The organism is Cyclobacterium xiamenense, assembly GCF_042140265.1.
In the GTDB taxonomy this organism is placed as follows: domain Bacteria; phylum Bacteroidota; class Bacteroidia; order Cytophagales; family Cyclobacteriaceae; genus Cyclobacterium; species Cyclobacterium xiamenense_A.
The window spans coordinates 1532230-1762915 of sequence record NZ_CP159481.1 but is presented as its reverse complement, the minus strand read 5'-3'; the positions used below and the strand labels follow the sequence as shown (position 1 = coordinate 1762915).

186 protein-coding genes, 1 other RNA gene and 4 pseudogenes (2 of these 191 running past the window's edge) are annotated in these 230686 nt (G+C 47.4%); 68 read left to right on the top strand and 123 right to left on the bottom strand.

Annotated features, from left to right (window positions below; genetic code table 11):
• A protein-coding gene (locus tag ABWH99_RS07520; protein WP_375585672.1) for a hypothetical protein crosses the window boundary here: on the top strand, positions 1–96 show its final stretch. Its footprint begins 480 nt before the window's first position; 96 of the gene's 576 nt are visible here — the last part of the coding sequence; the start codon falls outside the window, past its left edge; the stop codon is at positions 94–96.
• A 204-nt stretch (positions 97–300) separates the two neighbouring features.
• Entirely contained in the window at positions 301–1242 is a 942-nt protein-coding gene (locus ABWH99_RS07515; RefSeq protein ID WP_375585671.1) for a DUF1080 domain-containing protein, read from the top strand.
• 138 nt (positions 1243–1380) lie between these two features.
• Here ABWH99_RS07515 and ABWH99_RS07510 read toward each other — a convergent pair whose 3' ends face one another.
• The 3 genes from ABWH99_RS07510 to ABWH99_RS07500 all read right to left on the bottom strand — a co-directional run bounded on the left by ABWH99_RS07510 (position 1381) and on the right by ABWH99_RS07500 (position 6118).
• Positions 1381–4029, bottom strand: coding sequence for a HEAT repeat domain-containing protein (locus ABWH99_RS07510; RefSeq protein ID WP_375585670.1), 2649 nt, complete (start codon positions 4027–4029; stop codon positions 1381–1383).
• Positions 4030–4147: 118 nt separating this feature from the next.
• A complete protein-coding gene (locus ABWH99_RS07505; RefSeq protein ID WP_375585669.1) occupies positions 4148–4840 on the bottom strand; it encodes a phosphoadenylyl-sulfate reductase in 693 nt (230 codons plus the stop codon).
• Positions 4841–4960: 120 nt separating this feature from the next.
• On the bottom strand, positions 4961–6118 hold the full coding sequence (locus ABWH99_RS07500) for an MFS transporter (protein WP_375585668.1): 1158 nt from the start codon (positions 6116–6118) through the stop codon (positions 4961–4963).
• Positions 6119–6485: 367 nt separating this feature from the next.
• Here ABWH99_RS07500 and ABWH99_RS07495 point away from each other — a divergent pair, with 367 nt between their 5' ends.
• Positions 6486–7178: a spheroidene monooxygenase gene (locus ABWH99_RS07495; RefSeq protein ID WP_375585667.1), complete on the top strand. Its 693-nt coding sequence runs from the start codon at positions 6486–6488 to the stop codon at positions 7176–7178.
• Positions 7175–8095, top strand: a complete 921-nt coding sequence (locus ABWH99_RS07490; RefSeq protein WP_375585666.1) for a glutamate--tRNA ligase family protein — start codon at positions 7175–7177, stop codon at positions 8093–8095. The genes ABWH99_RS07495 and ABWH99_RS07490 overlap by 4 nt, the downstream gene beginning before the upstream one ends.
• Here ABWH99_RS07490 and ABWH99_RS07485 read toward each other — a convergent pair.
• The gene (locus ABWH99_RS07485; protein WP_375585665.1) at positions 8073–9275 is read right to left on the bottom strand and encodes a Gfo/Idh/MocA family protein; all 1203 of its coding nucleotides are present in this window, start codon (positions 9273–9275) and stop codon (positions 8073–8075) included. The two genes, ABWH99_RS07490 and ABWH99_RS07485, sit on opposite strands and share 23 nt — an antisense overlap.
• 188 nt (positions 9276–9463) lie before the next feature.
• Here ABWH99_RS07485 and ABWH99_RS07480 point away from each other — a divergent pair, with 188 nt between their 5' ends.
• Positions 9464–12577, top strand: coding sequence for a PVC-type heme-binding CxxCH protein (locus ABWH99_RS07480; protein WP_375585664.1), 3114 nt, complete (start codon positions 9464–9466; stop codon positions 12575–12577).
• 16 nt (positions 12578–12593) lie between these two features.
• Positions 12594–13487 (top strand): hydroxypyruvate isomerase family protein, encoded by an 894-nt coding sequence (locus ABWH99_RS07475; protein ID WP_375585663.1) that lies wholly within the window; start codon positions 12594–12596, stop codon positions 13485–13487.
• Between the two features lie 77 nt (positions 13488–13564).
• Here the strand turns inward: ABWH99_RS07475 and ABWH99_RS07470 are convergent, their stop codons facing one another.
• The 7 genes and pseudogenes from ABWH99_RS07470 to ABWH99_RS07440 form a co-directional block, all read right to left on the bottom strand.
• Positions 13565–14734, bottom strand: a complete 1170-nt coding sequence (locus tag ABWH99_RS07470) for a glycosyltransferase family 4 protein (RefSeq protein WP_375585662.1) — start codon at positions 14732–14734, stop codon at positions 13565–13567.
• Between the two features lie 85 nt (positions 14735–14819).
• The gene (locus ABWH99_RS07465; RefSeq protein ID WP_375585661.1) at positions 14820–15872 is read right to left on the bottom strand and encodes an NAD-dependent epimerase; all 1053 of its coding nucleotides are present in this window, start codon (positions 15870–15872) and stop codon (positions 14820–14822) included.
• A gap of 339 nt (positions 15873–16211) precedes the next feature.
• Positions 16212–19240 (bottom strand): annotated as a pseudogene (locus ABWH99_RS07460) (efflux RND transporter permease subunit).
• Positions 19241–19243: 3 nt separating this feature from the next.
• Positions 19244–20317, bottom strand: coding sequence for an efflux RND transporter periplasmic adaptor subunit (locus ABWH99_RS07455; RefSeq protein ID WP_375585660.1), 1074 nt, complete (start codon positions 20315–20317; stop codon positions 19244–19246).
• 427 nt (positions 20318–20744) lie between these two features.
• The gene (locus ABWH99_RS07450) at positions 20745–22304 is read right to left on the bottom strand and encodes a SulP family inorganic anion transporter (RefSeq protein WP_375585659.1); all 1560 of its coding nucleotides are present in this window, start codon (positions 22302–22304) and stop codon (positions 20745–20747) included.
• Positions 22305–22543: 239 nt separating this feature from the next.
• Positions 22544–23434 (bottom strand): serine hydrolase, encoded by an 891-nt coding sequence (locus ABWH99_RS07445; RefSeq protein WP_375585658.1) that lies wholly within the window; start codon positions 23432–23434, stop codon positions 22544–22546.
• Positions 23435–23454: 20 nt separating this feature from the next.
• Positions 23455–24876 carry an SLC13 family permease gene (locus ABWH99_RS07440; RefSeq protein WP_375585657.1) on the bottom strand — a complete coding sequence of 474 codons (1422 nt, stop codon included), beginning with the start codon at positions 24874–24876 and terminating at the stop codon, positions 23455–23457.
• A gap of 205 nt (positions 24877–25081) precedes the next feature.
• On the opposite strand from ABWH99_RS07440, the gene ABWH99_RS07435 reads away from it, so the two are divergent.
• From ABWH99_RS07435 to ABWH99_RS07425, 3 genes are all read left to right on the top strand, one after another.
• Positions 25082–26101: a hypothetical protein gene (locus ABWH99_RS07435; protein WP_375585656.1), complete on the top strand. Its 1020-nt coding sequence runs from the start codon at positions 25082–25084 to the stop codon at positions 26099–26101.
• Between the two features lie 1039 nt (positions 26102–27140).
• A complete protein-coding gene (locus ABWH99_RS07430; protein ID WP_375585655.1) occupies positions 27141–27926 on the top strand; it encodes a DUF3050 domain-containing protein in 786 nt (261 codons plus the stop codon).
• Positions 27927–28360: 434 nt separating this feature from the next.
• Positions 28361–29497 (top strand): DUF1972 domain-containing protein, encoded by a 1137-nt coding sequence (locus ABWH99_RS07425; RefSeq protein WP_375585654.1) that lies wholly within the window; start codon positions 28361–28363, stop codon positions 29495–29497.
• Positions 29498–29685: 188 nt separating this feature from the next.
• Here the strand turns inward: ABWH99_RS07425 and ABWH99_RS07420 are convergent, their stop codons facing one another.
• On the bottom strand, positions 29686–29892 hold the full coding sequence (locus tag ABWH99_RS07420) for a hypothetical protein (RefSeq protein WP_375585653.1): 207 nt from the start codon (positions 29890–29892) through the stop codon (positions 29686–29688).
• A gap of 137 nt (positions 29893–30029) precedes the next feature.
• Here ABWH99_RS07420 and ABWH99_RS07415 point away from each other — a divergent pair, with 137 nt between their 5' ends.
• The gene (locus ABWH99_RS07415; protein ID WP_375585652.1) at positions 30030–30776 is read left to right on the top strand and encodes a methyltransferase family protein; all 747 of its coding nucleotides are present in this window, start codon (positions 30030–30032) and stop codon (positions 30774–30776) included.
• 494 nt (positions 30777–31270) lie between these two features.
• Complete coding sequence (locus ABWH99_RS07410; protein WP_375585651.1) at positions 31271–32059, top strand: hypothetical protein; 789 nt, start codon at positions 31271–31273, stop codon at positions 32057–32059.
• A 1025-nt stretch (positions 32060–33084) separates the two neighbouring features.
• Here the strand turns inward: ABWH99_RS07410 and ABWH99_RS07405 are convergent.
• The 5 genes and pseudogenes from ABWH99_RS07405 to ABWH99_RS07385 all read right to left on the bottom strand — a co-directional run.
• A pseudogene (locus ABWH99_RS07405) lies at positions 33085–34394 on the bottom strand (nucleotide sugar dehydrogenase).
• Positions 34395–34730: 336 nt separating this feature from the next.
• Complete coding sequence (locus ABWH99_RS07400; protein WP_375585650.1) at positions 34731–35288, bottom strand: polymer-forming cytoskeletal protein; 558 nt, start codon at positions 35286–35288, stop codon at positions 34731–34733.
• Between the two features lie 422 nt (positions 35289–35710).
• Positions 35711–36676 carry a PorP/SprF family type IX secretion system membrane protein gene (locus ABWH99_RS07395; protein WP_375585649.1) on the bottom strand — a complete coding sequence of 322 codons (966 nt, stop codon included), beginning with the start codon at positions 36674–36676 and terminating at the stop codon, positions 35711–35713.
• 14 nt (positions 36677–36690) lie between these two features.
• Entirely contained in the window at positions 36691–38496 is a 1806-nt protein-coding gene (locus ABWH99_RS07390; RefSeq protein WP_375585648.1) for a gliding motility-associated C-terminal domain-containing protein, read from the bottom strand.
• A 31-nt stretch (positions 38497–38527) separates the two neighbouring features.
• Positions 38528–51544: pseudogene (locus tag ABWH99_RS07385) on the bottom strand (MBG domain-containing protein); the annotation flags it as partial.
• 283 nt (positions 51545–51827) lie between these two features.
• On the opposite strand from ABWH99_RS07385, the gene ABWH99_RS07380 reads away from it, so the two are divergent.
• Together ABWH99_RS07380 and ABWH99_RS07375 are read left to right on the top strand one after the other, a co-directional pair.
• On the top strand, positions 51828–52094 hold the full coding sequence (locus tag ABWH99_RS07380) for a transposase (protein WP_375585647.1): 267 nt from the start codon (positions 51828–51830) through the stop codon (positions 52092–52094).
• Between the two features lie 5 nt (positions 52095–52099).
• Positions 52100–52900, top strand: a complete 801-nt coding sequence (locus tag ABWH99_RS07375; RefSeq protein ID WP_375585646.1) for an IS3 family transposase — start codon at positions 52100–52102, stop codon at positions 52898–52900.
• 2241 nt (positions 52901–55141) lie between these two features.
• Here ABWH99_RS07375 and ABWH99_RS07370 read toward each other — a convergent pair.
• From ABWH99_RS07370 to ABWH99_RS07020, 71 genes are all read right to left on the bottom strand, one after another.
• A complete protein-coding gene (locus ABWH99_RS07370; protein ID WP_375585645.1) occupies positions 55142–56344 on the bottom strand; it encodes a DegT/DnrJ/EryC1/StrS family aminotransferase in 1203 nt (400 codons plus the stop codon).
• Between the two features lie 12 nt (positions 56345–56356).
• A complete protein-coding gene (locus tag ABWH99_RS07365) occupies positions 56357–57487 on the bottom strand; it encodes a hypothetical protein (RefSeq protein ID WP_375585644.1) in 1131 nt (376 codons plus the stop codon).
• A complete protein-coding gene (locus ABWH99_RS07360) occupies positions 57477–58253 on the bottom strand; it encodes a hypothetical protein (RefSeq protein WP_375585643.1) in 777 nt (258 codons plus the stop codon). Before ABWH99_RS07360 ends, ABWH99_RS07365 begins: the two co-directional genes overlap by 11 nt.
• 2 nt (positions 58254–58255) lie before the next feature.
• A complete protein-coding gene (locus tag ABWH99_RS07355; protein WP_375585642.1) occupies positions 58256–58993 on the bottom strand; it encodes a hypothetical protein in 738 nt (245 codons plus the stop codon).
• Positions 58994–59329: 336 nt separating this feature from the next.
• Positions 59330–60169, bottom strand: coding sequence for a hypothetical protein (locus ABWH99_RS07350; RefSeq protein WP_375585641.1), 840 nt, complete (start codon positions 60167–60169; stop codon positions 59330–59332).
• Between the two features lie 23 nt (positions 60170–60192).
• Positions 60193–60987, bottom strand: a complete 795-nt coding sequence (locus ABWH99_RS07345) for a DUF3575 domain-containing protein (RefSeq protein ID WP_375585640.1) — start codon at positions 60985–60987, stop codon at positions 60193–60195.
• A complete protein-coding gene (locus ABWH99_RS07340; protein ID WP_375585639.1) occupies positions 60984–61979 on the bottom strand; it encodes a hypothetical protein in 996 nt (331 codons plus the stop codon). The genes ABWH99_RS07345 and ABWH99_RS07340 overlap by 4 nt, the downstream gene beginning before the upstream one ends.
• 786 nt (positions 61980–62765) lie before the next feature.
• Positions 62766–63536 (bottom strand): SDR family NAD(P)-dependent oxidoreductase, encoded by a 771-nt coding sequence (locus tag ABWH99_RS07335; RefSeq protein WP_375585638.1) that lies wholly within the window; start codon positions 63534–63536, stop codon positions 62766–62768.
• A gap of 82 nt (positions 63537–63618) precedes the next feature.
• Complete coding sequence (locus ABWH99_RS07330; RefSeq protein WP_375585637.1) at positions 63619–63804, bottom strand: hypothetical protein; 186 nt, start codon at positions 63802–63804, stop codon at positions 63619–63621.
• 870 nt (positions 63805–64674) lie between these two features.
• The gene (locus tag ABWH99_RS07325) at positions 64675–64929 is read right to left on the bottom strand and encodes an acyl carrier protein (protein ID WP_375585636.1); all 255 of its coding nucleotides are present in this window, start codon (positions 64927–64929) and stop codon (positions 64675–64677) included.
• A gap of 358 nt (positions 64930–65287) precedes the next feature.
• A complete protein-coding gene (locus ABWH99_RS07320) occupies positions 65288–66463 on the bottom strand; it encodes a glycosyltransferase (protein ID WP_375585635.1) in 1176 nt (391 codons plus the stop codon).
• A gap of 94 nt (positions 66464–66557) precedes the next feature.
• Complete coding sequence (locus ABWH99_RS07315) at positions 66558–66893, bottom strand: holo-ACP synthase (RefSeq protein WP_375585634.1); 336 nt, start codon at positions 66891–66893, stop codon at positions 66558–66560.
• Between the two features lie 117 nt (positions 66894–67010).
• Complete coding sequence (locus ABWH99_RS07310) at positions 67011–67583, bottom strand: sugar transferase (RefSeq protein WP_375585633.1); 573 nt, start codon at positions 67581–67583, stop codon at positions 67011–67013.
• Positions 67584–67780: 197 nt separating this feature from the next.
• Positions 67781–68887 (bottom strand): hypothetical protein, encoded by a 1107-nt coding sequence (locus ABWH99_RS07305; protein WP_375585632.1) that lies wholly within the window; start codon positions 68885–68887, stop codon positions 67781–67783.
• Between the two features lie 850 nt (positions 68888–69737).
• Positions 69738–70388 carry an acetyltransferase gene (locus ABWH99_RS07300; protein ID WP_375585631.1) on the bottom strand — a complete coding sequence of 217 codons (651 nt, stop codon included), beginning with the start codon at positions 70386–70388 and terminating at the stop codon, positions 69738–69740.
• Between the two features lie 43 nt (positions 70389–70431).
• Positions 70432–71202, bottom strand: a complete 771-nt coding sequence (locus ABWH99_RS07295; protein ID WP_375585630.1) for an SDR family NAD(P)-dependent oxidoreductase — start codon at positions 71200–71202, stop codon at positions 70432–70434.
• A gap of 53 nt (positions 71203–71255) precedes the next feature.
• Complete coding sequence (locus ABWH99_RS07290; protein ID WP_375585629.1) at positions 71256–72314, bottom strand: 3-oxoacyl-ACP synthase III family protein; 1059 nt, start codon at positions 72312–72314, stop codon at positions 71256–71258.
• Positions 72314–72535 (bottom strand): acyl carrier protein, encoded by a 222-nt coding sequence (locus tag ABWH99_RS07285; protein ID WP_375585628.1) that lies wholly within the window; start codon positions 72533–72535, stop codon positions 72314–72316. The genes ABWH99_RS07290 and ABWH99_RS07285 overlap by 1 nt, the downstream gene beginning before the upstream one ends.
• 11 nt (positions 72536–72546) lie before the next feature.
• Positions 72547–72822 (bottom strand): PIG-L deacetylase family protein, encoded by a 276-nt coding sequence (locus ABWH99_RS07280; RefSeq protein WP_375585627.1) that lies wholly within the window; start codon positions 72820–72822, stop codon positions 72547–72549.
• Positions 72823–72843: 21 nt separating this feature from the next.
• Positions 72844–73182 carry a 3-oxoacyl-[acyl-carrier-protein] synthase III C-terminal domain-containing protein gene (locus ABWH99_RS07275; protein ID WP_375585626.1) on the bottom strand — a complete coding sequence of 113 codons (339 nt, stop codon included), beginning with the start codon at positions 73180–73182 and terminating at the stop codon, positions 72844–72846.
• A gap of 566 nt (positions 73183–73748) precedes the next feature.
• Positions 73749–73976, bottom strand: a complete 228-nt coding sequence (locus tag ABWH99_RS07270; RefSeq protein ID WP_375585625.1) for a hypothetical protein — start codon at positions 73974–73976, stop codon at positions 73749–73751.
• A 44-nt stretch (positions 73977–74020) separates the two neighbouring features.
• Entirely contained in the window at positions 74021–74617 is a 597-nt protein-coding gene (locus tag ABWH99_RS07265; protein WP_375585624.1) for a sugar transferase, read from the bottom strand.
• A 2-nt stretch (positions 74618–74619) separates the two neighbouring features.
• Positions 74620–75747, bottom strand: coding sequence for a glycosyltransferase family 4 protein (locus tag ABWH99_RS07260; RefSeq protein WP_375585623.1), 1128 nt, complete (start codon positions 75745–75747; stop codon positions 74620–74622).
• Positions 75748–75935: 188 nt separating this feature from the next.
• Entirely contained in the window at positions 75936–77084 is a 1149-nt protein-coding gene (locus tag ABWH99_RS07255) for a hypothetical protein (RefSeq protein WP_375585622.1), read from the bottom strand.
• Positions 77085–77167: 83 nt separating this feature from the next.
• Positions 77168–78298: a glycosyltransferase family 4 protein gene (locus ABWH99_RS07250; RefSeq protein ID WP_375585621.1), complete on the bottom strand. Its 1131-nt coding sequence runs from the start codon at positions 78296–78298 to the stop codon at positions 77168–77170.
• Complete coding sequence (locus ABWH99_RS07245) at positions 78295–79218, bottom strand: NAD-dependent epimerase/dehydratase family protein (protein WP_375585620.1); 924 nt, start codon at positions 79216–79218, stop codon at positions 78295–78297. The genes ABWH99_RS07250 and ABWH99_RS07245 overlap by 4 nt, the downstream gene beginning before the upstream one ends.
• A 354-nt stretch (positions 79219–79572) precedes the next feature.
• Positions 79573–80643 carry a glycosyltransferase gene (locus tag ABWH99_RS07240; RefSeq protein WP_375585619.1) on the bottom strand — a complete coding sequence of 357 codons (1071 nt, stop codon included), beginning with the start codon at positions 80641–80643 and terminating at the stop codon, positions 79573–79575.
• A gap of 10 nt (positions 80644–80653) precedes the next feature.
• Complete coding sequence (locus ABWH99_RS07235) at positions 80654–81679, bottom strand: RimK family alpha-L-glutamate ligase (RefSeq protein ID WP_375585618.1); 1026 nt, start codon at positions 81677–81679, stop codon at positions 80654–80656.
• Positions 81680–83563 (bottom strand): asparagine synthase (glutamine-hydrolyzing), encoded by a 1884-nt coding sequence (gene asnB / locus ABWH99_RS07230; protein ID WP_375585617.1) that lies wholly within the window; start codon positions 83561–83563, stop codon positions 81680–81682. It abuts the gene before it with no gap.
• Between the two features lie 3 nt (positions 83564–83566).
• Positions 83567–84706, bottom strand: a complete 1140-nt coding sequence (locus tag ABWH99_RS07225) for a CapA family protein (RefSeq protein WP_375585616.1) — start codon at positions 84704–84706, stop codon at positions 83567–83569.
• A gap of 3 nt (positions 84707–84709) precedes the next feature.
• Positions 84710–85822 (bottom strand): hypothetical protein, encoded by a 1113-nt coding sequence (locus ABWH99_RS07220; RefSeq protein WP_375585615.1) that lies wholly within the window; start codon positions 85820–85822, stop codon positions 84710–84712.
• Positions 85819–87066 carry an EpsG family protein gene (locus ABWH99_RS07215; protein WP_375585614.1) on the bottom strand — a complete coding sequence of 416 codons (1248 nt, stop codon included), beginning with the start codon at positions 87064–87066 and terminating at the stop codon, positions 85819–85821. Before ABWH99_RS07215 ends, ABWH99_RS07220 begins: the two co-directional genes overlap by 4 nt.
• Positions 87044–88186: a glycosyltransferase gene (locus tag ABWH99_RS07210; RefSeq protein WP_375585613.1), complete on the bottom strand. Its 1143-nt coding sequence runs from the start codon at positions 88184–88186 to the stop codon at positions 87044–87046. Before ABWH99_RS07210 ends, ABWH99_RS07215 begins: the two co-directional genes overlap by 23 nt.
• A gap of 182 nt (positions 88187–88368) precedes the next feature.
• A complete protein-coding gene (locus ABWH99_RS07205) occupies positions 88369–89259 on the bottom strand; it encodes a glycosyltransferase family 2 protein (protein ID WP_375585612.1) in 891 nt (296 codons plus the stop codon).
• 4 nt (positions 89260–89263) lie between these two features.
• Positions 89264–90130 (bottom strand): NAD-dependent epimerase/dehydratase family protein, encoded by an 867-nt coding sequence (locus tag ABWH99_RS07200; protein ID WP_375585611.1) that lies wholly within the window; start codon positions 90128–90130, stop codon positions 89264–89266.
• Positions 90130–91446 carry a lipopolysaccharide biosynthesis protein RfbH gene (gene rfbH, locus ABWH99_RS07195; RefSeq protein WP_375585610.1) on the bottom strand — a complete coding sequence of 439 codons (1317 nt, stop codon included), beginning with the start codon at positions 91444–91446 and terminating at the stop codon, positions 90130–90132. Before rfbH ends, ABWH99_RS07200 begins: the two co-directional genes overlap by 1 nt.
• Positions 91447–91455: 9 nt before the next feature.
• Positions 91456–92556: a CDP-glucose 4,6-dehydratase gene (gene rfbG, locus ABWH99_RS07190; protein ID WP_375585609.1), complete on the bottom strand. Its 1101-nt coding sequence runs from the start codon at positions 92554–92556 to the stop codon at positions 91456–91458.
• Positions 92514–93290: a glucose-1-phosphate cytidylyltransferase gene (rfbF, locus tag ABWH99_RS07185; RefSeq protein WP_375585608.1), complete on the bottom strand. Its 777-nt coding sequence runs from the start codon at positions 93288–93290 to the stop codon at positions 92514–92516. Before rfbF ends, rfbG begins: the two co-directional genes overlap by 43 nt.
• A gap of 7 nt (positions 93291–93297) precedes the next feature.
• A complete protein-coding gene (locus ABWH99_RS07180; protein ID WP_375585607.1) occupies positions 93298–94272 on the bottom strand; it encodes an FAD-binding oxidoreductase in 975 nt (324 codons plus the stop codon).
• A 197-nt stretch (positions 94273–94469) separates the two neighbouring features.
• On the bottom strand, positions 94470–95492 hold the full coding sequence (locus tag ABWH99_RS07175; protein WP_375585606.1) for a glycosyltransferase family 2 protein: 1023 nt from the start codon (positions 95490–95492) through the stop codon (positions 94470–94472).
• Positions 95482–96432, bottom strand: a complete 951-nt coding sequence (locus ABWH99_RS07170; protein ID WP_375585605.1) for a glycosyltransferase — start codon at positions 96430–96432, stop codon at positions 95482–95484. The genes ABWH99_RS07175 and ABWH99_RS07170 overlap by 11 nt, the downstream gene beginning before the upstream one ends.
• A complete protein-coding gene (locus ABWH99_RS07165; RefSeq protein ID WP_375585604.1) occupies positions 96419–97384 on the bottom strand; it encodes a glycosyltransferase family 10 domain-containing protein in 966 nt (321 codons plus the stop codon). Before ABWH99_RS07165 ends, ABWH99_RS07170 begins: the two co-directional genes overlap by 14 nt.
• Complete coding sequence (locus ABWH99_RS07160; RefSeq protein ID WP_375586554.1) at positions 97378–98331, bottom strand: glycosyltransferase; 954 nt, start codon at positions 98329–98331, stop codon at positions 97378–97380. The genes ABWH99_RS07165 and ABWH99_RS07160 overlap by 7 nt, the downstream gene beginning before the upstream one ends.
• 1 nt (position 98332) lies before the next feature.
• Positions 98333–99259, bottom strand: coding sequence for a glycosyltransferase (locus tag ABWH99_RS07155; protein ID WP_375585603.1), 927 nt, complete (start codon positions 99257–99259; stop codon positions 98333–98335).
• The gene (locus ABWH99_RS07150) at positions 99256–100782 is read right to left on the bottom strand and encodes a hypothetical protein (RefSeq protein WP_375585602.1); all 1527 of its coding nucleotides are present in this window, start codon (positions 100780–100782) and stop codon (positions 99256–99258) included. The genes ABWH99_RS07155 and ABWH99_RS07150 overlap by 4 nt, the downstream gene beginning before the upstream one ends.
• Positions 100783–101082: 300 nt before the next feature.
• Complete coding sequence (locus ABWH99_RS07145) at positions 101083–101796, bottom strand: PIG-L deacetylase family protein (RefSeq protein WP_375585601.1); 714 nt, start codon at positions 101794–101796, stop codon at positions 101083–101085.
• Complete coding sequence (locus tag ABWH99_RS07140) at positions 101793–102740, bottom strand: glycosyltransferase (RefSeq protein WP_375585600.1); 948 nt, start codon at positions 102738–102740, stop codon at positions 101793–101795. Before ABWH99_RS07140 ends, ABWH99_RS07145 begins: the two co-directional genes overlap by 4 nt.
• Positions 102741–102745: 5 nt before the next feature.
• Complete coding sequence (locus ABWH99_RS07135; protein WP_375585599.1) at positions 102746–103588, bottom strand: amidohydrolase family protein; 843 nt, start codon at positions 103586–103588, stop codon at positions 102746–102748.
• Positions 103585–104592, bottom strand: coding sequence for a hypothetical protein (locus ABWH99_RS07130; protein WP_375585598.1), 1008 nt, complete (start codon positions 104590–104592; stop codon positions 103585–103587). The genes ABWH99_RS07135 and ABWH99_RS07130 overlap by 4 nt, the downstream gene beginning before the upstream one ends.
• Complete coding sequence (locus tag ABWH99_RS07125; RefSeq protein WP_375585597.1) at positions 104589–105794, bottom strand: acetyl-CoA carboxylase biotin carboxylase subunit family protein; 1206 nt, start codon at positions 105792–105794, stop codon at positions 104589–104591. Before ABWH99_RS07125 ends, ABWH99_RS07130 begins: the two co-directional genes overlap by 4 nt.
• Positions 105795–105797: 3 nt before the next feature.
• On the bottom strand, positions 105798–106832 hold the full coding sequence (locus tag ABWH99_RS07120) for an N-acetylneuraminate synthase family protein (protein WP_375585596.1): 1035 nt from the start codon (positions 106830–106832) through the stop codon (positions 105798–105800).
• On the bottom strand, positions 106825–107934 hold the full coding sequence (locus ABWH99_RS07115; protein ID WP_375585595.1) for a pyridoxal phosphate-dependent aminotransferase: 1110 nt from the start codon (positions 107932–107934) through the stop codon (positions 106825–106827). The genes ABWH99_RS07120 and ABWH99_RS07115 overlap by 8 nt, the downstream gene beginning before the upstream one ends.
• Positions 107927–108385 carry a GNAT family N-acetyltransferase gene (locus tag ABWH99_RS07110; protein WP_375585594.1) on the bottom strand — a complete coding sequence of 153 codons (459 nt, stop codon included), beginning with the start codon at positions 108383–108385 and terminating at the stop codon, positions 107927–107929. Before ABWH99_RS07110 ends, ABWH99_RS07115 begins: the two co-directional genes overlap by 8 nt.
• Before the next feature lie 10 nt (positions 108386–108395).
• Positions 108396–109463: a hypothetical protein gene (locus tag ABWH99_RS07105; protein ID WP_375585593.1), complete on the bottom strand. Its 1068-nt coding sequence runs from the start codon at positions 109461–109463 to the stop codon at positions 108396–108398.
• Positions 109460–110164, bottom strand: coding sequence for a pseudaminic acid cytidylyltransferase (pseF, locus tag ABWH99_RS07100; RefSeq protein WP_375585592.1), 705 nt, complete (start codon positions 110162–110164; stop codon positions 109460–109462). The genes ABWH99_RS07105 and pseF overlap by 4 nt, the downstream gene beginning before the upstream one ends.
• Entirely contained in the window at positions 110161–111408 is a 1248-nt protein-coding gene (pseC, locus tag ABWH99_RS07095) for a UDP-4-amino-4,6-dideoxy-N-acetyl-beta-L-altrosamine transaminase (RefSeq protein ID WP_375585591.1), read from the bottom strand. Before pseC ends, pseF begins: the two co-directional genes overlap by 4 nt.
• Before the next feature lie 3 nt (positions 111409–111411).
• Positions 111412–112422, bottom strand: a complete 1011-nt coding sequence (pseB, locus tag ABWH99_RS07090) for a UDP-N-acetylglucosamine 4,6-dehydratase (inverting) (protein ID WP_375585590.1) — start codon at positions 112420–112422, stop codon at positions 111412–111414.
• Positions 112409–113728, bottom strand: a complete 1320-nt coding sequence (locus ABWH99_RS07085) for an ABC transporter ATP-binding protein (RefSeq protein ID WP_375585589.1) — start codon at positions 113726–113728, stop codon at positions 112409–112411. Before ABWH99_RS07085 ends, pseB begins: the two co-directional genes overlap by 14 nt.
• Positions 113729–113736: 8 nt before the next feature.
• A complete protein-coding gene (locus ABWH99_RS07080; RefSeq protein WP_375585588.1) occupies positions 113737–114594 on the bottom strand; it encodes an ABC transporter permease in 858 nt (285 codons plus the stop codon).
• Positions 114595–114600: 6 nt separating this feature from the next.
• Positions 114601–115713 carry a DegT/DnrJ/EryC1/StrS family aminotransferase gene (locus tag ABWH99_RS07075; RefSeq protein ID WP_375585587.1) on the bottom strand — a complete coding sequence of 371 codons (1113 nt, stop codon included), beginning with the start codon at positions 115711–115713 and terminating at the stop codon, positions 114601–114603.
• 2 nt (positions 115714–115715) lie between these two features.
• The gene (locus ABWH99_RS07070) at positions 115716–116567 is read right to left on the bottom strand and encodes a methionyl-tRNA formyltransferase (protein WP_375585586.1); all 852 of its coding nucleotides are present in this window, start codon (positions 116565–116567) and stop codon (positions 115716–115718) included.
• Positions 116568–116569: 2 nt separating this feature from the next.
• Positions 116570–117481: a DegT/DnrJ/EryC1/StrS family aminotransferase gene (locus ABWH99_RS07065; RefSeq protein WP_375585585.1), complete on the bottom strand. Its 912-nt coding sequence runs from the start codon at positions 117479–117481 to the stop codon at positions 116570–116572.
• Entirely contained in the window at positions 117468–118415 is a 948-nt protein-coding gene (locus tag ABWH99_RS07060) for a hypothetical protein (protein ID WP_375585584.1), read from the bottom strand. Before ABWH99_RS07060 ends, ABWH99_RS07065 begins: the two co-directional genes overlap by 14 nt.
• On the bottom strand, positions 118403–118816 hold the full coding sequence (locus ABWH99_RS07055; RefSeq protein WP_375585583.1) for an FdtA/QdtA family cupin domain-containing protein: 414 nt from the start codon (positions 118814–118816) through the stop codon (positions 118403–118405). Before ABWH99_RS07055 ends, ABWH99_RS07060 begins: the two co-directional genes overlap by 13 nt.
• On the bottom strand, positions 118813–119214 hold the full coding sequence (locus tag ABWH99_RS07050) for an FdtA/QdtA family cupin domain-containing protein (protein WP_375585582.1): 402 nt from the start codon (positions 119212–119214) through the stop codon (positions 118813–118815). The genes ABWH99_RS07055 and ABWH99_RS07050 overlap by 4 nt, the downstream gene beginning before the upstream one ends.
• Positions 119192–120085, bottom strand: coding sequence for a glucose-1-phosphate thymidylyltransferase RfbA (rfbA, locus tag ABWH99_RS07045; RefSeq protein WP_375585581.1), 894 nt, complete (start codon positions 120083–120085; stop codon positions 119192–119194). The genes ABWH99_RS07050 and rfbA overlap by 23 nt, the downstream gene beginning before the upstream one ends.
• Before the next feature lie 263 nt (positions 120086–120348).
• Entirely contained in the window at positions 120349–120717 is a 369-nt protein-coding gene (locus ABWH99_RS07040) for a hypothetical protein (protein WP_375585580.1), read from the bottom strand.
• A complete protein-coding gene (locus tag ABWH99_RS07035; protein WP_375585579.1) occupies positions 120698–122746 on the bottom strand; it encodes a GumC family protein in 2049 nt (682 codons plus the stop codon). Before ABWH99_RS07035 ends, ABWH99_RS07040 begins: the two co-directional genes overlap by 20 nt.
• A 3-nt stretch (positions 122747–122749) precedes the next feature.
• On the bottom strand, positions 122750–123235 hold the full coding sequence (locus ABWH99_RS07030) for a polysaccharide biosynthesis/export family protein (protein WP_375585578.1): 486 nt from the start codon (positions 123233–123235) through the stop codon (positions 122750–122752).
• 944 nt (positions 123236–124179) lie between these two features.
• The gene (locus ABWH99_RS07025) at positions 124180–124890 is read right to left on the bottom strand and encodes a LytR/AlgR family response regulator transcription factor (protein ID WP_375585577.1); all 711 of its coding nucleotides are present in this window, start codon (positions 124888–124890) and stop codon (positions 124180–124182) included.
• A gap of 131 nt (positions 124891–125021) precedes the next feature.
• Entirely contained in the window at positions 125022–126950 is a 1929-nt protein-coding gene (locus ABWH99_RS07020) for a polysaccharide biosynthesis protein (protein ID WP_375585576.1), read from the bottom strand.
• A gap of 201 nt (positions 126951–127151) precedes the next feature.
• Here ABWH99_RS07020 and ABWH99_RS07015 point away from each other — a divergent pair, with 201 nt between their 5' ends.
• Positions 127152–127532 (top strand): response regulator, encoded by a 381-nt coding sequence (locus tag ABWH99_RS07015; protein WP_375585575.1) that lies wholly within the window; start codon positions 127152–127154, stop codon positions 127530–127532.
• Here ABWH99_RS07015 and ABWH99_RS07010 read toward each other — a convergent pair.
• From ABWH99_RS07010 to ABWH99_RS06995, 4 genes are all read right to left on the bottom strand, one after another.
• Positions 127516–128574: a response regulator gene (locus tag ABWH99_RS07010; RefSeq protein WP_375585574.1), complete on the bottom strand. Its 1059-nt coding sequence runs from the start codon at positions 128572–128574 to the stop codon at positions 127516–127518. The genes ABWH99_RS07015 and ABWH99_RS07010 overlap by 17 nt on opposite strands.
• Positions 128561–128731, bottom strand: coding sequence for a sensor histidine kinase (locus ABWH99_RS07005; protein ID WP_375586553.1), 171 nt, complete (start codon positions 128729–128731; stop codon positions 128561–128563). Before ABWH99_RS07005 ends, ABWH99_RS07010 begins: the two co-directional genes overlap by 14 nt.
• A complete protein-coding gene (locus tag ABWH99_RS07000; protein ID WP_375585573.1) occupies positions 128724–131558 on the bottom strand; it encodes a PAS domain S-box protein in 2835 nt (944 codons plus the stop codon). The genes ABWH99_RS07005 and ABWH99_RS07000 overlap by 8 nt, the downstream gene beginning before the upstream one ends.
• Positions 131559–131630: 72 nt before the next feature.
• Positions 131631–132773: a sensor histidine kinase gene (locus ABWH99_RS06995; protein ID WP_375585572.1), complete on the bottom strand. Its 1143-nt coding sequence runs from the start codon at positions 132771–132773 to the stop codon at positions 131631–131633.
• Between the two features lie 326 nt (positions 132774–133099).
• On the opposite strand from ABWH99_RS06995, the gene ssrA reads away from it, so the two are divergent.
• The 8 genes from ssrA (at position 133100) to ABWH99_RS06955 (ending at position 143458) form a co-directional block, all read left to right on the top strand.
• Positions 133100–133504, top strand: a transfer-messenger RNA (tmRNA) gene (ssrA, locus tag ABWH99_RS06990).
• A 311-nt stretch (positions 133505–133815) separates the two neighbouring features.
• The gene (locus ABWH99_RS06985) at positions 133816–134247 is read left to right on the top strand and encodes a hypothetical protein (RefSeq protein ID WP_375585571.1); all 432 of its coding nucleotides are present in this window, start codon (positions 133816–133818) and stop codon (positions 134245–134247) included.
• Between the two features lie 131 nt (positions 134248–134378).
• Positions 134379–135464, top strand: coding sequence for an efflux RND transporter periplasmic adaptor subunit (locus ABWH99_RS06980; RefSeq protein ID WP_375585570.1), 1086 nt, complete (start codon positions 134379–134381; stop codon positions 135462–135464).
• A 23-nt stretch (positions 135465–135487) separates the two neighbouring features.
• Entirely contained in the window at positions 135488–138730 is a 3243-nt protein-coding gene (locus tag ABWH99_RS06975) for an efflux RND transporter permease subunit (protein WP_375585569.1), read from the top strand.
• Positions 138723–140153 carry a TolC family protein gene (locus tag ABWH99_RS06970; RefSeq protein ID WP_375585568.1) on the top strand — a complete coding sequence of 477 codons (1431 nt, stop codon included), beginning with the start codon at positions 138723–138725 and terminating at the stop codon, positions 140151–140153. Before ABWH99_RS06975 ends, ABWH99_RS06970 begins: the two co-directional genes overlap by 8 nt.
• A gap of 324 nt (positions 140154–140477) precedes the next feature.
• Positions 140478–141401 carry a hypothetical protein gene (locus tag ABWH99_RS06965; protein WP_375585567.1) on the top strand — a complete coding sequence of 308 codons (924 nt, stop codon included), beginning with the start codon at positions 140478–140480 and terminating at the stop codon, positions 141399–141401.
• A 93-nt stretch (positions 141402–141494) separates the two neighbouring features.
• Positions 141495–142739, top strand: coding sequence for a hypothetical protein (locus tag ABWH99_RS06960; RefSeq protein WP_375585566.1), 1245 nt, complete (start codon positions 141495–141497; stop codon positions 142737–142739).
• Between the two features lie 326 nt (positions 142740–143065).
• Entirely contained in the window at positions 143066–143458 is a 393-nt protein-coding gene (locus tag ABWH99_RS06955) for a GreA/GreB family elongation factor (RefSeq protein WP_375585565.1), read from the top strand.
• Positions 143459–143509: 51 nt separating this feature from the next.
• On the opposite strand, the gene ABWH99_RS06950 is transcribed toward ABWH99_RS06955, so the two are convergent.
• Both ABWH99_RS06950 and ABWH99_RS06945 read right to left on the bottom strand, forming a co-directional pair.
• Positions 143510–144574 (bottom strand): glycosyltransferase, encoded by a 1065-nt coding sequence (locus ABWH99_RS06950; protein ID WP_375585564.1) that lies wholly within the window; start codon positions 144572–144574, stop codon positions 143510–143512.
• Positions 144550–144828, bottom strand: coding sequence for a YciI-like protein (locus ABWH99_RS06945; protein WP_375585563.1), 279 nt, complete (start codon positions 144826–144828; stop codon positions 144550–144552). Before ABWH99_RS06945 ends, ABWH99_RS06950 begins: the two co-directional genes overlap by 25 nt.
• A 216-nt stretch (positions 144829–145044) precedes the next feature.
• Here ABWH99_RS06945 and ABWH99_RS06940 point away from each other — a divergent pair, with 216 nt between their 5' ends.
• Positions 145045–145902, top strand: a complete 858-nt coding sequence (locus tag ABWH99_RS06940; RefSeq protein WP_375585562.1) for a hypothetical protein — start codon at positions 145045–145047, stop codon at positions 145900–145902.
• Positions 145895–147463, top strand: coding sequence for a serine protease (locus ABWH99_RS06935; RefSeq protein ID WP_375585561.1), 1569 nt, complete (start codon positions 145895–145897; stop codon positions 147461–147463). The genes ABWH99_RS06940 and ABWH99_RS06935 overlap by 8 nt, the downstream gene beginning before the upstream one ends.
• Before the next feature lie 255 nt (positions 147464–147718).
• Here ABWH99_RS06935 and ABWH99_RS06930 read toward each other — a convergent pair whose 3' ends face one another.
• Positions 147719–149101 carry a M28 family metallopeptidase gene (locus ABWH99_RS06930; protein WP_375585560.1) on the bottom strand — a complete coding sequence of 461 codons (1383 nt, stop codon included), beginning with the start codon at positions 149099–149101 and terminating at the stop codon, positions 147719–147721.
• A 216-nt stretch (positions 149102–149317) separates the two neighbouring features.
• Here ABWH99_RS06930 and ABWH99_RS06925 point away from each other — a divergent pair, with 216 nt between their 5' ends.
• Positions 149318–150763 carry a M48 family metalloprotease gene (locus tag ABWH99_RS06925; RefSeq protein ID WP_375585559.1) on the top strand — a complete coding sequence of 482 codons (1446 nt, stop codon included), beginning with the start codon at positions 149318–149320 and terminating at the stop codon, positions 150761–150763.
• 145 nt (positions 150764–150908) lie between these two features.
• On the opposite strand, the gene ABWH99_RS06920 is transcribed toward ABWH99_RS06925, so the two are convergent.
• The 9 genes from ABWH99_RS06920 to ABWH99_RS06880 all read right to left on the bottom strand — a co-directional run bounded on the left by ABWH99_RS06920 (position 150909) and on the right by ABWH99_RS06880 (position 161517).
• Positions 150909–153161, bottom strand: coding sequence for a DUF748 domain-containing protein (locus ABWH99_RS06920; protein WP_375585558.1), 2253 nt, complete (start codon positions 153159–153161; stop codon positions 150909–150911).
• 159 nt (positions 153162–153320) lie between these two features.
• Positions 153321–154766, bottom strand: a complete 1446-nt coding sequence (locus ABWH99_RS06915) for a transporter substrate-binding domain-containing protein (protein WP_375585557.1) — start codon at positions 154764–154766, stop codon at positions 153321–153323.
• Positions 154767–155243: 477 nt separating this feature from the next.
• Complete coding sequence (locus ABWH99_RS06910; protein ID WP_375585556.1) at positions 155244–156131, bottom strand: dienelactone hydrolase family protein; 888 nt, start codon at positions 156129–156131, stop codon at positions 155244–155246.
• Positions 156132–156384: 253 nt separating this feature from the next.
• Positions 156385–158103, bottom strand: coding sequence for a serine hydrolase domain-containing protein (locus ABWH99_RS06905; RefSeq protein WP_375585555.1), 1719 nt, complete (start codon positions 158101–158103; stop codon positions 156385–156387).
• On the bottom strand, positions 158093–158704 hold the full coding sequence (locus ABWH99_RS06900) for a hypothetical protein (RefSeq protein WP_375585554.1): 612 nt from the start codon (positions 158702–158704) through the stop codon (positions 158093–158095). Before ABWH99_RS06900 ends, ABWH99_RS06905 begins: the two co-directional genes overlap by 11 nt.
• On the bottom strand, positions 158701–159048 hold the full coding sequence (locus ABWH99_RS06895) for a PadR family transcriptional regulator (protein ID WP_375585553.1): 348 nt from the start codon (positions 159046–159048) through the stop codon (positions 158701–158703). The genes ABWH99_RS06900 and ABWH99_RS06895 overlap by 4 nt, the downstream gene beginning before the upstream one ends.
• Before the next feature lie 389 nt (positions 159049–159437).
• Entirely contained in the window at positions 159438–159656 is a 219-nt protein-coding gene (locus tag ABWH99_RS06890; protein ID WP_375585552.1) for a hypothetical protein, read from the bottom strand.
• Positions 159657–159677: 21 nt separating this feature from the next.
• A complete protein-coding gene (locus tag ABWH99_RS06885; protein WP_375585551.1) occupies positions 159678–160130 on the bottom strand; it encodes a hypothetical protein in 453 nt (150 codons plus the stop codon).
• Between the two features lie 1228 nt (positions 160131–161358).
• Positions 161359–161517 carry a hypothetical protein gene (locus ABWH99_RS06880; protein ID WP_375585550.1) on the bottom strand — a complete coding sequence of 53 codons (159 nt, stop codon included), beginning with the start codon at positions 161515–161517 and terminating at the stop codon, positions 161359–161361.
• 224 nt (positions 161518–161741) lie between these two features.
• Between ABWH99_RS06880 and ABWH99_RS06875 the strand changes: the two genes are divergently transcribed.
• The 18 genes from ABWH99_RS06875 to ABWH99_RS06790 all read left to right on the top strand — a co-directional run bounded on the left by ABWH99_RS06875 (position 161742) and on the right by ABWH99_RS06790 (position 180340).
• On the top strand, positions 161742–165230 hold the full coding sequence (locus tag ABWH99_RS06875; RefSeq protein ID WP_375585549.1) for a hypothetical protein: 3489 nt from the start codon (positions 161742–161744) through the stop codon (positions 165228–165230).
• Entirely contained in the window at positions 165227–169381 is a 4155-nt protein-coding gene (locus ABWH99_RS06870) for a DUF6443 domain-containing protein (RefSeq protein ID WP_375585548.1), read from the top strand. Before ABWH99_RS06875 ends, ABWH99_RS06870 begins: the two co-directional genes overlap by 4 nt.
• A 3-nt stretch (positions 169382–169384) precedes the next feature.
• The gene (locus ABWH99_RS06865) at positions 169385–169777 is read left to right on the top strand and encodes a hypothetical protein (protein WP_375585547.1); all 393 of its coding nucleotides are present in this window, start codon (positions 169385–169387) and stop codon (positions 169775–169777) included.
• Between the two features lie 111 nt (positions 169778–169888).
• Positions 169889–170770 (top strand): RHS repeat-associated core domain-containing protein, encoded by an 882-nt coding sequence (locus ABWH99_RS06860; protein ID WP_375585546.1) that lies wholly within the window; start codon positions 169889–169891, stop codon positions 170768–170770.
• Positions 170771–170776: 6 nt separating this feature from the next.
• Entirely contained in the window at positions 170777–171304 is a 528-nt protein-coding gene (locus ABWH99_RS06855; RefSeq protein WP_375585545.1) for a hypothetical protein, read from the top strand.
• A 22-nt stretch (positions 171305–171326) separates the two neighbouring features.
• Positions 171327–171698 carry a hypothetical protein gene (locus ABWH99_RS06850; protein WP_375585544.1) on the top strand — a complete coding sequence of 124 codons (372 nt, stop codon included), beginning with the start codon at positions 171327–171329 and terminating at the stop codon, positions 171696–171698.
• Positions 171699–171797: 99 nt separating this feature from the next.
• A complete protein-coding gene (locus ABWH99_RS06845) occupies positions 171798–172709 on the top strand; it encodes an RHS repeat-associated core domain-containing protein (protein ID WP_375586552.1) in 912 nt (303 codons plus the stop codon).
• Between the two features lie 722 nt (positions 172710–173431).
• Entirely contained in the window at positions 173432–173815 is a 384-nt protein-coding gene (locus tag ABWH99_RS06840; RefSeq protein WP_375585543.1) for a hypothetical protein, read from the top strand.
• Between the two features lie 111 nt (positions 173816–173926).
• The gene (locus tag ABWH99_RS06835; RefSeq protein ID WP_375585542.1) at positions 173927–174826 is read left to right on the top strand and encodes an RHS repeat-associated core domain-containing protein; all 900 of its coding nucleotides are present in this window, start codon (positions 173927–173929) and stop codon (positions 174824–174826) included.
• Positions 174827–175548: 722 nt separating this feature from the next.
• Positions 175549–175932 (top strand): hypothetical protein, encoded by a 384-nt coding sequence (locus tag ABWH99_RS06830; RefSeq protein ID WP_375585541.1) that lies wholly within the window; start codon positions 175549–175551, stop codon positions 175930–175932.
• A 111-nt stretch (positions 175933–176043) separates the two neighbouring features.
• A complete protein-coding gene (locus ABWH99_RS06825) occupies positions 176044–176937 on the top strand; it encodes an RHS repeat-associated core domain-containing protein (protein ID WP_375585540.1) in 894 nt (297 codons plus the stop codon).
• Positions 176938–177037: 100 nt separating this feature from the next.
• Positions 177038–177451: a hypothetical protein gene (locus tag ABWH99_RS06820; RefSeq protein ID WP_375585539.1), complete on the top strand. Its 414-nt coding sequence runs from the start codon at positions 177038–177040 to the stop codon at positions 177449–177451.
• Between the two features lie 47 nt (positions 177452–177498).
• Positions 177499–177675 carry a hypothetical protein gene (locus ABWH99_RS06815; protein ID WP_375585538.1) on the top strand — a complete coding sequence of 59 codons (177 nt, stop codon included), beginning with the start codon at positions 177499–177501 and terminating at the stop codon, positions 177673–177675.
• 63 nt (positions 177676–177738) lie between these two features.
• Positions 177739–178026: a hypothetical protein gene (locus tag ABWH99_RS06810; RefSeq protein ID WP_375585537.1), complete on the top strand. Its 288-nt coding sequence runs from the start codon at positions 177739–177741 to the stop codon at positions 178024–178026.
• Between the two features lie 3 nt (positions 178027–178029).
• Complete coding sequence (locus ABWH99_RS06805) at positions 178030–178422, top strand: hypothetical protein (RefSeq protein WP_375585536.1); 393 nt, start codon at positions 178030–178032, stop codon at positions 178420–178422.
• Between the two features lie 111 nt (positions 178423–178533).
• Positions 178534–179415 (top strand): RHS repeat-associated core domain-containing protein, encoded by an 882-nt coding sequence (locus ABWH99_RS06800; RefSeq protein ID WP_375585535.1) that lies wholly within the window; start codon positions 178534–178536, stop codon positions 179413–179415.
• A gap of 6 nt (positions 179416–179421) precedes the next feature.
• Complete coding sequence (locus ABWH99_RS06795) at positions 179422–179946, top strand: hypothetical protein (RefSeq protein ID WP_375585534.1); 525 nt, start codon at positions 179422–179424, stop codon at positions 179944–179946.
• Between the two features lie 22 nt (positions 179947–179968).
• On the top strand, positions 179969–180340 hold the full coding sequence (locus tag ABWH99_RS06790) for a hypothetical protein (protein WP_375585533.1): 372 nt from the start codon (positions 179969–179971) through the stop codon (positions 180338–180340).
• Positions 180341–180420: 80 nt separating this feature from the next.
• Here the strand turns inward: ABWH99_RS06790 and ABWH99_RS06785 are convergent, their stop codons facing one another.
• Entirely contained in the window at positions 180421–180627 is a 207-nt protein-coding gene (locus ABWH99_RS06785) for a hypothetical protein (RefSeq protein ID WP_375585532.1), read from the bottom strand.
• Between ABWH99_RS06785 and ABWH99_RS06780 the strand changes: the two genes are divergently transcribed.
• From ABWH99_RS06780 to ABWH99_RS06760, 5 genes are all read left to right on the top strand, one after another.
• On the top strand, positions 180611–181768 hold the full coding sequence (locus ABWH99_RS06780; RefSeq protein WP_375585531.1) for a hypothetical protein: 1158 nt from the start codon (positions 180611–180613) through the stop codon (positions 181766–181768). The genes ABWH99_RS06785 and ABWH99_RS06780 overlap by 17 nt on opposite strands.
• Positions 181769–181803: 35 nt before the next feature.
• On the top strand, positions 181804–182430 hold the full coding sequence (locus ABWH99_RS06775; RefSeq protein WP_375585530.1) for a hypothetical protein: 627 nt from the start codon (positions 181804–181806) through the stop codon (positions 182428–182430).
• 6 nt (positions 182431–182436) lie between these two features.
• Positions 182437–182826 (top strand): hypothetical protein, encoded by a 390-nt coding sequence (locus ABWH99_RS06770; RefSeq protein WP_375585529.1) that lies wholly within the window; start codon positions 182437–182439, stop codon positions 182824–182826.
• A gap of 311 nt (positions 182827–183137) precedes the next feature.
• A complete protein-coding gene (locus ABWH99_RS06765) occupies positions 183138–183485 on the top strand; it encodes a hypothetical protein (RefSeq protein ID WP_375585528.1) in 348 nt (115 codons plus the stop codon).
• 8 nt (positions 183486–183493) lie between these two features.
• Positions 183494–183883 carry a hypothetical protein gene (locus tag ABWH99_RS06760; RefSeq protein ID WP_375585527.1) on the top strand — a complete coding sequence of 130 codons (390 nt, stop codon included), beginning with the start codon at positions 183494–183496 and terminating at the stop codon, positions 183881–183883.
• A 124-nt stretch (positions 183884–184007) separates the two neighbouring features.
• On the opposite strand, the gene ABWH99_RS06755 is transcribed toward ABWH99_RS06760, so the two are convergent.
• The 3 genes from ABWH99_RS06755 to ABWH99_RS06745 all read right to left on the bottom strand — a co-directional run bounded on the left by ABWH99_RS06755 (position 184008) and on the right by ABWH99_RS06745 (position 186387).
• Positions 184008–184559, bottom strand: a complete 552-nt coding sequence (locus ABWH99_RS06755; protein ID WP_375585526.1) for a DinB family protein — start codon at positions 184557–184559, stop codon at positions 184008–184010.
• A gap of 57 nt (positions 184560–184616) precedes the next feature.
• Positions 184617–185123 (bottom strand): Crp/Fnr family transcriptional regulator, encoded by a 507-nt coding sequence (locus ABWH99_RS06750; RefSeq protein WP_375585525.1) that lies wholly within the window; start codon positions 185121–185123, stop codon positions 184617–184619.
• A gap of 571 nt (positions 185124–185694) precedes the next feature.
• Positions 185695–186387, bottom strand: coding sequence for an RDD family protein (locus ABWH99_RS06745; protein ID WP_375585524.1), 693 nt, complete (start codon positions 186385–186387; stop codon positions 185695–185697).
• A gap of 523 nt (positions 186388–186910) precedes the next feature.
• Here ABWH99_RS06745 and ABWH99_RS06740 point away from each other — a divergent pair.
• The 7 genes from ABWH99_RS06740 (at position 186911) to ABWH99_RS06710 (ending at position 195165) form a co-directional block, all read left to right on the top strand.
• Positions 186911–188047 carry an efflux RND transporter periplasmic adaptor subunit gene (locus tag ABWH99_RS06740; protein WP_375585523.1) on the top strand — a complete coding sequence of 379 codons (1137 nt, stop codon included), beginning with the start codon at positions 186911–186913 and terminating at the stop codon, positions 188045–188047.
• The gene (locus ABWH99_RS06735) at positions 188044–191220 is read left to right on the top strand and encodes an efflux RND transporter permease subunit (protein WP_375585522.1); all 3177 of its coding nucleotides are present in this window, start codon (positions 188044–188046) and stop codon (positions 191218–191220) included. The genes ABWH99_RS06740 and ABWH99_RS06735 overlap by 4 nt, the downstream gene beginning before the upstream one ends.
• A complete protein-coding gene (locus tag ABWH99_RS06730; protein WP_375585521.1) occupies positions 191217–192653 on the top strand; it encodes an efflux transporter outer membrane subunit in 1437 nt (478 codons plus the stop codon). The genes ABWH99_RS06735 and ABWH99_RS06730 overlap by 4 nt, the downstream gene beginning before the upstream one ends.
• Positions 192654–192675: 22 nt before the next feature.
• Entirely contained in the window at positions 192676–193329 is a 654-nt protein-coding gene (locus ABWH99_RS06725; RefSeq protein WP_375585520.1) for a porin family protein, read from the top strand.
• Between the two features lie 149 nt (positions 193330–193478).
• Positions 193479–193946, top strand: coding sequence for a hypothetical protein (locus tag ABWH99_RS06720; RefSeq protein ID WP_375585519.1), 468 nt, complete (start codon positions 193479–193481; stop codon positions 193944–193946).
• A gap of 20 nt (positions 193947–193966) precedes the next feature.
• Positions 193967–194515, top strand: coding sequence for a DUF4136 domain-containing protein (locus ABWH99_RS06715; RefSeq protein ID WP_375585518.1), 549 nt, complete (start codon positions 193967–193969; stop codon positions 194513–194515).
• Between the two features lie 11 nt (positions 194516–194526).
• Entirely contained in the window at positions 194527–195165 is a 639-nt protein-coding gene (locus ABWH99_RS06710) for a hypothetical protein (protein WP_375585517.1), read from the top strand.
• 397 nt (positions 195166–195562) lie between these two features.
• Here the strand turns inward: ABWH99_RS06710 and ABWH99_RS06705 are convergent, their stop codons facing one another.
• The 7 genes from ABWH99_RS06705 to ABWH99_RS06675 form a co-directional block, all read right to left on the bottom strand.
• Positions 195563–196933, bottom strand: coding sequence for a M56 family metallopeptidase (locus ABWH99_RS06705; RefSeq protein WP_375585516.1), 1371 nt, complete (start codon positions 196931–196933; stop codon positions 195563–195565).
• 2 nt (positions 196934–196935) lie between these two features.
• Entirely contained in the window at positions 196936–197292 is a 357-nt protein-coding gene (locus ABWH99_RS06700; RefSeq protein WP_375585515.1) for a BlaI/MecI/CopY family transcriptional regulator, read from the bottom strand.
• Between the two features lie 191 nt (positions 197293–197483).
• Positions 197484–198440, bottom strand: coding sequence for an NAD(P)-dependent alcohol dehydrogenase (locus ABWH99_RS06695; RefSeq protein WP_375585514.1), 957 nt, complete (start codon positions 198438–198440; stop codon positions 197484–197486).
• A 30-nt stretch (positions 198441–198470) separates the two neighbouring features.
• Positions 198471–201968, bottom strand: a complete 3498-nt coding sequence (locus ABWH99_RS06690; RefSeq protein WP_375585513.1) for a sulfatase-like hydrolase/transferase — start codon at positions 201966–201968, stop codon at positions 198471–198473.
• A gap of 233 nt (positions 201969–202201) precedes the next feature.
• The gene (locus tag ABWH99_RS06685) at positions 202202–204688 is read right to left on the bottom strand and encodes a heparinase II/III family protein (protein WP_375585512.1); all 2487 of its coding nucleotides are present in this window, start codon (positions 204686–204688) and stop codon (positions 202202–202204) included.
• A complete protein-coding gene (locus tag ABWH99_RS06680) occupies positions 204685–206106 on the bottom strand; it encodes a sulfatase (protein WP_375585511.1) in 1422 nt (473 codons plus the stop codon). Before ABWH99_RS06680 ends, ABWH99_RS06685 begins: the two co-directional genes overlap by 4 nt.
• Before the next feature lie 67 nt (positions 206107–206173).
• Positions 206174–206929, bottom strand: coding sequence for a DUF6250 domain-containing protein (locus tag ABWH99_RS06675; RefSeq protein ID WP_375585510.1), 756 nt, complete (start codon positions 206927–206929; stop codon positions 206174–206176).
• A 346-nt stretch (positions 206930–207275) separates the two neighbouring features.
• On the opposite strand from ABWH99_RS06675, the gene ABWH99_RS06670 reads away from it, so the two are divergent.
• Complete coding sequence (locus ABWH99_RS06670; RefSeq protein ID WP_375582227.1) at positions 207276–208346, top strand: IS110 family transposase; 1071 nt, start codon at positions 207276–207278, stop codon at positions 208344–208346.
• 485 nt (positions 208347–208831) lie between these two features.
• On the opposite strand, the gene ABWH99_RS06665 is transcribed toward ABWH99_RS06670, so the two are convergent.
• The 3 genes from ABWH99_RS06665 to ABWH99_RS06655 all read right to left on the bottom strand — a co-directional run bounded on the left by ABWH99_RS06665 (position 208832) and on the right by ABWH99_RS06655 (position 212248).
• On the bottom strand, positions 208832–210010 hold the full coding sequence (locus tag ABWH99_RS06665) for a hypothetical protein (RefSeq protein WP_375585509.1): 1179 nt from the start codon (positions 210008–210010) through the stop codon (positions 208832–208834).
• Between the two features lie 236 nt (positions 210011–210246).
• Positions 210247–211410 carry a hypothetical protein gene (locus ABWH99_RS06660; RefSeq protein ID WP_375585508.1) on the bottom strand — a complete coding sequence of 388 codons (1164 nt, stop codon included), beginning with the start codon at positions 211408–211410 and terminating at the stop codon, positions 210247–210249.
• Positions 211411–211810: 400 nt separating this feature from the next.
• A complete protein-coding gene (locus tag ABWH99_RS06655) occupies positions 211811–212248 on the bottom strand; it encodes a PH domain-containing protein (RefSeq protein ID WP_375585507.1) in 438 nt (145 codons plus the stop codon).
• Positions 212249–213064: 816 nt separating this feature from the next.
• Between ABWH99_RS06655 and ABWH99_RS06650 the strand changes: the two genes are divergently transcribed.
• From ABWH99_RS06650 to ABWH99_RS06630, 5 genes and pseudogenes are all read left to right on the top strand, one after another.
• A complete protein-coding gene (locus ABWH99_RS06650; protein ID WP_375585506.1) occupies positions 213065–213670 on the top strand; it encodes a Uma2 family endonuclease in 606 nt (201 codons plus the stop codon).
• Positions 213671–214886: 1216 nt separating this feature from the next.
• A pseudogene (locus ABWH99_RS06645) lies at positions 214887–215726 on the top strand (6-bladed beta-propeller); the annotation flags it as partial.
• A gap of 102 nt (positions 215727–215828) precedes the next feature.
• A complete protein-coding gene (locus ABWH99_RS06640) occupies positions 215829–216113 on the top strand; it encodes a cysteine peptidase family C39 domain-containing protein (RefSeq protein ID WP_375586551.1) in 285 nt (94 codons plus the stop codon).
• A gap of 580 nt (positions 216114–216693) precedes the next feature.
• Complete coding sequence (locus tag ABWH99_RS06635) at positions 216694–217845, top strand: alpha/beta fold hydrolase (RefSeq protein ID WP_375585505.1); 1152 nt, start codon at positions 216694–216696, stop codon at positions 217843–217845.
• Positions 217846–217950: 105 nt separating this feature from the next.
• A complete protein-coding gene (locus ABWH99_RS06630; protein ID WP_375585504.1) occupies positions 217951–219021 on the top strand; it encodes an IS110 family transposase in 1071 nt (356 codons plus the stop codon).
• A 509-nt stretch (positions 219022–219530) separates the two neighbouring features.
• Here ABWH99_RS06630 and ABWH99_RS06625 read toward each other — a convergent pair.
• The 5 genes from ABWH99_RS06625 to ABWH99_RS06605 all read right to left on the bottom strand — a co-directional run bounded on the left by ABWH99_RS06625 (position 219531) and on the right by ABWH99_RS06605 (position 223876).
• Entirely contained in the window at positions 219531–221597 is a 2067-nt protein-coding gene (locus ABWH99_RS06625) for an alginate lyase family protein (protein WP_375585503.1), read from the bottom strand.
• A gap of 72 nt (positions 221598–221669) precedes the next feature.
• The gene (locus ABWH99_RS06620) at positions 221670–222212 is read right to left on the bottom strand and encodes a HEAT repeat domain-containing protein (protein WP_375585502.1); all 543 of its coding nucleotides are present in this window, start codon (positions 222210–222212) and stop codon (positions 221670–221672) included.
• Between the two features lie 117 nt (positions 222213–222329).
• Positions 222330–222515: an Arc family DNA-binding protein gene (locus ABWH99_RS06615; protein WP_375585501.1), complete on the bottom strand. Its 186-nt coding sequence runs from the start codon at positions 222513–222515 to the stop codon at positions 222330–222332.
• A gap of 84 nt (positions 222516–222599) precedes the next feature.
• Entirely contained in the window at positions 222600–223025 is a 426-nt protein-coding gene (locus ABWH99_RS06610) for a hypothetical protein (RefSeq protein ID WP_375585500.1), read from the bottom strand.
• Between the two features lie 2 nt (positions 223026–223027).
• The gene (locus ABWH99_RS06605) at positions 223028–223876 is read right to left on the bottom strand and encodes an SPFH domain-containing protein (protein ID WP_375585499.1); all 849 of its coding nucleotides are present in this window, start codon (positions 223874–223876) and stop codon (positions 223028–223030) included.
• Positions 223877–224264: 388 nt separating this feature from the next.
• On the opposite strand from ABWH99_RS06605, the gene ABWH99_RS06600 reads away from it, so the two are divergent.
• The 7 genes from ABWH99_RS06600 to ABWH99_RS06570 form a co-directional block, all read left to right on the top strand.
• Positions 224265–225500, top strand: coding sequence for a sugar MFS transporter (locus tag ABWH99_RS06600; RefSeq protein WP_375585498.1), 1236 nt, complete (start codon positions 224265–224267; stop codon positions 225498–225500).
• A 264-nt stretch (positions 225501–225764) separates the two neighbouring features.
• Positions 225765–227180 carry a helix-turn-helix transcriptional regulator gene (locus ABWH99_RS06595; protein ID WP_375585497.1) on the top strand — a complete coding sequence of 472 codons (1416 nt, stop codon included), beginning with the start codon at positions 225765–225767 and terminating at the stop codon, positions 227178–227180.
• Positions 227181–227335: 155 nt separating this feature from the next.
• Positions 227336–228076 (top strand): DUF2589 domain-containing protein, encoded by a 741-nt coding sequence (locus tag ABWH99_RS06590; protein WP_375585496.1) that lies wholly within the window; start codon positions 227336–227338, stop codon positions 228074–228076.
• Between the two features lie 19 nt (positions 228077–228095).
• Positions 228096–228380, top strand: a complete 285-nt coding sequence (locus tag ABWH99_RS06585; RefSeq protein ID WP_092177914.1) for a hypothetical protein — start codon at positions 228096–228098, stop codon at positions 228378–228380.
• Between the two features lie 4 nt (positions 228381–228384).
• On the top strand, positions 228385–228933 hold the full coding sequence (locus ABWH99_RS06580) for a DUF2589 domain-containing protein (RefSeq protein ID WP_375585495.1): 549 nt from the start codon (positions 228385–228387) through the stop codon (positions 228931–228933).
• 53 nt (positions 228934–228986) lie between these two features.
• Entirely contained in the window at positions 228987–229964 is a 978-nt protein-coding gene (locus tag ABWH99_RS06575; protein ID WP_375585494.1) for a glycoside hydrolase family 25 protein, read from the top strand.
• Positions 229965–230163: 199 nt separating this feature from the next.
• Positions 230164–230686, top strand: the 5' portion of a protein-coding gene (locus ABWH99_RS06570) for a JmjC domain-containing protein (protein ID WP_375585493.1). 410 nt of this gene lie beyond the right edge of the window; only the first 523 of its 933 coding nucleotides appear in the window; its start codon is at positions 230164–230166; its stop codon lies off the right edge, out of view.

Sequence of the window (230686 nt, the reverse complement as noted above, 5' to 3'; positions counted from 1 at the left end):
CGGTGGTACCTGGGAAGGCATGGAATCCTGGAACTGGTATTGGGTGCCCTGCTCGGCCTGATTTGCGGATTTGAATTTCTTTGGCTCAGCCCTTAAGTGGCAGTACCCCTACCTGTGCCCAATCCCCCTGTTGCCAGACAGGAATCGCCTGTTCGCCTCAGACCCTTTCTCGGGGGTTTTGCCAAACGGGGACGGGTTGGCCAACCGACAGGGACGCCCTGGCTTTATTTCCACTTCTGCTTTATTTGCCGGCAAAAATCGAGTATTTTTATCCGATTATCAACCAATATTTGCATACGTATGAGAAAATTTCAAATCAACTTAATGACGGGGTTCATTTTTTGCCTGTTGTTTGCCGGCACTAACCTATCCGCTCAGGATTCGGAGGAGTTATTGGGAAGATGGGACCTTACCGTTACAATGGACGGCAAGGAAGTCCCTTCCTGGCTGGAGGTAAAACTTTCCGGAATCCGAACGCTGGTGGGATATTTTGTGGCCCACAACGGCAGTGCAAGACCGATATCCCAGGTGCATTTTGACCGGGGAAGGGTGCATTTTTCTATCGCTCCACAATGGGATGACTCGGATCGGGACATGTTCTTTGAAGGACAGCTACAGGAAGGAAAACTCACCGGCACCATCAAAGGCAGCATGGGCCAAACACATTCCTTTATGGGCGTTAAAGCACCCTTATTGGTCCGGGAAACAGCTCCAAAATGGGGAAAGACTGTGGCTTTGTTCAATGGAAAAAACCTGGACGGCTGGCATGCGGATAAAGCGAGCAACCAATGGAAAGTAGTAGACGGCATTCTTACCAGCGAGGAAGCAGGAGCCAACCTGATTTCGGACCAGAAATTTGAGGACTTTAAACTCCGTGTAGAATTTCGCTATCCCGAAGGAAGCAACAGTGGTGTCTACCTGAGGGGCCGGTACGAAGTTCAGATCGAAGATAATAAAGGAACACCGCCCTCCTCGATTTACTTTGGCGGGGTATACGGATTTTTGACACCCAACGAAATGGTGGCCGGCGGCCCAGGCGTTTGGCAGAGCTTCGACATCACCCTTGTCGGACGTCGGGTGACGATCGTAGCAAATGGCAAGGAAATCATCTGCGATCAAATTATTCCAGGCATCACGGGAGGCGCTCTCGATAGCCAGGAAGGCGAGCCGGGTCCCATAATGCTGCAGGGAGATCATGGAGCCATTGAATTTCGAAAAATTGAGCTTACTCCAGCCAGGTAAGCCTCACCCGGTGAATAAATACTCCCCTTGGGATCCCGACATACGCTATCTCCATCATCAGAAGTAAACCTACCACCAAAAGGCCCGTTCACAGCAAAACGGGCCTTTTGATGGTAGGATTCTTCACAGAAAAAACCCTTATTTCTGTTGGGAAAGGAAGGTAATCAGGGATGCAAACTCTTCGTAGGAAAGGGAATTGGCAAGTCCAGCGGGCATCATGGAATTTTCCATTTCGGTACGTTCTTTGACGTTGTCAGCAGCCAATGTAAAGGCCTGCCCCGCGATATTGCGAATAACAAGCCGCGTAGCACTTTCTTCGGTAACGAAGCCGACATAGGTTTTATCGTCTCTTGTCTGGATCATTACCGTGGCAAAGCCCTGCGAAATCGATGCGTTCGGCTTGAGAATTGACTCGGCGATTTGCTCGCGAGACATGATACTTCCGATTTGTCCCATATACGGGCCTTTCATTTGCTCATCCGGAGCAATGCTGTGGCAAGCCTTACAGCCTTGCTGCTCAAAAATAGCTTTACCTTTAATCGCTTCACCGGGTATCTCCTGCATGGCCAGTAGGATGTCCTCGATTGAGGAGGCACCTATTTGCCCTTTCTGATTTTTAATCTTCTCTAAATCTACGTCGGGTTCTTCCAACACCTCTGTGACGGAATAATCTCCACCAAATTCCAGAATTCCCATGCGGTTTTTCTGATTCAGCATGGCAATATAGTCCTTGTCGGCTTGACTTCCATTCTCCCAGAGCTGTTGAAACAGGGATTTAACTTGTGGAGAAGCTGCCCACAAGACGGATTTGTAGTAAGGCCCGTGGGTATCCGGACGGGTACCCCACCACCAGGAACCATCGTATGGTGCCTCTTTGGTATACAGCCTGGCCAGTGTATTCAGAATTCCTTGCTTTACCTCCATCTGCTCTGTTCCTGCACCGTTGTACCGGGCAATTAAACCCGAAACCGCTTTTTCGGTATGCATGTAACGTAACGCCCATAGCGCCAATGTGGAATTACCGGTTCCTACAGCCTGCAGGCAGGCTTCGTCTGCGCCAAGACTGACCAGGGCTCTGACAGCCAGATGGGGTAAGATGATTTCTGCATTTGGCTGAGCATGGGGACCCTCTTCACCAAGTTTTGGTGCCTGAAAGGAATCCGGAACGGGTACCTCGAGCAAATGAGGCACTGCTTCTTCCTTTCCAATCCGCCCCAGTGCAATGATGGCCGCAGCCCGAACCCGGGGTGAAGGATCGCTCATTGCGTCCACAAAAGGTGCTATCGGTAGCTCGGAAACGTAGGCCGTCCGGTCGGTAACGGCCCGAATAACATGCTCTTTCAGGTCGGGATCCTCGATCAGCCTCATCATGTCATCCAGACCGGCAGCACCGCGAATCTGGGAATAGGCGTATAGGGCTGCCACTCGCGCGTACAAGGGTTCCCCCACCTTTTTGGCAAGGCGAAGCGCTTCATCAGCAGCCTCCGCACTCCCTCTGCCGATCAATTCCTGCTGTGCATACAGCCGAATGGTGGCGCTTTCCTCTCTCAGCAAGTCAATCAGATCGTCGGTAGCCGTTTTTTCCAGGTTCGGCATGTCGGAATATTCCCAGGACTTGGGAACAACGCGTACCACATACCCCTTTTGATCGTTTCCGGAATAGCCGGCTCCATCCCAGGCTGCCATGAACATTCTTCCCGTACCGTCGATGTCCAGGTCCGTAATCTGGGGTAGCTTAAAAAATTCTTCTTCCTGCTGGGTGTAGGATGGCCCATCCGGACTGACGCGGTGTACGTATACCTGACTCCGACCCCAGTCGGCCATCAAGGGCACCTGGTTGTACTTGTCGGGCCATCGGTAATCATCCATAAATAACGCTCCGGTTCCGGAACCTCCCCCCACATCTACCAGGGCAGGAAGGATCTCTTCCGTGAAATTTTTAAAAAGAACCGGGTATCCGTACTCTCCGGATTGTATCTGGTGAATAAAGCGAATGTTCCAACCCCCTCCATCGTTGGTATTGCCACGGGTGAATATATTCATGTAGGGGTCAATGGCCACATCGTAAATATTTCTAAGTCCATGGGTGTAGACTTCCATTTCCGTACCATCGGGTCGTACCCGAAGTATTCCCCCTCCAAGCATGGTCATTTCCTTACCCTCCCGGTCGACGGCACCGTGAAAACCGAAATCGCCAACTGCAATGTAAATCCAGCCATCGATGCCCAGTCGTATACCGTTGGTTGCGTGGTCTGTCCCCCGGCCTTGAAGAAACTTCGGGGAACTGATGTGCTGAATGAGCGGAGAGGAGGGGCCGTCTGCCACCCCATCCTGGTCCTTATCTTCAAACACGACGAGGTCCATTCCGGTAGCAAGGCTATCTTCCATGGAGAATTGGGTATGCAATACGTAGAGTTTTTTGCCCAGCGGGATAATTCCCCGGGGATTGTCTACCACTGCAAAAACCGTGTGTTCGTCCGCTACTCCATCGTTGTCGGTATCAATGAGTTTGACAATCCTGCCTTTCCCGGGGGTTTTTCCCAGGGATCCGATAGCATCCACACCCACATACACCTCTCCGTAGGGGGAAACAGCCAAACAAGCCGGGCTGGGCGTTATGTCCGGGCCGGAAAAGGCCTGCACCGCCAGGTCCTCCGGCCAACCCAGCGCCTGACTGAGGGAGTCCAGAGAAGCAGAGGTGGTCGATTCGATGAGCTCTACTTTCTTTTCTGGCTTGCATGCGATTGCGGCAAGGAACACTACTAGTAAAATGTAATTTCTGTTCATAAGGAATTGCTAATTGAGGGACGAAAAATATGGAAAAAGGAAAACCCATCCAACAATCGGATGGGTTTTGTGTCAAAATAACGTTTAACCTTGAAAAAGACCGCTCAAGGGATGTTTTTTATAAATGCAGTCCGCATTCCGTCTTCGGACTATTGTTCCACCGTCCGCTTCGATCCTCCCCAGGTACGGTACAATGCTTGCAACCAATGGAGTGGTACCCAAAAGCAATCAGGGGATGAAACGGCAACTGATGCTCTTTTATGAACTGATCCCGCTCCTCTTCGGTAACATCCAGCAAGGGATAAAATTTCAAAATCCCTCCCCGCTCTTCAAAAATGTCCAGGCTGGCCCGGTGATCGCTCTGCCAACGCATCAGCCCCGAAACCCATACGGAAAAGCGGCTTTTGATCAATTCCAAAGGCTTTACCTTATTAATCGAGCAGCAAAGCTCGGGGTCTGATTTCCAGGTTTGATTGACGGTGGTAAACGCGTGGTCTTCCTTCCCTGCACTCACGGAGGCCACATTGAGGCCGTAAAGCTCGGTAAGCTTCTTCTTGTAGTCCAAAGTCTCAGGAAAATGATACCCCGTGTCAATAAAATAGATTTTCTGCTCCGGATTACACTTGGAAAACACACTCAGCAAGAGGGCCGATGTGGCGGCAAAAGAACTGGTGAGCATCACCTCTTTGGCATCAAAATCCTCATACAGGCGAAGTACCCGCTCTTCCACACTCAGCGGTTGGTAGCGGGCATTCAACGCTTTAATTTCTTCTTTCGAATACACCTTTTTTGAAATCAATGACTCCTGCATGTTGCTTCTCTATTAATTCTATAAAACCTACCGATTTGGTATGGTACTAAATTTTGGTAAAATTAAGCATAAATTTTTAAAAACCAATACCTGCGAATTGTAAATGAATTTGGCTTGAAATCAGGAGGAAACGGCGGAAAACCTGACCCGGACCGTCCAAACCCAAAAAGTAATCATCAAACCCACCAGGGCCATCAACGCGAAGGACCCTTTCAGGCCAATCAGTTCGGCAACGAAGCCAATCAAAGGAGGCCCCAGCAAAAAACCGAAATAAGAGATGGTGGAAACCATCGCAATGGCAAGACCTGGGGCATAGACCCCCGTCTTGCCAGCCAGGCTGTAAGTCAGCGGTACCACGGCCGCGGTCCCAAAGCCAACGAGCACAAATGCAGGAAGGACAATCCAAATGACCGGAAAAATCACCGAAAGCAACAATCCGGAAAAAACCAGCAGTCCCGATAATTGCAACACTGCGATCTTCCCAAAACGGTTGGCGAGGCGATCTGCCAGGAACCTTCCGGAGGCCATGGCCCCCATATACGCTACGTATCCGCCAGGAACCCATGCTGCCGATGCGCCCACCTCTCCTGCCATGTAAATTCCCGACCAGTCAAACATGCAGCCTTCGCACATCATGCCACAGAAGCCCACCATTCCCAACCGGGCTAGGGTCCCGTTGGGTTTTTTCCAGACAAATCCCCCTCCCCCGCTTTCTTTTTTGTTGATATCCGATACTACTCCCTTCTCGAAGTAAATCACCATTATGGCTCCAATCAAAAGAACAATCAAGTAGTGATCTGCGGGGGCAAAGTCCAAATAGACCATCAAGGCACCTATCCCTGCCCCGATAAATCCCGCCAGACTCCACAGCCCATGAAAGGAACTTAGTATATTTCTACCGTAGTCTTTTTCAATTCCCAGGGCCTGTGTATTCAGCGAGATATTCATCATATTGCCCATTATGCCAAAGAGAAAGACCACGATCGCTAGCATAAACGCATCGGGAGCGATTGCGATACCAAGCAAAAAAAGCAGGTAAAAAGTCATGCCAACCAGCACCACAGTTTTGCTTCCGAACCGAAAAACCGCCCAGGCGGCCAATGGGAGTGCCAACAAAGAACCCAGCGGCATGCCTACCAAAACCGAACCCAACTGTCCCTCACTCAATTGAAATCTCTTCTGTAAATCGGGTATGCGGGAAGCCCAGGAAGAAAAACAGAGCCCTGTTAGAAAAAAAAACGCACCGGCAGCGAATCGCCTTGTCTTTAACTGTACCATACCCGCATTTACAAGTAACAAAGGTACGCGAGAAGAACGTATATTCCGTTCAATTTTCCCTCTTTTCCTAAACTTTATCGACCGGTACAAGGTTACCTGTATCAAACAAATACATGCATCGAATGACATTAGCCGATCCTTTTCGATTTTTGTTTTCTGACGCTGTTCCCATTTACTAAACCCGACCGTTTATCCCATGGAATTCGTTATCGCAGGGACCACCATCGCCCTGGCCATCCTTCTAATCCGGATCATCATCAAGCGGGTTTTTGATTGATTTTCCAGGAGCCAACGTGATTTTTTCCGAAGGCTTTCTTATACTTGCGCCAACGGGTTGGGTAGGGAGTATTACCCCAGCATGCAACTTATGAGTGACAACCAAGAAATCGTATCCATTACTTTTTTTGAATACCCCAAGAGAAATCGGTGGTGGGCATTTAACCAAATGCAGAAGGCAGTTTCCCCGATTCGTCGAGTCGAAGGGGTCTCCTTTTTTAAGTTAATGGGTACGGGTGGGGGATTTGGATTTTCCATCAAACCGGATTTCGGAACCTATGCCCTGCTGCTGGTCTGGAAAAATGCCGATTTTGCCAGGAAATATTCTGAATCGGAAATCTATAAGCGGTTTAGCCAGCAATGCTTAAGCAACTTCACCTATTGGATGCGCTGTGTTCAATGCCAGGGGAGCTGGAATGGAAAGCAGCCATTCGCGGTGACCGCAACTGCGAAAAGCCAGGAGCCGCTCATGGTCATCACCCGGGCCCGGGTAAAAATCCTTAAAATTCCACGATTTTTGCGATTTGTCCCCGCTAGCAGCCGCTCTGCCGAACGAGCCGACGGACTGCTTTTTACCAAAGGTATCGGAGAATGGCCGGCCATCGAACAAGCTACCTTCAGCTACTGGGAAAGTCAGAAACAAATGGAAGCCTTTGCCTACCGATCGGAACACCGAAAAATCATACTGAAAGTAAAAAAAGAAGGTTGGTACAAAGAAGAGCTGTTTGCCCGCTTTGTGCCCGTTTCCATCTCGGGTGCCCAACAAAACAGCGAGCAAACGTGACTCCCGCCTTCCATAAAACCAGACTGGCGCCGACACCGAGTGGGTACCTGCACCTGGGAAACTTTGTGTCCTTTCTAATCACGGTGAGTTTGGCAAGAAAGCACCGGGCAAAGATCGTGCTACGGATTGACGATTTGGATCGACAACGGACCCGAAACGAATACCTGCAGGACATTTTTGACACGCTTGATTTTTTGGAAATCCCCTACGACGAAGGGCCGCGAAGCGTAAGCGACTTGAAGAACCAATATTCCCAACGATGCAGAATGCCATACTACCAGGCGCTGTTGGAGGACTTAGCCAATGCGGACCAGCTTTTTGCCTGTGACTGCTCCCGAAAAAAGATCCAAAAAAACCATCCCAAAGGCTGGTACAATGGCCATTGCCTGCACCGAAACCTCTCCCTTACGGGAGCAGACCGGGCCTGGCGATTAAAAACAAGACCCGATATAGTGTACCCGCTCATCGACTATCCTGGCGTCAGACGAAACTGCCAGATTCCGGACGCCATGGCTTATTTTGTGGTACGAAAAAAAGACAGAGACCCTGCCTACCAACTCGCTTCGCTGGTAGACGATCGCTTGTTTGGTATTGACCTCATTGTCCGGGGAGAGGATTTATGGGATTCTTCGTGCGCACAGCTCTATCTATCCTCGCTGCTACCGGATCAGCCCCTTGCCGGAGCCACCTTTTTTCACCACCCCCTTCTCAAAGAAGGCAACCAAAAACTTTCCAAATCGGAAGGAGCCCTGGCCATAAGAACCATGCGGCAAAGAGGAATGAAAAAAACCGAGCTTTACCGCCTGGCAGCCAAACATACGGGAGTAGCCCGACCCGTTCAAAGCCTGGAGGAGTTCGTTCCCGCCTACCTGGATTTACTGGAACCCCTTTCCCCTACGCATCAAAATCCGGAATAGGGAGTAGTGCCCCTCCTTTTAGGGACGATTGGTGGGCAACAATACCAGGTACCGTGTAAGCCAGCGCTTCGTAGACATCCACCAATGGAGGACGGTTCTCGATAATCGAACGAATGAATTCGTGGGTAAGAAAGGTATGGGAACCGTCGTGACCGCTGTTGTGCCGCAGGGGTTCCGGCAACATCTCCGTTTCCCACCATCGTGGAAATTCAAAGGCTTCTACCTTGTTTTTGGTGTGTACAAACCCGGCATCGTCCCTCCCTTCTGCTTGTTCTTCGGTGATCCGTGTACCTGTACCCGAATGTCCGGAAGGGAGAAACAAACTCATTTTTTCTCCCCGCCACTCCCCTCTTTCCGCATTTCTCAGCGCCCCTTTCCAGTTAACTTCCACTCGGAAGGGATGCCCCTGGTTGGTGTGAAAAAAGGCGGTTTGATTCCAGAATGGATTCTGATAAGGATTACCTTTCAATAACCCCTCTCCTTCGCCCCAACCGAGGCAACTGACACTGCTTAGTCTTTCTCCCGTCACGCTGATCAAAAATGCCGTGCAATGCGTCGGATAATGCATGGGCGGTAATCCGTGTCTCCAGGTGGGCTCTCCGTTTTCAAACCAGAGCGCCTCCAGCCCGGGATGATTGTACTCTGCTGCTGCACTGAAAATTTGTCCAAATCGGCCCTCCTCGTAAAATTTTCTCGCCGTGATGGTCCCCTGCATGTAAGCAGTAGTTTCAGCCATCATAAAGATTTTTCCGGATTCACGTACGGCTGCCCTTACCGCTTCACATTCCTCCAGTGTCATGGCAAGTGGAACCGCACATAGTACATGCTTGCCGGCTTTCAGGCTCGCAAGGGTGTGGCGTGCGTGATCCGGGGCAGGTGTGGCCAGAAACACGGCGTCGACGGCCGGGTCGGTCAGCAGTTGCTCCAGAGAAGGATAGCTTTTTGCACATCCGTAGGTTTTCATCAGTTGATCCCGGCGGTCTTTTCGCAAATCGCTTACCGCTTCAACATGACAGTCCGGGTGTTCGTGAAATTGAAACGTCGCTCCGAATCTTCCTCCTACGATTCCGACGCGTACTTTCTTTGCACGGGGCCGTCCAATAGCAGGCAGCCCACCCATGAGCAACAAGCCGGAGGCAGCTCCTGCATGCTGAATAAATTTTCGTCTGTTCAGACCCATTTTTTGGTGTGGTTTATCGTACTTTTGGCAAAGGATTTTCCCTTGTACCAAACGGCGTTCCGCGCGCACAAAGTGGCTCCGAAAAACCCGTGGTAAAAACGGCTTTTCCCGGCACGAAAGCCTATATAACTGTCAAAAAAACAGTTAAATTAGTGGAATAATATCGGAATTTTCTGTTTATTCAGCCAATGAATTTGCAAAAAAGCGTCAAGGACTATACAATCATGCTAAAAATCATTCGTCTTCGTTCCATGAAGGAATTATTTATCCTTCTAGTTATCTGCCTTTCGTGTGAACAAGCAGCAGATACTACCAGCCCCCACCCATTCGATCAATTGACCGAGGAAGAAAAACGAATGCCTGAAAATGCCTTGCTTGGAATCCGGGTAAATGAATCTCTCGAGGCGGGCCTATTTGCTTCGGAACCCATGATTACCAACCCCACCAACATTGATATCGATCACAAAGGTCGGGTTTGGGTATGCGAAGCGTACAACTACCGACCTGCCATCACGGGAAATGAAACCAAAAATGAAGGCGACCGCATACTCATCCTGGAGGATACCGACGGAGACGGTGCTGCGGACAAAAGCACGGTTTTTTACCAGGATCCGGAATTGAATGCACCGCTGGGCATTTGGGTCATGGGAAACCAGGCCATTGTCTCTCAAAGTCCCTATGTATGGTTGCTGACCGACACCGATGGGGATGACAAGGCGGACAAAAAAGAAGTGCTTTTTACGGGCATTGGTGGAGAGCAGCACGATCACGGCATGCATGCCTTTGTTTTTGGTCCGGACGGTAAATTTTACTTTAATTTTGGAAATTCCGGCGGGTCCATACAGGATCGGAATGGCCAAACCCTGACCGATGCGGATGGCACGCCCATTGATGCCGATTCGTACAAAGAAGGGTTGGTATTTCGATGCAATCCGGATTTCTCCGGCATTGAGGTATTGGGGCAAAACTTCCGAAACAACTACGAAGTGGCCGTTGACTCCTACGGTACCATGTGGCAATCCGATAACGACGATGACGGAAACAAAGGGGTCCGCATCAATTATGTAATGGAGTACGGCAATTTCGGCTACAAGGATGAAATGACTGGAGCCGGTTGGAGGGCCAATCGTACCAACAAAGAGAAAGAGATCCCACAACAGCATTGGCATCTCAACGATCCGGGAGTGGTTCCCAATCTGCTGCAAACCGGAGCAGGTTCTCCCACAGGCATGGTGGTATACGAAGGAAAAGCCCTACCGGAAGTCTTCTGGAACCAACTCATCCACACCGACGCCGGCCCCAACGTCGTGCGTGCCTACCCGGTGGAAAAAGACGGTGCCGGCTACCGTGCCACCTTAGTCAATCTTATGGAAGGTGACAAAGACCAATGGTTTCGCCCCTCCGACCTATGTGTAGCGCCGGATGGGTCACTGATGGTGGCCGACTGGTACGATCCAGGCGTTGGCGGGCATCAAGCAGGCGACCTAGACCGGGGCAGAATTTTCCGGCTATCCGCACCCGGTCAGGCCTACGAAATTCCGGTGTATGATATCAATTCACTGAACGGGGCGATTGAGGCCTTGCTGAACCCCAACCTTTCCATGCGCTACCAGGGTTGGAAAAATCTAAAAGCCATGGGCATCGATGCCGCACCCGCGCTGGAGAAAGTGTTTCGTACCCACGAAAACCCCCGTTTTCAGGCACGTGCCTTTTGGCTTTTGGCGAAATTGAAGGACACCGGAGAGACGTATATTCGCGAAGCTCTGGAGCACAGCAACCCGGACCTACGGATCAGTGCGATCCGGGCGGCAAGGCAGGAAAACCTGGACCTGGTCCCCCTACTGAAGCAGCTCGTTCTGGACGAAGATCCCCAGGTGAGAAGGGAAGCAGCCATCGCTCTGCGAGGTCTGCATGCTCCCGAAGCAGCAGATCTCTGGGCCAGCCTTGCCCTTCAACACGATGGAGCGGATCGCTGGTACCTGGAAGCACTGGGCATTGGGGCCAGCGGGCAGTGGACCGACTACTACGCAGCCTGGTTAGCAAAGAGCGGTGGAGATCTGAGCGATAAGAAACAGCAGGACATTGTCTGGAGATCACGGACCGGGGCTGCCGTGGATCACCTGGCCCAATTGGCTGCGGATCCTGCTACACCCCTGGACGATCGATTGCGGTATTTCCGAGCCTTTGACTTCAACCCGGACGCCGATAAAAAATCAAAGGCCCTGATAAAAATGCTGGAAGAGGGACAACTCCGGCAGGAAAACCAAGAAGAAAGCAGGAGAATGAATCAACTGGTGCTGACCCACCTTGACCCGGCCTACCTGAAGGAGTCTGCCACGGTACGCTCGGTTTTGGCCAATGCGCTGGAAGAAAGCGCCGGCACGGAAACCTACCTGGAATTGGTACAGAAATTTAACGTGCGCTCCGAAAATCCCAGGTTGCTGCAAATGGCACTGGCTGAAAGCGACAATAACCTCGGCAAGACAGCCGCGACCCTACTGCTCCGGCAGCAAGGGGCCGACCTGATTCGAAAGGTTTTGTACAGTGGCGAGGAGGAAAAGGTCTATCCACTGCTGGCCGTACTGCGGGGAATCGGATCCAAGGAATCCCTGGGCATGCTCGAGAAAATGGCGTTTGACACCGATCTTCCCCTGGCTACACGCAAGGAAGCGACCGCTGCCATCGGTGGAAGCTATGGAGGGGAAGAGCGAATCCTGGAACTTCTCAGAGCAGAACAGCTGCCGGAAAACCTGATTCCCTCGGCCGTAACAGGCGTGAGCCGGGCCTGGAGAAAAAGTGTACGGACAGAAGCGGCCAGTTACCTCGACAGTTCATCCGACGAAGAAAACGCACTTCCTCCAATGAAGGAATTACTGGCGATGGAAGGCTCGGTTGAAAAAGGCCTGGTCGTTTTCAAGAATAATTGCGCCGTGTGCCATCAGGTGGGCGATATGGGGATGGACTTTGGCCCAAAACTCACGGAAATCGGCAGTAAATTATCCAGGGAAGCACAATACATCTCCATTCTGCACCCGGATGCAGGCATTAGTTTTGGCTACGAGGGATACCTTATTCAGATGAAAGATGGCAGCAGTATGGGCGGAATCATCGCCAGCCAAACCGAAACCGATATCGAATTGAAGGTACCTGGTGGCAGCACCCTGCCGATTAAGACCGCGGACATGCAAAGCATGGAACAAATGGAGCATTCGATGATGCCGGCCGGTTTGGAAAAAACCATGAGTACCGAAGAACTGGTCGATCTGGTGGCCTACCTGATGTCGCTTAAAAAACAATCCTAATTTATCCCCAACACGTATGAAACGAACCGAGAATAACCCCCGAAGAAGTGTATTGAAAAGACTGGCCGGCACTGGCCTGGCCGGGATGCTTGCTCCCGGCCTCTCCCAGCGCCTCCTGGCCGCAGAGGAAGGCCTTCCCGAGAACCTGAAAGGAAACATCAACCATTCCGTATGCCGTTGGTGCTACAACGATATCGCGTTTGAAGACCTGTGCAAAGCTGCCGTTTCCATCGGCTTAAAGTCCATCGAATTGGCCGGTCCGGAGGAATGGCCCATACTGAAATCCTATGGATTGGACTGCGCCATGCCCTGGGGAGCGGGCATGGGAATTGAAAAGGGCTGGAACAATCCTGAGTTGCATGCGGAATTGATTCGTAGCTACGAGGAAGTCATCCCAAAAGTGGCAGAAGCTGGGTACAAGCAAATCATTTGCTTTTCCGGCAATCGAAATGGCCTGGATGACGAAACTGGGATTAAAAATTGTGCCGAGGGACTTAAAAAAATCATGCCTACCGCCGAAAAACACGGGGTCATCCTATGCATGGAATTGTTGAACAGCAAAGTCAATCACAAAGACTACCAGGCCGACCATACTACCTGGGGCGTCGAAGTATGTAAGGCAGTTGGCTCGGAAAACATCAAACTCCTGTACGATATTTATCACATGCAAATCATGGAAGGCGACGTAATCGCCACGATCAACGCGTATCATCCCTACATTTCGCATTACCATACCGGAGGCGTACCGGGAAGAAATGAAATCGATGAAACACAGGAATTGTATTACCCTGCTATTATGAAAGCCATCCTGGATACCGGATACCAAGGCTATGTGGGTCAGGAGTTTATTCCGAAGCGCCCCGATAAATTGGCCTCTCTCAAACAAGGCGTAAGTATTTGCGATGTCTGATGGCATCAAAAAGCCGCCACCTGTAAAATAAGGTGGCGGCTTTTTTTTACTGTACCGGACGCATCGAATCGATCCGGTTAGTTCATATTGATTTCGTTGTCCGAAAACACGCTTTTTGAAATCTCGGGCTTCCTCTTTCGTACCATCCTTTTCCGCTCCTTGCGACCGTGCTTTTGGGAAAGACTGGGCATTTTTTTGCAATTGGTCTTGATACTTTTTAGCGTTTGCTTGTCCATCCAAATACCGAGGGTTACCGCCACCAATGCCAGGAAGGGAAATAGGATGTGGTCATTTAGGGAGTTTCCCAAAAACACCAATGCAATGAATAGGAGTTTTACGGTACCAAGCGTCAATGCCACCTGATTGTGCTTCAATCCCATGCGGATAAGAAAGTGGTGTACGTGGCTCTTATCAGGCTTTAAGGGAGATTTACCCTTCATGCTGCGCTTGACAAAAATCCGAACCGTATCGTACACCGGTACGATCAGGAATGCCAGACCGGCGGCAAATGGGGCGTGTAGCTTTAACCCTTCCCAGGGAGCCATCGTACCGGTTTTGTCTACAAATAAGACCACCAGTACCGTAAGTGCGAAGCCCAGACTGAGCGATCCGGTATCTCCCATGAATATCTTGGCGGGGTGCCAGTTGAATACCAAAAAAGCCAAAACCGCACCGACGAGGGTAAATGAAATCAAGCTGTAGGAAACCATGCCCACTGAATAAAACCAAAAACCCAGAATCGTCAGTGTGACAAGGCTCAGCGAGCCAGCAAGACCGTCGGCCCCGTCAATCAGGTTAAAAGAATTGGTGAAAACGAGTATCGCAAAAAAGGTAAGCATGACGCTGGCCAAATAGGGAATTTCGTATATCCCCAAAAAACCATACAAGCCAGAAATGCGGATATCTGCCATCACAATCACGAAAAACGCCGGAATGGATTGCCCGATTAATTTTTGGAAAGCGGTCAATTCGATAAGGTCGTCCCGAAGGCCTACCGAAAACATAATGCCTAGTCCAACAAGAAAATACCGGGTCTCCACAATTTGATCAAAACTAAGCCAGGCAAAAAGTCCCAGAAACGAAGCTACCACGATGGCGATACCTCCCATGGAAGGAATACTACCGGCATGAATTTTCCGTCCCCCCGATACCTCCATGAAGTTGATTCGTTTGAGAATCATGATTAAAACCGGCGTCATCAAAAAACCAAAGAAAAAAGAGGTCGCAGTGGAAAGAAAAATGTTCATAGCAAGAGGGTTTTTACAAAAGTAGACATAATGGATTTACAATAGACCTATTCCGCCATCAAATTTGAACCGGCTTTGAATATTTCTACACATTATAGTATTCCTTGTACCAATTTATGAACCGCTCTATGCCCTCTGGTACCGAAGTCGACGGTTTGTATCCGATTTCCCTTTCCAATGGTGTGGTGTCCGCAAAAGTTGCCGGTACATCCCCTGGCTGAATGGGAAGCATTTCTTTCTTCGCCTCTTTCCCCAGCGACACCTCGATCGCCTGGATAAAATCCATCAAGCGAACGGGGTTCGAATTTCCGATATTGTATACCGTGTAGGGCGCCTTCGATTTGCTGGCATCACCCGTCGCGGGGTCCCAGCTGGGATCGGCCACCGGAGGACGATCCACGATCCGAACGACCCCTTCTACAATATCGTCCACGTAGGTAAAATCCCGCTTCATCTCTCCATAATTGAAAACCTGAATGGGCTTTTCCTCCACTATGGCTTTTGTAAACAGAAATAGTGCCATATCTGGTCGTCCCCAGGGTCCGTACACCGTAAAAAAACGCAGACCCGTGGTGGGAAGCCCAAATAGATGACTGTAGGTATGAGCCATCAGTTCGTTGGATTTCTTGGAAGCCGCGTACAGGGATACGGGATGGTCGACATTATGCGCGGTGGAAAACGGCATTTGTGTATTGGTCCCATAGACCGAACTTGAAGAAGCATAGGCTAAATGCTTGATCTGGTGATGCCTGCAAGCCTCAAGAATGGTTAAAAACCCAACTATATTGGCTTGAATGTAGGCATCCGGGTTGGTGAGGGAATACCGTACTCCTGCCTGCGCGGCCAGATTGACCACTTTGTCAAACTTCTCCTCTGCAAACAGCTTCATGACCCCTTCTTTGTCCTCCAACTGAAGCTGCACGAACCGATAATTGGGGTAGCTTGTACTGGATACAACCTTCCCGTACTCAATGGATTCGGGCTCAATACCGGTTTTTCTCAGCCGGTCGTATTTCAGTTGTACATCGTAATAGTCATTGATGCAGTCCAGTCCAACTACCTCATCTCCTCTTTCCAATAACTTTTCAGCCAAATGCATGCCGATAAATCCGGCAGTTCCTGTTATCAAAATTTTCATATATCTATTATTGTCTTTTTACGGCCATATGGAATCTCACATGGTTAATAGTCATTCCTCCTTGTGTCGCTTGCGACATGCTCGATTTCATGTGTCTGTTGCGTTAAGGGCTTACTGTTGCAGGAATAAAAGTCCAAGTGTTCCAAAAACCTGTCACTAAAACTAACTTGGTGTAGTAAAGGTACTAAATAATATCAAATGTAATAGCTCCCCCTAGCCTAAATTGCTTCCGGCGCCTTTGCTCAGAGGTAGAGGTATTGGACACCATTCAGTATTATTGATGGATCTACAACCCATCCGCAAAATATTCCCTGGTATTTTTTGGAATGCTTAACGAAGCTATTTCCCCTTGCTACCCAAAAACCAATAGGCCAACGGTACAAAATACAGGGCCGTAAAGGTTCCAATGGTGAGCCCACCGATCACCGAAACCACCAGGGGCCGCTGCAGGTCCGCTCCCAAACCGGTACTGAATAGAACGGGCAACAGCGCCAGAATGGTGGTAATGGAGGTCATAACGATGGGTTTCAGCCGGATTTCTCCCGCTTTGTACAAGGCCATTTCCAAAGCCGCTGCGGGTTCCTTGTTTTCGAAGAGGTATTGCTTCGATAAGCGATTGATGGTGTCTATTTTTAAAATGGCATCGTTGACCATGATGCCCAGCATGACCACCAACCCAATGGCAGACATGACATTCAGGGAAGTGCCGCTGAGCCAAAGAAGCAGAAAAGCCCCCCCTACTCCCAGAGGAAGCGTAAAAATCACAATCAAGGGCTGCAGAAAGTTTTCAAACTGGGCTGCCAGAATGAAATACAACAACAATACCGAAACCAGCAGATCCCAACCAACTGCCGAATGGTTTCCCTGTCCCGAAAGTATTGCCCGCCAAAATCGGCCGATAGGTTTTTTTCTGTAGCCCATTCCCGAATCCTTCGCTCCTCTTGCTGTGTTACAGGGCTTTCAAAGGCCAGGGACTGGTAAATTCCAGATCGATCTGCGGTGACAAATTTGTAGTGCTCGTCGTAAGAAACCGCAATGAACTCTTCCAATGCGTAAGGAATTCCCTCTTCTCCGTATAGAAAATTGGTTGTTAACAAGCGTTGAAAATCCAAGGCGTCGTGAACCAGCATAATGGGTGTAATTTCTCCAAAACGTTTGATATCGGTAATCAGGTAGTTGCCAAAAAGTTGTTGAATTTTTTCTACTAACTGTGGACCGTCTAATCCATAAAGGGCCAGCTTTTCCACATCGGTGCGGAAGACTACAGCGGCTCCTTTTTGCAAACCAGGCCCCTTGACCCAACCAGTAATCGGAAAGGAGGACAACCAAGGATCCATTTTCTCCGCCGGGACGGGTTGTTTGGAGGCAAGGTCCTTCCAGCGCAGTTCGAAAAACGGGCGGTCCGAGGAAAACAACTGGTCAAATGCATTGGGTGCATCCCGTATGGCTACAGCTGCCTGAGGAAATTTCCCCTGCATACGGTGCAACAACCGGGTGCTCGCCTGCTCTTTTTGCACGGCGTTTTCGAAGGTCAGAAAAAGGTCTGCTTGTTGGATGGCATTGTTTCCCTCGTGCAGGAGGAACTGCCGCAAGCCCACCTCACTTTCTGCCTGCAGATAGACTCCCGATTCCTCTTTCATCAGGTTAAGGATACGTTCCTTGTTTTGAATGGCATTGATCGGCTCGTTCCAGTCAATGGATACCAGGGCGTCAAACTTCTCGATGGGCGGCAAGCCCTCCACTTCCAGCAAGCGAACGGTAGCTAACATGACCGGAATCAGCAGCAGTAAAATTGCCAGGGACCAACGCGGCTGCGAAAATAATAAGCGGTACACTTTTTTATACCCGGCCAACAGCAGCAAGAAAACGCGGCTGTCCTCCCGGGACCGTTGCTCGGACTTGTTCTTGAAAAACAAGTAATACAGGAGGGGTAACACAACAAAGGCCACGAGTAGGGAAACCGATAAAATGGCGGCCACCGAAACCGCCTGATCGTAGAAAAGAGCGCCGGCTATTCCGCTTAAAAAGACCAGCGGAACAAAAACCGCCAGGGTGGTAAGCACCGAACTAATCAATGCCGACATCACCTCGTTTACCCCGCTGACACAGGCTTCAAAAAGGGGAAGCCCTTCTTGTTTTTTCCGACTGATGTTGTCAAGAACAATGATGGCATTGTCAATAAGCATTCCCAGTCCCAGGGCAAGACCACTCAGCGAAATGACATTGATAGAAATTCCTGCAAAATAAAATACCGCAAATCCAATGATCAACGAAGCAGGAAGGCTGACACCGATGATGATCGGAGTACGGTAATTCCCCATAAAAACAAACAAAATCCCAAAAGCAAACAAGCCACCGAACAACAAGCTGGTTTGCAAGTTGCTTATGCCAGCGTTCAATAGCGTAGATTGATCCTGAGTGAGCGCGAAATCCACCTGCGGATAGTCCTGGCGAAACAATTCCACTGCCTCGTATACCAGGGGCATGATTTCGTTCATTCGGGCAGCGGTTTGTTTGTGTACCGTAACGACCAGCCCTTCCCTTCCCTGAAACAGGTGAAAGCCGGTGGGTTTATCCAGGGCCTGTCGAACCTCCGCCAGTTTGCCGAGGACCACGGTGTTTCCCGATGGACCCCGCACAGGAAGGTTGCGAATGTCTTCGGGGGTTTCCAGCCGACTTGCCAGACGCAAATAATACCGAAACTGACCGTCCTCCACGCTGATTCCGGGCAGTTCGCTGTTTCCTGCTTCTATCGCCCGAATCAAATCCGATTCGGTCATGCCCAACCCTGCCAATACCGGTTTGTTCGGGCTCACGGAAATCACCCGGTCCTGGCGCCCGTTGATGTCCACGAGGGCCACCCCATCCAATTGTTCCAGGCGCTTTTTGATCACGTTTTCCGTAAGCAGCGAGACATCGGCAAAATCCACCCCCTCCTGCGGAACCACCTGCACGCGGACGATGGGGATGTCGTTGGTGTTGATGCGAACCACGCGGGGCCGGTCAAGGTCTTGTGGAAGACTGTTGGTAAGTCGATCGATTTTCTCGTTGACCGCAATGTAGGCCAGCTCCATCTGCGTGCGGTAGTCGAAGGTAAGACGCACGCTACCTACCTCAGAGCCCGCTTCGCTTTCCATGTCCTGGAGCCCGTTCAGGGTCACCATTCCCTCCCGGATGGGCCGAAGCACATTTTGCTCAATGGATTCCGGAGAGGTATTGGGGTAATCCACCTTAATAACAATCTGAGGCACATCGATCGGTGGCAGCAAGGCGATAGGTAAGGTGCGAAAGAGAATCAGACTGAAGATAAGCAGCGCCAAAAAGGTCATGCCTACCGCGATGGGTCGTGCCAATAAAAATCTAACCATACCTTAGTCTGTTATCACCTGCACCGGTGCCTGATGCGCCAACTGGACATTATTGCTAATTATTACCGGCTGACTGTTCGTCAGACCTTCGAGGATCTCCATCTCCCGGCCGTTGTCCTTGCCCACTTCCACGTAATTCCAAATGGCCTCTTCGTTTTCAACGGTGAAAACCACCGGCCTGCCGGATCGATACACCACCGCTTCCTTGGGTACGACCAGACTGTTGTTTTGTGGGGCGCGAATCACCGCCCGGGCATTCATCCCGGGAAGCAAGCTCCCGCTCTGTTGGAGATTGAGTGTTACTTGTACCAACCCATTTTCGTCTACCTTGGGATTGATGCTGCTTACCGTTCCGGAAATCCCGTCGCCAGCACCAGACACCGGGTACACCTCCGCTTTCTGCCCTTTCCCGACAAAAACGATATCTGACTCCAGTATTTTCACCTTCATTTCCAGCAGATTCGTGCTAAGCACCAGACAAACCTCATCTCCTGCGTTGACCAAACTACCTTTTTTGACCTGCAAGTCTGCAATCGCCCCGGCAATGGGCGCTTTTATTTCCGCTTTTTCCAGGTTACGTTCGGCTTCCCGCACCGCGATCTGAGCACTCAGAAGTCCGCTGGATGCCTTCCAAAACTCGTCCCGCTCCGCGCTTCCCAGGGAATCCAGCAGCGTGGTCTCCACATCTGCAGCGATCCGCCGGCTTTGGTATTCGGCCGTGGCCGAGCGTAAATCCACCTGGGCACGCTCCCATTCCATTTGGCTGTCGGTTTGGTCCAAACGCGCGATGGGCTCACCGGCCTGCACCGACTGCCCCTCTTCGACCAAAAGCTCCAGCAGATACCCTGGTCGCTCGACAATCACCATGACTTCGTTTGCCGCTTCGATTTTTCCGGTGGCATTGATCAGGTAGTCGAAAGACTTTGTCTCAGATTGCCCCACCCGGACCGCGGTGGCCTGCACCTCGTCCCGAAAGGTTTCCATAGGAATCTCTTCTGTCGTTTCCTCGGGGGAGTCACAACTTAGGGAAACAAAAAAAAACAGAAAACCGCAACAAATAGATGAGTAGGAAGCCATAGGATACAGGTACGGAAAGCGTTGGTTAGCAATGTTTGGAACTCGAAGTGATTAAATAACTAAAAAATTAAATTATCTCCAAATTTTTATTAAAAAAAAGGGGTATTATTTCCGCTCGGCGAAAATCGCTTTCTACGAACTCGATCTGCCGGTCAGCTCCCTGCAGTTGTTTTCAAACGTCGGAGGAACGCCTGCGCGGGGCTACTCCAGCCGACAGCATGGGTTGTCGCGGGCCCTGGTAACCGGGCCAGAAAACGGAAGGGGATGTAGGAAAAAAAACCTCATTCGAACGATTCGAATGAGGTTCCGCCTTGGTTACCCCCAGGTCTGTCACCGAAAAGACCCCGACCTGGGCCAGTGTTCAAAATTCGGGGCGGCCCCGAAACGGCCGATTGCGCCTTCCACCGGCGGGGACCAGGCATGCAATCTATTTGGACGTGAGTGCTTCCTGCTCAAGTACTATTTTGAAGCTCGGGTCATCTTCCGTAAAGTTTACATTGATTATTTTTTCGGCTTTAGTTAAAAGTACCCGGCTACTGTTGCTCAAATGTCGGATATACACGGTTTTGCCAAACTTTTCGTATCGCTCGGTGACCTTGTGAATGGCGTCTATCCCGGAATGATCCACGATACGGCTTTCCTTAAAATCGATGACAATCTCATCCGGATCGCCCATGGGGTCAAATTTTTGCCCAAAGGTCATGGCAGAAGCAAAAAACAGGGGACCGTATATCTCGTAATGCTTTACGCCGTTTTCGTCCAGGAATTTTCGGGCGCGAATCATTTTGGAGTTTTCCCAGGCAAATACCAAAGCAGCAATCACCACTCCAATCAGCACGGCCAGTGCCAAATTATGTAGCAGCACGGTTACCAGCGTGACCAATACCATCACCAGCACATCCGATTTGGGAACTTTTCGGAAGACCCGAAGCGAGGCCCACTCAAAAGTACCGATGGCCACCATGAACATCAGTCCGACCAATGCTGCCATGGGCACCATTTCTATATAGGTAGATAAAAACAAGATGAATACCAGGAGTCCGACCGCCGCTACGATGCCCGATATCCGGTTTCTCCCGCCTGCATTTACATTAATCAGTGACTGACCAATCATGGCACAGCCACCCATTCCCCCAAAAAATCCCGTGGTCACATTGGCAATTCCCTGGGCCACGCACTCTTTGTTTCCCTGTCCCCGGCTTTCGGTGATTTCGTCTATCAGCGTTAGGGTTAGCAGGCTTTCGATCAAGCCCACACCTGCCATGATGGCCGAATACGGCAAAATAATCATCAGCGTCTCCCAATTCAGCGGTACCAGGGGAAGGTGAAATTCCGGCAAGCCCCCGCTAATGGAAGCCATGTCACCAACGGTACGGGTATCCAGACCGCCAAAAATCACCACCAGGCTTACCACCAAAATGGCGGCAAGTGCCGAGGGGACCGCACGGGTCAGCTTGGGTAGAAATTTGATAATGGCCATGGTCACCACCACCAGTCCCAACATCAGGTACAGGGATGTCCCGGTCATCCATTCCAAGGCTCCGGATGCGCCGACAACCTTAAACTGAGCCAACTGCGACATGGCAATAACGATGGCCAGCCCGTTTACAAAACCAAACATCACCGGATGGGGTACCAATCGAATCAACTTTCCCAGCTTCAACACGCCTACCAAAATCTGAATAAGCCCCATTAACACCACCGCAGCAAATAAGTATTCCACCCCATGCCGCGACACCAGTGCTACTACAACGACCGCAATGGCTCCGGTGGCTCCCGAAATCATTCCAGGCCTACCCCCGATAATGGAGGTGATCAACCCAATGATAAATGCCGTGTACAGGCCTACCAACGGGCTCACACCCGCGATCAGAGAAAATGCGACTGCTTCAGGCACCAGGGCCAGGGCCACGGTGAGGCCGGAGAGTACTTCGTCTTTAAGATTGGCCTCCTTGGGAATAAATAATCTGTAAAATGTCTGCGTCATGGGTGATCTGATTGCGATTCTGAATTCGTCAGCAAAAAATACTGCTCAGCGTTATTTCGGGGAATGAAAGAGCAAAGATACTATACCTTTGGTGTTTTCGAAATAAAATTCTGTTAAATAACCAGAAATTCGCCGCGTAAAAAAATTTGTTCTGAACTCGTCCTTTCCTTAATCCACAGGTAATCAGGGACTAGTAGGGACCTTTCCGGGATGAGGCCGGGGTCCTTGCGGTCTTGGACTCAATCCGGGTTCTCCGATACGTAGTCGTAGATCAACCGGCTCATGCCTGCGATGGCCTCCTTTCCTGCCGGTACATCGGTCAGGTTTTTGCTAAGGATTACCAGTACGTATCGGCTACCATTGGGTAATTCCAAAATGGCCGTATCGTGTTGCACGCCGGTAATGGATCCTGTTTTGTGCGCAATTTTTACATCTGTCGGAAGTAGTTTGGGAATGAGGTCCTTAAAGTATTGATCGGAAAGAATCTTTACCATTTCACGGGATCCTTCTACCTTTCCACGAGCAATGGCCTCCATGATTTGCAACATATCCAGGGCCGTGGTGCTATTGCTTAGGCCTGCATCGAAGGCTTTGAGGTCTTCTACCCCCCGCAGCACCTGTATGTCTTCCGCACTCAGATCGCGCATGGTTTGGGTTACGTTTTTGGCTCCTACACGATCAATCAGGATATTGGTGGCCAGATTACTACTTTTTATGATCATCTGGTACATCAATTCGTAGAGGCTGGCTTTCTTACCGATCCTTTCGTAGAGTTCCTCCTGACTATCCACCCCCAGGTCCATGCGGAAGGTACTGCCGTCTACGATACTCTTGAATTCGTTCACAATGAGGATGGAGTCCTGTAGACTGAATTCCCCGGCCGCTGCTTGCTTAAAAAGCTCAATCATCACAGGCGTCTTCATCGTGCTGGCTGCATGGAACACTTCGGTCTCGTTGATCAGGAGTTGGCGGCCAGAATCATCCAACATGCGAAAAGCCAGAGCAAAATCTCCTTCGGTAGCTTGCATAAGTGAGCGAATATCATCTTCCAGAGCGCTTAAACCGGATTTTTCTGCCGGCCCGCTGCAGGCAAACAGGAGGATCAATGGGAACAATAGGGATGTTTTCATCTAGTGGTTCGTTAGGTAAATCAGTAAAGCAGCAGCATGACCCACGCCATTACTGCCAAAAAGGCCACCGTTGGCCCCAGTAAGATAAAGAATAATCCTCCGGTACGAAAATCTTTTTGCTCGATCAGTCCGGTAGCATAGGCAATGGCATTGGCCGGGGTGGACACGGGAAGTAGCAGAGAACAGGAGCAACTGATGGCGACCATCACCGGGCCAGCGATACCGTAAGTCCCCGGTAGGGCCAGACTCAGTGGCACCAGGATGGAGGCGGCGGCTGTATTACTCATCACGTTGGAAAGCGACACGGCCACCAGGCAAAAGACGACGGCAATCACCGTATTTGGCAGGGGAAGCGCATTTATTTTTTGCATGACGATTTCCGCCAGCCCCACTTCCACGAGCGCGATGCCTAATGCCAAACCACCGGCGACCAACATAAGGGTATCCCAGGGAAGGCTGCGAACATGTTCCGAATGGATCACCTGGGTCATGGTCAGCAAGACAATGGGAATCGCCGAGGTAGCAGCCACGGGAATGCCGTGAATGGCTTCGGTAAGCCACATCAGTACGGTGACTACCAAGGTAAAAATAACGGCGTTTTTTTGAAAACGCCCCACTTCTCCCTGTCCTTTGGGCAAAAGAGAAAGATCAAGCTTGACCTCCGAAAAATCATGCGTCTTGCAGAGGAATTTCCAAAACACCCAGACCAGCAATAAAGCGGTGGGTAAGCCCACCAGCATCCAGTCCACAAACGTAACGCTGATTCCCTTTTCCTGAAGGGCGCCTACCGCGATCGCATTGGGGGTGCTCCCGATGATGGTACCGATACCTCCCACCGAGGCTGCGGCCGGAATGGCCGTCAACAGGGCCTTACCGTAGGAGGACTTTCTCCCAATCAGCTGCACCAATGGGATAATCGAGGAAATCATCATGGCCGTAGTAGCGGTGTTGGACATGACCATGCTGGCAATGGCGGTGGTCATCATCAGGCCAAGTAACAAGCCTTCCGGTTTTTGGCCGAAACGACTGACGGTAAACCGAAATAGTTGCCGGTCCAACTCGACCAGGCTCATGCCTTTGGCTAGAAAAAAGCCCCCGAGTAGCAACCATACCACATTGCTGGTCCAGGTGCTCACGTACAGATCCGGGGGCATGGTTTGATCAAAAAAGAAATCCGTACTAAACCCGACCAAAAGGGAAGCAATGATAAATATTCCCACAGCAAAGGGGGGCATGGCTTCTGATACCCACAGGCCTATCGCGAGTATGCTGATAAAGAATACAAAATTTACCGGTGGATCGTACCCGATCTTTCGGAAAAAATACGTCACCACCAACGCTATCAAAAAATTCCCGACAAAGGTAGAGGTAGTAAAAATCCAATTCAGCTTGAGCTTTCGGTAAAGAATGCGTGCGGCGCTTCTGGAATCGGAGTAAAACATGCGCGATTGGGATTTACACTAAAAAAGGACGGAAATGCTCCCTGCATTTCCTTTGTTCAAAAATACGTCATGTTGCTTTCCGGGACAAGGTATCAAGGTCAGTTAGGGCATTTTTTAAAAAAAATAGCCATTGGGTCGATCCAATCGGCATCACCTGCTCGTAACTCTTGCCAAACGAATTAGTAAAACGCAAAATACAATTACGATGAAGACGAATGTGAGAATGACAAAAACATTGGGTGTGGGCCTACTGGCAGCCGGAATGGCACTATTTACCGCCTGCAACGAAGACCCGGAACCGGAAATGCCCTTTACTCCAGGTATGGAAACCTTTTCCTATGGTTTCAACGAAGGCCAACTCCTGAACAACCCGGCTACCGCCTATAACGGAGACGGCGCAGGCGACCATCCCCGAAACTTATCCGCCAAACTGGAGCTCAAAGAAATGGAAAACGGCAATACCGAAGTGACCATTCGGCTGGAAAATGCCCTGGATGGCATGCAGTATCCGGTCCACGTACACGACGCCGCGGATCCTGCCACCACACCAAACGGGACCCCGTATAACGAAACCCCAAACGGAGAAATTTTTGCCGGAATGATCAGCATAAGTAACGGCATGGGTAGCCAAACCATGCAGACGGAAATGAACTACGATCAGCTGCTGGATACCTATGAGGGCTTTCTGGTAGTGCACGATCCTACGCAGGAAATGAGCACCACTAATCTGGGCACCTACCTGATATTAGGAACATTTGCACAGGATCTACCGGAAGCTGAAGCGAATCTGCGTAGCGAGACCTTTATGTATGATTTTAACGAGGGGCAATTGCTTGACAATGCAGACCTGGCCTATGAGGGGGACCATGCCCGTGATCTCATGGCAGAAATAAGGGTGGAAGAGATGATCGATGGGAAGGCCAAAATTACCATCAGCCTGATGAATACCATGGATGGTATGACCTATAGGGTGCATGCACACGATGCTGCCGACCCATCTACTACACCTAACGGTACTCCTTACAATGAAACACCAAACGGGGATATCTTTGCGCAAGGGATTGAAGGCAATGGCGGAACGGTGATGGCCGAAAACGAGCTAATGATCTCATTCAATGAGCTGACAAGAAATTACGAAGGGTTCTTCGTGGTACACGATCCTACACAGGCTATCAGTACAGTAGATTTGACTACCTATTTGGTGTTGGGTGCTTTTGCACGATAATTTTTTAATTGTAAATGTTGGTCAAGAGGTCATGGAAGCGGTTCCATGGCCTTTTTCCTGTTTTCCTCGGTAGATTTCCGGAAGTGCGTTTAGATACTCTCAGGGCATATTTTTGATGAATTTGGGTGTCTCAGTTATTGCTTTTGCTATTTTGAGTCGTGTCCAGGCATGAGAACCCCTTCAGTAAGCTGAAGAAAAAAAGTTGACTATTCAGGTATTATCACAGTGAACCGGTGTAGAGGCCGTTTGCCTTCACATGGCCAACTGTATGCATATTCAATCCTTGTTACTTTTTTGCTGCAGGTCAAAAAAGTAACCAAAAAACCCCGCCGCTATGCATCTTTTGGCTAAAATCCGTGCTCAGCCCTCGCATAGGCAAACTCCTCGATTTTTGGAAAGTGCAAGTCCTGCAAAATAAATTTATAGCCCAAAAACCTCGTCAGACATGCCTCTGCCTTTGCCACCGCGCTACCCGGATTTCTTCACGCCAAAATCTGCAAGGCGGAAGATAAAGTGAGAATATGGTTTTTCTCCAATAAACAATTTAAAGATCAAGATAATGGGGTCACATCAAACATTTAGAAATCCATCAAGAGCATTGACGAAAAAAGGTACCTGGTCAATTTTACCAACCGAAATTGAAATGGGTATCCCAGCGAGGAAAACAGGGGGGCATTTGCACGATAATGCCAGCGACCATAGGCAGGAGAAGAGGCCATGGAATGGTTTCCATGGCCTTTTTTTGTGTTTATTCGGATTGCGTGAAGGAAAGTGCGCTATTGGAATGGACCATCTCTAAAAGCTACCGGGGAGTTTTTGCAAAAAATGAGTTCCTCACGGGAAGGAATCTGCAAAACTGGTAAAAAACTGAGGGGAGCGAGAGGGAAACCGGTAGGAGTGATGCCCCTGCGATCCAGCTCTTCCTTCTCACTCTTTCATTTACAATTTCTTTCACTTTGCTTGAAATTTCCTAACCGCCATAACCCATCTGTGAAATGCGCGGTTTATTGGTCGTTATATTTCCAAGAAAAAGGTAACTATGCTAGCGACACAATCCCAAGACCAACTCGCAGAATTAAAGAAGAAAATCGAACCCATGCAACAGCAGATAGTGAATCATCGGGTGTATGCTGCCATTAGGAGGCTGGAGGATTTGAATGTTTTTATGCGGTATCATGTCTATGCTGTTTGGGATTTCATGTCCTTGCTAAAAACGCTTCAACATAGACTTACCTGTACCAGTGTACCCTGGTTTCCTGTAGGGAATCCAAACACCAGATACCTGATCAACGAAATCGTTGTTGGCGAGGAATCGGATATCGATGCAGATGGTCTACGTAAAAGTCATTTTGAGCTGTATCTGGAAGCCATGAATAAATGCAATGCGGATACACTGGGCATCGAAACGTTTCTGGCCTCTCTAAAAGCGAACCAGAGCCTAGAGGCAGCCTACCGTGCCTCAAGCGCGCCAAAACCTGTACGAGACTTCGTGGATTTCACTTTTTCTGTCATTGCCAGTCAAAAAAACCATGTACTTGCAGCGGTGTTTACCTTTGGTCGGGAGGACTTGATTCCAGCGATGTTTTTATCCATGGTGAATGACATCCACAAGGATTTCCCTGACAACGTATCCCTTTTTAAGTACTACCTGGAACGACATATTGAAGTGGATGGAGGGCACCATGGCCAGCTAGCCTTGGAAATGACCGCTACACTCTGTGGGAACAATCCGGTATATTGGGAGGAAGCCGAGCGAGCGACGATTCAATGCCTGAACCGGCGCATTGACCTATGGGATGAAGTATACGATGCAATCTGCCGATAAAAGCAGTGCATTTGCAATCAATACACGCGTTGACTTATCCTGATACAGGGATGTTGGATATCGTTTCCTGAGTCCAACCCCATAGTCGGAGCGAAATAACCAGGCATTGCCTTGTAATATTAGTCTATTTGAAACCAAATGTAATCCCAGGTAAATGAACGAACAATTTTTTAGTTGGTATAAAGGGAGCAGGATATTATATTTGATCATCCTTAGTATCAGTGACATATCTATACACGTCGGTTAGCTATTTCAGTTTATCGTTCCCTTGCAATCAAATACATATGCTAACCGAGGTGATAGCTGTTTGAGTAAAATGCCCTTGTTTTTACAGGGGCTTTTTTCGTTTGCAGTCGATACTAGTCAATGATTTACCGAAAAAAAAGATCGCGAAAAATACAACGCATACACTTATCAACCCATTTATTAGCAGTATGTCAAAAAACAGCAAGCCGTTGCATGTGGCGATTGTAGGAACAAGGGGATATCCCTATGTATACGGAGGATACGAGACGTTTGTAAAAGAGATGGGCGAGCGACTGGTCCAACGGGGAGTAGCAGTGACGGTCTATTGCCACGCCCCTCTATTTGAGGAAAAGCCCAAAAAAGTAAACGGAATCAATTTGGTTTACATGCCTTGTGTGGAAACCAAATCCCTGAGTCAGCTGACCAATTCCCTCTTGTCCATGATTCACGTTTGCTTTTCAAAAGTAGACGTGGTCTTTGTCGTCAATAGTGCCAACGGTCCGTTCGGTATCCTTACCAAAATCTTCGGAAAGCCCTCTGCCATCAACGTTGATGGGCTGGAGTGGCTTCGGCCAAAGTGGAAAGGGCTGGGAGCCCGGTACTACTTGTTTGCTTCCCGACTGGCTACCAAACTGTACGATCAGTTGATTACTGATTCCGACGAAATGGAGAAAATCTACCTGGAAAAATTCAACGCACCCTCCAAAATGATTGCTTACGGCGCCAATCCTCGGGTATCTTCCGATAGCACGATGATCGAAACCTGGGGGTTGCAGAAGGAATCCTATTTTTTGATTGTGGGGCGCCTGATTCCGGATAACAATGCGGACTTGATCGTGGACGGTTTTGTTCGGTCCGCTTCCAAGCGAAAGCTGGTCATCGTGGGGGACGTACCCTACCACGATCGGTTTGCTCAGAAAATGAAAAGCATTCCGGACAAGCGCCTGGTATTTACGGGCTATGTCCGAGACCAGGAACAATTGGCCGCCTTGTACCACAACTGTTATGCGTATTTCCACGGGCACGAGTACGGAGGTACCAATCCTGCCATGCTCAAGGCATTGGGCTACGGTTGTGCGATTCTGGCGATGGACACCCGGTTCAATCAGGAAATGCTGCAAAAAGGAAAATACGGCTGGTATTTTGATAAAAATACCGAATCGGTGGTTCGGATTATCGATCAGGCAGAGGGATCTCCCGAAAAGATGGAGTCCCTGCGGAACCGCTCCCGGGAAGGTTTAACGCCAAAGTACAATTGGGATGCGGTCACTGACGAATACGAAATGCTATTTAAAGCGCTGTGCAACGCTACCTACGTGCATTAAACCTTTATCCCCGTGTTACTTACACTATAACTATCAGATTGCCGCCTTGACAAAAAGGGTTGGGAAGTTATAGCAGTTACCCAGCTTTTACCGCATTGGAAAGGTTTTCGGTAGGTAACTGACAGAATCCACGATAAAAGTAAATACAACCGATACTACTACCTGCTAAAGACACTACACTACCGCCGCTAGTTCACCTTTTCTATGATAAGGCAGTAAAACCTATGGATAAACAAGGAGCCGGTACGCAATACTCGGTTTGCAGCTATGGCAACTACTTCTTCCAATCGATGCACATACGCCATACTATTTGGATCAATTTCCAGGGACGGTTCCTTCCAGGTGGCTATGGATACGAATGCATCGTACCCATCCAACCCAAAAGATTTTCTCACATCTGATAGCAGTTTTGCTTCATGGATTAACTAAAAGCAATAAAAGGTAAACAGAAGGCAAACGAAAGAATATCCCGTCAAACAAGAAAAGACTACCTTCACTTACGTAAAAGTTTATTGTTAAATCAACATCATCTATGGCGCTGCAGGAGGAATTTGAAGCACAAGGAAACTGGCTGTTTAAGTACCGGAGTTACATTCCAATTGTCCTATTACTTACGGGATTAGCACTCATCCTTTCGAATCAAACTACCGATTTTTCCTCGTCGGTCAGGGGTAATACGGCAGTACTGGCCTATATATATTATTGTATCGGCCTGATTGGGTTACTCATAAGGGCCTACACAATCGGTTATACCCCTAGAAATACATCCGGCAGAAATACAACCGCCGGACAAGTGGCCGACCAACTAAATACGACAGGCATCTATTCGACGGTCAGGCATCCGTTGTACCTGGGGAATTTTATTACCTGGCTAGCGATTGCTTTCTTGACAGGGAATTTCTGGTATGTGCTGCTTTTTGTGCTGATGTATTGGTTGTACTACGAACGAATAATGTTTGCAGAAGAACAGTTTTTAAGGAGAAAGTTTGGTAAAGACTATTTGAACTGGGCGGAAAAAGTACCTGCGTTTATTCCAAACATCCGTCACTTCAAAAAATCTCCCCTTCGTTTTAGCATTAAAAAAGTATTACGAAAAGAGAAAAATGGTGTGTTTGCTTACATGCTGGTATTCGCAGTTTTTTCTGGTCTCAAACAAATGATTAACCAACAGCCGACTGATGTTGTGTTTGTCATACTCGCCATTTTATCCGGCGCCGCCTATGTGCTCCTCAAAATCTTAAAGTACAAAACAAGCCTACTTCTCGAAACGGATCGATGATGCTTCCCTTCTGTCGCAAAACGGATGGTAGATGGCAGGAAATGTGGAGAAAAGTAAAAAATAAATAAAAGGAAAAAAAGTGTAAATCAAAACACCAATGAGGTGTTGAAAAAAAGGGCTGATTGATTTATATTGAACTTTGGTTTGATTAGTTGTTGGTTCCAATCACGTTCACAAATACCTTACGGATTTGGTGTGGAAAACAAGTCGTGGGGACCGACGAAAGGCGACTCCCCCCCATGGTATAAGTGGGGGGGTTTCTTTGAAAAGCCGAGGTGAAAGACTGGCATGGTAGATGACGTCTTTTCAAGACGAGAAATATCCAGCAGTCATTTTTCGACCAACTTCCATCCATGAAGGAAACGTTGAACGGTTCCACATAAACCAGGAATTTACCAAAAAGAAGGAAGGTTTGAAGCCATGCGCTGTCAAAGGTTATTCTGTAGGCATTCGAAGGTAGTCCCTTATGGGGTTGATAAGTAATTGGATTATCCATGAAATGTTTCGTTTATCTCATTTTACTGGCATTGGCATCTTCGGTTTTAAGTTGTGAAGAGGCGGAATCCCGCTATTCCGATAGCGAAAGTACAATCGTAGGACCTACTGGAATTCTGGAAAATATAAAAAAAACCAATCTAAGTGACGAGGGCTTTCCATGGTATTCGCTACAAACGTACGGTATATACGATTTGATAAAGTTGAAATCCTGGAACATTACAAAAGATGGACTAATACCGGTCAAAACAGGAGGCTATGTTTTGGCGGAACAGGCGCTTGATACCATTGAAAAAGAGGTTGGAAAAAAACTTTTTGACAGAGCGAGTATCGCAAACACCCCTGATACGGATATCAAAAGAGGTATCATTGTCAGTCGGGGAACAGCTTTGGGCCAATTTGGCTCCACCACTGACCCAAACGGCTGCGGACACGTATCTCAAGGGGTTGGTACAACGAGCTATCCACTGCCTACCTTTACCATCACCGAGCAGGCAACTAGCGGCGAAGTGTTGGATTATGTATTGACCGATGGATTCTATGATGCAACGGGGACCATCAATACGGTACTGTATGTGCACATCGGGGCAGCTGCCTGTGCAAATGAGATTAACGTGGATATGGTCATCCACGAGTTCGGACACGCGTTGGGTATGGGCGCACATTTTGACGGATTTGGAATAGGTCCGGCAATAGATGGGAACTTTTGGAATACCTTACATACGATCTATAATAACCCAACCGGTACAACAGAAGATGATTTGGTTATATATCAGGTAAAGTACTAGAATTTCTCAGATTCGCTTGTCGCAGGTGAAAACCAACGCTTCCGTCTGTTGTGTTCTCATGGCGTCGCTGCTGGAACACTTGTACTAACGCTTCTACGTTAGGCTCCTACAAACCAAAGCTGGTTGATCCCTGCAAACAGCAATAAAGCGAACACGGGAAATAGAATACAACATCCTTTACCTTATGAGAGAAAAGTTAAACCACCGCTCTTTCCGTCTCAATTCCGACTTTTTGACTGATTAAAGTATTTCATTGCGAACAGCAAAATGAAAAGAATCAAAAGGTAAACCAGAAGACACTCCGCTAATTGTTCCTTCTATTGTCAATTCGTATCATTGCAAAGTAAATATAGGTTTAGTCGTAGTTGCTTGCGGCATTTTTTAATTCTAAAAGCTGTCAAATTCACGCCCGGAAGTAGCTACTGAATGGAAAAATCCCTTAATGTTTTGAGGGATTTTTTTTGTCCCAAACTTATTCTATCAAATAAACTCTATCACCATCCCTTCCGAAAAGAGAATTTAATTACTCCTTCACCGACCCTGCTACTGCTAAAAATTCAGTTCGATTCGAGGTCTTTCTTCTACTTTACCAACCCATTCTATAGCGTTTGAAAAACCTCCCTAAAAGTCCTTTAGAAAATCTATTTTACCCTTTAATTTTAATCATCCATTTTTTTGTAATCGATGAGCAGGTTTGAATCTAGCAAGTAAAGAGAGAACACCAGGCGCTGGTACTTTATCTGGGAAAAGCCTACCCTATGATTCCTAGCATTTAGCCAAATTTGAATAAACGGCATGTAAGAGTCAAATGGATACGCTTTGTGATAATCTTCTGCCCGGCATTTTCATCCCAAAAGGAAATAAATTTGTTTGGGGAATATCACCGATACATACAAAATTGGTGATTATTAACTTTACCGAGGTTTAAACTCTTTACGACCTCCTTGGCCTCTCGTTCCGTTCCCCTACAGTACCCGACTACCTACCACCGCAAACCCGACCAAACCAGGTTATCCTGTGCCGCGCTACAACCGTGCATCCACCTTGTCCTTCTCCAAGACGGCTTTGACGTCGAAGACGACCAGGTGGTTGTTTTTTGGATGGGCAGGTCTTTGAATTTTTTATGGGCCACGGCCAAAACGATGGCGGAATAGGCGCTCATATCGGGGCAGGTGTCACCGTCGATGATTTCCAATCCGTATTCATGAGCAACCTCTTCCTTGCTGGCCCAGGGGTCGTAGACGTCCACGTCCATGTCAAAGGCCCGCAACTCCTGGTAAATATCGATCACCCGGGTATTGCGCACGTCGGGGCAATCTTCCTTGAAGGTAAAACCCAGGATCAGCACCTTGGAGTCGATCACTTTCAAGTCCTTACGCATCATGTGCTTGATCACTTCGGTGGCCACGTGCTTGCCCATGGAGTCGTTGAGCCGGCGTCCGGCCAGGATGATTTCCGGATGGTAGCCCACCTCCTGGGCTTTTTGTGCCAGGTAGTAGGGATCCACGCTGATGCAGTGTCCGCCGACCAGTCCGGGTTTGAAGGGTAGAAAATTCCATTTGGTGCCGGCAGCCGCCAATACCTCCTGCGTATCGATCTGCAGCAGGTTAAAGATTTTGGAAAGTTCGTTCACAAAGGCGATGTTGATGTCCCGTTGGGAGTTTTCGATCACCTTGGCGGCCTCGGCCACCTTGATGCTGCTGGCTTTGTGGGTACCGGCCCTGATCACTTCCCGGTACAATCGGTCCACGTACTCGGCCACCTCGGGGGTGGAACCGGAGGTCACCTTCAGGATTTTGGCTACGGTATGTTCCTTATCCCCCGGGTTGATCCGTTCCGGGGAGTAGCCGGCATAAAAGTCTTCGTTATAGCGCAGCCCGCTGACTTTTTCCAGCAGGGGCACGCATTCCTCTTCCGTCACCCCCGGGTAGACCGTCGATTCGTAAATCACCAGGTCCCCTTTTTTGAGGTACTTTCCGATGGTTTCCGAGGCCTTCAGCATGGGAGTAAGCACCGGACGGTGGTGCCGGTCCGTGGGGGTGGGTACGGTTACCACAAAAATCTGACAGTCCGCCAGCTGGTCGGCGTTGCAGGTAGGTACTAGCCCGATTTTGCCCGCGCTGGAATCGGTAAGCAGGACCGACTGCAGGTCTTCGTCGGCCACTTCCAGGGTCAGGTCCCTTCCGGCATTGAGTTCGGCCACGCGTCTTTCGGAAATATCGAATCCGATAACGGGAAATTTCCGGGCAAATTCAACGGCCAGGGGTAATCCCACATAGCCCAATCCTACGATGGCAATTTTTACGTCGGCAAGAGGTGTTAAGGAAACTGTCATGGTTATAATCAAAAATTAATACGAGATAAAATAAAATAGCTGGGTCAAACGAGTTATAGGTAGAAATCAGAATCGTTTTACTCGTCAAAAGCAGTAAATACCAATGGACAATTACCAATGAAAAGCCAATTGTAGTTGTAGAGTTGCCTAAAAGATTTATCCATAAACCGACGGGAATCTAATAAAACCAGAAGCCATACAGGAATTGTTGTCGTTTTCAGGACTAAATTTATTTCTCATACAAAACCAAGAATCAAAAACGCTAATACTCCAAACTCCTTCTTTAAGCAAAGAAATTAACAGGTATTAAACCAAGTCTGTCTCCACCGTTTGTACCTAAGCTAAATCTAAACAGCCTTTTTCGTTGGAATAACTGACTATTGATTTCCTACTTTCATTTTCAGTCCTTATCGATTTGATACCAAGGGAACGTTGTTTCACTCGGGGTGTAACGATGCTTCCAACAATCGATGCCCCGGTGTGTATACTTATAGAATCGGATGTTACCTTTCCTTCGTAGTACCCGGAAGCTTCAATTACAACGACGCCAGACGAGAAAATATCACCAAAAACCTGGCCTGCAATCACGACAGTATGCGCACGAATTTTACCCACTACTTCTCCCATAGGTCCAACCACCAGCGTTTTTGACGTCGTGATATCACCGATTATTTTCCCATCTACTCTTATATCAGAGTTAGTTTCGACACTCCCTTCAAGTGAGGACCCTTTCCCTAGAAAGTTCACCGACTCACAAACTACAGAATCCATTGCCATTTTTAATTCGTTATTTGGGAATGAATGAAAAGGCCTTTTTGGTGTTAACCAAGACCAATATTTACTCCATGCATTTGCCCGATATTTATTATCTTTTTGACAATAAAAAAATTTCATGCGCTAATGTAATTACCATTTATTTATTTTTTGTGAAGTATTCTTTAAAAAAAAAATGAAACGCGTACAATTGATAATTAATTGCTGCCTCAGCCTATTTTGAAAACAGGCAAGGTCGTAAATAAATTATTCACCCTCCCAAACGTTCAATGCACTTGGAGTGGTGCCTGTCATTCTTAAACAAGGGAAGGTCCACCATACTACGAGGCAAAACCGGAAGAAAGATACGCAAGTACGATAAGGCAAGACAGCATAACTAAAAATACCATCAACAAATAAATTCACTCGGCAACTGAGACCATTCGTCCAACAAATGGGGAGCGCTATACTATCCACCTACTACTATGGACATCTACGGAGAAAATCTATTTTCATACCCCACCGAAAATGACCCTTTAAATTTCAACCAATGTTTCTGTAAATCACCAAAAAACTTGAAATTTATTTAGACGCTCTCCACTTAATGAGAAAGAAAGCACAAACTCGTGAGAAGTGTTTGGCAACAAATAGGCATTGGTCATCGGCAACTCATAGATATACCCGAAAATAAAATTAGAGAACAAAAAGCCTAACTGAAAATTATGCGCAAAATTAACCCGATGCCCCCCACCGATCCAAACCCATTCGTACAGCAAAGTTTTGAAATTAACCTGCACGTTTAAGGGATTGTATTGGTAGCGATTCGCCATTAACGTGGTAGAAATGGCTATATTTTCGCTTACCTTATTTTTGTAACCCGCTTGCAATATATGCTCAACAGGAAATTCATCCATAAAAGCGTCACCAGAAATAAAGTACTTCCCCTGAGAAATATTATGCGCACTGTAGCCAACATAATAATTCGGATGGGTGAGTACCAAGCCGGCATTAAAATCCAACACACGCATATCTGCGTAGCTCCCAAAATATTGATTAATTACGGGATCATCCACCTGATCCCCTATGACTCTACTGCCATCGATATTGGATAACGCATAATTCACTCCCAAACCAAGCCGTAACCCGACTTTATCGGACAGCGAAATCCGTGACGCATAACTCAAAACAACCCGTGTATCTTGGAAAGCTCCAAACTGGTCGTAGTATAGATTCATTCCGAGTGCATTGCGTCCAAGTCCGCCTATACTGTCCCTAGACGTGAAATCACCCAGATCGAATTCACCACTGAGGAAAATGGATACCGGTGCCCCATCAAACCCCGCCCACTGGTTGCGTACGAAACTACCAAATGAGGAGCCTGAAAACCCGGTCAACCCGGGATTATAATAAGATTTAAAATGATCGAACTGTGCCATGTATTTCCTGGACTGCCCAATGGACTCGATCGAATACGAGGAAATAACAACTACAAGAAAAATGAATCTACGGCAATCATTGACTATTTTCATAAGACAATTCCATTCTATTTTTTGATTAAATTTATGAAACCCTTTCTCAGTTGCTCCCGATCCTCAATCTTTAATACATAGTAGTACGTACCGGTAGGAAGCATCTGCCCATCGTGCCCTCCATCCCAACCAATTTCGGGGTCCCTACTGAGAAACACCCTTCTTCCTCCGCGGTCAAATACCTGCACTTCGGAAAACAAGAATTTATCCAATCCTTCGATCAACCACACATCGTTGATCCCATCGCCATTTGGGCTAAAGGAATTGACTATACGTAAGCCATCTGGATCATCGCTTGCTGGCGAAATAACAGAGCCGGATAACCTAAAAAGGGAGAATTGTTTGTCCAAAACGTTTTCCTGGGAATCAATGGCACGAATTGTTGGTTCAAACCGATCCTGACCGTCCTGAGATTCGCTTGCCAGGAAGAAGAGGGAATCCTGACGAATGGTAAAATAGGCATTGTCGGGGTTATCATCCGGTAATGACAGCCCGATGGTATCGTCCACCTCATCTTCAATTTCAATACGACCGATAAATACCTCCCCGTCCGTAGGTGTAGCTGGAATAATCGTATTAGACAGTCGTATGTCGGTAGGTGCAGGCTTTGTACCTACTGTCACGAATGCTTCGGCCGCAATTCCGTAGGTATTGCGGTAATCGTATGGAGGAATTAACGCTCCGTTTAGCGGATACGTCCCCGCTGTAAACACATCCAGGCCCGAGGTATCCCAAATCACACCCGCTTTGATTATCGACCCATCGCCCAACTCTACGGAAACGCTGTCCGGCAATCGATCCGCCGCGCCCTCCGTACCCCAGGCAACCGAGATAGAAGGGGCCTCTTCTGCCAATCCGATAATCGATCGGTCCCGTATGTAATCCGGCGTACCGTCCCCATTGCTATCCAGGTAGCTGGACCCATCCTGCGCGTCTGTCCCCTGGGCCGCTTCCACATGGTCCGGAACCCCGTCACCATCGCTGTCCAGATAATCCCAGGAATCCATCTTATCCGTGGATTCCAGTATCTCCACATAATCCGGAACTCCATCCCCATCGCTATCCGATCCCGATTGAATCAGGTCTATCAACTCCTGCAAATCCGCTTCCGAATCGATGCGGTCCGCTGCCGCTACTACCGAATTCAGTAAGCCCAGATCCAAACCGTCTGTCCCGGACATCCCAAGGATACGCAAATCACGTTCTACCAATCCAGGACTGGTCCCGCCAGACTCCTGGTAGTCCCGTATTTTATCCAATAATAATTCCCGCTGCGACTTGGTCACCGTTAACGAAACCGTCAAACTTCCACTGCTGAAATTCGAGGTCGCCTCCTGAATCGCCGTCAATTCGGTAACCCCTTCCGATACCGGAATGATCCGACCGTTCTGCACAATCGCAACGCCTTCATCCCCTACCTCGTAACGGAATACTCCCGGTGAATTACTCTGAGGTACCGGTATCACCAACTCGCTTATATTGATCGGAACACTCACCGGATTCCAACTGATTTGAGGTACCGGTTTCTCATCTACGGATATCTCTGCTTCCGCTGAAATTCCGTACGTATTGCGGTAATCGTATGGAGGAATTAACGCTCCGTTTAGCGGATACGTCCCCGCTGTAAACACATCCAGGCTCGAGGTATCCCAAATCACACCCGCTTTGATTATCGACCCATCGCCCAACTCTACGGAAACGCTGTCCGGCAATCGATCCGCCGCGCCCTCCGTACCCCAGGCAACCGAGATAGAAAGGGGCCTCTTCTGCCAATCCGATAATCGATCGGTCCCGTATGTAATCCGGCGTACCGTCCCCATTGCTATCCAGGTAGCTGGACCCATCCTGCGCGTCTGTCCCCTGCGCCGCTTCCACGTGGTCCGGAACCCCGTCACCATCGCTGTCCAGATAATCCCAGGAATCCATCTTATCCGTGGATTCCAGTATCTCCACATAATCCGGAACTCCATCCCCATCGCTATCCGCTCCCGATTGAATCAGGTCTATCAACTCCTGCAAATCCGCTTCCGAATCGATGCGGTCCGCTGCCGCTACTACCGAATTCAGTAAGCCCAGATCCAAACCGTCTGTCCCGGACATCCCAAGGATACGCAAATCACGTTCTACCAATCCAGGACTGGTCCCGCCAGACTCCTGGTAGTCCCGTATTTTATCCAATAATAATTCCCGCTGCGACTTGGTCACCGTTAATGAAACCGTCAAACTTCCACTGCTGAAATTCGAGGTCGCTTCCTGGATCGCCGTCAATTCGGTAACCCCTTCCGATACCGGAATGATCCGACCGTTCTGCACAATCGCAACGCCTTCATCCCCTACCTCGTAACGGAATACTCCCGGTGAATTACTCTGAGGTACCGGTATCACCAACTCGCTTATATTGATCGGAACACTCACCGCATTCCAACTGATTTGAGGTACCGGTTTCTCATCTACGGATATCTCTGCTTCCGCTGAAATTCCGTACGTATTGCGGTAATCGTATGGAGGAATTAACGCTCCGTTTAGCGGATACGTCCCCGCTGTAAACACATCCAGGCTCGAGGTATCCCAAATCACACCCGCTTTGATTATCGACCCATCGCCCAACTCTACGGAAACGCTGTCCGGCAATCGATCCGCCGCGCCCTCCGTACCCCAGGCAACCGAGATAGAAGGGGCCTCTTCTGCCAATCCGATAATCGATCGGTCCCGTATGTAATCCGGCGTACCGTCCCCATTGCTATCCAGGTAGCTGGACCCATCCTGCGCGTCTGTCCCCTGCGCCGCTTCCACGTGGTCCGGAACCCCGTCACCATCGCTGTCCAGATAATCCCAGGAATCCATCTTATCCGTGGATTCCAGTATCTCCACATAATCCGGAACTCCATCCCCATCGCTATCCGCTCCCGATTGAATCAGGTCTATCAACTCCTGCAAATCCGCTTCCGAATCGATGCGGTCCGCTGCCGCTACTACCGAATTCAGTAAGCCCAGATCCAAACCGTCTGTCCCGGACATCCCAAGGATACGCAAATCACGTTCTACCAATCCAGGACTGGTCCCGCCAGACTCCTGGTAGTCCCGTATTTTATCCAATAATAATTCCCGCTGCGACTTGGTCACCGTTAATGAAACCGTCAAACTTCCACTGCTGAAATTCGAGGTCGCTTCCTGGATCGCCGTCAATTCGGTAACCCCTTCCGATACCGGAATGATCCGACCGTTCTGCACAATCGCAACGCCTTCATCCCCTACCTCGTAACGGAATACTCCCGGTGAATTACTCTGAGGTACCGGTATCACCAATTCGCTTATATTGATCGGAACACTCACCGCATTCCAACTGATTTGAGGTACCGGTTTCTCATCTACGGATATCTCTGCTTCCGCTGAAATTCCGTACGTATTGCGGTAATCGTATGGAGGAACCAAAGAACCCTCCAGAGGATACGTCCCCGCTGTAAACACATCCAGGCCCGAGGTATCCCAAATCACACCCGCTTTGATTATCGACCCATCGCCCAACTCTACGGAAACGCTGTCCGGCAATCGATCCGCCGCGCCCTCCGTACCCCAGGCAACCGAGATAGAAGGGGCCTCTTCTGCCAATCCGATAATCGATCGGTCCCGTATGTAATCCGGCGTACCGTCCCCATTGCTATCCAGGTAGCTGGACCCATCCTGCGCGTCTGTCCCCTGCGCCGCTTCCACGTGGTCCGGAACCCCGTCACCATCGCTGTCCAGATAATCCCAGGAATCCATCTTATCCGTGGATTCCAGTATCTCCACATAATCCGGAACTCCATCCCCATCGCTATCCGCTCCCGATTGAATCAGGTCTATCAACTCCTGCAAATCCGCTTCCGAATCGATGCGGTCCGCTGCCGCTACTACCGAATTCAGTAAGCCCAGATCCAAACCGTCTGTCCCGGACATCCCAAGGATACGCAAATCACGTTCTACCAATCCAGGACTGGTCCCGCCAGACTCCTGGTAGTCCCGTATTTTATCCAATAATAATTCCCGCTGCGACTTGGTCACCGTTAACGAAACCGTCAAACTTCCACTGCTGAAATTCGAGGTCGCCTCCTGAATCGCCGTCAATTCGGTAACCCCTTCCGATACCGGAATGATCCGACCGTTCTGCACAATCGCAACGCCTTCATCCCCTACCTCGTAACGGAATACTCCCGGTGAATTACTCTGAGGTACCGGTATCACCAATTCGCTTATATTGATCGGAACACTCACCGGATTCCAACTGATTTGAGGTACCGGTTTCTCATCTACGGATATCTCTGCTTCCGCTGAAATTCCGTACGTATTGCGGTAATCGTATGGAGGAATTAACGCTCCGTTTAGCGGATACGTCCCCGCTGTAAACACATCCAGACCCGAGGTATCCCAAATCACACCCGCTTTGATTATCGACCCATCGCCCAACTCTACGGAAACGCTGTCCGGCAATCGATCCGCCGCGCCCTCCATACCCCAGGCAACCGAGATAGAAGGGGCCTCTTCTGCCAATCCGATAATCGATCGGTCCCGTATGTAATCCGGCGTACCGTCCCCATTGCTATCCAGGTAGCTGGACCCATCCTGCGCGTCTGTCCCCTGTGCCGCTTCCACATGGTCCGGAACCCCGTCACCATCGCTGTCCAGATAATCCCAGGAATCCATCTTATCCGTGGATTCCAGTATCTCCACATAATCCGGAACTCCATCCCCATCGCTATCCGATCCCGATTGAATCAGGTCTATCAACTCCTGCAAATCCGCTTCCGAATCGATGCGGTCCGCTGCCGCTACTACCGAATTCAGTAAGCCCAGATCCAAACCGTCTGTCCCGGACATCCCAAGGATACGCAAATCACGTTCTACCAATCCAGGACTGGTCCCGCCAGACTCCTGGTAGTCCCGTATTTTATCCAATAATAATTCCCGCTGCGACTTGGTCACCGTTAATGAAACCGTCAAACTTCCACTACTGAAATTCGAGGTCGCTTCCTGGATCGCCGTCAATTCGGTAACCCCTTCCGATACCGGAATGATCCGACCGTTCTGCACAATCGCAACGCCTTCATCCCCTACCTCGTAACGGAATACTCCCGGTGAATTACTCTGAGGTACCGGTATCACCAATTCGCTTATATTGATCGGAACACTCACCGCATTCCAACTGATTTGAGGTACCGGTTTCTCATCTACGGATATCTCTGCTTCCGCTGAAATTCCGTACGTATTGCGGTAATCGTATGGAGGAACCAAAGAACCCTCCAGAGGATACGTCCCCGCTGTAAACACATCCAGGCCCGAGGTATCCCAAATCACACCCGCTTTGATTATCGACCCATCGCCCAACTCTACGGAAACGCTGTCCGGCAATCGATCCGCCGCGCCCTCCGTACCCCAGGCAACCGAGATAGAAGGGGCCTCTTCTGCCAATCCGATAATCGATCGGTCCCGTATGTAATCCGGCGTACCGTCCCCATTGCTATCCAGGTAGCTGGACCCATCCTGCGCGTCTGTCCCCTGCGCCGCTTCCACGTGGTCCGGAACCCCGTCACCATCGCTGTCCAGATAATCCCAGGAATCCATCTTATCCGTGGATTCCAGTATCTCCACATAATCCGGAACTCCATCCCCATCGCTATCCGCTCCCGATTGAATCAGGTCTATCAACTCCTGCAAATCCGCTTCCGAATCGATGCGGTCCGCTGCCGCTACTACCGAATTCAGTAAGCCCAGATCCAAACCGTCTGTCCCGGACATCCCAAGGATACGCAAATCACGTTCTACCAATCCAGGACTGGTCCCGCCAGACTCCTGGTAGTCCCGTATTTTATCCAATAATAATTCCCGCTGCGACTTGGTCACCGTTAATGAAACCGTCAAACTTCCACTACTGAAATTCGAGGTCGCCTCCTGAATCGCCGTCAATTCGGTAACCCCTTCCGATACCGGAATGATCCGACCGTTCTGCACAATCGCAACGCCTTCATCCCCTACCTCGTAACGGAATACTCCCGGTGAATTACTCTGAGGTACCGGTATCACCAATTCGCTTATATTGATCGGAACACTCACCGGATTCCAGGTAATTCGGGGTACCCCAATTTCTACATCAAGTGTACCTGGCGTCCTGCTAATTTGATAATTCTGATCCTCACCACCTTCCACGATAATGGAATAGGTTCCTACAGGTGAGGCCGATTCTGCCAGGGTAAAAACAAATGGTTCCCGATCAATCTTCGTGTCACCGGCAACCAGCCCCTCGTAGCGGAAGGTAAGAGCTGGATTTACCTCACCAAATTTTCTAGTCTTGTTATCAGCGACGATTGCTAAGGGGGCAGGAACAACTTCCAACCTCCCGGTTTCAATGACTATCCGATAATTTGGATCACGTGCAGTTCCATTTTTTACAGAAATCTCATACCTGCCAACGCCAGTGGTCAGCTCAACCGCTGTTTCAAGTGTAGGAGGAACGGCTAACTCAGAATCCTGACCAACGAAGCCTGAATAAGAAAAGGTAAGATCCGGATTGGGGCTACCGTATACTTTTTCCTTATTGTCGATTAAAATCGTGACAGTAGCTGCTTCAACCAAAAACGCTGCACCGGTATATTCCAACCTGTAGTTTCCACCGGCACTTAGGTCGCCCAGGGTCAGCGCATAGCTGCCCACGTCTTCGCCGGATTCCCGGCTCAGGGCTCCTGTAAGTAGCGATTCGTCCTCCCCATTTACAAATCCATTGCTGCTAAAGGTAAAGGTAGGGTCGGCTTGACCGTAGGTTTTGCTTTGGTCGGCCTCAGCGGTAATACTCAGGGTCTGCTGGTTGATGCCAAAATCAGCCGACGTAAAGTCCAGGGCATAGTTGGCACCCGCACTCAGGTCGCCCAGGGTCAGCGCATAGCTGCCCACGTCTTCACCGGGTTCCCGGCTCAAGGCTCCTGTCAAAATCGATTCGTCCTCCCCGTTTACAAAGCCGCTGCTGCTAAAGGTAAAGGTCGGGTCGGCCTGTCCGTAGGTTTTGCTTTGGCCGACATCGGCGGTTATGGTAAGCGTTTGCTGATTGATACCAAAGTCGGCCGGGGTAAAGTCCAGGGCATAGTTGCCTCCGGCACTCAGGTCGCCCAGGGTCAGCGCATAGCTGCCCACGTCTTCGCCGGATTCCCGGCTCAGGGCTCCTGTTAGCAGCGATTCGTCTTCTCCGTTTACAAATCCATTGCTGCTAAAGGTAAAGGTAGGGTCGGCTTGACCGTAGGTTTTGCTTTGGTCGGCCTCAGCGGTAATACTCAGGGTCTGCTGGTTGATGCCAAAATCAGCCGACGTAAAGTCCAGGGCATAGTTGCCTCCGGCACTTAAGTCGCCTAGTGTCAGCGCATAGCTGCCCACGTCTTCACCGGGTTCCCGGCTCAAGGCTCCTGTCAAAATCGATTCGTCCTCCCCGTTTACAAAGCCGCTGCTGCTAAAGGTAAAGGTCGGGTCGGCCTGTCCGTAGGTTTTGCTTTGGCCGACATCGGCGGTTATGGTAAGCGTTTGCTGATTGATACCAAAGTCGGCCGGGGTAAAGTCCAGGGCATAGTTGCCTCCGGCACTCAGGTCGCCTATTGTCAGGGCATAACTACCCACGTCTTCGCCGGATTCTCGACTTAAGGCTCCGGTCAGTAGCGATTCGTCTTCTCCGTTTACAAAGCCATTGCTGCTAAAGGTAAAGGTAGGATCGACCTGTCCGTAGGTTTTGCTTTGGCCGGCATCGGCGGTAATACTCAGCGTTTGTTGGTTGATGCCAAAATCAGCCGACGTAAAGTCCAGGGCATAGTTGCCGCCGGCACTCAGGTCGCCTACTGTCAGCGCATAGCTGCCCACGACTTCGCCGGATTCCCGGCTCAAGGCTCCTGTAAGCAGTGACTCTTCCTCCCCGTTTACAAAGCCATTGCTGCTAAAGGTAAAGGTCGGGTCGACCTGTCCGTAGGTTTTGCTTTGGCCGGCATCGGCGGTAATACTCAGCGTTTGCTGGTTGATGCCAAAATCAGCCGACGTAAAGTCCAGGGCATAGTTTCCACCGGCACTCAGGTCGCCTACTGTCAGCGCATAGCTGCCCACGTCTTCGCCGGATTCGCGGCTGAGGGCTCCTGTAAGCAGTGACTCGTCTTCTCCGTTTACAAATCCATTGCTGCTAAAAGTAAAGGTAGGATCGGCCTGTCCGTAGGTTTTGCTTTGGCCGGCCTCGGCGGTAATGTTAAGCGTTTGCTGATTGATACCAAAGTCGGCCGGGGTAAAGTCCAGCGTATAGTTGCCGCCCGCACTCAGGTCGCCTATTGTCAGGGCATAACTACCCACGTCTTCGCCGGATTCTCGACTTAAGGCTCCGGTCAAAATTGACTCGTCTTCTCCGTTAACAAATCCGCTGCTGCTAAAGGTAAAGATTGGGTCGGTTTGTCCATAGGTTTTGCTTTGCCCGGCATCGGCAGTAATACTCAGCGTTTGCTGATTGATGGCAAAGTTAGCCGGGGTAAAGTCCAGGGCGTAGTTGCCTCCGGCACTCAGATCGCCCAGGGTCAATGCATAGCTGCCTACATCGTCTCCCGGTTCCCGGCTCAAGGCTCCGGTCAACATCGATTCGTCTTCCCCATTGACAAATCCATTGCTGCTAAAGGTAAAAGTAGGGTCGGCCTGTCCGTAGGTTTTGCTTTGGCCGGCATCGGCGGTTATACTCAGCGTTTGCTGGTTGATGCCAAAATCAGCCGACGTAAAGTCCAGGGCATAGTTGCCGCCGGCACTCAGGTCGCCTACTGTCAGCGCATAGCTGCCCACGACTTCGCCGGATTCCCGGCTCAAGGCTCCTGTAAGCAGTGACTCTTCCTCCCCGTTTACAAAGCCGCTGCTGCTAAAAGTAAAGGTAGGATCATCCTGTCCGTAGGTTTTGCTTTGGCCGGCATCGGCGGTAATACTCAGCGTTTGCTGGTTGATGCCAAAATCAGCCGACGTAAAGTCCAGGGCATAGTTTCCACCGGCACTCAGGTCGCCTACTGTCAGCGCATAGCTGCCCACGTCTTCGCCGGATTCGCGGCTGAGGGCTCCTGTAAGCAGTGACTCGTCTTCTCCGTTTATAAAGCCACTGCTGCTAAAAGTAAAGGTAGGATCGGCCTGTCCGTAGGTTTTGCTTTGGCCGGCCTCGGCGGTAATGTTAAGCGTTTGCTGATTGATACCAAAGTCGGCCGGGGTAAAGTCCAGCGTATAGTTGGCGCCAGCGCTCAGGTCGCCTATTGTCAGCGCATAGCTACCCACGTCTTCACCGGATTCCCGGCTCAAGGCTCCGGTCAAAATCGATTCGTCCTCCCCGTTTACAAAGCCGCTGCTGCTAAAAGTAAAGGTAGGATCGGCCTGTCCGTAGGTTTTGCTTTGGTCGGCATCGGCGGTTATACTCAGCGTTTGTTGGTTGATGCCAAAATCAGCCGACGTAAAGTCCAGGGCATAATTGCCGCCGGCACTCAGGTCGCCTATTGTCAGCGCATAGCTGCCCACGTCTTCACCGGGTTCCCGGCTCAAGGCTCCTGTCAAAATCGATTCGTCCTCCCCGTTTACAAAGCCGCTGCTGCTAAAGGTAAAGGTCGGGTCGGCCTGTCCGTAGATTTTGCTTTGGCCGGCATCTGCGGTTATGGTAAGCGTTTGCTGATTGATACCAAAGTCGGCCGGGGTAAAGTCCAGGGCATAGTTGCCTCCGGCACTCAGGTCGCCTATTGTCAGGGCATAACTACCCACGTCTTCGCCGGATTCTCGACTTAAGGCTCCGGTCAGTAGCGATTCGTCTTCTCCGTTTACAAAGCCATTGCTGCTAAAGGTAAAGGTAGGATCGACCTGTCCGTAGGTTTTGCTTTGGCCGGCATCGGCGGTAATACTCAGCGTTTGCTGGTTGATGCCAAAATCAGCCGACGTAAAGTCCAGCGTATAGTTTCCACCGGCACTTAGGTCTCCTTTTGTCAGGGCGTAGTTGCCCACGTCTTCGCCGGATTCTCGACTTAAGGCTCCGGTCAGTAGCGATTCGTCTTCTCCGTTAACAAAGCCGCTGCTGCTAAAGGTAAAGGTTGGGTCGGCTTGTCCGTAGGTTTTGCTTTGGCCGACATCGGCGGTTATGGTAAGCGTTTGCTGGTTGATGCCAAAATCAGCCGACGTAAAGTCCAGCGTATAGTTTCCACCGGCACTTAGGTCTCCTTTTGTCAGGGCGTAGTTGCCCACGTCTTCGCCGGATTCTCGACTTAAGGCTCCGGTCAGTAGCGATTCGTCTTCTCCGTTAACAAAGCCGCTGCTGCTAAAGGTAAAGGTCGGGTCGGCTTGTCCGTAGGTTTTGCTTTGGCCGGCCTCGGTGGTTATACTCAGCGTTTGCTGATTGATGCCAAAATCAGCCGACGTAAAGTCCAGCGTATAGTTGTCGCCCGCACTCAGGTCGCCCAGGGTCAGCGCATAGCTGCCCACGTCTTCACCGGATTCCCGGCTCAAGGCTCCGGTCAAAATCGATTCGTCCTCCCCGTTTACAAAGCCATTGCTGCTAAAAGTAAAGGTCGGGTCGACCTGTCCATAGGTTTTGCTTTGGCCAACCTCAGCAGTAATACTCAGCGTTTGCTGATTGATGCCAAAGGCCGCCGGAGTAAAGTCCAGGGCATAGTTGGCACCGGCAGTGAGGTCGCCCAGGGTGAGCGCATAGCTACCCACGTCTTCACCGGATTCCCGGCTCAAGGCTCCGGTCAAAATCGATTCGTCCTCCCCGTTTACAAAGCCATTGCTGCTAAAAGTAAAGGTCGGGTCGACCTGTCCATAGGTTTTGCTTTGGCCAACCTCAGCAGTAATACTCAGCGTTTGCTGATTGATGCCAAAGGCCGCCGGAGTAAAGTCCAGGGCATAGTTGGCACCGGCAGTGAGGTCGCCCAGGGTGAGCGCATAGCTACCCACGTCTTCGCCGGGTTCCCGGCTAAGGGCTCCGGTGAAAATCGATTCATCTTCCCCGTTTACAAATCCATTGCTGCTAAAGGTAAAAGTAGGGTCGGCCTGACCATAGGTTTTGCTTTGGCCGACATCGGCAGTAATGTCAAGCGTTTGCTGATTGATGCCAAAGTCGGCCGGGGTAAAGTCCAGCGTATAGTTGGCGCCAGCGCTCAGGTCGCCTATTGTCAGCGCATAGCTACCCACGTCTTCACCGGATTCCCGGCTCAAGGCTCCGGTCAAAATCGATTCGTCCTCCCCGTTTACAAAGCCGCTGCTGCTAAAAGTAAAGGTAGGATCGGCCTGTCCGTAGGTTTTGCTTTGGTCGGCATCGGCGGTTATACTCAGCGTTTGTTGGTTGATGCCAAAATCAGCCGACGTAAAGTCCAGGGCATAATTGCCGCCGGCACTCAGGTCGCCTATTGTCAGCGCATAGCTGCCCACGTCTTCACCGGATTCCCGGCTGAGGGCTCCGGTCAAAATTGACTCGTCTTCTCCGTTAACAAATCCGCTGCTGCTAAAGGTAAAGGTAGGATCGGCCTGTCCGTAGGTTTTGCTTTGGCCGGCATCGGCGGTAATACTCAGGGTCTGTTGATTGATGCCAAAATCAGCCGACGTGAAGTCCAGGGCATAGTTGGCACCCGCACTCAGGTCGCCTATTGTCAGCGCATAGCTGCCCACGTCTTCACCGGGTTCCCGGCTCAAGGCTCCGGTCAAAATCGATTCGTCCTCCCCGTTTACAAAGCCATTGCTGCTAAAGGTAAAGGTCGGGTCGGCCTGTCCGTAGGTTTTGCTTTGGCCGGCATCGGCGGTAATACTCAGGGTCTGTTGATTGATGCCAAAATCAGCCGACGTGAAGTCCAGGGCATAGTTGGCACCCGCACTCAGGTCGCCTATTGTCAGCGCATAGCTGCCCACGTCTTCACCGGGTTCCCGGCTCAAGGCTCCGGTCAAAATCGATTCGTCCTCCCCGTTTACAAAGCCATTGCTGCTAAAGGTAAAGGTCGGGTCGGCCTGTCCATAGGTTTTGCTTTGGCCAACCTCGGCGGTAATACTCAGCGTTTGCTGGTCGATGCCAAAATCAGCCGACGTAAAGTCCAGGGCATAGTTGCTGCCGGCACTTAGGTCGCCTATTGTCAGCGCATAGCTGCCCACGTCTTCACCGGATTCCCGGCTGAGGGCTCCTGTTAGCAGCGATTCGTCTTCTCCGTTTACAAAGCCGCTGCTGCTAAAGGTAAAGGTAGGATCGGCCTGTCCGTAGGTTTTGCTTTGGGCGGCCTCAGCGGTAATACTCAGCGTTTGCTGGTTGATGCCAAAATCAGCCGAGGTAAAGTCCAGGGCATAGTTGCCGCCGGCACTTAGGTCTCCTATTGTCAGCGCATAGCTGCCCACGTCTTCGCCGGATTCCCGGCTGAGGGCTCCGGTCAAAATCGATTCGTCCTCCCCGTTTACAAAGCCGCTGCTGCTAAAAGTAAAGGTAGGATCATCCTGTCCGTAGGTTTTGCTTTGGCCGGCCTCGGCGGTTACCACAAGGAGTTTCGGATTGATAGTGAATGTATTTTCCTGATACGCTATTTCGTATCTAGGATCCAATCCTGTACCAGGTTCACGTAAAATTGCATACTCACCCACGGCCGTACCCAAACCTGCAGTCGTAGTAAGCTGGGGAGGAATTTCCAGAGCGGAATCCGTACCCCGGAAACCACTGTATTCCACTACGAATTCGGGGTTTTCTTCGCCATAGATTTTTTCTGTTGCAACCGCCTTTACAACAAGAGATGCTCGCAATACCCGAAGCCGACCATTTGATCCAAAATCAATCGCATAATTCGGATGCTCACCTCCTGCGATTGGAAAAATGGGAAAATCAGTGGGCGGATCAAACTGTGTACGATTGGTTCCAAATTGGAACGCCAAGCTGTTCCGATCTTCTTCCTTAACCAATCCATCCAAAATCGTATAGGTAAACTGGGGATTAGCATCCCCATAAAAAACCGTCTTCCAGTCAATCAAAACAGAAAGTGAAGCTTTACCCACGACCAACTCAAAGGAAATTTCGGTAGCCGCCTGGGTGGTAGCATCCCCCGGTTGTGAGGCTGTGATGGTGGTACTACCTGCTGCTAAAATTCTGGCTCGATTGCCCTCGATGGATACGATACCCTCATTAGCAGCCGTGTAGGTAACTGGTAAACCCGCGGAGGTCAATGCTGGACCCAGATCAAATTCGGCATCCCCATACACTTTATTTACTAAGGCCGGATCCAATTCAATTTCCTGGCCCCGTTGATTTACGATTGTCCAGTAGGTGGCCGTTCGATCGAAACCCAAAAAGCCATTTCCTGATAGATCCGTAACCAAGGCCGGACTGCTACTCTGCAAGGAAACACGAGCCCCGAGTGGCCATTCTGTTTTCGGCGACACATACAATGTTTGCTGGTCTCCGGAAAGGGCGACCTCTGCGTCTACACTCGTGTACGTTGCAAAAGGCACGGGCTCGTCTTCCCTGTAAAACGCAAGCTGTCCTTCGTTATTCAGACGAATTTGTTCGTCAAAGGTAAATGCCAATCGGGCATCTGTCTCTATAGCTAGGCTTTGTACCAAAGGTGAAATGCTGGAAAGCATCGGAGGCACGGTATCCACCACTTCGAGCGTAAAAGAAAAAGGGGCCGAGGTTCCGTACGCATTGCGCGCCTGTAGTTCAATTTCATGCAGGCCAATATCTGATTTTAGGGGAGTGCCCCGAATAAAATCAAAGGGAATACGCTTGGCTACAAAATTTTGGCCAAATACGGTGAACAGTTCGCCTTGCGCACCCAAGGCAAAATCCGATGCATTGAAATTGAACGTGCTTTTCTCCGTGGATACCAATTGAAACCTATTGTCGAATTTCTGAACAAAGGACGGATTTGCTCCCACCTGTGGATAGTACACAAAAAAACTGCCTTGACTTCCAAATTTAATTAACGCAGCGTCCAAACCTGTAGGATCTATAATGGTTTCTGCCGGACTTTGTATGCCCGCCCACCGAAGGATACCCTGACCGGGTACTGCCAGGTACAAATATCCATCCCAGCCAATATCCATGGAACTGACCCGAGAAAAAGGAAACGATTCCCTCACGACTTGTTCCGTGATCAGGTCAAAGATAAACAGAGCGTTTGCTCCTGCCACGTACAATTTGTCATCAGCATACACCTGAGCGAATAATTCAATACCACTGATGGGTGCTGTCCTCAACGCTGCATCTGGATTTGTTAAATCAACGATAGTGAGACGGTAATTCTCCAAAACGTACAACCGATCACCTACCGCCAAGATATCCAGTATCGATCCAAATCCATTTTTAATATTCTCCCTGTATATGGATAATTCTCGCTCTGGGGATAATGTATACAACTTATCTCCGTCTTTATCGGCCAAAAGCAGACCATCTTCCTGACTCGCGATCATGTCAAACGTAGCGACCCCTTCCGATTGAAAATATACAGACCCAGCGGCGTCACCGCCCTCTGTTAAATCCAGCCAGTCCGGACCCCTCAATAGCTCGAACCGTACTGACTCCAGCTTGTCGGCGAAGTCGCTTCGAAGTGGTAATTCAAACTCCTCCCCGTAATGAAGGCGAGGTTCGGGAGCCGGAAAGATTATTTTTGGAGGCCCGTTGACGATTACCCGCTGACTACTTTCCGCAAAGGTTAGCTCCCCCCGGATCTGGACACGCACCTTTCCTGTCAGCGCATTTGGAGTGATACGGGCGATAAGTACAGAATCGGAAACGAAATCCTCCACGAATAGTTCGGTTCCCGACAGGTAAACGCGTGTTTCGTTTCGGACAAAACCCAACCCCGTGATCGTAATCGACTGACCCGGGTCTACTTTCAACGGATCCACGCTGGTAATGCTCAATTCAGGTATTTGAGCGAACAAGTTAAAAGCAGGTATGATTAAAAAACTAGCTAACAAAAACGATCTTAAGACTCTATCATGCAAATTGAGCGAGAAGTTACTCTAGATTTTCAATGGTAACAATGCGTGATCAAACAATAAGTAAATCACCTGCATTTTTAGTAAATTAAATGCATTTGTAGGATTTGAATAGATCCGACTCTACAAGAAATGGTACTAGGCTGCTTTTTTTGAACAGGTTAAAACTAGAATTTTTAACTTAGTGATTATGAAAAAGAGCAAATTTAGCGAAGAGCAGGTCATCAAGATCCTCAAACTGCAAGAGGACGGCCACAAAGTAGAAGATATATGCCGGAAGTACGGCATCAGTTCTGCGACGTTTTACAGCTGGCGGAATAAATATTCGGGCATGGATGTGCAAGAACTTCGTCGTCTCAGAAGCCTGGAGGAAGAAAACAGTCGCTTGAAGAGAATAGTGGCCAACCAAAGTCTGGAGATTGACATGATCAAAGATCTTTTGTCAAAAAAGCCCTGACGCCCGTGCAAAAGCAGGAACAGGTGACCTACCTTGAAGATACCTACAAGGTGTCCCATGCATGGGCGTGCAGCGTCGTATCGGTATCCAGAACCACAAAGTATTACCAGAAGAAAATGCCAGCAAAAGATGCCCAGATCAAAACGATGATTGAGCAGGTGATAGGCTGTAGCCGAAAAGGCAGAAACAAGGTGATCTGCCTGGTGCAGAAAAAGTATCCTCACATTAGTGGTAGCAAGATCAGGCGCGTGTACGAGCAAGAGGGATTTAGCCTGCACAGGCGTCTGAAACGCAGGATCAAGAATCAGCCCGCCAATCCGATTGAGATTCCATTAGTGGCCAACCAAGAGTGGGCAATGGACTTTATGTCTGACACGTTGGAAAACGGGAGAAAATTCAGGACGCTGAACGTGGTGGATCATTTCAACCGTGCCTGCATGGGGATTGCGGTGGCACACAGCCTGCCGTCTGTACGTGTAATCGAATACCTGGAGCGTATGATTGAATTTCAGGGCAAGCCCAGGCGTATCCGAACCGACAACGGTCCTGAATTCAGAAGCAAGAAGTTTCAGGCATGGATGAGCGACCAGCAGATAACGTGGTCGCCAATCCAGAAAGGAAAACCCCAGCAGAACGGAATCGTAGAGCGGTTCAATAGAACCTTCCGGGAAGATGTGCTTGATGCTTACCTATTCAGTTCCGTTGCGCATGCTCAAGACCTAGCCGATACATGGAAACAAGATTACAACAATCAGAGACCCCACCAGTCACTGGGATACCAAACCCCTTCTGAATATGCGGCGTAAGGTTTTCCAAAGGAATAAAACTCCCAAAACAGGGAGACAAAAAGGCTGCCCACTGGACAGCCTTGGAACCCGTTTCGGTCGGCCAGCCCTATCCCTGGTGGGTTGCTCCTCAGCAGCGCCCACTTCCGTTTCGGACCGGCATGGCAAAATTCAAAACAAAAACCTACATTTACAACCTGTCAAAATTCCCAGCCATATACCAAATCACTACACACAATTGGTCCTCGATGCCCGGATAAACAGCGAATTACTTTTGCAACTATATCTTAGCAGATGTCAGGAATCCACACTCGATAGTGAGGTAACTATCGGAGTAGGATGGGTTTTAGACGTGTACAAATTGCCACCAGTTGAATACTTTTTGCAGTTATTTTGCTTGCAGAAAACGGTTTGGCTATTAGCGGCTTCTTGAAGGACATTACTTGTAAGTGGGTTACGTACTCACAAATCCCCGATGGTACATTTCTTACATTATTCCCTGAAATCACACCGATTAGGTAAACCGTTACTTACGTGCCGTCCAAACCTAAAGTGCTGCGGCACTCAGGCATATCGATTTTTGGCAAATTAAGCCATCCCCTCCAGGCAGTTTTTAATAAGAGGCAGTGGCGACTTGAAACCAGCTGCTGCAACCCTCCCTAATTTATCCGCTGACATTATCTTTTGACCTCTCAAAACTTACAAAGAAACAATAGTGTATAATTTAAATTAATCTTGAATTAGTGAAAATTCCATAGAGAAAACAGGAGCCACCTACTGTTTTTCCCCGGTGGGGTATCCTACGAGCCATTAGAGCCGCAAAAAGAATGGTAACACCTTGGGGGAAATGAGGTTCTTTTACGCGATGAGTCCGGAAAATAAAAGGGATAACGTGTCGCTTGGAAGGTTGGAAGCCACATAAGCATCTGATTAATAACGTAATGACCAAGGAAATCATGTAAATCGACACAATGCAAATTATCGAAAAAGATCCGACACTCATGCAAAAGCAAGAACGGATGGTTCACGGATTCCTCCAAAATAAGGTTACCACCATTCTCCGCCAATGTACACGAGCCCTTTTTCCTGACCTAAAGCCTGGGAAAAATAGGGTAAGAAACAACATTCAAGGACTTTCACACCTATGCCAACTGGTATACCTAGCGCAACAATCACCATACAATAAAAAAAGTTAAAAAAAATTCATGCAATCAGTTATGCCAATACGACCCCTTGCCGGTAAAAAAGGTCTTTTTGCTAAGTATCATATTCAAAAAATGAAAATCCATCCATCCAATGAACCTTTTGTCTGTTTAACAACCAATTTTTCTTACTTTCCAACAGAAAAATTTTTCTTCGAAGAAACTGAATGGCATATGTTTTTTTACAAAGCAGTGCAATTGGTATACAACTAACTCTCTAACCCTTGGATGTACGTAAAAATCTGACTAACTATAGATGGTCCAGGGGTAAAATCTGCGTCCGAGCTTAGCTAACGGGGTACATAAGCAAATTTCATTGATTTGACGATCACATGTAGGATCGACTGTGGATAACAGTGGAGTACGATGGAATCAGAGGCGGAAGGTAGGATAAAATGAAAAGAAAAAAGGGTAGGTGATTGCAGGAATTTTTGATGGTTTCCGACTAATTTCTCCCTACGCTACAATTGCTTTACCTAAAAATTAAAGTCCAGAGACCACTGAAAATAAATCTTAAAACGAATAAAAGTCAAGCTGTATTTTTTAAACTAACCTATGCTGTCAGAATCCTCCTGCCATTCGGCAGGAGGGTTTTAGTTTTCATCGGAACGCTATAACCAGTTTATTTTCATTTTTCCGGCGTTACCGTGATTATTTTAATTAGGATAAATCTGGCTAGTGTTAGACGAAATCAAGCACTGTTTCCTACCGGTAATGCCACTGAAATTTACCTGAAAGCGAGTAGGACCGTCTGTAACTTTCTGCCAATGCCGCTTGATTCGCTGTTTGGAAGAGCCGCATTTTCGATCAACGAAAGTGGCTCAGTACCTCTCCCGCTACAATACGCCAGGTACCTTACTAACCTCTTCGCCAACCGTGTACTGCTTCAACCATTTTAACAAAAAACCCCCGTAAATGAACGAGAAAAAGTCCACTTAAAGGGGCCATCTATCAACCAAATTTACCTTGAAGAAATCAATCGATTTACTTTTTTTCTTATTCTACCAACACACCTACAGTCCAAGGACCGACATTCGGATATGATACCGGACAATAAGCCTCATGCCTTGTGCTTGGCCAAAAAATCCCGTAAAAGCAGGATAACGAGAGCAATATCCTCACGCGAAAGATTGCTTCCACTGGGTAGACAGATCCCATGACCAAACAAAAATTCACCGAATCCATCTCCGAAATATGGATAGTCCCTGTACAAGGGCTGCAAATGAATCGGCTTCCAAAGCGGTCTACATTCAATGTTATGTTCCGAAAAATAAGCAACAAGGTCAGGTATCCGCAAGGTCGGATACCAATTGGCATCAAACACAAGCGTGGTGAGCCAGCGGTTCGAAAAATACCCTTCCGGTTCCATTGGAAAGAAAATACCGGGTAGATCTTCCAGTTCCCTCCGATACCGAAAGAAATTATTTCTCCGCTTAGCAATAAATCGATCCAACATTTCCATTTGCCCAATACCAATACCAGCCAGGACATTGCTGAATCGGTAATTGTACCCGAGCATGCTGTGTTCGTAATGTATTTCAGGATCCCGGGCCTGAGACGACAGGAAGAGTCCATTTTCAATGTGCCGGGGATCACCGGATACCAGCGCACCTCCCCCACTCGTCGTAATAATTTTATTCCCATTAAAGGAAAAAATACCCATTTCTCCAAAGGTCCCGCATTTCCTCCCCCGAACCTCGGACCCAAGCGCCTCGGCTGCGTCTTCCAGAACCGGAATACCGTAGCGATCCGCTATATCCATAATCCGATCCATCTTCGCCGGCATCCCGTACAGATGCACCGGAACGATCGCCTTGGGCAACTGTGGCGGTCGATTTTTGAAAAAACCCAGACCTGAAAATTCGTGTAGCGTTCCATCCAGGCAAGCCTTGATTGCCCGCTCCAACTGATCCGGGTCCATGTTCCAGGTATCCCTTTCACTATCGATGAATACCGGATGTGCCCATTGGTACAAAATGGGATTAACGGTCGCAACAAAGGTAAAGGACTGACACAGCACCAAATCATCATTAGCAACCCCCAACATACGCAACCCAAGATGTAGCGCTGCGGTACCCGAAGCTGTTGTCAAGGCTCCGGAAATGGAAAGGTACTGACGCAGTTTTCCTTCAAACCGATCAACATTTGTACCCAGGGGCGCGATGTAGTTTTCGCTAAATGCATTTTGCACATGTTTCATCTCCGTACCCCCCATATGTGGAGAGGAGAGAAATATTCGTTTGGTCTTGGTCGATACGTTCATAAAATTCATCAATTAAAATGCAGAGGATATTTGACCGGCAATAAATTCGGAATGATAGGGACGCAGGAAATCTTTCAATCGAGTGGTCCCCGTCCGGTAGCGCCGCCCCACTACGTCTTCGTTATTGTGCCCGTATTCCCACCGGAAGTCTTCATTTGTGCGAATTTCTATCCCTTTTGTGCGCAGAATCTTTCCGGGAAACAGTGAAAAAGCAAGATTGAACCCTGCATTCGTCCCGTTCTCCGTCCTTGCAACAAATAGGCCTACATCTATATTTCCATACTGCCTAACCAAATCCAGGCGTAGACCGCGGTCTAAAAACAAAAACTGCCCGGCGCTCAACCCAAACGAGCTAGACAGGGACGGAAAAAAATATTCCAGGTCGACCAGTGCGTACAGGTCATTCATGGAACGGGTATACAGACCCTCCGGTGGAAAGAAATAAAACCCGGTAATCCCTGCCTCCAAGCCATAACTAAGGCGATTGGTAAAATCAAATTTACGGTACTGTAGGTCCAACCCGTAGCGGTCATAAAAGAAGGTCCCCGCCGAAATAAAGACAAAATGTCCTGCGGCCATCCTGCCAAAGTATTGAAGTTGCGTAGGTCCCGGACGCACGTTATTGGACTGGCTATCCAGGTTATTGGCGATTGGCAACACGACTCCGGAATAAAGCGCGAGTCCATGTCCCAAAAAGATTTTGGTGTCCAAAAGTACGTTTACTTTGGCCTGAACCGGATTGTTGAAATTCCCGAAACGGGCCTGAATATCCGGTGAAAATCGAACATGAATCCGGTAACCCGAAACATCCCCTGCTGAGCGATTTCCAGAAATAAAAGCAGGCAGGGTGGATTGGAATTTCCTGCCGTTTACATCGAAGGTTCCAAGCGGTACGTTGTGGTAACGCGGCACTACCTGCAGAGAAGCCACAGAAGAAACATCCAGCGATTGAACCAGGTACAGCATCCCATGGGCCGGATTCCGGAAATTACGGTGCTCGTATCCAACCCAAGCCGAATCCTCATTAGCGAAATACCGAATTTGTTCAAATCCATGCGCAAAGGCACGTTCCGTTTGTACCTGAGGAAACCCATCTACCCAACCAAAAAACAATATCCAGCAAAAAGCAACCCTAATTCTCATAACGCCGCATTTCTCTGGGTTTAAATCCAAGGGGAAAAGACACTGCCATCTGAAACCCCAAAGACTGAAGCTCCAACCAATTTATCTTAAGGCTTATCTTATCCTCGTACAAATAAAAGAAGGATAAATGGGTACTGCTCCCGTGTATTTCCGCTTGCAGTCCCAGTGCAGGAATGGGTCGATAGGTCAACCCGGCGAAGCCACCGCTCAGGTACCGGACGCCAAACTCCTTTTTGCGTACGTATTTCCCTCCATATAAGAAAAAAGGGGAGGCATAGCCCACGGAAAGGGAGAGACTACCGGAGCCAAGTGCCATGGACTTCCCTACTACCAAGAGATCCTGAGACAGGAAGGAAGACTGACCTAGGGGAGCCGTTACAGTCAGCATCAACGAGGGGAGCCACCCACCTTTCTCCTTCACCACCAACCAACTCAGGTCCAGGTGACGATCCCCTATCCCTACCCTGTCAGCAAGTTCGGGCAAATAGGTGAGGTTAAAATTTAAGAACAAGCGATCGTTCAACGGTAGAAAGCCACTGACCATCACCTCATCCGAATATTCCGAAATAAAGAAATTAACCGATTGATCAGCCGGCGTAAACGTGACGGTACTCACAAACCGGCTGTCATCCGTAACAAAGGGATGCGGACTGTGTACGAGCCCGGGCTTACCCGTTAGGTTGTTCTGAGAAAAGGCGGGTGCGCAAAACAGGCAAAGTATAGATGCAGCCAGCCAAGCATTGCCCCGAATCGCGCAACCCGGCATCACTATTCGTTGGTCTCTGCCTTATCGTCCCCCATACTTTTGCCAAAATTATATTTTAGCGAGATTCCGAACTCGAACCCCCTAACTGGAACTTTCAACCTTCGAGGGACATTTTCCGTGTCTCGGTAATTTTGCACGTAACTACCCATGTGATACCTACCATCAAAACCGATCGAAAGGTTACTGTCGAGAAGATAATCCAGACCAGCCTGAAGGTAGCCCCCGTAATTGTTCCCGGCATAGGTCGAGGGACGTACACTACCCTGTCCGCCAACCACGATGCGCTGCACCTCATTCTGAATAAAATACCGATTAACTCCCGCGCCAAAAAAATAACTCATCCGGCTTTCGAGAATCTCGTTGCTTAACCACTTGACACCAACCGACACGGGGAGAATACGCTGACTGATCGTCTCTTCTATTGTCAATCCTGTCAGCACCTGGCTGGCCGTAAATTTCTTATTGATGAATCCAATGCGACCGTCCAGCGATAGCCATTCGGCAAGGCCAAGTTCCAATCCTACCGAAGGCAGCAACTGCGTCACCGTACCCAAGGGAGCAATGGAAGGTACGCCTTCGATATCAAAGACCGAAAGCAGGCGGGTTTCGTCGTTTCCTTCGTAAGAACGCGCGAAAACACCAAAACCTCCGTAGATACTCTTCAGGCGGATTTGCCCGATTGCCGATTCCGCAGAACCGATAAGAACGAGTAAAGCGAATAAAAACGTGTATTTTTTCATGATTACATTTCGTTTATTAATTTCCTGCTCCTTGATTGTGGCAACTGTCCAAAGCCTCCCGGAGATTGGCATCGGCAACTACCAAAGATTGGTTAAAATTACTTCGGACATTTGCAGCGAGCCGTGTCGCCGATGCTTGCGCTTCTCGGATTTCCAAAATCCGTCTCCTCCGAAAGGTTTCAAATGTGCGAAAACGGTATCGAAACAGAGAGTACCTCGACCAATACGAATACACAAAGGCATAGGAGTAGAGCTGCCTGGCACGCCGAAAATCTCCGCGTTGAGACACTTGTCTAGCGGCAGCAAATATTGCCCGTACGGTATTGCGAATACTACTTAGCCTGGCCGAAAAAAAGCATTGTACGCATTGGTCCGCTCCGCCAGACGGCTGTTTGCCTCCGTTATGCGCCGTTGGTAATTTTGACTGATGGTTGCCAGGTTTGCGTCGCGCTGCTGCTCCAGCCTTGCAACCGCTACCGCATAAGCCTCATTTGCCGATTCCGCACAGGGCCCCACCAGCGTGAGCGAACGCAAGGCACTAGCGCTCGTTTTAACACTCAATTCCAAATCCAACTCCAAGTCAAAGTCAATATCGTCCGGAAATTCTCCTTCATCTTCCTCAAGAATGGAGAAGTCTTCGGTTTCCTCTACCGCCGGAAGTAATGCGCCGATTTCCTCGAAAGCCTCCGGGGCGGCCTCAACCGCAGTTAGTACGGTCTCCTGTTCTTCCGTCAACACCGTTTCCTCCTCTAGCAGTGCCACGGCCTCCTCTTCTTCAAAGCTCTCCACGGCCTCCGTCAACACTTCCTCATCAGTAGATCCAAGTGCCTCAGAAAGGACGGCATTGGATGTTTCCTCTACCTTCTCCACAATTTGTTCGGTCTCCTCCGCCAATTCCAGGCTGCCCTCCGACTCCACTACCTGAATAATCGAACCCGTTAGTTCACCGGCCACCTCCAGATTGGCAACCTCTCCCGTCTCCACCTCCTGCACCTCTGGTTCGGGGTCTTCTACCACCACCACATCCGGAACATTGTCAAACTCTTCGGTGACAAATTCAAAGGGATCTATAAAATCCATTTCGGACGTGCTGCACTTGATCGACAGACCGCCCAGGAAGACCAGCAACAGCAGCATCCCCCATTTTTTAGAAAAATTCATGGTAACAAATTTCATTCGATTCTTGGTTTAACAATTAACTACATGAAAACAACATTAATAAAGTACAAAACCCAGACACAATCCACTACGGATGCCCCCCAGAAGGACTCCACGTCCGTCCGTATTCCCGATTCGTTGACCCGGGGCTGTACACGAATTAGTGGATACTCGGCAGTAAACGCCAGCTCCTCGCGGATTACCTCTTGCTCCTCCGCGTCCAGTGGTATATCCGCTGAGAAAACGCCATTACTGCGTCCATAAGATCCACCAACGATCCACCAATCGAGGTAAAACTTACGTGCAAAGCGCCACTGCTTTCCTATATAGATACCTCCGGTCAGGCTGTTTAATTTACCTTCGACGGAGAGCTCCCGCTGGTAGGGCGCGGCCTCGGCAGGCAGATCAAAATCTACCGAGAGACCTGCGTAACTTGCTCGGTATCGCGCAACTCGAAAAAAAGGAGCCAGGTAAAACCCTCTACCTTTACCCTTTTTCCCCAGGTAGTACCGGATCTCGGGACTTACCGCGTAGTTGTCCAGACTTGCTTTCAAAAGATCCCCCTCAGAGACATCCTCGACAAGGGAAGCCAATTGAGTGGCATAGGGTAGCGGCCCCGAAGGCATGTATCGAGCAGTAAGAACCAGAGAGAATTTTCTATGCACTAAGTATTCAGACTGCAATTGATAGGTGTTTACCAGTAAAGCCGGTAGGTTCAGTTTAAGAATGGAGCGATCGCGGTACTCTTTGCTTTGCGCAACGGCTGGAAAGACCGCCCAAAAAGACAGAACCAAAACCCCTAGTAAAGAGATATTATGGTAACTGACTTTTTTCATACAGAAAAGGATGAAATAGCTTTTTGATTCCTCACCGACCGTCGGGTATTGTGCTTGAAGCCATGGTTTTTATGGCAAAGAAAAGTACTAAAATCCCTGTTGACGGCGACTGACACCCGTTCGAGCTTCGAATGATAGGAATTGGAGTACGTTTCAAACAAGCCATGACAAGAAACATTCGGACCCTCATCTACCACCGTGTAGGGCTTCCCGGAGGCGGCCATCCGAACAAACCGTTCAAAATCCAGAGGATCCAGCGTTTTGTCGCTGATAAAAAAGATGTGAAGGTCCGGGTTTTCCTTCATCAGGTAATCCACTTTCTTTTGAAGGTGAAAGCGGAAAAAACCTTCCATCGTGCAGGGGATGGATTCTTTTTCCATACTTCCATTCTCCACGGCAATTTGCAAGTCAAATGCAAATTTCGTCCGGTAATGATCGAGACCTTTACCAATGACGTATTTCTGTTGCAAGGCTCCCTCTTCGCTATTGAACGCCATCCCTTCCATGCAAGAATTCGATAAACTCAACACCACAAACTCGGGAGTTCCGTATATTTTTTGGAGAAATAGCCCCTGCGCATAAATATTGGGATACAAATCAACATTAAGAAACTCGATGGTCTTCCGGTGTCTGATTCCCATCGTGTAATAGTTCAGGGTTTTTCTCCGAATCAGATTGCCAAATCGTGCGTTGTTTTGATAAAAATCGGCTAGCGAAAGTCCGATTTTGAGATCAATTTTAGATTTTTTCAAAGCGAGCTTGATTATTCCTGCAAACAATACATAGCTTACCCAATTCTTAAAATCGTAGTAAAAGGACGTTTCGGAGTGCCTCACTTCCTGAACATTCATTTTAAATAAATACTCTGATCCCAAGATTATCATTTCGTGTTCTTTGGCCAATTTTTCAATAGCGAATGTATTTTTAACAGGAACCACCTCCACTCCATTTCGTATCGACACGTCATCAAACTCCAAAGCCAACCTTTCCATGTTTTTTATTTTGAAGGTAGCCAATAATCCAGACAGACTTTAAGATAGGTTTGTCAAGTGAAACAATTGGTAAATAAAGCGCAGTACGGAATTCTTTGATTAAAAAAATACTTGGAAATACATGCTTTTATCTTTTGAAACCGGTAAAATATTTTGTCCCAGAATCGGTTTAAAACCAACCAATCGTCTCCTATCGAATGAACCAACCTGAGGCTTACCAGCACGTTAATTCGGGAACCTAGGGGATGGTCGCGCTGTTGATGCCGAAAAAGTTCCTATCACCGACCCGGGTATGACCGGAAAGGCGCCTATTGGGACTTTAACATTGTAGTTACCCACTTCGGTATTGTGTGCAACGCAGCAAGGGCTGTTGAGCAAGGAATAAGCGCCGACCCTGGCAAACGGACCAACGGCGACATTGGGAGCAATCACCACAGCCTCACCGGCGCTGCCCGATTTCGAACCAACGGTCCTGAGATGTACAAATCCGATAAAGAAAGCTCTTTTTTAAAGTCGAATTTTACCCGCGTCTCCCATAATTCCAGGCTGGCAATGCCTAGCAAGTACTCAACCCCGTTAGTTGAGATATCCGTACAAATGGAACCCAAAAAGAATACCTCGTAGCCATAATCTCGGTAGGTTACGGGATTGTTATCGGTGTTTCCACCATCTGTTCGCGCTTGTGGGAGGGGTTCAGGGAATTTGCGTATTCTCTGTCGTACCATACGGCAACTTGCCATGGCTGCGCTGCTCCGATCACTATTACTTTTCTCTAATCCATCTATTTTACCTCGCTAAATAACCGCCATCCAGAACCATGTTCGTACCGGTCACCCATTTCGAGGCGTCGGAAAGCAGGTACACTGCCGCATGGGCGACGTCCGATACCTCACCCAGGCCAAGGGGGTGTCTGGACAGCATCTGCCTCATGACCTCCGGATCTCCCCTGTAAAAGGATTTTTCCAAAAGGGGGCTATTTACCAGCCCAGGCGAGATGCAGTTAAAACGCATCTGCTGGGAAGCATATTCCATGGCCAGGGAACGACTGGCGGCTACCAGGGCCGCCTTGGTCATCCCGTAGAGAAACTTCCCTTTTTCACCCGCCTCGCTCATCACAGAGGACAAAAGTACAAAACTCATCCCATCCTTGCTTTTAATCCCTGGCTGAGTCAACAGCTTGATCAGCTTTATGACAGAAAACACGTTTAGCTCAAAGGTATTGATTAGCTGCTGATGCTGGATAATCTTCAATGGAATGGTCGGCGATATGCCGGCTGCGTGTACCAATCCATCCATCGGCGCATGTTCGCGGAGCACTTTCTCTATGCCCTCCTGCCAACCCTCGGTGATTGTGAAGTCCAGACTAATGGACTGGTGTTTGCATCCATTTCTACATAATTCCAGGGTTTCCTTTAACCGATCGGGATCTCTACCCATCAATAGCAATTTCGCCCTCTTTTTCGCGCTGTGGATCGCAATGCTTCGACCGATACCGGAAGAGGCACCTGTAATCAAAATGGTCTTTCCAACCAGGGAGTAGGGATCTTGCTTTCTCATATACCGTACCGTTAATGGGTTATCAAAATGCTGACCGAGCAGCTCCACGCCTACCATCCACCAAATTTTTAGAGTTGCACGATTATCCTACGTCGACCAGCGTCGAGACGTGACATTCGGCCGGAGAGAGTACCGCCAATGCCCAGGATATTCCCACTCCAAAACCGGAAGGCATCAAACGTTTGATGGAGGTGGTTTCTTTGGCAAGTACCGAAACCCAGGTAAGCGGAATACTGACAGAGAAAGTGTTTCCAAATTTGCTGAACAATCGCAGACGCTTACCTGGATCCTTTTTAATTCTTACCACAGGTAGTCGCTCATAAACTAATTCGCCTGATGGAAGACGAAATATTCAATATCTGCCTGCCTAAGCCCTGCAAACCGAGCCTTCTTTCGAAAATATGGTAGAATCTCACGTATGAGGAAATTAACTATCTCCGCGGCTTCCATGGTCTCGTATTTGTTTGGTTGAGATAATGCCGTGGTCATTTATTCTCTTTTTTTTAGTGTTTCACTACTATTTGGGTGGAGGAATTCCCCTCATTTTATCCGAATCAGGTTGGCGGGGGTGCCATCCGATTGCAGGTGAAAAAAGATTCTATTTTCCAATGCTATTTCTGCAAGCCAGATCGCAGAACTTCCATTGACAGAGAAATACGCCTAGCGACGTACCTTGGGACGGTATACCTCGAAGCGGAACACTGCGATCGGCCACAGGAAGATTTGAATGCCTCCGGCAGTAGCAGGGAGCCCTGAACTATTAAAAGCCCTGGCCCCATGCAGGCCAAATTGGTAGTAACGGCCATGCAGCGATTGGGCAAACCCAATTTTGCCCGTAAAGTAAACGATGTGGCCGGAATCTGCTAATCCGCTGTCTGCGAAAGAAAGGCAAGAAAATAAACCCTGCCGGTAGCACATCCCGACCTTTGTCAATTGTTTTGGCGGGGCAAGACATGAATCAGCGTCGCAGGTGTCTCTTTCAACGAAATCCGCTCGTCAGTATAGGGTGTTTCCAACCTTCCAGCCGCAGACCTAGAAAAGTTTACCCGATAATCCAGAAATACAAATCGGCTTTTTGGGAACCAACACGGCCAACTTACACATGCTAAAATTGCCGATCGAAAGACAGGCTATATTGCTAGTATTTCGGTGTTTCGGCCTGAATTCGCCGATACAATTCCCCCAATGTCTCAACGCTTCGGAGCTCTGATGCTTCGATGGCAAATGCGAACTTTTCTTTCAGCTCTGACATAAGTGTTAGCTGGGCCATGGAATCCCATTCGGGGAACGCGTCAAACCGATCGGACAACTCCAGCGTTTGCTCCTCCAATTCCAAAACGTAGCCGATTATTGCAATAAACTTACTTTCCATCGGTTGACGTTGCAATCCCATAAGTCAATTATTTTTTTTCTATGAGTAGTTGATTGATGCGGATCGAGCTTTTATATTTTTTTCGGGAGAGACATATTACTTTCCCTTGAATCGAACGAATAACTTTTTACCCTCTTTTTACGAATCAGAAGCTCTATTCATCCGCTGTTGGTAAGGATATCAAAAGACCGTAGCCATTCTTGACGGGCTTTTCGTTGAAATTTTCCACCACCCATTTCAGGCGGATGTGTGCATTCCGAGACACCAGGCCGTTGCCTCACTGGTGGGCTGTCGTTGCGTCCCTGACTGCAGGAATATGGGAGCCTCAGGCGGGCCTTTCTGCCCTACTTCCAAGTGTTTGTACGGATACACTTGCGTTTCACTCTTCTTCCGCAAACAAGTCCTCCAGTGCGTAAATACTGCTATGATAGGGGATTTGCGCTGCTCTATGTAAAGCCTGTTGCGCATACTGTTTTCTGAGTATTGAATCGGCGATCAGCCTTTTGATTGCATCAGCCAGCGCATCTTTATCGGGATGACAAAGCAAACCAAAGGTCCCGTTCTCCAGCACTTCCACATTACCAGCAACGTGCGTAGCCAGTACAGGCTTTCCCAGAAGCAGCGCTTCCACAAGCGGCAGCGAATAGGATTCGGAGTAAGCGCTGCTGATAAACAAATCTGCCCGCCCTATCAGAGCTTGATAATGATCGACCGTTCCCAATAAAGTTACTTGCTCGGACAAGCCCAACTCCATGCACTGCTCCTCTAGAAATTCTTTTAACTTCCCTTCTCCAACAAGATAGAGATGAATTCGCGAATAGTCCCGCTTGACCAAGGCAAGTGCCTCAATAAGTAAATCAAAACCCTGTGCAGGGGAAAGCTCCCCTACGGCCACCATGTTGAATACCTGCGGTTCCATCCGCACAACGCAGGGACGCCGGCTACGAGACAATACCCGTTCCCTGTCAAGGGGGGGGTACAGCAACTGAAGCGCGGAGCGCAGTCCCAAGCCATATTTACAAGCCCGGTAAACCAGTCGGGAACCGGCCAGCACCACATCTGCTCGCGCCAGCCTCCGTTCGAAAGCCGTTTGCTCGGAAATATGGTCCGCAACCCGCTGTCGAAACCAGGCGAATGCCTGCAAATCCGTATGGATCCAAAGCATCCTTCGCTTTATTTTTGCCGAACTAAAAAAGAGCAAGTCCATTAAAGCGCCTCCATTTATCCCCATACCGATGGCATAATTACCACGCAACTGTCGTCCCAGGTACCTTAGAAAAGTAGAGATACCCAGCACCCGATGTAGCCATTGGGCGGCACCAAAAGCAAGCGGATGCACCCAGACCTCCTTCCAATGAAAACCAACTTCTTGGGAACAAACCGGTAGGACTAATTTCCGCCGGGTATGCAATACATGCAGGTGCACTTCAAAGCGTTTTTTATCCAGGCCACGAAGCGCATCCAGCAGCGCGTTAACCACCCAGGGTTTTTCCTCAGCGAGCACCAAGACAAGTACTTTCTTTGGTTGAATAGTCTTGACTTTTTTTTCAAGCATAGGCTTCCCAAATATCAAATGAACGTCCTTACTAACCTCCAGTCTTTTTTTAATGTCGCAAAAGAATGTAGCGCGACCCGCTATCCCACAAAACTTATCTAAAGATGGCCACTGCCACCGCATACTGCAAGGTGTGCGAAATACTCAGTTCGATAGGCGGCATGGGGGTAAGCACCGTTATTCGAACGATGGGCTTTCCTGAAGGTAGGTGTTGAATGCAAATATCCTGCATCCCAACATCCGCTATCCCGGAACATGCCTTCCAAACAGCTTCTTTGGCGCACCAAATACCGGTCAGTGTTTGCCAAGGATTGGCTTTGGTCAGCGCATATGCCCATTCCTCTGGATAATAAAGCCGTCGGAGTAGGTTGGGTTTGTTTCGCCCGATTCGCTCGATACGGCGGACTTCTTCGATATCTGTTCCAATCATTTTATCAAAGGATCTATGGGAAGCTACAAAGGTACACCTGTCCGAGACCTACCGGTGATTGGACGAAAATCATCGATTCCAACTGCCGGAAAAAGGCCGATTGGTAGGTGCATGCTCCTAAGCCGAAATGCCTTCCCTCTTCAGTACTAATTTTAGAGTTAGCCAGAGTATTTTCATATCTAACCGAAGCGTCGAACCTTCCACATAAGCTATATCCAGATCCAGGCGCTTTTGCCAGGTAAGGTTGTTGCCCCCGTTTACGCGAGCCCATCCTGTGATTCCGGGCTTTACCTCGTGCCGGCGCCGGTGATAATCGTTGTACAAGGGCAGGTAGCGAACCAATAAGGGACGGGGGCCCACCAGGCTCATGTCTCCTTTGAGTACGCATACCAACTGTGGGATTTCGTCCAGGGAAGTCTTTCGGAGCCATTTCCCCAGAGGAGTGAGTCGTTCTGCATCGGGAAGCAGGTTACCCCATTGATTGCACGCGTTACTCATCGTACGGAATTTCCAAATCGTAAACAGGCGCTCCCCTTTGCCTGGACGCTGCTGCCCGAAAAATACCGGGGGACCCTGAACCAAAAATAGGATTGCTACCAGTACCAACAAAACCGGGGACATCAGCAACAATAGCTGGCCTGCCACCCACAGGTCAATCAGCCGTTTGGCAATTTTTTCGTGCTGATTCATGGACTATCCGTTGGAATAATGACATTGGTCGCTATTTCACGTTAAGTGGTGAGGCGAATTGCCCGGTACCCATCAAAACCGCTTGATTTTTCTGCCAAAGATATGGGAATACTAAGTCTGCGGTAGCTTCTGCACCAAATTCGATCCTTTCAGACCAAGAGACGAAGATACACCCTTGAGCCGCAGCCTATATTCGCTTACGTTAGCCGATTCCCTAATTCCGTACTGGTAACAAACTCCACATCCGGCCATTTTTTGAGTACTGCCGCCAACAAATTCGATAGCTTTTCCAGGCTATTCCTTCGATTTTCTTCATCCAAGCTACCGATATAGTTGGCCCGGTGACTACTGATCACGGCCGGCTTGCGCCACAAAAAGGCGTGATCGATTTCATTCAGGCAAGATTGTACCCAATCGGTACCCGGCGAATTGGGTTCAAAAAAGGCATTTCGTGTGAGGTACCGTTGGTTGAAGCGATTTTTCTGCCCCAGCCAATGCAGCCGTCTGCGCTGCTTTCCCAAACCCAGGGGTTCCACCTGTACTTTGGAAACACCGATATACTTGATCCCCCTATCCGCACTGGTTTCTTCTAGCGCCCGGGGAAACGGTCCGTTGGGAGGCACCAGATAGGAAGCGGGATAGCCGTGAATCGCCGCAAACAACCGCAAACCGCTTTCCAATGCCTCCCGGTGGGAAGCCAGGTCCTCTTTCCGCTCCAGGTCAAAGCTTGCCCGATAACTTATTTGGTAGGGCGTATTGACCAAAAATCCCCAGCATCCCCAATCAAATCCCATGCGGGTAGCAATGTCTCCCTCTTGCAACATACGCATCCAGACCGGCACGTTTAGATGTTCTCTCCCATGAAATTCCGGAACAAAAAGCCTTTCCTCCAATCCCTGTTTCCAAAGGGGCAGCGCATCCTCCCGCCGGTACCTGCGCAGCGTGTCTGTGAACGGCTCGTAATGGTAGCGGGAAAAGCGGTCTTCTCTAATTTTATCAAAGTCCGGATTGGCTACCAGAGAGACTGCCGTAAGCACCGGAGGGTTTCCCTTCCGATCTTCGAACCTCGCTAAGGTATCGAACAGTGCCTCCAGGTCCTCGGCACTCGCCAGGGTATCCGTACGGTTATATCGTCCTGCTTCGCCCCTGCCCAGGTTGACCCCCGCTGCTTGCAGGCGTTTACAAGCATCCAGCGAAGGCATTCGAATGGATCCCCAATCGTCGGATTCGATGACCAGGTACCTCGTGCCAACCGATTTGCCAAATACGTTTTTTAAATGGGGACGTATAAACGAACCAGACATAAGAAAATACTTTATGTTTTACGCAGGAAGATTCAAACCGTTCGTAATTCGCTACCAGTGAATTTCATAGGACCAGGTAGCCATCCGCCGTAGTTCCCGAAAGATATCATCCAATCCATACCAGCTGATTTCATTCGGACAGGTTAGGACTCGTATACATCATCCGTACCTTCCGAGCTGATCAGTTCCCTCTTTCGGAAAACAAACTGATCCGCATTGTCTGGGAGGAATAAAAACCAACCCGGCTATCATTCTACGATCTGCTTTTATACCGGAAGGGATAACCGGAATTTGCAGCGAACGCTTATCCTCAGGAAATCTATTTCACGGCATGCAGAAACCATGTTCGAAAAAAACAATCTATTGCTGGAAATCGAATCTCCTCAACGACTAGATGGATCGGATTTAAACACCTTTTTAGCCCAGGGGAAATTCATTGATACCTGGTAGCTTCAAAAAAGTTGTTCGAACATTTACTTAATCCCCTACAAGGACCACGTAACAATTGCCGTAGCCATTGCGTATTCTTTACTATGGGAAATACTAACGGAAACATTAAAGTTGCTATCCGTTAAATTTCCATTTTGGATAATCGGCATAGGAAAGCCGCCTTGCCCATACCGTATTTCTATTTCAGGAATTGAGACGTGTAATCGAGGGGCTAATGATTTTAGGACGGCTTTCTTTGCACAGCATATACCTTTTAAAGTTTTCCAAGGCTTTAATTTTGAATTGGCATAATTGTACTCCGTTTCAAAAAATATTATATTATATTTTTATAAATGATTTTTATTGATGTACAATTTATAAAATCAATCGACGGATTCAATATTTGCCACAAGATGTAAACTTACCCCCTAATGATGCTAATTCTTTCTTTGTATCGATAAAATACAACTTCATCATCCCCTACATTCTTTTCAAGAGTCATTCCTGCCATAATCTTATTTCTACTCCCTATTCGTATACCTGGGATGGTGGCCGAATTAATACCGAAAAGATTTTCATCACCTACCTCCGTAAAGCCTGAAAAACATACATTTGGGCTTAAAAAATTAAATTTTCCTATTTTTGTATCATGCCCCAAACTGACTCTGCTATTGACGAGTGAATAATCTCCGATAAATGAATTGGGCCCTAGATTAACATTCGGAGCAACGACCACACCCTTTCCGATAGATGCAGTAGAGGAAACAGATGCAGAAGGGTGGATATAGCTAATAAAATTTGCACCCCTTGCAATAAATTCTTCAACAAACTTTTTCCTGTACTTCAAGTTCGCAATACCCATCAAATAAAAAAAATTTTTATCGATTTGATGAGATGAAATTTGACCTAGAAGAGGATAAGAAAAATCGTATTTTAGGTGATTTTCAGAACTATCATCGATTAAACCCAAAATTTCAATCTGCTCACGAAGTGAATCAATTTTATTTGAATGATGAATATAATCAACTAACTCAGCGGCGTGACCACCTGCACCTACAATTATTACTTTCATAAACTCATAAATTTAAAACCATAATTTTAGTCTCGTTCAAAAACTATCTGGCTAAATACCCACCATCTACTATTAGATTGGTTCCCGTTACCCAACGGGAAGCATCAGATAATAAAAAAACTGCTGCATTTGCAATATCCGAGGGCATGCCTAGACCTAGAGGATGCTGCTTCAAGACGTCATTCAAGGAATTTTCATCCTTTCTGTAATGAGAATTCATCGAAAGTGGGGTATCGACAACAGATGGGGAAATGGCATTCAAACGAATTCCCTTATTCGCATATTCAAGAGCCAAACTTTTAGATAGTGCTACCAAGGATGATTTCGTCATTGAATACAAAGATTTTCCTTTCTCTCCTACTTCACTCATCACTGAGGAAATCAGAACAATACTCATTCCCTCACTTGACCTGATTGAAACTTTAGAGATAGCCTGAATTAAATAGATTACAGAGAAAACATTTAGATTAAATGCTTCCAATAATTGCTTTTCTTTTAGAATCTTAAATGGAATAGTTGGAGAAATTCCAGCAGCATGAACTAAGCCATAAATAGGAGCATGATCGGTCAGAAATGAATAAACTCGTACTTTATTTTCCTCAAAAGAAAGAAGATCTACACTTAAAAATTCATGCATGGATTTATTTTCACACAGATCTTTTGTCTTCTCCAATCGATCTCTATCTCTACCAATTAGTAGTAATTTTGCGCCTTGACTAGCACAAAGTATAGCGATTGATTGCCCAATTCCAGAAGAAGCACCAGTAATTAGAATCGTTTTTCCTTTTAAGGAATACGGATTATTAATTTTCAAAATTATATAGAAAATTTTTAAATAATAATAAAAGATATAAACGAAACTATACTTTATACCTCTACAATTTCACTAATAAAACAGTCTTGAAAACCCATCACGGTAGAAGCCCAGGACATTCCGACTCCGAAGCCCGAAAGTAAGAGTTTTTTCTTACCTTCTAATTTCCCATGTAACTGGCTTACTATAGTTAGTGGAATGGAAACAGAGGAAGTATTGCCGAATTCACGAATGCAAGAAGGTACCTTCTCTGAAGGCAATTTCAACCTCCTCGCCAAGTACCCATTCATAAAGGCATTAGCCTGATGAAAAACAAAATAATCCATATCCTCTATTTGAACTTGAGATAAGTCCAAAATCCGTTTGAAATCGGATGGAATTTCTTTGAGCACGAAATTAAATACATCGGCACCATTCATAACGCCATGCTCATCTGTGCTGATATTTCCATGTTCATCAACAACCCTTTCTTTTACTGAATCTAAGGAACTTGGATATCGATAACCACCCGATTTAATCTTAATCAAATCCTCCTTACTTCCATCGGAATTCAAACTAAAGAAACTCCTTCCGAATTTCGAATTCTTTTCAATCAAGGCAGCTATACCAGCATCCCCAAACAGAAAAGCAACTCTACGGTCTTTGGGATGGTAGGCTCGAGAACGTGTTTCACCATCCAATAATAAAGCCTTTCGAATATGGCCGGATTGAACAAGCGAAAAAACAACTGAGATGGCATACACAAAAGCAGAACATCCTAAAGAGATGTCAAATGCCATTGTCTGCTTTGATAATCCTAGACGATCCTGCAACAAGACGGATGTCGCAGGCATCCGATAGTCAGGGGTTTGAGATACAAAAACCAGCAAGTCAATTTCAGATTTGTCAATACCCAAATCCTGAATCAATTTCTCAGCGGCAGCTTGACACAAATCAGAAGCGCAGGTACTGCCATCGGCAAACCTCCGCTCTTCTATACCGGTTTTATCAACAATCTCAGCTACGTCCTCTTTCGGGAAATACTGTATGTAATCCCGATTAATTATTTTATTAGAAGGAACAGCCGCAGCTATCCCTGATATTCCTACTTGGTCAAATTCGAGGCAAGCCATTAGTTCTTTTTATTTTGAACCAGATCAAATAATTCTTGGACAGTCTGAATTTTATCCAATTCATCAGATTCAATAAGTACCCCATATTGTTCATCCAATTCAGCGATTAAGGTCAAAAGAGCCAATGAATCCCATTCATTCAATTCTTTGAAATTATCAGACAGTGAAAGTTCGGAGACTTCTAATACTTCTTTAAGCAGATCTATAAATTGATTTTCCATATCCTATTTTATTAATTATTGATAGTTCTAATTGTCATAAATGCTTCCGCACGATAAAAACCAACAGTTGCGCCTCTAAATTTAGCTAATACCTCAATTGTCTCTTTGGAACGAGTACTCGGAAAAGGTCTTATTTGACTTTTAAAGCAACTCATAGCATTTATTTTAAAGTCAATTTGCGCTTGAATATTTTCAAAATGATTAGGAATAAACGCATCATCCCCAACATGTCTCTCTATTTTATAATACGATATCCCTACTCCAAACCCTATCATCATTGCTTTCAATTGCCTTTTTTCTGATCTGCCCTAAAATTCACACAAACTTACCAAAAAGGATGTGCTAGATGTATTACCATATATTGGCAATGCCAATGGGATTTTCTCCATCGGTATTTTAAGCTTTTTTGTGATTAGTTTAATGATTAAGAGGTTAGCTTGATGAAAAGCAAATACATCATAATCTTTTACAGTAGTTTCAGAAAGTGCTAAATAGTCTTTGATGGCTTTGTGCACATCCGGTATGGTAAAGGTGAACACAGAGGTACCTTGCATAAAAGAATTGTGAAGATTGCGTGGATTACCATCATGACACAATTCGTCTTCATGACTCGCATGTAGATTTCTATAGCCTCCTGCTGAGCCCATCAACTAGCGATACACTGCTCCATCCAAACGCATTAAGGACTTGATAGGTAGGGTATTCTCTTGGGTCTTTTCCAAATACACAGCCACTCCTTCCTCTCCAATAAGCATGATAGAAGCTCGATCCTTGGGATTGGAATCACACAAGAAATTCTACTGATTTTTATGTTGTTAAAGCTAAATAAAGCCATTTATAAGATTGTTTTGTGGGCAGGATTACCCATATATAAGTTCCCATCTTTTGGTTTGGTTATCGATACCGCTCCCTGTCCTGTCCTACCCGAACCCGATCACCTATTTTTAAACCCTGCAAAATCAATGCATTCAATCCAAAAAAATTACCATTACCGATACGGGGTTCTCCAGATACTCGCGTCAAAGGTATGAAAACATTGTATGATCCCACAACCACGTCTTGAGCAAGGGCTGAAATACTGTTAAACTGATTAAAATCACCCACCGTGAAGTCTACTGAAAACGAACAATCACGAACGACTACATTCCGCCTACCCATTTTTAAAGAGATTTGATCAGCGAAAAAAAACTCCGGATAAATGATATTCGGAAAGTCAATTTTTAGATTTACTATTTTTTTTCACGAGGATCTCGATAATTTTGGGTGAGCCGATAGCGAAAGCAATTGCCAATTTTCGGGGCCAGGCATTTAATTCATCACAACCTCCAAGTACCTCTCCAAAATGGGAAATTGCTTTACCTTTTGATACTCCATCATCAAAGAATCCAACCAAATTCCAGGCAGGAACCCGTTTATTAATTTTAGCTGGTATACAGGCCACTTATTTTCCAGAGCCACCCAAACCGTATTTGGCTATGTCTTGCATCAGTTTGTTCCGTTAAAAGGTTGAAATAATGTTGGGTCATCTGTCGTGATATCCTTTCTTTTGACAACCTTTAAGAGGGTCATCCAAAGTATTTTACTATCCAAACCAAAGCTCTGGTTATCCACGTACCACACATCCAATTCAAATTTTTTTGTCCAGCTGATGTTATTTCTTCCGTTAACTTGCGCCCAGCCGGTGATACCCGGTTTAACCTGGTGTCGCCGCTTCTGCTCTTCGGAATACAAGGGCAGGTATTTTTCAAGCAACGGTCTTGGACCAACCAATGACATATCCCCCTTTATCACATTAATCAATTGCGGTAATTCATCCAGGGATGCGGATCTGACAAACCTCCCTATTGGAGTCGTACGCGCCTCGTCTGGAAGAAGCCTTCCTTCTTCATCCCTTTCATCGGTCATGGTTTTAAACTTGATGATTTGAAAGAGTTTCGCGTTTTTACCGGTACGGGTTTGAGTGAAAAAGACACCTGCTCCCTTGTTGAAAAAAAGTAACAACAAGAACATAACCAATAGTGGAACCGAAACCAGAGCCAGTAGAAAAAGGCTTACAATAAAGTCCAGTATACGTTTTTGCAAGATTAATGAAAGATGTATTGGATCGAATTAGAACAGCTATGTTTTTGTACGGCTTTCAGCGAGTTTCCAGAGAGTTCTCTGGATTTTTCTTTGTTAGCGAAAATGCTTAAAATAAATTCCTGGATTTCACCTGCATCAACACCAGGCGAATTAAACCCAACCTGATAATTAGTTATCATACTGGCTAGTTCCGAATCCTGACTCCCAATCGCTAAAATAGGTGCTCCCACTGCCATGTAGTTAAACGTTTTACTGGGAACACTCGCGCGAGCCGCTTCCGGCTCTAACGCCACCACGGCTATATCAGCAGCTGCTAGTGAATAAGGGAGAACAGCGGCACCTTGCCAGGTTAAAAAAACTACGTTGATAAGACCTTTGCTACACGCTAAGGTCCTGAGAACGTTCTTCTTTGCTCCCTCCCCAACAAACAAAAAAAGAAATTCTCTCCTATCCCGCAAACTATCTGCTACCTCAATCAGCACCTCAAGTTTATGTCCGATTCCCATGTTACCAGAGTACAATACGACAAATTTATCTTCCCAATTATGCTCTTTCAAAAATGGGTTTTCTTTCTTTGGGATAGGGCCAAAGCTTTCTGAACCAGCCCAGATTGATACGACTTTGATTTTTTCATCAACTACATATTGACATAACTGTTGCTTCATCCCTTCACTTAAAGTAATAATCTGAGTTGCTTTAGAGAAGAGCTTTCTATTAAGCCATTTCCATGTTCTAAAAACCAAAGAAGATTCTCTTATTCCTAATACCTTTAACGAATCGGGATAGGCATCAAAAACAACCACACTAAAGGGATTTGAAAATAATAAGGCATTGAAGTAAGACATGGGAGGATTGGTATAATACAAGACCCTATAGCCTCTGTATTTCCAAGCCAATAGGCAGGTTAAATGAATGGTACATATTCCCCATGTCCACAGGCGCTTTACCTTGGAGGCTCTGTTATAAGTAATGGTTTTCTGTACTTTAACTTTTGGGTGAAGTGTTCGCTCCGTCACCTGGTTTAATCCATACATTAATACGACCTCATCGTATTCGGTAATAAAGGCATTCGCCACATCTATTGTTAGATAACCTGAGTTTTGGTTTACGATCAATATTTTGTGAGGCATGTGAAAAGCATTTTCATTTACCATTTTTAATCAGCTCACTTAATTTATACGAACTTATAAACTCTACATACTCCATTTTTTGAGTACAGCTAGGAATAATTCGCACAGCTGTTCCAGATTATTTTTTCGGTTGTCTTCGTCCAGGCTACCGATTTAATGCATCTGGTGGCACTGATCATGACTGCCAGTTAATTTCTTTTTTTGTCGTCTCTCATTTTTCCCAGAGTATCCCCATCTAACAACCTTCCCAATTCGGTACTGGTGATAAATTCCACATCCGGCCATTTTTTAAGTACGGCGGTTAATAATTCAGAAAGTTTTTTCAAGCAATTTTTTCGGTTATCTTCATCCAGGCTACCCATATAATTGGTACGATGACTGCTGATCACCGCCGGCTTGCGCCAAAGAAAGGCATGATCGATTTCATTCAGACAAGACCGTACCCAATCCCCACCAGGGGCATTTGGTTCGAAAAAGACATTGCGTGTCAGGTACCGCTGTTGGAACCGGTTTTTCTGCCCTAGCCAATGAAGGCGTTTGCGGTGCTTCCCCTGGCCCAGGGGTTCCACTTGAATTTTGGAAGCACCAATATATTTTATACCCATTTTTGCACTGGTTTCCTCAAGCTCCAGGGGAAACGGCCCGTTGGGCGGGACCAACACGGAAGGCGGATAACCGTGAATGGATTCAAACAGCCGGAGCCCACTTTCCAGGGTCTCCCGATGGGTATCCAGGTCCTCTCTCCGCTCCAGGTCAAAGCTTGCCTGATAGCTTATCTGATAGGGCGTATTGACCAAAAATCCCCAGCAGCCTAAATCAAAGCCCATGCGGGTAGCAATGTCTCCCTCTCGCAACATCCGCATCCAAACTGGGACGTTGAGGTGCTCCCTGGCATGAAACTCCGGTACAAAAAGTTTCTCTTCCATTCCCTGTCTCCATAAATTTAGCGCATCCTCCCTCCGATACCTGCGCAGCGTATCCGTGAAAGACTCGTAATGATAGCAGGCAAAGCGATCCTCCCGGATTTTGTCAAAATCCGGATTGGCTACCACAGAAACCGCCGTAATTACCGGATGATTCCCCCTTCTATCCTTGAATTTCGTTAAGGTACCGAAAAGCGCCTCTAAATCGGCCGCACTTGCCAGGGTATCCGTGCGGTTGTATCGTTCGGATTCTCCCTTTCCAAGGTTGACTCCTGCTGCTTGCAGGCGTTTGCAAACATCCAGGGAAGGCATACGGATGGATCCCCAATCGTCGGATTCAATGATTAGGTACTTATTACCGACCGATTTGCCGATTAAATTTTTTATATGGGGACGTATCAGTGAAACAGACATGGGAAAATGTTTTTGTATCCATCGGGTAGTATCAAAATATGGGCCGTTTGATGACAACGAATCTGATCGGACCAGGTAGCGTACTAGCGAATCTTTCGAAAAATACCAAGCAGCTCGTATGCTGCGCGCTTCATTCGAAGCTCGTAGGGCTCGTATAAATCACGCATAAATTGCCTATTGCTGATCGCTTTCATTCGACGAACTAACGTGTCCGAATTGTGTGGGGGAAAATAAAAACCGGTGTCTCCCAATTGTTCCCGATTTACATCAATATCGGATGCAATGACGGGTACTTGAAGCGAACGGGCATCCTCAATCACCGTGCTCCATCCTTCAAATAAACTGGGCTGAATGATGGCTTTTGCCTGCCTCATCAGCAGTAATTGTTCCTCTCTGGGGATCAACCCTAACAATGAAATCGTGTCTCCAAGCTGATTTTTTTTCAATATCTCCTGTAGCTCTTTCAAATAGGCTGACGCTGGATCTAATGGCAATCTGCCAGTGACAGCGAGGTGTATTGGTACTCCTTGACGTTTCAACGTTGCCATTGCCTCGAACACGGTTTTGTGATTCTTATGCCGATGAAACTGGTTACTCACCATAAAATACTTTTCAGGTAGCCCGTATTTTTTTCGTATATCCTCTGCATTCAGGTTGGGCAAGGTGTCAACAATAGAAACAAACCGATAGGTATGAAACTGAATATGGGAGGGGATCTCATACCATTTATAGAAATCGTTCATCACTGCTTCGCTCGAAACCAAGATATCCGTTGCATTTTTTAGTGTGAACCTGATTCGGAGGTCCCGCTCGATCCTTTTTGACCGGGTAAAAAATTCCGGATAATACTTGTGCTGCAAATCGGCATACCAGGCAAGGTCTTTGGATTGGTTCTTAGTAGAAACAGGAAAATTTTGTTGGGGGAATAGAATGTCCGGTTGGAATTCCTGTATTATATCCCGTACAAAAAGGTTTTCCTGCCTAATCAATGATTCCAAAAAGCCCATTTTCGGAGATGGAAAATTCCAGTCAATCACCTCAAGTTTCTGGTAGTCGATTCCCTCTATATAATGCTTTAATTGGGGGGGTATAAATACCAAAAGTTCGGGTTTGTCTTCCGGGTCAAGAAATTTTAAAATCCGAATACAATTCTGGAGATAAATAATTCCCCCAGTCCAGACGGGATTAAAATTAAACAGTAGTGCTATTTTCAATATACTGATTTTTTGGTTAGATAATCTTCTTCATGGAGCCAATTCACATAATTAGAAAGTCCGGCATACAAGGAAAATTTAGGACGAAAACCAAAACTCATTAGTTTACTGGTATTGGCACACCAATTCAGGGGGTCTCCTGTCCGCTCTTCGCCTCGGAAATGTACCTTAACTGGTTTCTCGAATACGTCTAAAAATGTATTTACAGCTTCCCGGATTGTCGTTTCAGAGCCATTCGCTACATTGATCGCCTCCCCCGTAAAAGAGCCATTGACTATTACACTATTAACAGCGGCTGCCAGGTCCTCGATGTAAATAAAATCCCGGGATTCGTTACCCGTTCCAAATAATTCAATGGAATTGCCCATTTTTATTTTTTGCGCAATATCCCAAAAAAGCTGTTTGGTAAGTCCTTCCCCATAGGCTGAAAAAACACGAAGGGAACACGTTTTAATGTTAAAAAATGCATAAAACTCGCGGCAAATTTGCTCGCTCATTAATTTGTGGATTCCATAGGGCGACATGGGCCGTGGTGGGAGGTCTTCCGGGATCGGCAACACATCGGGATTGCCATATACCGCCGCACTGGAGAAATTAATAAACAAACACTCGGGCTGAAACATTCGGATGGAATCGAGTATATGAAAAACATTCGACGTGTTGAGGGCGAAATCCCTACCAGGCCACTGCATCGACTGAGGAACAGAGGCTGCACCGGAGCAATTAATACAAACATCGAAGCGCTTATTCCTGAAAATTGAAACAAAATCGGCATTACTAGCATCGACCAAAAAATAATTTGGGCCTTCTCTGTAGTCAACGATGACATCTGCATGGAAAATGACATGACCTCGGGCCTCAAAATACTTCTTGAGATAGCTTCCTATAAAACCTTTTGATCCGATTATTAGGATGTTCATAAACGCTTATTTGCTAGTAAAAAGAAAAAAAGAGTTGACAAAAAAGATTCTTATCAACAAATGCAGTTTTTCCACTATGACTTATTTGAATTCGTTACGGTGACTTCGCTACTGCCAAAAAAGAATTAAATCAGTTTTCCAACGAGTCCTACTAAAATTAACCTACCGCATTCCAACTTCTTTCCGTAGCGCTATTACTGCTAAAAACAGGGGAGTTACACCCGACATTTAATCGGGCATCACTTAATGCCGGTTCTGCATCGCTACGGGCTATACTTGCCTCTTCTTACTTCTAAGAAATGAGTTCTTTCAATTATTTTTTAAAATTACCCGATCTAAAAATTTACCGATACACTACTTGACTGAGAGAAAATCTAAAAATCGTTGGGAAATTTTTTCCCGTTCAAAACGTGCTGCACTTCGTGCAGCATTGATTGCCATTTTTCCCCGCAACGAATGGTCCTGCATGAGTCGACTCAAGCATTCTTTGAATCGTTCATCATCAAATACCGGTACCAAAAAGCCATTCTGGCCATCAATGACTAAATCCGAAGGACCAGAATCACAATCATAGGAAACCACGGGCAGTCCAGCGGATAATGCCTCTCCGATCACGTTGGGAAAACCCTCGGAACTGGATGTAAAAGCGAAGATTTTACTTTTTAGATAATAACTATCCACATTTGCTTGCTTTCCTACCAGAAAAATTCGATCCCGTGCTCCGTTTTCATCAATCATATGTTGCAAGCGTGCACGATGGTTTTGCTTGAGGTGGTCGTATCCCACCAAGACGAGCTTCCAGTTTCGCTCATCAATCTCTAAAAATATCCGAATAAGGCGATCTTGGTGCTTTGTGGCAATCAGTCTACCAACCATCAGGATCGTATTTTCTCGTCCCTCTTCCCGATAAGGACCGGAGAGGATTTGCCGTATGGGATTCCCGATCACGGTGATGTTCGGATGCTTATATTTCGTTTTATAGATTCGCCTTGCGTTCGATGTTTGAGCGATCACACCTTTTGCCTTCGGATACAACCAATTCCGTAATCTTTCCTGGGTTCGGCTCAACGCCTTTCCTGGTTGACTTCGATCCGATACAAACAAAGGAACACTTGTACCCAGCAGGGATATCAGTACAAAGCTGTTCCAATATTCCCCAAAACTAAGCGCGGCATGCGGCTGTAAGCGGCTGAGGGTTTTTCTTAGGAAATAGAGCGTCCGTAGGCTACTTATAAATAATCTCGAACGATCAAATTTAAAATGGGGTCGATGTACTGTAATTCCATCAGCCAATGGATAAAAAACTTCTGGATTTACACCGAAAAGCACGACGTGCACCTCGTAGGTCTCTAGAGAGGCAGCATGGTTTGCGATCTCCGACATCACTCGTTCCATGCCTCCGGCTTGAAGCGAATGAATGACCATGCAAATTCGTTTAGTGGAATTCAACCTCCAAACAAGTTAGCATTAATTCCACCATCCACTCCTCTTTTACAGTTTTGCCTTCATGCCAGTCCAGTTGCGTATCCCAGTATCCGGGACAATGGTCATAGGCGGCATGTGCGTAACCGTAACTTACCTCAACGATTAGCGGGTTATTTTCCGAATCAAAAACAAAATCAAAAACACCGACCTGCAATTTCAAACGTCGCACGGTATCAAAGGCAATTTGAACGCACCGAATGTCGAACAAGTCCCGGGAATAGGCAAAACTACCACTTCCGGATGCACGAAAATCCCCCTCCCTCACAAATCGCTTTAATCCGAAGGCCTTCCCGCCGATGACGATAATGCGGATATCGGAATCGTTCTGAGGGACAAAATCCTGAAAGTATACGTACCCCACTTCCCGGGATCCCATGCGGGCATACGCCGGGGCATAAATTAGTCTGGCCATACCTTTCAGCACCTCTACGATTGATGCTTTCCCACGTCGAAATTTATACAGACGATCCCGCAAACTCCCCCAAGAATCGTACTTTGGAAATCCGCTAGAAAAGGCCTTTTTGATGATCTGAATTGCCTGCGCGCGGGTGTGGATGAGCCGAACATTCTGTGATCCAGCCCCATTTCTTAATTTGAATACCTTGGGGAAGGTCGCTTGATTGGCCCAATCCAGCGCTTCTTTTTTTGAAAAGTAGGCATAACTCGGAACAAGCGGCGCATCGATTGCCTCAAAGAGGTATTTTTGCGCCACTTTATCGTCAAAATGCCAGGCAGTTCGAAAATCCGGAAAAACCTGAAAGCCGGTATGCTCCAATGCAAACAGGATCTGCCTGGCAATAAGATTATCGCGATGATTTCCATGATTAAAGTGCCACATCAAAGCCTTACAATTCTTTAATTGCTCAATAAGGTCATTGGCGTAGCAGTTTACCAATTTATACGCAATTCCCCGCTTCTCGCAGTACGCAATCCATCGGGGATGAAACCCAAAGGTACTCTTGTGAATAGCAATCATCTAATCTATGTATTGGGTTGCCCAAATTTCAAATCCCACCATCAGCCATAAGGCATCCAACTGATCGACATTCATGTATTGTGGATTTTGCATAAACTTTTCTAAAGTATGGTGACGAAATATGCCTCTTTGCTTGATGCCGGGCAGTAGTTTCTCATTCCAGCGCTTCTTAAACGCCGCGGAGCCAAAAAACTCCTTCAGGGGAATCCCAAAACCCATCTTGGACCGATAGGCAAAGGATTCCTCCAAAGCTTCGGAACAAATTTCTTTCAAAAGCCATTTTCCTTCCCATTTATTGCGGTGTTTTTTAACCAGTAGCTCATCGGGCACCCGGAGGGCGGCTTCTACCATTTCATTGTCCAAGAAGGGCACTCGATTTTCAATACTGTGGGCCATGGACATCTTATCCTGTCGCATCAGTAAATCAGGTAGGTAAGTGAGGAGTTCATATTTCCTTTTTTTGCGGGCCGGCTTATCTTGGACACTAGCGTATAAAGCTAGGCGACTGTTTAAAGCCTCGTCGAAATCAAAATTACGATATAAAGCTGTAGCAGTAGCTACGCCACCATAGGCGGTTTGTAGCACATAGCGTTTGTCGGGCTCAATGATACCTTTGAGAAAAGTCATCCCTTTGGCGCGGTTCTTCATTCCCTTCTTTAAGTTTATACTTGAAAAAAGTTTTTGTGCGCCCGGTAAAAAACGTCCGTAACCCGCCAGGGCCTCGTCTGCTCCTTCTCCACTTAGCAACACGGTCACGTGTTTTTTGGCTTCTCTGCTGAGTAACTTAATGCCGATGGTATTGGGATGGTTGAGGGGTTGCTCGAAATGCCACACCGCTTCTTCCAATAAATCGAAATAGGCCTGTGCATCCAAAGTGAATTGGTGCGACTTTAAGCGATACTTTTCCGCCACTGCATCGATGTATTTCTTTTCGGTGAAACGCTCGTCTTCAAAGACAATGGATACCGTTTCTAAATCCCTCTCTGCCAAGGTATCCGCGGCAAAAGCGGTTACCAGCGAAGAATCCACACCTCCCGAGAGTTGGCAGCCCAGCTTTACATCGCTGATCATTTGCCTGCGTACCGAATTCCGCAGCGCTGCTTCGAGCTCCTTTTGGCCCACCGAATGCGAATGTTTGCCTTCTATGCGGATATCGTAGTAGCAAAACTCCCTGGTTTCACCGGTGGAACGAATTTCCCAATACGTTCCTGGCGTAATATTTACGATGTTTTTAAAAAGCGTCTGGTTAATGGTATTTCTGAAAAGCAGGAATTCGGAAAGCTTCGATTCATCCAGCTCAAATTTAACCCCGGGCAGCCCTTTGAAGCTTTTCATCTCAGAGGCAAAGGCTATACGGTTTTCCTCAGTTAATACGTACAAGGGCTTGATCCCCAAACGATCACGTATCAAATACAGTCGTTGCTTTCTCCCGTCGAAAATAGCGATCGCAAACATTCCATTAATTCGATCAAGCATGCCTTTCAGCCCGTATTCCAGGTAGAGGTTCAATACGACCTCTGTATCGCTATTCCCGTTGAAACGGTACCCCTTCCCGATCAGCGAAGGCTTAAAATCAAACGCATTGTAAACCTCCCCGTTCATCATTAGCGCAACTTTTGCCTTTTTATCGACCATGGGCTGGTGTCCTGCCGCCGTTAAATCGATAATGCTCAAGCGGTTGAATCCAAAAATTAAGTTTGGAGACGTTTGGAAGGCCGACGGAACCTGACCATCCACTTCTTCTGCGCTGCCCGATTGCATGTTCAGCCCTAAAACCCCGGAGTCGTCTGGACCCCGATGCCGCTGCATCGCTAACATTGTCAAAATATGCGCTGAGCTATCTTCCTTCCCGCTACGCAATACATATCCACTAAGTCCGCACATGTGTCAATTAATTTTTTTTAATGTGGAAAGCAACACCTCCCGATGGGATTCGCACTGCGTAAGTATTTGAAGCATTTTCCTTTTCGAAGACCCCATCAGATCCGGAAGGAGACCCCGCTTGTGCAGGGCTACTAAAAACCGATGCCGATAAGGTTGAATGCGACTGAGCATGACGCCGCTCAGGCTCTCCGCGTACCGCTCAAACTCCCGATGCAGTGTCCGATCGTCCGCAATAATGGCATTTAAGCGCAGCTGTTCCTTATCGAGCTCCTGCCGGAGTTGGTTATCTACAAAGCGGACCCCCACAAAATCATCGTTTTGATGGATGTAGCTAAATTCAAACTCCGGGTGCTTTCCTTTTTCAAAAACCAAACGCAAAAGCATCCCACGGTTCCAGGAACCGTTTCTCTGGCCGGGCCAATCGAAACAAAAATTTCCCAAGCTGTAAAAAATCGGCTTGTTTTTATATACTTCATACCCGGAAACAATGTGGGTGTGGTGACCCACCACAGCGTCTGCTCCCGCGTCAATCATAAAGCGAAATTGGGCCTTCATCCGGGGGCTGGGCAGGGGATAATGTTCGTGGCCCCCGTGCAACACTACTGCTACGAAATCTATGTCCGCTGCCCGTGCTTCCTGAATTTTTTGCAAGGCAGTGGGATAATCAATCGAATGGCAACCGGGCTCGGCACCGTGTGTAGTTGTCCATTCATTTTCTGCCATATTGATAACCGCAACAGCTACTTCATTGAAGTGCAACACCGCCGTTTCCGACGCCTCGCCACGGTTCGCCCCACTTCCACACCAACCTATATTATGGAACATCAATGCATCGTAACTGTCCTTCATCCCCTGCCAACCGTAATCCTTGAAATGATTATTTGCGGTCACCACGAGGTCACAGGTAAGGTATTTCAGTATCTCTGCCGTCTCCGGAATTGATTTGATATGCGGACCTGTTTTGCTGATCCTATGTGTTGCATTTGTTAACGGGCATTCCAGATCGATGATATTGCAATCGTTCTCGCGAAAGAAGGGAAGCACCTCCTGAAACCTCTCGGTCCAGTCGCCGCTTATGAAACCGTCCTGCACCCGTTGCCAAGGGCAGAAATCTCCCGTAAACCCAATTTTAATTTTTGACATATGCTAGACGATAAAGTTGGCCAGGTCAGCCGTACTAACAAAAGCTACGTCGGGCCATTTCTTTAAGATAGCGGTTAACAAACGATTGAGGTGGTGCAGTCCATTGGATCTGTTTTTTGAATCGATGAATCCGATATAATTCAATCGATGTGTGCAGATGACGGCAGGCTTATTCATCAGGAATGCTGCTTGAATTCGGGCCATGGCGGTATCGGTCCAGTCTCTACCCGGATCGTTGACCGGTTCAAAGAACACATTGCGAACATTGTACCGGAAACCAAGTCCATTTGATGCTCCAAAATAGTGCCGGATCGGATGATAGGCATCAAACACTCCGGTCGGAGCGAGCTGCGTGGATAAGCCTTGAATCCAGGAAACGCCGATTTCTGACAATGTGGGTTCAAGCGCGGGATCCCAGTTGTAACATGGAGCAATAAAGGCCCTTGGATCCCTACCGAACGTCTCAGCAAACAACCTGGCACCTTCCCGAATTATCGCCTTATGGGAACCGACCTCCTGGGGTGAATCCCAATCGAATGACTCCATGTACGCATAATCTCCATTCCCGGAATAGGTGCTTCCCAATAGAAACGAAAAATGGGTCTTTTCGTCCCCTTTTGATAGGGCCTGTAACCAGCGTTTGACATTTACATGCTCCCGACCGTGGTACTCTGGCACGAAAATCCCCATCTCCAGACCCTTTTTCCACAGGGCCAAATTAGTTGTGTGCTCGGGATAACGCAAAAACGTGTCGGTAAATCGCTCAAAGTGGTACTCACGAAAATCCGAAGCAGCAATTTTTCCAAAATCGGGATTTGCCATGATGGCATTCGCTGTAATAACAGGAGATCTACCGCTGGAATTTCTATGACGAAGCAATAAATCGAATAGATCTTCGAGGTCCGTACGGGAGGCAAGTGCGTCCACTTTATACAGGCTGGCCTCTAGATCAAACCCACGTTTTTCAAACGCCCGCAGTGCCTGTCTTGAAGGCGTTCGTATGGCGCCCCAGTCGTCCGATTCAAACACCACCACCTTTCGGTTTGTTCGAAGGCCTATTCTATTTGCCTTCAGGCCACCAAAATAGCCCTTGAGCCAATTCTTCGTTGGTATCATAAGAGCGATTTAATAAAAACAATCAAGGGTGTGGTATCCTGCACCAGAAGATTGATCACCGGATTGCCTATGATAAAGAATATGCCAATAAAATCAAATCCCTCTCGAATTTTGAATATCCCCACCAGCGAAAAAGAGACCAATAATAAATATTTCCATACGGCAGGAATCCGAAAGTTACTTTCGGAAAGAAAATAAATCAACGATACCAAGAGCAATAGGTTAGAAAGTACGATATATCTCCCCCCCGAGGGAATTTGCAAGAGAAGGTTGGAAAAAGAGCTATATAGTAAGGCGAGCACAAAAACAGTATGCGGCTTGCCTAGTCGTAGCCTCGATCGAACATAATAGAAATAATAAATAAAAAGGACCGTCGCGACCATACTGTACCGCTGCAGAAACTTCGCAACCAGCACATGCGTTCCCAAATTTTTATCGGCTTTTGCGATTTGCTCCACGTAGGCTTCGTTCAAATAAGCTTTTCTAGACTGCAAAAAACCAGGCAAAAGTTCGAAATAACTCCGGACCAGATCCAGGTCAAGCTCCCCAACAAAAAAAGTAGCAAGGTATCCGTAGAAAAATGGCTGGACCGAACGTACGGGAACGAATCGCAATACAAGGTAAAGCGCCAATGGAAATGCCAGGGAAAAATGTACGAATACCGGCAGCACCAACCAAATCCAAGCCTTTTTCTGCCCCTGCACGTGAAATACCAGCAAGCCATAAAAGAACATCTGTACGGCCGTCCACATACGCACGCCATTGATACTCCAAATTGGATTAATCAGAGCCACTAGCAGAAAGGCTGCCAAAACAAGGCCACGAAAGGGAATTCGGATTTGCTGGCGAATCAGTAGGAGCACTTTAAACCAAAAATACCCAAAAACCAGCGAAAACATCCCAAACAACCATTGGTAGTTGCCCGTAAAACGACTCACAGTCCAGGTAACCAACGGCTGGTACAAATCAACTTTACTTCCCTCGGAATACACGCCACCAATGTATTTGGAAAAGCTTGTACCCGCTTCGTGGTGAAAAGCAAGTTCGGCCGCATAACGGGTGGCATCAATACCGGATCCCGGTACCAATACGAAAGACAGACCGAAGAAAAAAGACAACAACAAAAAAGGAAGCATGTTCCGTTGTCGCCCAAAATCCCTCATTAGCGGCAAAGCGGCAAGAAGCGGATTTACCAGCCAAACCCACACATAGGCGGATAAATTAACCTTCTTTATCGCCCGCACTTATTTCGTTTAGTAAATCCAGGAAGCGCCCGCTAACCTTCTCTATTCGGTATTCTTCGGTGTTTTCCAAAACCAGCCTTTCTCGATAGTCTCCCTTTAAGAAGGAAAAAACGCGATTTGTATCAAGTACCGGCGTGTCGATATTCAAAACCGGCTTATCCAGGATCGCATAGTCAATCAACTTACTGGGCGTCTGAGCACGACCTTGATTGCTGAAGTTCACAAGGAAATCAAAGGAAGAAAAGACCCCAAGTAAATCCACCCTCGGTATAGGGTCGTGCCAGCAGATACGTGAATCTCGCCTTGCATAGGGCAAGACAAAGGACTGTTGTGAGGTATATACATGAAATTCAAACCGATAGGATTCATCCAAGGAACAAAGAAATTCCAACAGGCGATTTGGATCTCTTCTTCCGGAAATAAAGGAACCGCCGTACCCAAACCGAACGACCCCGTCATCTTTTACCAGCAATTGCTTCCCCTTCTCAAAACGAAACCCCTGCGGAATTACCCGCATTTTGGGATGAAATTCCGGAAAATATCCAGCTATCGACTGTTCCGTTGGAATTGAAATAAAATCGGCCTTGCGCATAAACCATTTTTCCACCCACCTAAAATAGACAGGTGGCCGAAACGTATCGTTCTCCTGCAGGCAATAGGGATCGCCACAATCGGCTACCCATACCCTCGCCATTTTTCTGGAATTATCCTTTCGCCAATTCGACGCCACTCCCCAGTGTATGGCATAAGGTACCGCAATGGAAATCAATAAATCGTATGGTGTCCTCTCCTTTTTTAACGCTTTTCTTACTTTAAAAAAAAGCTCCATCATTGGGTATTCCAACAGGAGGGGTAATAGGCGGTTTACGCCCTTGTTATACAATCTCCCAACGAATCCCAAACTCCTGAAATTAAAAATGCTCCAAGTTAACCTACCCAACGATTTGTACTCGAATCCACAGGCCGTAGCCAAGGTAGCCGTGGCTTCCCGATAGGGAGCTATAACCGTAACCCGATGTCCTTGCCGGCAAAATTCTTTGGCGAGTTCGGTGGCACGAAAAGAACGAGGACTTTGCTCTGGGTAGAAGCCGTGGGTAACAATTAGTATATGTTTACTCATTTTTTTAGATTCGCTCATTCGTAAATGATTCAGACGGTATCACCCCCCCGTATATAGCTAAGCATCCGTGACCAATGCCCCCTACCAAAAATCACGCAAACATCAGCTTGATCCATTACCGAGGTACAGAATTTATTACCCAAACAGCACACAAAAAATTCTTGGTTCTATTAGATTACCTTTTATTTGAGGATTTTTGAAGCGACCCCTACCATATAATCTAAAAATTCCCTTTTCCAGATTTGTATTCTTATTTTCAGACGCAACTTTAAACTTACGTAGGCATGCAATCTGGCATTGTCCGCATTGTGGTTAGTTAAACAATGGTGTTTGACCATTACAGGAAACAATTCCCGATCGATATAGTTATTTTCCCATAAAAAAAGAAGTACATCTATTTGTGAATCATTCAGAATATCTCTTCGATTCGGATCTATTCCCCAAAAGGTATCGTTTTCCCAAACATGAACGTTTGTCGGCTTATCCAAATAACCTAGTTCACTTTTTGCAAGTCCTGTAAGTAACATGCTCGGATACCATACATTGCCGTATTTCACAAAAAAATCGTAATCAAACAAACTTCTGCTAAAACATAACCCTGTGAATGTATGTGCGGTTTGGTAAATCCTCGCTATCTGCTCATGATTCAAGTCATCAGGATAAAGAGATAAATTAAAATACTTATTTAGTTTGCCAGTATTTGATTTTTCATTATAAATAAAATACGAAGACTTAAATGCCTTTGCTTTCGAATTTATCGCAAACTCCCGGCATAAAAACATTGCATTAGGCAATAGATAGTCATCATCAGTCAATAGGTAAACATACTCTTTTGAAGCATTATTCACCAATTCGCGAAAGTTACCAATAAGACCGAGGTTCTCTGAATTCCTAAAGTACTTTATCCGACTATCTCGTAAATAGCTACGTACAACGCTTTCAGTGTTATCCTGAGAGCAGTTATCTTGTATTACCAATTCGTCATTATCACCTAATTGAGTAATAACCGTATCAATTGCCAATTTTAGATAAGAAGCTCTATTATAGGTGGGTATACAAACTGAAAAATTCATATTTTTATAAAATCATTTTAAAATCCAAGTCAGCAAAAATTCCATCCATCTCATCTGGCCGGCTTTCCAACGCACCGATAAGCAATTTCCCTTTCGCGTTCAGGGACTGCCACTTTTCCAAGGCAAAATCGGAAAGCCTTTTTCCGTACCCACTGCCTAGATTTGATATGTATGCGCAGTACTTGTCATCCAACATTTTTTCTAATGTTGAGTGTAAAAGATGGTGTGTAACTGACTCCACGCTGACAAAATCCCTGACTTGGTTTCCGTCAGTCATCCTGAAGTCTCTACCTGCCCTTGCAGCTGCCACGAGCGACGGATAAAATCGATGTGCAGACTCACCCTCACCGTACACTTGAAATAACCTGTGGTAATGTAGTATAACCTTATTTTTCAGTGCAAAATCCAGGAAAGCACTGAACGAAGCAGCTTTAGAGATTGAGTAATTGTTTGAAGGTAAAAGGGGAGCATCTACTCTAACCTTAGTTGTGAATTTTGCCGTATGCCCGTATTCAAAATAACTTCCGGTCACAACAAACTTCTTCACGCCTGCGTCGCAGGCTTTCTTAAAAAAAGCCAACGGCCGATAAGCATTATTTTCCATACAGCTTTCTAATGTATCATACGGATACTGTATAGCATGCGCTGCCAAATGCAAAACAACATCTACTTCTTTCAAATCCGATGGGTCAACCTTATCTAGCGATTCAGCATAAGAAAACCGTACCCGCTTATCCGATGCGAAATCAGACCCAAAATATTTTTGATTTCTCACAAACACGATTAACGAGTGATCAGAAAAGGTTTTCAAAAATTGCCTGATCCAATTCCTGCCGATAAATCCAGTTCCTCCTGTTAAAAATATAGTCATCAGAAATTCAGACCAAAAAACTCTTCTAACTTTAGAGCCATGTACTCAAAATGCTCCTCATGTAAGGCAGGGTATATTCCAAGCCAAAATGTATTTTTCATGGTCCTTTCAGTGTTTTCCAGCGAACCAACCACCCTGTGTGTGATATCTTTGAAATAAGGCTGACTCAATAAATTACCCGCGAAAAGTAGCCTACTGCCAATTTTATTTTGATCCAAATAGCGTAGTAAATCTACCCGCTGCACACCGGCACTTTCTTTCAATGTAATCGGAAAGCCAAACCAACTGGGAATACTGTTATCCGTCGGGACTGCAACCTCTATGAATTCACTCAATGATAAAAGCCTATTTTTTAGGTATTCAAAGTTACGTCTTCTTTTTTCAATAAATCCTTCTAGTTTGTCGAGCTGAGCGAGACCACAGGCTGCCTGCATATCCGTGATTTTTAGATTATATCCCGCATGGCTGTAAACATATTTGTGATCGTATCCGAATGGCAAGTTACCATGCTGCTGAGTAAATCGACAGCCGCAGGTATTATCCTTTCCTGGTGCACAGTAACAATCCCGCCCCCAATCTCTGAACGATTCTGCAATCGTTTTTAATTGCGGATCTCTCATAAAAACCGCTCCGCCTTCACCCATGGTTATATGATGCGCCGGGTAAAAACTCAAGGTGCCTACATCACCGAACGTCCCTACTTTTTGACCATTGTACGTTGCTCCCAGAGCATCACATGTATCCTCAATCAGCCATAAATTATATTTTTTACATATCCAGGTTACTTTATCGAGATTAAAAGGATTCCCCAATGTGTGAGCCAACATGACAGCCTTGGTCTTGGGGCTGATGGCGCGTTCTATTAAATCTGCATTAATGTTATGTGTGTGGCTATCAACGTCAACAAAAACCGGTATAGCTCCGAATTGAACGCAGGGATTTACTGTAGTAGGGAACCCCGCGGCGACCGTTATCACCTCGTCTCCCTTTTTAATCGCTCTCTCCCCAAGCCGTGAAGAGGTCAAGGTAGAAAATGCCACCAAATTGGCAGAGGAACCAGAATTTACTGATAAAACAAAGGGGACCTCTAAAAAATTTGCTAGTTTTTGCTCAAATGCGGCGTTAAACCTTCCTGCTGTAAGCCAGCCATCTAGCGAAGCATCTACCATATTAGCAATCTCCCTGCTATCCAATACTTTGCCTGACGGGGGAATTACGGAAACTCCTGGAATGGGCGTACTATCCTTGTATTTGATACCAGCGTATATTTCCACCAGTTCCTGAATTTGATTTCTTATATTCTCTAAGCTAGTCATTCTTTACTTTTACGCGTTATACTCATGAATTTCATCGAATGTACATTTCCTGACATTTCCTTTTCTCATAAAAACCTTGTACCAAGAGACAGTTCTTCTTAACGCTTCGTCGACATGCCACCTTGGTTCCCATTGTAAGTAATGCTTCGCCTTTGAACAGTCCAGCTTTAATAAAACTGCTTCATGTGGATTGGGCTCGTCATCGTAACACCAAGAAGCCCCATCTCCCCAAAAGCGAATCATCTGATCCAATACCCATGAAACCGGCTTGCAATCATCATCGTCTGGCCCAAAATTCCAAGCCTCAGCGACTTCGGAGCCCCTTACATACAAATCTTCGGCGAGAATCAAATAGCCCGATAGCGGTTCTAAGACATGTTGCCAAGGTCGCGTAGCCATCGGGTTCCGGATAACAACAGGTCTATTCTTCTCAAAAGCAGATAATATATCCGGCATCAACCGATCCTTTGCCCAATCACCCCCGCCAATTACATTTCCTGCTCTGGCCGTTGCAACTGAAGCCCCGCCAGGTTCACTAAAATAAGATCTCCTGTAGGCAGATGCGATCAGTTCCGCACATCCCTTACTGCTACTATACGGGTCGAACCCGCCCATCTTTTCATTTTCGCGGTAGCCCCAAGCCCATTCATTATTCTCGTAGCACTTGTCTGTAGTCACTATTACCAGTGCCTTGAGATACAGGCAAGTTCGAGCGGCTTCCAGTACCTTAGCTGTACCCAATACATTCACATCATAGGTGTCAATCGGCGATTCGTAAGACAGTCTGACCAGTGGCTGCGCCGCCAGATGTATTACTATTTCAGGTTCAAATTGCCTCATACTCTTCGTAAGCTGCTCTAGATTCCTGATATCTCCAGTTTCCGAAATCATATTTTCGCCAACTCCTGCGGCTGTAAAAAGGGAGGGTACAGTAGGTGGTGCAAGGGAATACCCTTTTACATGCGCCCCCATCTCTTGAAGCCACAGTGCCATCCAACTTCCTTTAAATCCCGTATGACCGGTTATAAACACTTTCTTGTTCTTCCAGAAGTCTGTATTAACCCGCCTCATGACTCCCATATTTTCCACGGCGCATTCCCTGACTGCCACAATTCCTCCAACTTTTCTTTATCTCTAAGCGTGTCCATGGGTAACCAAAATCCCTCATGTGTGAATGCCATCAACTCTCCATCCTTGGCCAGCCCAATCAACGGCTCCTGTTCCCAAATTGACAAGTCTCCCGATATTCGATCAATCACCCGCGGTGAAAGAACAAAAAAACCTCCATTTATTCGCGCACCGTCACCCAGAGGCTTCTCTTTAAAACTACAAACCCGACCCTCTACAATATCAATAGCGCCAAACCTGCCCGGTGGAAAGGTAGCTGTTAGCGTTGCCATTTTTCCATGGCTTCGATGAAACGCTATACTTTTCGTAATGTCAACATTGCTTACCCCATCTCCATAGGTTAGACAAAATGCTTCTTCATTTTGAAAATAGCCAGCCACCCGCTTTAGTCTTCCGCCAGTCATGGTCTCATCTCCTGTGTCCACCAACGTGACAATCCATGGCTCAGCTCGTTTTCGATGCACCACCATGGTGTTTTTCTCCATGTCAAAAGTGACGTCACTTTGATGTAAAAAATAATTGGCAAAATACTCCTTGATGACGTATCCCTTGTAGCCACAGCAAACAATGAATTCATTTACCCCATGCGAAGAATATATCTTCATTATATGCCATAGAATAGGCTTACCCCCGATTTCTACCATAGGTTTCGGTTTCAAATGCGTTTCCTCACTCAGGCGAGTTCCCAGGCCACCGGCCAAAATCACAGCTTTCATTGGTTAATTAGTTTGATTCCACAAAGGCATCAGCGTGAAACTGATTCGGTTTTAACCCCCTCTTAAAAAGAATCGACTTTGAATCCTCAATCATTTCCGTCGACCCACAGGCATATACCGTGGATTGACTTAAGTCGATGTCCTGATCTAAAAGGGTTTTTTGAATGTGACCAAAGTAAAAACCATCCCGCCGAACCCTCGATAAAGTAGGGTAGTAATGAATGGTACTACTTCGAAAATAATTCAACCCTATCAAGTCGGATTCTACCCTTCCTCCCTGAAAAAGAAAAACAGTTCTATCACGTAACAATTCTCTGTTAAGAGGGCTTTTTAAAATAGCAAGAATAGGAGCAATCCCAGTCCCAACGGCAAGGAATAAAATTGTACGTAGACTATCCCTTCTCAGAAAGAAACTACCCAAGGGACCTTCAATCCGGAGCAAATCATTTTCCTTGGCCTCTTCAAATAAATACTTCGACATAACTCCCTTAAGATATCTTTTTATATAAAAAACCAGCTTATTGTCTCCCTCGACACCACCAATTGAATAACTTCTTTTGATACTGCCACGAATAAAATTTACGTATTGGCCGGGAAGAAATTTAAAATCTACTCCAGGGGGAAGTCTTATTACTAATTTGATGACATGCTCGGATAGCTTGGTCGAGGTAGAGATTTTCGTCGGAACAGTTCTAACTTGCTCTAAGGTTACATCTTTTAGTACATCCAAATCAAGTATCATATCGGAAGTAGCCCTTCGAACGCAGGTCAAGATAAATTTATGCTCCCTTTCGATTTCAGTCAACCCAATTTCCGGAACGACAAGCTGACTTTCGCCCTTAATTACTTTCGCTTTACAATTGCCACATCTTCCACTCAGGCAACTATGATTGATGAAAAAACCATGCCGTTTAAAATCGTCAAAAATAGAATGTGATTTATCTGATTGTATTTTAAATTCTCTTGTTTGTATCTCGTACATAGTTTACCAATGACTAAACAAATGCGATGCAATTGCGAATAATATATAGTTGACACACAAGCTCTAGGAGCCCTTACCTATTGCTAATTTTGCTAGCTTGACAGGTGATTTTATGCTAGTAACAGCTTAATTTAATTTTACTGATTAACCAATTTTCCAAAACAAAACGAATCGGTTTAGAGATAAATTCGAGATACCTAATAAATCATTTTTCCCAACTTAGAAACCGGCTTATACAGATACCAAAATAGGATTGGACTCATTTTATACAATGATCCTATAAATCTATAATAACCACTCACTCCATCTATTGATAGCTCATGATCTTGTTTTAACCTGATTAGATCGATCACTTGTAAATACTGTTTCTTCTTTCCAGCATGTATCAATGGTATTAATAACAGAAATAGAAACTTTGCTTTAATATGATTTAACAACCGCTTTGCCGATACCTCACGAATAAAGTTAGATCTATGGGACGCTAAGTCCTGCAATGCGTTTAAAAAACCAGTTGCCGCCTGCTCCGTGTAAAACAATTTCGAATTTGTGGCGCTTCCAGGCCGGGTGGTTCGCTGATAAAAATCGGCATCGGAATACCCTACCCGACTCGCTACGGAAAACACTTTGCCGAGAAACAGGCCATCTTCTAAATAAGGAACCTTCCTCGGATAATCGATTTGAAACTTCCTCAATAGTTCTGCTTTGTATAAGATTGCCCAGGACCGATCCGGATCTTTGACTTTGGGACCTCTCACCGCAAAATAGCCCCGGCACCCATTATCTATGCGCCGATTCAGGTGCGCATAATCGGTCCGCCAAATGGGTCGATCGTGGTTATCAAAAATCTCAAACGCACAATATAGTACGTCCAGAGAATTCCGGTCTGCCTGCTCCAACGCCTGCTTCAAACAGTTGGGCACCAGGTAATCGTCCGGATCGATGGGCAGCAAGTAGCGTCCCCTTGCCCGGGCCATCGCCTTGTTTCGCGCCACGGATACCCCCTGATTTTCCTGATCGAGCAGCACAATGTTGGAGATTTCCCGTTGCAACTCCTCCACAATTTCCCTACACCGATCCGGTGAGCCGTCGTTTACACAAATGATTTCGTACTCCTCATTCGGAATATCCTGGTTCGCGAGGCTTCGCAAACACCGCTCCACATAGGGGGCTACGTTGTACATGGGGATAATAATGCTTAGGCTCAGCTCTTTACCTCCCATGGAATAACCGTTTACGAAACACATTCATCCAAAAAAATGGATTGATAAATACGGTGCCAAATCTGTATAAAAAACGATTCCGCCGATTGGGATCCATCCAGTTTTGTGCAATAAAATGTTTACTCACGCGATAGGCCCAGCCCTCCTGCTTTACTTGTGTCCAGGGCAAATGCGGATGGGCATATTTCGCTCGTACCGGAAAGGAATTAATCACCGAAGGCTTGAAAAGTACCTCCCCGGTATTGTTGGTTGCCTGCCGGTGGACCCGGTAGCCGACGGTCGGCAGGTGAAAGTAATACAGGCGAATTCCAGCTTGGGTCAGTTTTAACCACATGGGATAATCTTCTACCAATTTATTTTCGGAGTCGTACCCCCCAACCTCCTGGTGAATCCCTTTATTGAAAAAATACGAAGGAGTAAAATGAATTCGATCCGATTCCAGCAAAATTTCGAATTGAGTCCGGGCCGTGTAGCCTGGATGAAACAGGTTGTTCGGAAAGTTTTCAGGAGTCGTTCGGACAAAGTCGGTCGGCCCAAAGGTATCCCGATACACCTTGACCTGACTAAATACCACGCGAGCAGTCGAATTATCGCGAACATATGCCAGGTTATCGACCAGGCAATTGGGAAGTAGCACATCATCTCCCGCAATAAACTTGATCCAATCCGTTTTGGACGCGGTAATGACCCTGTTGCAGTTGGCGGACACTCCCGTATTCCCGGGAACCGTCAGGACGTTAATGGAAAGAAAACGCGACCTCACACGATCCAGGCAGATCCATCGATCGATAACTCCCAGGGTCCCATCCGTGGATCCATCGTCTGAGACTACCAAATGAATCAATGGATGGTGCTGGTTTACAACGCTCTCCAATGTCTCTTCTACAAAATCAGCCGAATTGTAGGTGACCACACCAACGGTTACCTCAATATTTTCCAAACGAAATTATTTTTTTTATCAATCGCTTCTTTCTATTCAACCCCATACGCTTTTCATACAGACCCCGCATGCACGTCAATGTCTCGTTTTGATGCAAAAGAAAACCATGGGAAGGATTTTGTTTGACCAAATTGATAAAAATGGGACGAACGAAGGCGAGCAGACGCTCCTCCCAATTTACCGCGGCCTGTTCGGGAGTAAACCAATTTTTGCTCATTTTGTCCAAGTAGTGATCCTCACTTCGATCCAGGGATATGATTTCCTCAATAACCCGGTCCACCTCCTGACCATCCTTCATCCAAATAAAGGACTCCGCATTGAAATCCTGATCGACGAGCGGATTCCCGTAATAGATGGGCAAACTATTTACTACCATCGGCTCCATGAGCTTTTCTGTGGTGTAGCCCGCACTGGAGCTATTTTCAAAGGCAATCGTGAACTTATAATTTTTAATAAATTCCTGTTTATCAGAAACCCGGTATCCCAAATTATTTAGGTGCATTCCCCCGGCATCTATTCTTTTATACGCAGATAGTCTTCTGAAAAATTCCGTTCGCGTGGGATCGGCGTTGCTGGCATTGGAATAAACAAAATTGCAGAAGTTACGATCCAGTAATCTACCGGCATCCGGGATAGGCCCTGTAAAAGCCAGTCTTTCGAATCCCGGGTACATGACATACAAAGGAAACCGCATGTATCGGCCGGGATATTCCAGGTAATGAAACCCGAGTGCATAATCGGCGCGGTTAAAATCAGGCAATACGTTTTCTCCGGTATAGCAGAGGGTAATGCGATCCTGATAAGTCAAGTGCTCGTACCCGTAGACAGAAAATACCACCAGATCCGGATCTTCGGATAATTCCACCTCGAAATGCCTTCGAAAAAAGTGAATAAAATAATTGTCCTCGGGATCGAAATCTCTCCAAAAATCAACAAATTTAATTTTCACCATAGTTGAATCGTCATGCCATTACATATCTGAGTCACAGCGGGATCTGCCCATCGGGAAAAACAGCCTGTCAGGGCAAAAAGGACTGCTGCGTCCCGCCGCACATCCCAGCGCGAAACCAGACCCAACCGAGAAAAAGGCAATCGTAAACTTGCTTTCAATAGTGCAGCTACCTTCGAAGGGAGACTTGCCCGCTTCAGCTGCCAGAGCAATTCGTAGGCGTTTATTTGTGAGGCACCCGATGTGAACCCCTGAAATAACCGATCCCGGTACTCTGGACGCAGCCTGCTTTTTGGTATAAAATGCCTGAAGTGCAAGTCACTCGAATAGTAGAGCGAGTAGCCAGAAAGTAAGACACGCAGGCAAATCTCTGTATCGCCCCCGGAAGACAGTTCCTTACCGGCGCGGTCGGTCAGCAAGGAATCTTGTCGATCAAACAGCCGCAGGAATAGTTCCCGGCGAACCGCCATACCCGCACCTGTGAGGTAATTCCCCGAAGGCAGGAATCCAGTATCCAAATCAGGTTTCCCTACCGCATATCCGTGTTGGAATGCGGAAAACCAGTCTGGAAACGCAGCATCACTACAGGCCGATCCGTATCCCCCAAGTGCCCCGACTTGCGGGTACGTTTGAAAGAGGGTAACTACTTCATGCAAATACCCCGGAGAAAGCCAATTGTCATCGTCGCAAAACACAATAAACGCTCCCGAAGCCGCTCCCACTCCTGTTTTTCGGGCGTGTGAGAGCCCGGGTTTCGATTCCTGAACAAGGATCAACGGATAAGGGCTGCCTAATCCCTGCCATTTTTTCTCAGCTACAGAAGCGGTGTCATCGGAGCAATTATTATCTACCAGTACCAACTCGTAAGCAAATGTGCCCAATTTCTGCCGGGCCAAATGTTCCAAGGTGTCCCCTATACGGGAAGCGCTGTTGTAACAGCAAATTACCACACTAATATCCAAAGCTAAGCAACAGGTATTTCAGAAAATAGAACAGGCCTCTAACCCTTGTTTCCGAGTACCTGCCCATCGTCCGTAAATGCTTTATAGCGTTCGGGTTGCCAAGCTTCTTGCATTCCAGGTAGTTACTTTCTGCTACCTTGAAAATCACACGCCGGAAGGATCGCTCAAAAGCAGGCCTTTCTGCCGGTTCCACAATCGAGTCTAAAAAAACTTGCTTCAGACGAAATAAATCCCGCACATTTTCTCCCGTAAGGGCTTTTGCACCTGTACTTGAGACTTGATGAATTCGATAAGCGGCCAATGGATTCTTGATATAACCCATGGGATAGTGTTTACATATCCGCACCCACATCTCCCAATCCTCTGTCCAGGCCAACTGGGCATTAAATCCACCCAATTTCTCAAATACCTCTCTCTTAACGGTAATGGATGGCGTTTGTATGCGCTGTCCCTGCAATAGACTCTTGTGATACTCATAAAGCACGGTATCTTGATTGGCTTCCTTTCGAGAAATACCTAGGATGTCATTTAACTCGTCTACAAAAAAATGCCGGCAATAACAGGCGCCAATATCGGGAAAGCTTTCGTAGGCCTGCATCATAGACGTATAAAATCCAGGCAGTACGAAATCGTCTCCATGTAACAAATGAACCACTTTCCCCCTCGCCCGATTCAATGCAGTCTCAAAATTTCGAACATGCCCAACATTCTCCCTTTGCCTATAAAAACCAACCCTGTCCCCTCCGATTTCCTGGACCACTTCGGCGACACTGTCTGACGAGCAGTCATCGATCACCTCAATCTGCATTAAATCAATCCCCAAATCCTGCTGCAGTACCGAACGAAGCGTCTTTCTCAGGTACTTTGCGCAATTATAGGTAGGTATCATTACAGAAAAATACGGTTTATCGATCATCTTCCAAATGTTCGTCTTAGGTGCAAATAATATCGAAGTTTTACTTCTGCCTTCGTTAACAATCTATTTATGAAAACCGGCCGTTTAATATGATTTGCAAAAGCTATTTGTGAAAGTCTTGGAATAGCTTGCAAATTATAACCCCTATACCTACCTGACATCAATGATTCAGGATAGTAGATCTCAAATTGATAACCGAAGGTGCTCAGGTGATAGGCATACCTGTACGTTCCCGACTTGTTCTTGGGCGGTAGTTTCCGGTCAGTAAGCATTGGAATAACATTTTCCCTGCTGGCTGGATTGTATGTTACATTCAACTGCTTATAAAAGGAAACTCCCAGATTAATCGAAGGGATACCCCAAAAAGCTGCTTCTATCCCTACTGTAGAACCAAATGTGACTACTTTGTTAGCATTAAACAATAATTGGTAGGTGCTTATTGGGGACTCAGGCAAAATTATTCGTATTTGATCCGATTCTAGCTGGGACACCTTTTTTACAAATTCAACAGCGCTCCTGGAATTTGGATGTATACGAATGTAGTATTTAAAATTTTCTATATCCGCTTGCTTCGAAAAAATGTACTCCAAACCGTCTAACTGGGTAGTAAACAAAGGTGATACCCATTGATCTCCAATTGCGATAAATTCATCTTCCGATGACAAAAAGAAAACAACATTGTAATCATTGGCATTCCACTCCACCGGTAGTAAATCGGGGATTTGATTTTCAGTAAACGAAAACCAGCTCTGAGATTTGCCCATTCTCCTATTTTCATAAAACCTCTTCGCAATTTCAATTTTCTCACTAACAGGGTGTATCCCGCCCTCCCAACTTGTTTTCATACATTTTTCAAAGTACGCCAGGTCATGAGGAAGGGTGTTTTCAAACAACATGTATTTGGTTTGGTTTGCTCCTCGTTCATGAGTGAAATACTTTATCCCGACTACTTCACAAGCCCGCAAAAGGGCGCGCGTATAGGCATAACGACCATTAAACAAAACAACCAAATCTGGTTGAATAAGTGTTAGTTGTTCTACAAAAAATTCGTACAGCCCAATAGCGTTTTTAACTAGTACCTCTATTTCACTTCGGTACTTACCGATTGTAATATATGGATCCCTGTACCTAGATACAATTGTCGATAATACTGCATATCCTACATCAAAGTTTTTGTAGTGTGTAGACTTGAATTCATCTACTGATATACCCTTAGGAAAATAAAACGCATGAACTTTAAATTTAACAGGAATAGATTTAAAAGAACTTTGAGCAAGACGTAATCCTTTCCTCCTAATTTGTATACATTTAGAACAAGTATCAATCTCGCTTGTAGCGTTTAGGTCACAGGATTTGAGTACATCATTGCAGACAAAATTAACACCAGCTATACCTTTGTCCTGGAACTTTTCCATTAGTTCTAATTCAGTCTCAAAATGACTGGGCCATAAAATATGCGAATGAAAAAAAGCGACACTTTTTAATGATGGATATTTCGTAAGTATTCTATCAATCCCCTTCATGAAAAGTTTTCAAAAAAATAGGTTGACAAAATCTCCTTACGTAAACACATATTTAATAATTTATACATTACTTAAGTAGCAGTTGTGTATAAAGCGAAACCTGATATTCTCAATTTACTAAGACGAAATAACTCATAATAATAAAAAGGCAATAACACCTTCATACAACAACACTAAAGGAATTCTTCAAATATTCTGCGCTATATAAAACTTTTAGCCTAATAACTATTTAAAAGCATCCACATATTAAGCTTATTTACAAGATAATTTGGTAAACTGTAAAGCCCAATGACGAAAGATTTAAAATACGTGAATCGTTCGAACTAGCTGAAATGCCTCCGCATACAGAATACCGTTGGCTATCCCCCACATTTGGGCACGTATTTTTAAAGCCTCGGGTGAACGTGGATGCGGATAGGAGCGCTTCTCAAACTCATAAGCCTCCATAGCATTAATCTTTGCTTTTAAATCTTCCTCTTCTATCTCCATGAAAAGATTCGGTAAAAAATGTCGCGGGTCACTTGGCGAGCGCCATTCCGTTCCAGACAGGGTTTCAAAGGTTATGATCGTTTTGACCTTTTCCTGCTCCATTGGACGACATGCAGTGATTATCGCTTCAAAAGTCCTTTGGTGATCAATATTTACATCTCCTCCGTGGTGGGTGAAGATTACTTCGGGTTCGAATTCTCGCTTCTCTTTTTCAATCACTTTTATAATATCCAATAAGGCTACTGTATCAAATCGATTATCCGGAAAATCATAGATACCAACAGATTCGTAGCCTATGGATTTTCTTGCTGCTTCGATATTACTACGGTGTATTTCTAGTTCATGCTTCCATTTTTCGGTATCCCGATTATCTGATCGGGATGTGATACCCTCACCCAAGATTACAGCTCTAACTTTACAGCCGTAGTTGTTGATTAGACGATGCATTGTTCCTCCGAGACCCAGGACTTCGTCATCAGGGTGGGCTACCACGACAAGAACTCTTTTATCATGAAGTTTAATCATAAGCTATTGAGAATAGTCTCGGCAATATTACCAACACCATTGGGGTTTATTCCCTCAAAGCTGCAAGCTGCTTTTTTTCTTTCATCGGTGTTTAAAAGTCTAGTAAGTTCACTTTCTACTTGTTGCTTTAAATCGTCTTGATTCCAGAACAAGTTTCCACGGATAAAGCCTACACCATTATAAAACTTGTGGTTGGGAACCTGATCTTTATCTAAACAAATACCTATTGTTGGTTTCTTCAGCGCTGCAAGTTCATGTAATGTTTGTCCACACGCTGAAATTACTACATCTGCTCTTTTCATTTCTTCAGCCATTTCTTCTGCACTCAAAAGCGGAAGCACATCAATTCTAGGCAAACTAATATTCGTTCCTTCAGGAGCAACAAGTCTGATATCATAGGTCTTATGGTCTAGTGCCCACCTAGCTAATTTAGGTAACATGTTCCTGTAATCACTCCCCCCCATAGTAATAAACAACCTTGGACTATTGGTTTCCTTAATCTCTTCGATCACATTACGGAAAGGCGCTCTAATGATTACAAATTCTGGACCTCCTATGTATTTGGCGGTTTGATTCGAATAATTGATTTCATCTGCAAAGACATTCGGGTTTATAATTAAATCAACTGGATATTCTATCCTATTGTAATCGTCAAGCTGAACAAGCAAACTATTAGATTCAGATGCATCTCTAAGCCATTCTTTTGTAACTAAGTAGGAATCAATAATGACAACCTCTGAACTTGTCACCAGCTCTTCAGGTGAAATTGACAACCAGTCTGATTTTGTGAAATCGGGATTCTCAATTTTGAAATCTTTTAAATAAACAATGAAATCCACTAAATGCCCCTGTCGTACAAGTTCATTACGAAGGGCAGTACACCTGGTAAGATGACCAAACCCTATGCCTTTGCCTGCTTCAGTGAGAATCTTCAGTCTGAACATCTATTTCAGAGAGATTGTATTAGACGCCCTGCATTTTGAAACATGATTTTATCTATTTCTTCAGAACTGAAATTGAATTCTGTAAAGAATTTTGTGTGGGCTTCTAATGAACGATCAAGTGTGATATACGGAAAATCTGTTGCATAAAGTATGCGGTCACAATTGAGTTTTCGATAGGTATAGGCAAGATCTTTCCAAAGATTTGAGCCATCATAGAAAGGCAGGGTCAATGATGTTTCTAAGTAGATGTTTTCTTGCATATCCGCGATTAGCATTGCTTCAATTACTCGAGCTCCTCCACTATGAAGAAGAATTATTGGTGACTTATTGATTTCTGCCGCCACCTCTGTTGCCAAGCTTAAATTGTCATACTTATACAAGTTTATAGTCCCGTAGCTAGCGTCAATAAAAATGAACATTCCCAGATTCTCTGCATATCGGCACAACTCCACAATAACAGCAAAATCCTCTTCTTTAATCTTCTGAAGGTAGGAATGAAACTTTATTCCTTTTATACCCAGCCCGTTAGCATCATTCATATGCTGGCGAACATTCGGATGTCTGAAGTCTAACAACAATGTAAAAATTGATGAGTCGTCCACTATTGAACTATCGCGTAGCTCTTGAAATTCAGCCTTAAAGTGTTCACTTTCAGTGATATGTTGATTAAAGAGCATGTAATTTGCAGATTTCACTATGGTCAAATCATCCGCATAGAAACCTAGTGCTTCTTTTATATCACCAACCTCCATCTTCATATCCTCTTCATGACGTTTATCCAGTCCATCATTACCCATAGGCAAGTGGATATTGAAATCATAAATCGGAAGTGATTTTAAATCTTTCATTTATTAGTAGATTTTGAAATCATTTGGGCCACATCAGCAAATAGCTCTTGCGATGGATTCAAGCAATTAACATCAGAGGCTGCTTTAATAAGCCGCTTCTTGGGAACATTGTACTTTGCCGCTGACTGTTCAACCATACTCATGTAAGAAGTATGAAATTTTGAAACCCCAATGTGAATCTCCTCAGAAGTTAATCCCTGTGGTCGATCCATCATCGGCACTAATGTATTATCCGCAAACTGATAGAGATCGTATAAGTCAATGCCGACATCAATACCTAGTTTCTTAAGTGCCCAGATGAAGATCTCTGTTTGTGCATTACCTGCAGATCTTCCCATCCCTCGAACACATGTATCTATATATGTAGCGCCTGATTGCAGTGCCTGAATCGAGTTGGCTATTCCCATTGACAAGTTATTGTGGCCGTGGAATCCAAGTGGCGTGGAAATATTTTGACGGGTGCGATCAATATATTCCGCAACCTCATTTGGAAACATGCATCCTGCAGAATCTACAAGGTAGATGACATCAGCGAGTTGCCAACTATCAATTTCTTGAACTATCTGACTGAATTCGTATGACTTGACTGCATAGCTCTTCATTAAATTAATTGCTAGTGTCAAACTTTGTTTCTTAGCTTCTTCTGCATATGGCTTCAAATTTCTAAAATCATTAATATTAATACCACATCGGATGAAATCTAATCCATTTGACTTAGCAATTCTAATATCCTCTATTGAACCGATTCCAGGAATGAAGAAACTTACAATTTTTGCGTTTGTAGCAGCTTCACGTGCTGTTTGAATGTAAACTTCGTCATTCTCAGCTGAGAAACCACACTTTGGATTGTTATATGCACCTAGTCCAAGTCCGTGACCAACTTCAATATACTCGAAACCCATTTGGTCTAACTCTGACACGACCTTTTGAGTTTGATCTTTCGTGAACTGAAAATCAATTACATATGATCCATCACGCAGCGTATTTTCAATAATATTTATCATAGCTTAAAATATTGAACGTTGAGAGCTGATTTGAAATTCTCGAGATTATTCAAGCTTTCGTCTACATTCTCGCCACGAATCGCAAGCATAGAATGACGAGAGGCACAATTCTCGATGGATTCAATCATATCATTTTCACTGAAGATTGTGCGATACTTCAGGACGTATTCTAGAGCGCTTACCTCCTCAGTATTAATACTTTTGATCACTTTGCCAACCTCAAAATCTAAAAAGGTCAAAATCGCAGAATTCTGCATCAATTCTGGCCCTTTCCCCTCAACTTCAAACATGTCCCTGTCAAGAGATTGATTAATTAATATCTCATTTAGATTGATACCGGTTAAGCTAGGCACAATGGTTGACGACGTATATACGCCACCTCCTCTGTTAGTACACTCAACTAGATAAATCCCTTGGTCTTTCGTAACGATGTACTCACCATGAGTATGGCCTTGCGAATATCCTAGCGCACTTACCACCCTATCGTGATTTTGCATTAAGCGAACATTTAGGTCATTATTAAACCTAGCAGGATAAATGATTTCCTTCGTTACAGGTTTAATACCTTCCTGAAAAGACCTCGAAGCAACAGCCAAGGCATGATGACCATTTTTGAACACAAATCCATCAACCGTAACCAAGGTGCCTTCTATGAATCTTTCGCAGATGACAGTGTGGGAGGCTGAATTGCAAAGTGCATCATAAAATGCAGAAGACAAGTTCTCTTCTGAATTCACAATTGTCACACCGAATGTACCTCTACTATCGACAGGTTTTATAATTAGCGGGTAACCTAGGTTATTAGATGCCGTTTCTAATTCTTCGAATGTGCGAACTCGATTATATTCAGGCTGCATAATGCCTTTCGCACTGCATGCTTCTCTCTGTTCAAACTTATTGTTAGAATAAAGGGCCGATTGAATGCTATTAAACTTGATACCAAGCGCCTTCGAAAGAACTGCTGCAGTGTAAAGGGAAAAGTCACAATTGTCCGTAACAATACCATCAACATTATAGGTTTTCGCTATTTGCATATGTGATGCAATGTCGAGACTATCCTTCACAAAGAATACGTCTGCATGACTTAATCCTGTCGTATTGAGTTGAGGATGGGTTGCAACTACGAAATGTCCTAGACGTTTTGCTTCAAGAATTAACGATTCTTGTTCCCACCCAGCTCCTATGATCAATAATTTACTCACGGGTCAGTTCTTTGCAAGATATTCATGCTTCAAAATAGTACCTGCCTTTAGATCAATTTTTGCAATTCCAAAATCTCTCTTCTCAAAGACCTCTCTGCAGTCAATCCCTTCAGTAAATCGAGAATAGTCGAGATCTTCATACTTAACTTCTTCACCGGATTTGATATCTCGCTTGAGTTTAGCTCTGTAGAGAATGGAGTTCTTAAAGCTCTTTTCCTCTTTCTGAATCTCTAGTCGAGGTGATCTCTTCATTAGAGCTTGTTCAACTTCTCGAATTTGATATACAAGTGCTGCAAACTCTGCTGGATCTGCTGCAAATGAGGTACTATCTGGCGTATCGAAGGTCTTATCGAGCGTAAAGTGTTTTTCGATAACCTTTGCACCTCGAGCAACGGCAGCGACCGGAATATGAATACCATTTGTATGATCTGAAAATCCGACCGGGCATTCAAACATAGACTTATAGGTATCCATTAATGGCATATTCACTCTAGAAGCCGGTGCCGGATATATACTATTACAGTGCAAAATTATGTAATTGTTGTTTCCTGACTGCTCAAAAATTCGCACGGCCTTAGTAATCTCTTCATAATTGGCGATACCTGTAGAGAAGATCGTTGGCTTATTGAGTTCAGCTACACGCTCCACTATTTGAGGAAAGGTACCAATTTGAGCAGATGCTAATTTATACAAAGGAACGTCAATTTCTTCGAGTAAATCAACAGCCTTCATATATGTAGGAGATGAGAAGAATACAACACCCTTTTTGGAGCAATACTCAGATAGAATGCCATGCCATTCTTCAGGAAACTCTAACCTTTTTACGAAACTTGCAGTTTCTTTATCAGGGTTGGTGTAAAGTGCATGAAGGTTAATGGACTGGAATTTTACGGCATTGGCGCCCGCTTCTGCAGCTGCATCAATAGATTCTTTAGCAAGTGTCAAGTCTTGTTTGTGATTCGAACCCACATCTGCGATTATGTAGGCTTCATCTCCTCCAATGGGAAACCCTCCTACTTCAACAATTGGTCTAGGCATGATATGTTGTTAAAACATTTTTAAGGTTCTCTAGGGCTTCTTCTAATCCATTTCGATCTAGGGAGAATGAAATACGAATATAATTATCAAATCCGTATCCATATGCTGCTCCCGGGACTATGGCAATCCCATGATTCTGCAGTAAGTCCATACAGAATTCAGAAGCATCAGTTATTCCATACACACTCAAATCTACGAAGAAATAGAAACCTCCTTGCGGGGCAAATACTTTCCATTCCGGAAAAATGTTTAATACGGTTTCACGATTTTCCCGGTAATAGGAGACAAAATTCTCAATCTCTATTGGGCTGTGGTTCTTACTCAACAGGTGTTGAGCAAAAGAGGATGCACAAGTAGCCAAGTTCTGTTGAATCTTCAGTATGTTGCTCATTACGTTGGCATTCTTGACCAATAGGTAGCCTATTCGATATCCCGTCATGGCGTGACTCTTGCTGAAGCCATTACCAACAATGGTTTTATGATAACCCAAGATTGGTCTCAAAAGCGCTTTGATATCTATATCAATATACGTGTATCTTTCATAAATCAAATCAAGTATGACCCAAGCATCTTTTTCGGTAGCAATAGAGTAAAGTGATTCGACTTGGTTCGCTGTTATAATATTTCCATCAGGATTATTGGGTGAACATAACATTAGTATGTCAAAATCCATGGATTTTAATGTATCAGTCCAATCTGATTTATAGGTATTCACAGGCAAGTATTCGCATCCTGCAAGTGTGCAAGTAGCCTGATATCCAAGCCAACTCGGTTCCAATACAGCAACTCGCTTCCCCTCAATTGCTTCGAGTGCATAGAAAAAGCCCTGTTTTAAGCCCGGAACTATGATTACTGAATCAGCCGCGTAATCCTCATATATTTCGGCAATTGATTCTCGCAATTTTGCCACTCCTTGTGCGGAACCATAATGACTTGCAGCTTCCGGTAGATTTACTATTTCAGCTGCTAATGAAGCAGGTAGATTAAAATGAGTATCGCCTATGCTCAAGGTATAAACTTTCTTTCCCTGATCTTTCATGGATTTTGCCATTCTTGTCAATTCCATAGAAGCCGATGGCTTTAATTCTTTCAATTTAATCACAACACTTAGTGTAAAAAATGATTCCGGATTCCTCTCTATTAATTTGAAAGCCCAGGCTTTCAAATACCCTCTTTGAGGGTAAATTTTCATTTTTCACCACGGCATTTATAAAACAATCCCTCTCAACTTGTTTACATAAGTACTCGATTGCATCTCTAAGTAATGCCCTACCATAACCTTTTCCTCGATAAGACTTCACTATTGAATAATCAATAAACCAGCCCTCCGTAGATGTATCGAAGTCAAATCTAACTTGGCCTAAAAACATATTATCAATTTCAGCTACCAACAATAGTGAGCTAGTTGCAGTAAGTTTTTGTGCAAACCATTTTTTATGCACTTCCCATGGTATTTGACTGTTTTGAATTGAATTTTGTCTTACCAATGGATCATTTACTAATTCAAAGTAATAATTGCAATCTTCTTCTCGCGCTTTTCTTATCACTAACATCTTACGTGGACTAAAAAGAACCTAAAATCCAAAAAATGGGCAAGAACTGTCCAGGTGAACCAACCCCACGTTTTTCGCCTGATTCGAAGTCGATAAATTCAAAATATTTACCCTCCTCATACATTGATTGAATCCAAGAAGTTATCTCCAAATACATTGAAGTTGTTGTGAACTTATCAGGCTCAATATACTTATCATAAAAACTCAACGCCAATGCTGCACCAATGGAATTTCTAAGATGTCCTTCGTCTAAACAAATGCCGCGCAGCCCATCTCTATGACCTAATGCACCCGGAGTACTCGGAATAAGAAATCGAGAATCAAATACAAGTTCCCCTTCAATTTTTTTAATCACATCGGAAGATACATATTCGCTATTACCCTCATACTGCATAATCAAAGAGGCGTGCATCGCATATAGCAGTGGATAGGTGTCTCCTGTCATTAACTCAAAATTAGACTTAATAGCGCGGTACAATGGCTTCACGAATTTCTTTGCCTCCGGAAATATCGCTTTCAGGGAGTCAACACATTGAAAAGCATAAATATGATAGTCCCTAGGACTAGCGCGAAGTCCCAGAGCCTCACCTGTCAACATTTCATCAAATGCTCCATTAGCTTCATTCCAAAATCCTTTCAAATAGTCAAACCCTTTAACTAATACATGATAATACCGAGAATCTCCGGTTACCTGTTGATATTCTGATAACAACCTAAGTGCTGTAACTGTAGGAGGCAAATCTTCTACTTCATCTGTTAATTTAATTATTTCTGGGGTGGCTTCAAACTTAATGCCATTCCCTGTAGAGCCAAGAGAAAGTGCCCAACCTCCGCTTTCCTTTTGTTTTCTAACATTGGAATTAATCAAACTATTTACACCCTCTAGATAGATATTTTTTCTTGTAACCTCGTATAGCCGTAACAGGGCTATACCTGTCAATGAAGGATAAATTTGACCTTCACACCCCCAAGCTTCGGAAGGGAAGTAATCTCCTCTACTTATATACTCATGTGTCATTCTGACTCCTACAGCTTCGGCACAATGCAGTAATTCCGGGTGAGTTATCGCTTTATTCAATGTACTCTAGATTTTAAGTATTTATATTTTAGTTCTGCCATATCCCAATCCGTTGGTTCATCTATATCTTGAACTTCATAATCTTCAAGGATTATTCCCCCCTTTTTCTTACCAAAAGAATTTTTATTCTCTAAATATTCTAGATTATTCGGGTAAAACCAGTAAAACTGCCCTGCGTCAAAAAAAGTCTGTTTCAAATCTTGAGATCTTTTTGCTTCAAAATCAGGAAAGTTCCAATCAATTCCATTGCTGTTTGTCAAATGATAAGAACGCCATATAGGTGAGGCATACCTACCCAATGGCAAAGTAGCATCAAAATCATTTGTTTCAAGTAGTTTCAGTGCTTCTTGCAATCGTGTTACAGTGATCAAAGGAGCAGTTGCATAAATACAACAAGCAATATCAAACCCTTCGCCTTTGCGCTCATATTCAGATAAGACCTCATGCATCACATCACCGGTTCCTGAAAAATCATCAGAGTTTTCAGCGCTTCGCAGAAATGGGATCTGTGCCCCATATTGCTTCGACACTTTAGCAATTTCTTCGTCATCCGTAGAAACCATTACTACATCGAACAATTCTGACTTCATTGCAGCCAATATTGAGTGTGCAATCATTGGTTTGCCTGCGAATGATTTTATATTCTTTTTAGGAATACGCTTGCTCCCTCCTCGCGCTGGTACAATGGCAATTTTTTTCATCTATAGTAGGAATTTACCATATAAATTACAAACGCTTGTTGCTCCAAACCCAACGTGGGGTACATTGGCAAGCTGATACAGTTTTGATAATAAGTCTCCGCAATGGGCATATCGCCTTCTTTCCAACCAAATTGCCTATAGTAAGGCATTAAATGAATTGGAATGTAATGCACTTGGGCAAATATTTGATTTTCTCGTAAGTGATTATAAAGCCCCAATCGATTTTTTACTTCCAAAATATACAGATGGTACGCATGACCGGACTGAGGCCGATACTCTGTTGAATGTTGAGGATTCTTATCTACTTCGTAATTTCGGTCTGTAACTTGAGGAAGATCTTTAAATGTTTGGTAATAACGACTCGCTATTTCTTGGCGCCTCTTAAGTCCCTCATCTGCCCGTTTTAATTGGCTTAAACCTAAAGCAGCTTGAAAATCAGTGATTCTATAATTATAACCCAACGCACGCATTTCCATATACCAAGCAGGATAGGAAGAGTTAGAAGGTTGGGGTTCAGAATTCAAATTTCCACTCGCAAATTCTATTGAGTTTTCAAACAAACTTTCATCGCGGGTAATGCCGTGGGAACGAAGCATCAGCAATTTTTTGTAAAGTTCCTCGTTGTTGGTGGTAATCATTCCTCCTTCGCCCGCCGCAATATGCTTAACCGGATGAAAGGAGAAGATGGCTAGGTCTGCAAACTGACCATTCCCACAATGCTGCTTTTTACCTTTACTGTCTATAAAATAGCCCCCCGGTGAATGGCAGGAATCCTCTATAATCCAGCAATCGAATGCATCGGCTAAAGCTCTGAAAGCCTCTAAATCAACTGCCCTACCTGCAAAGTCCACCGGGATAATGCCTGCGTACGTCCCTTTTGGCGAAGCTTCCAATAATTTTCGTACGGAATCAATATCCAATAAATACGTATCCGGGTCTATATCTGCAAACACGACTTGACCTCCACAATACCGCACGCAATTGGCGCTGGCAGCAAAAGTTATGGGGGTGGTGATAACCTTATCTCCTGGCTTTACGCCCAGCGCCAACGCATTCAAATGTAAGGCCGCTGTGCCATTGGATACGGCTACCGCATACTTCGCGCCAACATAGGCTGAAAAGGCATCTTCAAATTCCTTGACTTTTGGGCCTTGGGTCAGATAGTCGGACCGAAGTACCTCCGCTACTGCATCTATGTCCTCTTGGGTAATGTGCTGTCTTCCGTAGGGAATGGGTGTATTCATACTTTAAATTGAAAAAGCAGGTTCTACGTGTTCTTTAATCAAGTCTCGTAAACTATCCACCGTTTCCCATTCTGTATTCTCTCCAGAATTATATCGGAAACCCAAAGCCACCTTTTTAGCATGAAAATACTGGATATAATCGTTCAATTTCCATTGGTGACTAGAGGGTAGTATCGTATAATATTTACCTAGATCCCAAGTGTAAAAAGAATCAGAGCTGGTAATCATTTCTTCATGCACTTTTTCTCCAGGACGAATGCCTACCACTTTGATCTCGCAATCCGGCGCAATGGCTTGAGCTACATCCGTAATGCGATAGGAAGGTATCTTTGGTACATAAATTTCCCCTCCCCAGGCATGCTCCAATGCATGCATCACCATGTCCACCCCACCTTGTAAAGAAATATTAAATCGTGTCATTTCAGGATCGGTAATCGGTAAAACCCCTTCCTTCCGTTTTTTAAGAAAAAAGGGAATCACCGAGCCATTGGAACCCATCACATTTCCATAGCGAACTACAGAGAATTTGATTGGATTCCATCCTTTGATATTGTTTGCCGCCACAAAGAGCTTATCGGATGCCAGTTTGGTAGCGCCATAGAGATTTACCGGTGCGGCTGCTTTATCAGTTGAAAGCGCAACCACTCGTTCTACAGTACAAGCCAAACAAGCATCAATGACATTTTGGGCTCCATGTATATTGGTTTTAACACATTCATCAGGATTATATTCCGCAATCGGTACATGCTTCATAGCTGCAGCATGAATCACATAATCAATACCCTTCATCGCTCTAGTCAATCGTTCCCGATCACGAACGTCCCCAATAAAAAAACGAATTTGTGGATATTGATCAGTTGGATATTCTTGAGCCATCTGAAACTGCTTCTGCTCATCCCGGGAATAAATCACTAGGCGCTTTACTTCCGGGTGATTTTTGAAAATGTGCTCCGTTAGGGCTTTCCCAAGAGAACCTGTACCTCCGGTTATTAATACTGACTTATTTGACAACATACTGATCTATATTCAACTTTTCTATTTTCGTGTCGATGGTAAAAAACCCGATCGGATGCGAAGGATCATACCCAAGTTCACTCTCAGCCTTATTGGATACGCAATTCAAGTAAAATCGAGAATCGACCACATCATACGGATAATGCTCTCCGATGATTTCCCTTGGCTTGCCGATCCAGAAATAAACAGGATACATCCCCGTCCGGAGCAAGCCTGCTGGTACGAATAGTTTGAACGAGACAATTTTACCCATTTCAAGATTTGTATTACTTATCGGAATCATCCGCGAAGAACCAATTGGTTCCGAACTTTCTCTCCCTCTCAACATCATTGAGAAAAAAAGGGAATCAATAGCCGATTCAACTTTCACGGTGCATTGAATTCTGATTTCTTTTGTCGGATCGATAGATTCCATACCATCGTTTATAAGGATTTCTGAAAATCTCGCTTCTCCATTGCCACGTCGAATTGTCGAGTCACGAAGAAAATCACTTTCGAAGGGGACTGAACTTCTATTATGCAAGTAGCTTGTTATTACGGATGAAACGTCTTGGTTCATTGTAACCTGCCCGTCGGTTAGTAAAACTGCTCGGGTACATAGAGCTTTAACACTCGTCATATTGTGACTGACAAACAAAATCGTTCTTCCCTCGCCCTTGCTGACCTCACCCATTTTTCCCAGGCACTTTTTCTGAAAGTCCGCATCCCCTACCGCCAGGACTTCGTCAACGATCAGGATCTCGCTCTCCAAATGAGCGGCCACCGCAAACGCCAGACGCACGTACATTCCCGAACTGTAGCGCTTTACCGGCGTATCGATGTAGCGCTCCACCCCCGAAAAATCAACGATCTCCTCTAGTTTACGGGAAATCTCCCGCTTGCGCATCCCAAGGATCGCTCCATTCAGGTAAATATTTTCACGACCAGAAAGCTCGGGGTGAAACCCGGTACCCACTTCCAATAAAGAGGCAATTCTCCCCTTGACTTTTATATTTCCCAATGTGGGAGCTGTCACCCGGGATAATAACTTAAGTAACGTACTTTTCCCGGCACCATTTTTACCGATGATACCTACCGCTTCCCCCTGACCGATGCTAAAATTAATATCTCGCAGACTCCAAACCACGTTGGATGTCCCACTCTTGTCGCGCCGGTTGACCTCCCCGACTTTTAGAAAGGGATCTTCCTTGCCCCGCACCCGCGTGATCCACCATCGCTCCAGGTCTTTACTTAGTGTACCGGTATTGAACTGGCCAATTTGATAGGCCTTGGAAAGTTGATTAACTTCAATAACTGCTCTAGACATCCTTACTTTTAAATCGTATCGACAAAACTTCGTTCGGTCTTATTGAAAATCAACACCCCAAGAATAAAAATCACGCTGATGGCAAAACTACTATACCCCAGGGAGTTCCAGCTGAAACTCCCTGCACCTAGAAAGGCATATCGAAATGTCTCGATGATCGCTGTCATTGGATTGGCGGCAATCCAAACCTCATACTTTTCAGGGGCACTGCTCAATGGGTAGATCACGGTGGTGCCGTACATCATCAATTGCACGCCGAACGTAACCAAGAAGGTCAGGTCCCGGTATTTGGTGGTAAGCGCCGTGATGATCAAACCCAATCCCAATCCAAATAATGCCATCAACACGAGTAGAAAGGGGAACAGTAACAGGAACCAGGAAAACTGCAAGTCCACGCCTGCCCCGTAATAATAGACCACCAAGGCTAAAAACAACAGGAATTGTACACCAAATCGAACCAAATTGCTCACCACGATACTCAAGGGCATGATCAGCCTCGGGAAATATACCTTACCGAATATGTTGGCATTGTCGCGAAACACCGTACTTGTTTTGGAGATACAATCTGCAAAATAACTCCATGCGGTGATCCCTGCCAGGTAAAACAGGGGCTGTGGGAGACCATCGGTACTGATTCCGGCAAGGTTTCCGAATACGAATGTATACACGATCATGGTGAACAATGGCTGGATAAAAAACCATAGTGGTCCAAATACCGTTTGCTTGTAAAAACTAATAAAATCCCGCTTAACCAAAAGTGCCAGGAGATCCCGGTACTGCCAAACATCGTTAAACTTTAGGTCGAATAAGGATGTCTTCCCCTCGATGATCAAATCCCAATACTGGGTATTATCGTCTTTGTTCATACCGTGTTAAAATGCATTGACGGTGGAAATTACTTGCTCCACCTCCTGATCCCCCATTGCCGGACTGATCGGTAAGCTCAAAACTTCGCAGTGCATGGCCTCCGTGACCGGAAGGGAGGTGTGAAAGTACCCGGCATATGCCTTTTGCTGATGAGGTGCTACCGGATAATGGATTAGAGTCTGAATGTTATGCTTTCTTAGGTGGTCTTGTAGCTTGTCTCGATGCTGGGTACGAATCACAAATAAATGCCATACATGACTTGGGTGATCATAGGTGAGCGTTTTTTGAGGAAAGGGTAAAATCAGGTTTACAGTAGAAATATGCTCCAGGTATAATTTTGCTATTTCATCTCTACGTTTGTTTTCCTCATCAGTATGCCGAAGCTTCACCCGCAAAAAAGCCGCCTGAATCTCATCCAAACGAGAGTTCAGCCCCTGATAGTCATTATGGTATTTTTTGCGGCTGCCGTAATTGCCCAGTGCCCGCACGATTTCCGCCAGCTTGGCATCATTGGTGCTTACCGCGCCGCCATCGCCCAGCGCCCCTAAGTTTTTGCCGGGATAGAAACTAAAGCCGGCAGCATCGCCCAGGTTTCCTGTCTTTTTATCTTTCCACCATGCCCCAATGGCCTGTGCATTGTCTTCAATGATTTTGAGCTGGTATTTTTCCGCCAGTTCTTCGAGCTCTGTACTCCAGCAAACTTGTCCATACAGGTGTACCACCATGATGGCTTTTGTCCTGGGGGTTATCTTAGATTCAAGCTGCTTAAAGTCGAGATTGTACGTTTGAATATCAGGCTCGACGAGAACGGGCCTTAATCCGTTATCGGTGATGGCTAAAAGTGATGCAATATAGGTGTTCGCCGGAACAATGATCTCGTCTCCTTCCTGGAATAGCCCCATTTCCTTGTATGCACGGATAATCAGGCGAAGGGCATCCAATCCATTGGCCGTGCCTACCACGTACTTGCAACCGATATAGTCGCTTAGCTCTGCCTCGAATGCCTGCAGCTGTTTGCCCATCAGGTACCATCCGGAGTCGATCACTTCGGCGGCAGCGGCTTTAAGCTCTTCGGCGTATTGGGCGTTGATATCTTTCAGGCTTAAAAATGGAATCATAATCAAGTCAGAATTTCGCCAATGTTCAAGTCAGTATCCGTTTCAACCAATACTACGCCATCAGCTGTAGAAATGATGTATTGCCCTTGGGTTGTCTTTGCGATAACTTTTCCAGGAGTATTACAGGCGAAAGATTTTTTAAGATTGACTTTTTCGTTTTGGTTTCTAAAGGTAAATGCATTGGGGTATGGGTCTACTAAGGCACGAATAAAGTTATGGGTATATCTGGATGGCATAGCCCAATTGATTTTAGAATCTTCGGGCGTTCTTTTAGGAGCCCAAATAACATCTCCGATCTGTTTTTTGGGATAAATAGTATTTGTAGATAGTTGATGTATTGCCTTCTTGATTAAAGTTAGGCTTAATACCATCAACTTTTCGCGTATGCTGAGAATGGTATCTTCATTTTCTACTTTGATAAAGTCTTGCAAGAGGATATCGCCCGCATCAACTTCTTCTGCCATCAAGTGCACTGTTGTTGCTTGATAGGGTTCGTCGTTGAGCAAAGCTGCTGATAAGGGATGGTGGCCACGGTATTTTGGAATAGCTCCAGTGTGTATGTTGACTGGATACCGTACCAGGGTTAAGACATCCTTAGAGAGAATAAAGGGAAAAGCTACTGAAATTATGGTGTCAGCTTTATTTTGTTTGATGAAATTGGTCAATTCATTTTGTTCTTTTTTGAATTTATTGATTGTTAGTATTTCTATATTTAGTTTTCGTAGTTGATCTAGATTTTCCTCTTCTATTATGTTCCGATAGCAAACTACGCCTACTGGCAAAATAGAGGCATTTAGTAACCCATCTAAAATGTAGTTACCGATAGCTTTACCTCCGAAAAATATATATTTCATGATTAGCTTGTCTCTTTAAAGTTGGATATTACTTTCTTAAAGTATTCAATGTCTATTGTCTTCAATCGCTGATGTGACGGCAAGAAAAACGCATCTTCCCCGTAGAAAACACTAGCTTGGATGCCGTGCTGCCAAAGATGCTCCTTTAGTTTGGGCAGGTCTTTGATCTGCTGATTGTTTTTTAGCATCAAAACGGAGGGGCTTTGATTATTCTCGTAGGAGAAAAAAGGGGTAAAACCAAGCGCCTTGAAAACAGCAAGGCTTTCGTTGTAGACGCTTCTTCTATCCTGTAGTAACTTGTCCACCTGCTTGATATAATACCCTACTACATTTTTTACATACTGTATCAACTCCGCACTAGTGGTGGGCGTACTAACGGCTTTTCCTGTGTTATTGACAAGTAATCCGCCCACTTGTATGGGGAAAAACTTGGGAAAGCTGTAGATACTGAATGCTCCGTATTTGCCTACCGCCCGGCTTTTGTCCTGACTAAAAAAAGTGGTACAGCAATCTTCAACAATGGGTAGACCGGTGGCGGTCAGCTTATTCATTTCGGGGTATATGGTCCCAAATTCATGATTGACAAAAACAGCTTTGCTTTCGGAACCCAGGGTGCGGTTCCAGTTGCACACTTTTTCTATTTCTGAGGTCACGCAACTGCTGATGTAGCGGTTGCCGCTTGTGGTGAGAATAGTGACGGTATCTTCTTTTTTTACGTTCAGTGCTTTTAGTGCAATGGCAATCGCTTCGCGTCCATTATTCGTGATGTGCCAATCTTTGTGTTTTTCGTTGCAGTAGGCTTCAAAATGAGGTTCATACCCTTGCAGCGTTTGATTGAAGGCGATGTCTTTTGTTTGGAAGGGGCTGATACGATAGCTCGGGAGTAGGTATGGATCCGGGTTAAGAACAAACATTGACTTCCTTTGAAAACGTATATTTCAAACTGACCGAACAGCCGATACTCTCTTTGAACTCACACAATCCGTAATTTGGAACCGAATTTTCGGTGGAGGTTCCTATATCTATCAGGTATATGGACTGGCTGACGTAGTATTGAAATAACTTGTAGGTAAGAAAATTCATCGGCCTGAGTTCACTAAACGAAGGATTATCACCCCAGTAGATGACTTGAACCACTTGCTGGGATATCGGAAATACAATCGCTGCTGCCACATCCGTTTCCTGATATTCCACCACGAAAAAATCTGCAGAAAATCGTTCACTGGTCTCCAGTACCTGCTCCCATGACATGCGAAGCGGCTTCTGCCGGACACTTCGATTAACAGCGATCACCTCGTAGGCGCGCTTTGCCTCATTAGGCGATAACTTCTTCCACAAGAATTCTTGCTTTAACGCATTCTTCAAATTCTTTCTCGCATTTTTTTGTAACATCTCTGGATAATCCCGATCAAAATTTATCGGAAGTTCGATGTGATGATTTATATCAATCTGTTCGTTTCGATATCCGAAAACGAATAATCCGTTGATCATTCGGGTCAAAAACCGTCCGTCGTAGTACAATGCCGGGAGAATCAGTGTAACTCGACGGTATCCCTGTTTACCTAACCATCTTTCAAGAGCATGCAACGCATCATTTACTACGGCTGCTTTCACTTCCTCCTGAATCGGAGAGAATCCTCCAAATGGAGCGGAGAATGGTGACCTTGCTTCTGTTCCACTAGTGCCAAGGATAAGGCCCAGGCGAAATCTGGAATCCTTAAACAAGAGGTAATGAACGGCTTCCACTTTAGCTGCATTAAATGCTGCAAAGTCTGCAGTATGAAAGAGTCCCGCTCGTTGGTGTACGTGCTGGGTATATAAGGATTTGTCTACGGCTACAACTTCCATTGAACAAATTCGTTGTAGTCCCGGATATAGTCGCGCTCATCGTAAGGAAGTGATGCCAGTACCAGGCAAATTGACCCCGAGGAGAAGTTATCGATTTCACGCCAAATGCCCGAAGGGAGGTATACACCAACATAAGGACGGGATAAGTGAAAAGTCCTTCTCACACAGCCGTCATCAATGATCAAATCGAAACTACCACTTGCCGCCACCACTAACTGCTGCAGGTTACGGTGTGCATGCCCTCCACGGGCCTCTCCCCCAGGAACATCGTACAAATAATACACTCGTTCGATTGAAAACGGCACTTGTTTTTCCTGAGTTACCGCAGTAATATTTCCCCGGTCCGAGTGATTTTTTGCCAATTTGACCAAGGTACAGTCAAATACCTGTGAATCTTTCATCCGGAATAGGCAAGAAAACGGTCAAAATCCCTGATGTAATCGGCTTGGTCAAAGCTTGCGCTGGATAGATGTAGTCCCAAGGCGTTGGTGGAGAAATTTGCCATGAATCGCCAGGTCATCGGAGGGACATAAAGCCCATAGTACGAACGGTTCAAGGAATAGCTCAGTGTTTCCCCAAACCTATCAGTGACCGTAACATCAAAACTACCGCTTAGGGCAATGATAAGCTCCTGCTGCTTGAAATACGCATGCCCCCCCCTTGTCTCTCCTCCAGGAACATCATACGTCCAGAAAACACGACGAATTGCAAAGGGTAGCTGGTCGGGGTGTTGGAGAAACGTCAGGTTACCCCTTTCGTCAAGGATTTTGGGTAAATCAATAAGCTTGACTCTCGACATTATTGGCTATTTTTTTTAGATAAGCACCATACGAGGATTTCCCAAGAAAATCTCCCAGCTCACTTAGCTGCCCTCCACTTATCCATCCGGATCTAAATGCTATTTCCTCCAAGCAGGCAATCTTTAAACTCGTTCGATGTTCTACTGCCTTTACAAATTCAGTGGCTTCTACCAAGGACTCCTGCGTACCCGTGTCCAGCCACGCAAAACCTCGAGATAACTGCTGTAGGTGTAATCGCCCCTGATCAAGAAAATGTTGATTAACTGAAGTAATCTCCAACTCGCCCCTGGGAGAAGGTACTACCCCATCCGCCACTTCTATAACTGAATTTGGATAAAAATAAAGGCCTACAACCGCCTGATTACTCTTGGGTACAGCTGGTTTTTCGTCAATAGCTATTACTTTACCGGACCTATCTACCGAGGCCACTCCGTACCTTTCCGGGTCATCCACATAATACCCAAATATGACGGCCAATTGTTCCTGTTCGACCTTTCTACGCGACTCCAACAACAGCTTCTGTAACCCAGCTCCATAAAAAATATTATCCCCCAATACCAGACAGACACTTTCGTTCTTTATGAAATCTCTCCCAATGGTAAATGCTTGCGCCAAACCGTCTGGAGAGGGCTGAACAGCGTAGGTTAATTGCAACCCAAATTGCCGGCCGTCCCGAAACAATCGTTTGAACGCAGGTAAATCCCGTGGAGTAGAGATAATCAAGATATCCCGGATACCTGCCAACATTAATACCGAAAGCGGGTAATAAATCATCGGTTTCTCGTAAACCGGCAATAACTGTTTCGAAACCGCAAGGGTCAATGGATGCAATCTGCTCCCCGAACCTCCGGCAAGAATGATTCCTTTCATCTATTTATTACTCCATTTTTTTTTACGACATCAGCAATTTCAGGCGATGTAAATAAAGACCTTACAACCCCTTTCCTCATCACCCTGCAGATGCTGCAACAATTTCTTAGGTTAATCGCCAGGCCAATAGTACTGGTCTTTACTCTATGCATCCAGATAGATTTTCTGCATTTAATACCTCTACAAATCCACCATTCTTACTCCTGGAATTACGACAAATTCAGCAAAATAAAAACGCCGGAACCACAAGAAAACCGTCTGCTTTATTTGATGAAACGGCTGATCCAGCGTTTCCAAAACGAACGCGTTTTTTTATTTTCCTCATAATAGCCATAACCATAGCCATAGCCATAGCCATAGCCATAGCCATAGCCATAGCCAGAAACCTGCCTATGCACATCGTTTAAGATGGCATAAAATTTTACTCCTTTCACACGCACAACCAGATCGTTTAAAAAACCAATCTGCTGCTTTTGTGAATAATTTTGCCGGAAAATAAAATAGTTGACATCTGCTTGTTTAAAAAGCTCCCTGGTTTCTGATACCAATCCGACCGGTGCACAATCCATTACCACCACGTCGTACTCCGCCTTTACCTCGGCCAGAATATTGTCAAGTTTTTCCTGTTGCAATAATTCCGCCGGATTTGGGGGAATTGGCCCCGAAAGTAAGATATCCAGATGTTCGAAATCCAGAGGGCTTGACTGCACGTCGCCAATTGAGCGAACTGCTCAAACAAGTGCTAAGCCCAACATCGTTGACCAGGTTAAAAATTCCCGCTATCTTTGGCTTCCGAAGATCCATCCCCATCAACAACGTTTTCTTACCTGCCAGTGCAAAAATTCCGGCCATATTGCCCGAAACGAATGTCTTCCCTTCACCCGATACTCCGGATGTGAAAAGAAGGCAATAGTTTGTTTTCCCGGGTGACAGGTAAACCAAATCCGATCGTAGATTCCGAAACGCTTCTGCTATTCCGGATTTGGATTGTTTGAACACAGGCAGGGGATCTTCGTTTCCTGACCTGCCGATCATACCAATTAAATCACTACTTAGGAGGTTCTGCAATTCAGATGGGTCCTCTATTTTTGTGCTTAAAAAAAAGCGTAAACTAATAAAAGCAACCGGAATAAACAGGCCGAGCATTAGCCCAAACACCAGATTTCGGGACCGATTTGGATACACGGATCCACTGACTATTGCCTCGTCCAGAACCAGATTAGAGGGAGCATTGGAAGCTTTCGCAATTTCTACTTCTGCACTTTTCTGCAAAAGGAATAGATAGACGTTTTCATTAATCGTGAATTGACGCTGCAAGCCTAATAACTCCCGCTCCGTAGCGGGCAGTTTGCCTAGCTCCTCCTCCAAGAGTGCCACGCGATCCTGTAGCCCAACGATCCGGACTTCCCGTCCTTCAATGTTATTGGTCAGATTTTCATCAATGGCATTCTTTAAAGTTTTGACTTCCCGCCGAATTAGCATCAAACTTGGGTTATCCGGGCTGTAATTAGCGCTGGCCTCAGCTAGTTCCTCCTGCGCCGATGCCAGTTTGCCTACCAAATCGGACAAGGTTCTTTCCGAGGTGAAATCAAGGGCGGGAAACCAATATTTTTCAGAATAGTCCCGGTCCATGTAATCGCTAATTCGCTTAAAAAAAACGATTTCCTGTCTGAGTTGCTCCAGTTGTTCGTCCAAACTCACCAGGCGATTGAAAATAGAACTACCCTCCTGACTTAGGTCATAGACCTGATTTGAGGTTCTGAAATCCTCCAACTTTCCCTCATAGACTGCAAGTGTATCAGAAATACTGCGGAGCTGTTGCTCAATGAAATCAATGGTGTTTTCGGAAGCAAGGTTCTTCAACCTAAGTTCTCGGTCAAGATAGCTCTCTACAAGTTGATTGAGATAATCTATTCCAAATTGCACATTCTCGTGTTTCAACGAGACCAGGAGTACAGAACCACCCGGACTTGCCAGATTGACGGCCAGACTGCCTCGCAGGCTGTTCGACAAGCTGGTTTCCGATTCCAACGAAAATACATAGGTCTGTCCAGCCATTCCACCCGAATAATTCAGCGAAAATACCAACTCCCCCATTTCCAATTCGGCTCCAAATTTCGCTTCACTGAACTCCTTTTCGCCAATCGAAAAAATGAATGCGAACAACGACTTTGCTTCGTATCTGCGGATTAAAAAGCTCGTATTATCTACTATACGTATTTCAAATGCCCCAGCTACCCGCTTTGTTTTTTGCTGGTTTATATTGACCTGAAATGGCTCCAGGGGATAAATATCCACCATTTTCAATCGTCCTTTTTGGAAAAAACGCAGCGGAACGTTCATAGCCCGCACGGCTTCTTTGGCAAGGGACAACGATTTTAAGATGCTGATTTCGTTGTCCAGTTTAATTGGTGACCCAAAAAGAGACCCCAACTGCAATACTTCCCCTGAAAGATTATCCGACTTGTCACTAACGATTACGGAAGTTTCTACCTGATATATATCTACAAGGTACCGGTTAAATAAATGCGCACTTCCTATCCCAACGCTCGCACATACCATTAATATAGGCCAGAACCGTATTAAGCGAACCAATAACCCCCTCAACTCATCCGTTGACTCATTCTTATGTTCATTAGGAATATGTTCGTGTGCCTGCATGCGCTACCTTACGATAAGGTTTAAAATCAAAACAAAAGCGGAAACCGATGAAATGAGTAACGAGAGCGACTGGGAGGCATTCTCACCCGCACCTATCTCCCGTACCTTCATGGGTTCCGCGTAATACAAGTCGTTCGGTTGAACAAAATAATAGGGGGACTTAATGATGTTGCGATCGTTCAGGTTTATCTGATGCATCCGGCTTCCTTCGGGATACTGCCGGATCAAAATCAGCTGATCACGGTTGGCAAGGTTCGTCAGATCGCCCGCAGCAGCTATTGCCTCAAATATGGTCATGCGTTCCTCCATCATTACAAATTTCCCGGGTCTGCGAAATTCTCCAAGGGTACTAAACCGTATCCCGCCCAAACGAACCCGAACAAAAACATCCGTCGTTACAAATTTTACTAACTCAGCTTCGATGGCGTTTTTAGCCTCTTCAATGGTGCGACCCCTTACCAGGATTTTTCCTAAGAACCGGTAGGTCAACCATCCCCTCCTTATTTACCCGAAAACCAGTCATGTAATTCAAATCTCCCTGTAACATCCCACCCACCATTCCGGGACTATTGGATCCGATATTCGGGTTCAAATTAAACCCGTCCGCTAACAGTTGATCCAAGGTAGTTACAGTGACGTCCAAAATATCATTGTACTGAAGTCGATAGTCAGTAACTTCATACGGTATCAAAGCATTTAACTCGATCGGATCTGCATCGGTAGTTTGCTGAAAATAAGTAATTCTCTTGTTGGAAACACAAGAACTCAGACAGTACATGATAAATGTACTGAAGGCTAAATATCTAAAACCAGTAAAAATTATATTATACACTTGTTTTTTGGCTACAGCTTCGCCCCGTCGGTCCCAAGTCGGGTACCTAGCGGGGCAGTTATTCCATAAATATGTCTACGCTCAGGTAGAGTGTCGAAGACGATACAAATCAAATTATTATAAAGGGATTTTTCATCGTTAGAAGTTATGTAAAAATTCGAAATGGAATCATTTGTAAATGAAACGCACTATTGGTGAAAAGTTTATTAAAAAGGAGCACTGGATAGTATGCATATACCTCTCTCCGTTTATTAACTTAAAATAACGATTCATTAATAGGACTTGACTCCGCTTCACATTACCCGTACTATTGCGTATGATTTTATTATTAGTCACGTTATTTGCCGGAGCGATACTCTTGACAGGCACGTTTATAGCAATGGTCTATTACAAGAATAGGAAATCAGAATATGCGATCACCCGGATCGACTTTCCCAAGGGACTGAGTGCCAGCGGGAAGTATGAATACATACAGTGTTTTGTCCAAACAAAAAAAATCAAAGAGATTCGGGGTATTTACATGCGTGGAAAAGAGAGTGGAACAGCATATAATCTAAACAACGCTACATTTGTTTACCTAGATTATATTCTCTAACCGTTATCAAAATCGTTTTGTTACTACTTCCTGGAGGTGCTTGTATAATCCTCTCCGGATGGGTACGGTGTACTCGTCAACAACTGCATTTCTTCCATTGAAAGAACGAATGTGCATTTTATTTACAAGAAAAGATTTGTGTACGCGAAGAAACAATTTAGCGGGCAATTTTTCTTCAACGTCCTTTAATATATCGCGTACCACATAGCTTTTGGTACGTGTAATTATTTTGGTATATAAACCGTCCGCCTGGGCCAAAATAATCTCCTCAGCGTGCAGAAAAATAAGAAATCCTTTGTCCCGCACCTTAAGGAAAGCGGGGGAGTCACGAACTTCGTGTTCAATGCGGTCAATCTTCGAGAAAGCAAGCATGAGCGTGGTTTTCAGGTCGTCCATTTTGTAAGGCTTCACCAGGTACCCCGCCGGATTTACTTCCAATGCCTTTGTAAACAATTCGGTCTCGGCATAGGCCGTAGAAAAAACAATGGGAAGCCCCCACTTTTTATTTATTATGCCAACAAGCCCGATGCCATCCATGGACCCCTCAATCATGATATCCACCAACAACAAGTCAACGGAATTCTCCTCAAGATAAGCGAGGGTCTCCCGGGCATTATCGAAAACAGCCGGTACAGAGAAACCCAGTTTGAGTATCTGCTCCTTTAGGTTCAGCGCTAGTTCGTATTCGTCTTCTACTATTAATACTTTACGCTTCATCGTTGCTTTCTATTTTCATTTAAAAGTAGTTAATTAACATTTTCCCATCAAACTTGTCTTAAAAAAAGAAATAAAATGCGACCAAAAGTAAATGGGACAGTCTACTTCTCCCGCAATACTGGATCGAAGACTTATCCTTTCACAACCGCTGAGGTCCTGTCCAACGTTGAGAAACGGGAAGCCTTACTAATAAATTCAGGTACAAGCACCTTCAATTGCCGGACCAAGGCTATTTCGTCGGCCTCTTTCCGACATAAGCCTTCCAGACCCCGAATCTCCGAGGCTAACCAGGAAGCATCTGCTTTTTCTGATGAGACAATATGGATTTTTGGATGGTGTGTAGGCAGGGCGTATTCCAGGTCGGAGTGCAGCTCCTCGTACATTTTCTCTCCTTCCCGCAAACCCGTGATGGTTACATGCATGTCTACGTTTGGGGTTTTACCGGCCATCACGATCATTTTCTCTGCCAACTCGTAAATGTTTACCGGCTTTCCCATATCGAACACGAAGATCTCTCCCCCGTGTCCCATTTTACAGGCTTCCATCACCAACCGGCAGGCCTCCGGGATGGTCATAAAATAGCGGACCATGTCGCGGTGGGTAACGGTTATGGGCCCTCCCTGCTCTATTTGCCTCCGAAACAACGGTATCACGGACCCGTTTGAACCCAGCACATTGCCGAACCGGGTCGTGATAAACTGCGTTGCTCCCCTTTGTTGACTCAGCGATTGCACGTATTTTTCCGCGACCCGTTTGGTGGCCCCCATCACGTTGGACGGGTTTACCGCCTTGTCCGTGCTTACCATGATAAACTTGTGAACCCCGTGGAGTAGGGATAGATCCGCCAAATTACGCGTACCCAATACATTGTTTTCTATGGCTTGCAAGGGATAGTTTTCCAACATGGGAACATGTTTGTAGGCCGCGGCATGAAACACCAACTTGGGCGTTTCCCGACGAAAAACTGCTCGCAGAAGGCGCTTCCGCTTTATATCGCCCAACACGGGAACGATCTGTAAATCAGGAAAAATGCTCCGCAATTCCTGCTGAATATCGTACAGGGCCGATTCGGATTGGTCCAATAACACCAGTTTACCCAGCGGATACTTTGCCAGCTGCCTGCATAACTCGCTACCGATGGAGCCCCCCGCACCGGTGACCAGCACTACTTCCCCGTCAAACTCTCCGGAAAGATGCCCCTGATCGATATCAATCGACTCCCTTCCCAGCAATTCTTCCATCTTGATCTGCTGAATATCCGATACATTGAATTGACCTTCTTTCCAGTACCGCAGATCGGGCGTTCGCTTGACCCGCACGTTGCGGGCATAACAGGCTTCGTAAACGGCTTCCAATTGAGCAGGCAACAATTGACCCGTACAAATGATCAATTCCTCGATCGGATAGGTATCCATCAAATGGAGCAGCGCCTCCCCACTACTATGTATTTTCACCCCCATCAGGTACTTCCCTGTTTTTTTTGGATCGTCGTCAATAAAACCGTGGTTGATGTATCGGGTTCCAAAATCCTTCAATAACAACTGATACACGGAAATACCAATCTCACCGGCCCCATAGAGCAGCACGTGCATTTGCCGGGTACGCCGTATTTTATTATTCCAAAAGAGCTGTTTTACGAGCAATCGATACGCCATAAGGAAGGAATAAGAAAGTGCGGTGCACAGCACAAACGCAGCAATACCCAAAGGCTCCACTCCCGGAAGATTACTCAGGATAACGTATACCGGAAGAAAGCAAAGAAACGAACCGAAATGAATAAATGTTAATTGGATAACCTCCTGTAGCGTCGTATGACGAATGACCCCCTTGAATGATTTTTTCCAGTTCATAAACCCAACCAATATCAACAAGAAGGGAACCCCATATATTGCGACAGAGCGCAATAGCTGCGCATCAGGAACGGGCGGATAAATAATCAAAAAACCAGCAGCAAATGCAAGCAAGAGAAACAGATAGTCGACCAAAAGAACCAGACGAATGGGAAGATAAGGGAGATTTCTGAAATACAGGAAAAGATACCGCTTTATTCTAACAATCATGACGAATTCTCTTTTTTTGTAAAAATCGCTCCTACAGCGCGACAAATATTTAAAAAGTATCCAGCTTTCCGATTAAATTGCAACACTTTGTAAATGAAATGCCTTTCCGTAAAAATAGCTGATGCAAATCAGTTCCATCGCATTTTTATTACTCGAAATAATATTTACCTTTCCGGGATTAACGATCGAAAATACGCACTCATGAAGGTATTACTAGTGGAAGATGACCCGGTGCTACGCGCTGTGTTGAAACAATTCTTTACGCTCAAAGGTCACGAGGCCACAGAGGCCGAAGACGGAAAACAGGGATTGACCCTACTTTCAGGAGAAAATGTTCCGGACTTAATTGTTACGGATATCATGATGCCAAAAATGAACGGGTATGAAATGATAGAGGCCATCCGCTCACATCCAAGGCTACAGCGGATTCCGATCATCATCATTACCGCCGGAAAAATCGATGACGAAAAATTTGCCGCTTCCGGGGCCAGTGAAATCTACCAAAAACCCATCCCTCTGCAGCAACTGCTGGAAAGAGCGGAAGCGCTTGTTAATCAGGTCTACCCTAACTCCCAAACGTAATACTGGCAACGAAATCCAGGTCGGCATTCACTTCCACCTTGAGAGAGGCTCCATTCAGTTCGCAATAACTCTGCACCAGGTACAGCCCTATGCCCAAGCCCTGTTGTTCCTGGTACTCCCGGTTCGTTTGATAGAAAGGGCGAATAAAAACCGGCTGCGGGCGGTCAAAAATCTGCTGAGAATTAACCATCGAAAGAGAACCTTTTTTCACAAGAACATAAATTGGCTTTCCCAAAACACCAAATTTACTGGCATTTTCAAGGAGTTCCAGCAAGACAAAATCCCATTGGAGCTGATTAAACGAGGTCTGCTGATCTTCACCCCTTACCGTGAATTCCGGTAACTGTTCTTCCGATTTTCGCAGGGCCCCCAGGCTTTCAAAAACAGACACACGCTTTTTGGAAAGGCTGCCAACACTCCCGAGCTCCTGAAAAAGCGTCAACTTCAGCAAACTTTTATTCAGGCGTTTGGCCGCCTCAAAGGCCTTCCCAACCCAATCTGCTTGTTGTCCCCTTGACATGGGAGCGGTCGAAGCCAAATCCTGATCGAGCAACTCCAGAATACTCAATACCCCAAAAAGAGGCGTACGTAACTCGTGAAAACGAACATTACGTTCCTTGTTGAGCACCGCCTCCAGGTGCTGTTTCGCCCAGGCTTCCCGATTACCCTTTTTTTTTAACCCGATTTCGACCGCCTTGAACAATTCGGCAGCCTTGACAGGTTTGGTCAGGTAATCTTCCGCCCCGCCTTCCATTCCCTCCCGAATTTCTCCTTTGCTGACCTTAGCCGATAAAAAAATAAACGGAACATTGGCAAAGTCCAGGCTTTCCCTTACTTTCTGGAGCAATTCGTACCCATTCATGATCGGCATCAGAATATCGGAGACAATCAGATCAATATCTGCGTTTTCCAACACCTCCAGGGCCTCCTGCCCATTTTCTGCCGTGATTACCGTATACTTCTTTAATTCCAACAATTCGCGTAAATTGTTGCGAAGATCGGGTTCGTCTTCTACCAATAAAATTCGCTCAGCTGAGTTCATACGGTAGTGTCACATTAAACGTGGATCCTTTTCCTTCTTCGCTGATAAACCGGACCTCCCCTTTCAATTTGCCTACCATTTCCTTGACAATATTGAGGCCCAGCCCCGTCCCCTGTACAGTGGCTACATTACGGGAGCGGAAAAAAGAGTCAAAGATAAATTTTTGATCGGCTTGGTTGGGGGATACCGATTCCGTAATCCTTTACACAAAAACAGTAGTTTTTTTCAAGAAACTTTACTTCAATTTCGGGGGCCTTTTCCGAATTTTTTGAATACTTGTACGCATTGTCTACCAAATTCGACACAATATGGAACAACAAACGCTCGTCTGTTTTTACTTTCTTTTTCACCGATGGCAGCAAAACCCTAAGGGGCTTTTCCGTAAGGAACTCGTTAGAAAAATCTCTGGCAAACCGCTCAAAAAAAGCGACCAACTCCAATGGCTTCAACACCACTTTGATCTTGCCTTCTGCATTTTTTTCTAGAATCATCACATCGTTTATCACGCCAGAAAGCCGATTCACTTGCACGCCGATTCTTTTCACATGCATCAGGCCTTTTTCCCGAAGGACCGGATCAGGAATCTCTTCCAGGTAAAACCCAAGCAACTCGTTGCTACTGGAGATCGTGGACATGGGGGTACGCAGCTCATGAGAAGTCATGGAAATAAACCGGGATTTGAGGGTATTGAGCTCTTTTTCCTTTTCATAGGATTCAATCAACCGCTCCAATATCTGCTCCCGTTCGGTAACGTCCCGTGTGACCGTCATAATGGCATATAGCTTCCCTTGTTCGTCCTTCAGAGGTTTACGGTAAACTTCCAGGTATACCAACATTTTCGTTTCCTTATGCGGATGCGTAACGGTATACCTGACCTCTTCTTCGAAATTGTACGGATCCCCGCTGGAGGTTTTTATCTGCACGTGATCTAACGGCTTCCTTCCAATCGTTTCTTCTGGTTTGTACCCAAGTATCTTTTCTACGGAAGGAGAGGTATAGGTAATGCGCATCTCCGCATCAAGCATCGAAATGACGTCACTGGAATTTTCCGAAATCAATTGATACAGCTTATTCGCCTCTGCCCGCTCCTGCTCTGCCTGCTCTTTCGCTTGTTTCATCCGAATGGTCTTGATCAAGTTGGCATAGCTGGAAATCACGGGTTGAAGCAATCGTACGTCCTCTTCGGTGTAATCTTCGGCCTTATTTGCGAAGCCCATCAATCCGACCAACTCTTTGTCTTTGTAAACAGGGATGCCCAGGTAACGGATGAGGGGGGGATGCCCTTCCGGAATCCCACCGGATCGCGGATCCGTGGCCGCCTCGTTTGCAATCACCAGCTTTCCGGTTTTGAGCGAATGGCCAAACAGTGTGTCCAGGTTTCGAAATTCGATACCTGCCCGAAAGTTTTGCTGGAAAAATGCCTCGGTTTCTTCAGACCAGGCGATATTCGTAATGGTATGGGATTTGAGATAGGGAGCGCCCTGTTCGTCGTACAGCACTTCCGCCATAAAACCAAATGCACTTTCAATGAGAGTCAGAATTTTTTCAAACAAATCATTCAGGGGCTGTCGGAAATCCTCCTCCTGGTAAAAATTCAATTGGGTTTCGTTAATCGCTTCCAGTAATCGGTTGTATTGATTGATTTTTTGCTCGCTTTCCCTCAGTCGGATTTCCTTGGTCTTCAAGTCCGTGATATCGGAAAACTTACCGCTGATGGTCATTACGCGACCCTCCGCATCTTTTTTGCTCACCCAGGCCCGGTTACGTAGCCAGAGTTGCTTTCCCCGATTGTTAACGATACGGTAGGTAAGATCCATGGGCTCCCCCTTAAACAAAACCTGACTGGCCTCGTAAACCCATTGCCGGTCTTCCGGATGAACAATTTTCAACCAGTACCGATCGTCGGATAAAAAGTCATTGATGTCCAAGCCCAGATTTCTTACATTATCCGTAATGAATACCGGCTCCGTGACGCTACCGGGCGTCCAGGTATACATCACATCCGTGACATTGTCCAGAATGGATTTGATGCGTCGATCGGAGACGGTCAGAGCATCCAACATCTCTTTTTCATTGGTAATGTCTATGACAGAGCCGGACACACCCAAAAACACTCCTTTTTTGGAAAAGTTGGATAGCATGGATAATTTGCCCCAAAAAAAACCATCCCCCCTAACCCTAAACTTTAGATCCAGCTCTACCGAATCAGGCTTTTTCCTAAGTTTCTTCCAGGAACGCTGGAATATCGCGTTGAATTCCTGATCGAGAAAGTCGCTGAAGGGCCGATTGGCCGAAGCCGCTCTCTCGTGCCTGCTAATTTTCGTCCAAGGCTCGTTGATATAAACGATGCATTGATTTGCATCCAGCCGAAAGATAATATCGTTGATGCTATTGATCAACTTTACGTATTTTCTGTGACTCTGAACCAAGCGCTTTTTCTGCTTTCTGTTCAAAATCAGGGCCCCCACGGTGGCCGCAAGGGCATGCAGCGCGGCCACCTGCTCTCTTGAAAATAAATCTTCCGTGCTGCAGTTGTCAAAGCCGATGTATCCCCAAAACTTGTCATCTGAAAAAATCGGCACAAAAAGGTAGGCAATAATGTTCTGCTCGTACATGGCCTCGTAGAACACCTTGTTTTTTGAGTTTTTCACCAGATCGTTGATCGCCTGGTTTTGCTGCAGCTTGGATTCCAGTTCCGGGAAAATCGAATAGGGAAGCTCCTGGAGCAGGGTAAAATCCATCTGTGCGTCAATCTCCCTGGCCACCCATTCGAACGCGTAGGACATGCAAAGTTCCCCCGAATCGTTAAAATGATTTTTGAAAATATAAATGCGATCCACGCGGGTGGCTTCCCCCAGCACCGCCAAGGCTTTCTGTATGCCTTCGCTCAAGCTAGCAGATTGCTGCAGAAGCACGTGAGATTTTCCAATTGCTTCCAAAATCCTCCCGTTTTCTACCATCTGCGCTCTCTTTCTAAAGACCATTGATTGCTAAACATTATTGTTTAGGTGTCAATGTAAACATTTTTTTCTGGTAAAAAAATTCCCTCTTCTAAGTCATTTTGATGCCCGCGTGAATAGCGGTTGCTCCAGGGGGAATTCCAATTCAAAAGAAGTCCCTTTGCCTTCTTCCGAGCGAAAGGAGATTTTCCCTCCCAATCGCTCCACAAAATCCCCGACGATGAGCAGGCCCATTCCGGTACCGGTAAAGGCCTTCGCATTGGACGCCCGGTAGGGAATGCGGAATAGCTCTTTTTGTTCCATTTCCGGTATCCCCACGCCATAATCGCGCACAAATAGGGTGAAAGATCGGTCCTTGATGTGAAGCGCTAGCTCTGGGTCCTGCCTACCGGGAGAATACTTGAACGCGTTGCTTATCAGGTTTCGTAAAATATGCTCTAGCAGCAGCTTGTCAAGGGTGACTTCACGGTCCTCATCTGGCAACAAAAGAGCCAGGTTTCGGTTTTTCATCGCAGGGAGTTCAAGACCTCGTACAAGATCGCGGATAAACGCTCCAAGAAAAAATGTTTCTCCGGAGTTTGCAGGACCATTCTTGCGAACGCTGCTTAATAGCACCAGTTCTTCCAAAAATGCATTCATGATCCCCAGATGCTTGCCAATTTTACGGAAATGCTCGCTAAAATAGGGTACCTCACCTTTTTCCTGCTCGTAACGGTCTGCGTAATGATTCAGTATCTCCAATGAGCTGAAAATAGTCGCCAAAGGTGCCTTAAACTCGTGTACGGCGTAATTGATAAAATTTGTTTTAATGGCATTTTCCCGCTTCTGTAGTTCCAGCGCCGTTTTCAATTTCTTTTCTCTCCACTTAAACTGGCTGATCTGCTGTACCTGGCCACGAAAAACACAGCCCTTTTCGTCCCACTGGGTCTCACCACAGAAACGGAGCCAATACATGCCGGATCGTATTTTTACAGATGTTTCCCAGGCTGCCAGAAGTCCTTCTTCGGAAGTGTACCCCTTGGATTTCCTTCTCTTCTCGAAAGCAAGCTGCATTTCTTCTCCCAGCGTTCGACGAATTGCGTCACATTCCCCCTTTTTGAGGGAAACGCCGAATAGGGTGTCCCAATCCAAAGGATTTTCCAGTCTCCAAGAAAAACCCTCCTGCCGAAAAACTACCGGTAAAACAACGATCAGACAGGTTCCATTCAGGGGGCGTTTCGATACCTCGGGTGAAGTCATATAGGGATTCTATCGATTAATTTAAGATCAAGCAACAACGAATAAAAGTGAAGATAATCGTAATTTCTACTGCTTCTCGCGGGTTGTACATTTTGCTAATGAAATGCATCCTAGTATTAACAAACGGAGCCTTCAGCGGTCACCAAGTTCCTCCCTGCCTGAGTTGCTTTTTGAGCAGGACCCCGCCGGTGTTTTACTTTAAGAACAAGGAAACCCAATACATGGCCTTGATGCTTACAATGCACGTTCGCCCCGATTAGCCCCCTCGGGCAAATTTTTCTTTTTTGGAACCAAATTTGTGGTACTTTTGTCTAAACCATTCAAATGGGGCTGACCGGTTTTGACAGTAGGTGTAAGGACTGGGCTCGCATGCAGGCTGGAGTATGTACGGCCTTGAACGATTCATACGAACCATACTTGGCGAATCTAATTACGCCATGGCTGCCTAATCTTACCCTTCGGGGAATAGATACTGCTTAAAGGGTTGAGCTTCGATAGTTGCTCCCCGGCCACATCCCACCATCCGTTGCGCTGTCCGGATGGAGTTGGGGTGTCGACTTGACGGTGCTGCTCCCTGTGAGGCTACTAATCAGGGCTAAGACCAGTGGCTAAGCCGGAAGTAGGTGTTTCACCCAGCAGCTTTCGGCCGACAATCCAATCGGTGACTAAGCATGTAGACGGTACGGTGTTTCCCTATCTGGACGCGGGTTCGACTCCCGCCAGCTCCACTTTAAAATTCCTCCCTCCTCCAGGCCTATTCGAGTCCAGGGGAAGGGAGGAATTTTTGTTTGGGAAGGTTTAATTTCGGAGTTGACCCCAGGCCTGGGACAATTTTGTTTGGAACTAAATACCTATCAGTGGATTGAATAAATTAAGAGAACTGTAATCAGCAGAACTTACCCGTAAGCAGGACGGCAAATCCCGTGATGCAGATACAGGGGGATTTGTAATCCCGGGACAGGTGGTGTTTCGTTAAAAAAAGCAAAAAAATAATTTATTTATGATAAAACTTTCAATTATTCATTAAATTTACTGCCGTATTATGAGCCACAATCGCCAAAACGTTAGAGAATCGCTCACTGTAGGTATTCCTGGAGTGATTGGTAATTTTTTGTTGGTAGTTGGCTTAGTTCTACTTGGTTTTTTTAATGCGGTTTCGGCCAATCAGGAAACACCTGATCAAATAGAAAATGGGAAAAATTGGATACATTCGGTAGACTTTTCCAGTGATTCCCATCCCCTTCTTCCATTTCCTACAAGTCCGGATCCGGATCCGGAAAATTCCGATGAATCCGAAAACCAGGAATCATCCGACGATGAAACCTCCAAATGGGCCGATCAAGCAGCGGGCCTTGAATACCGAAAAGCGGGCCTGACAAAGGTGACGCTCCTGCATTGCGTAGCCTCCTTTCATAAACGAAGGGTTCGCCACCTATACATGCTTCACCACTCCTGGAAGCGTCACCTATCCTGATTGATTTTTTTTTTTAGTGTCTGCCTACGGATGGCCATCCGTAGGTAACTCCTTTATTCTTTCGTAGTCAAAATACCTATTAAGTTAGGTGTAATACTGCGGAAATAGTCAAAATCAATCAGAATAGTACCATGAAATCAGATAAATTAATCATTGGTTGGGTTGTGCTTATGCTCTTTAGCTGTACGCATGCCGAACACCAACACCACGAAACACCCACCTATACGGCGACTCGTCCGATCAAAAAAGACACCCTGTATTACCAGGAATACGTCAGCCAAATCCACTCCATCCAACACATCGAGCTTCGAGCCTTCGAACGAGGGTACCTGAACCAGATCTACGTTGACGAGGGACAACTGGTAAAGAAAGGGCAACTGCTTTTTCAAATCATGCCGGTCATCTATCAGGCGGAGGTTCAGAAGGCACTGGCAGAGGCAAAATTTGCAGCGCTTGAATTTGAAAATACCAAAAGCCTTGCAGACAGTAATATTGTGTCAAAAAACGAGCTGGCACTCGCCGAAGCCACCCTTCAGCAGGCAGAAGCATCCCTCACCTTGGCCAAAGCGCACCTGGCATTTACAGAAATTCGGGCGCCTTTTGACGGCATTGTCGGTCGCTTTAATGATGTTCGACTGGGTAGCCTGGTAGACGAGGGAGAGCTACTTACGACCCTGTCCGACAATAGTAAAATGTGGGTATACTTCAATGTACCCGAAGCCGAATACCTGGACTACGCCATGACCGGTGCGCAAAGCAGTGAAACCAACGTCCGGCTAAAATTGGCCAATAACCGGGTTTTCCAAAGAGACGGCATCGTTGAAACCATCGAAGCGGATTTTAACAATGAAACGGGGAACATTGCCTTTCGTGCCACTTTTCTAAACCCCGAACGAATCCTTAGAAATGGACAAACCGGTAACATTTTAATGCCTACCTACCTTAGGGATGCGCTGCTACTACCTCAAAAGGCAACCTTCGAGATCCTGGACAAAAAATACGTTTACACCATCGACGAGGATGGAGTGGTGCGGGCCAGGGAAATAATTACGGGTGCGGAAATACCGCATGCCTACGCCGTATTGGAAGGATTGGATGAAAACGATAAGGTATTGGTGGAAGGACTTCGAAAGGTGAAAGAGGGAGATACCGTCCGGTACAATTTTCTCCAACCGGAGGACATCTTGCAGTCACTTTCTCGATTGCACGCTGAATAAGTAAGGACCCTAATCGAAACACCATGTTTACTAAATTTATTCAAAGGCCTGTCCTTGCCATATCTGTATCCATTGCGATCGTGTTTTTGGGGATGCTGGCCATGTACAGTCGGCCCGTTTCGCAATTCCCCGAAATTGCTCCTCCCCGAGTCAATATATTTATTGCCTATCCGGGCGCCAGTGCGCAGGTATTGGTGGAATCCACACTCATCCCGCTGGAACGGGCAATCAACGGTGTACAAAACATGCAGTACATTATCTCCGATGCTACCAGCGCAGGAGAAGCAACAGTACAGATTGTATTCGAACCTGGCACCGACCCTAACGCCGCGGTGGTGAATGTAAAAACGCGGGTAGACCAGATCATGAATAACCTACCCCCGCTTGTTCAGCGGGAAGGCATTATCATTACTCCTATACAGCCGAGTATGCTCATGTACGTCAACCTTTTCAGTACCGACGATCGGGCCGATGAGAAGTTTCTTTACAACTACGCAAACGTACACATCCTTCCGGAACTGCAGCGTATCAACGGTATGGGACGCGCGCAAATATTGGGAAGCCGGCAGTATGCAATGCGGGTTTGGCTGCACCCCGACCGCATGCGGGCCTACAACCTCTCCACCGAAGAGGTCATGAGCGCATTGGAAGAACAAAGCGTCATTGGCAGACCCGGTCGATTGGGGCAGGCCTCAGGAAAAACCGCACAATCACTGGAATACGTACTGACCTACAAAGGACGTTTCAACAAGCCGGAGGAGTACGAAAACATCATCGTTCGGGCAAATCCGGACGGAGAAACGCTTAAGCTGAAGGACATCGCCACCGTGGAATTGGGCAGCGAGTTTTTCGACATTTACTCCACCAAGGATGGGTATCCGGCTGCATCCATCGTCCTGAAACAAAACTATGGGACGAATGCCAGCAAGGTGATCGAAGATGTCAAAGTAAAGCTGGAAGAGCTGGAAGCCGACTTTCCGCCCGGCATGGCCTACGATATCAACTACGATGTATCCAAATTTGTAAATGCATCCATCGACAAGGTAGTGCATACCCTGGTTGAGGCTTTTCTATTGGTTGCGCTGGTCGTTTTTCTTTTCCTGGGCGATTGGCGGTCCACACTGATACCCATCATAGCAGTGCCGGTATCCTTGATCGGCGCGTTTCTGTTTATGCAGCTCTTTGGATTGACGATCAATCTAATCACGCTTTTTGCATTGGTATTGGCCATAGGAATTGTGGTGGACGATGCGATCGTGGTGGTGGAAGCCGTCCATGCAAAGATGGAAGAAACAAACCTCAGCCCCATCAAAGCGGTCAAAAAGGTGCTTGGAGAAATAAGTGGGGCCATCATTGCCATCACCCTCATTATGACAGCCGTATTTATTCCGATTGCCTTTATGACGGGTCCGGTAGGTGTTTTTTACCGACAATTTTCCATTACCATGGCCAGCGCCATCGTGCTTTCAGGTATTGTAGCACTTACCCTCACCCCGGTTCTCTGTGCTATGATTCTGAAAAACACCCATGGGAAACCCCGCCGGAAAACCCCGGTCAACCTGTTTATCGACTGGTTTAACCGCAATTTTGAAAAGCTGACGGGCAAGTACACCTACTTGTTGACACGCATTGTCGATCGCAAAGTGGTTACTTTTGGGATATTGCTTGCCTTCGGGTTTGGCATCTTCTCGGTAAACCAAATTCTTCCGTCCGGTTTTATCCCGAACGAAGACCAGGGAATGATCTACGCGATTATCCAAACACCTCCCGGCAGTACCCTGGAGCGAACCAACGAAGTTTCCCGAAAACTGCAGGCAATCGCAGAGGAAATTGAGGGCATTCAATCGGTCTCCTCTCTGGCAGGCTACGAAATCCTGACCGAAGGACGGGGGTCCAATGCCGGAACCTGCATCATCAACCTAAAAGACTGGTCCGAAAGAAGCCAATCCTTGCACGAGATCCTGGAGGAGCTGGAAGAAAAGACACAGGATTTGGGGGCAGTGGTAGAGTACTTCGAGCCCCCGGCTGTTCCGGGCTACGGTTCCTCGGATGGGTTTTCCCTCCGACTCCTCGACAAAGGGAGTACCATTGACTACCAGGAATTCGATCGGGTAAACACGGAATTTATGGAAGCGCTGGAGAAGCGGGAGGAGTTGTCGGGACTGTTTACCTTTTATGCCGCAAATTATCCCCAATACGAACTCCTTATAGACAACGAACGGGCCATGCAAAAAGGAGTATCCATCGGCAAAGCCATGGAAAACCTCGATATTCTGATTGGCAGTACCTACGAACAAGGGTTTACACGATTTAACACCTTCTTCAAAGTGTATACCCAAGCCGCTCCGGAATACCGCAAAATGCCAGCCGATGTGTTGAACCTGTTCATCAAAAATGATCGGGAAGAAATGGTACCCTATTCTTCTTTTATGACGATGAAAAAAACCCAGGGTCCCAATGAAATTACCCGTTTCAATTTGTACACCTCTTCGTCTATCAGAGGGATTCCCGCGCCAGGAAATACAAGCGGAGATGCGATACAGGCCATCCGAGAGGTGGCGGCGCAGGTACTTCCGCAGGGATACGACATTGCCTGGGAAGGCCTTTCCTACGACGAAGCGAGAAGGGGTAATCAGGCCCTGTACATTTTCATCATTGTCTTGATTTTCGTCTATCTGGTGCTGGCCTCTCAATACGAGAGTTTTATTATACCGCTTGCGGTCATTGTATCGCTCCCCGCCGGCGTGTTTGGATCGTTTCTATTGCTTGAAGCCATGGGATTGGCCAACGATATCTATGCGCAAATCGGTTTGATCATGCTTGTGGGGCTGTTGGGTAAAAATGCGGTATTGATTGTGGAGTTTGCCGTACAACGGCACCAACAGGGAGCTTCCGTGCTGGAAGCAGCCATCGACGGCGCCCGGATACGGTTTCGTCCCATCTTAATGACCTCCTTTGCCTTTATCGCAGGACTGATTCCGCTGGTACTGGCCACAGGTCCGGGAGCCGTTGGCAACCGAACGATTGGCGCTTCCGCCTTGGGCGGAATGCTATTTGGAACCGTGTTCGGTGTGCTCATCGTACCGGGATTGTACTACGTCTTCGGTCAGATTGCCTCGGGTAGAAAATTGATTCAGGATGAGGATGAAAATCCCCTTACCGAATCCTTCGTGGAAGGACGGTCCGAAGCTTCGTTGATTAAAAAGTTGGTAAAGCTGGGTTTGGTCCTGAAAGCCGCCAAACGTAAACAAAAGAAAAATGACTAATCACTATTTGTATAAAATCATCATCATTTTCTTTATCCTGCTGCTCGCATTGGGCTGCAAGGTGCCCCACCAAGCGCTGATGACTCCAAACCTACCGGTTCCAGGTAGCTATTTGGACGCCACAGACACGACCAATAGCGGGCAAATGGATTGGAAACGGTATTATAACGATGAGTTGCTGATTGCGCTGATAGATTCTGCCTTGAAAAACAATCAGGAACTATACATCGTAAGCCAGGAAATGGAAATAAGCAAGGCCGAAATTCGCGCCAGAAAAGGCGAGTACCTTCCGATTGCGGAAATTCGCGCCGGCTTGGGTTTGGAAAAAGAAGGAAGGTATACCCGATTTGGAGCGGTGGACGAACAGCTGGAAATCCGCGAGGGAAAACGCTTTCCGGAACCTTTTTCTGATGTCACGGTAGGAATGGTTGCCAGCTGGGAAGTCGATGTTTGGAAAAAACTCCACCGAGCCAAACGGGCGGCAGCCTCCCGGTACCTCGCCAGTACAGAGGGTAGGAATTTTATGGTTTCTCAACTCATTGCCGAGATTTCCGAATCCTATTACGAGCTATTGGTGTTAGATAATCTGCTGGAGATTCTAAAACAAAACATCGCGCTTCAATCCGAAGCAGTACGGGTGGTACGCCAGCAAAAATCGGCTGCACGGCTATCCCAACTGGCGGTCAATCGATTCGAAGCCCAGTTGCTCAACACCCAAAACCTGCAATATGCCGTCAAGCAAAATATCGTGGAAGCGGAAACCCGATTGAAATTTCTAACGGGCTCGTTCCAACCGCACATTCAGCGAAAATCCATCGAATCAATCAGCCTGCGGATCGATGACCTCCAGGCGGGAATTCCCGCACAGCTCCTGGTCAATCGCCCCGATGTGCGGCAAGCCGAACTGGAACTCGCAGCGGCCAATCTGGACGTGCAGGTGGCAAGGGCTAATTTTCTACCCTCCATCGGCATCACCGCCGGGGTCGGCTTCCGAGCCTTTGACCCTACGTTTCTATTGCGCCCGGAGTCCATCCTCTACAATTTAGCAGGGGATATCGTGGCTCCGCTGGTCAACCGAAACGCCATTCAGGCCGCCTACACCAGCGCCAATGCCCGTCAGGTGCAGGCTGTCGTTCGGTACGAACAAACCATTCTTCAAGCCTACACCGATGTGCTCAACCAGGTCTCGAAAATTCAAAATTACACAGACAGCTACGCGACCAAATCCAAAGAAGTTGACTTATTGGTGGAGTCCGTTTCCATCGCCAGCAACCTGTTTAATGCCGCAAGAGCGGATTATGCGGAAGTCTTATTGACCCAACGGGAAGCATTGGATGCGAAAATGGATTTGCTTGAAATCCAGTTAGAACAATTGCGTACCAAGGTACATCTGTACCGATCTCTGGGAGGCGGCTGGAACTAGTGTCGCTAAAAACAGCCGCTCCCTTTTCCCCTTTTCTGTAAACAGCAATACACAGTATATCCCGGGCAGTAGAAACGGTTTCCACTGCCCGGGGTTTACCCTGACAAATCGGGATTCGAAACAGCCCCCCGCTCGCAGAAGGTGATCAAAACTTTTTCACCATACCCTTACCAATCCTTCCGGATTTCATCGACTATCTTTTAATTTATTTGGAAAAACAACAGGCTGACTTCTTGTTTTTATCCTTTCTTTTTAACAATTTTAAGAAAAAAATTGCTGCCCTGCGGCAGCAGCCCTTTCCCTGCTACCAACCCATCCGCTAGCATGTTTGGATCCGTTATTCTGGAAGTCGTCATCGGTCTGATTTTTATCTTTCTGCTGCTAAGCCTGTTGGCTACGACCGTATCCGAACTGGCCATGAACCTCCTGTACTCCCGGGGGAAAAACCTGCACCTCGCCCTGCAAACCATGCTGGCCGACGAACGGGAAGTCCTGTGCCAAAAATTTCTTGACCATCCGCTGATTCAGAAATTGACCAAAAAAGGGGACAAAGGTCTGCCTGCCTACATTCGAACCGAATACTTTTCTTCCGTACTCGTCGAACTACTCAGTTCTGACACCCAGGGCAGGGTCGAGACCATTGAGGCGGCCATCGAGGACCTGCCCGACGGAAAAACGAAAGAAGTGCTCAAAACCTTTGCCAGAGATGCCAAAGGAGACCTGGGCAGGTTCAAGGCGCATCTGGAAAAGTGGTACCAAACGGTAATGGATCAGGCTACCGGCTGGTACAAGGAGAGGCTTCGAAAGGTATTGTTCGTTCTGGGATTAGTCATCAGCATCGTTTTCAACGCGGATACCCTGCGCATCGCCGAGCGCCTGTCCCTGGATCCCGAAGCCCGCCGGCAAACGATGGTCCTGGCCTACGACCTGCTCGAAAAACAGGAAGAGTACACGTCGAAAGATACCTCCCTTGTCGTCCTGCAGCAAAGGATACAGGACCTGGTCGGGGAAGAAATCGCTTCGGCTTCCAATACACTGGGAATGGGATGGAACGATGCCCCTCCTGCCCAAATCCGTTTTTTTTCGAAGCTATTGCCCGACCGCGCCTGGTGGTACTACGTGCTGTATAGCATGCTGGGATGGATCATAACGGCCTTTGCCATTACGCTGGGCGCACCGTTTTGGTTCGATCTGTTAAAAAAAGTCACGAACATACGTGCCTCGGGAGAAAAACCGACCGAAAAATAACCGAAGCCAACACCTGCCCCTGTCCACTAGACGGAAACTCCGAAATTCCGAAAAGCAAAACCACCCGCAGCAGCCGCCAATTTGATCCAGCCCATGAAAGAATCCCTTCGTCAACACATCGCCGAACCCGATCAATTGGAACGGCTTTACCGCTCGGACAAGTACGCCTTCCGACAAGCATTCCACGACCTGTACCCGGAATTGCAAGCCTCTCCGCTGGCTGCCTTCTGGCGGGAAAGACTGGCCTACGAATCGGAGGGCATTCATTGGGGCGGGCGCAAGGAATGGGGCATCGTCCTCGGCTTGGCAGTACTTGCCGGCTTCGCCGCCAAACTACCCCTATTCCTGGGTATCAACGAGGAGTTTTTCTACTTCAGAAATCTGGGATTCATTCTCTTTGGTTCCCTGTCTGCCTATTTTTGCTGGAAAAACCACCTCGAAACGCGCAAGGTACTCCTGATCGCGGCGGCCGGTTTGGCCGGTCTGCTGTACCTCAACCTTCTTCCTGCCGATCCCAAAAGTGATACCCTGATCCTCGCCTGCCTGCACCTGCTCTTTGTGCTTTGGTGGCTGTTTGGTTTTTCCCATGCGGCGGGATGGCACCGACGCGGAGAACGATGGATCGCCTTCCTCAAATTCAACGGAGACCTGCTGGTCATGGGCGTCCCGCTGGCCATGGCAGGCGGCCTGTTGAGTGCCCTCACCATCGGACTCTTTGCCTTGATTGGCTTACCCATCGAAGCATTTTATTCGGAGTACGTACTGGTGTTTGGTTTGGCCGCTTTGCCCCTCGTCAGCGCCTACCTGATCCAAGCCAACCCACAGGTAGTTGGGAAAATTTCACAGGTGGTTGCCTCGTTGTTCAGTCCGCTGGTCCTGCTGCTAGTGGCAGTTTACCTTGGCGTAATTTTCTATTCGGGAAAAAATCCCTACACGGACCGGGAGTTTTTGTTGCTTTTCAATGCCTTACTGGTGGGGGTGCTTGCCCTGATTTTCTTTTCGATCGCTGGCCTCTCCTCCCTGCAAAAAAATCACTGGGAGATTATTGTCCTGACCTTACTTTCGCTGCTCAGCATACTTGTCAATATCGTTGCGCTATCGGCTATCCTGTTTCGTCTGGCGGAATGGGGGACCACACCCAACCGGATCGCCGTGCTGGGAGGAAATGGGTTGATTCTCCTGCACCTGGCAGGAGTTGCCAAAGCATTGATCGGTATTCTCCGGGGCCGAAAGGATCTGGACGCCGTACGAAAAGCGATGCAGTCCTACCTCCCCGTTTACCTGGTCTGGGCCGTACTGGTCAGCCTGCTCTTTCCCATCCTTTTCGGATTCGCTTAGCTGTGTCATTTGGCTGCGAGGGCTTTCCCTGCACCTGGCGGTACGATCGCCCCGAGGAACCCGACCCGTCCCACCAATGCCCGACACCTTCGATTTTCCGCTAAAAAAAGTACAAAATAAACGGATTTGACGGTATTTTTTTGTACCTTCTTCCGTATTCCGAAAACCAGCCGACGAAAGACGGTATTTTGTGAAACGGAACTCGCCAGTCTGCAGCCATCTACGTTTCTCCCAGAGAAACCGATAGCGCAAGGCAAACTTTTCAAGCGTAGGCACGTTTATTCGGCATTGCGCCTGTGCTTTTCAATAGTTAACAACACAACATCATGATTCCACTGATTAAAACAAGCGATGCAGAAACCATCTTTTCTGCCGTCAACCAACTAAGCCCGGAAGAAAAAACCAAGGAAGTCCGGCAGCTGGTAAGTGAAATTCAGCGCGCAAAAAAAGTGGCCGATGCCAGCATGCCGCGCAAAGTCATTCAGCTAAATAGTTATTTTGAGGCCAGGTTTGAGAAAAACGATCAATTAATCGCTATGACGCTGGTATTGCCCAAGGCAGCGAATCTGGATGCCCGTAAGCTCTCTTTGTTTTCACCTCTCGGTGTTGCCTTAATGGGATACAAAGAGGGAGATCTGGTAGATTGGCCCCTTCCGGTGGGAAGAAGAGTGATTCAAATTCTCAAAGTGAAAAACCCGGAAAGCATTCCTGCTTCCTAATCCTCGCCCGGGAAGATGGATTCAGGGAGGGACCTGCCTACGGTTCGGCACTTACACCATCCACAAGTAGTCCGATCCTTCGACAAAGGATTCGGTATCCAGGAATTGCTGAATCCACCGTTTGCCCCGCAGGTTTCCGACCATCACGAGCAACAGGGCCTTCCCCCTCAATTGTCCAGCCTCCGCGGGCGTAATCACCGGCAGCTGATCTTCGCGCCGCTCCGGTGCAAGGGCCAGATAGCCCGCAGGTTTCAAGCCACGGCGTCGAAAGGGAGCGAGCCTCCGCTCCACGGTTCGGCCATACCCACAGATCCAAACAGGCTTCCCCGCCGGCGGGACAAACGCCTCGGCAGCGGCTTCCCGAAACGCCCGTTTGGCATAGGCCGGATGGCTGCGAGACAACCTGCCTTCCCAGTCATTCCAAACGAGCAGGCATTCCTCCAATTTCGCAAAACGTACGCCCTGATTCATCCAGCGAAGCCATAAGTCAAAATCTTCCGGCACCGCTTGTCCCGCCGCGTTTCGTTCCCGGTAAGATCCAAGCTGCACTAATTCCCGCCGAAACATGACAGAGGGGTGGATGACCACGGCGTCTGCATAGCGCTTTTGGACCATCTTTTCATGGGTATCCAAATCGTTTACCTCGGTTACAAAACGGGCAAAGCCTGGATACTTGGTGGAATCTCCTCCGTAGCGTACCTTGCAGCTCACCAAACCCACCTCCGGATGCCGATCCAGGTAGTGCTGCTGCAGGGAAAACCGATCTCCCAGGCACATATCGTCAGCATCCATACGAGCCAGGTAGGCACCGCGGGCCGCCGCCAAACCGGTCAGCAATCCGTTTACCAATCCCTCCCCCATGGCCTTTACCAACCGAACCCCGGGATGTGCCAGGGCTTCGTTTACCAGTGGCCGGCAAAGGGAATCCATGCGTTCGTCCACCAAGACCATTTCCATTCCGGTATGCAGACAAGCCAGCGTGCTCTCCAGGCTTTTTTCCAGAAAAGGAGTGTAGGCATGTATCGGCATGATGACGGAAACGGTACAGGCAGGCATGGTTGGGATGGATGGGTTGACAGAAAGCGCAGGGACTAGCCCCCTACCACCACGTTCCATTTTCTGATTTCCCAGGAAAGCACCAATCCGTTTTTCACATAGGGATCTGCCCGGACAAACGCTTCCGCCGCCGCAGGGCTATCGCCCCGAAACACCAATACAGCCCGGTCAGCCGGCTCGGCGAGGGCTCCGCCCATCTGCAAGTTTCCATGCTGTTGATGCTCCCGGGCAAGGGCCAGGTGCTCCTCCCGGTAAGCACCCCGCCTTTCCAGGTAATCCGGTGCCACCGTGTATATAAGTAGGTAATGATTCATGCCGTATCCTTTGTTTGTTTTTCTCCAATGATACTGATTTTCGGCAACGATTTAAAATATCCCGGACCGTAGTGGCAGTACAGGAGCTAATTTTTTTTGTCCAAATCAACGGAAATCAAGAATTATATACTCCAAAAACAGTAGATTAAACCTTGTTTTTTGTTATATTGACAAAGAAACCGGTGAACTATTTCGGTAGCAACCAACCCCCTGCACATGGACGAAAAGAACGAAACCACATCCGATTCCACACCCAAAGAATCGTTTCGGGATTTGCTACCCGAGACCGGTAACCGCACCGGGCGACTATCCGGTTTTACCGCCATCTTCAATGGACTCGGCATTGGCTTGTTTCTGGGATTATTAATGGGCCTATCGGTATCCCCCGTAGTGAGCGGGGTAGTCGGAACCATCACTTCCCTGCTCGCCGTATTGATCGGCTTGAATGAAAAATTTCTAGACCCGGTCAAAAGTCTGCGCATCGGCTCTTTTGGCCTATTCTCCGTAATTGGCATTTTACTGGGGCTGTACATCCGCTCCAACGACCCCTTTGCTCCCAGCCTTTCTGACAAAATGCAGGAATACCTGGAAATCGGCTACAGCCCGGAGGAAGCAAAACTCCTCGTAACAAGTTTTATCCGGTCAGATTCTTCGCGGGCCATTCGTCAGGCCAATGTACTCTACAGCGAGGAAATCACCATCAGTTCCTGTGATCTGTTGATCTACGCAGACGCTACCACGCCCGCCTCCGAGGTGTTCAATACCTTCGAAACCGCAGGTGGCCTTTGGGCAGGTTTGGCAGGCAACTTTCGCAGCGGACTGGGAGAAAGCGAGGCCAAAACCACGCTCTTGCTGCTGCGAGATGGGTTTTGTGCTGGAAATGGACCGGCCGCGCAAACCCTCCGCATTCCTGAAGGTATTCAGCCCCGGCAGGAGCTATCCGCACTAGAGCAACAACTCCGCAGCCTGGGGGCACCCTGGTCCGAAATTGTCCGCCTGATGGAAGAAAATCTCCCGGCAGAAACCCGAAAACTGATCTATCCCCGACTCTTTGACGTACTCCGCAATGACTAAATTTCAGTCCCTTCTAATCGGTTTTTCCCTCCTTTTGGCGGTCCATGCCTCGGCCCAGAATTTCGACCCCATGAAGGTAAAAAACTCACTGGTAAAAGTCCTGGTAACGGTGGATACCCGCTCCTCCAATGCGCTAACCGGATTTGTATGGAAGTCACCCGAGCAGATCGTCACCTCCCTGCACGGCATGAGCCGAACCGGAGATATACGGATTCTTTACGAAGGACAGGCCTGGAGAAAAGCACGCATCAAACGGGTGCTGCAAAAAGCCGATCTGGTCCTATTGGAACTGTTGCCAGGGCAGGCAGCGCCCCCGGCTGGAGTGACTCCGCTATCCAGCTATTCTCCCGAAAAGGTTCCTTTTGGCAGCAGCATTTATGCCCTGGGATTCAACGGGGGCGCCATCGGAAGCTCTTCCCGACAGCTAAAAAAAGGATTTGTGGATCCCGAAACCCTGGCCAATCTTATCCCAAAAAAAGACAAAGACGCCTTGGCCCGTATTGGCTTCCCGGCCCTGGACCTAAACATCCTGTACCTGGAGGGTAGCCTGCTACCGGGATTTTCCGGAGCGCCGGTGTTTGATAACCGCAGCCGACTCGTTGGAATTGGGGACGGAGGCCTTGAAAAAGGTGCAAGCAACGTGAGTTGGATCATTCCGGCACACTACCTGACCGAATTGGAAACATCCTCCTCTACCAGCCTGCCTGCAGGATTTGAAAACCTGGTGCAGCTCTTTTCTGCGGCAGCGAAAATCGAACTACCCGCGGGAACGACAGCCAATGTCGGCGGGACAAATACCGGCACAGAAAAAATGCTGGACAACGGTTTTTTCAACAACGAAAGCGAATCGATCGAAGCACTGGGTTTTGCCTTTTATCCGATCAAAACCCGCTCCCTGAGCGAAATGATGGACAGTTCGGACGATCCGGAGAATATCGAGATACTTTCGGACGAGTTTGCGGTGGATTTGAACATTCAGCTCGATTACGACAACATGTACTTCGACATCTACGAAGACATCAACAACGGCGTGGTCTTGGCGGTGCCGGAAGGACAGCGCTTGTACTACAACCCCGCTGAGGAAGCCTTTCAGGTCAGCGGCGCCAACGGCAGCGACATGCAGGTATATTTTTATGGGGTACAGGACGACTTTTCTTCCGTTAATTTTGAAGAATTGCTGCTGCTCATGGGCGAAACCATCAATCAAAATTTTGCCGCACGCTACGGGATGAGCGGGTTTACCGTAGACCAGGAATACTCGGTCTGGAACGAGTTCGAAGGTGGACGGAAAGTCGCCTGGATCCTCTCCCTGGGAAACGAGTACCTGATGGGGCAGGATGGCTTGCAGTACGGCCTGTACGTGTACACCACCCTGCTCCTGACGGAAGAAAAAACCTTTATCGCCATTGCAACCATCCCGGTGCCGGTGGAAATGCTGGCACTGGCGCTGACCACCGGGCTGGATTGCAACAACCCGGGCATCTACGCCGAATACTGCACCTATTTCAACAAGGTATTCCAAACCTTCGCGGCCACCCACCTTACCAATTTTGCCTATTAAACCGGAACGATGCGTTAGCCTATCTGCTGCGAACCGAAACTGCTTCAGGAACAGTCGCTACGCTGCGGTTTTCGATTTCAACCTGGCCGCGCTATGCCTCCATCTCCAAACAGCCTGGTTTTTTTGCAGTATCCTTTAACCTAACGATTCCTCATGCCTGATCCGGATTAATGCGAGCTGGCCTGGCACTGCAGCCTATCCCCGGACATCAATTGCCTCGACCTGATTCGGTAGGCAGGCAATCGTACCGAACCTTTACCGCACCGGAACGGGGAATACGGGCAGGCTTTCTGCACCGTTTGCCCCCACGGCCTGTACAGCAAAGAAGTAATTATCCTTGGAATAGGGCAGTTCCATTTCCAGCGCTTCGGTATAAAATTTGCGCTGCCACATGGAGTCGCTGGTTTCACGCATCAGCACGTAGTAACCGCTAGCGGTACCGTTTTCCGGGCTATTCCAACGCAGCCGCGTGGCGTTACTCAGCCCGCTGATATCCACTCCGACTTCCCGGGGGGCTCCGGGCGCCGAGGCCAGACTGGCCAACACCGCCAGGTTTACTGCCGTGTTTTTTCGCAGGTATTCGTAATCGATGTGCTCAATCAGGTCCCCGTATTGCTGCCCCCCTTCGGTTCGAAGGTCCTGGTGTTGCTGAAAATAATTCTCATTCATTTCGCATAGACGCACGGCCGTAAACCCTTCGCGGGAAAATGGGGTATGATCCCCTCCCCGCAGGAACCGGTCGTTGCGGTAGATCAACTTGATCTCCAGCTGATCTACGTAGCGCTCGCCCACCTCCTTGATATAACGGGCCAATTGCCGGGACTTGCTGTCGTTTTCGGCATTGGTGGAGCGGCGCAGCGCGGCCATTTGTTCGGTTTCTACCAGGGGAATGCCTTCGCTAAACACGCGAAGTCGGGTATTGTCCCGCAGATTGGTACCACTGGAGGCGCTGTTGCCGATCATGTCGTTATTGATCATGGCCACCAGGTTCCAGTTTTCTTCGCTTGCCCGACGGGCAAGATGAGCCGCACCGATCAGGCCTTGTTCCTCCCCCGATACGGCCACAAAGATAATGGTGGCGGGAAAAGGCTGCTGACTCATGATTCGAACCATCTCGATCAAGGCAACCACCCCGGAACCGTCGTCGTTGGCGCCCGGGGCATCGTCGGTGGCGTTCATGATGTCCGAAACCCGGCTGTCAATGTGTCCGCTGACCAGAAACACCCGGTCGTCTTCCGGATCGGTTCCTTGTAGCGTCGCCATCACGTTGCCCATGCGCACCTCCCGGTCCACCCGTCGCCCGTTCGGTTCTACCTCGAAATAATCAATCGTGGCGCTTAGCCTGCCTTCGGAACCCGCTTCGAAAGATTGGAAACGAGACAGGACGTATTGCCGGGCGGCCTCGATCCCGCGACCTTCCTCCTCCGGGCTTAACGTATGCCGCGTACCAAAACTCACCAATTTTTCCAGGTACTGCTGCAAGCTATCGGTAGACACCTGCGCCAACATGGCCGAAAGGCCGGGGTCCCGGCGAACGGCAGGAACCTGCGCTTGTACCAAAAAGGGTACGGTGAGAAGAAGGCCACATAGAAAAAGGACCAAATAACGGATTGAGTAGCGATGGATTGGATGATTCATGGAGCCAAAGTAATCAATTTTGACAGCCATTACCGAAAAAAACGTACGAAAATAAACGATTACAACCCGATTTTACTTGATTTTCCTTCCCTATCGTAAATCGGAACCCACGAACCCGCCTTTTCGTGACCAAAATAAATGCAACCCGCGCAAACGTTAGCACAGGTTTTGATAGCATTTCGCTCGGTCTGTTTCCAGTAACAAACAAAAAATCTCATGCCCCTACTCTTTCTAGTCGAACGTGCACTCCTTGTTGGATTGATCCTGTTTCAAATCAGCTGCGCCCGAAATCCAGTGACGGGTAAAAAACAACTGGTCCTGATGTCCGAAAGCCAGGAAATCCAGCTAGGCAAGGAGTCGGATCCCGAAATTATGGCTTTTTTTGGTCGGTACGAGGATCCCGATTTGCAGGCATTCATCACCGAAAAGGGCAACGAAATGGCTGCTGTCTCCCACCGACCCCACCTGGCCTACGATTTCAAGATCGTCGACTCACCGGTAATCAATGCCTTTGCCGTACCGGGGGGATTTGTGTACTTCACCCGGGGCATCATGGCCCATTTTAATAACGAAGCCGAGTTTGCCGGCGTGCTGGGGCACGAAATCGGACATGTGACCGCCCGGCATTCGGTGATTCAGCAACGCAACAACCTGCTGGGACAGTTGGGAATGATCGCCGGTGTGGTGCTGGTGCCGCAGTTGTCGGAATTTATCGAGCCCCTTTCCCAGGGCATGCAGCTGGCCTTGTTGAGTTTTGGCAGGGATGCCGAGAGGCAATCGGACGAACTGGGCGTGGAATACTCCTCCAAAATTGGCTACGATGCCAGGGAAATGGCTGGGTTTTTTGAAACACTGGAGCGGCAACAGGAAAAAACCGGAGGCGGTACGGTGCCGGAATTTCTGTCCACCCACCCCTCTCCCGGCGAACGAAACCTCACCGTGGCCCAATTGGCGGAAACCTGGAAGAAAAAACTGAACCTGACGGACAGCAAGGTAAACCGGGAAGCCTATTTGCGTCGAATCGAAGGACTGGTATATGGAGAAGATCCCCGGCAGGGATTTCTGGAAAAGGGGGTTTTTTACCATCCCGAACTAAAATTCCGCTTTCCGGTACCCAGCGGCTGGAACCTTCAAAACTCCCCCCAACAGGTTCAGATGGCCCCAACAAACGGAGAAGCCGTCCTTTCCCTGACCCTGGCCTCGGGTGAAAACCTGCAGCAACTGGCCCGTCAGTTGGTGGAAAATTACCAGCTGGAGGTCCTTTCCTTCAGCGAAGAAAAAGTCAACGGGCTGCCCTCGGTGCAGCTATATGCCGAACAAAAACAGGAAAACGGATCCGGTATTCGGCTGCTGGTGTACCTAATCGAGCAGGGTGATACCCGGTACCGCTTGATGGGATTGGCCGGAAGCAATACCTTCTCCAGCTACGAACCCGCCTTTCTCTCCACCATGAAAAATTTCAGCGTACTCAAAGAGGCGGACAAACTGAACCGGCAGCCTGAACGGCTACGCATACATTCCCTTTCCGACGATACAACACTCAGACAGGCGCTAAAGGCCCGGGGCATACCCGATTCGCGCCTGGAGGAACTGGCCATTCTAAACGGTAGGAAGCTAAACGAATCCCTGGCAGCAGGGACCTTGATTAAGGTACCGAAGTAATTGGAAATCGCCTATCCTACCCTCGGTACCCAATGGTCGCTACGCAACCTTAGGATTGCCCCGCAATGATTTATCGGATCAAAGGGGAAGGGGCGCGCGTATCGATCGGGGCAGGTACAGGGTTCTCCCTCCGTTTTACCCCCTATCAGGGGTCCTCCACCCAAAAATCAATGTGGTAAATGGCTGAATTTTTGTCAGAAATCAGCGAATCAGCCGGCAAAATCCGAAACTGCAGACGCTCCTCCGGTACTTCCAGCGTGGTCGAAAGGTAATCCGCGATGGCTTCGCCTCTTCTGCTACCGATTCGGTCCACCGCAGCAACGGCCGCTTCTTCACCAATGTATACCAGGCACTGCTCCTCGAGCGTCAGCACACTGTCCGGAACCTGGATGGCGCTGTTTACAAATGCACGAAACAAGGAATCCGTCGGATCCGGTTCGTCTAGCTGCTTCTTTTGGGCCGCATTTAATCGCTCCGGTAGGGTATCTCCAACCAGGTAGTTGGCCCAGGACTGGCTAAGTGCATACCGCTCTACTTCATCGTACCTATCGGTTACGCGTTTAAAGGCCACGTTTAGCTCAGGCTTGGCATGCAGTACTTTCGCCAGATCGGTTAATTGCCGCTTTTGCTCCTTGTTAAGCCCCGTCTGCAGCAGCCCGAAACGGACTTCCTTAAGGTCGTCTTCTTTTACCTGAAAAGAACGTGCCAATAAGCGGTAAGGGGCCGTCACTGCTTTCAGCAAAATATTCCGTACCGTACTCCAAATCACTTTTCCGAGCCGATAATTCGGATCGTTCAGATCTCCTTCTACCGGAATGTCCAAACTGATTTTACCATCCAGATCTTTCAGCAGGCTCACCGCCAATCGTACCGGTAAATCGTACAAGGCCCGCTCGCCGGTCTTTTCTCCAAAGTTGAAATCATCGATCTCGACCAGGTTGCTACTCGTAATGATTCCCTCCCGGATGGAGGTCTCGCAGGTATACCGCATTTCTCCGGTCGCTATGGGATGCGCGACATAAAAACTGGTATAAGGCGCAAAGGGCGGAAGCCCGGTTCCGGAGACGGTGTACCGGATGTCCATATTCGACGGATCGCTGGTATAACTAACAATTTCCCCATCAAAAGTGCCTGTATCGTTCAGGACGGCCCCCAGACGAATGGTGAATTTTTCCCGGCTTGAGTACAGCGAATCGCCCAAAAGCCGCATCTCCGTGAATTTGTAACGGAACGGTTCGTTTAACGTATAGTCTACAAACCGAAATTCGGACTCCGCAATGGAGAGCTCCCGGATTTCGTAAAAGGACTCCTGATAGGAACGGACCGTTCCCTGCAGGTAATAGGCCAGGACCAAAAAGGGGTTCGTATAGTCTAGCGCATCTTCCTCAACGGAGTTGTCCGACGCAGTGGAATCGGTCAGCAGTAGCCTGGAAAAATTGTTACCTTCTTCGTATAGCTCAAAAATGCTGTAAAGCCCTTTGGCATGCAACCGATCAATTGCATACACGCCTTCTTTCATGCGAATGGTATCGACTGCTACCTCCATCAGGTCGGCAGCCAGCAAGGCCTTCCCCTCCGGGTCTGTCATTTCAACGTTTCGGAGACCAACGCTACCGGAAAGGTCCAGCCTATCGGTATCTTCCCAACTGCCCTCCACACGAAAGTCGGCAAGCAACTTTCCGCCTAGGTTGCCAAGCTTCATCACGTCCATGAAGTAGGGCTCTACGAGTTGCAAATCGACGTCCGCTGCCTGCATACGCAAGCTATACCTGGCATCCCCGGGACTGATCCCAACCACAGATTCGATCCGTCCTCCCGAGGAAACGTGCAAGGCCACAAGCGCCGTCAGGGTATCCATTGCCTCGGTAATTCGCGGAATTTCGATCGCAATCGAATCAAACCCAAGAAAAGGAGCAATATCGCTGTGGTAGTTTACTTCCCCCTCACGAAGGGAAACGTTCTCCACGGTAAATCGCCAGGGATTTGCTTCCGGTACTTCAGGACTAGCCGTTTCGGTATCCGAAGGTTGATACAAATCATCAAAATTAAACTGCATGCCCTTTTGAACAATTTCCACGGAGAGCCCTTCTACGTCAAGGGAACGAATAAAAAAATGCCTGTTTACCAACGCCGGCAAGGAAATCCGGGTTGAGAGCTTATCGATGGATAGAAAAACGTTTGCCGTATCTTTTTCCCGTATTTCCAGGCCCTCCAGCTCCAATTGTCCCGAAAACCAATGGATGGAAAGGTCTTCCAGAAAAATTTCCCTTCCTACTAACTCCCGGTCGTTTTTCTCCAGATAATCCTTGAGAAAGGCAGGAACTCCAAGGAAAAGAATGATCAAAAGCAGTACCACTACTCCGAGTAAAATCGAAAGCGTACGCGACAATGGTTTCATTGGACCAAAATACAACAAAAACAGAAATTGGATAAAATATACCAAAGAATTTTATCGCAATTACCGCATCGCAGGGGATATTCGATCGATTGCTGCCAGCGGTCAAAACCAACGAAAATCGGGAAAAAAGCGTTGCGCCGATTTCCCGCTTGCAGGGAATTAACTTTCGATGAACTTTTTGTAATGCTCGTAGCGCAGGAAGATATCTCTCACATAGTTATAGGGCTCGGTGCCCCGTACAAAACCGTGCCGAACCACTTCGTCGTAGTAGTATTCCTTGTCCATGAGTTTTAGCAGGTATTCCTCTACGTGCCCGTCCCAGATCGTGGGATCCTTGCCGTGCTTTTCGGCCAGCCGCATGGCATCGTACACGTGCCCGGCGCCACAGTTAAAGGCAGCCAGGGTAAACTTCACTTTTTGAATGGAATCCTCTACCGAGTCGAAATTGGCGCGCATTTTTTCCAGATACCGCACCCCTCCCCGTAGGTTTTGTTCCGGATTGAAGCGGTTGGTAACACCTACTTCCTTTGCCGTGGCCGGCATCAGCTGTATCAGCCCTCCGGCACCTACCCAGGAAGTAGCCTGTGGGTCAAACTGCGATTCCTGGTATACCTGAGAACTGAGAAAGCGCCAGTCCCAACCGATTTGCGCGGCATTTTTCTGAATGATCGGATCGTAGCGGCTGATTTTATTGCCATTTTTACTAAAAAAATCGCTTTGGATTCTGCCTCGAAAGGATTTCGTATTTTTAAAGTATTTGTTGTAAATCACGTAGTAATCGTCTTCCTTTTTTTCCTCACGTATCCAGGCATTGATGGCTTGCAGCAGTTCCGGGGAATTTTGCCGGACTGCCCAGGCGATGCGTTGGGAAAAGGAAATCCGGGTATCGATGTGCAAAATGGGATAGTAGGTCTTGTTGATCGCGGCGATATTGTAATCGGCCACTGTCCGATCGATCTCTCCCTCCACCACCATGCGGATGATTTCGTCGGTGGGTACATTGCCGTCGATATGGGCCACGGGAATCCTCGCCCCGATTTCGTCCTGCAGGTTTTGCAGCCGCTGGGAATAGGAGGAATTTTCCCGCACCCAAACGGTATCGTCGGCCAATTCGAGCGTATTCGAAATCACCTGTCGATCGATCTTGTAGCCCGGAAGCGAGCGCCAATTATCCGGCATGCGCTGCACCAGGGCCTGATGGGTGACGTAATGGTAATCGGTGAAGTGCACCAGTTGTTTGCGTGGCTCCGTGATTGTCAGCCCGTAGGCAATCAGATCGCCCTCGCCTTCGTTCAGCAGGGTAAACAACTCGTCAATGTCTTCGGCGATGGTGATCTCCAGCTCCAGGTCCAGGTGTTCGGCCAGCCGGGACAAGAGCTCGTACTCAAATCCCATGGGCATGCCTTTGTAGAGAAAATAACTGGTGGAGCTGTAAATGGTGATGGCGTGCAGCACCCCGTCCTCCTTGATCTCCGCCAGGTCTTTCGATACGGTATACGGTACAAGCTCGGCCTCTATCACCCGCTCCCCTTCACCAGGGTTTTGGGAACAAGCAGCCAAAATCAATAACACGACAATAAATAAAGTATTTTTTCGTAGATCCATAAGCCTCATAGTATAGCGAAAAAAATGAAAAAAGCAAGGAATTGTTTAATTCATTGCCTCTATTGACCCCGGTAGCGCTGGGATTTCAGCGCAACTGAAACCTGACAGGTGTATTATTAAAACCTTGTTGCGGGGTAAATAGCGACTGAAACCTGTCAGGTTTATTATAAAAGCGTTGTTACGGGGCGAAAAGCAACTGAAACCTGTCAGGTTTATTGTAAAAACCTTGTTATGGGGTCAATAGCAGCTGAAACCTGTCAGGTTTATTATAAAAACCTTGTTACGGGGCGAAAAGCAACTGAAACCTGACAGGTTTACTATAAAAACCTTGTTACGGGGCGAAAAGCAACTGAAACCTGACAGGTTTATTATAAAAGCGTTGTTACGGGGTAAATAGCAACTGAAACCTTGTTACGGGGTAAATAGCGACGAAAACCTGTCAGGTTTGCGGATGTTAGAGACCATCTTTCCGAAAGCTTAGCCCAACTTTTCTTTAAAGAAATCGATGGTCCGGCCCCAGGCAAGCTTGGCCGCGGCCTCGTCGTAGCGGGGCGTAGAATGGTTGTGAAACCCGTGGTTTACATCGGGATACATAAAGGCCTGGTAGGTTTTTCCCTGTGCCTTTAATTCTTTTTCATAGTCCGGCCAGCCGGCATTGACCCGGGTATCGAGTCCGGCAAAATGCAGCATCAGCGGCGCCTGAATCTGCGGCACCTCCTCCGCCGTAGGCTGTCCCCCATAAAATGGAACGGCAGCACCCAGGTCCGGTACCCGCACGGCCATCATATTGGATATCCAGCCACCGAAGCAAAATCCCACCACACCGGCTTTGCCCGTGCACTGCTCGTGGTTCTTCAGCATGTCGTAGCCGGCGATGAAATCCTGCAACATGTCCTCCCGCTCCCGTTTGGACTGCAGGGTACGGCCTTCGTCATCGGATCCCGGATACCCTCCAAAAGGCGTCAGTGCATCCGGGGCAAAGGCGATGAAACCGTCCAGCGCGGCCTGGTGCGCCGTATCTTCGATATAGGGATTGAGCCCGCGGTTTTCGTGCACCACCAGAATGCCCGGCAGGGGACCGCTTTGGTCCTTGGGCCGGGTAAGCAGGCCCTTCATGGTGCCCGCACCCTTGGGCGAAGCATAGCTCACGTATTCCGAAATCAGCCGTGGATCGTCTTGGCTGTAGCGCCGGGCAGCAGCGTAATTGGGCATCAGGTAGCCCATAATGGCCGACACGGTCAGCCCGCCCACGGCAAATTTAGACAAGCGTTGCACAAATTCCCTTCGCTCAATGCGGCTATGGGCGTAATCGTCATACAGGTCAAATACTTCCTGGTCCAGGTCTTTTTTATCGATGGGTTTCATATGATTATAATTTGCCTTTAAATGGCCATATGGAATCTCGCATGATTTATAATCATTCCTCCGTGGGTTGCTTGCGTCATGCTCGATTTCATGGGTATCGGGTTTGGTCGTTCCGTTTTTAAGTTAGCCTATTTTTCGGAAAATACGGTAACATGCCGGCGAAACTTTTTTTGTTGGGAGGGCTGCCCCGGAAAATTCCGCGCAAAATGCAGGAAGGCATTTTTGTTCCCCGCTCGCCTTACTTCCTGTAGGGTTAGATTCCCGGTGAAGGATCCACCCGTTCAAACAGAATATTTTTTACCGTGCCTTCCGAGGCCACCTCAAAATACAGGGATTCCCCTCCGTTTTTTTTATGAAAACTGTATTTCGTTCGTCTATTCGCACCAAATACACCGGTTTGCCCCTCGCTAAGGACCAGGCGGTGGTTGGGGTACGTTACCACCAGTTGGTCCTCGATTACTTGCAGCCTGTACCGGACATCCAATTCCTGCGAATAATAGGTGCCCACATAGGTTTCCAACTCCTGATTGGGAGGATCCGCGAGACGGATCTTTTCAAAATAGAAAAGCGCACCGCCAAAATCTACCTGCAGGTCATCCTCCCCCTCTTCTTGTCCAAAGGTATAGGTAATGTACGAATTGTCGATTCTGGAGAATCGATTCGGGCCTTCCGGAATCAGGGAGGTGCCCGTACTGCCCCTACTGCTTACCGCTTTCAAGGTATCGTTCTCCAGGTAAATCGCCATGCGTAAATCACTGTTTACCTCCTGGTAGGTTCCGGTATGCGTCTGCAAGGCCCTCGCCAAATCCGTAGAAGCTACCGCCTTTTGAGGGGCTTCGGCCGGTTCCGGCACAAACAGGTCCAGGATTTGGTAGGAGAAATTGACGGCATGGATGTTTTCCTCGTTGGCAAACACAAAAACGGCCAACTGTAGCGCGGGCAGGGCGATAAACTGGCTGCGCATGCCCCGATCCCGTCCGCTGTGATGGTAGGTGCTGAGCCCCTTGTAGGGCGATACAAACAGTCCCCTGCCATAGCTCATCCGTTCTCCATTATTCAGGGTATCCCGTTGCGTAAGAAAATCTTTCAGGTAGGCAAACTCATGGTCCGCTTGCAGGAATACCTCCGACCAGCGGAGCAAATCGGGCACGGTACTTTCCATGCCTCCCGCTCCCACGCAAAGCGTCAGGGATTTGGGTTGCTTGTAGCCCTCAGGGTCGGCGTAATACGGTTCGGCCCGGTTGGGGACCAGGGTTTCCAGATCCCGGATAAAAAAGGTTTTTCCCATCTCCAGCGGCTCGAAAATTTCTTGTTTGGCAAATTCATGCAGGCTGCTCCCGGACACCCGTTCCACGATCAGGGCCAGAAAAACGTAATTCGTATTGGCGTACAGCATTTTTTCGCCCGGAGGGTGGTTGGTTCCTTTTTGCCGAAACATCAGTTCCTCAATCGTTTCGTTCGTATAGCCCCGGGTGGTGAAATCAAAACCTTTCAGATCCAGCAGCACGTTGTGGTTGCGGAGTCCGCTGGTATGGTGGAGCAGGTGCTTGATCCGGATCGTGTCCCCGTAAAAGGGCAATTCCGGAAGGTACTTCCGCACATCGTCTTGCAGGGACAATTTTCCCTGCCTTTCCAGGAGGCCGATGCAGGCCGCGGTAAACTGTTTGGTAACCGATGCCAGTCCAACCACCGTGGAATCGTTAAAGGGGAGACCGTATGCCAGGTTCATATTTCCCCGGCTGCCCTGGTACAGGAGCTGTCCGTCCTTTACTACCCCCAGGGTCAGGCCGGGACCGGAAGCGTCGGGCAGGGCCTCGATTAATAAGGCCTCGATGCGATCCGCTACCGAATGCTGGGCAAGGAGCGGTGCGCCGGCAAGCAGCAGCAAAAAGAGGCAGAGGCCGTACCTGATCGCTCCTGCCGGGCCGCTGTTCCGGATGGCGAAAAACTCCCCCTGCTGCTTAGCTTTCAACGGACCCTGCATCAATCGTTCGGAAGAAAAAAACGGGAAGAAAGCCAAAGCCCACAAGCAAAAAGCCCAGTCCAAGCAGGACCCCGGCTCCTTGTAGCTGGAGCAGTTTGAAAAGACCCGCCGTCAGCAGTACCGCAACACTCAGGGCGGCCAGCTTCCCGGCAAGCGGTCCGAAAGCAGGGAAAAATCGCCGGCGATTGCCGGGGATTTGCAGCCACAAGGGCAGAAAGACAAGGGCCAGACCCAGGACGCCCGCATACAGCAGCGGCGTAGCCCCGGGCAACTGCATCAGCTTAAAAAAGGCACCAAGGGTAGCCGAGAGGGCAAACAAATAGCCCGAGAGACAGGTGCCTTGTTGCCGGCGCAGGCGCTTGTTGTACCGCAGCAGCTCCTGGGTTTCCTGCTGTATTTCGCCCCATCCATTGGGAGCGATTTGCGCGCGAGCGGCTTGCAAGGCCTCTTCAAAGGATTGCCCGCGGAGCATCTGCTCCTCGACCAGGCAGCAAAAATGGTCGATCAGGTCTTCCTGCAGGGCTTGGTGGGTCAGTTCGCTTTGCCGAATGATTTGGCAGATGCGTTCCACGTGTTCCTCAGACATCATAGGGCAGGTTTGGTTTTTGTACCGGCAAAGATGATTTTGTGCAGCGTGTCCATAAAGTCGGCCAACTCCTGAACGGCCGTTTTTTGCGCGCCCTTGCCCTTGCTTGTCAGGGTATAGTACTTGCGTACCCGTTTTCCCAGGGAGACTTCCTCCGTGGTAACCATGCCCTCCTGCAGCAGCTTGTGCAGGATCGGGTACAGGCTTCCGTCTTTGATCAGGATTTTGCCTTCCGACCGGGCCTTTACCTGCTGACAGATTTCGTAGCCGTACATTTTTCCGTTTTCTTCCAGGAGCTGCAAGACCATCACCCCCAGGGTTCCTTTTACCAGTTCTTTTGAATACATGCCCCAAATATACCTCTTATTCCGATGTATCAAAATAAAAGGTATCGTTTTTTTTACGGCTCAAAAATGCAGCGCGGGAACACGCGGCGGAGATCGCCATGCGGACCGGGGGATTTTCCGGAGGGGAAAGCGCCGGTTCGGGCCTTGGCTCCGGGGCTGCTCCCGACATGCGGCACAGGGCCCGGATACCTTGCCAAACAGGCGGCTTAGAGCTTCCTCCGATGATATAAAATTGCCGGCAGCCCGTCAATCGCAACGGGAAACCCGGTGATTCGTGGCGCTTGTTATCGGTTGTATCCGGTCTGCTGTTGCCGGATTTTTCCTCCGCTGCTGCATCCCGGACGAGCGATTTTTCCGGATACCAGGGGGTACCCTTCGGTTGCCTTTTTTTAGAGGATCCCTCCGCCCATGACCAACCGAATCAGGCCCACCAACACGGCCATGCCGCAGAGCACCATCCCCTCGTTGGATTTTCCGATCGCACTAATGATCAAGCCGATAATGGCGAAAGGGATATTGAGCCAATTAAACCAACCCAAAAGCGGGATAAATCCCAGCAGCATACCCAAGGCTGCCAGTACGCCAAGAACCAATCCAAGGGTTTTCATAGAAATCGTCTGTTTTATTGGTTAGGGCCTTTGGGAAACGGGAAAGCAAGGAAGAGCGGAGCCAACGCCGCAACGCAGCGCCCCTGTACCTGCCTTCCGGACGAGCCGCAGGTACCGCAGGCGCTTCCGGGTGACCGCCGCCCGAAGCCTACCCTCCTCTTCCACAAATGAAGGCCCGTTAAAACTAGCAAAATTTTCCGAGGAGACGCAACGGGTTTTCGAAATAGTTGCTCCTTCGATCGGATGGGGGAGTATCGGATCGTGGTCAACCCGGTAACCAATAGTAGGTCGCTGCAAATTCAGTACTTTTTCAATTTCCTTCTCCGAAAACCGGATTTGGTTATGTTTTTCCAACTGGGTTTTAAGGTTGGCAACAAGGTCTTTTTCATCTTTGATCGGCACCAAGCCATAACCCCAGGTATTCAGTTGGGCAAGCAGTTGTTTTTCCACTGCTTGCTCAGGCTGCTTCGCCATTGACTACTGCGTTTGGAAGCATCGGCAGAACGGGCGACGGGTGTTTGTCATCTAAATCCGGGTATTCAAGCCCCAACAGGCGGATGTGCTCGAAATAGGTTTGGTGTAGTAGTCTGGCAAAAACTCAATGCCGAATTTTTTGTGTTTGGTGTAGCGGTGCAGTTTACCATCCGCTCCCTCAATCCTGCTGCTGAATACGGAGGCTACCGCCGTATAGAAGCGGAATGTTTGCGTAGCATTTCAGGATCGTGCAACGCCTCAAAAGCCGCCTGCAAGCCTTTGGGTACCTGCTCCAGCTAAGCAGGAAGCAAATCAGTGGATCGCATGTTGAATGCATCTGTTGGCAGGTAACGCTCTTTTTGAATGCATGCGGATCGCAGGATGCTACCATTTCGTCTCCAGAAAGCCTATCGAAAACAAGTCGAGTAGCTAGTTGAGCGGAAGTCCTACCAAAAGTGCCCTTTTTAGGAAATAATACGCAAGCGTACCTGCCTTCATCAAGCCGATGAAAATCGGTCACGGAAGCCAGGAACTAAAAATTGCGAAACCGTACCCAAAAACACGCTAATCTGCAAGTTAGTGATTCCAGCACCTCACGTATGCGCTAACGTTTACACACTATATTCACGTGGAATTAAATAATTTATCCATCAAAAAATTTGGATGATTATAAAAAATACCTATATTCACTTCTGTAAACGGTCAAAATTAGCGTTGACCGGCTTGTTTTTGTTGCTGACATCGTGTTTTGTCGCGGGTCCTTTTTGCTTAAGAAGTTCCTATTGGTTGTGGCAAAAAGGTTTCTCAAAAAACTTCAACGCCGAAAACTGTTGACAGTATACAGCTTTTATCAAAACCAAATTTACCAACTATTAACCTTTAGGTGTCGTTTCAGTCCCTGGTGACTTTTTGAATTTCGTTTACACCGCAGTGCTTAAAGGTTTTCGTTTCATCGAGCTTGTGTTTCCCCTGTACACAGGAATTCGGCATCCCTACGTGTTTACTTGACGAATGCCTTTTGCGTATGAAACCTTTTTTGATCGCGCCGGAAAGGCTCTTATGCCTTTGGCCAAGAACCGAAGCCACTACGAAAATAGTCGGGCCTCGCCAACGTTCGGTTTACTATTACTCATCCACCAACAAAAGATTGGAAGCTCCCAACCGCTCTTTCTTGTGCGGTAAGGTGGCGGAATTAAACGCTACTCACGTAAAAAACAGCAGGTCGCACTCACGGGGTGGTCCCGGCATGTACCCGTCTTTTAATCGCAGCCCTGCGCCAGGGTTGTGCCGGGCAGTGTCCCGCCAGGGCACCCAAGCTACCGTTGCGATCGCCCATTAGCTCTGCCGAAAAGCCGTTTTCGTGCGAGCCCTCCTCGTTTTTGATCATCGCATCGGTTTTTTGTCTACCGCCAGATCCAGCAGCCAATAAAGGAATCAGTATCAAGCGATACTAGCCGACTGCTGCAAACGACCGTGGCGGAAGGACTGCTATCTGGGAATACCTCCACCCGGAGACTCCCCGTGCAGTAAGAAAACGCAGCTTTCACCGTACAACTCGTTCGGCGTCAGGCCGGAGATACCAATGATTTTTAAACCCTAAAGCTTTTTCCCATGAAAACAGACTTCAAATGCAACCAACAGGGGTGGATACGTTTTTTCCTGTCCATTCTATTTGCCACACTGTATGCCTATACGAGCGCACAAGACATGACCTTTCGGGCCCAAGTCGTACCGCCTTCTCCTGAAGTGAGCGCTCTGGCCAAATTCGCCGATACCCGGGTATCCCACTATTCCGGAATACCGGACATACAGCTACCTCTCTACACGCTTGTGGAACAGGATCTGGAAATACCGATTGCCTTGCAGTACCACGCCGGAGGGATCCGGGTGGAAGAAAGAGCGGGATGGGCAGGACTGGGATGGGCCCTGAATGCCGGAGGAAGCATCAGCCGAACCCTAAAGGGACTTCCAGACGAACAAACAGGCTCGGGCAGTGGCTACATCAATCAGGAAATAAGATTCGACCGGCTCTCGGCTGCCGAAAGGATGGACTATTATCACCGCGCACAGAATGGAACCATCGATTTTGAGCAGGATATCTTTCATTTCGCCTTTGGCAACTATGCTGGAAAATTTGTGCTTGGAAAAGATGGAAACGTATCCTTTTTGAATGCCAGCTACTTAAAGATTCAATTTGAGCAGGTAAACCGGGACATCGTTCGCTGGAATGTATGGGACGGAAACGGCAACCTGTACATTTTCGAAGAACGGGAGCGAACCAGCACAGAAGATATTTCCGATTTCAAGACGGTACCCTATCGTTCCAACTACCTATCGGCCTGGCATCTAAGTAAAATTATCACCTACAGTGGCCGGGAGATACGCTTCACTTACGAGTCCTATACAGCAACTTACTATACGCGATCCTCTCAGTCTGCCTCCTATTTCCTAGCAGGTAGTTCCGGCCGCGGCATATGCGAAAACGACCGGATTACCGATGGCTTTTTTGAAGTAACTGTTCGGGGAAAACAGTTACAATCGATTCAATTTGGACTGGGCGAAATCCACATTGAAAGTAAAAATGACCGGAAGGATGCCAATTCCAGCAGGCTAACCGGGGTCAAAGTGATCAATACCAAGGGTCGGCTAATCAAATCGTTTGTGTTTGAACACGATTACTACCAATCCAACCTGTCTTCGAAATACACCCGCCTGCCGGATCCTATCAAAAAAGCCACCCCCACAAAAAGACTTCGTCTCATACAGGTGACAGAAAACACGACAAACCCTTCCCTGGACTATCGTTTCGAATATCAGGGTGACGTACTGCCTCATTTTTTTTCCAATTCCCAGGACCACTGGGGTTTTTATAACGGAACAGTTAATGAGAGCCTAATCCCCCAATACATGAGGTTTCGAAAAGCCAATGCCAACCGGCTGGTCGTGCCTAAATACGCCCTCACAGGTACCCTGAAAAAGACTTCCTACCCTACTGGAGGCAGCATTCGCTACGAAATGGAAAGCAATACCGCGCTGGTTCGTTCGGGAGATTACTACAATTTTTTCAGCCCGGTAACTCTGGAGGCGGATCAACCTACCTATTCCGTATCGGTAAACAGCCAACGTCGGAAAGCGATCTTTCAGGTGGAACCGCAAGAATCCGAAGTGGATACACTCAAGTTGATCCAATACCGTGTTCAACTGAACGGTTTGGTGGATTGCGACGGACGGGACAAAGACTGTCGAGGTTCCGTGGACGTATACCTGTACTCCCATGCAGACAAATCCTTTATAAGTCTGCTTTCCAATACGATCCAGGACGGTACCGTTTCCGGCAACGTCTGGCTGAAAGCAGGAACCCGGTACGAACTGCACCTGGATGGGCCGTCGCAGCTGGTTTCTGGATTTTCAGCTACGGTTTTCGGACGAAAAAACCCTCCAAAACAGCAGGAAACCTGGCGAAAAGAGGTGAGCACCGGTGGGTTGCGAGTTAAATCCATTACCAAAGATTTTGGCAACCGAACGGAAACGGTTGAATATCATTACGAGCAACCCCAGACCAACCAAACCTCCGGTTCATTGGCGACCTTCCCGAAATACGACTTCACCATCTTTAATACCTTTACGCGCAAAATACCAAATAGAAACGATATTGTTCTCGAGCATTGCCTGAAATTTGAATTACGGTCCTACTCCCAGGTTCCTTTGTCGGAAAGCGCGGATTTCTTTGGCTATGCCAACGTCAAAGAAATCCGGAAAAACGAAGCGGGGGAAATCCTACGTACGGATTTCGAGTACTTGTCCCCAGCGGATTTTCCCGATCAAACCAGCTATATTTCCCCCTTTGGGATTATTAACAGCAGCGCTGCCAAACGGGGTGTTCCCAAAAAAGAAGTTTATTACGTGCAAGCGGAGGACAGTTTTCAAAAATCGCTGGAAAAGGTGTACACCTACCAACCGTCAGAGCGGGTCTCTCATGTAAACTTTAGATTTTTCTGCATGGGATACAACACCTATGGATGTCGGGATGTCCGCTTTTTGAAATACTTCAATACCACAGTCTGGAACCCTCGCGTGACAATAAAAGAGATCCGGTACGATATCCTATCGGGTGCTTCTTTTGAAAAAACCAGCATCCTAACCTATGACGAAAACTACCTATTACCCATAAAAACGACCCATTTACTTGGCGCAAACAACAGCATCGAAGAAGAGTATTATTATGCCTTCAATCTACCAGCCTCCCTGAATACCTCCCCGGAGCCGTCGGTACTCACCGACCTGATCGAAGCCAATCGAATCGTCCCCACTCTGGGCCAACGTAAAAAAACGGGCGGACAACTGCTCGAACAGCAACAGGTACAGTTGAAAAGGTACCACGGGAGATCGCTGCCAATTGCGCTGTTGAAAAAGCATTCGGACCAACCCGGCTACGAAGAGCTCAGGATCTTGTCGTACGATCGCTTCGGTAATATCCTGGAGCAAAAAACACGCACCGGTCCGGTGCAAAGTTTTCTCTGGTTTGAGCAGGGAAACTGGATGGCGGCGTCCGTGCAAAATGCGTCCGTGGAAGAAATTGCCTATACATCCTTCGAAACGGCAGACAAGGGCGGATGGTCCTTTAGTGGAGAACCTCAAGCCATCCAGCCTGCCAAAACCGGGCAAAAACTGTATCATTTGGAATCGGGAGCCATCCTCAAATCCGGTATCCCGGCTTCAAAAGACCGCGTCTTCATACTTTCTTTTTGGGCAAAAAAAGCACATAGGGGTGCTTCTGGAAGCTGGGCGTTTATGGGCGAAACGGAGGTATTGACCGATGAATGGCAGTTGATCCAACGGAAAATCACCACATCCAAGATTTCCATTACAGGGACTGGAGTGCTGGTGGATGAAGTGCGGCTTCATCCTGCAGACGCATTTATGGAGACCTATACCCATGAACCCCTGCTCGGTATGAGCAGCAAAACCGACCAGCGGCACCATACCCATTACTTCGATTACGACGGAATGGGCCGACTAGCGACCATCCGAAACGCGGATCGGGATATCTTGGAACACTACGTCTATACCTTTCAAGCTCAAACCCAGGCAAAGCCATGAAAACCACCTCTATGTATCTGACCCTGCTGTTGATGCTTTTTTGTAGGAGCAAGCAAGCACTTGCTCAGGAAAACAGCGTTCGTACCATTCGTCCCGAAACACCGGAGAGAGAAGTCTCTGCGTTATCGGACTCCCCTTCGCTCCGGCAGTCCATCCTGTACCTGGACGGACTGGGGCGGGAACTACAAGCCGTCGAACAAGGCGCCTCTCCCGGAGGCGGGGATATCGTGCAGCCCCGGCATTACGACGGTTTTGGGAGGCCCGATCGGGAATACCTACCCTACCCCATCACCGGCTCCCCAAACCCCGGCGCCTTTCGTCCGGACTTTGAAGACGAACATGCTGCATACTACCGGAAAACTCAATCCGGAGATCCATTTGGTTATCGGGAAATCGTGTACCAGCCTTCGGCACTCCGATCCCCGCAGTCCATTTCTCCTCCCGGCAGAGCCTGGCGACCCGGATCCGGACGGGAAACAACCTTTCACGAGCGACCCAACCGGGCCGAAGAACAGGTCCGCATGTGGACCGTGGCACCTGATGGGCTACCTTTGACCAAGGGAGTACATGCTGCGGGCGAGCTATGGGTTCGCATGATTATCGACGAACAAGGAATGCGTAGCCTCATTTACACCGATAAACTCGATCGGGTAATCCTGAAAAAAACCCAGGCTTTACCAAATCCTTCTACATCCCATGCGGGATGGCACTGTACCTATTATGTATTTGATGTACCGGGCGATTTACGGGTGGTACTCCCCCCTAAAGCAGTGGAAATCCTGGCGGGAAACTGGCAGCGGTCCCGGGAACCCGGGTTGGTCGATGAGCTGTATTTCCTCTACCGATTTGACGGCAAAAAACGTTTGATCGAAAAGAAAAGCCCGGGTAAGGAAAGAGAAGAATTCCTCTACGACCAACGCGACCGACTGGTTGGGCATCGGGATGGCAACCTGAAAATAGCCGGCCAATGGCGGTACACGATCTATGACGCACACAACCGTCCGGTACAGGCAGGACTGGTTTCCGACAGGAGAAACCGGGTAGCCCTGCAAAACCAATTGGATGTAGAAAGCATTCGGAATCTACCCACCAAGACCAACGCGGGCAAACTCACGTTCGGACAAACCAGTCCTGCAGCCTCCTTTAACTGGCAGCAACAGTTCCCCTCCGTTCAACCTCCTGAACTAGCTCCTGGATTCTCGTTTCCGGCACAAAGCTCTCGAACAATACCTACCGGCATCCATGTATCGCCGGAGCAACCCCATCCCTCCAAAACCTTCCCCCGGGAAGCGGGCGAAATTCTCATTCAGTACTTTTACGACGACTACCTCAACAACACAAAAGCATTTCGGGAAAAAGGAATCGGCACCAGCTCCCTACCCGCTACCGGACTACTCACGGGAAAAATGGTCAAAAATATGGCTTCTGGGAAATTAATGGAATCGGTTGTGCATTACGACGAATGGGGCCGGGAAGTGCTTACCCTAGCGGAAAACCACTTGGGCGGGCAAATCGAAACATTATTCAAATACGACTTCAGAAGCAGGCCCCTCGAAACGAAAACCCAACTACGGGGTGCGGTGTCCTTGGACTATACCGATCGGTACCACTATAGTCCCGAAGGCTACCTCAGCGCGGTGTACCGGCGCCTGGGAAAACAGCCGGAAACCCTGCTGGCATCCTATTCCTATGGATTGACCGGCCAATTGGAGAAAACGAACCCAGGCGGCCTGGCATCGTTTCGCTATCAGCGACACATACGGGGATGGACCACTGCCATCCATCCCGAAAGCCCGGACCCCGGTTTGTTTCTCCTGAACCTATCCTATGAGACCGGCACGCAGCCACTACACAATGGCAACATCTCCGAAATGGCCTGGAGCGGACGCGACCAACAACGTCGAACCTACCGCTTTGACTACGATCCGGCCGGCCGTCTTGCAGCCGCTGCTTATACCGTTCCCGGCAAAAACGCCGAAAACGGCCGATACAGCCTTCAGAACCTGCAGTACGACACCAATGGTAACCTCCTTGCCCTTACCCGTAACAATCAACAGGGGCAAAACAGCTTTGGGGAAGTGGACCGGCTCCGCTATCACTATGCGTCCCATAGCAATCGTTTGAAAAGCATCAGCGATGCCATTCCGGATGCCGACTTTACTGCGAGGGATTTTAGCTCCGCTCCTGCCAAAGGAATTTACCAATACGATGCCAATGGAAACCTTACAGCCAATCCTTACAAAGGTATTCAACGCATTCGGTACAACCACTTGGATCTTCCCGAGGAGATGGTATTGGACTCCGGTGAAAAACTACAATTCGCCTATTCGGCAGAAGGACAACTGCTCTACCGGAAACTGGAAAAACCCGGAAATCCAACACAACGTACCGATCGGCTGGGAGACCTGGTATCGATCAATGGCAAACCCGGTGAGCTGCTACATCGGGAAGGCAGGTTGGTTTGGGAAAACAGGAAATGGGTTCCGGAGTTTTTTGTTCGGGATCACTTGGGAAATGTACGTCAGGTGCTCCGCGCACCCGTATCCACCACTGTCACGGCCAGCATGGAACCGGCAAAAAGTGGCGAGGAAGGTAAAAACTTTGAAGGCATACAGCAAACCCGGCAGGCCGGTATCGAACACAACAGCACGCCCGGAGGCAGTCATTCCGCCTGGCTAAATGCCGGCCGGGGGAGAATTTTAGGCCCTGCCAGAAGGCAATCGGTGGCGATTGGGGAGCAGGTACGGCTCTCGGTCCACGGCAAATACCGGGATCGGCGCGCCTTGTCGGTAAAACCGGAAGCCTTTATCGCCAGTGGCGCGAAAACCCAACTGCTGGACCGCCTGACCGAATTCAGGAATGCTCCTGCGGCAGCCGGTAATCCCGTGCTGTGGCTTTCGCTGGCGGACCTGTTGATCCAGTCCTTACAGCGCAAATCGGTACCCGAGGCCTATCTTTTGTATGTGCTATACGATAGTCAGGGAAAGCTGTACCGTCAGGAAAAAAGGACCTTGTCAAAAAAAGCAGCGGGAAAACACGAATTTTTGGAGGTAAATTTTTATATTGAGAAGGATGGTTATCTGGAAGCCTTTTTGGTCAACGAGACCGAGACCGATGTCTGGTTTGACGACTTTCGGGTACAAACCTGGAGTCCTAAGTTGGTACAGGAAGACCATTACGACCCCTGGGGACTAGCGCTTAGCGGGCTGGAATACCGGATGGAAGATCGGCAGGCGAGCAGGTACAAGTTTAATGCGGGAAGTTTTTGGTTGGATCGTTTGAGCATGTACCAAACGCCACAACGCATGTACGATCCGGTTCTGGGCAGGTTTTGGGGCATGGACAAACTCTCCGACCTGTACACGTCCGTCAGTCCAATGGCATTTGGATTCAATAATCCCTTGATGTTTGCAGACCCCACGGGCCTTGCTCCAGACTGTGAGGGATGTCCTGAATTTCAGCTCCCCTTAGTCACGGTGAGCAGCAAGCCGGATCAAAGTAACCGGATGATGTTGGAGTCCCAACTGCAGCTTATGCGTCAGAGCCGAAACCCCGTTTACCGCAACCTGGGGCAAACGGCCTATCGGGAAGGACTGAAAGCAGCCCGGGACTTGTACCAGCGAGGACGAAAATTGCATTTTAGCGAAACCCAGGCACAGGCTTCAAGATACAGCCCTTATTTGGAAGGAATTGGCAAAATGGTTTCCTATGGCATTTCCGGCAGCATGGTAGCAGCGGCCGCTTCGCCATCTTTGGTTAGGGGAATGGTAGAGGGACTCGGCGGCCGCGTCGTCCAGCGAATGGGGATTGAAACTGGGGTACAGATAAGTACGAGTTTGGTTTTTAGTGGAAATCTTGAGACCATGGATTTCGCAGATATTGGGTTAGCTGGATTATTTGGAAGAAATGCATTCATAGGGCAAGCCTTAATTGATTATCAATCTGAGGAAGGTTTAAAGACTATATTTGGAATTGGTAACGAAAAATCACTATGGGATACTTCGATTGATTTTGGGGTAGGCGGATTTAACGCGGGATACAACTGGCTACTTAAAACATCTGAAATTAATAGTAGCGTTGTGAATTTTATTTCAGTGTCTAATGCAGGATTAAGAACACTAGTAAGCGAAGCTGCATCACCAAAAGAATAAACGATGGTGACAAAAAAAGTAATAGTCATAAATATTATAAAGATTACAATTACCCTGGTGGTTATCGTAATCGCTGACCGATTATTCAATGATTATTACAATTCATTGGATAAGGCTTACACCATCGGTGAATTAGGAAAGACCTATAAACCCTATGGACAAGGAACAAAAATAAGGTTTTCCTTTACATTTCAAGGGGAAGTAAACAATTCACAGAATGGAATAGGAAATAATGAAATAAAAAAAGGCCAGAAAACTTATCTTATCGAAGTTCCAATTAAAGATATAAGAAAAAGCCGAATCCTCTGGGACTATCCCGTCCCCGACACGCTAAAAGCTCCCTACGAGGGCTGGGAGGAGATACCGGCGTTTTTAAAAAAGAAGGAAGGCGACTGAAATGCAATGTGTCTAGTTAGCGATATAAGTTCTCGTTGGCTGATTTGGTTTGTCATTGGCGATCGACAGCTCCGGATTCGCTAGGCTACCGATAGCGGGCTGGAATACCGGATGGAAGATCGGCAGGCGAGCAGGTACGGATTTAATGGCAAAGAATTCATCTCCGATGGCCGGCTTGATCTGTATGATTTCGGTGAGAGACTTTATGAGCCTACTGTTGGACGATGGACGACGGTAGACCCGCTATCCGATCACCAAAAACAACTGGATAAATCTCCATATGCTGCTATGTGGAACAACCCGATAGGGTACAATGACCCCGATGGAAGATGCCCTGAATGTGAAGAAGAAGTCAAAAATCCAAGCGAGGGGCAGGTGTATGTGTCACGCGGAGGTGCCGAATACACGTTTGGAAATGGGCAATGGACCCGCGATGGAGGGATGCTTAACGGTGTTAATGTAGAGGCCTCAGGGCTAGAAAATAATGCGCTCGATCAAGTAGACTTCGCATTGACTACCGCCGGGGGGCTTTACGGAGTACTTGAAGGACTGGCAACAAGTCAGGGTTTATGGCTTGGCAAAAACGAAAAGTATTATTCGGTCAAGTGGGGCGGAAACCAGTATACTGGAAGCAGAGCTGGAGCCTTGAGAGCTGCGAAAGCCTACAAATTGGCGGGAAGATTCACAGTCGCTTTATCGGGATTAGTTGGCGTTTATTCAACGATAGAAGGAATTGAGCTTGATGGCGGACAATTTGGCTATAATGCACAAAGAGAAGCTGCCGGTAGTACAGGAAGTATTCTGGGAGGCATAGCAGGAGTTCAGGCAGGGGCAGCAACAGGCGCATTCGTAGGGGCTTGGGTTGGTGGGATAGGAGCAATTCCGGGAGCGGTAGTAGGAGGAGTAATAGGTGGCTTTGGATTGGGTATCGTAGGAAGCTTTCTTGGCGGACACTTAGGCGAAAATGTGGTAAATAATCTTCACAAACCCTGATTTAAAATGCAATTGATACTTAAAAAGATCGAACTGTTTCTGAACATTGTTCATTATTGTATTTATAGATTAGAAAAAAAACGCTATTTGCTTTTTAATAAGCTAAACCCCTTTATGCTTTTAGGAAAAATACCGGCAGTTAAAAGAAAGTTTGAGGATGAGGGCACAAGTCATGAAGAAGTTGTCAACAAGATTTGGACAAATCAGCGATATGGTTTTGGAATAATGCTATCCGGAGGAGGTTTAGTAATAATTATTTTTTTAATGATTTTTTCGGTTAATGAGATTATGAATGGTCTATTGAACTACCCAATTAAACTTTCATGGCGGCAACTTTTTGTGAGCTGTTCTGTATTAAGTTACATTATCTGCCATATTACTGTTTTTCAAAAGGATAAATATATTAGCTACTTCAAGCAGTTTGACAAAAAGTCAAAGCAGGAGAAATGGAAATATGGGTTAGTGTCCTTAGCCTTTGTGGTCGGAACGGTTTCTCTTTGGATTTACAGTTTTCGTTTTATTCCGGTTCTCTAATCGAGCAACAGCGAGGCGATAAATGTTAAAAAACACCGGTAAGACTATTTCTTTTATTATCATTTGGGCAATTATTGCCTATTATTATCAGAAGAATTACGATTCATTGGAGAAAAAGTATGCGGTCGGGTGGGTAGTAGGAAAAAAAACTGGTTTAAGGCAAGGATTTTATGTCAATTTTAATTTCGAATTTCAAGGAGAGAAATTAACAAACACCAGTTCTCAAGAGAATTATTCGGTCCAGAAAGGCGAGTTCTATTTGGTGGAAATTCCCATAAAAAAAATCAATAAGGCTAAAATATTACTTGACTATCCCGTTCCCGACACGCTAAAAGCCCCTTTCGAAGGCTGGAAGGAGATACCGGCGTTTTTAAAAAAGAAGGAAGGCGACTGAAATGCAATGTATCTAGTTAGCGATATAAGTTCTCGTTGGCTGATTTGGTTTGTCATTGGCGATCGACAGCTCCGGATTCGATAGGCTACCTATAGCAGGCTGGAATACCGGATAGAAGATCGGCAGGCGAGCAGGTACGGATTTAATGGCAAAGAATTCATCTCCGATGGCCGGCTTGATCTGTATGATTTCGGTGCGAGACTTTATGAGCCTACTGTTGGACGATGGACGACAGTAGACCCGCTATCCGATCACCAAAAACAATTGGATAAATCTCCATATGCTGCTATGTGGAACAACCCGATAAGGTACAATGACCCCGATGGAAGATGTCCGGAATGTGAAGAAGAACTGAAAAATCCAAGCGAGGAGCAGGTGTATGAGTCACGCGGAGGTGCCGAATACACGTTTGGAAATGGGCAATGGGCCCGCGATCGAGGAATGCGTAACGGTGTTAATGTAGAGGCCTCAAGGCTAGAAAATGATGCGCTCGATCAAGTAAACCTCGCATTGACTACCGCCGGGGGGCTATACGGAGTATTTGAAGGACTGGCAACAAGTCAGGGTTTATGGCTTGGCAAAAACGAAAAGTATTATTCGGTCAAGTGGGGCGGAAACCAGTATACTGGAAGCAGAGCTGGAGCCCTGAGAGCTTCGAAAGCATATAGACTAGCCGGCAAAACTGTGTTGATCGGGACCGTTGGTATTAGGTTCTATCTAACAGTAAATGGATACCAGCTTGATGGTGGACAATTTGGATATAATGCCCAAAGAGCAGTTGCCGGCAGTGCAGGAGGCATTTTGGGAGGGATAGCCGGAGCTAAGGCTGGCGTGTTGATTGGTGGAACAGCAGGTTCTTTTTTTGGAGGGGTCGGAGCAATTCCGGGAGCAGTAATTGGTGGTGTGGTAGGTGGTTTTGGTTTGGGATTGGGAGGAAGTTATCTTGGTGAACTAATCGGGGAAACCGCAATTGATGAACTCCATAAACCAAGGTTTAAATTAAACAATTAGACGTATGTTGACGAAAATCGAATTTTGGTTAAATATTGTACATTACTTTATCTATAAATTAGATTACAGGCTTCATTTGCTATCCAATAGGATAAACCCATTCATACTTCTAGGGAAAACACCTGCGGTGGAAAAAAATTTTAGAGAACAAGGTACTACCTTAAAGGAATTTGGAAATAAGTTATGGACAGATAGACGATATGGTTTTGGGGTGATGATATCCGGGGCGGTTTTGACTATCTCTATCTTTTTTATAATTTGGATACTTTTCTTAGGCGCTAATAGTTTAATGGACTACCCATTGAATTTTACCTGGCACCCGTTCGCAGTCTGCCTTTTTATAGCCTATTCCATCTGCCATCGGTTTGTTTTTCGCAATGAAAAATACATAAGGTACTTCAAAAAGTTTGATAGACTATCACACCGGGAGAAGCGAAGATATGGTTTATTATCACTTTCGTTTATCGTAGTTGTAATGGTCTTTTTGATTTTAAGTTTTGGTATTTTACCGCCACTTCCTTGATTAAAACGTATTGCAATGCCCCAATATTTTTTTATCCGGTTTTTGAAGCGGAGTTAGTCTGTTAACACGGTTAGCATGTAACACGAGCGTCGTTGAAAAAGCTGAAAGAAGGTATGAATTCGCAACATTTCATTTTGACCTTTAATGGCGCAGCTAGAACTATCGTCGGACAAGTCTCTACGTTGGATTACTAAAGAATATGAAAAAGGAAACTTTTATCAACACTACCGGAAAAATAGAAGCCGTTATTGCGTTTCTTGCAATTGCATACTACTTTATTCAGGACAAATACAAATCCTATAAAAAAACATGTACTTTGGGTAGATTAGGCGATACCATTAAACCGTATGGCCAAGATTTTCAAATTCGCTTTACCGTTGATTTTAATGGATCACGAAGGCATTCCTTTAATTCGGTGGGAGATAATAATATAGAGAATAGAACCTATTTGATAGAAGTCGCAATTAGAAAACCCAACAGAAGCCGAATCCTCTGGGACTATCCCGTCCCCGGCACGCTAAAAGCTCCCTACGAGGGCTGGGAAGAGATACCGGCGTTTTTAATACAGAAGGAAGGCGACTGAAATGCAATGTATCTAGTTAGCGATATAAGTTCTCCTTGGCTGATTTGGTTTGTCATTGGCGATCGACAGCTCCGGATTCGCTAGGCTACCGATAGCGGGCTGGAATACCGGATGGAAGATCGGCAGGCGAGCAGGTACGGATTTAATGGCAAAGAATTCATCTCCGATGGCCGGCTTGATCTGTATGATTTCGGTGAGAGACTTTATGAGCCTACTGTTGGACGATGGACGGCGGTAGACCCGCTATCCGATCACCAAAAACAACTGGATAAATCTCCATATGCTGCTATGTGGAACAACCCGATAAGGTACAATGACCCCGATGGAAGATGTCCGGAATGTGAAGAAGAACTGAAAAATCCAAGCGAGGAGCAGGTGTATGAGTCACGCGGAGGTGCCGAATACACGTTTGGAAATGGGCAATGGGCCCGCGATCGAGGAATGCGTAACGGTGTTAATGTAGAGGCCTCAAGGCTAGAAAATGATGCGCTCGATCAAGTAAACCTCGCATTGACTACCGCCGGGGGGCTATACGGAGTATTTGAAGGACTGGCAACAAGTCAGGGTTTATGGCTTGGCAAAAACGAAAAGTATTATTCGGTCAAGTGGGGCGGAAACCAGTATACTGGAAGCAGAGCTGGAGCCCTGAGAGCTGCGAAAGCATATAGACTAGCCGGCAAAACTGTGTTGATCGGGACCATTGGTATTAGGTTCTATCTAACAGTAAATGGATACCAGCTTGATGGTGGACAATTTGGATATAATGCCCAAAGAGCAGTTGCCGGCAGTGCAGGAGGCATTTTGGGAGGGATAGCCGGAACTAAGGCTGGCGTGTTGATTGGTGGAACAGCAGGTTCTTTTTTTGGAGGGGTCGGAGCAATTCCGGGAGCAGTAATTGGTGGTGTGGTAGGTGGTTTTGGTTTGGGATTGGGAGGAAGTTATCTTGGTGAACTAATCGGGGAAACCGCAATTGATGAACTCCATAAACCAAGGTTTAAATTAAACAATTAGACGTATGTTGACGAAAATCGAATTTTGGTTAAATATTGTACATTACTTTATCTATAAATTAGATTACAGGCTTCATTTGCTATCCAATAGGATAAACCCATTCATACTTCTAGGGAAAATACCTGCGGTGGAAAAAAATTTTAGAGAACAAGGTACTACCTTAAAGGAATTTGGAAATAAGTTATGGACAGATAGACGATATGGTTTTGGGGTGATGATATCCGGGGCGGTTTTGACTATCTCTATCTTTTTTATAATTTGGATACTTTTCTTAGGCGCTAATAGTTTAATGGACTACCCATTGAATTTTACCTGGCACCCGTTCGCAGTCTGCCTTTTTATAGCCTATTCCATCTGCCATCGGTTTGTTTTTCGCAATGAAAAATACATAAGGTACTTCAAAAAGTTTGATAGACTATCACACCGGGAGAAGCGAAGATATGGTTTATTATCACTTTCGTTTATCGTAGTTGTAATGGTCTTTTTGATTTTAAGTTTTGGTATTTTACCGCCACTTCCTTGATTAAAACGTATTGCAATGCCCCAATATTTTTTTATCCGGTTTTTGAAGCGCAGTTAGTCTGTTAACACGGTTAGCATGTAACACGAGCGTCGTTGAAAAAGCTGAAAGAAGGTATGAATTCGCAACATTTCATTTTGACCTTTAATGGCGCAGCTAGAACTATCGTCGGACAAGTCTCTACGTTGGATTACTAAAGAATATGAAAAAGGAAACTTTTATCAACACTACCGGAAAAATAGCAGCCGTTATTGCGTTTCTTGCAATTGCATACTACTTTATTCAGGACAAATACAAATCCTATAAAAAAACATGTACTTTGGGTAGATTAGGCGATACCATTAAACCGTATGGCCAAGATTTTCAAATTCGCTTTACCGTTGATTTTAATGGATCACGAAGGCATTCCTTTAATTCGGTGGGAGATAATAATATAGAGAATAGAACCTATTTGATAGAAGTCGCAATTAGAAAACCCAACAGAAGCCGAATCCTTTGGGACTATCCCGTCCCCGGCACGCTAAAAGCTCCCTACGAGGGCTGGGAAGAGATACCGGCGTTTTTAATACAGAAGGAAGGCGACTGAAATGCAATGTATCTAGTTAGCGATATAAGTTCTCCTTGGCTGATTTGGTTTGTCATTGGCGATCGACAGCTCCGGATTCGCTAGGCTACCGATAGCGGGCTGGAATACCGGATGGAAGATCGGCAGGCGAGCAGGTACGGATTTAATGGCAAAGAATTCATCTCCGATGGCCGGCTTGATCTGTATGATTTCGGTGAGAGACTTTATGAGCCTACTGTTGGACGATGGACGGCGGTAGACCCGCTATCCGATCACCAAAAACAACTGGATAAATCTCCATATGCTGCTATGTGGAACAACCCGATAAGGTACAATGACCCCGATGGAAGATGTCCGGAATGTGATGAAAATGTAAAGGATCCTACGGACGATCAGAGTTATACATCCACGGGAGGTGCTGAATATATTTTTGGGAATGGGGAATTGACCAGGCAAGGAGGAACTCGTGACGAAGTTGTTGTTACTGATTCAAGGAACGGAGAAAGTGATTTTGGAAGGAATAGCCCAAGTTTGGGTGATATTGGTACAATACCTAGCCTTGCTGGTGAAGGAATGTGGCTATTGGGAGAAAGCAGGAGTACAAGTCTTTATCAGCAGGGGTTTAGGAGAGGTTTGAGTGGTAATTATCAATTAACAGGACGGAACCGTTCTTTATTTGTCAATCAACCAATGACATCTGCGACAAAACCGCTTACCGGTTTGACTAATTTTGGAAAAGGGTTATCAAATTTTGGAACTGGATTAACTGTTGCAGGAATGGTAATTGATACTTATCAATATAGTCAAGGGGAATTGAGTGGTGCAAGGTATGGTTACCATTTAACTGGAACAGGAGCTTCTATAGGTGCGGCATACTTTCTTGGGGGGCCATATGGAGCTGCTGTGGGAGGCTTATTTTTCTTAGGTGAAAAGGCTTGGAATATGACACAGCCTATGAGAGATGAAATAAGCCGACATTATCGGCTATTTGAAAATGCTTTAAGAAGCGGCTGGAAACCCAGATAACAGGAATATGTTTACCTATAAAATATGTCTTGATCATCACTTTAAAAACGCTTGGACTATTCTTATATATTTAGTGATATTCTCAGTATTACCAATATATATGATTAATAGATTTGGCTCTGAAGATATATTGGTATTTGTTCAGCTGTCAGTCGTAGTATTCTTAGTATTTTTTATTCCTCAATTAATCCTTCACGTTAACTATTTTATGAGGAACAAGGGAGATATTTTTTTTTATGATCCTACTGGACAAAAAATCACTCTAAATCATAAGGGGGAGTCACTGAGCTTTTCATTCAGGGACATTGAGTTAATAAAACGGTTTGAATCTTACCCTTTGGCGGAAAACAGAATGCAGTGGTTTCCTTGGGACAGCTACAACTATTCTGTTATTCGGCTAAAGGGGGGGCAAAAATTTATAGTTACAAGCTTACTTGTCCCAAACATGGATCTTCCCATTGATTCCGATAAAATAGTATTAATTAAAAAGTTTTACCCTTTTATACAATCATGATAGTCAAAAGCAATTTCCGGCAAGTTTGTTCTGAACCCTTTGGTTGAGTGCAAAAGCTGCACTTCAGCGAATCGGAAGCACTGGCATCCAGGAACAGCACGTATTTAGACGGAATCGGCAAAATGGTTACCTATGGCATTTCCGGCAGCATAGTAGCAGCCGCCGCTTCACCCGCTTTGCTTAGGGGAATGGTAGAGGGACCAGGCGGCCGCGTCGTCCAATGAATGGGATTTGAGGCCGGATTGCAGATAGGTTCGAGTTTGGTTTTTAGTGGGAATCTTGAGACCATGGACTTTGCGGATATTGGGCTAGCTGGATTATTTGGAAGAAATGCATTTATCGGGCAAGCCTTGATCGATTATGGAACAGAGGAAGGTTTAAAGACTATATTTGGAATTGGTAACGAAAAATCACTATGGGATACTTCGATTGATTTTGGGGTAGGCGGATTTAACGCAGGATACAACTGGCTACTGAAAACATCTGAAATTAATAGTAGCGTTGTGAATTTTATTTCAGTGTCTAATGCAGGATTAAGAACACTAGTAAGCGAAGCTGCATCACCAAAAGAATAAACGATGGTGACAAAAAAAGTAATAGTCATAAATATTATAAAGATTAAAATTACCCTGGTGGTTATCGTAATCGCTGACCGATTATTCAATGATTATTACAATTCATTGGATAAGGCTTACACCATCGGTGAATTAGGAAAGACCTATAAACCCTATGGACAAGGAACAAAAATAAGGTTTTCCTTTACATTTCAAGGGGAAGTAAACAATTCACAGAATGGAATAGGAAATAATGAAATAAAAAAAGGCCAGAAAACTTATCTTATCGAAGTTCCAATTAAAGATATAAGAAAAAGCCGAATCCTCTGGGACTATCCCGTCCCCGACACGCTAAAAGCGCCCTACGAAGGCTGGGAGGAGATACCGGCGTTTTTAAAAAAGAAGGAAGGCGACTGAAATGCAATGTGTCTAGTTAGCGATATAAGTTCTCGTTGGCTGATTTGGTTTGTCATTGGCGATCGACAGCTCCGGATTCGCTAGGCTACCGATAGCGGGCTGGAATACCGGATGGAAGATCGGCAGGCGAGCAGGTACGGATTTAATGGCAAAGAATTCATCTCCGATGGCCGGCTTGATCTGTATGATTTCGGTGAGAGACTTTATGAGCCTACTGTTGGACGATGGACGACGGTAGACCCGCTATCCGATCACCAAAAACAACTGGATAAATCTCCATATGCTGCTATGTGGAACAACCCGATAGGGTACAATGACCCCGATGGAAGATGCCCTGAATGTGAAGAAGAAGTCAAAAATCCAAGCGAGGGGCAGGTGTATGAGTCACGCGGAGGTGCCGAATACACGTTTGGAAATGGGCAATGGGCCCGCGATCGAGGAATGCGTAACGGTGTTAATGTAGAGACCTCAAGGCTAGAAAATAACGCGCTTGATCAAGTAAACCTCGGATTGACTACCGCCGGGGGGCTTTACGGAGTACTTGAAGGACTGGCAACAAGTCAGGGTTTATGGCTTGGCAAAAACGAAAAGTATTATTCGGTCAAGTGGGGCGGAAACCAGTATACTGGAAGCAGAGCTGGAGCTTTACAAGCAGCGAGGTCATATAGATTGGCGGGCAAAGCCACAGTAATCGTTTCTATCGGAATCGGAATATATTCGGCCAGAGAAGGATATAAACTGGATGGCGGACAATTTGGCTATAATGCACAAATAGCAGCTGCCGGTAGTGCAGGAAGTATTCTGGGAGGCATAGCAGGAGCTCAGGCAGGGGCAGCAACAGGCGCATTCGTAGGGGCTTGGGTTGGTGGGATAGGAGCAATTCCGGGAGCGGTAGTAGGAGGAGTAATAGGTGGCTTTGGATTGGGTATCGTAGGAAGCTTTCTTGGCGGACACTTAGGCGAAAATGTGGTAAATAATCTTCACAAACCCTGATTTAAAATGCAATTGATACTTAAAAAGATCGAACTGTTTCTGAACATTGTTCATTATTGTATTTATAGATTAGAAAAAAAACGCTATTTGCTTTTTAATAAGCTAAACCCCTTTATGCTTTTAGGAAACATACCGGCAGTTAAAAGAAAGTTTGAGGATGAGGGCACAAGTCATGAAGAAGTTGTCAACAAGATTTGGACAAATCAGCGATATGGTTTTGGAATAATGCTATCCGGAGGAGTATTAGTGATACTTGTTTTTGTAATACTACTGGCAATTTTTGATATGCTAAATGGTTTACTCAAAAATCCAATTCTTTCCTCTTTGCTACCATTTATAGTCTGTATGGTATTTGCCTATTTAATCTGCCATATTACTGTTTTTCAAAAGGATAAATATATTAGCTACTTCAAGCAGTTTGACAAAAAGTCAAAGCAGGAGAAATGGAAATATGGATTAGTGTCCTTAGCCTTTGTGGTCGGAACGGTTTCTCTTTGGATTTACAGTTTTCGTTTTATTCCGGTTCTCTAATCGAGCAACAGCGAGGGGATAAATGTTAAAAAACACAGGTAAGACTATTTCTTTTATTATCATTTGGGCAATTATTGCCTACAATTATCAGAAGAATTACGATTCGTTGGAAAAAAAGTATGCGGTCGGGTGGGTAGTAGGAACAAAAACTGGTTTAAGACAAGGATTTTTTGTCAATTTTAATTTCGAATTTCAAGGAGAGAAATTAACAAACACCAGTTCTCAAGAGAATTATTCGGTCCAGAAAGGCGAGTTCTATTTGGTGGAAATTCCCATAAAAAAAATCAATAAGGCTAAAATATTACTTGACTATCCCGTCCCCGACACGCTAAAAGCGCCCTACGAGGGCTGGGAGGAGATACCGGCGTTTTTAAAAAAGAAGGAAGGCGACTGAAATGCAATGTGTCTAGTAAGCGATCTAAGTTCTCGTTGGCTGATTTGGTTTGTCATTGGCGATCGACAGCTCCGGATTCGCTAGGCTACCGATAGCGGGCTGGAATACCGGATGGAAGATCCGCAGGCGAGCAGGTACAAGTTTAATGCGGGAAGTTTTTGGTTGGATCGTTTGAGCATGTACCAAACGCCACAACGCATGTACGATCCGGTTCTGGGCAGGTTTTGGGGCATGGACAAACTCTCCGACCTGTACACGTCCGTCAGTCCAATGGCATTTGGATTCAATAATCCCTTGGTGTTTGCAGACCCCACGGGCCTTGCTCCAGACTGTGAGGGATGTCCTGAATTTCAGCTCCCCTTAGTCACGGTGAGCAGCAAGCCGGATCAAAGTAACCGGATGATGTTGGAGTCCCAACTGCAGCTTATGCGTCAGAGCCGAAACCCCGTTTACCGCAACCTGGGGCAAACGGCCTACCGGGAAGGACTGAAAGCAGCCCGGGACTTGTACCAGCGAGGACGAAAATTGCATTTTAGCGAAACCCAGGCACAGGCTTCAAGACACAGCCCTTATTTGGAAGGAATTGGCAAAATGGTTTCCTATGGCATTTCCGGCAGCATGGTAGCAGCGGCCGCTTCGCCATCTTTGGTTAGGGGAATGGTAGAGGGACTCGGCGGCCGCGTCGTCCAGCGAATGGGTATTGAAGCTGCGCTGCAGACAGGGATGAGTTTCACATTCAATGGTCGTTTAGGTGAATCTGATGTTGCTGACATTGGAATGACAGGCCTATTTGGAAAATGGGCATTTATAAGTAACGCTTTGATTGATATTAAGCCTGATCAGGGATTCGCTACGACCTTTGGAGTAGGCAAAAGGAAGTCAATTTACGAAACAAGTATCGATATGGGCATCGGAGCTTATAACCGAAGCTTCAACTTACTGCTAAATACATCCGAAATTAATAAGAGTGTTGTTAAAGTCATTTCATCAATAAATGGATCTTCTAGAATTATAGTCGGAGAAACAATAAAAAAAAGTCAAAAAATGTACAATAGGGAACTTATAAAAACAACAATAAAAATACTACTGGTGCTAGTTTTTGTTTATTTCGGCAATCAATGGTATGAAAATCGGTACGATGCTTTTGAAAAAAATTATGTTGTGGGTGAATTAGAAAAAACATATCGAATCTACGGACAAGGGACATCTATAGACTTTAGTTTTACCTATTATGGAAAAAAATACGATGCATCAAATTATTTAGGAACCAATAAATTAGCAAGTAAAAAATATCTAATAGAAGTTCCCACCACTAATCTAAAAAAAAGCCGAATCCTTTGGGACTATCCCGTCCCCGAAACGCTAAAAGCGCCCTACGAAGGCTGGGAGGAGATACCGGCGTTTGTAAAAAAGAAGGAAGGCGACTGACCGGCAGGTAAAATGGAATATCGGTGGGGTTGCGTATGCAACTTATCGTTCAGAGTCGAAACCCTGTTTACCGTAATCTTGAGCAAACGGCCTATCGGGAAGGACTGCAGGCAGCCCGGGACTTGTACCAGCGAGGACGAAAATTGCATTTTAGCGAAACCCAGGCACAGGCTTCAGGATACAGCCCGTATTTGGAAGGAATTGGCAAAATGGTTTCCTATGGCATTTCCGGCAGCATGGTAGCAGCCGCCGCTTTACCCGCTTTGGGTAGGGGAATGGTAGAGGGACCAAACGGCCGCGTCGTCCAACGAATGGGATTTGAGGCCGGATTGCAGATCGGAATGAGTTTGCTTTTTAACGGAGACCTAAAAAGCACCGATATTGCAGATATTGGATTTGCAGGTTTATTCTCCAGATTTGCTTTTGTAGGACAATCATTTGTCGATTTTAAATATACAGACGGGTTAAAAACCTCAATCGGTTTAGGAATGGACAAAACGATTTGGGATACTTCGCTGGGTTTTGGGTTTGGAGGGATCAATTCGGGATATAAAAAGTTACTCGATTCATCAGAAATTGACAAAAATGTAATTACGATTATTTCTACATTCAATGGAGGCATGAGAACGTTGGTAACCGAAGCAGCAACACCAGTAGACTAGCAAGTAATGAAAAAAAAAGATTTGAAAATTACTTTAATCAAGATTACTATAGCTTTACTTGTAATTTTCGTCGCAGATAAAGTCTTTAGTAACTATTATGATTCCTTGGTAAAAGCGTATACTATTGGAGAATTAGTTGAAACTTATAAACCCTATGGACAGGGAACGAACGTCAGGTTTTCATTCTACTATTACGGGCAATTGTATAAATCCCACAACTCTCTGGGATACAACAAAATAAGAAAGGATCAAAAAAAATTTCTTATCGAAGTCCCAATTAAAGATATTAAGAGAAGCCGAATCCTTTGGGACTATCCCGTCCCCGACACGCTAAAAGCTCCCTACGAGGGCTGGGAAGAGATACCGGCGTTTTTAAAAAAGAAGGAAGGCGACTGACCGGCAGGTAAAATGGAATATCGGTGGGGTTGCGTATGCAACTTATCGTTCAGAGTCGAAACCCTGTTTACCGTAATCTTGGGCAAACGGCCTAGCGGGAAGGACTGCAAGCAGCCCGGGACTTGTACCAGCGAGGACGAAAATTGCATTTTAGCGAAACCCAGGCACAAGCTTTAGGATACAGCCCATATTTAGACGGAATCGGCAAAATGGTTACCTATGGCATTTCCGGCAGCATGGTAGCAGCTGCCGCTTCACCCGCTTTGGGTAGGGGAATGGTAGAGGGACCAAACGGCCGCGTCGTCCAATGAATGGGATTTGAGGCCGGATTGCAGATGGGAATGAGTTTACTTTTTAACGAAAATTTCAAAAAAATGGATTTTGCAGATATCGCTATATCTGGAATCATGGGTAAATTTGCCTTTGTTCCACAGGTCTTAGTTGACTACGATTACCAGTTCGGTTTAACCACCTCCTTTGGAGGGAATCCTCAAAAAACAGTTTGGGAAACATCAATCGACCTGGCCGTGGGTGGTTTCAATTCTGGGTATTCCCATCTGTTAGGTGTCGCAGGAATTAACGGCAAAGTCGTAAGTATTGTATCGCTCACTAATGGCACCATGAGAAATGCTGCTGGTGAAGCAGCATCACGGAAATGAATAATTCAATGAAAAAGAAAAAAATTATCGAAATATCGTTGAAGGTCGTCGTAGTAATCGTTCTTGTTTATAGTACTGACTACATCTATACAAATTACTACAATTCACTAACGAAGGCTTATACCATCGGCACTTTAACAAGTACGTACAAACCATATGGACAAGGTACGAAAATACGATTCGCTTTTGAATTCAATGGGGTAAATTATAAATCTGACAACCCAAAGGGATATAATGAGGCCGTAAGTAAGACCTATTTAATAGAGGTCCCGATTGCAGATGTTAAGAGAAGCCGAATCCTCTGGGACTATCCCGTCCCCGACACGCTAAAAGCCCCTTTCGAAGGCTGGAAGGAGATACCGGCGTTTGTAAAAAACAGGCAGGGAAGGGAGGGATAGGCCTGCCTTGCGCTTGGGCAGCTCTTTTCTACTCCCCTGACTGGTACCTACCGCTTATCCGGCGGCAAGGCCCGGGAAGCAGCTCCTTCGCTGCAAGCCGGGGCCTGCCCTGCCGGCGGCCTGTTCAGGCTTGCTGCCGGGCCGCCCGGATGCGTTCGATTTGTGCCAGGTGCCGGAGTTGGTGGTTGATAAAAAACCGAAACGCATCGCCCAGTTTCAGTTGGATCAGCCGCGAAAACGAAGTGGGGATTTTTACCCGGTTTAAACTCACCCCCCTGGCCTGCTCCAGCAAGCGCATCCATACCTTCTGCTGATCGATGCACCGCTGTATGACCCCCAAATCCAGCTCGGCATGGATCGGGTTTTTGTCGGCAAAGGTTTTCATTTTGTTCAGTTTCTCCTTCGGTACCATGCTTTGCGCAAAGTAGTTTCCAAGCAGGCCGCTTTTGAAGGTCGGGTCCGGTTTGCCGATGGACCCGTTGATTTTGCGCTCCATCTGAGGCAAGTAAAAATCACCGTACAAATTCAGGTGTTCCACACATTCCAGTATGTTCCAGGATGCAGGGCTTTCCTTCCAGGTCAAGGCATCCCAATCCAGCTGTTTTAACCCTTCCACCGCCCTGAGAAATGCGCGCGATTGGGCCAACATCTCGTCTATCAATAGCTCTGATTGCATGATTCTTCTTTTTTTTGCAAAGCTACCAGAGGCATTTTTCCTACATCTTGATCGAGGTCAAGATTTTTTTAGCCGCGATAAGGTCTCGGGACTCATCCGTAGGTAATTTGCGATGTGTCGGCCTGGAATTTCCTGAAACAGGCGGGGACTGCGGGCTAACACGCGTTCGTACCGCTCTTTGGGAGAAGCGGTCAGGATATCCACCTCGCGCTCCAGTTGCTGAACGACCAAATTCTCCAACATGCGGGACCATACGCTGCGGTTCTCGGCTGCTTCTAAAAATGTATCCCACTGCTTTTTGCGCACAACCTTTACTACCGTTTTTTTAAGGGCCTGTATCAACAGCCCGGAAGGATTTCCGGTCAGAAAGGAATCCAAGGCCACCAGTACATCTCCCGCATACCCAAACCGTATCGTCCGCTCCTCGCAGCCGTCCAAAACGAAGATGCGTAGACTTCCGCTTTCCACCACATACAAATTGGTATCAATGCTACCCTGCACTTTCAGGAAATCGTTTCTGAAAACTGTCAGGGTCTTGTCTGAAAGTGCTGCCAATTCCTTCATACCTGATTCGATCTCGTTTCGTTAGGATCGTCGGAAGACTGCCCCCCAGCGGCCTGTCTGGCACTCCGCCTCGGGCAGGATCCTTCTCACCCCCGGTACCGGCTACGGTCGCCTCGTTTTCCAGGGAAAAAAACGCCCGACCGGGTAGCTGCAGGGAATGTCCTTGCTCCGGTACTCCGACAAGATAACCCATTTTTTAAAAAATTCCGCGGCCGAAGGCCATAGAAAATGACTACAGGCGGATACAAGGCCTTGCAGATTCACAGAGCCCCAGGTAGAGACTGCTACCGACGAACCGCCCGGTACCTCCGGCGACGGCGCATGCACCGCATCTGCTGAACCTCCTATACGAAAAGGAAAGAGATCCACTGCCAAGCGCGCGCAGGTTCAGACAAGCAACCTGCACGGGGCATGCCCCCAACGGAACGGCTGCTTACCCCGGCAGGGGATCGTCACCACAAAGCAAGGAACCAGGCTCGCGTCCGCAACAGGTACCGGCGCGGTTCTGCCGATCGCATCCCTTTCGCCCCCGCGGCAATTGCCCGCTCGCTTTGTCCGGTACCCGAGCCGGTCAGGGATTTGCTGCCTGCAAGCTGCTCCCTGCCATTCGGTCGTACAGGCTGCTCCGTCCCTTACTGGCAAGGATGCTGACAGCATACCCAAGGACGAGGATCTGAGGAACAATCAATGCCGTCCAGGTCCACAGCGGTGTTTCTTTTCCAACCGATTCATAAAAGAGCAGCCAATGAACCCCGGTATGCGCCAGTTCCCAGGGCAAAAACTTGAGCAGGTTTCGCAGGAGAATGGCTTTTTTCCTTCCGGCACCCGCTACCCTCACCTGCAAGCCCAGCGCCCGCTTTCCAAGCGTCCCTTTCCAGCGGCTCCCTTCGGTAAGGTACGCATAGGCTACCACGGGCGCCGTCAGGGTAAGGAACCCGATGAGCTGTCCCCGATACGGCGTCAAAGCGCCTGTTTCAACCGCAAAAAACCAGCGGGTCAGCGTAAAAAGAAGCAGGGCATAGCCGGCAACGATTCCAAGGTCTATCGCCCCGGCAAACAATCGACGGAGAAGCGGTCGGGTCCTGTTTTCCATGGTCATTTTCGGCTGTTTCGGAAGGTAGTCAGGGCAATCCGCTCCCCACAAGCAGCCATTTCTCAGGTTTTTTCGCCGCAGGGATGGGCACCAACCGGCCGCATGGCTACCTGCCCCTTTGCCGGTCAGCGAACCTCCCCGCGCTACCGAAGCGGATCGCGCCCGGATCAAGATAGCGGATTTTTTCCGAAATGAATCAAGGTGCTGCGCAAAAATCAGTACGATCCCCCGCCAACGCGCTCCATGGATACCGGACAAAAACGCCTCCAACCATTCGGCCCCATGGAAAGGGGGTTGGGAAAGGCGTCCGCCTCCTACCCCTGGGGTCGCCGGTGTTTTCAAAGGCAGTCCGCCCGAAGAAAAGCCACCCGGACACCGGCCGGGTCGGAAAGGAAACGAAGGAGCCTATTTCCAACACAGGCGACGCAACCGAATACACGAACGGAAAATTCATGCATTCTCCGGAGAAGGCAAATCGGTCTCCCTGCCGGCATCTCCGGGACCTGGAATTCCTGGCGATACATGGCTATGCCGGCGCTGATTCAGGGGGTTGGGGAAGGCACACCGAAAACCTTTTTGAGCCGTGCAGCCGCATTTTTTTTATTACAAAAGAATAAAAATGGTGTGTATTTTTTTTTATGAGTGGTATATTGCGCAGGTTTGCAAACTTTTACCGTCACGAAACATTCGCGCCATGAAACATAACCTTTCGCTTTTGTACCTTTTTTGCGCCCTCTTGCCAGCCTCTTGTGCGGAAAAGGAAGTACAACAAGCCGCTCCTCCCAACCTGAAAGCCGTCCGGGTGTTCGAACGGGAAGTGCCTCTTTTTAAGGAGTTTGTCGGACAGGTGTACGGCAAGGCCGACATTCCCATCCGAGCACGGGTAGACGGCTTTGTGGAAAAGCTCCATTTTCAGGAAGGCAGCCGGGTACGCCGGGGACAGCTGCTGTACAGCATCGATGACAACCCCTATCGACTCAACGTGACCCGGGAAGACAGCCACCTTTCGGAAGCCCATGTGAACCTGGTCAATGCGCAAAACGAGCTGGCCCGGATCGAACCCCTGGTCGCGATCAATGCCATCAGCAAACGGGACCTGGATGCCGCCACCGCCCGCAGGGATGCGGCCGCCGATGCAGTAAAAGCCGCGGAAGCGAATTTAAACCTGGCCAAGGTGAACCTGAGCTACGCGCAGATTCAGGCGCCAATCAGTGGTATCATCGGCAAAACGAAAGCAAAAGAAGGAGAATACGTGGGTAAGAGTCCCAATCCCGTCATCCTAAACACCATTTCGCAAATCGACAGCGTGGTGGTCGAGTTTTTTCTAAACGAAAAAGACTACCTTACTTTCTATAAGCAAGTGCTGGAAGGCGATGAAAACGGCCGCAGCCGCATCAACCACCCGCTGGAATTGTACCTGGCAGATGGGGAAAAATTTCCCTATACCGGGAACATCACCTTTCTGGACCGAAACGTGGATCCGGGTACGGGCACCATCCTGGTACAGAGTATTTTTCCGAATCCCGACGGCCTGATCCGGCCGGGACAATATGCCAAAGTAAAAAGCATCGTAGACATACTGGATCGGGCACTGCTGGTTCCGCAGCGCTGTGTGGTCGAGCTGCAGGGGTTTTACAATGTGTTTGTGGTCGGTCCGGACGGCCTGGTAACGCAGAAACGGGTAGAGATCTTGGACGAATTTGAAGACCTCTTTGTGATACAATCCGGGCTTTCCAAGGATGAAAACGTATTGCTGGAAGGCTTGATGACCGTACAGTCGGGTCAGAAAGTAACTGCGGACATTGTTTCCTTCAAGTCGGAAAATCCATGAAAGAATTGCAACACCACTTTTTTGTTCGCCGGCCGATCGTAGCCATTGTTATTTCCATCATCACCGTAACGGTCGGACTGGTCTCGCTGGCCGGCCTGCCCATCGAACAGTACCCCGATATCACGCCCCCGGTGGTCCGGGTCAGCGCCAAGTACACGGGCGCCAACGCCATATCGGTGGAACAGTCCGTGGCCACTGCCCTGGAACAACAAATCAACGGGGTGGAAAACATGATCTACATGAAATCCACCAATTCCAACGACGGTACCATGGGCATTCAGGTCACCTTTGATATCGGTACGGATCCCGACATGAACACGGTGTTTACCCAAAACCGGGTTTCCTCGGCCATGGCCAAGCTTCCGGAGGAAGTCACGCGCATGGGCGTCACCACGGAAAAATCCATGTCCAATACGCTGCTCCTGATCTCCCTGCTTTCGCCCAATCAGTCCTACGATCAGCAATTTTTGGGCAATTACGCGATGATCAACATCAAGGACCGCCTGGCGCGGATCCCCGGCGTGGGGCGGGTCAGCGTAATCGGTGCCTCGGATTATTCCATGCGCATCTGGGTACAACCGGACCGGCTGTCCAAGATGGGACTAACCATCGGCGAAATCACCCAGGCCATCCGCGCGCAGAATACCATCGTGCCGGGTGGAAAACTCGGCGCCGAACCGGCTCCCCCGGGCACGGAATTTACCTACGTGGTCCGACTGCCGGAACGGCTGCAAACCGAAGAGGCCTTTCAGGAAATCGTGGTCCGGACCCACCCGGACGGATCGCAGGTTCGCCTCAAAGACATCGCCCGTGTAGAATTGGGCACGGAAAGTTACAGTGCATTTACCCGTACCAACGGCACCGATGCGGCCCTGATCTCCATCTACCAATCGCCCGGCTCCAACGCCGTGCAAGTGGCCGAAGATGTAAAAAAAGAGCTGGAAACCCTGGCACAGGGTTTTCCCGAGGGAATCGACTACGGCATTTCGCTGGATGCCACGAAGCCCATCGTTGCCGGAATCGACGAAATCGTCGAGACCCTGATCATCGCCCTGGTATTGGTGATACTGGTGGTATTTTTGTTCATTCAGGACTGGCGCGCCACCCTGATACCGACCCTGGCGGTACCCATATCCCTGATCGGTGCCTTTATGCTATTCCCCTTGCTGGGTTTTAGTATCAACGTGCTATCCCTGTTAGGGCTGGTCCTGGCGATCGGCATTGTGGTGGATGACGCCATCGTGGTGGTGGAAGCCGTGCAGGTCAAAATGGAGCAGGGCATGGGGGTAAAACGAGCGACCACGGAAGCCATGAAGGAAGTAACGGCTCCGGTGATTGCCACCAGCCTGGTACTCGTGGCGGTATTCGTTCCCGTGGTCGGAATCTCCGGAATCACCGGGAAGCTGTACCAACAGTTTGCGATCACCATCGCCGTCTCGGTCATCATTTCGAGTATCAACGCACTGACGCTCTCGCCGGCACTTTGCGCGCTGCTGCTCAAGCCAAAAAAAGAAGGAGGAAACCGATCCGGCCTGCTGGGTCGATTTTTTAACCGGTTTGATCGGGCTTTCGATCGCTCCACCGCCGCTTACACCTCCTTTACCACGGTCATTTCCGGAAAATTAAAGCGGGGTGCCGTGTTCATTGTGCTTACCCTGCTGGCTGCAGGAATTCTCGGAGCCAGGCTACCCGGAGGCTTCATCCCCGAAGAAGATCAGGGGTACATTTTTCTGAGTGCACAGCTGCCCAACGCCGCGAGTTTGCAACGCTCCGATGAAGTATCCCGAAAGATCGAAGACCTGTTGAAAGAAATCCCGGAAGTCGACACCTACGCTACTGCCGTGGGCTACAACATGCTGGCCGATGCCCTGAGCACGAATGCCGCCTTCATGTTTATCTCGCTGAAAGACTGGGACGAACGTCCCGATCAGACGGCCAAGGAGGTGACCGAAAAAATCAACGCCCTTCTTTCCCGGGAAATCAAAGATGCCTTTACCTTTGCCTTCGGACCTCCGGCCATTCCGGGATTGGGCTCTGGCGCCGGGTTTAGCCTGATGATCCAGGACAAGTTGGGTGAGGATCCCCAATACCTCTTTCAGCAAACGCAGGCATTTATCGCAGCGGCCCGACAGCGGCCGGAGATTGCCCGTGCCTCCACGCAGTACCAGGCCTCCGTGCCCCAGCGCTTTATCGAATTGGACACCGATAAGGTCCTGAAAACCGGCGTAAACCTGCAGGAGTTGTACCAGACCTTTGGGGCCTTTCTGGGAGGTGCCTATGTAAATGACTTTTCCAAATTCGGACGAACGTACCGGGCCTATATTCAGGCCGAATCCGAATACCGCCAAAACGAACAGGGGCTGGACCTGTTCTACGTAAAAAACAGCGCCGGTGAGTCGGTACCGATCAGCACCTTCCTTACGGTGCGCGAAGTGAGCGGACCGGAATACACCAATCGGTTCAACCTGTTTCGCTCCGCAGAAGTCACCGGGATCCCGGCGACCGGGTACAGCTCCATTCAGGCGCTGAATGCCCTGGAGGAAGTGGCAGCGGAGGTATTGCCGGAAACCATGGAGTTCAGCTGGAGCGGGATGAGCTTCCAGGAAAAAGCCTCCTCAGGCTCAGCAGGATTGATTTTCGCGTTTTCCTTCTTTCTGGTCTTTCTGATTCTGTCGGCGCAATACGAAAGTTGGTCCCTGCCGCTCAGCATCCTGCTCGGGACACCCTTTGCCTTGTTTGGAGCCTTTCTTTTCCTTTCCGGAGCCCGACTGTTTAGCTTGAGTTTTGAAAACAACATCTTCGCCCAGATTTCACTCATCCTGCTGATTGCCATGGCGGCCAAAAACGCTATTTTGATCGTGGAATTTGCAAAAATGAAATTTGACGAAGGCCTGTCCCTGTTTGATGCAGCAATCGAAGCCGCCAGGTTGCGGTTCCGTCCCATCCTGATGACGGTATTTTCGTTTGTACTCGGAATTCTCCCCTTGATTCTGGCTTCAGGGTCGGGTGCGGAAGCCCGGAAAGTGATGGGTATGGCGCTTTTGGGAGGCATCGGCATGGCCACCTTCCTGGGCGTATTCCTGTATCCCATGCTTTTCGTGCTGGTAGGCAAAGTCTTCAACTACGAGAAAAAGCGAGCCCTGGCCGAAAACCTAAATCCCTCAGACGAATGAAAACGACGGTTCAAGTCCTACTCCTGGTCCTGTTTCTTGGTGCGTGTAAGGCCGGGAAAAACTACACCGGTGTGGAGGTGGTCGTTCCTGCGGCTTTCCAGGCGTCCACCGATCCAACGGAATCGGCCATTTCCGACAGCGTCAATACCCTGGATCTGGCCAAAGCCGGCGATGCCAATCTGGAATGGTGGAGTTATTTTGACGACCCCTTACTCGACACCCTGATTCGGTCCGCCCTGCGATACAACCGAAACGTCAACATAGCGGCAGAAAGGCTGATGCAAAACCGGTACGCACTTCGACTACAGAATGCCGAGCTGTTGCCAAAAATCGGTGTGCAGGCATCGGCAGAAAGGGGCAATTTTCTCTTCAATCAAATCGGGCAGGTAAACGAGCTGTTTATTGCCGGTGCCGGTCTCAACTGGGAGATCGATTTTTGGGGCCGGCTCCGAAACCAATCCGACGCCGCCAGATACCAGCTTCTGGCCAGCGAGCACGGGCTGAAAAGCCTGCAATTATCCCTGATTGCCGACGTGGCGGCTACCTATTTCAATTGGTTGCAGGCCCTGGAAGAACTGGAAATCGCCGAACGGAACCTGGCCCTGCGAGACAGCATGCACCGCATCATCGTCGCACGCTTTGACGAAGGAATCATCCAGCAGACCGACGTGGATCAGTCGAATATCCTGAAAAACATCGCGGCAGGTGCGGTACCCCAATTCCAGCGAAAATCGGTGCAGCTGGAGAATGCCCTCAATTTTTTGATCGGCAGAAACCCTACCCGTCTTCCAAAAGGACGTTCCCTACCCGAACTGGTGGTAGATGTGGATACGGATCGGTTTTCTCCGGTAGAACTGCTGGAAAACCGGCCGGACATCCTGGAAGCAGAGTACCTGCTCATGGCGCAACACGCCCAGGTGGGGGTCGCGAAAGCCAGCCGCTTGCCCACCATCAGTCTGAATGCAACGCTCGGGATCATCACGGACAATTTCCGGGAATGGGACCTTTCCAATCCCTTGTGGAACATCGGTGGACAACTGATGGGTCCCTTGTTTTTCTGGGGGCAACTCAAACGCAGGGTAGATATCGAACAAAGCAGGGAGTTTCAGCAGCTGTTTGCTTACGAAAATACCGTGCTGAATGCCCTTCGTGAGGTAGAAGACGTGAAAGTGGAAATCCGCACACTGCATGAGGAGATCATTGCAGCCGTGGAAAGAAAAAAATCAGCCCTAAACGCCCAGTACCTCAGTGGGGAGCGGTACACCCAGGGAGTCACCAGTTACCTGGAAGTCCTGGAATCGCAGCGACAGGCATTCGACGCGGAATTGGCCCTGGTGCAATTGCGGCAGGCCCTGCTTTCCGCGCATATCCAGTATTACAAGGTGGTCGGTGGAGGCCCCCTTACCGAAAACACAACCTCTCCACAAGATTAATCAACCATCTCAATCCGTTTCCATGAAAAAGCTACTACTTGTGTTCGTATTGACCGGGCTATCATCGCTCGTTTTTGGTCAGGAACTACGCATCAATATGTACGGGGGCTATGTCTTCAAAGATCGGGTGGATTCCTACTACTCCCGGACCTCCTACTATGACGGTCAAATACAGGATGGGGGTCGATTCGGAGGAGGTATCGAATACCTCATTCCCGATAAAGGGGGCATCGAACTCCAGTACCTCCGGCAGAACACCAATGCCCCAACCGTGTACCTGGACGATATACTTTCGGGAGGGCAACTCCGCCAAACGGATTTCGATTTGCGACTCAACTGGCTCATGCTGAATGGAACGCGGTATTTTCAGGTAAGCGAACAACTGGAGCCCTTTGCCGGTGCAGGCATTGGCATGGGAATATTCTCCCTAACCAATCCCAGCAACAATAACGAGCGGTCTACCACGCGGCTTGCCTACAGCGTTCGCGGAGGCATCAATATATGGCTGCTCGAAAACCTCGCTTTCCGGACGCAAGCCTCCCTTTTTTCCGCAGTAGAATCCATGGGTGGCGGGTTTTACTTCGGCACCGGTGGATCGGGTATTGGCTTGAATTCGTACTCGAGCATGTTCCAGTTTGCGTTTGACGGAGGACTGGTCTTTCGAGTGGGGCAATAAAATCGGCGTACAACGAAAGGACACGAAGGCTTTCGTCGGCAGTTCCTGACTCCCGATAGGTGACGCGGGAAGGCCCTGCCCTCCGAAAGGTCAACGGATGCCGATAGCAAAAAAAATAGGTACAGTCAACTAATTAAATCCTAATAATCATGAAAAAAACAGCGATTCTCTTTCTACTTTCCTTTTCGCTGGGCAGCCTGGTGCTCGCGCAGGACATCAACGACGAAATCACCCTTATGCAGGCAGAATTCGGCATGGGTAAAAAGCAACTGGTAGAAGCAGTCATGGATCTGCCCGAATCGGTGGCTCCCGGCTTCTGGATCATTTACCAGCAGTACGAAGGACAGCGCCAATTGCTCGCGCGGGAACGCCTCCTGCTCATCAACAACTACCTGGAAAACTACGCAAATCTGGATAATGAACTGGCGGAGTCGCTCGCGAAAGGCATCATGAAAAATACTGCGGCCCGCAACAAACTCCACCAGAAGTACTACAAGCAATTCAATAAAATTACTTCAGCCCGCGATGCGGCAAAATTTATGCAACTGGACAATTACATCCACAGCACCCTCCGCAACATTACCTTGCAAGAACTACCTTTTATTGACGAATTTTGATCAATTGACCCCAGCTAGCCATGAACAAAGCACAAAGAATTCTGTCTTTCTTCATCCTCGCGATCGCCTATGGCTGCGGTAGCGGCCCCGTGCTGGTGGACGCCGAACGGTACGATGCGCTCGACCTCAGCGCCTACCAAACCTTTGATTTCTTCCAGATCGACGCAGAAGACACCGGTACGCCGGAGTTTGCGCAAAACATCGCTTACCTGAAAAAGGCCATCAGCCAAAAAATGGAAACCTACGGCCTGCGACAAACTTCCACCAATCCCGACCTGAAGGTCAACCTGGGTATCGTCGTGGAAGACAAAGTACAAACCCGCGAAACCAACCTGGCGACCGACCCTTTTCTGTACATCGGCCAACGCTCCTACTCCTGGAAGGTGGAAGAAATCCCCGTAGGCACCTACAAGGAAGGTACCCTTACGATGCATGTGGTAGACAATCCAACCGGGGAAGCCCTTTGGGTGGGTACCATCCAGCGCGCCCTTCCCAAGAAAGCAAAAAATACGCCCGGCACCATCGACGATGTAGTCGAGCTTCTCTTTCAAAAAATGACCAAACAATAACACCACCACCCATGAAAAAATTGTCCATACTTACAGGGGTGTTGCTGCTCCTGCTTACTTCCTGTGCTCCAAGTGTCCGCATCATCGGGTCCTGGACCAGTCCCGAAAAGAAAACAACCGAAGGTTATTCCAGCCTGTTTGTCACGGCCCTGACTCAAAATATTTTGGCACGGCAAACGGTGGAAGCGCAACTGGAAGAGACGATCCGATCCCAGGGCGTATCGGTCACCGGAAGCTTTACCGTCATCCCCCCGGGTTTTAAATCAGAAGAAGCTGACAAGGAAAAAATACTGGAGGAAATCCGGAAACTGGGGAGCGAAGCCATCCTGACGGTCACCCTGCTGGACCAAACCAGCGAGACCCGTTACGTTCCCGGAACAACGGTCTATGCTCCCATGGGCATTGGCTTTCGTGGGCGGTTTTGGTCGTATTACGGCACCTACAATCCCTACATGTACGATCCGGGCTATTATACCACCGATAAAAACTACTACCTCGAGGCCAACCTGTACGATACCGAAACGGAACAGCTGGTCTGGTCCTGCCAATCCGAAACCACCAATCCTTCCTCATTGGAGAAGTTTTCCACCTCCTTTGCCAAGGCAGTCGTCGAACAGCTGCTACGCGATGGCTTGATTGGCAACGAATAGGATTCGCCTTTTTCGGCGATCGTCGGGGATAGGTAGCCCTATCGCCCCCTCGTTGACTGGTTTTTTGGTAAGCACAAATGGCCCCGGCAAAATATATAAGAATCCCGACCCATGGGTCGGGATTTCTGGCTCTTATCCCCGGGTAGGATGCCTCCGGTACCGGGCCGAGTTTGCCTCGGCTGCCCATGGCCTCGCCACGGACAATCGCCGAAGGTATGTACTGGTATTTCGGGGTGAGCGCTCGTTTTCACCTCCTGTATCAGAGAGGTCAGCGCATTCAGATCCGTAGGGTGGACCGCAGCGGTAAACTGCTTCAGAGATAAGGGACCTGAGGCCGCGAAGCGCCGGTGCTGTACCCACATTGGAACAGCATCTTTCGTTTGAAAAGTCCCGGATTTTATTTTGAGATCAGGTCTATTGTTTCCTGGTCTATATCCCGTTCCCATATTTTGCTCCTACCATCCGGTGAACGTAAGCCGAATCTAAAATTAAACTGAACAAGCTTCCCCTGAAGGCTGTCAATCTCCAATTTTGGAAGGGATGAAACTACCCGTGTACCCTCTGCCAACAAGCTTTGATGCCGATAGGATTTCCTCGTTGTGAGTTCTTTGAAATCATCTCCAAGGTATCCGATAACGACCACCTCATCAAAGGTCACAAATGCCTCTTTTGGTCTAACATCCAGCACTTCGGTGATATTGCCCTCATCACTGACCCTGGCGTATATCCGTACGGTACCGATAAGACCGGCTTTCCTTGCTTCCACCGGGTACTTTAGATTTTCTGAAAAATACCTGAGAATGGATCGGGTGGCGGTAATGGGGTCGGATGCGTCCTGTGGCAAGGTAGGGGAAGGCGGCCCCAAAGACTCCGTGGCTTCTACCTTATCGCTAATCGTCACAACCTTTTTGCCCGAAAGGGATACCAGCAAAAGGGTAAATACGGGAATAACGGCCCATCTGAGCAGACCGGTATATTTATGCTTGCTTTTGGTGTTCATCATGATCATTCGTTTTTTTAGATTACTGGAATTCAGGGCAGTACATCGGGGTGAATCGATGCTATTCAAAGCCATGGACAGCATGGTAAATTGATAGGCTTTTTTATCCGATACCTGAACCACCCGATCATCTGCCCGGAACTCCAGGTTATTTCGGATGGCCGAGGCATGAAACCTGGCGAAAGGGTTGAACCACTGCAGGGCGGAAAACACTTCGGCAAGGATGATGTCGTAAAAATGCCTTTCATGGGAATGTACGGCCTCATGACGTACTATTAATTCCAGTGACGGATTTCGGAGTAAATTTCTTCCGATGATGATCTTGTCAAGAAAGGTGAACGCCAGGTTATTTTCTTCCGCTACCCAGACGCTCACGCCCGCTAAACGTTCTTCCCTGCAGCTTCTTCTTATCCTGGCAGCCGTTATATAGGCAACGATCAACTTAGCCAAACAAACTAGCAGCCCAATCACATAGAGGTAAAATACCATTGCTGCTACAGTAGCGTAGTTGTCAGTGCCTGTTGCTGGGGACGGCGCCGACCCTACCCTTGTACCGAAACTCTCCGAAAAATAGGTGCTTGCTTCCGAAAGCTGGACTTCAGTGGAGAAAGTAATTAAGGGAATGATAAAAGCCGCCAGAAAAGACCCGGACAAATAGAAGCGGTTAAATACAAACCCTTTGCTTTTCCGAAAGAGAAAAAAGTAGGTTGCGTAGAAAACAGTGGTTCCCAGGGAAACTTTTAATAGGTAATACAGGATCGGTTCCATGGTTATTTGGATTTGATGAGTTTTAGTATTTCGTCAATCTCTTTCTGATCAAGCTGCTCCTCCTCAATGAAAGACGCCACCGCTTTAGAAAAGGAGTTGTCAAAATAATCAGTTATGATCTCCTTCATATACCTTTTTCGATAGTCCTTTTTGGAAAGCAGCGGAAAATACTCATAGGTATTTCCATACTGCTTAAAGCCTACAATTCCTTTTTCCTGTAAAATCCTTACCAGGGATGAAATGGTATTATAAGGCGGTTTTGGATCGGCAAATTCCGCTACGATGTCCTTCACAAAAGCCTTTTTTAGATTCCAGAGAATCTTCATTACCTCCTCTTCTTTTTTGGTGAGTCTATCCACGATTGTATCTTTTTAAACTTAATATTTAAATATACACCTGATTTACCAATAATACAATTGAAATATCAGTTATTTCACGAAATAATTCTTTAAAGACGAGGTGGTGGTAGGTTTCCCGGGACTGGAAAACCCAAAAGGGAATGAAAAAAAGTGGACAGGCTACCGAAGTGTCGGCAGAACGGCCGTTCGCCTTACTCCCAAAGCATGCCGACCTTACCCCGGGTGCGCATGGCTTCTATATAGGCAATCGCTTTCGGAATATCCGTGTAAAAATACGTTTTTTCCAAATGAACGCGCATCTTCCCGTCCTCCACCATGGACGCCAGCGTATTCAGATCCGGGGTGTTCGGAGCAGCGGTAAACTGCTTCAGGGGAAACCTGCCAACCGCGGCTCGCAGCATCAAGACAGCCAGGTGCCGCATTCCGGTAAACCCGATGAGCACGCCTCGCTTTCCCATGCGGGCAAAATCCTGGTAGAATAGGTTCCCATGGGTGTCCAAAACCAGATCGAATTTTCTCTGGAGTCGGTGGATGTTTTCCTCATCATAGGCAATAACGGCATCCGCTCCGAGCGAATGCACAAAATCCTTGTTTCTTGCCGAACAAACACCTGTCACCCTGGCACCATGCGCCTTTGCTATTTGTACCGCCAGATGGCCCACTCCACCAGAGGAGCCATTGATAAGCACCGACTCGCCTTTTTGAAGCTTGCCATGGCTGACAAGCGCTTGCAAGGCGGTGAGGCCGGCAACAGGCATGCACGCCATATCTACAAAGCTGCTGCCTTCTGGCATCAGCGCACAGGCCGCTGCCGGTACGACAGCATATTCGGCAAAAGTTCCCCCTTCTAAAAACTCTCCAAAAACACGGTCGCCTACCTGAAATTGACCCGCATCCTCCCCGACTTCCTCCACCGTTCCGGCAAAATCAGCCCCCAGAAATTTGTTGTTAGGCCGAATCAATCCAAATGCAAAACGAGCGAACATCGGAGTTCCGCGGAGGATATGCCAGTCGGCTGGATTGGCCGAATTTGCCGCAATTTTTACCAACAAATGGGCTTTTTTTACAGCGGGCTTTTCCACGGTTTCTACATGCAGCACCTCTGGCCCTCCATAAGTTGTTCGGGTAAACGCTTTCATTTTCTCCATACAAGGGACGGTACAAGGGATGGACCTCCTTTAAAAGGAGTTTACTTGCAACTCAATTTCGTTGAGGCCAGGCGAGAGACGGAGGGTACCAAACTGCGTATTGACCTTTTCACCATTGAGGGATAGTGCATCGTTGGGGCCGTATTCCAGCGAAAGTTCTGCCGAGACATTGGCAGGCAAAACGAACGTGTAACGCTGCAGGCGGTTATTGACCCGTTTGTAAGCGGCCTCCACGGTACCGGTCAGGAAAGGGACCCGAATGGAGGTCTCGGTCAGCCGGCTCAGTTGGGGCTTGATTTCCAGCAGGCCGGCTCCCGGTGTCTTGGGGACTATGCCCCACATCTTGCGAGCCACGATATTCCCGGGTACGGCTCCCCAGGCATGGTTCCAGTCAGCATTGGGCTTGTATTTCATGTCCCAGGCCTCCAGGGTCATGGTAGACCCAATGGCGATCATGTTCCACCAGCTTCTGTCGTGGGTGGCCGTCATCAAGTCCAGTGCATAATCTGCCTCTCCGGCATTGTAGAGTCCGTCCATCAGGTACTGAGATCCGTACACACTACACGCCATACCCCGGGACTTGATAAATTCCACTACCGAGGGGATGTACGCTTCAGGAACCATATCAAAGGCCAGCGGCATCATATTGGCATGAAGGGAGGAATGCCCGGCTCCTTCCCCGTCCAGGTAAATGCCTTTTTCCCGGTCCATTAACTTCTCGGTTACTGATTTTTTCACCTTCGCAGCCATCAGCTCGTATTCCATGGCCTCCTCGGTTTTTCCCAGTAGCCGGGCAAACTCGCCCATGATCTCCAGGTTACGAAAGTACAGCGCATTGATAACCGTATTAATGGGAGTAAAAACAAAGCCGTCTCGCTCCCCTTCTTCGGTGGCCAACTCCCATCCGGTATCTTTCTGTGCGGGTGGCCAGTCCACAATATCTCTCATTTTCACATCCGGATCTTTAAATCCAAGCTTTTGCATAAACTCGGGTGTGGCCCTTTCCGAGCTGATCAGCCCGTCCTCCCGTGCCAGCTCCATCAGGGTTTTGTGCTTGAGCTCCTCGTAATAGTGTTCGATCAATTCGGTATTGCCGGTATACAGGTAATCCTCGTAAAACATCAACGCCACGTGCAGCTGCCACTCGGTGGGCCAGGTGGGGTTTTCCATAAAGTATTCGATGCTCCGACGGGCGATGGGATACTCCCAGTCCACCGCGTAATGGCTGAGTTGGTTGATGTAGGCATCGGCCTCGTAGGGGATGCGCTCCCGGTCGCCATCCACGTATATCCCCGCAAAAGAAGTCCCCTTCATGGAATACTTGCACAGGTCCCACACCTGATTAAGGATGGTATCCGAACTACTAAAACTACTTTGATCTTCCTCAAAATACCCAAAATAGGCTTTTTGGATCAGCCCCTCCGGCTGCTTGTTCGCGGTAATTTCCGCATAGCGATAGGGAAGCAACACCGGAAAGGAATCGGGCAATGCCACCGCCGCGGGGCCCGTGTTCCGTTTGTCGGGAGGCAACTGCAGTACGTACTGCTCTTTTTCGGGGCTGACCGGCACCTCTACTTGCTGAAATCGAATATGGCCCTGCGGATCGCGATTGATCCGGCCTCCCTCCAGCTGCTCACCCAGGCGAACGGTCAGGGTTTCCGGTTTATCTGCCTGGTAACGAAAGGTCAGGTTGGCAAACGCTGCTTTGCCAAAATCCGCCAGCCAGGTATCCTTATTTACTTTTTTCAGGCTCTGCGGCAGAATATCTTCCTGTATGAATCGATTTGGCGTGGTCAGGTAGCCTTGCTCCCTGCCGGCTACCTGAAATGACTGGGCAGCTGCATACCTTCCGGTACGATTGTCCCCATCCCAAATACGAACCTTCCAAAAGTAGGTCTTATTTTCCTCCAATGCCGGACCCTCGTAAGCAATGTTCACGCTTTGCTTTCCCGATACCTTGTGGCTGTCCCATACATCGCCCAAATTCTGTCGACTTTTTTCCCGCGAACTGCTCACCAGCACCTGATAGGCCGTTTGGAAGGCGATTCCTTCGGGTACCTGCCAGCCAAATTCCGGATTTCGGTCGCGCAGCGGCAGCCCTGCAGGCTTTCGCAGCATCTCCACGTGCAGGTTTGTCGGAGCCGCGGTGCTTTCGTCCGAAAGCGACTCGCCCAAGGCGTCCATTTTTTTGCGGAATGCCCTTAACGTAGCGGCATGGGCAGGGTCCGCAGCCAGGTTGTTGATTTCCCGGGGATCCGTGCCGAGGTGGTACAGTTCTTCAATGGACTTGTCATTGATGTAGCGAAAATACTTCCATTCTGCGGTACGAAGTCCTTCGCTGGGGGGAATGTTCACAAAATCCCAAAGATGCTCGATAAGTATCGTGTCCCGGCCGAGTTCCTCCCGCCCCTGAACCACCGGAACCAGGCTTTTGCCCTGGTAAGCGGCTGGGAGGGACAGCCCTGCCAGGTCCAGGATGGTAGCGGGTACGTCCACATTGGCAGCCAATGCGGCTGATTCCACCGGCTTGTCCACCCGTGGGTCGTAAACGATCAGGGGCACACGAATGGAGTTGTCGTACAGCAACCACTTGCCGGCCAGTTGCCGTTCACCCAAAAAGTACCCGTTGTCTCCCATCAGGATAATGACCGTGTTTTGGTCCAGGCCTTTGTCGGCGAGCTGTTTTCTGATTTTGGCGATTTCCCGGTCGATACCGGATATCATGCGGTAATAGCCCTTGACGCTATGCTGGTATTTTTCAGGCGTATCGTAGCGCCAGGTCCAGCGCAGCCGGTTAAAACCGGACTTGACGATCTCGGGCTGCGCTTCAAAGTATCGGTCCTCCGAAAGATCGGCTTCCGGAACGGTAATTCCCTGCAAGAGCGGGTCCACTTCCTGCTGCCAGAAATATTGGTCTTCGGCCGGATCGTGGGCATGGGGAGCACTGAAAGAAAGGGACAGGCAAAAAGGCTGGTTCGGATCGGCCTGTTCAATGAAATCCAGGGCCTGCTGCCCGGTGTAACGGGTAAGGTGTACGGTATCGCTGCCGATGGTTTTGTAAAAATACCCCCGGCGGTCTTTGAATTGGCCGTTCCGATCGTAGGATTCGTATTCGTCAAACTGCCCTGCCAGATCCTTGTGGTTGACCCCATATTTTCCAAAAAAGCCTACGCGGTATCCGGCTTCTTTCAACAGCTTGGGGTAGGCGGTTTCCATGTATGCCGCCCGAATGGGCCCGGTCTGGAACGTGTAGGCGTGCGTCCGTTCGTACAAACCGGTGAAAATGGTGGCCCGGCTGGCCGCACAGATGGGTGTGGTAACCATGGCATTTTTAAAATAGGTCCCCTCGGCTGCGAGCCGGTCCATTTCCGGCGTATGGATCAGCTCGTTACCGGCATGCCCCAGGGCATCCCAGCGCTGATCGTCGGTCAGGATAAAGATGATATTCGGCCGGGCAGGAGATTGTGCCGGGCTCTGTATCCGGCCGATGGCCAATAAGAGGAACAGCACTAACATTCGTTTTCGCATGTATCTAATTGTTTTGTAATCACTGGTAGTCCGTTGGAAAAAAGAATACGAAAGGTACCTTTTTTTGAGAAAATATCCAGCACCCGGCGAGTTTTTGGGCCGCTTCAAACAAAGACTACTAAAAAATACCTCCCAAAATCCTCCCGGCAGGTACAGTGCCTTGTTCTTTGAAACCGCTTCCAAAATCGGCTCTATCCGACGTACCGGCACGGCCAGGCAGCGGGCGTTTGCGTTTAAAACCTCCGGTATACGGATTTTTTACCGGAAGCTGGACGAAGGACCTGGGCACCGTACCGCAGTTCCTCCCCTTCCCCGATATAGATCGATTGCAGCTTGCCACCGGCATCGGTAGTAATGACCGCAAAGGAGCCGGTAAAGGAGATGCCCAGACCCTCGTCCCGGTATCCTGTTCCGGGCATGGGTATCAGGACGTACTGCAGGCGTTCCTGCGCTGCCACCTCACTACGAATGCAAAAGCCAGCGAATGCACCGTCCTGTGTTAACTTTTCTACCGACTGCAAGCTGGGGGTTGCATTGAGTCCTCCAAATGGTTCAAAAACGAGTGCAAAGGGTTGGGTCCAGGCCTCCCCCTGCTGGCGAATAAGCAGCGTGGGCGTGGGGCGATTTTCGTAGGGATCCGGTGCTTCGAAGGTAGGAGGGGCCATTACTTTGGTGTAGGACCGGCCCTCCTGCGGGGGGATGTGCAGGTCCATGTAGATGGGTGGGTTGAATTTCTCTGCTACAAACCTGGCCCGGATGCCTTTTTGGTAATTTTCCGCCGTCTGGACCTGTTCAAAAAAATGCCAGCCCGGATGGCGGTAGTGCCGGTTTTGTACCCAGGGCAAAGCAGCGCTGGCAGTGTAGCGATCCGGCGTGGGCTTCAGGGGCAGCTCCTCGTTTAAGAAAATCAGGCTATCACCGATATTGTGGTACAGGTAATCGTGAAACTGTCCGGGTAATTCGGAGCGGGAGCGAAACACATCCACGTAATATCCGCTGGTGTCCGAGGTGCGAATCACCGCCAGGGTACGTTCCTGTACGGCTTCCGCCAAATTGCCTTTGTCGTCGACAAAACGGGTAATGGAGAAGGAGTGGTCGGGTGAAAGGGCATTTTCCCTGGGCTGCGGTTCCATGGAGACCTGGGTAACCCTGTTGATGCCCAGGTTTACCCAACCGCCCTCCGCCCGGGAATTTCCGTTGACGATCACGGTATTGTGGGCCGCAAACAGGCGGGAGTAGTTTTCGTGAATGTCTTGCTGGTACCGGCCCCGGCCGTTGTCTACACCGAGCACTTCACCCCTGCCGTACAGTTCGATATTCATTCCTTCGGCATGCCCGTGTACCATGTGGGCACCCCCCACAAAAGCCATTAGTCCGTCTTCGGGATTTCCGGTATTACTTTCGTTGCGCTGGAGAAAGATACCGGCATGGTCCACTTTATCCGTTCTGGGCAGTATCAATTCTTCTCCCTCACCGCTGTATTCTTTTCCGTACCAGAGAACCGCCAATATTCCGGAGCGATGGTAGGCTCCCTGCTGCATGGCGCTGATAAGGAGGGAAGCAAATTCCCGGGTAATGTCTTCCACACCGTCCATCTCCCCCAGCAGGTAGGCCTCTTCGTAGCTGCTGTAAGGAGGCGTTCCCGTACGTTTTCCATCGCCCCAGCGGATCAATTGCCCGTTTGGATAGACCAGGTAATCCAGTGCCGGCAAGGCATACAAAATGTTGGCGTACCTTTCCCCTAGCCTATTTATCGGATCGTAGCGGTTGACGACCAGCATGAGCCGTGTCAATATGGAGGCGGCCGCATTCAGGTATTGAGAGGTTTCGGGCCAAAGGTCTCCCCTCTTGGCGTAGGTTTTTGCCATTTCCGATAGTGCATCCTGATTCTCGGTATTTTCGGTTAAAAAATACGCCAGCAAACGATCCCGCTCCTGCTCCTCTTCCATGGCCAGGGCATTGTAGACCAAATTAGGCGCTTCCAGAATGGGGTGATTGGATCCGGTCTGTCCGTAATGAATGGTCAAATCAGCATACGTACGAAAAACCTGTTGCGCCTCGCTGAAGGGAAAGTCTGTTTTTCTTTCTTTTGCTAAGTCGTACGGCCTCCCTCCCTTTTCAATAAAATCTGCTACAAAATCGTATATCAACGGCACCTTATAGCCGATTTCCCTTACCTCGCGGAATCCGTCATCCGGAAAAAGCCAACCACCTCTTCCATGCCAGTCCGATACCGCTGACTGACCCACGGCAGAAATAAATGAATACAATATGTCCACAGCGCATTGCCCGTATTTCTCTTCCTCAGTGATAAAATAGGCGATGCCGCAGTCCAACGCTATTTGCAGGTAGCGGATCAACGTTCTGGCATGGGCCATTTCGGCCTCGGTGGCATTGTCCAGGTTTTTGTGCTTCCCATCTTCGATGTGATAGGTCCGGTGAAACGGCGGAATTTGGTCGCCTGTTCCCTTCACCCAATCGAACGGCAAACCGCCAAGGAAACGCGTGGGGTCGGATGCATGAACCTGTATACTTCTGTCCAGTTCGTCGATAAATTCGGCATAAATCTCTTTGGCCCAGGATTGATGCGCTATCTTTTCCAAAATAGCCGGTCTGTCCCCGGCACGCACCCAAATGAAGGGTCGCTCCCTGTGCTGCGCCTGAAGGGAACCCTGCAAGCATACCAACAGCAGAATCAGGTAAGTCCTTAATCCCATCATCGCAGTCCCGATTTGGTAAGGTAATCCGACCCCCACTTCTCGCGTAATTCACGTGACAACTCGGCTACCTTGGTTTGGTATCCTTCCTTTTCGGCCAGGTTATCCAGTTGCATTGGGTCGGAAGCCTGGTCAAACAGCATGCGCTCGTAGGCAATCCCCTGATCATCGGTCCATTCGGTATACTGAAACGAACCGGATATCAGCGTGACGCCATCGTGAAATTTGACCACCGCATGGTCCTTTTCCCGTTTTCCGGTTTCGATCAAGGAAACGAAGCTGTCACCTTCCAGGTGGGCAGGCTTTTCGATGCCTGCGAGCTCACATAGGCTGGGATACAGGTCGATGGTCTCGGTGATGAAATGGGTGTGCTGTCCATTGGTTTTTCCCGGGACTTTCACCAGCATGGGAACCCGGAGAGATGAATTGAAATTGGCGTGTTTGCACCAAAGTTTGTGGTCTCCCAGGTTCCAGCCATGATCCCCCCAAAGGACCACTATGGTGTTTTCTGCCAGGCCCAGCCGCTCCAGTTCATCCAGAACCAAACCGATTTGGGCATCGGTATAGCTGACGCAGGCGTAATACCCATGGATCAATTCCTTTGCCTGTGCTTCCGGCAAATCACCTTCCTTGGGTATGGTTTCGTAATTTCTGAGCTCACCAAAATTATGGTAGGCTTTGCGGGGGGTCGTTTCCGGCTGCCGGTAATTCTCGGGAAGCTTGATGTCCTCCCGTCGGTAGGTATCCCAGTATTTTTTGGGTGCGGTAAAGGGCAGGTGGGGTTTGTAAAAACCCAGCGCCAGAAAAAAGGGTTGGTCTCCGTCCTTGAGTCTGTTCAAATCACGAATGGCTTTTAGCGCCAACTTACCGTCCCTGTATGCTGAATCCGGTACCTCGGCCTTTTCCAGGGGCATCCCTCGGTAGCTGTTCGCCCTAATTTCCCGATAGGCTTCGGTAGCATAGGTATATTTCCCAGCCGGTTGCCATTGCTCGTCCCAGGCCAGGGAATCGTCTTTGGCATGGTGGTACACTTTCCCATTAGAAATGGTGGTGTAACCGTTGTTCTTGAAGCGCATGGGCAGGGATTCTGCCTCCGGATAATCTGCGTCTTTCAGGGTCTTATAATCCAGGTAACGGTGGCGTGTGGGCCTGGCCCCGGTCAGCAAGCTGGCGCGGGAGGCCCCGCAAACCGGCACGTTGCAATAGGCCCGATCGAATACCAGGCTTTGGCTGGCCAGCCGATCCAGGTGGGGAGAATGAATTTGATCTGCACCGTAAAAATTGAGCTCGGGCCGCAAATCGTCCACGGCGATAAAGAGGATATTGGGTTGCCTGGTTTTCGCTCCCGGTTGCGTTTCCGAACAGGAAATCAGGAAAGCTCCAACTAGTAGGAAGCGGGCGCCCGTGAATAATGCTTTCATTTTTTCTAACTATATTAAATCTAGGATCGATCTGTTTTACGAAATGACTAGGGCTATCTACTTCGATTTACTTTTCCCGGTGTTGAGGCACATTTATTTTTGTTAGCCCGTACACGTTAAAATCATCAACGATCAGGTGATTGTTTACCGTCCGAAAAGCAAAATAGCCGGAATCGTGCGGTGAGGAATCGTAAACATTAAATATTAATTGTTCATTTCTCCAGTACTGGATCGTTGTATTATACACCATAATGCGTATGCGGTTGGGTACATTCGGGACGATCAGGTAGACTTCATCCGAGAGATCGTGCTCGGGGAGTAAGGGCTTCTGCCCATCCCCGGAATACCTTCGAAACCTCGTCTTTGTATTATGATGACCGCCCAGCCCCACGTAATAGAGCTGTAAGCTGTCGTACTGACTGAATTTACCCGCTCTGTGGGGATGCGGGTCCCCAAAAAAATCCCTGTGCCAGGGATCGCTGGCCAGCCAGAAACAGTTTAAGTCCGAAACCCGGTCCTGCGGCCCACCTTCATCGATCACCGTAGCGGTAAACTCGATCATCAGCGGTTGCTGCAACGGTTGTTCAAACCATACGGTACAGCCCGCTTTATCTTCGATTTCCATTCTATCTTCGGTCAAAGTGACCTTTCCTCCGGGTTGTTGTTCTGTTTTCCAAGCGTTTAGGTCATTGAATCCTTCCGAATAAATCAACGAAGGCTTTACCAGGAGGGAGTCATTTAACCTGATATAGCCGGTTTCCTGGGCGAGCAGGCCGCTTGATAAAAGGGTGAGGAGGAAGGGTAGAAATAGGGTAAATCGCATTCGTGATTATGTCAGTACGGCTACTAAAATACCAAATTTATTGTCCCCCGCAGCATAAGCAGGGTTAATTTGACCCCATTCAGCAGGAAATATCGCTACGCGAACTGACGTATCCCTTGTCCCTTCAGTTCGCGCCTAACCGTTGAGGTCTTTCGGACCTCGACGGTTTTTAAATGCACGGGTCCCAGAAAAGACCTTCGGGGTTGGAGAAACCCCAAAGGTCAGTATCTCAAACCTTTGAGGTCTTTGAGACCTCGAAGGCCATATGTTTGCAAGAGCAATAGCATAAGTTTCAGGAAATCATTAGATTAAGTTTTCTAGAACCATGCTATAACCTCCGAAACTTATGCAAACACAAGTTAACAAAAACGATTTTTCCGGCCAAAACATTTATGTGGGTATTGATGCCCACCTCAAAAGCTGGAAAGTTACAGTGATGATGGATAATCTTCATAAACGCACGTTTTCACAGGATCCCTGTGCAGAGACTTTGTACAATTATCTTGTCCGGAACTATCCGGGTGCTACCTACTTCAGTGCCTATGAGGCTGGATTCTCGGGATACTGGACTCATTACAAGCTTTGCGCTCTTGGGTTCAATTCCATTGTGGTCAATCCTGCTGATATTCCGACAACCGGCAAGGAAAAAGTACAGAAAGAGGATGCCAGGGACAGCCAAAAAATTGCCCGGTCCCTAAGAAACGGGGAACTGGTCCCTATCTACATACCCTCTTTGGCCTCTCTTGGTGACAGGGGGCTTATGAGGTTAAGAAAAACTGTCGTCAATGATACCACCAGGATCAAAAACAGGATCAAGGCCAGCCTCCATTTTAACGGCATAAGTATTCCCGGGGAAATAAACAGCCCAAAATGGAACAAAAAGCTTCTTAGATGGCTGGATGGACTTGAACTCGGTATGGTGGAAAAACAAATAATGGACAGTCATCTGTCCATTTTGTACCATATGCGGAAAACCACCCTAAATGTCACCAACCAAATACGAACCCTTTCCAAAACAGAAAAGTATGAGCAGGAAATCAAGTTATTGATGACCATTCCAGGAATCGGGCTCTTGACGGCAATGACCCTATTGACCGAGCTGGAAAGGCTGGACAGGTTCAACTCCCTCGACAAACTATGCTCTTTTATCGGCCTTGTACCGTCAACCAACTCATCCGGGGATACCGAAAGAACGGGTAATATCACCCCCAGGGGGCATAAGGTGCTGAGAGCTGCTCTAATAGAATGTGCCTGGGTCGCTGCAAGGACTGATCCGGCATTGGCAAAAAGCTATAACCAATATTGCAAAAGGATGAAAGCCAATCAAGCCATAACCAGAATAGCAAAGAAACTTTTAAGCAGGATCAGATACGTATTGAAAAACAAACAGCCCTATGTGCTTGGAGTCGTCAAATAAAACCGCACAAACATATTATTCTGTAAAACAATCCCCAACCTTTATTGGGACCGTTAAAAAACCTTGCAGCAACTAAGTTGACTGTTATCTCGAAGGCTACGGCCCAATATCCAATAAATTAAAATGTGGCAATGCAGCTCATTGAGTCTGTTAATAGAAGGTTGTTTTATGGAGTAAGTTGCTGTTTTTGATAGTAGTAAAACGAGTTTTTTAAGCTATCAAAAGACAAAGAATTCAAAGATAAAAAAAGCCCCTAACTAAAGGGGCCTGGGAGTATATTCTCCGTCATGAACCCTATTGCTGGTGGGTTGCTCTCCAGCAGAGCCCACTTCCTCTTCAGATTCATGTTTTAAAGATAAAATGTATCTTTCTCAAGAAAAAATATCCCCGCAAATTAGGAAAGCAACATAGAAGGTTTTAAACGTAACCGTTCCAAGAAAGACCTTCGGGGTTGGGGAAACCCCAAATAAATGGATGCTAACGGATTACTCTTTAACCAACTTCATTTGGTAAAAAGTCACTTTATCTTCCTCTACCCCAAAATAATCCTGGTCCTTCAAGCCGAAAATAAATCCATTTTCTTCAGCTACACTACTCAGGATAATACCCTGAGGAACCGGGATGTCTTTTTGAATCATTTGATGGTCCAGGTCCAAAATGGCCAGGTAGTTATTGATCTGATGTAAAAAAGCCCTGCTTTCTTCCATGGTATTCCTGGGAAAGGATTTGGCTTTCTCCTCCTCCATACCCTTGGTGTAGTGGATAACGATTTGGCTGTCCAACACATACAGGTTTTGGATCCTTCCAAAGATATTGTCGATGCTCATTTCGTAATAATCGTCCAGGTTAGCCATCGGAACGCCTTTGATTTTTACAGCGTCCTCTATATCTAAATCCACGGTCTGCTGGAATACCAATTGATCGCCTTCTTTGGAATACACGTGGTAGGTTTGCTCGGCCCTAAAATAAACCAGCCATTCCTTTCCCGCAGGAATGACCGTAGGAAACATCCAGTGGTAATAGTTGCCATCTTCATAAATGGTACCGGGTGGAAAATCCATTGTGGTCCTGATGGCACCGGTTTCAGGATCAATTACTTCCAAAATAGGGCTTTTGTAAATGCTTTCGAACATTTCTGATTGCCCGTTCCAGTCCATTTCTCCCCTCTCCGGCCGGATATAGGCCATTTCCTTTCCGAGGGAATGAGCGGGACTTTTGAGCCCATTGATAAAGGTATACGGTGGATTTAAATCCATGCGTTTGACGATTTCTCCTTCCCTGGAAAAAAACAGCAAGCCCTTTGCGGCATCCATTACGGTGAATTGCCCCGTAAAAAAGCCCCAGCCCATGGCCCAGGAGATGGCATTAGGGCCGTCCTTTGACAGGTGAAACTGCGAACTGACAGTACCTTCCCTGTCAAACAGCAGTACTTCGTCCGTCCCATTGTCTATACCCAGAAAAAGGTTGGTTGACGAGTCGTAGTCATAAAGAAACAGATTCCCCTGATAATCCACCTGAATGGAATCAGTTACCATCAATTGATACGCAAAATCATCCTCGCTTTTTTTACCGTTATTGCTACACCCGAAAAAGGCCAAAGCCAAACAGCACATATAGGACCAGGTTTTCATCTTCCCAAGATCCACAAAAGAAAATGAAACCATTACATAAAAGGTGTTAAATTTTACTAATCGGGGGATTTCGGGAGATAAATGAAGGATTTTAATACTTAGCATGTCGAAAAAATCCCCCCTTGCCCTCCGCCGCGGCGGAGGGATTTATCTTATCTGCATTTTCTGTGCTCATTGTAAAAAGGTACCGCTTGTCCACAGAAACATCAGCTAGAATCGAATTCAGGTTTCTAACGAATTGACTATCTTCTCGCAACCAATAATTAAATTTACTCCCCTCCGTGGACCAGCTTAAATTTATACACCGTATGAAAATCCTCCTCTACCCCTACCTGTTCCTGGTCCTTTAGGGCCAGGATTTGGGCTTCTTTGTCCACCAGGGCAGAAAAGGGATTTATGCTTTTCGGAATGGGCAGATCCACGGCCAGGTTCGTAAAATCAGCATCAAAAACCGCAAATTGCATGGGAAAGGAATACACCAATTCCCGCCGCTGTTCTGGATCCGAAACGTCGTACATGGCTTTGGTTTCGGGAGAAACCCCCTTGCTGTAGAAGACCAAAAAATGATCTTCCAGTGGTAAAAATCGGTGTATCTGGGGAATGCGGTAGACAAGCCCGTTTTTTTCAAAAAAAGTATTCATTTGCTCAAGAGGAACGGGCTGGTCCAGGTAGGCGTTATTGACAGGGACTTTTACCGTCTCCTGAAAATTCAGCCGCTGTTCCTTTTCGTTATAAACATGAAACTCCAGGGCATTGGTGACCGAAAGGAACCATTGAGAACCGTCATTTTGGATAAGGGGAGTCGGGTACCCGTAAAAGAGCCCTTCCTCAAAGGCTTCCGTTTCCGGAAAATGCATGGTGGGATAATATTCACCGCTGAGGGTATCCAGAACTTCCATCATAGCTCCACCGTCCAACATGCCCTGATAGGCTGCCTGCAGGTCCTGGCCTCCTTCTGCCGATTCCGGTTTATAGTAGAGCAATTTATCCCCCAGAGCAAAAGCGGCAATATGTCCGCCGCCCACAATCCAGAAATAGGGATAGGGTATCTCTACACGGTTCAACACCTTCCCTTGCCTGCTCAGGGTGTAGATTTTATCGGCAAAAATACAGATTTGATCTCCTGCGAAGGTAGGGTTAGGTCCATAGCCAATGATGGCCTCCGGTCCGTCACTTTGGAGGATAAACGAATGTTCAACATCGCCAGATGCATCAATAATCAGGACTTCCTTCTCCTGTTGGTTGTAAGCCAGGTATTGTTCCGTTTCCGGATCGTAATCCTTTAACTCCAGATTACCCAAATAATCGACTCGGACGGAATCCACCAGTTGCAGCGCAAAGCGGCTCGTGCTGGCAGCTTCTTTTTGGGAGGGGGAACAGGCAAGCAGGCCTGACGCCAGCAGAGCCAATAGTGATAAACGAGGGCTAATCATGATTAAAAGTAGAACTAATGGTTTAAAAAAGCAAAATAAAGCTTACTACTTGCTGCTGTCAGGGTAATTTATTTCAGTCCGTTTAAATGGAACCTATTCAGCTTTAATTGGGTAAACGTCTATTCGATTTATATGCAATTGTGGACCGCGAGTGCATTCAGGTAGTGTAACTAAATCCCCCTTTTTAAGGGGGAATTGACTTCGTTCGGATTTGCAAGAAGGTCAGCAATTTCCGTGATTTCTATATTCCTCAATCTTTAATGCGTCCAAATAGGTATGGTTGCTTCAATGTTGCTTAAAAGAATACTTCCAGAGGAACTAATTCAGCTGTTCTCCCTTACCAAAGGGCATATCAGATACCTTCCTGGTTTTTTATCTGCTCAGCTTGTCTCAATGCCCCCTAGTTATCTTTCCCGGGTGGGATTACCTGGATGGCGGGGTTGATGGTAAGGAGGTCAGCGATCAGTATTTCGCTGTCTTCCGGGGCAATGTATACATCGTCGTACCGGTTGTGTTTTATGATCAAGCCTCCGGTAGCCAACGCCGGCTTCACTCCTACCCAGCGGGTTTTGCCTTTAAGGACGGTCCGGATGGTACCTATGTCAATTTCTCCCTTGATATAGCCTGACTTGTAGTAAAAGGTATGACCCCGGATCTGATACCGGGTGGAAACATACGGCCAGATAATAAATAGCGCAGGTGCGGTCAGGGGGATGATCCGTCGCAGCTTCTCCTCCATAGGCTTCGGGTCTAATAGCCCGTATGCCAGTGGCAATACCAGCAGGACAAGCAGTATACCCTGCATCAGGCGTCCTTTTTTGGCCTTGTAAGTTTTCATTTTTAGTGGCTGCATCGCTTTATTTTTACAACTAAAAATAGCGAAGATTTGAAATTATTTAAAAAGATCAAGGTAATTCTCAATGGAATCCAATACGCTCAAGGTTAAAGGGTCGGAAACGCGTTCGATTGTTCAGACCTGATTCTTGTATTATGATTTGTTTCCGGCAGGCAGGCTGGTGATTAATAGTTCTTATAATCGGTTAATTATTAAACTGTTTAATTATGATTCGTTTAGCCATTGGCCTTTGGCTTTTAGCATTCGGCATAGCCAACATCCGAGTGATCAAATCGTCAAACCAACCAAAATCTTGAATTTTATTCCCAAGTATACGGGAAAACATTTTTTGCGCATATTTTTTATTGTTTAATAACCTACAATATTGTTGTTTATTAAACAATAATATTGTAGGATAGCATAAAACACCTGTATGCTACCCGTCGACTTACTGGAAGAAGTGGCTTTGAGCCTTAGAAAAAATCATCCCCCAATTTTTTATGTCGATTACTACTTAAAATTAGGATCAAAACCGGAAACATGAAAAAGATGATCCGTCGGATTCTACAAGATAAACTGTTTCAGGGTTTGAAATCCCTTCCAGGAGTCGTCCTGTTCGGATCCAGGCAGGTCGGAAATGGGTTTTATAGATTTCGTCAGATGATATTGACTTGGGCAGCAATGTACCCGGGTAGCTTTTTGGGGTTTTGTATCGAAATCCAGGCATCCAGTCCATATTTCCGTTACCGATAGGTATTTCTCGCAGAATTGATTGGTTTTTATTATTTTTATAAATCATTCACGTGTTTTGTTAGCCCTATGGAAACGCAACCTGAAAAAAACATAACCAAAGAACCTGACTTTGCTTACGGCTCTTACACGTATGCGGATTATCTTACCTGGGAGATAGATGAAATGGTAGAACTGATCCGTGGAAAGGTGTTTCGACAGGCAGCCGCACCAAGAGTGATTCACCAACGGATTTCCGGAAAAATTTTCTACTCGCTGTACGATTTTCTAAAGGGTACCCCTTGTGAAGTATTCTCAGCACCTTTCGATGTACGACTGCCGGTGGCTTCCAAAGCGAATGAAGATATCGATACGGTGGTCCAACCGGACCTATGTGTCGTATGTGATGCAGAGAAGATAGACGAACGTGGCTGTCTCGGTGCACCAGACTTGATCATAGAAATACTTTCTCCCGGCAACAATCGAAAAGACTTAAAGTTAAAATACGAAGTGTATGAGGCTTCGGGAGTGAAAGAATACTGGGTCATCCATCCGGATGAGCGAACGCTTCTTATTTATACCCTGGATGAGCGGAAATACCGCGCCTCCCGTTTATTCACCCTGGGTGACAGGGTAATTTCTGAAGCCGTGCCTGGATTTGAGCTGGAGCTGGATCATGTGCTTGGAGGATTATAGTTTGGCCTTTTGGACCGTAGAAGCCTCATCAGCGGATCATCGAATCATCACATCATTCCTGACAATCATTTCTTTCACGGCATAAAACAGCCCGTTCACGGCGAATATAATTAATCCTATATGAAGTATATCGCAAATTATTTCAATTTAAGCTAAAGCTTCTCCTCATTTCAAGCCTTGGATGAATGAAAACAGAACCGAATCCCAAGCACTGAAGGTGCGCAATACCCAAACACAGGGTGCAGCCCTGTGTCTAAACCTGAAACGGAAACCACAGCCGTGTATAATATGTTTGGCAAACCCCGCATCCGATATAGAAAAAATAAACCGCCCGTTCACGGGAAAAACAAGCCAGTTCACGGGAAATAAAATTATTCATCTATATTTTTTAATTTTATCCATTAGATTGGGAAGTAATAAGACCAGAAGCATAGATAAATACCACCTTTTTTGGTAATTTACAAGCTATAAAACCGTTAGAACCGCATGAATAATTGTTTCCACAGCTCCGGTAAGATTCCTGAATAGCGAAAATTCGCGTTACCAAAGGAATACTAGTTTTGCAGACTTCAAAGAATTAAATGCTTAAAAGTAAATAAAAAAATTCTATCGCGATGAGTGGGCACAATTCCCGGGTGTCCTTAGCAAGTCCGGGGAGATAATAAACATCATCAAATAAAACAAAAATGAAAAAGTTAAGTTTAGACAAATTTAAGCTGGCAGCATAGGATGTGCTACAGCGAAACCAAATGGGAACTATTTATGGAGGATCTGGTGATTGCACTAACAATGGTTGGTGGAAATGTATGTGTTCGCCGGATGGTCCGTGGCAGTCCATATATATAACCGATTGTTCCTATCCTGAGGATGCAATGGTTGAGTGTACTTGGGTGATACGATGTGAAAGGATATAATTTTTTGAAAAATTCGGAACATCCTTTGGGTTGTTCCGATTAAATTACTTAAAGATATAAATATGCTCCAAGTACCAAATCTATATTTCTTCTCATTTTTATGCCTTTTGACTATATTGATTTCCTCTTGTCCATCCCCTTCAACTGTTAAAGAATTACCAACCATCGTAATTCCTGAAAATATCGACTCAGATCTTTATTTAACTGATTTAACCCGTTCAGTACATCGAGTACAATTAGAGACCAATGAAACTGCTCTTTTAGGAATAATTAAAGATGTCAAATAATATAATAAAAAATTTTATGTAAATGATGGAGTCCAGGTTCTTGTTTTTAACGATAAAGGAGATTTTCTTTTTAAATTAGGAAATCAGGGAGATGGACCCGGCGAATATGGAATTGTTTATTCTATGGCAATTGATTTCGACTCAAATTTGATTTATATCTCATCTGCTAGAAAATTAATTGTTTTCTCTAAGGATCATGAATTGATTGAGGAAAGGAGATATCCTATGTTGCTTCCATATATTAATGTTATCGATAAGAACATATTGATCATTTCTGACGAAATTGTCGGAGATTCTGAGCTTGGAATTACTAATAACACAACTTTGTACAAGCTAGGTCATGATTTGATCGTTAGTGATAGCTCAATGGTAAGAAAAGTAATTATCGACGAAAATAAATCTACAGGGTATAATTTTAAATTTTATATATCGAGTGATGAGTTTGGAAACTATTTCTATAAACCAGTTTTAACACAAGAGTCAATTTTTCCAGATACTCTCTACCGAATAGAAGGAGTTACAATGACACCGTATAAAAAAATCATTTTTGAAAAATCGAAAAAGTTAGATTTGGATGGATATATTACACCATTAATGTTGAATATCTCTAACTCTTCCTCCTATATAGTATGTGAATATATGCAAGATGCTGAAAGAATGTTGTTCTTATATAAAAAGAGTACATCCGAATATCATAATTTAAAAAATGGTATTTTGGACAAAGATGGAATCCCTATTATGATCAGACCTTTAGATTCGAAAAACAATACTTTCTATTATATCAAACAGGCACAGTATGAAAAGAAATTAAAACAGGAGTTAAATCCAATTATTGGGATTGTTAAATTTGACTAGCTGTATTTGTATCATACTAATTATGTACTTAAAATCATATTATATAGTTACTTATTCTATTCTGTATTAACTTATCATTAAAAGACATTAGCTTCAAACTTCATCTTCAACAAACAACCCGATGCCAAAGACTGCGGCCCCACCTGCCTGCGCATCATTGCCAAACATTACGGCAAATTGATCTCCCTGCAGGAAATACGGGAATATTCGGAAACCACCCGCTCCGGAAGCAACCTGCTCAAGCTAAGCGAGGCCGCAGAGTCCACCTGTATAAATCTCTTGGGTTCATCTTTGAGCCGTTTCAACAAACCTGCTTTTTCTATCCGTTGGTACGCCATAATTGTTTTACTCAATACATTGAGTAAATATAAAATTCCAAATTGTTAATTTTTAGCGGATTTTAATTTATACCCTGGGACTGCAATCACTGCCTTTACCGGGGATGAAGCCAATAAAAGAATACTGTACTGGATCAATTGGATGTAAGATTTATCCCCCGGTACCAGTTCTTTGATTTAAAGGGCAGGCTCATCCACCCAAATGCCCCAAGACTGGAGCAATAGGAGATAAAGGAAATTTTAGACGAGTTTTTAAATTAGAAACTTGATTCGTTTTAAAATTCATACGGCTAATTAACGACTACGCAACGGACATCCACACATTCTACGGGATGCTATTTTAGTTAAATACAAACTGTACACAAGAATTCGCGTCCTTGCTGTAAACCAACAGGGCGGCAAATTGTAGGGTATCACCACAGATGAAGATCCTGGAATTGCTGTTTTTGATTTACCTTCGTTTGACTAACAAAAAAGGCACTATTTCACATCATTTAACAATACAGACTATATTCATAATTGGATTAGATTTTTAAACAAGCTATTTTCAACTACTGGACCCCTTAACTAGCTGATTTTAAGGAGAAATTCTTTAGGCCTCCGATGGTAAACGTAAATCAAACGCTGTTTTGATAGCATTTCTACAAATACTAAGTGTATTCTCATGGTTTATCCTGCAAGCCTCTGATACCCTAAATTTTATATCCGTACCCATGGACCACCGGGATCCCCGCGGCAAGCAAATAACCATCAGTTATACCCTTTTACAACCCTATCAGGGCCAAAAAGAAACGATTTTGCTACTGGATGATCCCCTGGACAACTATTTTCAGCAAGGCATGGAGCTCCGGGAACTGGCGGATGAATTTAACCTGGTACAAATCAAAGGCCGCCATCAGTCCGAAGTCCTCCTGAATACCATCCGTTCCAGCGGTGAAACCGACTGGTCCAAGGCCTACCAGCTATTGAATGTGGACCAGCATGCCCGGGACCTGGAAAAGGTCCGGAAAGCCTTGCCCGGGGACCGGCCGGTTCATTTAGCGGGCTATTCCGGTGCTGCCGCCTATCTGCATTATTACCTCAGCCTGTATCCCGAAAAAGTCAGTTCCCTGATTTCCTTTAACCCCCTACTATTTGACCTTCAAAAAAACCTGAACTTCCGGGACCCGGCCCGCTGTCCGGAAGCGCAGGCCAATCGGTTTTGGCTCGCCTATTTATGGCAGGCACATGCCGATAGGCTTTGTCCGGATACGGGTGATGGCGATAACTTTCCATTTTATGCCTTTTTACAATGGGGATTTTTGGTGACTGGCTTATGGGGAAATGGTGAGGAAGATTTAGGGTTTAAAGTAAGGTTGTTTGAGCACAGTTATGATTTACTGGCAAACAGGCTGAACGATCAGCCTCCTTCCATTTTGGCAGCATGGATGAAACAGGAAAGTCTTCCCATCTGGAAGGAATTGGAGAAAGCTCCTTTTTCGGTGCATGGAGTGGATTACGACAAAGGCAGGCAGTTTGAAGGCAAGGTGCTGATCGTTGGTGCTGTCCATGACAAACTGCTATCCCGGTATTGTTACGATGTATTGGCGGAGTTCTACCCCCATTCCAGCCTGATGCCTCTCCGGGATGGGCACGCACTTGGAAAATTGAGGGCTACCGGATTACATCAGAACCTTATCCGCTCCTTTGTACTTGAGGATAATCAGGAAAAAATCGACGTTTATCAATCCCTGCAGGAAGCCGGGTTGCTTTATGATAAAAAGGATAGGTATAACCTTTGAGGTCTTTGAGACCTCGAAGGCCATATGTTTGCAAGAGCAATAGCATAAGTTTCAGGAAATCATTAGATTAAGTTTTCTAGAACCATGCTATAACCTCCGAAACTTATGCAAACACAAGTTAACAAAAACGATTTTTCCGGCCAAAACATTTATGTGGGTATTGATGCCCACCTCAAAAGCTGGAAAGTTACAGTGATGATGGATAATCTTCATAAACGCACGTTTTCACAGGATCCCTGTGCAGAGACTTTGTACAATTATCTTGTCCGGAACTATCCGGGTGCTACCTACTTCAGTGCCTATGAGGCTGGATTCTCGGGATACTGGACTCATTACAAGCTTTGCGCTCTTGGGTTCAATTCCATTGTGGTCAATCCTGCTGATATTCCGACAACCGGCAAGGAAAAAGTACAGAAAGAGGATGCCAGGGACAGCCAAAAAATTGCCCGGTCCCTAAGAAACGGGGAACTGGTCCCTATCTACATACCCTCTTTGGCCTCTCTTGGTGACAGGGGGCTTATGAGGTTAAGAAAAACTGTCGTCAATGATACCACCAGGATCAAAAACAGGATCAAGGCCAGCCTCCATTTTAACGGCATAAGTATTCCCGGGGAAATAAACAGCCCAAAATGGAACAAAAAGCCTCTTAGATGGCTGGATGGACTTGAACTCGGTATGGTGGAAAAACAAATAATGGACAGTCATCTGTCCATTTTGTACCATATGCGGAAAACCACCCTAAATGTCACCAACCAAATACGAACCCTTTCCAAAACAGAAAAGTATGAGCAGGAAATCAAGTTATTGATGACCATTCCAGGAATCGGGCTCTTGACGGCAATGACCCTATTGACCGAGCTGGAAAGGCTGGACAGGTTCAACTCCCTCGACAAACTATGCTCTTTTATCGGCCTTGTACCGTCAACCAACTCATCCGGGGATACCGAAAGAACGGGTAATATCACCCCCAGGGGGCATAAGGTGCTGAGAGCTGCTCTAATAGAATGTGCCTGGGTCGCTGCAAGGACTGATCCGGCATTGGCAAAAAGCTATAACCAATATTGCAAAAGGATGAAAGCCAATCAAGCCATAACCAGAATAGCAAAGAAACTTTTAAGCAGGATCAGATACGTATTGAAAAACAAACAGCCCTATGTGCTTGGAGTCGTCAAATAAAACCGCACAAACATATTATTCTGTAAAACAATCCCCAACCTTTATTGGGACCGTTAAAAAACCTTGCAGCAACTAAGTTGACTGTTATCTCGAAGGCTACGGCCCAATATCCAATAAATTAAAATGTGGCAATGCAGCTCATTGAGTCTGTTAATAGAAGGTTGTTTTATGGAGTAAGTTGCTGTTTTTGATAGTAGTAAAACGAGTTTTTTAAGCTATCAAAAGACAAAGAATTCAAAGATAAAAAAAGCCCCTAACTAAAGGGGCCTGGGAGTATATTCTCCGTCATGAACCCTATTGCTGGTGGGTTGCTCTCCAGCAGAGCCCACTTCCTCTTCAGATTCATGTTTTAAAGATAAAATGTATCTTTCTCAAGAAAAAATATCCCCGCAAATTAGGAAAGCAACATAGAAGGTTTTTTCGTAAACGCTTTGGAAAAAGACCTTCGGGGTTGTAGAAACCCCAAAGGTCAATGTCCGTAACGGTTGAGGTCTATTTTCTTTTTTAAATTACCGCATCACCTGGCTGACCGCTACGGTATCGCGATCGTAGTAGGGAACCTGAAGTTCCCAGGTTTCTCTCCCGACCTGCACTTCCACCTTGACATAGGTGTTGGTTTCGGACAAAACCCGCGCCCGATAGCTGGTATCGCCGGAAGAAGAGGACCGCGGCAACAGCAACCACACCAGCGTTTGTGTTGCAGGAATTCGAAGCTCGAAACTGGTAAGCGTGTTGGGTTCGTACCGATTGTATTCCGGACTGTACCAGCCCTGGATCTCGGGAATTTCCTGTCCCCTGATCGATTGCAGGTCAACTTCTCTTGGTCCGGAAACCAGGGAGAGGGTAAGCGATCCACCCGGATGGCTGCCTGCTACCTCCAGTCCTTGCAGCTGCAAGGCTATATCGGGATGCCAGTGCCACAATGCCTGTATCGTTCGCGGCCGATCGCTACTTATCCGATCGACGAGCAGCCAAAATTTGCCGCGCAAGTACAGCAGGCTGCGGCTATGAGAAGCCTTCCCCTCCAACCCTTCGAACCGGTCGAAAGACTGGCTTCCAAAATCGTAGCGTTCGGTGATTTCGACAAAGCGCCGGTCCAGCGGAGAACTGGCGTGGGTGGGCCCGCTGCCCTGTCCTTTTCCATCCAGTAGCAACACGTTGTGCCCCTGACTTCCCCGGGCATAGGGGCGAAACTTCTCGGCCAATGCACCGGTATACGCAAACCTTCCTGCGTCAACCAGAAAATCCTGCCCGAATGCACTCAGGGAGAGGTGCAATTTGTCGTTGTGTTGGTGGCCGCTGCCCCAGGGCCCCATGTCAAAAAAGGACCAATGGGCCAGGGAATCGAACCCACTTCGGCTAATGAGTTGCCCCGCCCAGGGAAAGAAATAGGAGGGTCCATCTGAAGGAAGGCTCCCGTTATTTCCATTGCTGGCGATGTAGGCCCAATCGGGCCTGTCAAATGCATCGGCCCCGCGTAAAATCAACTCCCGGTCACTGCCCCGATCTCCGTCGTTGTTTAGGATTCGGTAGCCGTCCGGGCGCACCGCACGGGCGATGTATCCGTACATTTGCCGGATCGTTTCGGGAAAAAACGCCGGCAGTTCCCGCCCAGCCACCTCACAAATGGACTGAAAAAGTTCGAAGTTATGCAGCGAAACGTTATGGTAATGAGAGGTTAGCTCGGTTTGTACGCCGTCGGGATACACCTGGTCACGCATGCTTTCGGTCATGGCCCCTATCGCGTAGTCCAGCCAGGCCTCGGAATCCTTAAATTCCGGAAAATAGGCGGCTACGGTAGCCAGCGCGGATATTTCCATGGTCAGCCAGTTATTCCCCCCGTGAAAATGCCGGTTGTAATGGGCATGGTCAGGCAGACTACTCAGTAGGAGCAACCGGGTAGCAGGACGTAGGTGTGTACTCCCGTTCATGGCATAAAACAGGCGGGTCCATGCCTTGGCCCTTGCGGCCACTTCCAGCCCCCGCCAGATAGACTCCGTTCCTTTTTCGGCCGGATAAGGCATGCTCTTTAAAATAAAATCCCGGAGAAACCGATCCAGGTACACCGCATACACCGGATTTCCTGTTTCAAAATAGGCATCCATGACTTGCAGCAATTGACTGTGCCGGTTGGATAACCAGGCCCACTCCCGGTCATTATTGGGGCCCTTGTAGTACCAGTCCCTGTGGCCATCAGGAAGAATGGGCACCTTCCCTTTCACATTTTGTATGGTAAATACATCCTGAAGGATGGTATCCGCTGCTGCTATCCTTCCGTTGCCCCTATCCGGCAAATCCCTTGCCAACGATTGCGCGACAGGACTGTGCGCGTAGTAAGCCAATAAGTTGTCTGCAGCCCCGACCCAATCACCCTTGTCCCGGGCTGCCTTTACTGCAGCCAGTTCCGGACGATCCAGGTCCAGGTGTGAAAAAATACTGCGAAGGATTTCGGGATGCGCCTCGTAGAGATCGGCGGCGGTATGCAATTTTTCCCAGGATTGTTGCGCAGAACTGAGGCCCGTTACGCAAAGAAACAAGAGCAACGAAAATAAGGCTTTAGAAAACATTCGGTTCATGGGTCTGGGTAGGATTGGTTTTTGGGTTGGAAACAAAAAACGGTAAGAGGTGTCGCCTGGGCGAAAACAGAATCAGGGTTCAGTCAGCAATTCCCGCAGCTCTTTCAGGATGATTTCGGCTTCCTGTTTTTTTAACAGAAAACCCTCGTCTTCTTTTGGGGAATTGTTCAGGAAATGCTGCCGGTGCTTCTCGGCTTTCTTCAGCGTCCGCGGGCTTATCACAAACTCCTCGTAGTCCAAATGTGCTTTTGCCAGGGCCGATGATTTGAAATTACCAAAAAGGTAAATGCGGAAGAGGTCGACAAATTTTTCGCTCAGGTCAAACTCCTCCAGCAAAGAGACCAGTCCGCCGTTCTTCCCGGCATTGGCAGGTCGGTGAATGACCTCCAGCAATGCATCCAGGGATTCCTCCTTGCCCGTCTCCATCATCGCCAGAGCTTTGGTAGCCAAAAATGCCTGTTCCATGGAGCCCTCTTTGAGCACCCGGAGCAGTTCATCCTGTACCTGTGGCCCGCCAATACCCGCCAGCCGGGCAGCATGACGCAAAGGCTCTGCCTCCTGCTCATCCAGGAGTCGGGCGATCCATTCGCTTATTTTTTCTGCTTCAGTGTCCATTATGTATCGTTTTACCGGTCGGAGCTTTCCAGACAGCTCCCTCCCCGGGGATAGAAAGTTCCAAAAAATTACCGAACCAAACAACCCCAAAACCGGGAGCTTAAAAAAACAGCCCGCTTATTCCTCTGTTTTTTTATCCCCGGAGGAGGCACGCCCAGGTAGCCGGCCTGCTTTCTTCAATGCCTCGTGTACAATCCATTCCAATTGTCCATTCGTACTTCTGAATTCGTCGGATGCCCATTTTTCCACGGCCTTCATCAGCCGCTCGTCTATGCGTAGGGCAAAGGGTTTCTTCTGCGCCATAATCTTAATTTCCTACATTCCATGCTTCCCAGGCAGCCATGAATTCCTTCGTTCGGCGGGTACTAAGTACGAAGCTGCGGTCTTTCAGAAAAACCCGCACGGCATTTCCCGAACTAAAGAGGTACCGCCATTCCCCATTCCATCCCCTGCGGATGCCCAGGCTTCCTCCCAGGTGCAAGCCCGTCCCCCCAGCCAATTGAAGGAGCGGGTAGAAAGCAGCTGCATATCCCTTATCTCCTCCCACCCGTGCTTTCGCCAGGAATTCACAAAGGGAGGACTTCTGAATTGCAATCCGGAGGCGTCCATTCGGATCTCCAAACGCATGTGCAAAAACAAGAGCAGCAGGCCACCCGTCAGCAATAGGACCAAACCAAAACCGATCCAGGCTTGTTCTGGCTGATTTGCCGAAAAGCCCCCGGAAACCGCCAAAACGCCGATACCGAGCTGAAGGAGCAACACCAGGGGAAATGCCCAGGTTTTCTTCAGTGGCTGAATTTCGTTGTATACCATGCTTAGGGGTTTAGCGTACCCACATTGACTACCGGACTGGCATTCTTGTCCGAACAAAGCACCACCATGAGGTTGCTCACCATCGCTGCTTTTTTCTCGTCTTCAAAATCGATGATGCCTTTTATCTTCAGGTCCTCCAGTGCCATTTCTACCATGCCCACAGCACCGTCAACAATCATCCGCCGTGCCGCAACAATGGCCGTGGCCTGCTGCCGCTGCAACATGGCCGAAGCAATTTCGGAGGAATAGGCCAAGTGCGAAATGCGGGCCTCAATGACCTTGATTCCAGCATGCTGCAGCCGGTCGCTTATTTCGTTCTCCAGCGATTGGTTGACATCTTCCACGCCGGAACGAAGAGTTACTTCCGCATGCTCGTCTTCAAAATTATCGTAGGGATAGGTGCCGGCCATTTTTCGTACCGCTGCATCGGCCTGCAGGTGCACAAAGTTTTCGTAATCGTCCACATCAAAGGAAGCCTTGAAGGTATCTTCTACTTGCCAGACCACAATGGTCCCCACCATCACCGGATTACCAATCTTGTCGTTTACCTTAAGGGGTTTGTTCTCAAAGTTTCGTACCCGCAACGAAATCTTTTTCTTCGTCATGAATGGATTCACCCAAAAAAAACCATCTGCCTTGACGGTTCCCTTGTACGAGCCAAACAGCAACAAGACCATCGCCTTGTTGGGCTCGACAATAAAAAAACCAGGCAAAAAGAGAAAAAAGGCCAGCGATAAGGGGAAGGCCAGCAGGAGGGCTTTACCGGTAAAGGCGAAAATGGCCAGGGCCAGGGTGAGTAGCACCACCAGCAACATCCGGTAACCGGATTGAGGTTTACTTATTTTTTCCATAACAGTGTGAGTTAAAATGATATCATATTGATATACGTTTGATTCGTTTATAAAGTTCATCTTTCTTCTTGGATTTCTTGCATTTTCACCGATCTCCCTACCGGGCCGGGCTAAAACGGAGAGATTCGGTAAGTCGGACTACTTACATGCTTTCGTGATAAGCCAGGCCCTGCCACTGCCGATTGGGTACTTCTAAGCAGCTGAACAGTAGCTAGCCGGGAAATTGCCGTTGGTACGCGTTTTCCAAAGAATACTACCTCCACATTTCAAATAATTGGTGATAATTCCAAAAAAAAGGCAAAAGGTAAAATCAATTTTTTTTATATTGTCCGGGTGATTTGATTGATCACCCGAAACAACATTTAAAAAACTTCTAAACCCAAACTCAATGAACGAGAACATTAACAAAAGCGCACTCTTTAACGGGAGCTGTTTTGCGCTGATCACCACCGCTTTTACCTTCAGTATTCGGGCTGGGATCTTGCCACAGCTTGGAGAAGATTTTGGCCTTAGTGCCGCCCAGCTTGGGTTTATCAACTCCATGTGGTTTCTGGGATTCCCCATCTCCATGATCATTGGAGGTATCGTGTACCATTCGTTTGGTGCCAAAAACATCATGCGGGTAGCATTTGTGGCCCACACGCTGGGTATCTTGCTGACCATTTATGCAGGCGGATACACCACCCTGCTGATCTCCACACTTTTTATCGGTTTTGGTAACGGATGTACCGAAGCAGCCTGTAATCCCATGATTGCAGACATGTATTCCGGGGTAAAAATGAACAAGATGCTGAATCGGTTCCACATGTGGTTTCCGGGAGGTATCATGCTGGGAGCCATCATCTCCAATGTAATGACCAGCATGAACCTGGGATGGGAAGCGCAAATGTGGATCACCATGGTCCCCACCGTAATCTATGCGGTTTTGTTTTACGGCAAAGCCTTTCCAAAAGCAAAAGTGGAGGGAGCCACCTCTCTGGGCAACAACTTCAAGGCGCTGTTTAGCCCGGTTTTTCTTTTTCTTTTCGTCTGCATGTCCCTTACGGCTATCTCTGAATTTGGCCCACAACAATGGGTAAACATTGTTTTGGCGAACAGCGGAGCGAACGCGATGATTATCCTGGCCCTTACCACCGGGGTGATGGCAGTCGCCCGGTTCTTTGCCGGTCCAGTGGTTGAAAAACTCGGACAAACCGGAGTGCTCCTGGCCGGGGCAATTCTCGCAACCATCGGCATCTACCTCTTCAGCATGGTTACCGGAGGCATCGCCTACTTTGTAGCCATTATTTTTGCACTGGGAGTGGCCTATTTCTGGCCCGTGATGGTGGGGGCCGTGGCCCAACGAGTTCCGTTGAGCGGCGCGCTCGGCATGTCCATCATCGGTGGCATCGGGATGTTTTCCACGGCTATCTGGCAGCCGATTATCGGAGGATGGATCGATAGCTCCAGGGCAGAAATGCAGGCAGAAGGGTTTTCAGGAGATCAACTGGAACTGCTAGCCGGGCAGGCCACCCTGCAGAGTATGGCCTTGTTTCCCGCCATCCTGATCGTATTGTTTATCATCTTCTTTGTTTGGCAGAAAAATTCCAGGAGGACCGAAATGGTGAGTCCCGTTACGCACTAAGGCGGTAAGCATCCGATTTCGGGAATACCTACAAAAAGAGCCGGCGAATGATTCGCCGGCTCTTCTTTTTTGTGGCGTAGGCAATCAATATACGCTTCAATCCTATTTTTATGTATTTCAAATAAGGTATTTCGTCGTTTAAACAGTTATTTGTTTTTTGAAATGAGATTGTAGCATATAAAAAATTTTTCCGTTACATTTAATAACCGAATAAACCGCTGAATATCCGGGAATATATTAAAAAAAGATGCCTAAGCCGTGACAATGCACCCATTCCATACATTGGTTTTTTTCCTTCTGGGAGTTGTTCTTGGCTGCAATCCCCTGCCGGGAAAGGGCCTGAGCAGGAACAGCCTACGCGTACTGCCGGATCAATCCAAGGAATTGGCGTGTGTGCAGTCCGATGTATCCCGGGCGTATGCAAGAGCAGCCGACGAACCAATCCGGGAAATGTCCGGCCCCGCGCTGAAAAGCGAGGCCGTACAAGTAGTGGGATACAGCTGGTTCGAGCGGCGAAAGCTGAGGCTGGCCCGGGACTTATTTTTGGAGGTACTGCGTCTGAACGAAGCAGCGGAACTTGGAGAATTGAGCAAAAAAAACGACCCCGCTCTCAGGCAGCCAGCTTCCTTCTACGACCAGACTGCTTTGGACCTGGTCCGTAAGCAAAACCGGAAACCAGAACCGGCAATCGTACCCACAAACCGGGCAATTTTAGCCTTTGAACAGGGAAAGCCGGCCCTGGCCGACACCTTGTTTCGGCGAAGCCTTGCCCTCAGGGAAGAAATTGGAAAACTGCCAGGTCTGGAATACACCCACTGCCCGGACGGAAAGCTGGCGCAGTCAAGCAACCGCTCGGAGGAAGCGAGTCAGCGCTACCAGAAGGCGATTTCCTATACAAAACAAGGCTGGGACCTTCCCGGCCGGTTCAATCCCGTGAATGATTATTCTGAGCAGTACTTTCGCACAGACAATCCCACATCCTACCGCAACCGTCTGCAGCCAGACGAAAAGCTTATCGATCGCCCGATGATCCCGAACCAAGCGAAAAACATCACCCGGTCGGGAATTATTCCTGCGCAGGACGCAGATTTCATCCCGCCCCAAACCGGGACTTCCTCCCCTGCCTGGGTGCAACGACTACTAGCTGGGCTAGCACTGGTAAGCTTGCTGCTGTTAGGTTACTTGTATTACCGGCTTCGGATCAAAGAAAATGTAATTCGGGCAGTCGGTTTTCAATTAATGGAAAGTAGAAAACGGCAGGAGCGATTGAACCAGCAACTGCTCGCCTATTCGGATCGATTGGCAAGTTCCGTGAGTAAAAACAAGCAACTGCTTCAACAATTGAATCAATCTTCTGCGACGAGCGCACGTCAGGAGGCACTGGAAGCCTTGTCTCGATTTCGGATCTCCAAAACGGAGGACCTGCGTACGTTTCGCCTGCTATTCGAAAAAGCCTTTCCTGGCTATTGGGACGGCTTGCCTGGAGAGATTCCGGACCTGACTGAAAACGAACGTATGGTTGCGGCCCTGTTTAAACTGGGATACACCACACAGGAAATGGCAACTGTCCTGGGGATTTCTTACGAAAGCACAAAAAAAGCCCGGTACCGCCTGAAAAAAAAGGTGGCTGCCAGAGCTGGACAGCCCGTGTTGACGCAACTTTCCGGTATGGTAAAGTAAGCCGGATAAAAAGCCATTTTCCTGCGGATAAACCTCCATGAGGGATGCATTGTCTACTTTTTGTCCACCTCAATCGGTGCGAAAAATAAGAAATGATTGACAACTTACCGGGTATATGTAGACAACCTAACTTTTAACCTTAAAACAAACGTACGATGGCAGAAGGATTAGTAAACATGTCTGATCAGTTCAAAGGCCTGCCCATGCAGGATTTGATTGGAGGGCCGTTAAACGCTGCAGTTACGGCAAACGTGAAATTGGCGCAGGCGACGGCCGATTTTATCAATACGGTCGGTTTCACCCAGGTGCCGGTGGACAAAAAGCCGGGTGAATTCACCACAGGTGCAGCCCGAATGTTAGATTTTGAATTTGAGAGGCCGGGAATATTTGTACCAGAGGTCACGGATAAGAACCCAACGCCGGTTCCACAACGAACCATTGAGGAGGTCAAAATCCGGGTACCCATGCTGGCCGTTGTGCCCATCCCAAACCTACAGGTAGATACCGTAGACATTACCTTTGACATGGAGGTAAAAAGCAGCACTTCGGAAACCAGTTCAACGGACATGAACGCATCGGCCGATCTGTCGGCGAAAATAGGCTGGGGGCCGGTCAGTGCGACGGTAAAAATCCACGGCTCGGTAGCCACGCACAAGGAAAATACGCGTACTTCCGACAATTCGGCCAAATACCACGTGGAGGTCACCGCTTCCAACCACGGCACACCGGAAGGATTGGCGCGGGTACTGGACATCATGGCTTCGGCGGCCTCACCGAATGATGTGAAGGTGGCACCTCTTGCCGCTGGAAAAGATCGGGATCCGAAAACCGGTAAGATCAAGGATGCGAACCTAAAACCGGTGAATCCTGATGGATCTCACGAACCGCTGAGCTGATCGTCAAGTTAAAACCCAAATGATCAACAGCACTACCAAAACGTTGGAATTGGGCGATGTTACCTATGTCAAACGCGTGAGCATAGGTAACATCAACCCCAACAGCCCTTTGAACGAAGAGCAACAGGAGCGACAGATGGCCTTGCTGAACAAATGCCTGAACGAATATCCCAAAGGCAAGATAATCGGCAAGGACATTTCGGTAGGCGTTTTTCAGATCGGCGATCACCAAATCACCCTTCAGCGCACCACCTATCACGTCGGTTTTTTGAGAAAGCCAGTTTGGCTGGAAGATAATACCTAACCCTATGGCAAAAACGATCAAATTGGATAACCTGCTGCAGGCCATCCATCAGTCGGTATTGGAAGCACAGTTGCTCACCGAGCAGCAGCATCTGGAACAACTGCACCGGTATTTTGAATGGCCGGAAGACGAAAACGAAAAAAATGAAGCGCAAGCCCCCCATATTCATCGCAGCGGAGGCGTCGCAAAAACCTGGGCGGTAGAGGTACCGAACCTGCATCCCGATGCGGCCCCCGGGAGCACGACGACCATCCAGGTTCCGCTGATGAGCCTGATTCCCCCCACGGCCATCAAAATAAAAAACATGGTGGTGGAATTTAAAGTCGCCCTGGGTGAGCTGGTGGAAGAGCGAAAAGAAGGCAGAAATCTATTTAAGAAAAACCAACCCGCCCCGGATACCCCTTCTCTCGGGATCGATTTGGGGGGTGTTTCCGGAGGTGGATTTTTTGGCAAAAAGACGCCCTTGGCTCGCATTAAAATTGAATTTGAAGCGGGAGAGCCCGCCGAATCCTTTTTACGAATCAACGATCACCTGATCAAATCCATCGTGTAGCCAACGAACCCCTACGAAACCAGAGCAATAAGGGATTCATGAAAAAAAGTGCCATGTATAGACGAATAGTAGTTGTATTGCTTGCGGGATTTTTTCTCATGTTTGCCATGCTACTCGTCGTGATTTTGAACCTGACGGGCTTGGTCAATTTCGGTAAAACCGTACACGAACACCACATTTACCTTCCGGACGGAGATCAGGTAAAAAATTACGTACTCCCGGAAACAACCACCGCCGATGCCGACCCTGCAGTCCCCCTTTTCTATGCCGGACACTCCGCTCCCAACGAATCCGGAGAACTTTACGACCGGGGACAACACTACGATAGCATGCTACAGTTCTTTAATGCGGAAAACAAGGAATGGGGTCCCGGTCATCGGACCCATGGGTACTATGGCATCGACGTTTCCCATTGGCAAAATGTGGTAAACTGGCCCGCGGTGAAAAACGACTCCCTTCCTCATCCGATCAGCTTTGTCCTGATCAAAGCCACCCAGGGAGCAAAGGTATCCGATCCCTTTTTCAGCCGGAACTGGACGGCAGCGGGGAATCAGGGGTTGCTAAAAGGGGCCTACCATTTCTATCAATACAAAGATCCTCCACTCGACCAGGCCCAGCATTACATCAATCAGGTAAATCTATTACCGGAGGATGTCTTACCCATCGTCGATGTGGAGCTGGACTGCACCAATTGTACCCGACCGGAGATTTCAGACAACCTAATGATAAAAAACCTGAGGATCTACCTGCAAGCCATCGAAAAACACTACCGGGTAAAGCCCATCATCTACACCTACGAAGCCTTCTACCAGACCCATTTAAAGGGCCATTTCGACCAGTATCCTTATTGGATGGCCCGGTTTTCATCCAAGCCTCCGGCCGAATTCCAACTCTTTCCAGACAGCCTGTCAATACCGGAGGTATCCATGTGGCAGTTTACCGATTCGGGGAAAATTACGGGTATACCGGGAAAAACCGATATGAGTTTTCTACCTGCGGCCTTAAAGGACCGAATCGTGATACCGAAATGATCCCCTCCCTACCCCTGGCGGACGCTTTTCGATTCCCTTTCGGCAGTACCTCCGTACCGGGCGTTTGCGACACACCACTTCCGGCTGAGATCCGATACCGCATCTTTTTGTAAGGTAGCAGAAAAAATGGTACATTACCTGGTAAATGGTCGCAGTGCGGCACACTCCTTTAACCACTAAAAATTACCCGAAACCATGCATGCTTCGAATTCCTTCCCTGCTTTTCCTGGTGCTGTTGTGTAGTCTAGCCCTGGCCCAGGAAGCACCACAAGTGACATTTGCCAAACTCCACGAACCCGGGGCACCGGGGCTTTCCGAAATGAAGGAAGCCTTTACGAAAAACAATCCCGGCTACGACCTAAGCTACCTGAAAGCTACCCGGGAAGTGCCAGGTAAAGAAATGACACGGGTACTTTTTATACAGCAAGGAGGCGGTACGGCACAGATCACGGATCCTCAGGGGGCCAGTAAAAGCTCAAAAGTAGCTGTCGGCGACATCGTTTTGCTGGACGCTGGCGAAACGATGGAGGCAGATAGTCTTCTCGGTTTGCTTGTATTCACGGTACCCGAAAAACACTCCGATGCAATTCCGTCTTTTGTACGCCCGGATTGGGACCCCAATATTACGGACAGCCCGGGAGGCTGTGCCACCGAGACCAACGCCTACCGACGCATCCTGCTGACCTGGCATCAGGATGTGGGAAACTATCTGTACCATTCCA

Bases quoted from the DNA above. Each gene is read 5' to 3' on its own strand.
- ABWH99_RS07515 (WP_375585671.1), top strand. From the start codon at position 301: ATGAGAAAATTTCAAATCAACTTAATGACGGGGTTCATTTTTTGCCTG.
- ABWH99_RS07510 (WP_375585670.1), bottom strand. From the start codon at position 4,029: ATGAACAGAAATTACATTTTACTAGTAGTGTTCCTTGCCGCAATCGCA.
- ABWH99_RS07505 (WP_375585669.1), bottom strand. From the start codon at position 4,840: ATGCAGGAGTCATTGATTTCAAAAAAGGTGTATTCGAAAGAAGAAATT.
- ABWH99_RS07500 (WP_375585668.1), bottom strand. From the start codon at position 6,118: ATGGTACAGTTAAAGACAAGGCGATTCGCTGCCGGTGCGTTTTTTTTT.
- ABWH99_RS07495 (WP_375585667.1), top strand. From the start codon at position 6,486: ATGAGTGACAACCAAGAAATCGTATCCATTACTTTTTTTGAATACCCC.
- ABWH99_RS07485 (WP_375585665.1), bottom strand. From the start codon at position 9,275: ATGGGTCTGAACAGACGAAAATTTATTCAGCATGCAGGAGCTGCCTCC.
- ABWH99_RS07480 (WP_375585664.1), top strand. From the start codon at position 9,464: ATGAATTTGCAAAAAAGCGTCAAGGACTATACAATCATGCTAAAAATC.
- ABWH99_RS07475 (WP_375585663.1), top strand. From the start codon at position 12,594: ATGAAACGAACCGAGAATAACCCCCGAAGAAGTGTATTGAAAAGACTG.
- ABWH99_RS07470 (WP_375585662.1), bottom strand. From the start codon at position 14,734: ATGAACATTTTTCTTTCCACTGCGACCTCTTTTTTCTTTGGTTTTTTG.
- ABWH99_RS07465 (WP_375585661.1), bottom strand. From the start codon at position 15,872: ATGAAAATTTTGATAACAGGAACTGCCGGATTTATCGGCATGCATTTG.
- ABWH99_RS07455 (WP_375585660.1), bottom strand. From the start codon at position 20,317: ATGGCTTCCTACTCATCTATTTGTTGCGGTTTTCTGTTTTTTTTTGTT.
- ABWH99_RS07450 (WP_375585659.1), bottom strand. From the start codon at position 22,304: ATGACGCAGACATTTTACAGATTATTTATTCCCAAGGAGGCCAATCTT.
- ABWH99_RS07445 (WP_375585658.1), bottom strand. From the start codon at position 23,434: ATGAAAACATCCCTATTGTTCCCATTGATCCTCCTGTTTGCCTGCAGC.
- ABWH99_RS07440 (WP_375585657.1), bottom strand. From the start codon at position 24,876: ATGTTTTACTCCGATTCCAGAAGCGCCGCACGCATTCTTTACCGAAAG.
- ABWH99_RS07435 (WP_375585656.1), top strand. From the start codon at position 25,082: ATGAAGACGAATGTGAGAATGACAAAAACATTGGGTGTGGGCCTACTG.
- ABWH99_RS07430 (WP_375585655.1), top strand. From the start codon at position 27,141: ATGCTAGCGACACAATCCCAAGACCAACTCGCAGAATTAAAGAAGAAA.
- ABWH99_RS07425 (WP_375585654.1), top strand. From the start codon at position 28,361: ATGTCAAAAAACAGCAAGCCGTTGCATGTGGCGATTGTAGGAACAAGG.
- ABWH99_RS07415 (WP_375585652.1), top strand. From the start codon at position 30,030: ATGGCGCTGCAGGAGGAATTTGAAGCACAAGGAAACTGGCTGTTTAAG.
- ABWH99_RS07410 (WP_375585651.1), top strand. From the start codon at position 31,271: ATGAAATGTTTCGTTTATCTCATTTTACTGGCATTGGCATCTTCGGTT.
- ABWH99_RS07400 (WP_375585650.1), bottom strand. From the start codon at position 35,288: ATGAAATTTTTTTATTGTCAAAAAGATAATAAATATCGGGCAAATGCA.
- ABWH99_RS07395 (WP_375585649.1), bottom strand. From the start codon at position 36,676: ATGAAAATAGTCAATGATTGCCGTAGATTCATTTTTCTTGTAGTTGTT.
- ABWH99_RS07390 (WP_375585648.1), bottom strand. From the start codon at position 38,496: ATGGGGACGGTACGCCGGATTACATACGGGACCGATCGATTATCGGAT.
- ABWH99_RS07380 (WP_375585647.1), top strand. From the start codon at position 51,828: ATGAAAAAGAGCAAATTTAGCGAAGAGCAGGTCATCAAGATCCTCAAA.
- ABWH99_RS07370 (WP_375585645.1), bottom strand. From the start codon at position 56,344: ATGAACGTATCGACCAAGACCAAACGAATATTTCTCTCCTCTCCACAT.
- ABWH99_RS07365 (WP_375585644.1), bottom strand. From the start codon at position 57,487: ATGAGAATTAGGGTTGCTTTTTGCTGGATATTGTTTTTTGGTTGGGTA.
- ABWH99_RS07360 (WP_375585643.1), bottom strand. From the start codon at position 58,253: ATGCCGGGTTGCGCGATTCGGGGCAATGCTTGGCTGGCTGCATCTATA.
- ABWH99_RS07355 (WP_375585642.1), bottom strand. From the start codon at position 58,993: ATGAAAAAATACACGTTTTTATTCGCTTTACTCGTTCTTATCGGTTCT.
- ABWH99_RS07350 (WP_375585641.1), bottom strand. From the start codon at position 60,169: ATGAAATTTGTTACCATGAATTTTTCTAAAAAATGGGGGATGCTGCTG.
- ABWH99_RS07345 (WP_375585640.1), bottom strand. From the start codon at position 60,987: ATGAAAAAAGTCAGTTACCATAATATCTCTTTACTAGGGGTTTTGGTT.
- ABWH99_RS07340 (WP_375585639.1), bottom strand. From the start codon at position 61,979: ATGGAAAGGTTGGCTTTGGAGTTTGATGACGTGTCGATACGAAATGGA.
- ABWH99_RS07335 (WP_375585638.1), bottom strand. From the start codon at position 63,536: ATGAGAAAGCAAGATCCCTACTCCCTGGTTGGAAAGACCATTTTGATT.
- ABWH99_RS07325 (WP_375585636.1), bottom strand. From the start codon at position 64,929: ATGGGATTGCAACGTCAACCGATGGAAAGTAAGTTTATTGCAATAATC.
- ABWH99_RS07320 (WP_375585635.1), bottom strand. From the start codon at position 66,463: ATGCTTGAAAAAAAAGTCAAGACTATTCAACCAAAGAAAGTACTTGTC.
- ABWH99_RS07315 (WP_375585634.1), bottom strand. From the start codon at position 66,893: ATGATTGGAACAGATATCGAAGAAGTCCGCCGTATCGAGCGAATCGGG.
- ABWH99_RS07310 (WP_375585633.1), bottom strand. From the start codon at position 67,583: ATGAATCAGCACGAAAAAATTGCCAAACGGCTGATTGACCTGTGGGTG.
- ABWH99_RS07305 (WP_375585632.1), bottom strand. From the start codon at position 68,887: ATGTCTGGTTCGTTTATACGTCCCCATTTAAAAAACGTATTTGGCAAA.
- ABWH99_RS07300 (WP_375585631.1), bottom strand. From the start codon at position 70,388: ATGAAAGTAATAATTGTAGGTGCAGGTGGTCACGCCGCTGAGTTAGTT.
- ABWH99_RS07290 (WP_375585629.1), bottom strand. From the start codon at position 72,314: ATGGCTTGCCTCGAATTTGACCAAGTAGGAATATCAGGGATAGCTGCG.
- ABWH99_RS07285 (WP_375585628.1), bottom strand. From the start codon at position 72,535: ATGGAAAATCAATTTATAGATCTGCTTAAAGAAGTATTAGAAGTCTCC.
- ABWH99_RS07275 (WP_375585626.1), bottom strand. From the start codon at position 73,182: ATGGGCTCAGCAGGAGGCTATAGAAATCTACATGCGAGTCATGAAGAC.
- ABWH99_RS07260 (WP_375585623.1), bottom strand. From the start codon at position 75,747: ATGCCTCACAAAATATTGATCGTAAACCAAAACTCAGGTTATCTAACA.
- ABWH99_RS07255 (WP_375585622.1), bottom strand. From the start codon at position 77,084: ATGTCTGTTTCACTGATACGTCCCCATATAAAAAATTTAATCGGCAAA.
- ABWH99_RS07245 (WP_375585620.1), bottom strand. From the start codon at position 79,218: ATGAACATCCTAATAATCGGATCAAAAGGTTTTATAGGAAGCTATCTC.
- ABWH99_RS07240 (WP_375585619.1), bottom strand. From the start codon at position 80,643: ATGGTCATTCATTCGCTTCAAGCCGGAGGCATGGAACGAGTGATGTCG.
- ABWH99_RS07235 (WP_375585618.1), bottom strand. From the start codon at position 81,679: ATGATTGCTATTCACAAGAGTACCTTTGGGTTTCATCCCCGATGGATT.
- asnB (WP_375585617.1), bottom strand. From the start codon at position 83,563: ATGTGCGGACTTAGTGGATATGTATTGCGTAGCGGGAAGGAAGATAGC.
- ABWH99_RS07225 (WP_375585616.1), bottom strand. From the start codon at position 84,706: ATGTCAAAAATTAAAATTGGGTTTACGGGAGATTTCTGCCCTTGGCAA.
- ABWH99_RS07220 (WP_375585615.1), bottom strand. From the start codon at position 85,822: ATGATACCAACGAAGAATTGGCTCAAGGGCTATTTTGGTGGCCTGAAG.
- ABWH99_RS07210 (WP_375585613.1), bottom strand. From the start codon at position 88,186: ATGAGTAAACATATACTAATTGTTACCCACGGCTTCTACCCAGAGCAA.
- ABWH99_RS07205 (WP_375585612.1), bottom strand. From the start codon at position 89,259: ATGAATTTTTCAGTTTGTATACCCACCTATAATAGAGCTTCTTATCTA.
- ABWH99_RS07200 (WP_375585611.1), bottom strand. From the start codon at position 90,130: ATGACTATATTTTTAACAGGAGGAACTGGATTTATCGGCAGGAATTGG.
- rfbH (WP_375585610.1), bottom strand. From the start codon at position 91,446: ATGACTAGCTTAGAGAATATAAGAAATCAAATTCAGGAACTGGTGGAA.
- rfbF (WP_375585608.1), bottom strand. From the start codon at position 93,290: ATGAAAGCTGTGATTTTGGCCGGTGGCCTGGGAACTCGCCTGAGTGAG.
- ABWH99_RS07180 (WP_375585607.1), bottom strand. From the start codon at position 94,272: ATGTACGAGATACAAACAAGAGAATTTAAAATACAATCAGATAAATCA.
- ABWH99_RS07175 (WP_375585606.1), bottom strand. From the start codon at position 95,492: ATGGGAGGTAAAGAGCTGAGCCTAAGCATTATTATCCCCATGTACAAC.
- ABWH99_RS07165 (WP_375585604.1), bottom strand. From the start codon at position 97,384: ATGGTGAAAATTAAATTTGTTGATTTTTGGAGAGATTTCGATCCCGAG.
- ABWH99_RS07155 (WP_375585603.1), bottom strand. From the start codon at position 99,259: ATGATCGATAAACCGTATTTTTCTGTAATGATACCTACCTATAATTGC.
- ABWH99_RS07150 (WP_375585602.1), bottom strand. From the start codon at position 100,782: ATGAAGGGGATTGATAGAATACTTACGAAATATCCATCATTAAAAAGT.
- ABWH99_RS07145 (WP_375585601.1), bottom strand. From the start codon at position 101,796: ATGATTAAACTTCATGATAAAAGAGTTCTTGTCGTGGTAGCCCACCCT.
- ABWH99_RS07140 (WP_375585600.1), bottom strand. From the start codon at position 102,740: ATGTTCAGACTGAAGATTCTCACTGAAGCAGGCAAAGGCATAGGGTTT.
- ABWH99_RS07135 (WP_375585599.1), bottom strand. From the start codon at position 103,588: ATGAAAGATTTAAAATCACTTCCGATTTATGATTTCAATATCCACTTG.
- ABWH99_RS07130 (WP_375585598.1), bottom strand. From the start codon at position 104,592: ATGATAAATATTATTGAAAATACGCTGCGTGATGGATCATATGTAATT.
- ABWH99_RS07120 (WP_375585596.1), bottom strand. From the start codon at position 106,832: ATGCCTAGACCAATTGTTGAAGTAGGAGGGTTTCCCATTGGAGGAGAT.
- ABWH99_RS07110 (WP_375585594.1), bottom strand. From the start codon at position 108,385: ATGTTAGTGATAAGAAAAGCGCGAGAAGAAGATTGCAATTATTACTTT.
- pseF (WP_375585592.1), bottom strand. From the start codon at position 110,164: ATGAAAAAAATTGCCATTGTACCAGCGCGAGGAGGGAGCAAGCGTATT.
- pseC (WP_375585591.1), bottom strand. From the start codon at position 111,408: ATGAATACACCCATTCCCTACGGAAGACAGCACATTACCCAAGAGGAC.
- pseB (WP_375585590.1), bottom strand. From the start codon at position 112,422: ATGTTGTCAAATAAGTCAGTATTAATAACCGGAGGTACAGGTTCTCTT.
- ABWH99_RS07085 (WP_375585589.1), bottom strand. From the start codon at position 113,728: ATGTCTAGAGCAGTTATTGAAGTTAATCAACTTTCCAAGGCCTATCAA.
- ABWH99_RS07080 (WP_375585588.1), bottom strand. From the start codon at position 114,594: ATGAACAAAGACGATAATACCCAGTATTGGGATTTGATCATCGAGGGG.
- ABWH99_RS07075 (WP_375585587.1), bottom strand. From the start codon at position 115,713: ATGATTCCATTTTTAAGCCTGAAAGATATCAACGCCCAATACGCCGAA.
- ABWH99_RS07070 (WP_375585586.1), bottom strand. From the start codon at position 116,567: ATGAAATATATATTTTTCGGAGGTAAAGCTATCGGTAACTACATTTTA.
- ABWH99_RS07065 (WP_375585585.1), bottom strand. From the start codon at position 117,481: ATGTTTGTTCTTAACCCGGATCCATACCTACTCCCGAGCTATCGTATC.
- ABWH99_RS07060 (WP_375585584.1), bottom strand. From the start codon at position 118,415: ATGGAAGTTGTAGCCGTAGACAAATCCTTATATACCCAGCACGTACAC.
- ABWH99_RS07055 (WP_375585583.1), bottom strand. From the start codon at position 118,816: ATGAAAGATTCACAGGTATTTGACTGTACCTTGGTCAAATTGGCAAAA.
- ABWH99_RS07050 (WP_375585582.1), bottom strand. From the start codon at position 119,214: ATGTCGAGAGTCAAGCTTATTGATTTACCCAAAATCCTTGACGAAAGG.
- rfbA (WP_375585581.1), bottom strand. From the start codon at position 120,085: ATGAAAGGAATCATTCTTGCCGGAGGTTCGGGGAGCAGATTGCATCCA.
- ABWH99_RS07035 (WP_375585579.1), bottom strand. From the start codon at position 122,746: ATGCAGGCACACGAACATATTCCTAATGAACATAAGAATGAGTCAACG.
- ABWH99_RS07025 (WP_375585577.1), bottom strand. From the start codon at position 124,890: ATGAAGCGTAAAGTATTAATAGTAGAAGACGAATACGAACTAGCGCTG.
- ABWH99_RS07020 (WP_375585576.1), bottom strand. From the start codon at position 126,950: ATGATTGTTAGAATAAAGCGGTATCTTTTCCTGTATTTCAGAAATCTC.
- ABWH99_RS07015 (WP_375585575.1), top strand. From the start codon at position 127,152: ATGAAGGTATTACTAGTGGAAGATGACCCGGTGCTACGCGCTGTGTTG.
- ABWH99_RS07010 (WP_375585574.1), bottom strand. From the start codon at position 128,574: ATGAACTCAGCTGAGCGAATTTTATTGGTAGAAGACGAACCCGATCTT.
- ABWH99_RS07000 (WP_375585573.1), bottom strand. From the start codon at position 131,558: ATGGTCTTTAGAAAGAGAGCGCAGATGGTAGAAAACGGGAGGATTTTG.
- ABWH99_RS06995 (WP_375585572.1), bottom strand. From the start codon at position 132,773: ATGACTTCACCCGAGGTATCGAAACGCCCCCTGAATGGAACCTGTCTG.
- ABWH99_RS06985 (WP_375585571.1), top strand. From the start codon at position 133,816: ATGAGCCACAATCGCCAAAACGTTAGAGAATCGCTCACTGTAGGTATT.
- ABWH99_RS06980 (WP_375585570.1), top strand. From the start codon at position 134,379: ATGAAATCAGATAAATTAATCATTGGTTGGGTTGTGCTTATGCTCTTT.
- ABWH99_RS06975 (WP_375585569.1), top strand. From the start codon at position 135,488: ATGTTTACTAAATTTATTCAAAGGCCTGTCCTTGCCATATCTGTATCC.
- ABWH99_RS06970 (WP_375585568.1), top strand. From the start codon at position 138,723: ATGACTAATCACTATTTGTATAAAATCATCATCATTTTCTTTATCCTG.
- ABWH99_RS06965 (WP_375585567.1), top strand. From the start codon at position 140,478: ATGTTTGGATCCGTTATTCTGGAAGTCGTCATCGGTCTGATTTTTATC.
- ABWH99_RS06960 (WP_375585566.1), top strand. From the start codon at position 141,495: ATGAAAGAATCCCTTCGTCAACACATCGCCGAACCCGATCAATTGGAA.
- ABWH99_RS06955 (WP_375585565.1), top strand. From the start codon at position 143,066: ATGATTCCACTGATTAAAACAAGCGATGCAGAAACCATCTTTTCTGCC.
- ABWH99_RS06950 (WP_375585564.1), bottom strand. From the start codon at position 144,574: ATGGAACGTGGTGGTAGGGGGCTAGTCCCTGCGCTTTCTGTCAACCCA.
- ABWH99_RS06945 (WP_375585563.1), bottom strand. From the start codon at position 144,828: ATGAATCATTACCTACTTATATACACGGTGGCACCGGATTACCTGGAA.
- ABWH99_RS06940 (WP_375585562.1), top strand. From the start codon at position 145,045: ATGGACGAAAAGAACGAAACCACATCCGATTCCACACCCAAAGAATCG.
- ABWH99_RS06935 (WP_375585561.1), top strand. From the start codon at position 145,895: ATGACTAAATTTCAGTCCCTTCTAATCGGTTTTTCCCTCCTTTTGGCG.
- ABWH99_RS06930 (WP_375585560.1), bottom strand. From the start codon at position 149,101: ATGAATCATCCAATCCATCGCTACTCAATCCGTTATTTGGTCCTTTTT.
- ABWH99_RS06925 (WP_375585559.1), top strand. From the start codon at position 149,318: ATGCCCCTACTCTTTCTAGTCGAACGTGCACTCCTTGTTGGATTGATC.
- ABWH99_RS06920 (WP_375585558.1), bottom strand. From the start codon at position 153,161: ATGAAACCATTGTCGCGTACGCTTTCGATTTTACTCGGAGTAGTGGTA.
- ABWH99_RS06915 (WP_375585557.1), bottom strand. From the start codon at position 154,766: ATGGATCTACGAAAAAATACTTTATTTATTGTCGTGTTATTGATTTTG.
- ABWH99_RS06910 (WP_375585556.1), bottom strand. From the start codon at position 156,131: ATGAAACCCATCGATAAAAAAGACCTGGACCAGGAAGTATTTGACCTG.
- ABWH99_RS06900 (WP_375585554.1), bottom strand. From the start codon at position 158,704: ATGATGTCTGAGGAACACGTGGAACGCATCTGCCAAATCATTCGGCAA.
- ABWH99_RS06895 (WP_375585553.1), bottom strand. From the start codon at position 159,048: ATGTATTCAAAAGAACTGGTAAAAGGAACCCTGGGGGTGATGGTCTTG.
- ABWH99_RS06890 (WP_375585552.1), bottom strand. From the start codon at position 159,656: ATGAAAACCCTTGGATTGGTTCTTGGCGTACTGGCAGCCTTGGGTATG.
- ABWH99_RS06885 (WP_375585551.1), bottom strand. From the start codon at position 160,130: ATGGCGAAGCAGCCTGAGCAAGCAGTGGAAAAACAACTGCTTGCCCAA.
- ABWH99_RS06880 (WP_375585550.1), bottom strand. From the start codon at position 161,517: ATGATCAAAAACGAGGAGGGCTCGCACGAAAACGGCTTTTCGGCAGAG.
- ABWH99_RS06875 (WP_375585549.1), top strand. From the start codon at position 161,742: ATGAAAACAGACTTCAAATGCAACCAACAGGGGTGGATACGTTTTTTC.
- ABWH99_RS06870 (WP_375585548.1), top strand. From the start codon at position 165,227: ATGAAAACCACCTCTATGTATCTGACCCTGCTGTTGATGCTTTTTTGT.
- ABWH99_RS06865 (WP_375585547.1), top strand. From the start codon at position 169,385: ATGGTGACAAAAAAAGTAATAGTCATAAATATTATAAAGATTACAATT.
- ABWH99_RS06860 (WP_375585546.1), top strand. From the start codon at position 169,889: ATGGAAGATCGGCAGGCGAGCAGGTACGGATTTAATGGCAAAGAATTC.
- ABWH99_RS06855 (WP_375585545.1), top strand. From the start codon at position 170,777: ATGCAATTGATACTTAAAAAGATCGAACTGTTTCTGAACATTGTTCAT.
- ABWH99_RS06850 (WP_375585544.1), top strand. From the start codon at position 171,327: ATGTTAAAAAACACCGGTAAGACTATTTCTTTTATTATCATTTGGGCA.
- ABWH99_RS06840 (WP_375585543.1), top strand. From the start codon at position 173,432: ATGAAAAAGGAAACTTTTATCAACACTACCGGAAAAATAGAAGCCGTT.
- ABWH99_RS06835 (WP_375585542.1), top strand. From the start codon at position 173,927: ATGGAAGATCGGCAGGCGAGCAGGTACGGATTTAATGGCAAAGAATTC.
- ABWH99_RS06830 (WP_375585541.1), top strand. From the start codon at position 175,549: ATGAAAAAGGAAACTTTTATCAACACTACCGGAAAAATAGCAGCCGTT.
- ABWH99_RS06825 (WP_375585540.1), top strand. From the start codon at position 176,044: ATGGAAGATCGGCAGGCGAGCAGGTACGGATTTAATGGCAAAGAATTC.
- ABWH99_RS06820 (WP_375585539.1), top strand. From the start codon at position 177,038: ATGATTAATAGATTTGGCTCTGAAGATATATTGGTATTTGTTCAGCTG.
- ABWH99_RS06810 (WP_375585537.1), top strand. From the start codon at position 177,739: ATGGACTTTGCGGATATTGGGCTAGCTGGATTATTTGGAAGAAATGCA.
- ABWH99_RS06805 (WP_375585536.1), top strand. From the start codon at position 178,030: ATGGTGACAAAAAAAGTAATAGTCATAAATATTATAAAGATTAAAATT.
- ABWH99_RS06800 (WP_375585535.1), top strand. From the start codon at position 178,534: ATGGAAGATCGGCAGGCGAGCAGGTACGGATTTAATGGCAAAGAATTC.
- ABWH99_RS06795 (WP_375585534.1), top strand. From the start codon at position 179,422: ATGCAATTGATACTTAAAAAGATCGAACTGTTTCTGAACATTGTTCAT.
- ABWH99_RS06790 (WP_375585533.1), top strand. From the start codon at position 179,969: ATGTTAAAAAACACAGGTAAGACTATTTCTTTTATTATCATTTGGGCA.
- ABWH99_RS06780 (WP_375585531.1), top strand. From the start codon at position 180,611: ATGGCATTTGGATTCAATAATCCCTTGGTGTTTGCAGACCCCACGGGC.
- ABWH99_RS06775 (WP_375585530.1), top strand. From the start codon at position 181,804: ATGCAACTTATCGTTCAGAGTCGAAACCCTGTTTACCGTAATCTTGAG.
- ABWH99_RS06770 (WP_375585529.1), top strand. From the start codon at position 182,437: ATGAAAAAAAAAGATTTGAAAATTACTTTAATCAAGATTACTATAGCT.
- ABWH99_RS06765 (WP_375585528.1), top strand. From the start codon at position 183,138: ATGGGATTTGAGGCCGGATTGCAGATGGGAATGAGTTTACTTTTTAAC.
- ABWH99_RS06760 (WP_375585527.1), top strand. From the start codon at position 183,494: ATGAAAAAGAAAAAAATTATCGAAATATCGTTGAAGGTCGTCGTAGTA.
- ABWH99_RS06755 (WP_375585526.1), bottom strand. From the start codon at position 184,559: ATGCAATCAGAGCTATTGATAGACGAGATGTTGGCCCAATCGCGCGCA.
- ABWH99_RS06750 (WP_375585525.1), bottom strand. From the start codon at position 185,123: ATGAAGGAATTGGCAGCACTTTCAGACAAGACCCTGACAGTTTTCAGA.
- ABWH99_RS06740 (WP_375585523.1), top strand. From the start codon at position 186,911: ATGAAACATAACCTTTCGCTTTTGTACCTTTTTTGCGCCCTCTTGCCA.
- ABWH99_RS06735 (WP_375585522.1), top strand. From the start codon at position 188,044: ATGAAAGAATTGCAACACCACTTTTTTGTTCGCCGGCCGATCGTAGCC.
- ABWH99_RS06730 (WP_375585521.1), top strand. From the start codon at position 191,217: ATGAAAACGACGGTTCAAGTCCTACTCCTGGTCCTGTTTCTTGGTGCG.
- ABWH99_RS06725 (WP_375585520.1), top strand. From the start codon at position 192,676: ATGAAAAAGCTACTACTTGTGTTCGTATTGACCGGGCTATCATCGCTC.
- ABWH99_RS06720 (WP_375585519.1), top strand. From the start codon at position 193,479: ATGAAAAAAACAGCGATTCTCTTTCTACTTTCCTTTTCGCTGGGCAGC.
- ABWH99_RS06715 (WP_375585518.1), top strand. From the start codon at position 193,967: ATGAACAAAGCACAAAGAATTCTGTCTTTCTTCATCCTCGCGATCGCC.
- ABWH99_RS06710 (WP_375585517.1), top strand. From the start codon at position 194,527: ATGAAAAAATTGTCCATACTTACAGGGGTGTTGCTGCTCCTGCTTACT.
- ABWH99_RS06705 (WP_375585516.1), bottom strand. From the start codon at position 196,933: ATGGAACCGATCCTGTATTACCTATTAAAAGTTTCCCTGGGAACCACT.
- ABWH99_RS06695 (WP_375585514.1), bottom strand. From the start codon at position 198,440: ATGGAGAAAATGAAAGCGTTTACCCGAACAACTTATGGAGGGCCAGAG.
- ABWH99_RS06690 (WP_375585513.1), bottom strand. From the start codon at position 201,968: ATGCGAAAACGAATGTTAGTGCTGTTCCTCTTATTGGCCATCGGCCGG.
- ABWH99_RS06685 (WP_375585512.1), bottom strand. From the start codon at position 204,688: ATGATGGGATTAAGGACTTACCTGATTCTGCTGTTGGTATGCTTGCAG.
- ABWH99_RS06680 (WP_375585511.1), bottom strand. From the start codon at position 206,106: ATGAAAGCATTATTCACGGGCGCCCGCTTCCTACTAGTTGGAGCTTTC.
- ABWH99_RS06675 (WP_375585510.1), bottom strand. From the start codon at position 206,929: ATGCGATTTACCCTATTTCTACCCTTCCTCCTCACCCTTTTATCAAGC.
- ABWH99_RS06670 (WP_375582227.1), top strand. From the start codon at position 207,276: ATGCAAACACAAGTTAACAAAAACGATTTTTCCGGCCAAAACATTTAT.
- ABWH99_RS06665 (WP_375585509.1), bottom strand. From the start codon at position 210,010: ATGGTTTCATTTTCTTTTGTGGATCTTGGGAAGATGAAAACCTGGTCC.
- ABWH99_RS06660 (WP_375585508.1), bottom strand. From the start codon at position 211,410: ATGATTAGCCCTCGTTTATCACTATTGGCTCTGCTGGCGTCAGGCCTG.
- ABWH99_RS06655 (WP_375585507.1), bottom strand. From the start codon at position 212,248: ATGAAAACTTACAAGGCCAAAAAAGGACGCCTGATGCAGGGTATACTG.
- ABWH99_RS06650 (WP_375585506.1), top strand. From the start codon at position 213,065: ATGGAAACGCAACCTGAAAAAAACATAACCAAAGAACCTGACTTTGCT.
- ABWH99_RS06630 (WP_375585504.1), top strand. From the start codon at position 217,951: ATGCAAACACAAGTTAACAAAAACGATTTTTCCGGCCAAAACATTTAT.
- ABWH99_RS06625 (WP_375585503.1), bottom strand. From the start codon at position 221,597: ATGAACCGAATGTTTTCTAAAGCCTTATTTTCGTTGCTCTTGTTTCTT.
- ABWH99_RS06620 (WP_375585502.1), bottom strand. From the start codon at position 222,212: ATGGACACTGAAGCAGAAAAAATAAGCGAATGGATCGCCCGACTCCTG.
- ABWH99_RS06615 (WP_375585501.1), bottom strand. From the start codon at position 222,515: ATGGCGCAGAAGAAACCCTTTGCCCTACGCATAGACGAGCGGCTGATG.
- ABWH99_RS06610 (WP_375585500.1), bottom strand. From the start codon at position 223,025: ATGGTATACAACGAAATTCAGCCACTGAAGAAAACCTGGGCATTTCCC.
- ABWH99_RS06605 (WP_375585499.1), bottom strand. From the start codon at position 223,876: ATGGAAAAAATAAGTAAACCTCAATCCGGTTACCGGATGTTGCTGGTG.
- ABWH99_RS06600 (WP_375585498.1), top strand. From the start codon at position 224,265: ATGAACGAGAACATTAACAAAAGCGCACTCTTTAACGGGAGCTGTTTT.
- ABWH99_RS06595 (WP_375585497.1), top strand. From the start codon at position 225,765: ATGCACCCATTCCATACATTGGTTTTTTTCCTTCTGGGAGTTGTTCTT.
- ABWH99_RS06590 (WP_375585496.1), top strand. From the start codon at position 227,336: ATGGCAGAAGGATTAGTAAACATGTCTGATCAGTTCAAAGGCCTGCCC.
- ABWH99_RS06585 (WP_092177914.1), top strand. From the start codon at position 228,096: ATGATCAACAGCACTACCAAAACGTTGGAATTGGGCGATGTTACCTAT.
- ABWH99_RS06580 (WP_375585495.1), top strand. From the start codon at position 228,385: ATGGCAAAAACGATCAAATTGGATAACCTGCTGCAGGCCATCCATCAG.
- ABWH99_RS06575 (WP_375585494.1), top strand. From the start codon at position 228,987: ATGTATAGACGAATAGTAGTTGTATTGCTTGCGGGATTTTTTCTCATG.